Genomic DNA, 224026 nt, shown 5'->3' on the forward strand with positions numbered 1-224026 from the left:
TCAAAATGAACGCCTTTTGGGCGTCCGAAAAATTAGATGCTTTCATCACTTCCGCTCCTGTTCCCAGCCGGGAATCTAGCGCGGAAAACTCCAATCAAAAACGGTCCAGTTTTTGGGGATCAGAGCAGTGTCGAGTGGGCGGTGCCGGCACGAAACTGGTTTAGTCCTTGTTTTTGTTGTCGGACACGTTGATTTTACCAGCGGGCGCGTCATCTCGTCAGGCGAGGCAAATCAAGACGGAGATGAGGATGTCCAGGGCCACCATCGCGCTGGTGTGTCCGGTGCTGCTTTCGCTGACGGCCTGCGGGAACACGGTGCGCGGATTCCAGAAGGACGGCACCGAGACCGGCCTTGCTCTCGACAATGCGACGTATCGGGTGCTGAAGGCGAGCGCTCAGTAAAGAGCGCCCGGCCTTGCCACCGGGAGACGGCCGCGCGTCTTTGCGAGCCAGCGCGGTTCCGGTAAAGACGGAAACGCGCTAGCTCCTTGTTTTTTACGAAAACCGCTTCGCACTTTTCCTGGAAATGCGCTGGAGCGTTTCCCGTTTAGACTGAGCCGCAGAACGCTATGGCTCTTTGTTTTTACGCATTTCCTGACGGAAAACCGCTTCGCACTTTTCCTTGAAATGCTTTAGCGCGACGGCACCGCGGTCGGCCGCGTCACCGTCTCGCTGCTGCCAAAGATGATGGCCGCAAACAGGAGCACGCCGATGAAGGTGATGACCGACGCGATGGCGACCACCGGCTCCAGTTGCGGGCTGCCGGTCAGCATCAGGTACAGCGACGGCACCAGCAGCGCGACGCCGGCGGTGTAGACGCAGTACTGGATCATCGCCAGACGCTTCTGCGCCTTGGCCGGGTTCAGCGCGTGGTAACCACCGAAGATCGCCATCGTCACCCATCCCAAAAGGTTTGCATGGGCGTGGGCGCCGATCGCGCTGTGATCCTGGCCGATGGCCATGTGCAGGCCCATCGATATGCCGATGATCAGAAAGATGATCGCTGTCTTGAAATACAATTGTGCTAGGCGTGGCATAAAGTAATTCCCCTCTGTTCCTGCCCCACCTGATTATTAGCATTTTCGCAGATGATTGCTGCCTGCCTTTATTGGGTAGTTCTTTGGGCTGGGTGCGAGATCAGAAGCTGACGGCGATACCGCGATTGGCGAAGAAACGGTCGAAGGTGGAAAGCGGCACGACGACATCGGCTTGATTGGCCCGGTCATGGCCGGAAGGATTGTGAAACCGGACGCTCTCGCGCGAGGCGGCCGTTACCAGCACGAGGTGTCCGCCTTTTGAAGGCGGCTCGCGCTGCGGCCACCGTATGGCGCTGCTGACCGAAGCGATGAAGAAGCGGCCTTCGGAAAGCACCTCCGGAATGTCCGTCGTCGGGATGTTGGTCAGCGTTTCGGCGGCAAGCCCGAAGCGCTCGCCGACGAAAGACACGAAGGGAGCGTAGATCAGTCCCTTGATCGAGGCATCGGCCTCGTTGACGACATAGCCGCCATAGTCGGTGCAGCCGCGCGCAAGCGACAGGATCGGGTGCAACTCGCCGCGTGCGGCCAGGATCATCTTCAGGCAGGCCATGCCGCAGACATTCACCGCCCAGCGCGCATATTCCTCAATCGTCTCAGCGCCCGAGTTGCGCCAGAGCGGATCGCGGTGAAGGGCCGCCGCACCCTCCGACAGAACCGCCAATGTCATCTCCGGGCTTTCCCATTGGCTGAAATAGGGGACCTTGTGTTCTACTGTTTCCATACCGCTTACTCCGTCGGGCGCGACGCAACTTTTGTCATTGGCGCAAGCCCCTATCAAGCCGGTAGAGCAGCGCGTGGAACTGGCCCTTGCTTGGTGCGCGCGCCGGCATTCGCTGCACGATGTGCCGGACTTCGGGTGGTGCCTGCGCGATCGCCCAGCGGACTTCCGCTTCGATGATGCCGGCCGGATCGACGGCGGCGAGCGCTGCGGCTTGCGCGCCGTAGGCTGCCGGGCCAAGGATGTGGTTGACCTGGTGAGGGGTGGCGATCGGATGGGCGTAGGCGGATCCGGCGGCAGCCATTGCGGCGCGGGCGGCGGCGGAGGCTGCGGGATCGCCGGCCTCGCGTGCAGCGGAATTGGCCGCCCAGGCTAGCTTGCGCAGCGCTGCAGTCCGCGCACCGCCTTGCGCAAAGGCGCGGATGGCCGAGAGAGCTGCGCGCGGGCGGGTATCATCAGGGGCCTCCGTCTCGAAAATGGGGAGGGCGCGTTCGGCGCAAACGGCAGCCCAGAGCGCAATATTGCGCAGGTCTTCTTCGTTCAGCAGTGGCGGATTCGTTTCGATGGGCATCATCTGCGGTCCCGGCGCGATGGGCGTGTCGATGTCTGTTTCGATGAAGCGGGGGATTTCGGCAATATCAGGGCGTGGCGTGGAGCGTCCCCCAAAGGCTGTCACGTTCAACGCCTCTCTACGGCCGGCCAAGGGTGTTTCTAGTCTCAGAACCGCTGCAGCGCTTTGTTTTCACGCATTTCCTGACGGAAAACCGCTTCGCACATTTCCTGGAAATGCTCTATGCGGCGCGGAAACAGAACACGATTTCGGGGTCGTTTTCATCGAGGTTGTCGATGTACCCGCTTGTGTGAAAACCGGCGCCGCTCAGGAGCTGCTGCATTTGCCTGTTGGACTGGTTCGTCGATGTGAAGATCTTCGGCGTTGCGCATATGCTCTTGAAATGTTCGACGAGCGCCATTCCGAGGCCCTGGCGACGAAACTGCGCGCCGACCATGACCATTTCAATGAAGCCGTTGCCGAAGAAATGGTAGGCCAGGACACCATAGGCTCCGACGGATTTGTCCGTCTCGGCCACGTAGCAGCAGCCTGTCTCTATCCACGCCCTGATATGATCACGGCGCTCGGGGTCGCCAGCCGCAATCGTATCGAGGGCGACCAGGCTGTCGTAGTCGGCGATGGTGGCGCTTCTGATTTTCATCAACGAATCCGGATGTGGTCGAGTCAGGGCGTAAAGAATCCGCCGAGCGAGATGCGGGCACGACGCCTAGCTTTAGGCGGCCAGCGCATCTTTTTCCATGGCGGATTTTCAGAAGCGTACAGCGGGACGAATGTCTGAGACGGGAATGAAGAGCGATCGCACGGGCAGCCAAGATCGGTATTTGAGCTGGCATTTTGGGTGATGAGGGCGGGTCGTTGCTCGACCCTCAAGTGGTGGAACAGATGCGAACGAGTGATCAGCGCCGCGCCGCATCAGGCTGGCGAGCAGTGGCGGCGGCAAGGGTGGCGCGCTTGCGGGTGGCCATCTCGTTGAATGGGGCAAGGCCCATGCGCTCGATATAGGCTGTTACGGCTGCCTCGACGCCCTTGTCGTTGCCGTCTTCCGTTTGCCAGAAGGCTTCCATGGCGGCGAAGAGGGCCGATTTGTCGAGTGCGATATCCATCAGGGCTGGGGTCCGAACTGCTGGCGGTGATTGAGCGTGCCGTGGCCCGGCTGGCAGAAGGGAGCGGCCTGGCGGAGGCCACCACCCGGCGCCTCGAAATCCGCGCACCAGCGTTCCCACGCCTCAGACGTGCGCACGAAGGCGGGCAGGAGGTGTTCATCGTCAGGGGTGCGATCGAAATCGTCGAGCCAGGCGTCGGCGACGGTCTCGGAGATGTCTTCGCCGGAGAGCGCTTCGAGATCGAAGCGGATGAGCTTGGTGGCGTGCTCGCCGTCATGGGCCCTCAGCCAATCGGCGGCAGTCGCAAAGATGGTGCCGATGCAATCGCTTTCCTCGATGAAATGGCCGCGCCCGAGCATGGTGACCGCGAGGATGATCTCGCGGCTCTGGGTGAAGGGGCTGACAAGCTTACCTTCTCGTACTGATGTCACTGTCATGCCTTCTCCCTGGCGAAACAGCAGGAAGGGCCGGCACGAGCCTTGAGGCGCGCTGCCGGATCCGGCTTTCCTCGTTTTCAATTGATGGTCACATAATAGGGAAAATCCTATTTATCCATCAATAGGAAAAATATATTCGGCAGGATTTTTCTGACTGGCCTGTCGATATCCTTCTGTTTGTTCTTGTTTTGTTCGGAAGATTGAGTCAGCTTAGGGCTGCCATTGCAGGTGGCAGAGAGGAGCATGACATGGTCACAAACTTCGTCGTTCAGAGCTTTACGCGGGGAAATCGGGGTGCCTTGCTCGCCGACACTCCGGTGCAGGCGACAGGGGCCGATCACGCGCTCCGGCTGGCCGAAAGGCTGGCATCGACCAAGGTGGGCGTTGTCGCATTCAGCCGGGCAGGGGATCTGTCGACCGGCGAATTCGAAGACGCGACCATCCTTTTTATCGGCGGCGACCTGCCGTCCGAGATGCAGGAGATCATGGCCGCATAGACGGATCGGCAATTGCGTGAGACGGGCCTGTCCGTCGGTCTCGCGTTCTTTTCCGGTGTCCCAGGCGGCGGGGTGCGTTGTGTGGGCGGGCGCTTGGGCGCCGGTGGGCCGCTTAAGGCTTCCCAACTGTCATGCGAGCCGGCGCCGTGTCTGCCGGCGGCCACGTTGCACGCGCCGGTTCCCGGGATTTTTACTGCGTGCCGGCTTCCTCTCGGCGGCGTGCCATTTCGGCTGCGTGCTCCGCTGCTGACAGTGCACTCCAGCGCCGCGCGTCTTATTAGACGCGCAAAGGTCGCTGTAGCGCTTTGAATTGCTGCATGTTTTTATCCTTATCGCCGGCTGCTCTCGCGCATGACGTAGCGTCAAGCAGGCGCCATTTTCGAAAAGCTATTACTTTTGAAGCTGTTGCGGAGCGGTGTTCCGGGCGGCGGCTGGCGGGCGATGCCTGCGCAGCGTCAGCGGGCGCTGTATTTGCCCACGACCCGGTGGCAGAAGGACCATTCCACCCGGCTCTCGGTGAATTCCAGATAGGGATTGTACTGCTTCAGCGTCCATTCCCGGTCGTTGAACGACACCAGGCGCTTGATGATCGCCTCGGCGTCGTTGGCGGGTGGCACGTGGTAGAGCACGACATCCTTGTCGCGCGCCGGCGGCAGGTGCGGATGCACCAGCGCCATGTCGCCGGGCTCATAGGCCGGAATCATCGAGGTGCCGGTGAGGTAGATGCCATAGGCGCCCTTGACGCCTTCGAGCACCGAGGGGCGCTTGACGTATTCGACCGCATCGAAGGTGACGATCACATGGCCGTCGCCGCCCTGGGCGGCAACGAAAATCGGCAGGTCGCGATGGCCGACGAGCTGCTCGCCGGGCACGATCTGCGGATTGAAACCGGTGGCGTTGCGGGGTTGGCCGGTTTCGCCCGCGTCAGGCGTCGCGCTGATCAGGTCGGTGATGGTGCGCACGTCACGTTCGCGCAGTTCGCGCGGGCTCTCGCGCTCGACGAACTGCTGGATATAGGCGTGGTTCTTCCCGATCGCGATGGACAGATCCTTGTAGGTCGTCCTCTTCGCGTCGACTGCTTCCCGGATAAGGCGCCGCAATTGATCCATGGCAATGGCATCCCAGATTCCGCTTCCTACGTCCAATAGGATTTTTCCTCTTGATAAAACGATACGATCCTATTATTGATAGGATATGAACGGAAACGAACAGTCAATCGAACTTTACGAGGCCGACATTTTCGGTCGCGGCTCCAGCCTGGAGCGGGCCGGCTGGCACTTTGCCGGGCATGCCAGGCGCGACGCCTCGTGCTTCGCGGGCGGGTGTGACCGACGAGGTAACGCGGCGGGCCGCATCGACGATGACTGCCTGCTTGCTGGAGTGAGCCGATGACTGCCACCAGAATCGCATCAAGGACAACCAGGCGCGCCACGCGCCAGCCGCTCGGCCTGACGCTGCGGCAGAACGAGCTGCTCAGATTCATTCGCTGCTACAGCGCCGACAAGGGCGGGGTCTCGCCGACGTTCGACGAGATGAAGGACCATCTGGGTCTGTCATCGAAATCCGGCATCTCGCGGATGGTGGCGGCGATGGAGGAGCGCGGCGTTATCCGCCGGCTGAAAAACCGGGCAAGGGCAATCGTCGTGGTGGAGGTGGCACATGCTTGAGCACGTGACGGACACGCTTCTCGGCAATCCTGTTTTCGCCGGGCTTGCAGCCTTTTCCGCCACCTCGGTGACGCTCGCCGCCTTCAGCTGGGCTGCCAGCCCGGCGCTTGGCTGCGGCAGGCAGCGCACGGGCAGGAGGAGGGCGGTCGGTGAGGCCGGGCTGGCCGGCCGGCTTAGGCGGTGGGGCATGGCGCTTCTCGCGGGCCGGATGAAGCTGGCGCCGGGGCTCGAGCTGATCGGCAAGGGGGACGCACCGGGCAAGAGGGACCTGCCGGGCAAGGAGGACCTGCCGGGTCTCGACTTCGAGGCATTGCAACGCGAGCTCGACGAGGCGTTCGCGCCGGTCTGGCGAGACAGGAGGAAATCGTGATGTCCGGTCCGACAGTCGTCATCGCCTTTGTCGGTGGCTCTGTCGCCGGCTGAAGGCGAGGTGGGGAATGGCTCCCTCCCTCAGGTGAACGGGAAGAGGCCAGGGAATTGTAGGCCATTGGTTCGTCGGCAACGACGGGTGAGGCCCTACTGCATGTTCCTTAAATCGTATTCGATTAGGGACGAAAACATGCAGCAATTCAAAGGGATACAGCGACATTTGCGCGTCTAACAAGACGCGCGGCGCTGTGGAAGAGACTGATCGTCGTCCTGCTGCTGCCCCCGATCTTTTCGGTGCCATGCGGCGCGGCTGCAGCGTCCCTTGCGTGCCGATCCGGCGCGCGGGCGCAGCCGCAGCGGCGATCACAGCGAGGGGCTGCTGCCCACCTCCTCCCCGGTGGCCCCTCGCTTCCATTTCGGCGCCGGCAAACCGTTTCTGACGCATGCCCCCGACGATCGGATGCGATCTCGGTGCGTGATCATGCGCGGGTTCGAAAGGCTGGAGCGGTTTGTGCGTCATGGGGGGTGCCAGGGCATCGTGGATGCCGGGGCATACCGGACGCGCAGCGCTCCAGCGCCACGGTCACGTGGCCGAACCCAGTCCCGCCCAGCAGGCTGCAGGCGGGGTTTCAGACGGCTTGCCGGCGAGGGCGCGGAGGAAAGTCAGACCAGGTGCAGGGCACGAAGAGCGATCGTCGGTTTGGGCGACGCGAACCTGTGCCGACAATCATGAGGAGCGACGTGATGCGAGAAGTGAGTTTGCAGAGATTTCTTTGTGCGTCGGTCCTGTCGGCGGAGAAATGGCCGCGGAGATGGGTGGCGGGTGCGAGCGTTTGGTCGAGCCGGCGCGTGCACGACCGTAGCGCCATGGCGGACCGGTCGTTGCGGCGAGGCGGCGTGCCTGCCGTTGTCGTGCCGGTGGATGGTCGTGTCCTTTCGTCTGCGAGCGGGATCTTGGCGACGCTTGCCCAGCCTGTTCGACCGCGCGCCATCGCCGGCCGGATCAACAGGTTTGTGCAGCGGCCTTTGCCGCAGCGGCATCGCGGTGTTTTCGTCCGCGTGGCGCTAGAGCGTTTCCGATTTAAACGGAACCGAACAAACGCTCTATCTCTTTGTTTTTACGCATTTCCTGACGGAAAACCGCTTCGTACTTTTCCTGGAAATTCTCTAGCCCTTGCGAGCGAGGACTAGGCGATGCGCATCACATCGATCGTCGAGGCTCTGGTCCAGTGCGGCGCGACGCCGGAGATGATCCTGTGTGCGGTGCGTGCGGCGGAGGCCGGCCAGCAATCGGACATCGACAAACGCCGGGCCAGCGATCGCGAACGGCAACAGCGCCGCCGCGCTCACGTGACGTCACAGGTCGTCACGGCGACGGACGGCGTCCCCCTCTCTGATAAAGAAAGATCCCCCGCACCCCCTAAAGAAATTAACTCTCCCGACAACACCCAAACCCTTGCGCCGCGGCGTCCTGTGCCAGGTGGCAGGCGCGCCACGCGCCTTCCCGAGCAATTCGAGCCGGACCGGGATTTTGCCGCCCGGCTGGGCTTCGGCGCGGCCCAGGTGGAGCTGGAGCTTGAAAAATTCCGCGATTACTGGACGGCGAAATCCGGTCGGGACGCGGCCAAGCTCGACTGGCTCGCCACCTGGCGCAACCGGATGCGCAATGCCGCAAGGCCGCGCAAGGATCACAGGCCACAGGCGCCGCCGCGCGAAAGCGCCTTTGCCCGCCACCAGCGGGAATGCCGACAAGCGATAGAGCGAGAACTCAATGGAAACCTTGGAAATGACGACCTTATCAACAAACCGATATTCGACCTTGAGCCGGGAGATTACCGCGCTCACTGAACGGCTGGCGCCGGCAAGCGACGATGCGATCCTGCGCAGCCTCAACGTGATGCAGACGGCCGGCATGACCATGCCGCAGGGCATCGATCCCCGAAAACTTCTGCCTGTCTACCAATATGCGCTGGCGGGGGTGCCCGCTTGCGGGCTTTCGGTAGCGACGCAGAAGCTGATCCGCGGCGACTATGCCGCCAACGCCAACGTGCTTCTGGGCACGATTCCGAAGCCGCCAGTGCTGGCGGCGCTGGCCAAGAGCGAGGCAGCAGCGACGCGCGCCGAACTGGCGCGCAGACGCGACCTCGCCGTGGCGCTGAACCCGACAGGGCCAGTGCCTGAGCGCTCGCCCGAGATCCGCGAGCGGGTGAGGGTGCGGCTTCGCCAGTTTCGTGCCGAGCAGGCGGCGGTCAAGGCGGCCAAGGCCATGCCAAGCGAGGCGCCAGCGGTCTCGCGGGCCGGGGTGCTGGCTGAGATGATCGGGCTTCCCGATGCAGCCACCATTACGACCGAACAGCGCGCCTATCGAGTGAGGCTGGAACGCGAGATGGCCCATCCCGCAGGGCGTGGGGCGGCGATGGATTTGACCATGGAGGTGGCGAGCGATGCAGCCTGAAACGAGATATTCGACGATGCCGACGGGCGAGCAGCTCGCCCAGAAGGGGTCCGGCAGCGTCGGCACCGCGCGCGGCAGGAGGGGCGGGCCGGATGCCGAGCCGCATTCTTTGGAAACGCGGACGGCGGACTGCACGACCAGCGGAAATGCCGGCGAAAGCGAGCCGCCGCAGGCGCCAACGCCCGACGCGTTGCTCGGCGCGCTCAGCGCCCATGTGAAGGCGCAGCGGCTGCGGGTGCTGGAGCTGGAGCTTGCGCTTGCCGACGCTGAAGCGCGGATCCTGTCGCAAGCGCAGCTGCTCTGCGGCACGAATGCCGACGGCGAGGGCGGCCTCTTCAGCCGCCGACCGGTGCGCGAGATCGTCGAGGAGGTGCTCATTGCCTATCCCGGCATCGGCTGGGCCGATGTGATCGGGGTTCGCCGGGAGCGCCGGCTGGTGGAGCCGCGCCACCGCTGCATGGCGGCGGTTTATGACGAGCGGGAGGACCTTTCGCTTCCGGCGCTCGGCCGCATCTTCCGGCGCGACCACACCTCGGTGCTGCACGCGGTCAACAAGGGCAGGGCGAAGCGATGAGCCGCTCTCTGAGCGGTCGGCCTGACGGATCGTGGCCCGGTCCACGGGCGATCGCGATCGGCGGCGACGGGACGGGGTGGCTTGGGCGGCGGACTATCGCCAGCTTCGGCTGGTGGGTCGCCGGCTATCGCCGGTGGCGGGCTGCAGTCTCTGCTCGCCGTCGCCATCGGGCGGGTGTGGCGGTGCCAGGCCCGGTGCACGATGGACGCACTGACGAACACGTATTTTCGAGGCGAGCACCCGCATTGCCGCGGCCAAGCGGGCAGGTAAGGCGGGCCGGCCGCGCAAGGCCGATGTGGCGCGCTATCCCGGCGGGCAGATCAAGCATGGCGAAACCGAAAGAGAGGTGCGCTCGGTCGCCATCGCCGCACAGCAAAGTCACCACTTTTCAGGAGCGAAGGGCGTCGATGTCGGCAGTCCCTTTGCCGGCTACACACTCGGCCGGATGTTTCTCGACGGCAAGCTGACCGCACACGAACGCGCGGCTGGCGACGAGTATGCCCGGCAGATGGCGCGCTATTACAGCCTGACCGGCATTCCCTTCCCAAGCGTGCGGGCGCAGTCGCTGTTCAGCGTCAAGGGTTTCGAAGGCGAGACGACCGAGCGCACCCGGGCCGCAATGGCTGCGACCAACCGGATGATGGAGCTCGAGGGCGTGCTTCTGAAGCTGCCGGAAGGGCCGCGGGTGAAGACCACGGTCTTCAACGTCTGCGTCATGGACTACGAGGTGCTGCGCACCATGCCGGAACCGCAACTGGCCTGGCTGAAGCGCGGCCTGACCGAACTGCACTGGCATCTCGGGCTTTCCAGGGAGAGGGAGGCGGTTTGAGTGGCGCGCGCCTGTTGCCGAGGGAGCGGTCTCAGGCAGGCCCCCTAGGCTCCGGGCAATTGCTGATAATGCCTGGGAGTGACCCCGTTGACCTTATCCTCGTCCCTGTGGCCGGGATCCAGCGACCTTTGCGCGTCTGATAAGGCGCGCTGGGCTGTAGGGTGAGGCGGAATCGCGCCGCGATGGCCTTGGTGCAACCATGATCCATGGCGACGCTTCGGCTTGCGTCATCAACGTCTGCTTGTACCTAAAAGCAGACGTTGATATTGTTTGGTGCCGAATGGCGATCGGCCTGACTGCGAACATGGCCTTGCAAGTGCATGGACGAGCGGTGGCTCGCGCCTCGGCCCATCGCAATGGATGCTGCAACTTTCTCTCGTGTGCCACGACCCATCCCTTCCTCAAGGTTGGAGAATCGCCGTGTGTATCAATTCTTTCGAATCGCAGGAGTTGATGAAAGCCACGTTTGTGACGCGTGCCTTGTCCCACGCCGTAGCCGTGTACGCTTGTGTCCGCACAGCTTTCATGGTGCTGCTGTCCCGCAGGCGGTGGATTGCGGCAGTTCTCGTGCTCGGAGCCTGCCCGGCTGCGTGGGCGGATGATGTGCTTTTCGAGAACGTCCGCATTTTCGATGGAAAAGGAGCGACCTCGCTTTCGGCTCCGTCGAATGTACTGGTCAAAGGCAATGTGATCACTCGGATCTCGACAAGCCCTGTCGAAGCGGAGGGTGCCCAGCGCATTGCCGGGAACGGCCGAACGCTGATGCCGGGTCTTATCGATGCGCATTGGCACGCAATGCTGGCCCGGTCCACTCCTGCAGAATCGTTCGGCGACGTCGGCTTCAACAATCTTGTGGCCGGCGACGAGGCGACGGACACACTGATGCGTGGCTTCACCACCGTCCGCGATGTTGGAGGGCCGGTGTTCGGTCTGAAGCGCGCGATAGACGCCGGTATTGTCGAGGGCCCGCGCATCTACCCCTCCGGCGCCATGATCACCGTGACCAGCGGGCATGGAGACTTCCGCCAGATGACCGACCTGCCGCGGGTGATCGGCGGCCCGCTCACCCGCATGGAGCAGATCGGCGGGAGCATCGTCGTCGACAGCCCCGACGAGGTGCGCATGCGGGTCCGTGAGCAACTGATGCAGGGCGCGGCGCTGGTCAAGATGACGGCAGGTGGCGGCGTGTCGTCACCCCACAGCCCGCTGGATGTAACTACCTTTACCGAGGCTGAGCTGCGGGCCGCGGTCGAAATAGCCGACAATTGGGGCACCTACGTTGCGGCACACGCCTTCACGTCGCATGCGATCAAGACAGCGATTGCCGCCGGCGTGAAGTGCATCGAACACGGCTTCCTCATGGATGAGGAAACCGCCAAGCTGATTGCCGACAAGGGCATCTGGCTAAGCCTGCAACCGCTTCCCGAGTTGTTGCGGCAAGGCTTTCCTGAGGGATCGGTCGAGCGGGCCAAGGCAGATGAGGTGTGGCCCGGCATCGGCAGAACCTACGAGCTGGCGAAGAAGTACAAGATCAAGACGGCGTGGGGCACCGATGTCTTGTTCTCCCGCGCATTGGCGCAGCAGCAGGGGGCGATCCTCGCCTCCCTCGTTCGCTGGTACACGCCTGCCGAAGCGCTCTCCATGGCGACTGGGACTAATGCGGAGTTGCTGGCGCTATCCGGCCCGCGCAATCCCTATCCGGGAAAGCTCGGCGTGATCGAGGAGGGCGCGCGTGCCGATCTCCTGCTCGTCGACGGCGACCCGTTGGGCAACATCGACCTGGTGGCCGATCCCGCCAACAACTTCAAGATCATCATGAAGGACGGCATCATCTACAAGAACACGTTGGTGAAATAAGGAACAACTAAAACGGCTTGTTGCCTGGCACACGATTGTGAGAAACGGTACAGCAGGCTGACGGCGCAGGCCCGAGCGGCGGCGGATTTGCCGTCAGATGATAGCCAGGCACAGGCGGCAAAGACGTACCCGGGAAGATGGCGTGCTCAATGCTGGTGTCGACAGCCGGGATTCGTTAGAACCCCAGCTCTCCGCAATGCATTGCCGGTCTAAGACGCTCTCAATTGCCGCCGATGCGTTCGCGCAGGCGGTCGTCGCGCTCGGCGATCTCCGGGGTGATCAGGTCGCCGAAATCGGCGGCCTCGAAGACTGGGCGGATTTCGATTTCGCTCGGGCCCGGCATCGGGTTGGGGCAGCGCTTCACCCAGGCGATCGCCTCGTCCATGTCCTTGACCTGCCAGATCCAGAAGCCGGCGACCAGCTCCTTGGTCTCGGTGAAGGGGCCGTCGATGACGAGGCGGCTTGCGCCGTCGAAGGCGACGCGCTTGCCCCTGGACGAGGGATGCAGGCCTTCGCCCGCCTGCATGATGCCGGCGTTGACCAGTTCTTCGTTGAACTTGCCCATGGCATCGAGCAACTCGGTCGAAGGCATCTTGCCCGCTTCGCTATCCTCGGTCGCCTTCACCATAACTATCACGCGCATGGTCTTTTCTCCTTTGATCGACGAAGCCACAACGACCTCTCTGCCTGAATGACGATCGGCCGACGACGGGGCCGACATTTCGCCGAAACTTTTTTCCGCACACCGTCGCGGCACTGCGTGAACCCCACGCAGAGAGGGAGCGCAGCGTTTCCGCAACGCCTGGCCGAGTGCTCAGGTGGTGTCGTCGACCAGCGCAGGGAAGACATCTTCGTAAAGATATGGCGATTGCCGCGGATGGCGAGATGCGCTGGCGACGAGATCGGCTGCGCTGTCGCGCTGGTTTCCGAGTGTGATGACCTGTCGTTCATATCTCTATGTTTTTAAATGATAATATGACGAAGGACGCATTCACCATGGGTTCACGTCAGGGGGACATAGCTTGCGCCTGTTCGAAACGGATAGGTATCGAGATGAAGAAGATAGGCATTGTGATCCTTGCGGCGGTGACGGCTCTGACGAGCTACACGCCTGCGAATGCCATGCCGGTTGCAGCCGTTCAGCTGACGCAGCAGAGTGACATGGACAGGGTACAGAATCGCGAATGGGGCGGCGACAGACATCGTCCGCGGCCGGGTTGGAACCATGGCGGATATCGGCCGCGCCCAGGTTGGCACGGCGGCTACCGTCCGCGTCCGCACTGGGATGGCGGCTACCGCCCGCGGCCGGGCTGGCATGGCGGCGGATACCGCTATGGCTGGTACAATGGTCACCGCGGCTACCGCGGCTATCGCGACGGCTATCGTCGCCACAATGACGGCTGGTGGTATCCGCTGGCAGCCTTCGGCGCCGGCGCCATCATCGGCGGTGCGATCGCTGCTCCGCCACGCCGCGTCGAGTCCGGTGTGAACCAGCGTCATGCCAGCTGGTGCTATGACCGCTACCGCTCCTACCGCGCCTGGGACAACTCGTTCCAGCCCTATGGCGGACCGCGGCAGCAGTGCTACTCGCCGTATTATTGAGCTGAAAGAGAACCCGCCGATCGGCTGCGATCGGCGGGTTTCCTCGGGACCTGCCAGACGCTTCGTTCGGTCGCGGCGCGCGCTTTTACTTGAGCTGCCAGGCCGAACCGAGCCCCACAGACGATGGACGCGCCTCCTCGCTGGATTGCCGGTGACCTACTGCATGTTTCCTTAAATCCTATTCGATTTAAGGATAAAAACATGCAGTAACTCAAAGTGTTACAGCGACCTTTGCGCGTCTGATAATACGCGCGGCGCTGTAGAGTGCATGGTGTCCCCGATGACCCCTGATGGAAGCGCGTGAGACATGGCCGATTTTGCCGTTCATATTGACGAGATCCGGGCACTCGAGGAGGCGCTTCATCGTCCGGAGCTGCGTCGCTCAAGAGCGGCCGTCGAGGTGCTGCTGGCCGAGGGCTTTGTCGAGTTCGGAGCGTCCGGGACGAAATATCACCGCGCGGAAATGATCGACCTTCTCTCAGAGGAAGACGACGACCCAGCGGGTGATGAGCTTCGAGCGACGGACTTTTCGCTGACGCGCATTTCCGCCCGGGGCGACGACACGATGTCGACCGAAGCAGGTGCTGATGCTCGCGCACAATGCTGCCTGGTTGATGGCCGCGGCTAATTCATCCGGGCGGGCGCGGCTTTTGCGTCATGTGGACCGACGTTGCGGTCAACTCCGGTTTCAGCGTTGTTTTTGCGCATGTCGTTATCGCAAAACCGCTTCACACTTTTGCGCAAGCGCCTAGAATTTCAGCGTGGCGTCGTCGTGTTTGGGTGGCGGGTGGCTGTCTCTCTGGCGGCGCATCCCGTAGGCGAGGGCAAGCCCCAGCACGGCAGAACCGATGACGACGGCGAGTAGTGCGAAGAAATTCTCCATGACATTCTCCTCCCGGCAGCGATGATAACACAATCGGACGCGCACAACCAAATTCCTGCACATCCTCGAGAACCGGCATTGGCTGCAGGCAAAAGTCGAGCCCGAAGGGACAACGAGGGCGGGGCGTGGGTTGTTCCGAGCGGTTTGAAGATATCCGGTTTAATCGGCCGGACGCGGGCTTTGGTTGTCCGATCTGCGTTTGGAGCCGTCGGCGAAGTCGATGGGACTTTGTCAGTTTCGCGTTGAGACCGCCTGGCCGCACGTGATGGCATGGTCCGGAATGTGCGGCCTCAAAAAAAGAACGAAAATAGAACAAAGTTTGTCCGAGAGGGTTGCCATTCGCCTAGAACCGGGCTAAGGATATTACAGGATGGTCGTTTCGTAATCGAAGCGGCCTTTTTCATTTTAGCGGGGCAGGCGGCCCTTCCGGGCGACACCTCTCGTTGTACTCAACACCTCTCGTTGTACTCAACACCTCTCGTTGTACTCAACGGCGCCCAGTTTCTCTCTGTTCGTCTTCGACCCTCTCCAGCGCCTGATTTGACAGGCTTTCCGCAGGCTTTCTTTCGACGGGTCCTTCGCGCCTTTCGCGGGGATCGAGTGCTGCGCACAGGCTGGCCGATGCCGTGTTCTGTTCGGGGCCACCGTCGTCCTGATTGCGCCTGTCGATCACCTGGCGGGCGCCGTGATGACCCTTGCGCGCGGCGCTCCGCAACCAGCGAAGTGCCTCCTGCTGGTCGGGCTCGACACCGATGCCCTTGTGGTAGATCGCTGCCAGGCGGGCTTGCGATGCGGCGTCGCCCTGGCGGGCGGCTTGGCCGTTCCAGTGGTAGGACGCAGCGTAGTTTTCCTTGCGGCCATCGTTGAAATAGATTTCGCCGAGCGCCGCCTGGGCGTCGAGATTTCCTGACGTGGCGAGTTCGAGCAACCTTGGCGAGACATTTGCGGCGGAGAGCCGCGGCTTAAAAATGGTCTTCAACCTTCTGACTGCATTTTGGATCATCAGACACCCGTCTTATTCATCGCATAATTCCTCAAAGTCGGCATCGATCGAACGGATAAATTATGCTGCGATTTGAAAGTGTTATGTCTTCAACCTGCCTGTCATATCCGCTGCGAGGCGCCTTTGGCCGCCCAGCGTGCCGCGAATGCGCTGCGTGTAAATTAGTATTGGTGACAGAATACAACCTAAGGTCAAGTAGGTGAATGCAATTCCCCGTGGATATCGGGTGGCTGTTGCCTGATTGCCGATGGCCGGGCGCGTGGGTGCGTGGGCGACATTAGAGAGCTTTGCGGCGCTACTGCATGTTTCCTTAAATCGACGCGTGGCGCTGCATGGGAGCCATCATCATGAGCATCGGTAAGCCAGCCAAGGACCCGAAGACCGGGCGCTTCCTGCCGCGTGTGCCGGGGGCGGCGACACCAGTCCGGACACGCGCCCGCAAGGCGGTGCGCACCAAGCTCGGCGAGCTGTTTCTCGAAGACATGCTTGTTGCCTGGGAGAGCCGGGGGGCGGCCGCGATCCACGCGCTGATCGAAAAGAGTCCGCACGATTTTCTCAAGGCCGTGGCCTCGCTGATGCCGAAGGACGTGAATGTCAATGTCAACCAGATCGGCGAGATGACGGATGCGCATCTGCCCCCCCTTTTCCTCCGGCTGCCGATCGATGCGCTTTGGCGGTCGTACTATCGATCATATGAATATCCGCATCGCCACACTTGACCAAAGCCTCAACCAGCCGCCGCCATATTCCCCGTGCCGACCAGCGATGAAACCGGTTGTAGATGGTCCTCCTTTGGTTGAGTGATTGAATCATGGCAACGAAGAATGTTCAATGGCTTGATTGGGTTTTGACCCTAGAGCCACAAGAACAAACCACTCATCGGATCCTTCAGCGAAGAATCTAAATCAGATGTCAGCCAAAATTATTGGGTCCAGAGCCTAAACGGCGATTGAGGCCGCAAGCACTGCCAGAAGTGTCGCGAGTGCGAGAGCGGCTCCGTACTTGGCCACTGTGATGCGGCGGCGGCGTCCGCCGGTCCAATCGTAGCTCATGGTCTTGCTCCGACGACTTTCATGTCGCGACGCGGACGATCGGTGATTCTGCTTAACAAATAGGAAAGCATTGTCGACAAAACTGCGCTTGCGTTTTGGGGATGCTGTTAGTCTGGCGTCCAGAGGCCCCTATGAGGCGGAGGTAGCGTATGCCGGATGCTTCGATCGACTTGGCGCTCTATTCGGCAGCGCTGAACATCACTGCGCCACCGGCGCTTATCCGGCCCTTTCTCGACCAGTTGGCGGAGGGCCAATTCTCCGTTGATGAAATCAGGAGGCGTTGCGCGGAGAACGGCGTCCGCCTCAAGGCCCATCTGCGCAAGGGCGAACGCACCCGCAAGGACCTGCGTGCGGCCTTCGACCTGCAATCGGTGGAGCGGCGGCACTTGGATATTCTCGACATGCTGATTGCGAGCCTGGAGGCCAAGGCTGCGCGTGACGCCAGCGAGTTCGATGGGCTGCTGGATGATTTCAAGGCGAGGGTTTCAACCCTTTCCGGCTCTGTCGATGTGGGGGAAGCGGCAGAGCTCGAAGAGATCTACAGGACGATCGAGGCGCAGGTGCGGGTGGAGATCGGTGAACTCGTCGATGTCGCCCAGTTCTTGCGTGGCCTGCGCTCGAGATGCGGTGACGACCGAGGCGAGAAACGCCTACCCGACAGCGAAAGCCTCAAGACGTTGCTGGGTTCGTTGTCGCCGTCCAAGCCCCCCTCTGTCTCCTAGTGCGTTTCCGGTCTAAACGGAGTCGTAGAAACGCTCTATCTCTTTGTCTCGACGCATTTCCTGACGGAAAACCGCTTCGCACTTTTCCTGGGAAGGCTCCAAACCGGCGAGAGTCCGCATGTCCTATTCGGTCGGACGCGGCTGTTACCGGCGACCCTGCGATGCAGGCGCCGCGACAGATGTTGTCCGCGAATTGCCGCTTGTCAGTAGGGCTGCACCATGATGACACAGCTGACAAGCACGATGACCAAAGCGGTCATCTTCACGAATGCGGCATCCATCATGGCTAGATCTCCCCTTTGATCGTTTCCTTAAATCCCATTCGATTTAAGGAAACATGCAGCAATTCAAAGTGCTGCAGCAATCTTTGCGCCTCTAATAAGACGCGCGGCGCTGTAGCAACACATTACCGTTGCTTCTGGCTCCCAATCTAAACAGGACAAACGACATGAACATGAACCGACGCATCAACGCGGCGGGCCTTGCGCTCGTCAAGCAGTGGGAAGGTCTGAAGACGAAGGCCTATCGGGACGTCGCCGGTGTGTGGACCATCGGCTATGGCCATACCAGCGCCGCGGGCGCTCCGGCGGTGACGCCGGGAATGGTGATCTCCGAGGCGCAGGCAGACGATATCCTGAGGGCGGATTTGGCGACATTCGAGGAACGGGTCTTGCGTCTCGTTAAGGTGCCGCTTTCCGACAACCAGTTCGCCGTGCTTGTCTCGTTCGATTTCAACACCGGTCGCCTCGGCAAATCGACTTTGCTGAACAAACTGAATGGCGGCGACTATGACGCTGTGCCGGGCGAGCTTATGAAATGGGTCAATTGCCGGCGGCAAGCGCGTGAAGGGGTTGGTCAATCGCCGAGCTGCCGAAGCCGGGCTTTGGGCCAAGGGCGAGTTCGTGGCCTCCAACACCGTTATCGCCGCGCCGAAGCCGCCCGAAGCGGAACAAAGGAGAATATCTCCTGGCTCGCGGGCATTCTGTCCTCGCTCGGCTTTGCGTTGACCGGAAGTGGCCCGCTGCAATGGGTGTTTGCCGGCATCATTGTTGCTGCCTTCGCAATCGGCGCCTTCCTCTTCGTTCGCAAGCGGCTCGATCCGGCATGATCGCCCGGCCAAAGATCCTTTTCGGCGGGCTTGTGCTCGCTGCCGTCACCTGGGCCGTACTCGAGATCCGGGCGGACGGCGCCCGGTCCGTTCTTCATGCGATTGAAAGGCAGAATGATGACGCTGCGAACCGCGCTCGAAAGATGCGCCTTGATTACGATTCCTGTCTTCGCGCTGGCGGGCTATGGGATTTCGGCGCCGAAGACTGTGACCGGCCTTAAAAGCGTCGTCGGCGTCGACCTTGTCGGCGCGCGCGGCGCGACGCCGGCAGATCAGCGCAAGATCGACCGCACTGTCGTCGGTCTCTGCGCCGCGGCAGTCTGGTCAAAGGCGGACTGCGCAAGGCACGGAGGGCGTCAAGATGTCTCCAGCTGAAATCGATGTCAGCGTGCACCGCCAGCTCGGAGAGCTGGTCGCGGGCATGCGCGGTCTGCAGGAATCGATCCGGCGGATCGAGGAGGGCGCACAACGTGCCGAGGATAAGGCGACGAGCAGTCGGGCGGGCGTCCATCAGCGGATGGACCAGTTGGTCGATCGCGTCGGTGATCTCGAGGCTTCGGTCTCGACGCTTGGTGGTGACGTTGCAGAGATGAAGCCGGTGACCGACGACGTCAAACGCTGGAAGCTGATGGGCATCGGCGCCCTTGGTGTTACCGGCATAGCGGCGATGGCGCTTGGCGTCAGCTTTGCCGAGGCGATAAGGCGGATCATATTCGTCATTGTCGGAAAGGGGTGATGGTGTCGTTCGCAGCTGCTGCTCTGCCTTGGCCGAACAGGGGTGAGCCAAGCAACGTGACAGCGGCAAGCTGCCGCTGTCACTGATGTGCGCGTGAGAGCATGAGGCGTGAAGGGGGCCGCGGAAATGGTTCGATTGGCTCAGTCCAACCGGGCCAGCCTAATGAAGCGTCTGGACGGGATGTTCGGTGAACGTGTGGATGCCATCGCGTTCGATCGTGGCGAGGAATTCTTCGTAGGCGTCGCGGTCGGTGGGGAAGGAATCTTCCCAGACGGTGGAGTAGCCCTCCTCGTCGATCACCTCGAGCGTCCAGTCGAGATTGGAGCCCGTCGGGCGCGAGATGCGGATATGAACAACGACGTCGTCGTCGGCAAACTCGCCGGACAATTCCGAAAGCTCAAGGTCTTCTTCTGTTTGGGTCATGAGCGTTTATAACATGTCCTGAGTGAGCGAACCAATCTTGTGGCGGTTCCTGGCCTTTGCCTGCGTACGAAGGCTACGTTTGCGTAGCCGATTACTGCATGTTTCCTTAAATCCTATTCGATTTAAGGAAACATGCCGTAATTCAAAGTGCTACAGCAACCTTTGCGCGTCTGATGAGACGCGCGGCGCTGTAGGTGAGGGCGTTTGACGCCTTGATAGGCCGAAAGGCGATTGCCATACAATAGGATAGGTTTGGCCGGGGTTGCTTTGCAACCCCGGCGTCTTTTGCACGTCAAGATGGCGGCAATAGCGAAACGATCCCGGATCGCTACTGCATGTTTCCTTAAATCCTATTCGATTTAAGGAAACATGCAGTAATTCAAAGCGCGACAGCGATAGCAGGTCATGCCGGCGCCGGTCATCCTTGTTGCCTTGCAACGTCACTGCTCGGGAGCCAACGACCACGGCTCGCTTCTGCGCTCGAACCACAGAGCCCGCTCGCACAGGGCCGCCTCGTCGCGTGTGCCGGAGCGGAATTCGCCGATGATGAATTTCGCCAGGCGATTGGCACGGTAGTCACTGCGCGGCATCCTTGCTGCAAGGCAGGCCGTGTTGAGAACCCGCTGGAGCATGGCGATCTCAGCTGGATTGAATGCACAATCGAAGTGTTTGGAATGATGCTGCATTTTGACCTCCCTACTGCATATTTCCATAAATCGTTTTCGATTTAAGGATGAAAACATGCAGCAATTCAAAGTGCTACAGCGACCTTTTCCGCGTCTGATAAGACGCACGGCGCTGTAGGTGCGACTGCGGGAGCCTTCATTTCTCACTGTCGGCTTGTATCGTCGTGCACGCATGTATCAGGTGGTCAAGTTCCACCTTATAGGGGCCGTGCTTCGCGAAAATCTCGCGTGCCTCCAGCGGCGGCAGGCCGGAGGCGGCGATGAATTCCTCCAGGTCGTATCGTGTATTCCAGTTTTTGACGAACCGGCCGAACTGTCTTTTCGTATCTGACGCAAACATGATGAACCTCCCGTTCTGCAGGCTAAATTCGCGACGCGAACGGTGGTTCCACGGTGCTGAAAATTCCGTCTTCTGGGATGTGCCGGCCCTGTTTTCTCAGCTTGCATCGTTCGGGCGCCGCCGCGACGGCCTCGCGACCAGACAGTTATAGAGAAACGTCTGTGGCAGGTCAGAAATCGCCACACGCGACCCGTTGCAGTTGTGGTCCTGCGGGCAAGACAGGCGTAGAGTAAGCCATTGCACATCAATCTTGAATGCGGTCTCGGTTATCCACGGAGAGGCCGCATTTTTTTGTGGCGGCCTCAGCGCTGATGCGGACTGCGCCGGCCGGGTCTGGCAACCCAGATGTCGACGGTTTCGGTCTCTTCTGTCCTTGGCGGTACCCGGCGCCGTTCGCGCCACAGCGCGCATTCCAGCAGCGTGCGCTCGTCGCCATTGCCGATGCAAAATTCATCCATGATGAATTTGGCCAGCCGGTTGGCGCGTTCGCCGCGGCGTGGGACGCGGGCGGCAAAGCAGGTCGCGTCGAAGACCCGCTGCAGCATTTCGATGTCATCCGGACTTAATTGTCTGCCCGAGGTCTGCGGGAGATCATGCATTCGAACCTCCTTCATGGACGTCCATAGCCAGTGCCGAAGGGAGACAAGATACATCAGCCGTCTTATCGGGCAATACGGAAATATTCGCCTGCATCCCGGACGTGGTGTCGGCAGCAATTCCAAGTCCTACGGCGACCTTAGCGCGTCTAATAAGACGCGCGGCGCGGTAGACCGCGCCATCTGCGCACGATCGTTCAAGATCGATGCCCGCGCTCCATGCATGTTGGCACTTCATCGAAATGAGGAAAGACATGACGGAAAGCATCGAGACGTCCGACCGCAAGCCCATCAAATTCTCCGAGAAGCTGGAGATGATCGCGGAACTGTGGCAACCGCGCGTGATCGCCGAGATGAACGACTACCAGTTCAAACTCGTGCGCATCGAGGGCGATTTCATCTGGCACGACCACCCCGAGACGGATGAGACGTTCATCGTGCTCGATGGCATCCTGCGGATCGATTTCCGCGATGGATCTGTACAGATTGGCCCTGGCGAGATGTTCGTCGTGCCTCGAGGCGTCGAGCACAAGCCGTTTGCAGAGAGCGAGGTGCGGATGCTGCTGATAGAACCGCGTGGCGTTTTGAACACCGGTCATGCCGGCGGCGAGCGCACAGCGCAGAACGACCGCTGGATCTAGGGCAGGGCTGTCGCGCTGGCGTTTCCTTGATGCCCGCTCGCGTCGTATTCCTGTCAGGCGCCTACAGCGCCGCGCGTCTTATCAGACGCGCAAAGGTCGCTGTAGCACTTTGAATGGCTGCCTGTTTTTATCCTTAAATCAAATAGGATTTGAGGAAACATGCAGTAGTGATCACCCGCGCCTGATCGGCAATGCCGATGCTAGAAGGGGCAGGCCGGGCCGACGGCCAGGCAGGCACGGGCGAAATCGGCCCCCGGATCAGTGCAATGCTGGTGTAATGAAATCAGTAGAGTTTGCCGCCAATGCTCCAACGATGAGGATTGGCGTCATCCCATGTGTTTTCTCAGGATCGGTCTGCTGGCATGTCACCTGCTCGGGGCGTCATCCCAGATGGAACACAGCCGCCTCGAAGCGAGCGGCGACGATCGCTTTGCACTCGAGCGACAGTTCGTTCAGTATCGCCCGGATCCCTGCCGCGACGGGCGTTTCAGTGACGGCCGGCCGCGCAGCTGCGCGGAGCTTCGCCGCTGGCTTGACGACGGCGGCGACCCCGGCTGGCGAAAGCACCGGGAGGGATTGAGTTGGGCCGAGCGTCGCCGGCGGATCTGCACCGACGGACGTTTCAGCGATGGCCATGCGCATACCTGCGACGAGCTGATGGAGCGATACCATCCGCAGGACGAGGATTAGAACATTTCCTGAGATAACCCCCTGCCGTATTGCATCCCTCCGATTTTCTGAAAAGTGGTCGAAAAATAATGGTCTTTCATCAAGCTAGCTCTTCATCGCCGCTACGATACTTGGTCTCCATCCTGTTGTGGCCGGCGCTTTATTTCGGCGGACTGGCCGCAGCCGGATTGGCTTTTGCCACATCCTCGCCGGTGCCCTGGTTCAACGTCGTCTACCTCTCGGTGGTGGCGATCATCGCGCTGTTCGAGCGCATCATGCCCTATGAGCCGACCTGGCTTGCTCCGGATGGCGAGACGCTCAACAATCTCGGCCATACGATGTTGACGAAGGGGATCGTGCAGATCGCGGCGGCGTTCGGTGCATCCTTTCCATTACTGGTCGCCATTTTCGCGCAGCCGTTCTTCGGGTCGCAGCCGCATATCTGGCCGGCACATTGGTCGATGTTCGCCCAGGTCGTGCTCGGGCTGGTCGTTGCCGAGTTCGGGCTCTATGCCGCTCACCGCCTGGCGCATGAGCGGCTTGGGCTCTGGCGCTTCCACGCGCTGCATCACAGTGTCACGCGGCTTTGGGTGCTGAACACCGGCCGCTTTCACGTCGTCGATTCCCTGCTGAAGGTGGGCCTCAGCCAGCTGCCGCTCTATCTGCTCGGGGCGCCGCTGCAGGTCTTCCTCTGGATCGGTGCCGTCACCGCCTTTACCGGCCTTCTGACCCATTGCAATGTCCAGATGCGCACCGGCCCGCTTGACTGGGTCTTCTCGACGCCACGGCTTCACCGCTGGCACCATTCGAAGGACATGGCCGAGGGCAACAGCAACTACGGCGAAAACATCGTGCTTTGGGACCAGCTGTTCGGCACCTACTTCAATCCCGACCGGCCATCCTCCACCGACATCGGCATCACCGGCAAGGTGTCGCGCAGCTTTGTCGGCCAGCTGGTGCAGCCTTTTTCAAAGAGCGGCGCGCGCCAGATCTTGGGGCGAAAGCCGAGCGGCGATTAACGGCGCCCGGAAAACGTGTTGGCGAAACATGCCGGCGTCGACGCCGTGCAGATCAGGCGGGCGCGGCGGCTGCAAGTCCTGCCATGGCCGGCCGTCGCGTGCCGTCCGACACCGAGAAGCGCAACCGGTACTCCCGCGGCGACAGGCCGAGGATCTTGCGGAAGATCTTGCGGTAGGCGTTGGTGTCGTCGTAGCCGCTCTGCCAGGCAACCTGCTCGATCGACAGGTGCGAGCGCTCGAGCAGGTCGCGTGATTTGGCGATCCTCAACCGCTGGCAATATTCCGTCGGGTTGAAGCCGGTCGCCTTCTGGAAGCGCCGGAGAAAAGTGCGGTCGCCGAGCCCGGCGCGCTCAGCCATCATCTGCAGCGTCACGCCCTTGGTGTTGGCGCCGTGCAGCCAGTGCTGGATTTTCAGGATCGTGCTGTCGCCGTGGTCGAGCTTGGGCGCAAAGACGCTGTAGTAGCTCTGTTCGCGGGCACCGGGATCGATGATCATGAAGCGGGCGGTTGCCAGCATCACATTGGTTCCAAGGAACCGGTCGACGAGTTTCAGCCCCAGATCGATCCAGGCCATCATGCCACCGGCAGTGATGATATCGCCTTCGTCGATCAATAGCTTGTCGGTATCGACACGGACATCGCGGTAGCGATCGGCGATCAGGTCCTGGTGCGACCAATGGGTGGTGATCGTGCGACCTGCGGCGAGCCCGGATTCCGCCAGCAGATAGGCGCCGCCGCAGACCGAGCAGACAGTGGTGCCACCGGCATGCTGCTCGCGCACGAAGGCGGGCAGCTGGCCCATGCGCCCGCCTACGGGCAGCTCCGCCAGCGTCGGCGGCAGGATCAGCGCGACGAGACCCGAGGAGGGGCCGGGGTGGGTGTCGAGCGTCTTTTCGACCGAGCCATCCTCCTGAAGCTGCCAGTGGCTGACGCGGATGCGAGGTGCGCGTGCGCCGCCCTGTTCTGTCGCCTGCATGCCGGCCACCTGGAACATGTCGGTCAGCCCATGGACCGCCGACTTCAGCGCGCGCGGATAAACGACGATGCCGATCTCCGCCGGTTCGCTTTCGAGTGGTTTTGTCACTTCTGCCCCCATCGTTGTCAGCTTTGCCGGTCGAGAGGGTAGGCCGGTCATTCTATCAATTCAACCAGCGCTCCGGAACGGAGATCGCCGGTCAACCGAGATGGAAGAGGGCAGGACAATGATTGAAGCAGAAGCAGTTTCCACAGCAGTCTCCACTGGCCTTTCGCGCCGCACAGTTCTTTCGGCTGCCTTTGGCGCCGCGGCCACAGCCGCCGCCGTTCCAGCCGTCATTCGCCCGGCGAAAGCCGAAACCGCATCAAGCACCACATCCGACACATTGGGAGTAACGACCATGGGCAGCCGCATCATCACCCGCGATGGCGTCGAGATCTACTGCAAGGACTGGGGCTCAAAGGAGAGCCCGGTGGTCGTGCTCAGCCACGGCTGGCCATTGTCATCGGACAGCTGGGAGGCGCAGGCCTTCCACCTCGCCAGTAACGGCTTCCGCGTCATCACCCATGACCGGCGCGGCCATGGCCGCTCCTCTCAGCCCTGGGACGGCAACGACATGGATCACTATGCCGACGATCTTGCCGACCTGATCAATGCGCTTGATCTGAAGGACATATTCCTCGCCGGGTTCTCCACCGGCGGTGGCGAAATCACCCGCTATATCGGCCGTCACGGAACAAGCCGTATCGCCAAGGCCGGATTGATCTCGGCGGTGCCGCCGCTGATGGTCAAGACCGACAGCAATCCCGGAGGGCTGCCGAAGGAGGTGTTCGACGGGTTGCAGGCGGCAAGCCTGAAGGATCGCTCCAAGCTCTATCGCGATATCGCCTCGGGTCCGTTCTTCGGCTTCAACCGGCCGGGTGCCGTGGCTTCGCAGGGCATGATCGACAGCTTCTGGCTGCAGGGCATGATGGGCGGGCACAAGAACACCTATGACTCGATCGTCGCCTTCTCGCAGACCGACTTTACCGAGGACCTGAAGAAGTTCGACGTGCCGACGCTGATCATCCATGGCGACGACGACCAGATCGTGCCGATCGATGCGGCCGCCCGCGCTTCGAAGCAGCTGGTGCCGAGCGCCACCCTGAAGGTTTATCCCGGCGCGCCGCACGGCATCACCGACACCCACAAGGACCAGCTCAACGCTGACCTGCTCGAATTTGCACGGTCTTGACCCTCGGCCCCCGGCCGGTGCCGCGGAAACGCGCTGCCGGCCGGTTGCTCTCGCTCAAAACAGAAGGAACCGATCCATGACCTGCACAGACGACAAAACCTCCGGCCTCAACCGCCGTTCCTTTCTCGCCGGCTCCGTAGCGGGCGCTGTATTGCCGCTGCTGCCGAAGGGCGTTTACGCCGCAGACACCCACCGCTTCACCCATGGGGCTTTCGATATCGCCGTCGTCAGCGACGGCTTCCTGACGCTGCCGGTCAGCATCGTGCTACCGGATGCGGCGCCGGAGGAGCGCGACGGAATCATGCGCCGGCTCGGCGGCACGCCTGAGGGCGCACCCTTCCACACCAACATCCCGTTCATCCGCACCGGCAGGGACCTGATCGTCGTCGACAACGGATCGGGCGGCAATTTCCAGGCGAGTGCCGGCAAGCTTGCGGCCAATCTGGCGACTGCAGGTATTAATCCGGCGGATGTGACCAAGGTGGTCTTTACCCATGCCCACCCGGATCATGCCGGCGGCACGGTCGGGGCAGACGGCAAGCTCACCTTTCCGAATGCGCAATATTTCGTCTCGGAGCGCGAATGGGCATTCTGGACGAACCCCGACTACGAGAAGGTCATGCCGAAGGCGCTGCACGGCTTTGCCCGCGGTGCGCAGCGCGATCTTTTCGCGGTCAAGGAGCGCCTGACGCTGGTCAAGCCGGGCGACGAGATCGTGACCGGCATGCAGGTGCTCGACACGCGCGGCCACACGCCGGGCCATATCTCGCTGGAACTTGCCGGCGACAACGGGCTCGTCATCTCAGGCGATGCGGCAACCAGCAATATTGTCTTCTTCGAGCACCCGGACTGGCACTTCGGTTTAGATACCGATCCGGAGCAGGCGCTGAAAACCCGCAAGACGCTGATCGACCGGGCAGCAACGGAAAAGCTGACGCTGCTCGGCTACCACTGGGGCTATCCCGGCATCGGGCGGGCCGAACGGAACGGTGCCGCGTATCGCTTCGTCGCGGGCGCGTAGGGGGCGAGGCCGCTGTCGCCACCAGGCGCAATGGCCAACGTTGGATCAGGGGTTCTTGCCATGGCAATGCCTAAACCGTCCTCATCTCTGTGCTTGTCACAGAGATCTCGCGCAGTTCCGTAGGAACTGCGGGACCAGCCCAAGTCTTTGGGCTGAAGGGTCTTTTGACTCGACAGACGTCGGGTCGCTGGATTCCGGCACAAGGCCGGAATGAGGGACTGGGGATGTTCCTACGCTCAAAGCAGGCCTGTCAGCTGCCAGGCCAGGGCGGCGCCTTGTTGTGGCGCCGCCTCTCTTGGCTCAAAGCTGAAGCTCGCTGTCCTTGATGTCGCTGATCGGCGACAGCATTTCCAGCTTTAGCGGGCGGGCCTCGCGCTTCTCAGTGGCGATGCGCGGCCAATCGGGATTGGCGAGCGCGCCGCGACCGAGCGCGATCATATCGGCGCCGGCCTGCAGCACCTGCTCGGCGCGGGCGATATCGTGCAGACCGCCATTGGCAATGACGAACAGATCGGGCGCATGCTGGCGGGCAAGGGAGACCAGCGATCTGCCGCCGGAAGCAAAGGCCGGTTGCCAGGCTTCGAACTCAGTCACGTGTACGAAGTCGGCGGGACTGGTGGCCAGCGCCTTGAAAACGATGGCAGCACCTTCTTCGCCCTCCGCCCATTTATGTAAGGGGTCGTTGACCTTGCCCTGGGACAGGCGGATGCCGACGGGCACCTTATCGCCGACGGCGCTGCGAACCGCGTCCAGCACTGCGAGGCTCAGGCCCAACCGCTTGCCGATGTCGCCGCCCCAGCGATCCTGCCGCCGGTTGGTGTAATCGGTGAAGAACTGGTCGAGCAGATAGCCGTTGGCGCCATGGATCTCGATGCCGTCGAAACCGGCGACATCGATGGAAAGCCTGGCGGCTTGCGCAAAGCCTGATATCGCTTCGGCAATCTCCGTCCCATCCATCTCCCGCGGCTCGGCATAGAGACCCTCACCGTGGTAGGAGACCATCTGTTTGCCTCTCGGCTGCAGTGCCGAGGGTCCGACTGTGTCGCTGCGGAAGCGATTGCCCTGGGCGAGCGCACCGCCATGCATAAGCTGGGCAAAGATGCGGCCGCCCGCGGCGTGCACCGCATCGACGACCGCCTTCCAGCCTTCCGCCTGTTTCCGGTCGGCAAGTCCCGGTTGGTCCCTATAGGTTTGCGCATAGGCCTTGTCGGGATAGATGCCTTCAGTTGTCAGGAGGCTGAAGCCGCCCTTTGCGAAGCGCCGGTAGTAGTGCGCCATCCTTTCGGTCGGTACGCCCTCGGCAGTGGCGCTGATGCGGGTCATCGGCGCGACGGAAAGCCGGTTGCCGAAGGCCAGCCCTTTGAGCGTCGTTCCGGTCAGGATCGGCGAGGCGACCGTGCTGTGCGCGTTCATCTCAACGATCCTCGGTCAGCGCAATCGCCTCGATCTCGATCATCGCCTTCGGCGAATAGAGCGAGGAGACCTCGATGATGCTGTCGGCGGGATAGGGTGCCGAGAACCATTTGCGGCGCAGCTCGACGATCTTCCCGAAGTTTTCCATCGAGCGCAGGAAGATCGTTACCTTCACGACCTTGGAAAGGCTGGAGCCGGCAGCAGTCAGGACGCGGTCGAGATTGCGGAAGGCCTGCTCGGCCTGACGGTCGAAATCGTTCTCACCGACGATTTCGCCATCGTCGCCGATTGCGGCCTGGCCGGAGACGAAGACGAAACCGTTGGCCTTGATCGCCTGCGAAAGCAGGAATGGCGCGTAAGGATCGGGCTTGGTGATGACCTGTTCGAGAAACACGGGGAATCCCTCTATGCTTGAGTTCAACTCAGCTTGGCGGCGTTGCCTTGGCTGCTGAACTCAATATGATGAGGCTTCGCCCGGCTGACAAAAGACCATTTTTCAGCCGACAGATGAATTCAAGTCATTTGTTGCCGTCATGAGAAAATTGCCGCCGCTCGGCGCATTGCGGGTTTTCGAAGCGGCCGCCCGCCGCTTGAGCTTCAAGCAGGCGGCCGACGAGCTGAACGTGTCGGCGACGGCCGTCAGCCATCAGATCCGCCAGCTTGAAGATCTGCTGGAGCTGAAGCTGTTCGAGCGCGGCACGCGCCAGGTGCGGCTGACGCCGGCTGGGCAGACGCTGTTTCCGGTGCTACGCGATGGGCTCGACCGCTTCGAGCAGGCGATCGGCGAACTGCGCCGCAGCCGTGACACCAAGGTGGCGCGGCTCACCTCAACCGTCGCCTTCGTCGCCAAGCGGCTGGCACCGCTCGCCGGCAGCTTTCGCGACGCTCATCCGGACTGGAACCTGCGCCTCGACGCCTCGAACAGGACGGTGGATCTGGATGCCGATGCCGACGCGGCCATCCGCTATGGCGACGGGCAGTATCCCGGCCTGCTTTCCGAGCCGCTTTTCGCCGATCGTTTCGCGCCGGTCTGTGCGCCGCGGTTGGCGCCGATGTCCCTCGATGCGCTGCGAGAGGCGACACTCATTCACTTCGATTGGGGGCCGGCGCGGCGCGACGACGAGCGGGCGCCGGTCTGGCGGCAATGGCTGAGGCACGCAGGCGTCACCGATATCGACCCGGCTGGCGGCCTCTCCTTCACCGACGAGATCCATGCGGTGCAATCGGTCGTGGCCGGGCAGGGCATCGGTCTCTTGAGCCTGACCCTGGTTGCCGAGGAACTTGCCTCCGGCATACTCGTCCAGCCGTTTGCACTGTCGCTCGAAAGCTACCGCTACGATCTGGTCTATAGTCCGCGGGCTGCCGAGCGGCCGGCAACGCAGGTGCTGAGGGATTGGGTACTGCAGCAGTTCAACGGCGGAAGCCAGTAAGAGGCGAGGCAGCCGATCGCCTCGGCAAGCTCAATTGCCGCAAGGTAGGCCCCGCAATCAGTCGAAGTCACCGAAGACGTCGAGGCTCCTCCAGCGGCGGCTGACGAGGCGCAGCGAGCGATCCGGTTCGATCACGTAGGTCTCAAAGACCTGACGGCCGAATTGGTCGAAGAACTGGTGCGGCACGATACTGCCGACCGGCGCCTTCTTCAACTTGGTGCGAGGCTGGCCGCCATAGGTGATGCTGCCGGGGATCGGCTGAAGGTTCGGCGAGTAGCCGTAGGTCTGAACACCAGTGGTGCAACCACTGAGAAGGAGGACGACGGAAAGGGCGGCAAGAGCATGTTTCATATCGATGGTCCTCGACTATGCAGAAGGCGGATCGGAGTTCTGCCCGACGCCATGCGCAACTTCCAGGGCGTTACGACTTACTTTGGCGCCTGCGGGCGATAATCCAGCACCTTTCTCTAAAGTGTAGCGCTTCAACGGAAATTTCCAAGTTTCCGTGCGGCGATTGCCGATGGCGACAGGACCCTCGGTGGCCGCGTGTCTCATTAGACGCGCAAAGCTCGCTGTAGCACTTTGAATTGCTGCATGTTTCTACGCTTCTTCGCGGGTGAGGCCGTCGCGCAGCATCTGGACCTTTTCGTTGAGATCGATCATCTCGGGCACGGTAAATCCGGAACGACGCAGCAGCGTGTCGGTGAGGCATGCGGTCTTGGGGTGAAGCTCCTTGCCCTTCTCTGTCAGGAAAACCTCGACCAGCCGTTCGTCGACGGTGCTTCTGCGTCTTGAAAGGAAACCGGCCGCCTCGAGCCGCTTGACTGCCGGGGTGATGGTGCTCGGTTCCAGGCCGAGCCGATCGGCAATCGCCGATATGCTCAAGCCGTCCTGTTCCCACAGTGTACTGACGGCCAGATACTGCGTGTAGGTGACGCCGAGCGCGTCCAGCATCGGCTTGTAGGCGCGATTGATGGCGATCGCTGCCGAGTAGATCGAGAAGCAGAGCTGGCTGTCGAGCGGAAGCGGTGCGGGTTCGGTCATGGTCGTCTCCAATATTTAAGTCCGTGGCTTTTCATGAGCTTAGCACGAAAACCATTATTGCGATAATAAAATGCTGGACAGGTGATCGCGTAAGGCATATCTAATGATTACCGCGATAACAACTATCGCGCTAACAAATTAAGGAGTTGCGCAAATGTTGAAGACATCTCTGCTTGCCGCCGCCGCCTCGCTCACCCTGGCCGCCACCGGCACCACCGCGTTTGCCGCTGATGCAGGCGCAAAGAACGTCGTTCTCGTCCATGGCGGTTTCGTCGATGGCGCCGGCTGAAAGGGTGTCTACGACATCCTGAAGAAGGACGGCTACACCGTCAGCATCGTCCAGAACCCGACGACCTCGCTTGCCGCCGACGTCGCTGCCACAAGGCAGGCGATCGACAAGGCTGATGGATCGGTGGTGCTGGTCGGGCATTCCTATGGCGGCGTCGTCATCAGCGAAGCCGGCACCCATGAGAAGGTGCAGTCGGTCGTCTACATCGCCGCGTTCGCCCCGGATAAGGGCGAGTCGGTCTCGTCCTTGATTGCCAACCCGCCGGCCGGCGCGCCGGTGCCGCCAATCCTGCCGCCGGTCGATGGCTTCCTGTTCCTCGACAAGGCAAAGTTCGCCGCATCGTTTGCTGCTGACGTCGATGCCGAGACGGCCGCCTTCATGGCAGACTCCCAGGTTCCGTGGGGCGTCGAAGCGCTGGCCGGCGCCGTCACCGAGCCTGCTTGGAAGACCAAGCCGAGCTACTATCTGGTTGCGGGTGAAGATCGCATGATCCCGCCGGCTGCCCAGCAGATGATGGCCAAACGCGCCGGCTCAACCGTCGTCGAAGTGCCCGGCAGCCACGCCGTCTATGTCTCCAATCCGAAGGCGGTCGCCGATCTCATCGAGAAGGCGGCGGAAACCGCCAACTGATCGTCGGCGACGAACGACACAGCAACAATCGACCAACACAGGGCCGGGAGAGGGATCTCCCGGCTCTAAAGCGCGTCGCGATCTCCAGGATTCGCTTGCTGCCCTTTAAGCTCTTGTTTTTGCGCATGTCGTCATCACAAAGCCGCTGCGCACTTTTGCACGACATGCTCTAGATTGCCGACATACCCCAGAGAATCCTGTCTAACGGGAGGCTCACCCAGTTCTCCCTCATTCCGGCCCTGTGCCGGAATCCAGCGAGCTGACGTCTGTCAGGTCGAAAGACCTTTCAGCCCAAGGACTTGGGCTGACTGGATTCCTGTGACGGGCACAGGAATGAGGGTGCTTTGAGCGCCGTGAAGGCGCCCGAATGTCGAACAGGTCATATGGATGACTTTGTCATCAGTCTGAGGGGCGGGAGAGGGATCTCCCGGCCGTGTTTGCTGGGCAGGACCTTCCGTCTTCCGAACGGCCCGGCGGCAACATGCAGCTTGCCCACAGCTTCGCCGTTGATGGCCACGCTGGCCCATTGGTACAAGCCTTCCACCGTCAGCTGTGGGAAGAGGGCAGGTTGCGAGTTCGCCGCGCCAACCCGATGCGTTTCGCGCTCATACCCAGATTTGTCGCTGCGGCGAATTCCGATTTGGCGAAACATGCGGTAGTCCTTGGGTGAACTTCCCGTCGGATTGTGCGTCAGGCCCCAAGCGCCTGTCGCGCGCTCTGCTGTCGCCCAGTCCTTCTGCCGAACCCAGGTATTGCATGACCGCCGAACAGTCCCTCGCGTTTATAGTCATCGGCGCCATGATGGCATTCTTCATCTGGGGGCGGTTTCGATATGACGTGATTGCCTGTTCCGCCCTGATGCTTTCGGTCGCCGTTGGCATCGTGCCTTTCGATCACGCCTTTGATGGTTTCAGCGACGATATCGTCATCATCGTCGGTAGCGCCCTTATCGTCAGCGCCGGGGTGGCGCGCTCCGGTGTCGTGGATGCGGCGATCCAGCGGTTTCTGCCGAACATTTCCTCGGTCCGGGCGCAGCTTGCGCTGCTGGTCATCACGGTCACGGTGCTTTCCGCCTTCATCAAGAATATCGGCGCGCTGGCGATCATGATCCCGGTGGCGTTCCAGTTTGCCCGCCGTTCCGGCGTCCAGCCCTCGGTGTTCCTGATGCCGATGGCCTTCGGCTCGCTGATCGGCGGGCTGATGACCCAGGTCGGAACCTCGCCCAATATCGTCGTTTCGCGCGTGCGCCAGGAGTTGACGGGCGAGAGCTTCACCATGTTCGATTTCACCCCCGTCGGCGCCACGCTTGCTGCCGTCGGTGTCGTCTTCCTTTTGTTTGCCTACAAGCTGGTGCCGCAGCGCACGAGCCAGCATGTCTCGGTGCAGGCGGCGATCGAGATCACAGACTATACCTCGGAGGCGGTGGTTGCCGCCGGTACGCCCATGATCGGCAAGTCGCTGAGCCAACTCGTCAAGATTGCCGACGGCGGTGCCGTCGTCACCGCGATGTTCCGGCGCGGCCTGCATGTGGCGCCATTGCCTGACGTCAAGCTCGAGGCCGACGATATCCTGCTGCTCGAAGGCGGGCCGGATGCGCTCGATCGTATCGTCTCGCAGGCCAAGCTGAAGATCTCCGGCGACCGTTCGCCGTCATCCAGCGAAAAGACCGGCGCGGAGATCGAGGCGGTCGAGGCTGTGATCGGCGGCGGCTCGCCGCTCGAAGGCATGACCGCGCAGCGCCTGGCGCTGTTCAGCAACCACAACATCAACCTGCTTGCCGTCAGCCGGCAGGGCGAGCGGCTGAAGCAGCGGCTCGGCAACATTCGCTTAAGGGCCGGCGATATCGTCGTGCTGCAGGGCGCGCGCCGTGAACTGCCGTCGTTCCTGCAGGACTTCGGCTGCCTGCCGCTGGCGCAGCGCGAGATCCTGCTTGGCACCATCCGCAAGGCGACGCTGCCGCTCCTCGTTCTTGCCGCCGCCATGGGCTCGACGGCCGTCGGCCTCGTGCCGATCCCGATCGCCTTCTTCGCCGCGGCCCTTGCCATGGTGATCTTCCGCATCATTCCGCTGCGCGACGTCTACCGGTCGGTCGACGGGCCGATTTTGGTGATGCTGGCAGCGCTGATCCCGGTCAGCGATTCGCTGCGCACGACAGGGGGCACCGACGTGATCGCCAGCTGGCTCGGCACGATTGCCGCGGGCCTGCCGCCGGCCGGGGCGCTGACGCTGATCCTGCTCGCCGCCATGGCAGTGACGCCGTTCCTCAACAATGCCGCGACCGTCCTGGTCATGGCGCCGATCGCCGCCAGTTTCGCGACCACGCTTGGCTACCGCCCCGAAGCCTTCCTGATGGCGGTTGCCATTGGCGCAGGCTGCGATTTCCTGACCCCGATCGGCCACCAGTGCAACACGCTGGTCATGGGCCCGGGCGGCTACAAGTTCAGCGACTATCCGCGCCTCGGCCTGCCGCTTTCGGTGGTGATTGTCATCGTCAGTGTGCCGGCGCTGATCGCCGTCTGGCCGCTGCGCTAATCGCCTTCCTAAAGGTAGTTGCTTCCTCTAACGGCAATCGGACCGGACCCCAGACGTCACTTCACAGCGACGACGACTTTCCCCTTGGCACGCCCCGTTTCGACATAGTCCAGCGCCTCGTTGGTCCTCTCGAACGGGAAGACCCGATCCACTACCGGTCGTATGGCACCTGTGTCGATCAGGGAGGTGATCTGACCAAGCTGCCCACCGTTGGCCGTCATGAAGTGGAAGGAGTAGCTGATCCTTCGGCGCTTCGATTTTCTCCTGATGCCGAAACTCAGCAGGCGCATGACCTGTTGAAGCAGCCAGCCAGAACCGTTCTGCCGCGCGAAGTCCGGATCGGGCGGACCGGAAATCGAAATCAGCTTCCCGCCCGGCTTCAGAACAGCAAGGGATTTCTCCAGCGTTTCCCTCCCTAGGCTGTTCAGCACGACGTCATAGCCCTGCAGCACTTTCTCGAAGTCATCCTTCTTGTAGTCGACGACGACGTCTGCGCCGAGACTTTTCACAAGAGCGATATTTGGTGTGCTCGTGGTCGTCGCCACATATGCCCCAAGATGCTTGGCAAGCTGGATCGCGATCGCGCCCACACCACCGGAGCCGGCATGGATCAGGACCTTCTGTCCCTTTTGCAAGTTGGCCCGCTCGACAAGCACCTGCCATGCTGTCAGGGCAACAAGCGGAATGGATGCGGCCTCGTTCATACTCAGATTGTTCGGCTTCATCGCTACATCGGCCTCGTCCATGGCGATGTACTCTGCAAATGTCCCGATGCGATCCTGGGCCGGGCGTGCATAGACCTCGTCACCAGGCTTAAATCGCCGGACATTGGCCCCGACCCTGACCACCACGCCCGCTACATCGTTGCCCAGCACCAGTGGAAGGCGGTAGGGAAGGATGACCTTGAACTCTCCGTCCCTGATCTTATTGTCCAAGGGGTTCACGCCGGCGGCATGAATCTCAACCATGACATCGTTCTCACGCAACTCCGGCTGTGGGCCTTCGCCGAGCCGGAGAGCGCCGCCTTTCAGATAGCGATCGATCAGGAATGATTTCATCAGACTAACTTTCGTTTCTATGGTGAGCCGGCAGCGCCAGCAGTGCGGCGGCGACAGCTCAATCGGGAAGTCTGCTGAACTTCCGAAGGTTCTTGTCGACGATGGACTCGGGCAGGAAGCGACGCATGAAACGGACTTGTCCTGCAGCTTTTCCGGCGGTGTAGCGTCGTTTGGGCGATGCCGCATTGGCGGCCCTTACGACGGCTTCGGCGACCACCTCGGGTGCATCGCCCTTCGCGACGATGTCGCGCATCAGCCTCTCCGCGTCGGCGCGAACCGTGTCGTAAACGGCAAGCGGGCGGTCCGGTCGCGTGATGTTCTCTTCGAAGGATGTGCGGGTTACGCCGGGCTCGACAAGCACGATGCGGATGCCTTGCGTTCGCACTTCGTGGTCAAGAGACTCCGAATAGCCTTCGATGGCATGTTTGGTCGATGCGTAGAGCGCATTGTAGGGGGCGGGGATCAGCCCGAGTATGGAGCTGAGGTTGACGATCCGTCCTCGATGCTGCCGTCTCATCGTGGGCAGCACCGCATTTGTCATGCGTATGATGCCGAACACGTTTACGTCGAAGACGGCTTTCGCCTGTTTCGTCGTGGATTCCTCAGCGCCGCCGAGCAGTCCGATCCCGGCATTGTTGACAAGAAGATCAATCCGTCCTGCGCGACTTAGAACCTCGTCGACGGTTGTCTGCACCGATGCGTCATCGGTTACATCGCAGATCAGCATCGTGATCCCGTCCGGGGTATCGGGCATCGGCTTTCGGCTGGTACCGAAGACACGGTAGCCATCGTGCCGCAGCGCTCGTGCTGTCACCAACCCAATGCCTGAGGAAGCGCCCGTGACCAGGGCAATGCCGCGTTCTGTCTTGCTCATCGGCTTGTGCTTTCATTTTATCATGGAATATCGCTGAACATTCAGTTACTATTAAATTAGTAGTTAGTCACTATCAAAAAGATACTAACATGAAAAATCTGTCGAGCCAGCCATGCCTGATCGCCAGGAGCCTTGCGCTTGTGGGGGATGCCTGGAGCATGCTGATCATGCGAGATGCCCATGCGGGCCTGACCCGCTTCGATGATTTCCGCAAAAGTCTTGGTATCGCGCCGACGATGCTGACGGGGCGGCTTTCAGCGCTGACGGAGGAGGGGCTGCTGGAGAAACGCCGCTATTCCGATCGTCCGCCACGAGACGAATATGTCCTGACCGAAGCTGGCCAAGACTTCCTGCCGGTTCTGTTTGCCATCGGCGCGTGGGGACGCAAGCATCGCGGCGGGGGCGAGGTAACCCGGTTCTTCGACGCCGAGACCGGAACGGAGATCGATCCCGTCACCATCGACCGGGCGACCGGCGCTCCAGTCGGGACACGTCCCATTCGTATCGCCGCACCGGAATGAGGCACCCCAGGCAGATGAAGTATCGCCTGACAACGCCTCTTGAAATCGCTTCCAGCACAGAGTTGCCGGTCCGTTGGTCGAGCAATGTCTTATGACCGTCGCCGGCAAACGCTGATGCCAGATTAATAGGTCCGGTTGACAGTCGCGATCGATCGTCCTGATGGCGTGAGAAGTGCTCTGCCAATGTGCGTCGCAGGCATCATTCGTTAGCTTGTGTTGTATTATGATATTACATAACAGATGAATATGAAAATATGCCGCATGTTGATATGCCAATGCCGCACCTTTGCGGTAAACGTCGGAAGCTGCTGGAACAATGACGGCCCGACTGCTTAGGTGGCAACGCCTTCCAGCGTCATGATCCGCGTCTTGGCGCAGCGCTCTCGGATCGCCTTGAGGCGTTGATACGCCGGCGAGTTGTACCACTCGAGCAAGGAGTGCATGTCCGGGAACTCGACAATGACGAGCCGGTGCGGCTCCCAGTCTCCCTCGAGCACCCGGGTAGCGCCACCGCGCCCCAAATATCGGCCACCATAGCGCGCCTCCGTTGCCGGCACTTCCCGTATGTATTCTTCAAAGGCCGCGGCATCGGTGACCTCGACATCCGCAATCAGATAGGCGGCCATGGCAGATCTCCTTTTCCACACAGGCGCCATCGAAGGATACGCCCGTTGGTCGGTGCGGGCGAGTTGGTCAACATATTTTTGTGTTGAATAATGTTATGTTATCACATAACAAATGCGCATGAAAAAATGCGACATGTTGATAGGCCAAGGCCGTGCTGTCGCGGCGGTTGTCACCTCCGCCGAAGTGTGCGACGAAGGCTTTGATGGTGCTGCAACCGCGACAATGCGGAAGCGGCTGAAAAGGGAACACGGAGCGGACGACCCAAATGGGGCCGAAACCGTGGCTGCCCCCGCAACTGTGAGCGGAAAGCGCATTCACACCATGTCACTGGCGATCAGCCGGGAAGACGTGGATGCGCCGCGACCCGCGAGCCAGGAGACCTGCCATCGAACCGATCAACCACAACGGACGGGGTGTTCCGATGGAAAAGAACTGGTTTTTGCGCGACGGTCATCCGTCATCATGCCGCGTTGCCACATTCTCTCCGGACCAATCCGGAGGAGAAGAGACATGGCCAATCCGGTTTCCCGACAGCACACGATAACGGTCTGCACCGATTGCCGTTTCACCGGCGGCCCATGCCGTCCGGGAGCGGATCTGATCCAGCGGCTGAACCGCAGTATTGCCGCGCTCGGCGAGCCGCTCGACCGGGATTTCTCCATTACTGGGACGGTCTGCATGGCCGCGTGTACCAGGCCTTGCACCATCGCTTTCCAGGCAACCGGCAAGGCGACCTACCTCTTTGGCGATATCTCGCCCGAGGAGGATATCGATGATCTCGTCTCGTTCGCGACCACCTATGCCGGAAGGGGCGATGGCATGACGCGGGCGGCCGAGAGGCCGCGCGGGCTCAACGGCAAGACGCTGGCGCGCATCCCGGCAGCGATGCTGGTCTCCGAAGACATCGGCTGGCATTTCCAATGATGGCGCGGGGAGGGACGAGCCGATGAGCTGCACCGCGACAGGGGCCGGGCTTCGGGTCCACGCCCTGGATTGGGGACCGCGCCCGGACCTGCGGCTGGTCCGCGAGATCGACTTTGCCATTGCGCCCGGCAGCCGGCTTGCCATTCTCGGGCCGAACGGTGCCGGCAAGACCTCGCTGCTGCGCTGCCTCTATCGCTCGGCCCAGCCGATAGCGGGCGCAATCGAGGTCGATGGCGTCGACATCTGGGCGATGACGGCGCGCGAGGCGGCAAAGATCATTGCCGTCGTGCTGCAGGAAATGCCGAGCGACTTTCCCTTCAGCGTGCGCGACGTGGTGATGATGGGCCGCATCCCCCGGCGTGAGGGCATGAGCGGCTGGACCGCGAGGGACCGCGAGACGGTTGCGCACGCGCTCGAGCATCTCGATCTCACCCACCTTGCCGGGCGGCAATTCGCGACGCTTTCGGGCGGCGAGAAGCAGCGGGTGCTGATCGCCCGGGCGCTTGCCCAGCAGCCGCGCATCATCATTCTCGACGAGCCGACAAACCATCTCGATATCCGCCACCAGCTCGAAATTCTCGAGTTGTTGCAGACGCTGCAGCTGACGATCGTCACCACGCTGCACGACATCAACCTGGCAGCCGAGTTCGCGACCGATGTGGCGATCCTGACGGAGGGACGCATGACGGCCTTCGGCCCGCCCGAAGACGTGCTCAACCCACAAGCGCTTTCCGCCGCCTTCGGCGTCACCGCCACTGCCCACAACAATGCCGTTTCGAGCGGCGCACGCTTTTCCTTTTCACTTGCTCGACAGGAACTGATTTCATGAAGACCTTCATTGCCCATTCCGCCTTTGCCCTGCTGGTTCTGGCGGCAACGCCGGCGCTCGCCTATCCCGTGACCGTCAAGAGCTGCAACCGCGAGGTGACCTTCGATTCAGCACCGAAGCGCGCCGTTTCCAACGACGTCAACCTCACTGAAATGATGCTGGCTCTGAAATTGCAGGACCGCATGGTCGGCTATACCGGCGTATCCGGCTGGAAGACGCTGGACGAAAAGCTGCGCGAAGGCGTCAAGGCGCTGCCGGAGCTTTCGGAAAAATATCCGACCAAGGAAGTGCTGCTCAATGCCGACGCCGACTTCTACTTCGCCGGCTGGAACTACGGCATGAAGGTCGGGGGCGAGGTGACGCCGGAAACGCTCGAACCCTTCAAGATCAACGTCTATGAGCTGACCGAATCCTGCATTCACGTCATGGCCAAGGGCAAGCCTGTCATGGACGACATGTTCGTCGATATCCTCAATCTCGGCCGCATCTTCGGCGTCGAGGATCGGGCGCAGGCGCTGGTCGACGGTTATCGCCGCGATCTCGACAAGATCACTGCAGACACCGGCGGCATCGAACGCCCGACCCGCGTCTTCGTCTATGATTCCGGCGAGGAGAAGCCGTTCACGTCAGGCCGGTTCGGTATCCCGACGGCAATGATCGAGGCGGCGGGCGGCGTCAACGTCATGGACGACATCGAGAAGAGCTGGACCGAGATTTCCTGGGAGCCGGTGATCGACAAGAACCCTGAGGTGGTGGTGATCGTCAACTATGGCGAGGTCACCGCCGAGCAGAAGATCGCCTTCATGAAGAGCAACCCCGCCTTCAAGAACATCGATGCCGTCAGGAATGACCGCTTCGTCGTGCTCGATTATGTCGAGGCGACACCGGGTCCACGCAACATCGATGCCATTGCGCGCCTTGCCAGGGCCTTTCACGGGCAGGCGATGTAACCGAGGCGGCCTGCGGGAGCATGCCGTTTCGCATGCTCCCGCCTTTCCATTCCAATAATTGACCAGGGACGGACTGTGAAAACCACGACCGCCATTCTCGCGGCGCTGCTGTTGCTGTGCCTGACGATCACTGCCGCCGTCTCATGGGGTTCAGCGCCCATCCCGGTCTCGACCGTCTGGTCGATCATCGCCTCGAAGCTGTCGCCCGGCAGCGTCGACGTCGTCTGGTCGGCGGGGCGCGAAAGCATTGTCTGGGACGTGCGCCTGCCGCGTGTCGTGCTTGCCGGGCTGGTTGGAGCCGGGCTGGCCTTGACCGGCGCCGTGCTGCAGGCGGTTACCCGCAATCCGCTTGCCGATCCGCATCTGCTCGGTGTGTCCTCCGGCGGCGCGCTCGGCGCGATCATCGCGCTACTGCACACCGGACTCATTCTCGGCCTTGCCACGGTGCCGCTGTTTGCCTTTGCCGGCGCGCTGGCTGCGACCGCACTTGTTGCGCTCGTGACAAGGGTGCTCGGCACCAATGCCGACCGGCTGGTGCTATCAGGCGTGGCCGTTGCCTTCACCTTGACGTCTGTCGGCAACCTGATGATTTTCCTCGGGGATCCAAGGGCGGTGCATACGGTGATTTTCTGGATGCTCGGCGGTCTCGGGCTCGCGCAATGGCCGCATCTTGTCTATCCCGCGGTGGTGCTGACAGCCTGCCTCGGCTACCTCGTGCTGAGGGCGCGCGAGATCAATGCGCTTGCCATGGGCGACGAGACGGCAACGACGCTCGGCATTCCCGTTCGCCGGTTCCGCCTCGTCCTCTTCGTCGTCACCGCACTTCTGACCGGGGTCATGGTCGCTTTTTCCGGCGCGATCGGCTTTGTCGGCCTGATGGTGCCGCATTTCGTGCGGCTGTTTGCCGGCAGCGACAATGTCCGGGTCATCCCGCTTTCGGCCTTCGTCGGGGCGCTGGTGCTGATCTGGGCGGACCTCTTTTCCCGCGTCGTCATGGCGCCCGAGGATATGCCGATCGGCGTCATCACCGGGCTTGTCGGCGGCATGGCTTTTATTGCCATTTTGAAGCGTCGCGCGTAAGCCAGCGGCATGGACACGGTGCGATTGCCGCCTATCTGATAGGTCGACCGTCCCCACGGCATGACATGAGGAGCGAATGACCCATCAAGCTGAGGCCTGCACCCCGGATGAAGTGCTGAAATTCTGGTTCGAGGAACTGTCGCTCGACCACTGGTTCAAGCCGTCGCGCGAGCTGGACGAACATTGCTTCCTGCGCTTCCAGGCGTCGCACCTCGCCCTTGCCAGGGAGATCGGCGACATCTGGCGGGCGACGCCGGAAAACCGGCTGGCGGCAATCGTGCTTCTCGATCAGTTGCCGCGCAACATGTATCGGGGGACGCCGCTTGCCTTTGCGACCGACGGCCTGGCGCTCCGGGAAGCCAAGCTCGCCGTCGGCGCCGGCGCCGACATGGCGGTCCGGCCGGAGTGGCGGGCGTTCTTCTACATGCCGTTCGAGCACTCGGAGAACCTGACGGATCAGACGATGGCGGTGAAGCTTTTCACCGAGCTCGGCGATCCCATGTATATCGATTATGCAATCCGGCACCGGGAGGTGATCGAGACCTATGGTCGCTTCCCGCACCGCAACGCCTTCGTCGGTCGGACGTCGACGGCGGCGGAACTGACCTATCTGGCGCAGCCGGGCGCAGGATTCTGACAGTTTTACGGGCTGTGAAGGCATGTTTTACCGTGTCTTTGCATCTTTCCGCCGTCTTTCGTATTCAAACCGCATTGTGACGGCTGCCGGGGCGATTCCGCATCCGGGCGAGGTCTGGGCTTCCGAGGGTTTTGAAATTGCATTTCGTGGCAAAGTTGTTCGCTGTTTCTGTCTGCCTGCTGTCGCTGGCCGGTGCCGGCACTGTCGTGGCGCAAAACGCCCAACCGGTGCAGACGACGACGCAACCCGGCGAGAAGCCCGCTCAAGCTCCGGCAGTGCCTGCCGAGGGCGGCGCGCAGCCTGCCCAGAACACACAACCGGCCGCCGACGGCAAGGCGCAGCCGGCAGCGAACGTGCAGCAGCCTGCAGCGGGTGCTGCCCAACCGGCGCAAAACGCCGCGACGCCAGCGCAGCCGACCGACGCAGCCGTTGCTGCCGAAGCCGGCCAGAGCCAGACGGCGGAGCAACTGGCTCACGCCGGCAAGGAACTGGCGCGGCTGAGGGACCTCATTGCCAAGGCCAGTGACGACGACATTGCGCTTGCCGAGCTCAAGGTGCAGGTCGATGCCGTCGCCAAGCAGATCATCTCGACCTCGATCGCCACGCGTCCGCGGCTGGACGAGATCAAGGCGCGGCTGACCGAACTCGGCGATCCACCGGGCGCGGGGCAGCCACCGGAAGCCGATATCGTCACGGCCGAGCGCAAGCGGCTGCTTGCCGAACGCGGCGAGATCAATGCGCTGACGGGGGAGGCCGAGGGCCTTTCGGTCCAGGCGACGAAACTGTCGAACGGCATCACGGCGACGCGACGCGCGCTGTTTTCCAACACGCTGTTGAAGAACACCGACGTTTCGGTCGAAATGTTCGACGAGGCGCTGTCGGCAACGGCCAATGAAACCAAGGTGCTGTCGCGCAGCACGATGAGCTGGCTGACCTTCGTCTGGAAATACAAGCGGATTCCCTTGCTGACCGCGATCTTCCTGTCGATCTGTGCCGCACTCGTCTTCCTCGTCGGCAGTAACAAGCTGTTTTCACCCTATATCCACCACGACAAGTCGGACGAGGAGCCGAGCTATTTCCGGCGTCTGTCGGTTGCCTTCTGGTCGACATTCATTCCGACCATTTCGACAGGCGCCTTTGCGCTGTCGAGCTTCTTCTTCCTGCACAGTTTCAACGTGCTGCGTTCGGATATCACGCCGATCATCGCGATTGCGCTTGCGGTCACGGTGGTCGGGTTCTTCGTGACCACGCTCGCCAATGCGGTGCTGTCGCCGTCGGACTCGCGCTGGCGCCTCGTGCGCGTGTCGGATCGCGGCGCCAAGGTGCTTTTGGTCACCATCTTCGCCATGGCGCTGGTCAACGGCCTTGACTACATGTTCGGCGGCGTCAGCGAAGCGCTCGGCTCGCCGGTCGTGCTGACGGTGGTGAAGAGCTTCACCGCCTCTGTCATCATCGGTCTGATCATCATTGCTTCGGCCTGGATCAAGCCGACGCTCAAGCACGATGAGCCTTTCGATGCGCCGGGTCGCCCGTGGCCGCGCCTGGTCTCCATCGTTCTGATCCTGACTGGCGCGTCGCTCATCATCGCCGCCGCTACCGGCTATGTCGGCCTGTCCCGCTTCATCGCCACGCAGATCATCATTACAGGCGCGATCCTGGTGATGATGTATATCGGCTTCCTCACCGGCAAGGCGGTCTCGCGCCAGGGGGCGTTCGCCGAAACGGCAGCGGGGCGCTATCTCGAGCGCCGCTTCAAACTTGAACAGGTCGGGCTCGATCAGGTGGGCCTGGTGGCAGGCCTCAGCATTTACGCGCTGGTGACCCTGTTCTTCATTCCGCTGATCCTGCTGCAATGGGGCTTCCAGGTCGCCGACATCGAATCCTGGACCTATCGCGCCATCACCGAGATCAAGATCGGCACCATCACCATCTCGCTCATGGGCATCATGGCGGGCATCCTGTTCTTCATTCTTGGTTACATCGTCACCCGCTGGGTGCAGCGCTGGATCGACGGCAACATCATGGCGCGCAGCCGGGTGGATGCGGGCGTCAGAAACTCTATCCGCACCGGCATCGGCTATATCGGCGTTGGGCTCGCGTGCCTGATCGGCCTTTCGGCTGCCGGTATCGACCTTTCCAATCTCGCGCTCGTCGCCGGTGCCCTCTCGCTCGGCGTCGGTTTCGGTCTGCAGAACATCGTTTCGAACTTCGTCTCGGGCCTCATTCTCCTGGTCGAGCGTCCGTTCAAGGTCGGCGACTGGATCGTCAGCGGCACGACGGAAGGCTTCGTCAAGCGCATCTCGGTGCGCGCCACCGAGATCGAGACCTTCCAGCACCAGTCGATCATGATGCCGAACTCGCTGCTGATCAACGCGTCGGTCGGCAACTGGACGCACCGCAACAAGCTCGGCCGTTCGGAAATCGCCGTCACCGTCACCTATGCCAGCGAGCCCCGGCGGATCATGGATCTCTTGGCCGAGATTGCCGCCGCCCATCCGATGGTGCTGAAGAACCCGTCGCCAAGCGTCGGCTTCACCTCCTTTGGCGATGACCGCATGACCTTCGAACTCCGGATCTACGTGGCCGATGTGTTGACCGGCGGCGGCGTGCGCAACGATCTGCGTGTGGCCATCTACGAGCGCTTCCGCGACGAGGGCATCGGTGCACCGTTCCCCTTGAAGATCGAGGACGTGCCGATCGAAGATCAGACCGGCATCGAGAGCCACGAGCCGGAAACCGTCGGCGAGCCAAAGGGCGCAACGTCGGCCGAGGCGAGGGCCACAGCCTCGAAAAAGGAAACCGCTTCCGCGGCGCCGCTTGACGAGGAAAATGAAGAGGAAGGCGGCAAGCGCCGCGCTTCCAGCCGCCGCTCAAACCCCAACCGCTGATAAACGGAGCGTTCAGCCGCTATTCAGCCTGCCCGCGATAAAAAGCATGCAATTCTTCTTTTGACGGTCTAGGCTGTCATGGGCTGAAGAGGTGGCCGGAGCCACCGTCGCTTATCCGACGGGGCGGACGGCTGTGCAAAAGGGCGGCGCCGCGGGCGTCGATGGGCGATGAAGACATTTGTGATTGCTTTGCTTTCCGGCGTGCTGGCGGCAGGGGCGGTTTCGGCCGCGACTGTCACGAACAAGGATGGCGAGACTGCTGTTCTGGTTGTCGTCGAGGGCGAAAGCCGCATGGAAGTGGCGATCAGCGCCGGCGCCACCGAGATGATCTGCCCCAGCGGCTGCTTCGTCACCACGCCGAGCGGCGACCGTATCGGCCTGCAGGGCGACGAGAATGTCGAGATCGTCAACGGTTCGGCGATCGTCAAGTAAGCGCAGCTCTTCAAACGGAATTCGAAACGGCGTCGGGATCACCCGGCGCCGTTTTCCGTTTCACGACATCGCGCCAGATGCATCGGTGCGCGACCTCGCCGGCAAAAGCGGCCTGCGCGCAGCCCTAAACCGAAGGGGTGAGGACGCGCTAATCCCATTTGGCAATTGAATGAAATGCGGCGATCGCCCGTTATTCCAGAGACGAAGCGTCCACAAGGTTTCGCGCAGACCGGGTGACGCAAGGGCGGGTCGGCGGCATTGACAGGGCCGGCAATGGATCGCACCCTTGCGACAACAGGCGCTGTGCGGCGGCGGGGCAGGCGAGTTAAGACAGCGCCGCGCGTCTTATCAGACGCGCAAAGGTCGCTGTAGCGCTTTGAATTGCTGCAGGTTTTATCCCTAAATCGACAACGATTTAAGGACACGTGCAGCGGGGGGCATGCATGGGCATGCCCGGGGGGTATGGCATGCATTGGCTTCGCATCGTCATCGCGGTCTTCCTGGTGCTGATATGTTCGCAGGCGCTTGCCGAAAGGCGGGTGGCGCTGGTCATCGGTAACTCGGCCTACCAATATGTGCCAGAGCTTCCCAACCCCGACAACGACGCAGGCGACATGGCCGCCAAGCTTGAAGCGCTGGGATTCGAGGTCGTCGTCGGTCGCGATCTTGATCTTGCCGGCGTGCGCAACACGATCCGCGACTTCGTCGGCAAGCTCGACGGTGCGGACCTCGCGCTGTTCTACTATGCCGGCCACGGCCTGCAGGTGAACGGCGAGAACTATATCGCTCCCATCGACGCCAAGCTTCTCTCCTATATCGACCTTGAATTCGAGGCGGTACCGATGAACCTGATCCTTTCGGCGATGGAGCGCGAGACGCGGGTCAATCTGGTGTTCCTCGATGCCTGCCGCGACAATCCGCTGGCAGTCAATCTTGCCCGCTCGATGGGCACGCGCTCCAGCTCGATCGGCCGGGGGCTGGCGAAGGTCGGTACCGGCATCGGCTCGCTGATCGCCTTTGCCACCCAGCCCGGCAACGTTGCGCTCGACGGCGCCGGGCGCAACTCACCGTTCACGGCGGCGCTGCTGCGCCACCTCGGCAAGCCCGGACGCGACATCACCCGTGAGCTGATCGACGTGCGCCGTGACGTGCTGGAGGCGACCGATGGCAAGCAGGTGCCCTGGGACAATTCCTCGCTGACCGGCGAGGTGGTGCTGAAGCCATCGACATCGACGGAGCCTGCGGCGTCGGCCGGCGGCGACAAGGGCGACAACGCCGCCGAGCTTGCCTATTGGGACACGATCAAGGGATCGAGCGACCGAGACCTGTTCGACGCCTATCTGCAGCAATATCCTGGTGGTGCCTTCGTCTCGCTGGCGAAGGCGAAAATCAGGATCATCGAGCGTGCGGCGGCCGACGTTGCGGCTGCGCAGCTGGAAGCCGAGGGGGCGAAACAGCAAGCACCGCCTGTCGGGGGGCTGCCCACCGCAACGGAGCAGGTGGCTGCATTGACCCAGCCGCTGGCCAACCAAACCCCGACGCTTGAAACCGCCTCGCCCGACCGGGAGCTGGTGCGCTCGATCCAGAAGGAGTTGAACCGCGTCGGCTGCCGCGCCGGCAGCGAAGACGGGCTCTGGGGTCTCGGAAGCCGCAGGGCGCTGGAGCAGTTCGCCAAACTGATCAAGGTCGAGCTTGCGGCCCTTGAGCCGTCTGATGGCGTGCTGGAACGATTGCGGTCGCAGAAGGCGCGGATCTGCCCGCTCGTCTGCGCCCAGAACCAGCAGCTGAAGAGCGGCCGCTGCGTCGATATCAAGCGCGAGGCGAAGCTGCCGGAGCCGGCGAAGACGCGCAGCACCGACGAGACGCCGACCAGGAAAGCGCCATCGAACACCATTACGGCGCCTGACGACGCCAAGAAAAAGAGTTTTGCCAACTGCCCGGCCAGTGCCCAGCTCGCAGCCCGCCAGACCCTGGAGCGCGGCACGGGGCGCGGACGCACGATGAGATCCGCCATGCATTCCTGCGGCCGCACCTTCGTGTGCCACCGCGCCGCCCGCGGGCAGCCCTGGGACTGCAGCTGGCGGTGACAGGGCCGCGGCATGGCGACCGACCGGAACGGCGTCGCGGCCACACAACAGCGTGATCTTCGGACCCAGATGGAGGATAGTCAGCATGAGCCAAGCGATCCGCGCACTGCAACCGGGCGAGCCTGCTCCGGCCTTCTCGCTACCCGCCGCCAACGTCGGGGGCGTGGTTTCGCTCGCGGACCTGCGCGGACGCCCGTTTCTGATCGGGCTGTTTCGCGGCCTGCATTGCCCGTTCTGCCGGCGCCAGCTGCGGCAATTTTCCGCGCTCCAGCCCGCCTTGCGCGAGGCGGGCGTCGAGACACTGGCCGTGATCAACACGCCGCTCGAGCGGGCAAGGCTCTATCTCCAGTTTCAGCCGACGCCGGTGACGGTGTTGTGCGATCCGGAGTGCCGCACGCATCGTGACTTCGGCGTGCCGCGCGTGGTCTTCGCCCCGGCCGACGGTGAGGAAAAGAAGCAATGGCCCTTTCACGCCAGCTTCGAACAGTTTGCCGCAGCGCGCATCAATCCGAACGACGAGATGGCCGAGCCGGCACACCCGATGGAGGCCAATACCGTGCTCAACACCAAGGATGGCTTCGAGCTGAATGACGTCGACCGGTCCATCTTCGAGAACCATGGCACCCAGCTTGTCGGCCATTTCCTTGTCGATGGGTCAGGCCATATTGCCTGGGCCGAGGTCGAGGCACGCAACGGCCCCGAGGGCCTTGGAACCTTGCCGACCGCCGAGCAGATCATTGCCGCCGCAGGAGATGTGGCGGTTTCCTCCGCCAACCAGGGGCCGCGATGATGGATGCTGCCGTGGCGAAATCAACCGCGCTCCTGCATGCGTGATGTTTCAGTCGCGCCGAAGACCGAAGCTTGTTGTTGCGCCGCGCTGGGGCTGGCCTGTCTCGGCCGGTCCGCCCGTGTGTTTTCGGCTGGCGTAGATGAGATAGACCGAGGCAGCGATGAACAGCGACAGCGGCAGGCCGGGATAAAGGGTGAAACGGTGCAGGTAGACCTTGGCCCAGGTCAGCGCACCGTAGAGACCAAAGCCATGCAGGCCAAAGAAAAATGGCCACAGCATTATCGCAAGCCCGAGCAGGCCGTACGCCATCATGAGAACGAGCAGGGTGGACCAGACGCGATACGCGGCGGCGTGGCCCTCGTTCATCGGACCGCTTGGTGCGCGTGCAAGACTCAGCGTGATGATGGCAATGACCGCGCTCAGGAGCGAAGTGGGTAATTGCGGGCCGGCGAAGCCGAAAAAGAAAGCGACGCCCCAGTGCGCCCCGAAAATGAGCGCAAAGGGAAGATCGGACAGGGCAAGCAGGACGATGTAGATGCCGATCTTGCCCGGCATGCCGACTACCTTGCTCCGGGCGATCGAGATGCGTGCAAGCGACGCTGCGAAGGTCAGGTAGATGATCGGCTTCAAATAGACGCCAAGCACCACGGCGAAGGCGCCGGCAGCATCAGTTCTGGCGGCGCCGTTCATATGGACCAGGGCATACACGATAAACGGAAATGCCAGGGTGACGACGACGAAAAGGCCAAAACGCCATGCCCATGCCCGCGCGTAGGCTCCGCCGCTAATGACGTTTTCCACGATGTCTCTCCCGATTGCTCGTGCTTGTCGCCACGTTTGGCGATAGGTCGTTAAAGTTCTGCTCGGTAGAACAATGCAACTTTAGGGATTGTCTCCTTTGGCGGTGGTAATTGCGAACGCGGGCAGTTCCCGCGGTCGGCGCTCCCAGCCCCATCCGCGTCGTCGGGACCACGCCGCGTGTCCGGCTCGCCCGGCCGTGGTCGCATTTCGGGGCTTGATTTTGTCGCCGCAATCGTAACCATCCGGCGACCGTCAAACACCTGATGTCGCCAGAGGATGCGCCCCATGAAACTGCAGCTGATCCGCAACGCCACCTTGAAGCTCGACTATGCCGGCCGCACGGTGCTGATCGATCCCTATCTGGCGCCGAAACACAGCCTGCCGTCCTTTGCCAACCGGTCCGAGAACCCGATGGTCGAGCTGCCGGTGTCGATCGAGGCGATCCTTGATGGCGTGGAACTGGTCATCGTTTCGCACCTGCATTCCGACCATTTCGACGATGTGGCCAAGGAACGGCTGCCGAAGCATCTGCCGATCTTCTGTCAGCCTGGCGATGAAGGCGAGATCCGCGCCGCGGGCTTTACCGACGTGATCCCGCTTGTCGACCGCGCCAGCTGGCAGGGGCTGACGCTGACGCGGCGCGAAGGCAGCCACGGCCTTGGGGCCGTCGTCGAGCTGATGGGCTCGGTCATGGGCTTCACGCTTGAAGCTGCGGGCGAACCGTCGATCTACTGGGCCGGCGACACCGTGCTCTATCCGCCGGTGGCAAGCGTGATCGCCGAGACGAAGCCCGACATCATCGTCACCCATTCCTGCGGTGCCCGCTGGGACGGCGACCTCATCGTCATGGATGCGCAGGAAACCGTTGCCGTCTGCGAAACATCCGGCGATGCCGTGGTCGTCGCCACGCATATGGAGGCGCTCGACCACGCCACGATCACCCGGCATGACCTGCGCGAAGCTGCTGATAACAGCGGGATTTCGGCGATGAAGCTGCGAATCCCGGCCGATGGTGATGTCCTGGTTCTTGAAGGGGCTGCGACATAATTTCGAGCGCGGGCGCCATCGCGAGTCATGCTGGCCCTCAGCGGAAAGGCGGCTCTCGCATTCGCAGACGGCTGCCGCCGTCTAACTCCGCTCTCGCGTCTGCATTTACAGTAACGCACTTACGTCTGCGATCGATTCGGACAATGCTGTAGCTCCACGGCCAATTGGCAGGAGGGCAGCATGAGGCGGTTGTTTTTTGCGGCGATGGCTCTGGCGGCGATGTCGTCGGCCGCCGCAGCACTTTCACCCGATGAACTCGCACGGCGGACGATCGAGCGTCGTGCGGTGGAGGCAGTGATCTGGGGCATGCCAGCGGTCAATTATGATCTGATGCTCCAGGAAATGCTCACCAAGACCAAGGGCAAGGTCAACGAGATCGTCTACTGGTCCCGTCCGCTCGATTGGCAAAATCAGACGCTGACGCCCAACCCGGATGCGATCTATCTGATGACCTTCACCGATACCCGTGATGTCGGGCCGGTGGTCATCGAGGTGCCCCCTGCCGAGGGTGGATCGATCAACGGCAACATTGTCGATGTGTGGCAGATGCCCCTGGAGGATGCCGGTCCGTCCGGCGCCGACCAGGGCGAGGGCGGAAAGTACCTCGTTCTGCCGCCGGGCTATGTCGGGACGATCCCCGAAGGCTACATACCACTGAAGTCGAATACCTATGGCGGTTATGCGCTGTTGCGGTCCAACCTCGCCAGCCACGCCGACGCTGATATCGAAAAGTCCGTGGCCTACGCCAAGAGGCTGAAGGTCTATCCGCTGTCCCAGGCGGCATCTCCGCCGGAGACGGTGTTTACCGATGCCAGGGACGTGCTGTTCGACAGTACCATCCGCTACGATGTCAGCTTCTTCCAGTCGCTCGATCGCATTGTCCAGAGCGAACCATGGCTGGCGCGGGACCGGGCGATGATCGATCAGCTGCGGTCTCTCGGCATCGAGAAGGGAAAGCCGTTCAGGCCGGAAGCCACGACCACCGAGGCGCTCGCGGTAGGAATAGAGGAGGCCCGCGAATGGCTCGAGTTGAAATACGATGCCGGCTTGAAACCCTTCTATGACAAAGGACGCTGGAATTTCCCGGCCGACCCGGAGCTCGTCAAGGCGGCGCAGGCGTCGTACGATGAGCCGGATGCCTATCCCGTCGATATTCGCGGCGTCACCTACAGCTATGCCTATGTCGGCATCAAGCGCCTGGGGGCGGGGCAGTTCTACCTTATTGCCATCAAGGACAAGGACGGCCAGGCTTTCGAGGGGTCGAAGACCTACCGGCTGACGGTACCGGCCAATGTCCCGGTCGAGCAATACTGGTCGCTGACCGCCTACGATCGCCAGACCCACGCGCTGATCCGCAATATGCCGCACGCCAGCCGTTCCTCGCAGGTCGCCGAACTGCAGAAGAATGCCGACGGCTCGGTCGATATCTACCTTGGTCCGAAAGCTCCTGATGGAAAAGAGTCGAATTGGATCCCGACCGATTCGCAGCGCGACTTCGAACTTATGTTCCGCCTCTACGCGCCGACAAAGGCCTTGTTCGAAAAGACGTGGGTGCTGCCGGACGTCGAGCCGGTACGCGAATGATCCGGGATCGGTAACCGGGGCAGCCGTCATGTGGCTGCGCGTCGTGTGCCCCTTGCGGTGGAGAACTCGCGCGTCGCACCACACGCCGCGATAGGTGGCGACCGGCTGCACTGCGGCCGGTCACCTTGCCTCGGTATTGATCGTGGCCTCAGTACTGGTCGCAGCGGCGCACCCATTCCATCGGGTAATTCAAGCTGTCCTCGTCGCGGCCCTTGGGTACGAGGTCGAGGAAATGGTAGGCGCCGTTCAGCATCTCGACGCCGCGCGAGTAGCAGGAATAGGTGTGGAACAGCTCGTTCCTGTCGTCCCTGTAGAATACGCTGATGCCCACCTGTTCCGACACGGTGCTCGGCTGGATCTTGTAGTTGTAGTAGGCCTCGCCCTTGGCGAGCTGTTCGGGCGTCCGGGATGCCTGATAGTCGAAGTTGAAGTCGCTGCCGAAGGATGACACCCATGGGAAGCTCCAGCCCAGCCGCTTCCTGTAAGCCTCGATCTGGGTGAGCGGTGCGCGCGATACGGCGGTGAAGGTCACGTCGCGATGGTTGAGATGAACCGGGATGCCGTTGAAATTGTCGGCCCAGAACGAGCAGTGCTTGCAGCCTTCCTGCCAGTCGGGACCAAGCATGAAGTGGTAGACGATCAGCTGCGAGCGGCCGTCGAAGAGATCGGTGAGCGACAGGGCGCCGTTCGGCCCGTCGAACTGGTAGGATTTTTCCACGCGCTCCCAGGGCATTTCCATGCGGCGGCGCGTCAGCGCCTCCCGTTGACGGGAGAATTCCTTTTCGGCGGCAAGCAGGTCCAGGCGCGCCTTCAGCCACGCCTCGGGTGAAACGATTTCGTTCTGCATCGTGGTCTCCTTGGTGTTGAGATGTTTGTCTGGTGGCAACGATCGGGGCTCACGGCCGATGGGTAGAGTTTCGCCGTCCGGAGAGCAGCCGCAGCCACGGCCCGGAATGGAAGGCGCTCATCAGCCCGTACATCGCCACCATTCCCGTCAGCGGGGACGCGGCTGAGGTCGTGCAGAGCATGTCCGGCTCGCCGATGCTCAGAACGCCGGTCAAAAGCGCCATGAACGCAAAGGTCGGACTGGCGAGGAGAGGGAGCCGATCGGCCGCGCCACGAGCTATCGCCCTTCGCGACCCTTCAATCGTTCCGGTTCTGTGCGTCGACATTTTCGGCTATCCATTTGTTCGGCGGTTGCGCAGGTCGTTGCGGGTCTGCGAATACAGTTAGCGTCCGAAGCTGAGAGTGCGGGAGTTACAAGTTTGACGGGATTGCGATGGACTCGCTGATCACGGCTGCGGCGCGGGCGCTGGCGGCGGGCGATCCGCTCGGCGCGCTGAAACGCGTCGCACTGCGCGACGACGCGCCGGCGCTGGCGCTGCGCGGGATCGCGATGGCGCAGCTCGGCGACTTCCCACGCGCAAAAGCCCTGCTGAAAAGTGCCGCGCGTGCATTCGGCCCAAGGGAAGCGGTGGCACGGGCGCGATGTGTCGTGGCTGACGCCGAGATTGCGCTGGTTTCACGCGACCTTGGCTGGCCGGAGAAGGCGCTTGAGACGGCGCGGGCTGTGCTCGAGGCCCATGGCGACCGCGTCAACGCCGCCCATGCGCGCAATCTCCAGGTCCGACGTCTCGTCCTGATCGGCCGCCTCGATGAAGCCGAGCAGGCGCTTGACGGCTTCGACCCGATGCCGCTGCCGCCCGCATCACGCGCCGCCAACGCTCTCATTGTCGCCGGCATCGCCGTCAGGCGCCTGCAGACGAAGACGGCGCGCGCTCAGCTGGCGCTGGCGCGCGAGGCGGCGCGTGAAGCCGGTATCCCGGCATTGACCGCCGAAGTCGACGGCGCCTTTTTAGCGCTCTCCAAGCCGGCTGCGCGCCTGATCGCCCGTGGCGAGGAGAGGGCGTTGCTGCTCGAAGAGGTCGCGGCGCTGCTGGCATCCGGCGCGCTGGTCATCGATGCATGCCGGCATGTCGTGCGGGCAGGTGATAGGTTAGCATCACTCTCGACGCGCCCGGTTCTCTTTGCGCTTGCCAGGACGCTGGCTGAAGCCTGGCCGGGGGATGCTTCGAGGAGCGCGCTTCTCGCCCGCGCCTTCCGGGCGAGGCACGCAGACGAATCGCACCGGGCGCGACTGCGCGTCGAAATCGGACGGCTTCGCGCTGAGCTACGGGATGTGGCCGAGGTAAGCGCGACAGCGCGCGGCTTTGTGCTGGTGCCGCGGCACGCTCGCGAGGTCGCCGTGCTGGCGCCGCCCGTCGAGGGACAGCACGGCGCGGTGCTTGCCTTGCTCGCTGATGGCGAGGCGTGGGCGAGTTCGGCGCTGGCGATTGCGCTTGGGGCGAGCCCGCGCACGGTGCAGCGGGCGCTTGACGCGCTTTGCGCGGCTGGCAAGGTGCAGCCGATCGGGCGGGGACGTGCACGCCGATGGATGACGCCGCCGGTGCCGGGTTTCCCGACAGTGTTGTTACTCCCCGGGCCGCTGCCGAGCGATTAGGATGAAACCATGAAAAAAGCCTCAGCCGAAATTCTCCGCGAATATGGTCCCTTTCCCGGTGCCGAGCAGGTGCATGGCGTGACGTTCGACGGCCATCACGTCTGGTTTGCCACCGGCGACAAATTGAATGCGCTCGACCCCGAGAGCGGTGAGACGGTGCGTTCCATCGATGTCGCCGCCCATGCGGGCACGGCCTTCGACGGGGAGCACCTGTTCCAGATCGCCGAGGATTGCATCCAGAAGATCGATCCGAAGACCGGCCGCGTACTTTCGACGATCCCGGCGCCGGGCAACGGTGGCGACTCCGGCCTTGCATGGGCGGAAGGTACGCTGTGGGTGGGCCAGCATCGGGGGCGAAAAATCCATCAGATCGATCCCGAGACGGGGGCCATCCTGCGCACGATCGAGTCAAACCGTGTCGTTACCGGCGTCACCTGGGTCGATGGCGACCTGTGGCACGGCACCTGGGAAGGCGACGACAGCGATGTCAGGCGCATCGATCCGCAAACGGGCGAGGTGCTGGAGCGGCTCGACATGCCGGCCGGCATGGGCGTGTCGGGGCTTGAGGCCGATGGCGGCGACCGTTTCTTCTGCGGCGGAGGCGCAAGCGGCAAGGTCAGAGCCATCCGCCGGCCGAAGCGGGCGGAGGCCGCCGACCGCAGCGCCAGAAGCAAATAATCCACGCTCTCTCTATGTCCCGCGCATCGTGAGGAATAGCAGAGCGCCTTGTCGCCTCGTCGCGGCGTCGCGTGCCTACGCTGACGCGACAAGGACGCCGTAACGTCTTGCATCAGTTGCCGAAGTCTCTTTTCAAATCGGTGCCGGCTCAACGAATTGTCAGGCCGGCTTCAGCGATGCAACGCTCACGCGCCGAACCTCTGGTCAAAGCGTGCAGGCGTACCTACCTACAATGCAGAGACGAAAATCGGCGCCCGCAAATCCGTCTCGTGGCCGCGACGTTCGTTTGCGCCAAGTAATAGGCGGCGCTTTGGAAGAGGCAAGAATGGCTAGGACGTTCCAGTCCTTCATTCACGGTGTTTGGGTCCTTGCCATCATCAGCGCGGCGACATCTGTAGGTATTGTCTATGGGTGGCAAAGCCACGGCTGGGTCGGGGCGAGCCTGTACGGGCTGATCGGTTACGGCAGCGGCGTTTTGTTCGCCTACTCGCCCTCGATGTTTTTCGATTTCCTGGAGTTGTTGGGATCCTGAGCGCGCGCTGAACGCGCTTGCCGACATCACGATCAAGGTATGGCGAAGATGCTGATCTCGTTGGTGATGCCGCGCAGCGTGACGTTGTGTGTCATCGGGTTGAGGCCGCGCTCGCTGAGCAGGTCGGCGGCGGCCGGATTGCGCAGCACCGTGCTGGTGGCGAAGATCTCCTGGGCGGTGGCGAGGTGCTGCACGCGCGAGGCGATGTTGACCGTCTGGCCGAAATAGTCCTGCCTCTCGTTGAGGCTGACGGCGATGCAGGGGCCTTCATGGATGCCGATCTTCAACAGCAGGTCCTCGCTGCTGCGCTCGTGATTGAGCTCGCGCATGGCGTCGCGCATCCGCATGGCCGCGGCGATCGCCCGATCGGGCGTCGGGAAGGTTGCCATGACGGCGTCGCCGATCGTCTTGACCACGGCGCCGGCTTCGGCGGCAACGATCTCGTTGAGCACGGTGAAATGGGTCTTGACCAGATCGAAGGCGGCGAGATCACCGACACGCTCGTAAAGCTCGGTCGAGCCGCGAAGGTCCGTGAACAGGAATGTCATGCTGGTGATCTTCAGGCGCTGGTCTACGTCGATCGTATCGGTGCGGTAGATGTCGCGGAATGTCTGGTTGGACAGCAGCCGCTTGGCCGTCAGGAAAGGACGACGGCGCCCGAGCAGCGCATGCAGCGCTTCGCCGGCGACGCAGACCGTGGGCAGCGTGCGCACCTCCGCATGGTTCTCCACCTGGATCCGCAGCGGACCCGGCTGCATGCTGATGGTCTCGTTATGCCGATGGGTGCGATCGAACACCAGGGATAGGTTGCGCCTTTCCTTCGTCGGTTCTCCCGACACGTCGATGAACTGCGCTGCGTGTGTCACCGGCTCGAAGATGATGATGAACTCGGCCGGAAGCTGCAGCGCGATGACGGCCTTTTCGCCGGGCGGCAGTTCGAGAGTCTCGAGAATGAACTCCTCGGCCTTCGCCTCGTAATCGTCTTCAGGCAGGTCGACACCGGAGCCCCAGTAGACCTGGCGGAAATATTCGGCGGCTGGAAGCTCGTGCGGATTGTGGGCCTCGATATGGCGGACGCGCGGGCTGACGGTAAACGTCACCTCGATCATCTCGTCCAGCGTCGGCTCGTAGCCGGCTGCGCAAAGCGCGCAGGTATAGGCCTCGCTCTGCACGGTTTTCAGCGAGGTGTTGGCGTCGAGCACCCCGCCGCAGCCGGGGCAGAGCACATTCCAGGACAGTTCGAACAGACCAAGCCGCGAGGCGTGCAGGAAACCGGCGATCGTCTTTTCTTCGTCCAGCCCGTGCTCGGCGGCAAAGGCGAGCGCATTGATGCGGCCGAGCTTGCGGTCCGGCGCGTCGCGCACGTGCCGCTCGATGGCATCGGCGAAGGCGGGTGCCGCCGACTGGCGCAGGACGTCGAAGAGGGCCTGGGTTTCGCTCATGGTGGTATCTTATACTGAAATGGGCGCGCGGTCAGCGCCTTGTCTTGGCGGGCTGAGAAACTGAGCCGGCTCTTCGACCAGCCGATGGGAGCCGGCGCCGCGTCGACGCTTTTGCCAAGGTCAACTCTGCTCCAGGGTCGTCTCGTTGGCCCCATTGCGCTTGGCCTGAAGCATCTTATGCTAAGAGGGTGGTAGGCCGCGGGAGCGTTGAATGTCGGCACGGCCGTTCTCGAAGATTTCTGCGCCGCTCGGCGGGCTGCTCGCCGTGGTTGGGCTCGTGGCGGTCGCTGCACTCACGACGCCGGACATGACCGGACGAACCAGGCTCAATTTGGAGGTCCTGCTTGCTCTCATCTGGGCCATCTATGTCCTGCAACTGATCGTGACGCTGATCGCCGCGCGCGAGAGAGACTTTTGGGACAGGCTGCCGGCGATTGCTATCGATGTGCTTGCTGTCTTGGTTCCTTTCGCCGCGGTGCTGTTTGTCGGCACGCGCGATCAGACCCTCTACTGTGCCATCTGGCTGCTGAAGCCTCTGCGCGGATCGCCCTTCTTCCGGCTTATGGGCAGCGTCCTGACCAAACAGGCACGTAACCTGATCGGCATCACCTCGATCTTCGGCATCGTTCTTTTTGGTGCGGCGCTCACGGCCTATCTCATCGAGCGCGACGTCCAGCCTAACACGTTCGGCAGCATCCCCCAGGCGATGTGGTGGGCGGTGGTGACGCTGTCGACCACCGGCTATGGAGACGAGATTCCGCAAAGCTTCGCCGGCCGCGTCCTTGCCGGGCTGGTCATGATGTGCGGCATCGGCATCTTTGCGCTCTGGGCCGGCATCCTCGCCACCGGCTTCTACGAAGAGGTCCGTCGCCGGGACTTCGTGCGCAATTGGCAGTTGGTGGCGACCGTGCCACTGTTTCAGAGGCTTGGCTCGTCGGCGCTCGTCGAGATCGTGCGGGCGCTGAGGCCTCGCGTCGTGCCGGCGGGCGCTGTCATATGCCGCAAGGGCGAGGCCGGCGACCAGATGTTCTTCATCGTCGAGGGACGCGTCAGTATCGCGACACCGAACCCGGTGGAGCTAGACGCTGGCAGCTTCTTCGGCGAGATGGCGCTGATTACGGGCGAGCCCCGCTCGGCGACCGTCAGCGCGGCGACCGAGGTCTCGCTGTTGTCGCTGTATTCGGAGGATTTCCAGATGCTGTCCAGCAGCAACCCGGAGATCGCGGACATCATCCGCAAGACTGCGCTCGAGCGGCGCGGAGCGACGCCGAAGGCTTGACGGCCCCGCAGGGCTATTGGGTCGTATGCGCAGACCTGAATGCAAGCGCGCCAAGCAGCATTTCACGGCTACCTCATTAACAGCCGGGAAAGTCTTTCTCCTCTAGCATGGCTTCGGGGACACTCTTTCTTATAGGCGATCAATGTCATTTTTCGGCGTTTCCGGAATGTACTATTCCGGTGAATCTCTTGCTGAGCACCGCATCGTGCTTGCCGAGGACTCCAATCTGTTTTCGTCGATGGTCTCGAAGCGGCTGAAAGAGCTGTTCGACATCGACGTCATCGTCTGCCGCGATTATGACGATCTGCAGTTTGCCGTCGAAAATGCGACATTCCCGGCGTCGCTGGCCATTTCCAACATCAACCTGCCCGGTGCCGAGAATGGCGAGGCGCTGAATTATCTCATCGAGATGAGCGTGCCGACCGTGGTCTTCACCGGCTCCTTCCAGGAAAGTACGCGCGAGAAGATCCTGGCCAAGGAGATCGTCGACTATGTCATCAAGGACAGCGTCTTTGCCGTCGACATGCTGGCGGAATCGGTTTGCCGGTTTCTCACCAACCACAAGCACCATGTGCTCATCGTCGACGACAGCCCGACGGCGCGCGCGCTGCTGACGACGCAGCTGAAACGCTACAATTTCCGCACCAGCACGGCAGAAAACGGTGCGACGGCGCTCGAAATCCTCAAGAACCATCCGGATATCGGCCTCGTCATCACCGACTACAACATGCCCGACATCGACGGCTTCGAGCTGACGCGGCGCATTCGCGGCACCTATGGGCCGCACCAGTTGCGCATCATCGGCGTCTCGTCCTCGACCAACCGGCTCTTGTCGGCACGCTTCCTCAAGGCCGGCGGCAACGATTTCGTCGTGCGCCCCTTCGTCAACGAAGAGTTCTATTGCCGCGTCAACCAGAACCTCGACACGCTGATCAAGATCAAGACCTTGAGCGAAAAGGTGAAAGTTCCGGCCTAAAGCATGTCGCGCAAAAGTGTGCTGCGGTTTTGCGATAACGACATGCGTAAAAACAAGAACTTGAAGCGCGGCAAGCGAATCTGAAAGATCGCGACGCGCTTTAACGCGCCTGCGAACTCCGCGAACCTGGCTGCCGGATGCGCCGTTTGTCGGCGCCTTGATCCCGCCCGCCACCTCCGTTTCGAGGCGGTGGCGCTCATCCGTCGGCTACACACGCCGGCGCATCTGCCGCTTTCCTGCGCTTGCGACCCCTAAAATTGCCGGGGTCGCGAGAAAAGCCCTCTTACGGTTGCCGCATTAACGAAATTGCAATCCGGACCGTCTTCAATCGGCCGCAACAAAAGTGGGGAGCCCGGTAACGCCTGGTCATGCCAAGACAAAATGTCTGGCGCGATCCGTGCCGGGTATAATTGTATATTGGGAGCCAGCGTCGCCCTTTTTGGGACAGCACGCCTGCGGCTCGAAATCGGGATTTGCAGGGACGTGAGATTGCGCCGCACGCCAGGTCGGATCAATTCTGTGCAGAAGCACAGCGACAAGCGCATGTTGCTGATCGAAGATTCCCGCATGTTTGCCACCGCGCTGAAATACGGCCTGGAAACGGTGCATGGTATTCGTGTCACCCATTGCGCCTCGCTGGAGGCGCTGCGCCAGGAAATGACCGCAGCGCCGGATAGCTTCTCGCTCGCCGTGCTCGACCTCAATCTTCCCGACGCGCCCAATTGTGAGGCGCTCGACTTCATCCTCGCCAACAACGTTCCGGCCGTCGTCTTCACCGCGGCCTTCAACGACAACACGCGCGACCAGATCCTCGGTCGCGGCGCGCTCGATTGTGTCATCAAGAACCAGCCGGAATCGATCAATCTCCTGATCGGCGCCGTGGACCGGGCCTTGACCAATGGCAAGACGACGGTGCTGCTTGCCGATTCCGACACGCCGTCGCGGGTCGAGCTTGCGGGCATCCTGCGCCGGCAGCGGATTTCGGTGTGCGAGGTCGCTTGCGCCGCCGATGCGCTGCTGGTGCTCGATTCCGGCGAGGCGATCGATATCGTCGTCACCGATCTTGATTTGTCCGACATGACTGGGGCAGCGCTGCTTGCCGAGGTGCGCCGGCGCCAGGGCGATGAGGCGCTGCCGGTGATCGCGCTTTCCGACAGCGGCGACCGCCGGATCGGAGCGCGGTTCCTTGAGGCCGGCGGGACGGACTTCATCCAGAAGCCATTCCTTGAGGCAGAGTTCAACGGTCGCATCGCCTATGCCGCCGGCATCCAGAAACGGTTGCAGACGCTGCAGCGACAGGCAGCGAGCGACTATCTCACCGATATCTACAATCGCCGCCATTTCTTCCTGACCGGCCCGCGCCTCGTCGAGCAGTGCCTGCGCCGCGGCGAGACCACGGCCATCGCCATTCTCGACATCGACCACTTCAAACGCCTCAACGACACCTATGGCCACGAGATCGGCGACGTCGTGTTGAAGCATGTGGCCAAGCGGTTGACGACGCTGGTCGGCGACGAACACCTGCTTGCCCGCCTCGGCGGCGAGGAGTTCGGCATCCTGTTCAACGGCTTCGACGTCCAGCGCGCCTTCACGTTCTGCGAGAAGCTGCGCATCGAGCTTGCGAGATCGCGCATCGTTGCGGATGACGAGGAACTGTCGATTACAGTGTCGATCGGTCTTGCGACCATCGAGGCGCCGGAGTCCTTCGAGAACTACCTGCATGCGGCCGACCAGTTTCTCTACATGGCCAAGCACGCCGGGCGAAACCGGGTGATTTCGGAGCTCGCACTGCTCGACGCACTGGCGTCGTAGCGAGCCGCAATCCGCGACGCTGTCCGGCCAAGGACCTGTTCCTGCATGGTGGCGAGCTAGTGCCGCTAGCCGCGATGATTGCAATGAATCGCGAAGCATTGTCGGTTTCGGCATCGGCGAAACGTCTTCCAAGCAGCCGGACATGATCCGGGCCTGCGAAGAGGAGCCGCATATGACCAAAGTTGTCTCAAATCTCTGGTTCGAAAAGGACGCCCTCAGGGCCGTCGAACTCTACGTCTCGCTCGTGCCCAATTCGGCGATCGTCCGCACGACGGTGATGCCGGCGGATTCGCCGAGCGGGCCGGCGGGCAGCGTCAAGGTGATCGAGTTCACCCTGGGAAACCAGAACTTCACCGCGCTCGAAGCCGGACCGCTGGACCCGTTCAACCATTCCTTCTCGATCATGATCCAATGCGACAGTCAGGAGGAGATCGATCGCCTGTGGAATGCGCTGCTTGAAAACGGCGGGCAGGCCGAGCAATGCGGTTGGCTGCGGGACCGCTGGGGTCTTTGCTGGCAGATCGTGCCGAGAGCGCTCGGCGACATGGTTGCCCATACCGACCGCGAGCGCGCCCGGCGTGTGACCGAGGCCATGCTGGGCATGATCAAGCTCGATATCGCCGAACTGGAGCGCGCCTTCCACGCCCGGACCTGAGCCAGATCCGGCTGAACAGGTGCGCTCATGGACAAGGGTTGACGGTGTGGCCTGCGCTATTTCCGCGCCTGCGGGTAGATCGTCTCGCCGCGCTTCAGCATCTCGACGAAGGTCTCGATCTTTTTCCGGCGGCCGGCCTCGGTCTTCATATTGTGCGTGCGGAAGGCAAGCGCGAAGCGGTTCTGCGCGCTGAGTTTTGCCAGCATTTCTCGCGCCTGCGGCTCGGCGTCGATCGCTGCCTGCAGGTCGTCGGGGATCTTCATTTCCTTGCCGCTGCCATAGGCGCGATCCCAGCGGCCGTCGGCCTTGGCCTTGTCGACCTCTTTCAGCCCATACGGGGTCATCCGGCCTTCGGCGATCAGCCGGGCCACATTGTCGACGTTGATCTGGCTCCAGATGCTTTTCTTGCCGCGCGGGGTGTAGCGCTGCATGTAACTCTGGTCGTCGTGGCTCTTGCGCACGCCATCGATCCAGCCCCAGCACAGGATCACGTCGATCGCCTCCTTCGGCGTGATCGATTTGAGGCCGGAGCTTACCTTGTGGATCTTGATCCAGACCTCGGTTTCGCCGGCATGGTTGGCGCCGAGCCAGACATAGAAACGCTCTTTGTCTTCGAACTCGTGGACCTTGCTCGGATCGATGATCACGGGTGCCATGGGGTGAAATGCTCCTGATGTTCAAGCGGCGGAGGCGTGCCAGCACGTTCCGGCTGCGGCGCGGCCACGCGTTCTCCTTTTCCGTTCAAGCGAAAAATGCGGATCGACGCAAGCGCGAACGTGGGTGGAGCGGGTTCCAGAATGGCGGGAAATGAGGGGCGACAAAGCGGGCCAGGTGGTCTGTGGTATCGCTGCGGCGGCAAGCGCAACCGCAAATTGGGCGGACGGTTCCATCTGAAATTCGGACCGATACCGTCTTCAACGAGGTTTGCACCCCGTTCTCCTCATCCTCGCCCCTGTGGCAGGGATCCAGCGACCCGACGTCTGTCGGGTTAGGGGGCATTTCAGCCCAAGGACTTGGGCTGGCTGGATTCCTGTGACAGGCACAGGAATGAGGGAAGTTTTGGCGGCTGGCGGGCTCACATCGCCGGATAGGTTAAGAAGGGACGGCCTGTTGCCAACAAAAAGGGCGGATGACCCGCACTTTTTGTGTGTTCGCACCAGTTCCTATCGCGCCATCTGCAGCGTCAGCTTGCGGTCGGCGCGCTCCTGCTGCGGCGAGCGGTTGTAGAGTTCGCGATAACACTTGGAGAAGTGCGACGCCGAGACGAAGCCGCAGGCGACGGCGACTTCGACGACCGGCATCGACGACTGGATGAGGAGGTGTCGAGCGCGGTCGAGCCGGATCTCCAGATAGTAGCGGGCAGGGGACCGCCCCATCTCCTGGCGGAATAGTCGCTCGATCTGCCGGCGCGACAGGTCGGCGCCCTCGGCGATCTCCAGGAGCGACAGCGGTTCGGCAAGATTGCCTTCCATCAGCTCGATGATCGACAGCACCTTGGCGTTCTGGACGCCGAGACGGGCGCGCAGCGGCAGCCGCTGGCGGTCGTGAGGGCCGCGCACGCGGTCGGTCAGCGCCTGTTCGCAGACGCGGTTGACGAGGTTCTCGCCAAAATCCTGGTCGATCAGGTTCAGCATCATGTCGAGCGAGGCGGTGCCGCCGGCGCAGGTGTAGATGTTGCTGTCGATCTCATAGAGGTCGGCATAGACGTCGACCTGCGGGAAGTTCTCGGAGAAGCCGGGCAGGTTTTCCCAGTGGATGGCGCAGCGCTTGCCCGTCAACAGGCCGGCCGAGGCCAGCACATGGGCGCCCGTACAGAGGCTGCCGACGGCGACGCCGCGGTTGTAGACTTCGCGCAGCCAGGCATTGACCGACTTGTTGTTGAAATCCTCGACATAGATGCCGGAACAGACCAGCACCATCGACGGACGGTTTTCCCCGCCCAGGAACTTGCGTTCGTCGGCGAGAGACGAGTTGACCTCAAGCGCGATGCCGCTTGAGGAGAGAACCTTTTCGCCGTCGGTCGATGTGAGGCGCCATGTATAGGCCTCGTAGCCGAGCATGCGGTTGGCGATGCGGAGCGTTTCGATGGCGGCCGAAAACGGCAGCATGGAAAAGTTCGGTACCAGGAAGAAGACGAGAGAACGCTTTTTGGTCAAGGGCTTGTTCATGAGGCTTCCCGTGCTTGGCGATGCCGTATATTCGTCGCTTGGAAGATACCATCCGGCTTGTCTGTTTGCGACATTGACATGGAAAGCAGCGACCGCAAAGACATTTCGCATTGCGACATGGGGCGGGAAAGCCGCTGTCGAGCCGGCTTTGCGGCTTTTGTAAGGAATGCGACAGATTTACCGGCGTCGTTGACGTAATCTGACAAGAAACGCCAGAGATGCGCAATTTTCAGAAAGAACGCCTTTGGGTTGTGTTTGCCGATTGCGACGCGCCGGCGGTGAAAGGGCCAGGTGTCGGTATCGGACAAGTTCGCGCAAGGGCCGGTTTGGGGCGTTTCGACGCCCGACGGCATCTGGCGAAACCACAAAAGAAGAAGGGCATCGCCTTCTCGACGATGCCCTTCAGCGGTTCGCGCTCGGGGTCTTGGGTCCCCGAGAACAGGTCAGGCGGTCATTCATTGTTCGGTCTTGTGCACCGCGTCGTCGACGGATGGGAAGCCGATGTCCTTCATCGTGTCGTAGGACAGGTTTTCAAGTGCGCGCTCGTTGGCATAGCGCTTCCAGGCAGCCCAGGCGCGTGCACGCAGATTGAAGAGACCCGGGATGGACGAGAGGGAGGGTGCCCGCTCCGAGGTCTGTGATAGATGGATAGTAGACATTTCATGGCTCCTTCTGAGTGCCTCAGAGGTCGCGACCACGATCTATATATGTCGCAACCCTAATCATCATTCAAACGAATATGTTTGATGTTTTCCATCAAACATGGTGATCAATCAGCGTCTCGGCGAAGATGAGGTCGTTGCGGACCCGCTTGGGTAGTTTCGCCAATTCGCGGTGGGCTTCCACCCGATTCCGGGCGATGCGTTTTGCCTGTCGTTTTCGTGCAATGCCGTCGATCAGCGTTTGCACGCGGGAGAGGAACGACAGGACGAGATCGCCGTCGGCATTGACCTGTCTCACAGGCAGGGCCTTTGCCATTTGCACGGCATGATCCGGAGTGCGGTTCATCTTGGGCTTCACCTTGCTCACGTGCCGGATGTCCTGCGGGGCAGAGAAGGCCATTGTTGTCGCGGACATGACTGGTTTCCTTCCTTTGGCGTCCTTGCAACTTGACTATCGGTCTTTGCTGATGTTCAATCAAACGAAATGAAGTGAACCATTCTGTCAGTTTTATTGAACAAGGATGCCGCCATGAACATGATGCTGCGCCATGCGCTTCCGCTCCTGGAAATGGATGTGTTGAAAACCTTCGTCGCCATCGCCGAAACGGGCAACTTCACCACCGCGGCCGAAACGGTCTATCGCACGCCGTCGGCGGTCTCGATGCAGATCAAGAAGCTGGAAGAGCAGCTCGGCTGCACGCTGTTCCTGCGCGATGCGCGTTCGGTGTCGCTGACGCCCAAGGGCGAGATGCTCTTGGGCTTTGCCCGCCGCCTGCTGGCGCTCAACAACGAGACGGTGTCTCGCTTCCTGCTGCCCGACATGAACGGCGTCGTGCGTGTCGGCGCGCCCGAGGATGTCGGCGAGCGCATTCTGCCGGAAGTGTTGAAGCGCTTTGCCGAATCCTATCCGAACGTCACGGTCGACGTCTCGATCGGCATGAGCGGCGCCATGCGCAAGCGCGTCGACGAGCACCGTCTCGACATCGCGATCTTCAACAGCCTGACCGACGTCGCGCCGAAGAACGGCGAGATCCTGATGCAGGAGAAGCTGGTCTGGGCCGGCGTCAAATGCGGCAATGCGCATCTTAAGGATCCGCTGCCGGTGTCGATGTGGGAGGACGGTTGCGTCTGGCGGGCCGATGCGGTGGAAAAGCTGTCGCGCGCCGGCCGCCGGTTCCGCATTGCCTTTCTCAGCGCCTATACCACGGGCCAGCGTGCCGCCGTGCTCGCGGGCCTCGCGATTGCCCCGCTGCCGCGCTACCTCGTCCAGGGTGAGATGGTGCAGCTCGGCGAGCGTGACGGCCTACCGGATCTCGGCCATTACGACATCGGCTTGCAGGTGATCGACGATGCGCCGGCGCCGGTGCTGGCTGTCGCAGATCATGTTCGCGACGCATTCGCGGAACTGAGGATCCAGTCGGGAGAGGCGCGGCTTGCAACAGCGGTTGCCTGACAAACCGGCCGAAAGCGACCCGATCGTCATGCGTTGATCTCGGCGCAAGGGGAAGGCGTGCCATGGCGCGAGATGACCAGTCGCGACGCATTTTGGATCCGATCGATCGCCTCTCGGAGATCATTTTCGGGCTGCTGATGGCGCTGTCCTTCACCGGTACGATGAGTGCGGCCGTCGGTGGCGGCGAGAAAGTGAATGCGGTGCTTGTCGCCGCTTTCGGCTGCAATCTGGCCTGGGGCATCGTCGATGGCGTCATGCATGTGGTAACGACCGCGGTCGAGCGGGTGCGACGTCGCGGCCTGGTCGACGCTCTGCAGCGCGAACCTCTCGATCGCGCCCGCCAGATCTTTCTCGACAACCTCCCTGATGATATCAGGTTGGTGTCAGCGCAAAGCGAAATCGAGGCGCTGCTTCTGCGCGTACGGGCCTTGCCGTCCAACGGTCAGCATTCCGTGGTCACAGGCGGAGACCTCAAGGCCGCGCTTGCCATCTTCGCGCTCGTCGTCATCTCGACGCTGCCGCCGAGCATTCCCTTCCTGTTCATCGAGCAGATCGACGTCGCCATGCGCGTTTCGAACGCCATCGCGCTCATCATGCTTTTTATCGTCGGAGCACGGCTCGGCAGCTATATGGGGCGAAGCCCCTGGCCGATGGCCTTCGCCATGGCAGCGATCGGTGCCGTACTTGTCGCAGTGACGATCGCGCTTGGTGGGTAGAGGGCGCAGCACGTTCGGTCCGATGGTGAAGCGCGCCGACCCGCTGCTGATATTTTGAATCACGTTCGCAGCTTATCGCCATGAAACAGCATGACTTTGTGCCGTTCCATTGTGCCAATCCCGCTGTCTTGCCGCCGGGCTCAAGCGGTGCTTGCCCTTCCATAAGCGTAGGCTTATAATAAGTAATGACTTATGAAGGCAGAGTGCTTGCGGCGTTGGCAGACCCGACGCGGCGCCAGATTTTCGAGAGGCTGGGTACCGGTCGTTGCTCGGTTGCCGATCTCGCACGGTCGTTGCCGGTGTCGCAGCCGGCAATATCGCAGCACCTGAAAGTGTTGAAAGAGGCGGGCCTTGTTCACGACACGCCTTCAGGCACGCGCCGTATCTATTCGATCGACCCCGCTGGCCTTGGTCCGCTGCGGCAATGGCTCGATCGCTTCTGGGGTGATCAACTCGCCGCCCTCAAGGCAGTGGCGGACCGCGACGAAGCCATCTGACATCTCGGCATGGTTTGTGGTGCGGTCCATGAGGCAAACGGGAGTTTGTGAAATGCATCACATCGAGCCTGCCCCTGTGCGCAAAACCGTGACAGTCCGCGCGACGCCGGAGCGCGCCTTCGACATCTTCGTCGCCGGCATGGGCGAATGGTGGCTGAAGAGCCATAGCCTGACGGCAAGCGGACAGAGGACCGTCGTGGTCGAGCCGTTTGCGGGCGGCCGCTGGTACGAAATCGGCAATGGCGGCGAGGAGAAGGAATGGGGGCGGGTGCTTGCCTGCGAGCGGCCGAGGCGCATCCTCCTTGCCTGGCAACTGAATGCCGACTGGGTGTTCGATCCGGAGTTTGAGACCGCGGTGGAGGTCATCTTCGAGCCCGCAGTCGATGGCGGCACCACCGTACTGCTCGAACATCGCGATCTCGCCAATTATGGTGCGAAGGCGAATGAAGCCCGCGTGGCGCTTGATTCAGAAGATGGATGGACGGGACTGCTGGGGGCATTTGCGGCGAGGGCCGCGTGAGATTCTAAGCGTCACCGCCTTTCTCGAACGCGCTCCCTGGTGCGTTGTTGCAGCCCTCATCCGCTTGCCGGCACCTTCCCCCGCAGGCGGGGGGAGGGATGCTTGGCACTGTCACCGCCCTCACTTGCCGTTGGGCCAAAACATTTGACTATGCAGTGACTTGAACGCAAGCATGCCATGACGTTCAACCGAAGCAACGCGCGATCAATTATGCAGGTATCAACGCCATTGGAGGCTTTTCCCGAATTGGGATCAGTCGCAAACCCCGTAGTGTTCTATGACGGCATTGACGCCCTGGTTTGCTACGAGACCTCGCCCCCGGTTGGCGGTGGCAACGTGGTCCTGAGGTTCGGTGACGTTATCGATTTCCGAGTCACGCCGATGAATGTCGATGGCCTGCCAGGATGCAGATACCCGGTCCTTCCGTGGGCGTTCAATGAAGTCTCTGGTGGCGAGGAAACAGCCCGGTGGGAAGTCCTCAGTCCACGATTTTGGATCATATCCTTCCACGACGTCACGATCGACGTTCTGTTCGAGACGGTCTCCCTCGTGGTTCATGACGAACGCGGCGGGCCGCTGCGCAGGACGCTGATGGACGTCATACGTTGATGCGCTGAAGACCATTCTAAAGGGCGCAGTGTGTCCGCTTGCTTCTTTTCGGCCCTACTCCCGGCTACGCCTCCGCCGTCTGCCGCCGCCCTCGCCATCATCTGCCGCCACCTTGCGCTCCGGCAGGGTGACGACTGCAGACAGTTTCGGGAAGGCGTCGACCTTGTTCGGCATTGCCATCGCGTTGATGAAATGCTCCTGAAATTTTGATTCAAGAGCGGTCTCTATCTTCTCGATTTTGCTGACGGTTTGCTCGATCTCGCGACGGTGGCCGCGGTTCAGGAGCGCCATCAGCGCGCCGGTGCCGGCGGCGTTGCCGACGGCCTTCACCTCGTCGAGGTCGCAGTCCGGGATCAGGCCCAGCACCATGGCGTATTTCGGATCGATGAAGGAACCGAAGGCCCCGGCAAAGCGGATGGTGTCGACATGGTCGATATCCAGCTTTTCCATCAGCAGCTTGATGCCGGCATAGAGCGCCGCCTTGGCGAGCTGGATGGCGCGGATATCGTTCTGCGTCACGGTGATGCGCTGCTGGCCCTCGTGCAGCAGGTAGGAGAAGGTGCGGCCGTTCGGGATGATGCGCGGGCTTTTCGCCGCCATCGCGCCATCGACGACGCCATCCTGCGAGATGATGCCTGAGAGATACATCTCCGCGACGATTTCGATGATCGCCGAGCCGCAGATGCCGGTGACGCCAACGGCGGCGGCCGCCTCGGCAAAGCCGTCCTCATCAGACCATTTGTCGACGCCGATGACGCGGAACCGCGGCTCGAGCGTCTCGGGATCAATGCGCACGCGCTCGATCGCGCCCGGTGCGGCACGCTGGCCGGAGGAGATTTCAGCCCCTTCGAAGGCCGGGCCGGTGGGCGAGGAGGCGGCAACGACGCGATCCTTGTTGCCGAGCACGATCTCGGCATTGGTGCCGACATCGACGAGCAGCATCATCTTGTCCTGCCGGTAAGGGCCTTCCGACAGCGTGGCGCCGGCGGCATCGGCGCCGACATGGCCGGCGATGCAGGGCAGCATGTAGAGCCGGGCGCCGCGGTTGACGTCGATGTCGATCTCGTGCGCCCAATATTGCAGCGCGCCGGAGACAGCGAGCGCAAACGGCGCCTGGCCGAGCTCGGTCGGGTCGATGCCAAGGAACAGGTGGTGCATGATCGGGTTGCCGACGAAGACCATGTCGAGGATGTCGTGGCGGTCGACCTCACCTTCGGCGCAGACCTTGCCGATCAGGCCGTTGACCGCCTCGCGCACCGCCTTGGTCATCGCCTCGCGGCCATCGGGATTCATCATCACATAGGAGACGCGGCTCATCAGATCCTCGCCGAAGCGGATCTGCGGGTTCGAGGTGCCCGAGGAGCCGACGATACGGCCGGAGAGCAGCGAGACGAGATGCATGGCGATCGTCGTCGAGCCGATGTCGCAGGCAACGCCATAGGCCTCGTTCTTGAGGCCCGGCCACAGGCCGACGATGAAGGGGCGTGAACTGTCCATGTCGCGGTGGATGGCGGCGGTCACGGCCCAATTGCCCTTGCGCAGGATGCCCTGGACCTGCGGAATCAGGTGCGGCGCGATCAGCAGGTCCTTCCAGCCCCAGTCCTTCTCCAGCATCACCTTCAGCCGGTCGAGATCGCCGAGCGGCTTGTGCATGTCGGGCTCATCGACCTCGACATAGCAAAGCTGGATGGCGGCGTTGCGCTCGATCACCCGGTCGCTTGCGGCCTTGCGCACCACCTGGGCGTTGATGACGGTATCCTGCGGCACGTCGATGACGAGATCGCCGAGAATCTGGGCGGAACAGGAAAGCCGGCGACCGTCAGGCAGTTCGCGCACGGAGGCGTAGCGCTGTTCCTTCGGGCCAACAGGCGAAATATGGTCGTTGGAGGAGACGATCTTGTGCTTGGCGAAGTTGCCTTCCTGCACCTCGATCTGACAGCGCCCGCAGGTGGCGCGGCCGCCGCAAACACTTTCGACATAGACCCCGAGCGAGCGGGCGGCATCGAGAACCGGCGTGCCGACCGGGAAGCGGCCGCGCTTGCCCGATGGCATGAACAGAACGAGGGGATCCTTGTGCGCGGCTTCGGTCATGTTGGTCTCGATTTCGGAAGTGCCTTCGATGCGCATTCTGTTCTGTCTTTCCTAAAGCCTGCTTCTGCCCGATGGACCGAGGCATGGGTAAACGTCTTCAGACTGCACCGGAATGCTGCCTGATAGTTGTCAGATCCCGACATGGAAAGATCTGCGAGCATCATTTCGTCAGGGTTGCGCTCGCGGGGCGTATCCGTTCATGACGTCTTGCGCGACAGGCGCCGGGCATTGACGCGCACGCGCTTGCCGTAGGGTTTAAGGGCGGCGGCAGCGATCGCCGTTCCACCCAGGCCAAGCGATGCGCCGCCGCCGGTCATCAGCCGCACCGCATTATCGAAACCGGTGCGCCACAGCGCCATGTTCACGGCCATGGCACTTTCCGCGGTGGCCGCGATCTTCTCGGAGACCATGCGGCTAAGCTCGGTCGGATCCTGCGTTTTCCCGGTCAGTGCCGCCAGTTGCATTTCGTGCAGCCGCAGCGCCATGACGAAAGGGGCTTCGAACCAGAGCGTGAAAGTGTCGAGGTGAAGTCGGCGCGTTGTCATCGATGATCCCTACTCTTGTGCTGCGACAGCGACGGTCGGATGCTTGACTATGGAGCCGTGGTCAGTTTCGCAGCTGCTATTGCCCAGACAAACGCCGCCGCCAGTGTCGTCGAGCTACCCCAGAAACAGACGTTCATGACCCGTTCCTGGGAACCAAAGTTGATCCTCCTCGTGACAACCGCAACGAAAGTGACGGCAAGCACCGCGAGGTTTGCGAACAGGACCGGCAGGACTTAAAGCGCGTCGCGATCTCCAGGATTCGCTTGCTGCGCTTTAAGTTCTTGTTTTTGCCCATGTCGTTATCGCAAAACCGCTGCGCACTTTTGCGCGACATGCCTTAGGTCCTGAGCGCACCGTAGAGCCTTTTGAACTCGCCCGCATCCTCAAAGAGCGCATATCTGACAAGGAGAGCCAAAGGACAACCAGGGCAACTCATGACCTGGTTGTCCTTTCGATGTGCAGTACGGCGCCGAGCAAAAGCCTATTCGCTCGCCGCAGCTCCGCCGGTGCGCGCGGCGCGCCCGCCGCGACGACCGCCGGAGGCTGCCGGTGCTGCGGCCGCCGCCACGGCATGGCCGCCTTCTGCCGGCTTGTGGTCGCGGTAGGTCCTGATCCAGTTGGTGCAGTTGGCGTCGGTGCCGTTCAGAACGTTTGCAGCGCGAACGGCCTCCATCTCCTGCGGACGGCAGGGGTTCATGATCGCGGACGTCATACCGGCGCCGATGACCATGGGGATGAAGCCGGCATTGATGCCGTGGCGATGCGGCAGGCCGAAGGAGATGTTGGAGAGGCCGCAGGTGGTGTTGACCTTCAGCTCTTCGCGCAGACGGCGCAGAAGCGCAAACACCTGCCGGCCGGCGTCGCCCAGGGCGCCGATCGGCATGACCAGCGGATCGACGACGATGTCGTGTGGCTTGATGCCATGATCCATGGCGCGCTCGACGATCTTCTTGGCAACGGCGAAGCGCACGTCCGGATCCATCGAAATGCCGGTTTCGTCGTTGGAGATGGCGACAACCGGCACGTCGTATTTCTTGCAGAGCGGCAGGATCGCTTCCAGCTTTTCCTCTTCGCCGGTGACGGAATTGACGAGCGGCCGGCCCTTGGCGACCTTCAACGCCGCCTCGATTGCCGCCGACACGGAGCTGTCAATCGACAGCGGCACGTCGACAAGGCCCTGGACGATTTCCAGCGTCTTGACCAGCAACGGCGGTTCGGTCTCGTTCGGGTTGACGGCGGTGACGCCGGCGTTGACGTCGAGCATCGTCGCACCGGCGGCGACCTGCTCCAGCGCGTCCTTGATGACGGTGTCGAAATTGCCTTCGATCATTTCCGCGGCCAGCTTCTTGCGGCCGGTCGGATTGATGCGCTCGCCGATGACGCAGAAGGGCTGGTCGAAGCCGATGATGATTTCGCGGGTGGCGGAAGCGACGATGGTACGGGTCATGTAAGATCCTTTGATCCTGTGGCGTCGGGTTTCGTTATCTCACCCGTTAAGCGATGGAGGCGGCCGGACGGGCCGGCGCCGGTTTTGTCTGCGATTGCCTCAGTGGGGATGGTGGGCCGCGGCCTCGGCCATCTCCTGCTGGTTTTCTTCCTTGCCTTCGCGAATGTGCTCCATGCGGGAGGCGACAAGCGCATCGGTCGGCAGCGTTTCGTGTTTCCAGGGCTTGCGACCCTTCAACACGCCCGATTCATGCACGATCTCTGCGACATATTCTTCCTGGCGATAGGCCATGACGTGGACGCCGGAGACGCCTTCGATCTCCTTGACCTCGTTGATGATGTCGATGCAGAGCTGCTTACCTTCCTTTTTCTGATCCTGCGCACCTTCCAGCCGCGTGATGATGCTGTCGGGAATGTGGATGCCCGGCACGTTGGAGCGGATCCAGCGGGCGGTTTTCGCCGACGCCATCGGTCCGACGCCGACGAGGATGAAGCATTTTTCGTGCAGGCCGAGATCGCGCACCTTCTTCATGTATTCGCGGAACATCGGCACGTCGAAGCAGTACTGGCTCTGGACGAACTGCGCGCCGGCCTCGATCTTCTTGGCCAGCCGATAGGGGCGGAAGTCGTAGGGAGGCGCAAAGGGGTTGATGGCGGCGCCGAGAAACACCTGTGGCGGCGTCGTCAGCTTGCGGCCGGAGAGGAACTTGGAATTGTCGCGCATGATGCGCACGGTCTCGAGCAGCGACATGCAGTCGAGGTCGAACACCGGCTTGGCGCCCGGCTGGTCGCCGGCCTGCACGCCGTCGCCGGTCAGGCACATGACGTTCTGCACGCCCATGGCGGACGCGCCGAGCACGTCGCCCTGGATGGCGATGCGGTTCTTGTCGCGGCAGGCGATCTGCATGATCGGGGCATAGCCCATGCGCGTCAGCAGTGCGCAGATGCCGACAGATGACATGTGGCAGTTGGCGCCGGAGGCATCGACCGCATTGATGCCGTCGACCCAGCCATCGAAGATTGCGGCGCGCTCGTAGACGTCCTGCGGGTTGGCGCTGTCGGGCGGGTTGAGTTCGGCGGTGACGGCAAATTCGCCGCGACGCAAAACGCGCTCGAGCCGTCCGCGCGAGGAGTGGCCGGGAAGAGGATCGAGCGGCGCGCCGGGGTCGTATGGATTGTAATCGGGGCTCATGCCTGGTTCTCTTTTGCCTGGGCTTCGCGGCGGGCGGCGGCTTCCGCCGTCACCCGCAGCCACGACGAGGTCTCGCGCAGCGACTGGTTGACCGGCTTCTGCACGTTCATGATCGCATCGCCCTTCGTCATGTTCTGCGAACCTTTCCACGCCTGCACCCAGACGCAGGGCATATCCGGCTCGACCTCGCAATTGCCGTTGGCCCTGACGCCGCCGCAGGGGCCGTTGCGCAGCTGCTTCGGACAGTTCATCGGGCAGGACATGCCGGTCGACGACAGCGCGCACTGGCCGCACATGCGACAGTCGAAAAGAAAGCCTTTGACGTGGCGTTCGACGAAGGTCACCGGCCGCTCGACGCGGCCGTAGCCAATTGCGTTCCACAGCGGGTGCAACAGCAGGAAGAGATCGGCAAAGCGGTTGTAGAACCATTCGAGGAAGCGCGAATGGCGCACGGCCCAGAGGCGGACGGTATATTTGTGGCGCGAGCGGCGGCTCGGCGAAACGCCGGCGGGGGTATAGGCGCCGGTCGCGGCCTTGGCGGCAGGCGCGGCATTGCCCTTGACGATCTTCGCCTCCGCTGCACCTGCGAGCTTCGGCTCAGCCATTGTCGCGGCCTCCTGCTTTGACGAGGGCAACCAGGCGCTCGCGGTCATAGGCGGCTTCGAGCTCGGCGGCCGCACGGTCTGCTTCCGCTTCCAGTTCGTCGGAGACGGGTTCTGGCTCGGCCTTGCGCCATTCGGCGAGATAATCGTCGGTTTCGGCAGCGCCGGTGCGCATGGCGCACATGTCGATCGCCTCGGTGAAGCGCAGCGAAAGCTCGCGCTTGGCGGTCGTGCGGCCCTTCTTGATGATGACCTGGGCCGGGATGTCGCGCCAGTAGACGATTATGCGATCTGCCATCGGGTGTCGTTCTCCTCTTCCTGCGACAATGCTTATGTCCGGGCGCTGTGGCTCACCTCGCCACGACGTTGGATGTGTCCAAAAACGACGCCGGCGCAGAACGTCGAAGACCCCCGGCACTCTACGCGTTGCCGCAATGCGGGCAAGTCCACACTTCGGGATATCCATCGGTTGAGGAGTGTCAGAAATTTCAGGGCCTTAGGGCCTTCTGACGGCCACAGGCGGCGTGTCCTCATCGGCGAATCTGCGCCCGGTTTTCCTACCAGATGCCGCGCCGAATTCCATTCCAGAGCCATGTCCAGATCGGCGGGTGGTACCACTGTTGCGACGGGCCTGCGACATCGAGCGGTTGCAGCTTGCCCTTGAGGGCATCGTCGACGGCGGCAATGGCGATGCCGGTGGAGGCCGCCGTCTGCAGCAGCGGATAGGTATGCATCGTATCGCGGCGGTCGGGCGTCTGGCGCGACTGGTAGAGAATGCCGCCGGTATCGACGCCTTCGTCGACGAGATGCACGGTCGCGCCGAAATTGATGACATCGTCGTTGACCTGCGCCCAGTAGCCGCCCATCAGCCCGCGATAGCCCGGATTGATGCCGGCATGGAAGTTGACGACCGGGCAGGGGATCTGCGCCAGGGTATGGGCCTTCAACAGGCGGCAACTGATGAGAAAGACGACTTTTGGCGCGAGCTGCCGGATCTGCGACACAGCCTCAGCGTCGTTCACGGACGTGATCTGGCAAACCGGTACGCTCGGATCCGGCGCGCCCGATACACCGTAGTGCCTAAGGATGCCTTCCGCTCTCTTCCGGGTAAAGCGCTTGCCGAAGCGCGAGGCGATCATTGTCGCCAATTGCCCGATCGCTGTCGGCCACCCGAGCTTTCGCGCCCGCCGGCGCAGGAAGAGGCTCTTGGATTCCGGCTGCTCCTGGAGAACGACGATATCGTCAAAGCGTGCGGCGAGCGCATTGATCATGATCCAGGGATTTTCTCCGCCCGCCGTCACCACGACGACGCGGCTCGGCTGCCTGGCCGCGGTGTTGGTCTCATTGTCTGCGTCCGCCATGCCGGCCCCTGAAGCGTTGGTCGCAACAGATATGGCGGCTGGCGCGTTACCGGCGACTTAATGGCGGGTATTTGGGAAGCAGATGCCAGAAGTGGCATCGGGAGACGGTTTGGCCGAGGCTGGGGCATCGGACCCCGAGCGCGTCGCGACGAGCGTGTTCGTTCGATGGTGGCAGATAAGGCGCCGGCTTGTCCGGTCTAACGGAAGTCCGCGGCGGTCAGGACATAGATCGTCTTGCGACCGTGGGCATATGCTGCCTTTGCGACTTCGTAGATCTTGTTGCGTGCAGCGTCGAATGCCAGAAGGCAGGCCGCTTCTGTCGTCCGGGTCGGCGCGCCACGCGAGAGCGCCTCCGCCTCGACATAGAAGGGCACTTCGAACATGCCATCGTGGCCAAGGAAGCGAACAGCGTTCCTGGTATCGTCGAAGCTTCGGCTTTGGTTGGGGAAGCTTAGTGGCATCGTGTGATCCTTTTTAGCGATAAGCCAGCTCGGCCAGCGGTCGGCCGGGCGGACGAGTGAGGATGGGCGTTTGGCTCCGTGCCGCGCCATCACAAGATCCGGCCGAAGAGGATCGTGGTGATGACCACAAAGACCGCGACCGAAAGAGCAATCCAGGCAAACAGACCGCGATAGTCGAAGAGATAGATCTGAGCCGGTATGTGGTATTTCATGATCGCCTCCCGTGGCTGATCTGTTTGGCCGGTTTGGCATGGTCGTTATAGGATATGTGCCGTTCTGAAGGCTCGCTCGGCCAATGCCATCCCATCCTTGCCGGCACTGACAATCAATTCGAGATTGCCTTCATCCGTTACACGCTCATGGGTTTCGCGGCTGCTGCGGATGCGATACTGGAGCGCATTGTCGCGGATCGGCAGCGTCGCAACGATGCGATACGTTTCTCCAGATATTGACTCTCTCGTCAGCGCCCCCTTGGAGCGGACAAGTTGGCCAACATGGAAGCGGTGGATCGGTAACGTGTCGCGCGGGCCGCGGATGATGCGTTTCGTGAAAGATAGAGCGTTCATAGTGGTCTCAGTCCTCCTCAAGCGTTGGTAAGAGTAATTCGGCTGCAACAGCCGCTCCGCATTTCGCGCTGGCGTAGACGGATCAAATGCTCGTTGCGATGGGCCGGACAGACGGCTCGAGATCTGTTTCGAGACGCGTTGGCCGCAAGCACTGACGCCGAGCCTGCCTGTCTGTCGAGAATTTAGGGGATTGGGGCGGTTCGAAGTTCTGATACCGCGAAAGCCACATCGGCCAAATCAACTTGCCACAGCATAGCGCGTCGATTGAGTTTCAATTGAGGCGGGTTGTGTATGCTGCCAGATCCGAGCTCATCCTGTTGGCGGAGCTTTCCCTCGGTCTTTTCTACCTGAGCTGGGCGCCACATACCTTCTGCGGGATCAGGCGCTCAGCAGTGATTTCGTCAGGTCGCCATAGCCGGTGAAGCGGTATTCGTATTCGAGGCCGAGGTAATCGGCGGCTTCTTTGGCCTTTGCCTGCAGCGCTTCGTCTTCCTGCTGCGAGAGGTAGACGAGCTTGCGGTAATGGCCAAAATACATATCCCGGAGTTCCGGATGGCGCTTGAGGCCGAGCGGCTCGATGACGAAGGCCTCGAACTGGCGGGCGAGGAAGTCGGTGAGGAAAAAGGCGGTCAGATCGTCGTCCCAGCGGCTGGCAAAGGCATCGTTGCCGGCGAAGAAGGAATAGCAGTGCGGGCCGGGAATGCGCTCGACGCATTCTTCTTCGCAGAGCCGGTCGAGGTGGCCCCCGGTGCCGCAATCGGCATAGGCGACGAAGATGCGCTCGAAGCCGGCTGCACGTGCCTTGGCAATCGCCTCCTTGACCCCCGGCGTGATCTTTTCCGGCGTGTTGTGCCAGATGGCGGGCAGACAGGAGAGGTCGACATGGTCGAGCCTGTTGGCCTGGCAGATGGCCAGAATTTCGCGCGCGATTGCGCCGCAACCGATGACGTGAACTTTTTCCGGTTGTGCGCGTTCTATTGTGCGCGATACGTTTTCCATCTCGATTCCACCCAGTGATCAACGTGAAGGAAGCTGGCCATGAAAACACAAACTGTTGCGACCGTCGGAGCCGTGCTCATCGCGCTTATGACGTTGAGCGCCTGCGGCAACACAATCCGCGGCATCGGTCAGGATACCGCAAACACCGTCAACGCGACACAGTCGGCCGGCAAGAAGGTGGCCAACGCCGCCAACTGAGCCGTGACCTGAAGCGCCGCGCGTCGAATTCGGCTGTGCCAGAGACGCTTTGATCCCCTGGTGTCCAGCCTGGTGTTCCGCGGCGGTCGCGACGTGGAACATCAGCAGACGCCGCGGTTGCGCAGCCCTCCGTTTTCATGCCAGCAAATGAAAAGCCGGCCGCAAGCGTCATTGCTGCGGCCGGCTTTCGTGTTCGTGAAGCGGGCTCAGCCGGCAGCGAGCAGGTTGTGCTTGCGCTTCATGAAGTCCTTGGCGGTTTCGACCGCGACTGCCGCGTCGCGGCAATAGGCGTCGGCGCCGACGGCCTTGCCGAATTCCTCGTTGAGCGGCGCGCCGCCGACGAGCACGACATAGTCGTCACGCAGTCCCTTTTCCTTCAGCGTGTCGATGACGACCTTCATGTAGGGCATGGTGGTGGTCAAAAGCGCCGACATGCCGAGGATGTCGGGCTGCTCGCGCTCGATCGCTTCCAGGTAGTTTTCGACCGGGTTGTTGATGCCGAGGTCGACGACATCGAAGCCGGCGCCTTCCATCATCATGCCGACGAGGTTCTTGCCGATGTCGTGAATGTCGCCCTTGACGGTGCCGATCACCATCTTGCCGAGCTTCGGCGCGCCGGTTTCGACGAGCAGCGGCCGCAGGATGAACATGCCTGCCTTCATCGCATTGGCCGACAGCAGAACTTCCGGCACGAACAGGATGCCGTCGCGGAAATCGACGCCGACGATCCGCATGCCTTCGACCAGTGCCTGGGTCAGGACGTCGTAGGGCGTCCAGCCACGCTTGAGCAGGATGTTGGTTCCGTCCTCGATCTCCTCCTTGAGGCCGTCATAGAGGTCGTCATGCATCTGCTGCACAAGTTCCTCGTCGGAAAGGTCCTCGAGAATGATTTCATCGTCTGCCATAGTAGGGTTCCTCGGTTCCTGGCACGGCCGGGCTAAAATCCGGACACGTTCAACAATCAATAGCGGTCGACGCGTAAAAATCTGTTTTCGAAAGCGACGTCGCATATGACAAAAAGCGACGGCAGGGCACCTTCTTTCGAGGCCTGTATATTCTTAACAAAAACAATATATTCGCGCCATGCGGTTTTTGGCCGGCGATGACGCAGGTCGCAGTGTTCGAGTTGCGCCACTTGTTGGCGCATTGAGACCCGTACAGTCCCTGCGGCTTGGTAGCATTAGGGCCAAATGGTGCTTGAAGGCGCACGAAATGCGCGGGAGAGGAATGAGTAAATGAGCGACGTGACAGAACAGGACGCGGTTGAGGGTGGCGGTCGCCGCTCGCGTGGCGAGGGACGGGGAGCAGCGGCGCGGCGTGCCTCGCGCACCGGCGGCGGCCCGGGGCCGTCTCTGCCCTATATCCAGCGCAAGATTCGCGAATACGAGGTTCTCGACGAGGAGGGTCTTGAGCTCATCGAGCGCAATGCCGATACGATCCTCGAGGAAATCGGCATCGAATTCCGCGACGACGCCGAAGCACTCGAACTGTGGAAACAGGCTGGTGCCGACGTGCGCGGCCAGCGCGTTCACTTTCCCAAGGGTCTTTGCCGCGAGCTTCTGAAAACGGCGCCGTCCGAATTTACCTGGCACGCCCGCAATCCCGCGCGCAGCGCCCAGGTCGGCGGCAAGGCGACGATCTTCGCACCGGTCTATGGCCCGCCCTTCGTGCGCGATCTCGAGGGTAACCGCCGTTACGCGACCATCGAGGATTTCCGCAACTTCGTGAAGCTCGCCTATATGGCGCCGTCGATGCATTCGTCCGGCGGCACGGTCTGCGAGCCGGTGGACATTCCGGTGAACAAGCGTCACCTCGACATGGTCTACAGCCACATCAAATATTCCGACAAGCCGTTCATGGGCTCGGTCACGGCACCCGAGCGCGCCGAAGACACGATCGCCATGGCGAAACTCGTTTTCGGCGACGAGTTCGTCGAGAACAATTGCGTCACGCTCAACCTGATCAACGCCAACTCGCCGATGGTCTTCGACGAGACCATGGTGGGCGCACTCAAGGTTTATGCCCGCCACAACCAGGCCTGTGTGCTTTCGCCGTTCATCCTGTCGGGCGCCATGAGCCCGGTCACTGTTGCCGGCACGCTGACGCAGATTCTCGCCGAAGTGCTGGCCGGTGCCTCGTTCACCCAGCTGATCCGCAAGGGCGCGCCGGTGCTGTTCGGCACCTTTGCCGCCTCGATCTCGATGCAGTCGGGCGCGCCGACCTTCGGCACGCCGGAGCCGTCGCTGGTTTCCTATGGCGCGGCACAGCTTGCCCGCCGCTTGAAGCTGCCGTTCCGCACCGGCGGTTCACTCTGCGGCTCGAAGGTTCCGGACGCTCAAGCCGCGCATGAATCGGCCAATACGCTGAACATGACGCTGCTTGCCGGCACCAACTTCGTGCTGCATGCGGCCGGCTGGCTCGAGGGGGGTCTCGTCTCGTCCTACGAGAAGTTCATGATCGACCAGGACCAGCTCGGCATGATGCAGAAGATGGCCGAAGGCATCGACCTCTCGGAAGACGCGCAGGCGCTCGACGCCATCCGCGAAGTCGGTCCGGGCAGTCACTACCTCGGCTGCGCCCACACCCAGGCCAATTTCCAGACCGCCTTCTACCGTTCGCCGCTCGCCGACAACAACTCCTACGAACAGTGGGAAGTGGAAGGCGAAAAGCGCATCGAGCAGCGCGCCAATGCGCTGGCCCGCAGCTGGCTGGAGCACTACGAGGCGCCTTACCTCGATCCTGATATTGACGAGGCGCTCAAGGCCTTTATCGCCGAGCGCAAGGACTCGATGCCCGACGCTTTCACCTGAAAGGGTCCCGAGCGAGCCAGGGAGCAAGGCGGCGCGGCGCAGGTGGCTGACATGATCCAGAAGGAAGTCTGGCGCCCGCATTACGATCTACAGGGGCCGAAACCGAAATGACGGCGCCTTCCGCATCTGCGGAAACTCGACTTGAAACCGTCCGTGCGGCTCTTGAGCCGCACGGACTTTTTTTGCGCGGCACGCTGAACTTTGCTTCCGGCGATGCCGCGCCGTTGCTTTCGGATGGTCGGCCGGCTGCAAGCGTCGCGCTGATCGGCAATGTCGGCGGCTCGCTGTGGCAGCCCTTCGTGCGCTGGCGCGAAAGTGCGCCGGACCATGGCGGCAACGATCCGCTCGATACGTGGTCGAAGTCGGTGATTGGGGAAATCGCTCGAGGCAGTGGGGCGACGGCCTACTTCCCGTCGGATCCACCCTGGCAGCCATTCCAGCAATGGGCGATGCGGGCGGAGGGGCTGAAGACTTCGCCGCTCGGCATTCTCATTCATCCGCGCTACGGGCTCTGGCACGGCTATCGTGGCGCGCTCGCCTTCGACGAACCCTTGGCTGCCGATAGCGAGCGGTTGGCCAGCCATCCCTGCGACACTTGCGTGGATAAACCATGCATTTCCGCCTGTCCGGCCGGCGCGCTCGAGCGCCTGCAATTCGATGTCGGCCGTTGTCGCAGCTATCTGAGGACGGAGGCGGGCAGGAGTGGCTGTCTCGAGCACGGATGCCTGGCCCGCGACGCCTGTCCCGTCGGGCAGGACTATCGCTATCCGCCGGCGCAGCTTCGCTTCCACATGTCCGCACTGGACCTTTGATCTGTCGCCGCTGCCGAAACTATGGCCTGATGGGCGGAGCCAGGGCTCAGCCTGGACCACGCGGTTCAAAGACTGGAAGAAGCGCAGATCGTAGGGAATGGTCGAATCGTAGACAACGTCGATGGCATCGACAAAAGTCGTCGGCGGATTTACGGCCTGCGACAATGGATAGAGCCTGATCCGTTTGGCGTAATCGACGCCTTGGCAACGTCGGCTTCGCTGCCGCTGTTCAGAATGGAGCGCAGCAGGGCGTAACCCTGATAGGTCGATGACGGCAGCACGATGTATCCGTCCGGGATCGCGCCGGAGTGGTCAGGTGGCAGGATGAGGTATTTTCCGCCCTTGCCCTTGTCGACCCCGGCCGGGCCGACATCCTCCAGGGGGAACTGCCATGCATGACGTCCGGATTGGGGGTGAGTGTCTGGTTCTTTCAGTCCGGCAGGCGAGACCAGTAGACGATCTGATTGGGCTTGCCTTTGGCGCCCGTGATCATCGCCTGCAGCATCAGGTCGAAGTTGACGACAGGCATGCCCCAGTTGACGGCCTCGATCGCTCGGCTCTCGATTGTCCTTGCGTCAAGGTCTTTGACCAGCTTGTCGTCGGCGCTGGCCGGGGCCGCCGCGATCAACAGGCTCAGAATCGCCATGGCGAACCTGCGCATTTGAAGCCTCCGTCACATGCCGCCGTTGCGGGAAACATGCGGTTGAATTGCCCCGATTGTAACCTAGTGTGTGTAGGCTAATGCAGGGGGTCGCATGATTCGAAAGATGTGCGCCGGTTCGCTGGTGTTCGTGGTTGCGTTTGCCGCGTCACAGGCCAGCGCGGATGAATTTGGCGTCAGTTTCTGGCTGCCTGGCCTATACGGCAGTTTTGCTGCGGTGCCGGGTAAACCCGGCTGGTCCTTCGCTTCGATCTACTACCACTCCTCCATCAGCGCGGGTGCGAGCGAGGCTTTTCCACGCGGCGGGGCCGGGCAAGTCGATGTCGGCATGAGCGGGCGCGGCGACCTGGTTGCCTTCGGACCGACCTACACCTTCGATCAGCCCGTATGGGGTGGGCAGCTCGCCCTCAGCCTGTTGGGCGTTGCGGGACGAAGCCACGCCTGCGTAGACGCCACCTTGACTGGGCCGCTCGGCGGTTCGGTCTCCGGCGAAAGATGCGATTCTCTAACCGCGTTTGGCGATGTCCTTCCCCAGGCGGCACTTAAATGGAACGACGACGTCGACAACTATCTCGTCTATATGACCGGCGGCATTCCCGTTGGTTCCTACGATCCTGATCGCCTGGCGAACCTGGGGCTCGGCCACGGTGCCATGGATGGCGGGGTCGGATACACCTATCTCAATCCGGACACGGGTCGCGAGTTTTCGATTGTCGGCGGCCTGACCTACAACTTCAAAAACCCCGATACGGACTATCGGAACGGCATTGATGGGCACGTCGACTGGGCCGCATCGCAATTCCTGAACGAGCATGTCCATGTCGGCGTCGTTGGATACGCCTATCAGCAGCTTACGGGGGACAGCGGCGAAGGCGCGACCCTTGGTGATTTCAAGTCCCGCGTGTTCGGGGTCGGTCCCCAGCTCGGTTGCAAGTTCGACGCCGGCGATGAAACGGCGGGCTATGTGAACCTCAAGGGATACTACGAGTTCGGGGCCAAAAACCGCCCGGAAGGCTGGAATGTGTGGCTGACGCTGGCGTTTTCACCTGCGCCGAAGCCTCCAATGAAATAGAGGACGGTAAAGCGTCGGCCGGGGCCGTGAATGACACGGCAAGGTCCAGCCTGCCCATCCACCGATGGCCGCTCGGGCATACTTTCCACAGCCGCATACACAGCAGGAAGTGACGTGCGTAACGCACAATCCCAAGGCACCGCCGGCACAGGCATCCACACGACCTGCGCCGTCACCTTCCGGCGCTGATTGACTGGTGCTGTCCCCGCAGCTGGGTGCGCATGGAAAACCGAGCGCCTGTTTCGCTGTTCCGCTCCGGCACGCAAAGATGGTGTAAATCTCCAAAATGACTAAAATTGCAGGTGTTCTGGAAACGTAAAATTTCCGAATTTATACCGATTTGGACGGTGTGGCATTGGAGACCATCTCATGACGCGCAGCCCAGTGGTATCCGTGAGCAACTTTCCCCCGCGCTTGTCGCGGGAGGAAGTCGACGCGCAGGTATCGCGTCTGGACAGTATTCATGCCGCCAATTCGCAGCTTCTCGACGAGGCGTACAAGCGCCTGCTGGCGATTGCCGCCGCCCATGCCGCGGTGGTTGCGGCCTGCATCGCCGGCTTCGACGGTCTGTTCGACAGCTCCATATTGGGCGCGAGCTTGCTGCCGGAGGCGATCGATTTTCTACGCAAGGCCGCCCTGGTCGTCGGCTGCATTGGCCTGCTGCTCACTTTCTTTGCCATCGCCAACAATTACGGCGAGGTGCAGCGGGTGGCGCGCCAGCACGCCAGCAACCTGCGCTTCACGCTGCAGGAAAAGCGATTGCTGACCAGGCTGTCGAGCGAGATCCTCACCGGTAATCCCAACTCTTACCTGCGCAGCGGCGTTGCCGGCCTTGCCTGTCTGGCGGCGATCTTCGGCCTTGCGGCGGCGGCCGGCTGTTTTGTGCTGGCCGGCATTGCCGGGATTATGGCTGGCGGCTGAGCGGAACTGTCGCGGCCGTAAGGCCCTGTACTTTCCTTACCTCATCCCTGTGCGCACAGAATTGCGACGGCGACCTACCTACACCGCGACGATGCCATGTTTGGCTGCGGCTACGGATGCCGATTTCTCCTCTCCCTCATCTCTGTGCTTGTCACAGAGATCCAGCCGCCCGCGTCGGCGGCGCGCAAAGACCGCGTCATGCAGCAGACAGCGAGGTTTTGGTTCCTTCACGGCGCAGACGCGCTGTGGCTGGACCCCTGTGACGAGCACAGGGGTGAGGGGGAGAGCACGGTTGGCCTGTCCGTCTACGGCGAGGCCGGGCCTGCCATCAGCATTTTCCTCGCTCCTGCGCCAGAACCGCCGCAATCTCGATGATGCTGGGCGACTGATTCCATTGGATGTTTTTCATGCCGCTTTTTCCAAAACCATTTCTCGTCGGTGCCGTTCTCTCGGCCGGCCTTGCCGGCCCGGCGCTCGGCGCCTGCCGTGACGTCAGCCATCTCGGGCAGGACTATATCGCCTGCACCGTCGACCCCGCCGATAACGACATCCGTCTTTACAACAAAGATCAGGCCGGCGTTCCCTTCCGCTCGTTCCGGGCGCTGTCGCTGGAACTGCGCCATCGCGACGAATACATGCTCTTTGCCATGAACGGCGGCATGTATCACGACGACCTGTCGCCGGTCGGCCTGCATATCGAGGAGGGGCGCGAGCAGGCGCCGCTCAACACCAATACCGGCTGGGGCAATTTCCACCTTCTTCCTAACGGCGTCTTCTATGTCGATGGCGGCAAGGCGGGGGTGATGTCGGCGGACGCCTATCGCGCCGCCAATATCCGGCCCCGGTTTGCCACGCAGTCCGGCCCGATGCTGGTGATCGATGGCGAGCTGCATCCGCGCTTCCTGCCCGACAGCACCAGCCTCAAGACCCGCAACGGCGTCGGCGTGACGGCTGCGGGCGAGGTGGTGTTCGTCGTCTCGAAAAGGCCGGTGCGGTTTCACGACTTCGCGACGCTTTTCCGCGACGAGCTCGATTGCCCCAACGCGCTTTTCCTCGACGGCACGATCTCCAGCCTCTATGCGCCTGATATCAACCGGCACGACCGGCTGTTCCCGATGGGGCCGATGATCGCCGTCGTCGGAAAATTCCCGCGCTAGTTTTTTCTTTGGGGCCGATGCGATTTTTTTCGTCGCGGCCCCAAGGAATTGTCGTCGTGCAACGTCTAAGGTTCAAAACAGCTAGGAGCGGGCACGCCATTGGACGCTGAACTCGTCGAGAAAGCGGTGTCTGGAGACAGACGGGCGTTCGGCCAATTGGTCGAGCGGCACTATGATTTTGTCCATGCCGTCGCCTGGCGCTGGTCGGGCAATGCCGCGGATGCGGAAGACATCGCCCAGGACGTCTGCGTACGGCTGGGTACCGCCGTTCGCGGCTTTCGCGGCACCAGCCGGTTTCGCACCTGGCTCTACACCCTAACGCTCAACGCGGCGCGCGACCACAAGCGCCGACAGATGCGCGACACCAGCAGGATACAGGCCTATGCCAACGAGCAGGCCGTTCTTGGCGGCGGCGAGACGGCCGAAGACGATCGCCAGGAGGCGCTCTGGACGGCCGTCAGGGCGCTGCCGGAAAAACAATGCGACGCAGTGCTGCTCGTCTATGCCGAGGGGATGAGCCATGCCGCGGCCGCCGATGTGCTTGGATGTTCCGAGGCGACCGTGTCCTGGCACGTGCACGAGGCGCGCAAGCGGCTGAAGACATTGCTTGGCAAGGAGGCCGTGTGATCATGACCGACGATTTCGACAAGCTCTCCGGGCTGACCCCGCCAAAGGCTTCGAACGAGGCACGCGCGCGTGCGCTCGCGGCCGCCATGCAGGCTTTCGACATGGCAGAAGAAAATTCGACCATCACCCAAGGATCAATGCTGCCGGTTCGTCAAAGCTCCATCTTCAACCGGATATGGAGCCCCATCATGAACAGGAAACTGCTTGCCGGATCGGCACTCGCCACGCTGCTGGTCATCCCCGCCGCCACGTTCCTGACGCTGGAACTGACGCGCAACTCCGTGCTGCCCGGCGACACCGGGGCAGAGATCGCGGTGAAGGGAGAGCCGAAACAGAAGGCAGCGCCACGGCCGAAGTCAGCTCCGACTGCGTCGGCGGTGGACGAAAACCTAGCTGCTGCGAAGAGGCAGGAGACCTCCGGCTTTGCAGTCGGCGGGTCGGTTGCCGTTGATGCTGAGGGTCGGCCACCGGCCGATAAGCCAGCCGCCGAGGCGCTTGCCCGCGCCCGCGAACAGAAGACCGTCGAGGTTCAATCTGCGGCGCGAGCCGAGAACCCGGCGCCCACTGCCGAGGCCGAGGCGGATGCTTTGGGCAACCAGATGATGAGCGATAGCGCAGCACCGCTTTCTGCAGCTCCGGGCGCTGAGACACGGATGACCTTTATGCCGGCGCCCGTTGTTGCCGAGGAGATGGCTCCGGCTCCTCAGGAAAACCGCGAGCGCTTCAACAAGGCCGACAGCAATCCGGTCAAGAGCGTCGCCACCGACCCGGTCTCCACCTTCTCGGTCGATGTCGATACGGCTTCCTACGCCTTCGTGCGCCGCTCGCTAATGGAGGGTCAGATGCCGGAGCGCGATGCGGTGCGGGTCGAGGAGATGGTCAACTATTTTCCTTATGATTGGCCGCGCCCGGCGAGCGCCACTGAGCCGTTCAAGGCGACGGTGACGGTGACGCCGACGCCGTGGAATGGCGGCACACGGCTGATGCACGTGGCGATCAAGGGCTATGACGTCGTGCCGGCGCAGGCACCGAAGGCGAACCTGGTGTTCCTGATCGACGTTTCCGGCTCCATGGACGAGCCGGACAAGCTGCCGCTCTTGAAAGGCGCCTTCCGGCTGCTGGTCGAGAAACTGAAGCCCGAGGATACGGTTTCGATCGTCACCTATGCCGGCAATGCCGGCACGGTGCTGGAACCGACCGCGGTCAAGGACAAGGCGAAGATCCTGTCGGCGATCGACACGTTGCAGCCCGGCGGCTCGACCGCCGGTGCCGAGGGCATCGACGCTGCCTACCGGCTGGCGGAGAAGGCCTTCGTCAAGGGTGGCGTCAACCGCATCATGCTGGCGACCGACGGTGACTTCAATGTCGGTCCCGCCAGCGACGACGAGCTCAAGCAGATGATCGAGGCCAAGCGCAGGAGCGGCATCTTCCTGTCGGTGCTCGGCTTCGGCCGCGGCAACTACAACGATGCGCTGATGCAGACGATTGCCCAGAACGGCAACGGTACGGCCGCCTATATCGATACGCTGGCCGAGGCGCAGAAGACGCTGGTGGAAGAGGCGGGCTCATCGCTGTTCCCGATCGCCAAGGACGTCAAGCTGCAGGTGGAATTCAACCCGGATGCAATCGCCGAATACCGCCTGATCGGCTACGAGACCCGGGCCCTGAAGCGCGAGGACTTCAACAACGACAAGGTCGATGCCGGCGACATCGGCTCCGGCCACAGCGTCACGGCGATCTACGAGGTGACGCCGAAGGGCAGTCCGGCGGTGCTGAACGACGACCTGCGCTACGCGGCGGCGGAGAAGCCGGCAGCCGATGCGACGACGAAAACCGGCGAACTCGCTTTCCTCAAAATCCGCTACAAGAAACCGGATGGCGACCAAAGCGAACTGATCACAACGCCGGTTACCGAGGCGAACGCCGTGCCATCGCTCGCAGAGGCGCCCAATGACGTGCGCTTCTCGGTCGCCGTGGCCGCCTTCGGGCAGAAGCTTTCGGGTGTGACGGCGCTGTCGGACTATTCCTATGATGCCGTCGTCGATCTGGCGGCAGCGGCCAAGGGGGCGGACCCGTTCGGTTATCGCGGCGAATTCGTCAATCTGGTGCGGCTCGCCAAGGGGCTTTCGGGCGGCGGCTCGGCCAATTGAGGGTCGGGCGGGAGGATGAGGCTGCGCCGTTACCGCGGCGTGGCCCATCATCCGGCTGCCGCCACCTTCTCCCCGCTTGCGGGGAGAAGGGATATACGGCGCTGCCTTCGTCTGACGTAACCTGTTCTGCGCGTGGTCCGTTTGGTAGGCGTCGGGGAGTTCAAGGACCCCGTTGCCGAAAGGGATAGTCCGATGCCCGGCAACCATCGTCCTGACTAAAGGTGCCGTCTCCTTGTCCTCGGACGGTACCACTTCCCTCATTCCTGTGCTTGTCACAGGAATCCAGTAACGGCGCGTCTGCGCAGTTAAGGATCCTTCCAGTGGCCCTTCTTCCTCAAGCTCTTCCGCGCCGTAGACACGGCGCTGCTGGATTCCTGTGACAAGCACAGGAATGAGGGCGAGAAATCCCACTCGGGCAGCAAGGTGCAGCGGACCAACCAGCTAGGTCAAAGATTCATTGTGATCGCGCCGAGCCCCATGGCGCTCTTTAAACGCCTAACCTCAACCCTTCGGAAACGCGCGCTCCAGGCCGCCTGATTTCGTCAAACCCGTTCTGAACGCCTGGTAGGCCGGGTGCTGGCTGGAGCGGGCGGCTTCCATCAGGCGCATCTGCAGCCGCGCCGGGGCCTCGCTGCCGAGCCAATGGCCAAGCTTTTCGAGCTTCAACGTGTTGAGGAAGCGGGCTTCGGAGGCGATGTCGAGGCAGCGATGGAGGCCTTCCATCAGTTGCTCGTCCTGCTCGGGGTTTTCCGCCAGCAGGCGGATAAAGGCCTGATCCGCTTCGCCAAAAGCCGAAAGCTTGTCGGCAACGGTGTCCCTGTCGGGGAAGGAAGCGGGTCCGGCATTCATGTCAGTGTCTCCAGGCGAATCTCGTTTTCTTCGGGATAGGACAGGCCGGCAGGGCGCGCAAGCATCGGTGAATGATGCACTTAAACGAAACGTCTAGAATTGACAAAAAGTCCAGAATCGGTCATTCCAGTGACATGAACATAAAGCCCGCCATTGCCTTCGACATTGCCATGCACGCGCCAACGGCTGCGGCCATCAGCGCCTTGCTCTATCCGCATGCGGAGGTGGTGCTGCATGACCTTAAGCGCGGCACCGTCGTTGCCATCTGGAATGCCTCCTCCGGCCGGGCGGTCGGCGAGGATTCGCTGATCGAGGAAGAGTTCGGCGTGGTTTCGGGCGCGGAAAACGTGCTCGGGCCATACGAGAAGACTGGAGTCGACGGTCGGCGCATCAAGTCCATCTCGGCGGTGTTGCGCGACGCCAAGGGCGACGCGGCAGGCCTGCTCTGCATCAATCTCGATGTCTCGATGATCGACAATGCCGTGAAGCTGCTTTCCGCCTTTGCCGGTGCTGCGCAGCCGCGGCCGCAGGTGCTGTTTTCGCGTGACTGGCGCGAAGAGATCAACGCGTCGCTGCATGACTGGCTGAAGGAGCGGGGGCTCGCGCTTTCAGCGCTGAAACGGGCGGACCGGGTGGCGCTGGTGGCGGCGCTGGAGGAGCGCGGCCTGTTCAAGACCCGCAACGCCGTCGACCATCTTGCCAGCCTGATCGGCACCTCGCGCGCCTCGATCTACAACTATCTCACTGCCGCCCGCGGCGACGCTTCCTGATCACGACGAAGACAATGGTTTCGCCCGTCCGCCGGACGCAGCGATTGGAGGACCCGATATGACCACCTTGCCAGACTTCCGCCTCGAAACGCATTTCTCCCGCTGGGAGTTCAAGGCGCGCCACCACATGACCGCCAGCGACAGCGAAACCATCGGCATGGGCGAACTGCTGGCGCTGGCCGACGACGCGGACCGGGAAGCCTGGGACAAGCTGACGCTCGGCTACACCGAAACCTATGGCGCACCGGCCTTGCGCGCGGCCATTGCGTCGACCTATCAGGGGCTCTCGGCTGAAGACATTCTCTGCTTTGCCGGGGCGGAGGAGGGGCTTTACTGCGCCATGCTGGCGCTGCTCGGCCCTCAGGACCACGCCATCGTCACCGTGCCAAACTATCAGTCGATGGAAACGCTGCCGGTCACGATCGCCGCTTCGGTCACCGGCGTGCCGCTGCGCCCGGAAAACAACTGGCGCCTCGATATTGCCGACGTGCGTGCGGCGCTGAAGCCGAACACCAGGCTGATTGCAGTCAACTTCCCCAACAACCCTACCGGCTCGATCGCCGATCAGCAGACCTTTAAGGCGCTGGCCGAGCTCTGCGCCGAACGCGGCATCCATCTCTTCAGCGACGAGGTCTATCGTGGGCTCGAGCGCGACCCGGCGCTGAGGCTGTCGCAGGCGGCCGAGTTGTTCGAGCGCGGCATCTCGCTCAACGTCATGTCCAAGGCCTATGGCCTGCCGGGCTTGCGCATCGGCTGGATCGCCTGCCGCGATCATGCGCTGATCGAGCGCATGGAGAAGATGAAGCACTATCTGTCGATCTGCAATTCGCGTCCGTCCGAGGTTCTGGCAACGATCGCACTCAAGGCGCGCGAGCAACTGCTGACACGCAATCGGGCGCTTTGCGCCTCGAACCTCGAAAAGCTCGGAGCCTTCTTTGCCGAATTCCCCGCCCTCTATGAATGGCGGGAGCCGGATGGCGGCTGCGTCGGTTTTGCCCGCTATCTCGGAGCCGATGGGGTCGAGACCCATTGCCGCCGCCTGGTGGAAGAGGCGGGCGTGCTGCTGCTGCCATCCAGCCTGTTCGTGTCCGACCTGCTGCCGGTCGCTGAGGATCGCTTCCGTGTCGGCTTCGGTCGCAAGAACATCGAGATCGGGCTTGAGGCCTGGCGGCAGCATCTTCGGGCGGACAGTGCGATCAAGCGCAGCGCCTGATTTTCGGGGGCATTCCCGCTCGTTGCGAGAGCCATAGCGAACGCTACAAATGAAAACGCTCCGGGATCAGATGATGCCGGAGCGTTTCGTTATTTTGTCGATCTTGCGTGCTTTTCGCACTTCCCCTGGAAGTGCTTTTAGCCGCGGCGGCTGCGCCGTTCCCGGGCCGGGGCCGATGGAGCTTCATTGGCCGACTTGTTGCGCAGCGGGCCGATCCTTTCGATGATCACATCGAGCGTCGGGCGTTCGCGCGGCGAATGCTCGTCGAGGGCCACGCGCATGGCGGCGAGGTGCCCGCAGGTGGTGCCGCAGCAGCCGCCGATGATCTTGGCGCCGGCGTCGGCCGCGAGCCGAGCATATTCCGCCATCAGCGGCGGCGTGCCGGAGTAATGGATTTCCGAGCCGCGGAATTCCGGAATGCCGCAATTGCCCTTGACGATCACGGTCGCCTCGGGCTTTGCCGCGGTCATGTCGAGCAGCGAGGACAGGATGTCGGACGCGCCGACGCCGCAATTGGCCCCGACGGCGACCGGGCCATTGCCCAGATCCTTGGCGACATCGTGAATATCCTTGGGGTGCAGGCCCATCATGGTCTTGCCGGCGGTGTCGAAGGAGCCGGTATAGACATAGGGCATGCCGACCTTGGCGGCGGCCTCGGCGGCCGCGCGGATCTCGTCCGGCGACGACATGGTCTCGATCCAGGCGACTTCGGCGCCGCCGGCCTTCAGGCCTTCGATCTGTTCGACGAAGGCCGAGACCGCGTCCTCATAGGACAGCGCGCCAAGCGGGATCAGCAGTTCGCCGGTCGGGCCGACAGAACCGGCGGTGATGACCTTGCGCGGTGCCTGGTCGGCGACGGCGCGGGCGATTTCGGCCGCGCGCCTGTTGAGTTCGTGCACGCGATCCTGGGCGTGGTGCAGCTTCAGGCGGTGGCGGGTGCCGCCGAAGGAGTTGGTCAGGATGATGTCGGCGCCGGCGTCGACGAAGTCCTGGTGCAGCTTGGCGATGTTCTCGGGCCTGGTCTCGTTCCAGATTTCCGGCGCTTCGCCGGCTTCGAGGCCCATCGCGAACAGCGAGGTTCCGGTGGCGCCATCGGCAAGAAGAACGCCTTTTTCGGCGATAAGGTCGGAGAGAACGTTGGCTGCAGCGGTCATCGGCTTTTCCCGGCTAGAATGAATGCAATAAGATATAAAGATATCTTTATGTCTTTGCAAGCGTCGGCGTGGGTGGCCGGGACTATTGTTGGTGGCGCAGGCCCAAGCGCCCGGCAAGGCCGAGCCCGAAGATGGCCAGCGCCGTCAGCAGCCACATCGGGTCGGCGCGGTTGAGGAAGAAGCTTTCGAGCATGGCGTTGTAAGTCATGAAAATGACGACCATGACGCAGAAGTCGGCAAAGGCCCGACCCTCCGGCCGGCGCGAGGCGCGGATGTAGTCGAGGAGCGGTTTGACGAAGAGCAGCAGGCTTATGAGGATACCGCCGGGCAGGCCAAATGTCAGCGCCGCGTCGAGATAGCTGTTGTGGCCGGCAACGATGCCACGCACGTCCCAGTTCGCCTCGAAGTTGGCCTCAAGGCCCATGATGACGGGCGAGAGCCAGAAGCTGGAGTAACCCTGACCTAGCCATGGGTGCTCGGCGATGCTGGCGCTGGCGAACTTCCAGATGTCGTCGCGTCCGGTGAAGGTGGCATCGTCGATGATCGCCCTGGTGAACGAAAGCAGGGTGTCTGAATAGATCGTGCCGAGCGTCAGGCCGAAGACGACGACCGACATGACCAGATGCGCGACGATCATCAGGCCGGGGCTGCGAACGGCGCGACCGGCAAGCACCAGCGTTATGGCGATTGGCAGGAAGCCGATGGTGGTCTTCGAGCCGGTGTGCAGCACGAAGTTGACCGAGAGCAGGGTGATGGCCCAGCCGCGAAGCGTGGCGCCGGAGCGCAGGCAATAGATCCCGAACATGCACAGGATCGAAAACACCGGCGCCGAGACGTTCTTGTGTAGGAGATGGCCGCGCCAGAAGCCGGCATGCCAGGGCTCGCCGCCGGCGGCCGAGTGAATGGCCAGGTCCGGCGCCACGATGAGCGCGGCATAGTCGATCAGGATGAGGAGCAGTATGGCATTTGCCCCGGCATGAACGAAATCCTCCTCGCTGCGCGGCAGCACCAGCACGCCGGCCACCATGATCATCGCCACAAGGCTGAGCGTCAGACCACGGGCGGAGGCGGCCGGATCGTAGGACTGCAGGCAGGAGAAGTAGGCGATGGCGAAGATCGCCACCCAGGCCGGCGAGGCCAGCCGCGCCAGCACCCGCTTGTCGACCACGAGCAGCATCGCAAACAGATAGACCGCACCAAGCACGATGTAGCCGACCTGGTTGATGATGTTGCCATCGTTGGCGGCATTCGGGTCCGTCTCCATGGCGCCCTGAAAGGGCATCAGCGTGAAGACCATGAGGAAGAGCCCGAGGCCGGATAGCAGCGAAGCCAAATGGCGCGTCAGCTGTGCGAGCCCAACGTCGTAGCCTACCCGCGCCGGCACTGGATGCCGACGTGTGGGTAAGTCTGCCGTGGCGGGGGGTACTTGCATCAGGGCGCCGAGATTGCTGGGGCGTCGCCGACACGGCGCCACCTCCGGGTTTGCGGTTCCCGTCTGCAGTTGCCCCCAGAGGGCCGGGACCTGCCATCAAGCATGGCGCAATCGGGTTAAGGTCGAATGAAACGGCGGCTCGGTTCAATCGGGCATCTTTTGCCAAAGCGGGCAGTTTTGCCTTGCCCCGACAACAGAAGCCAAATGTCTTTGGCTCAACGCAGAATGCCCATTACCGGATTTTAAGGCTTCCCGGGCGAAGGTAGCTTCCAATCGTCCTTGCGGGACCTGTCTTCTCGAAGCAGACCGTCTAAACGACGGGCGCAACGTGACGAAATGGCGGCGCTTGCCGCCAGCGATGGAGCATTCTCCGCAATGGTGAAGAAACCCAAACTCCTGGCGCTCGAATCCTTGCGGGGTTTCGCGGCCCTTGCGGTTGTCCTGCACCATTTCCGTTACGGCAGCCTGCTGAGTGAGAATGCCTTCATCCGGCACGGCTACCTCATGGTCGACTTCTTCTTCGTGCTCAGCGGCTTCGTGATTGCTCTCAACTATGCCAACAGATTGTCGAGCCCCGCAGAGCTCGCAAGCTTCCAGCGCCGGCGGTTCTGGCGCCTCTATCCGCTTCATCTGTTCACGCTGCTGATCTTCCTCGGCATAGAGTGTCTCAAATACATCTTTGAACAGAAGACCGGCATCATCTCCAATAACCCCGCCTTTGTGGTGTCCGACGCAAAGGCGTTCCTTGCCAATCTTTTTCTGCTGCAGGGCGTGGTTCTGAGCGAACTCGGGTTCAATATTCCGAGCTGGTCCATTTCGGTCGAGTTCTGGACCTATCTGATCTTCGCTTTGACGGTGGGTCTCCTGCGGTTACCGGTGCGCTGGTGCCTTGTTCTGGCGGGTGGAGCGGCCATCATCCTGCTCGCTCTGGAGGGCGGACGGCTCGAAACCGATCCGATCTTTGCGATCATCCGCTGCGTATTCTCTTTTTTCCTGGGGGCGTGGGCCGCTTCGCTCCACGTCCGATTGCCCCGAAAGGCGGCGGCGCCGATGGCTGCAGCGGCGCTGACGCTCGTCGTTTTGGCAATCTGGGGCCTCGGCGGCGGCCGCGCGGAAATCCTTCTGCCGCCTCTTTTTGCGGTCACGGTTGTGGCCGTGGCGAACCTGCAGGAGGACACGAGTCTTCGCCGCTTTCTCGAGTGGCCGTCCTTCGTCTGGTTGGGCACCGTCAGCTACAGCGTCTACCTGACCCATTCCATTGTCGGCTGGGCGGTCACCCAGATTCTGCGCTTCGGCCTGAAGGTTCCGACCCACGTCGCTCCCGATGGGGACACGGTTCTGACGCTCGACCAGGGCTTCGCGACGCTGGTGACGCTCGCTGCGATAGGTGGGGTGCTGGTTGTCTCTACTCTGACCTTCCGTTTCATCGAAAAACCCTTTCTGTCAGGCTGGCCTTTTGGGGCGAGGGCTGTCGCGGCGCGTGAGGGTTAGGCAGGTTCGATCTGGCGCCGAAGCCAGGTTGTCCGTTGACGCCATTGTGGCGGAAGCGGGGCGATTGCTCACGACGAAAAGCCGCAGCCGATAGGCGATTGCGGCTCGCTTGTGATCGCTGTAAAAGGCGGCACTTATGTAGTCGCTAGCTTGCCCGCGGGTATCGCGCGCTGATCGATAGCCTCAAACGAGAAGAACATCATGCATTTCACTATCCGGACACTCGCGTCGGCGGCGGTTTCACTCGGTCTGTTGCTCGGCGGTGCGTCCTACGCGTTCGCCGGAAAAGCCCATCTGGTTCTGGACGCGCAGACCGGCACCGTTCTCGAAGCCGAGAATGCCGACGAGCTGAACTATCCCGCGTCCTTGACCAAGATGATGACGATCTATCTTGCGTTCGAAGCGCTTCGCGACGGCAAGCTGACGTGGGACCAGCGACTGACGATGTCGGAAAATGCCAATGGCAAGGAGCCCTTCAAGCTGGCCGTCGGCGTCGGGCGCACCGTCTCCGTCCGCGAAGCCGTGATGGGCATGATCGTGCTGTCGGCCAATGATGCTTCCGTTGCCATCGGCGAACAGCTGGCCGGCACTGAAACCGGGTTTGCCAAGGTGATGACCGAGAAGGCGCACCAGCTCGGCATGGCCAGCACCGTGTTCAAGAACGCCAACGGCCTGCCGGATCCGGAGCAGGTGACGACGGCGCGTGACATGGCGACGCTCGGCATTGCGCTGATGCGCGATTTCCCGGAAGAGTTTGCGCTGTTTTCGAACCGCAAGATCGAATTCAGGGGCATGAAGCTTCGCGGCCACAACGGCGTGATGAACCGCTATGCAGGCGCTGACGGCATCAAGACCGGCTACACCACGGCGTCTGGCTATAACGTGGTGACGTCGGCGACGCGCGACGGCAAGCGCCTCGTCGGCGTCGTCATGGGCGGCGAGACCGCCGAAAAGCGCGACACCCAGATGATGGGCCTGCTCGACAAGTATTTCCCGGCGACCAGCGATACGCTTTCGTCCGCAAGCACCGTCGAGCCGGCTGCAGCCGAAACGACGAAGACCAACTGAACAGCGCCGTAGAGCACTTGGTGCGAATGCGAGGCTGACATCGGCCTACAGCGCCGCGCGTCTTATTAGACGCGCAAAGGTCGCTGTAGCACTTTGAATTGCTGCATGAGCGCCGACAGCGTGCGTCTTCCGAGTTGCACCCCGCAGACGATACGACCCGCCTGACATGCGAAGGGCGCTGCGGCCTGTTCCCGCGATGGGAGGTGCCGAGCGCCCTTGCTGCCGATTGGCCTGTCTATGCGGCTCTCTTGTCCTCGTGACTGGTGGGCGTCACCATGGCCGAGATGATCGTCGGCAGATCGAGCGCGCCGATCGGGCGGCCGTTTTCGTCGACGACATGGGCCACGTTGAGATGAGCGCCGGTCATGGCGCGGGCCGCCGATTCCAGCACCGTGCCCATCGTCAGCGGCATGCCTTCCGGGTTGCCGGAAAGCGGCCGCATGATCGTCTCGACATTGATGACGCGTCCGCGGTTCACTTCCTTGACGAAGGCGCTGATGTAGTCGTCGGCGGGCGACAGCACGATTTCCTGGCCCGTTCCCTGCTGCACCACGCGGCCATCCCGCAGGATGGCGATCTTGTCGCCGAGCCTGAGCGCCTCGTCGAGATCGTGGGTGATGAAGACGACGGTCTTCTTCAGCTCTTTCTGTAGGTCGAGAAGCACGCTCTGCATATCGACGCGGATCAGCGGATCGAGTGCCGAATAGGCTTCGTCCATCAGCAGGATGTCGGCATCGTTGGTGAGCGCCCGGGCGAGGCCGACGCGTTGCTGCATGCCGCCGGAAAGCTGGTTGGGGTAGTGGTTCTCAAAGCCCTGGAGACCGACCCGGTCGATCCAGCCGCGCGCGCGCTTTTCGCTCTCGGCCTTGCCGACGCCCTGGATCTCCAGGCCGTAAACGGTGTTGTCGAGCACGGTCCGGTGCGGCAGCAGCGCGAATTTCTGGAACACCATCGCCGTCTTGTGGCGACGGAATTCGCGCAGGTCGTTGTCGTTCATCTTGCAGACGTCGACGCCGTCATAGAGCACTTCGCCTGCGGTCGGGTCGATCAGCCGGTTGATGTGGCGGATCAGCGTCGACTTGCCCGAGCCCGAAAGCCCCATGACCACCATGACGCCACCGGCCGGCATCGAGATGTTGATGTCCTGCAGACCGAGCACGTGGCCGTGCTTTTCGTTGAGTTCCGCCTTGCCCAGGCCCCGCTTGACGGCATCGACATAGTTGCCGCCATTGGGGCCGAAGATCTTGTAGAGGTTCTTCACCTCGATCGCGTGACTAGCCATGGATAACCTCCGAATGCTTCTGTAGCCGCCTGCCGAAGGCCTGGCTGGTACGGTCGAAAATGATGGCGATACCGACAAGGGCGAAGCCGTTGAGGAAACCGACGGTGAAGAACTGGTTGGCGATCGCCTGCAGCACGTTCTTGCCGAGGCCGCCCACGCCGATCATCGATGCGACGACGACCATCGCCAGCGACATCATGATGGTCTGGTTGATGCCGGCCATGATGGTGGGCAGCGCCAGCGGCATCTGCACGTTCTTGAGCTTCTGCCAGGCCGACGACCCGAAGGCGTCGGCGGCTTCGAGCACTTCCTTGTCGACGAGGCGGATGCCGAGATTGGTGAGCCGGATCATCGGCGGCACGGCATAGATGACGACGGCGATGAGGCCCGGAACCTTGCCGATGCCGAAGATCATCACGACCGGAATAAGATAGACGAAGCTCGGCATCGTCTGCATCACGTCGAGCGCCGGATTGACGACCGACTGCACCCGCTCGGAGCGCGCCATCAGAATGCCGATCGGAATGCCGATCAGGATCGAGATCAGCGTGCAGACGGTGACCATTGCGAGCGTGACCATCGTGTCGTTCCACAGGCCGACGAGGCCGATGGCGATCATCGACAGCGCCGTGCCGATGGTGATGTTGATGTTGCGGCTGCCGAAATAGACGATCGCCACCATGAGCGCGAGGATGACGATCCACGGCGAGCTGACGAACAGGCTTTCGAGATAGTTCAGAAACCATTGAAGCGGCTGGACGACCGTGTCGATGGCGTCGCCATAGGTGCGGACGAAACCCTTGAAACCATCGTCGATGGTCTTGCGAGCCAGGCGGATCGTTCCGTCGTCAATGGCAGGGAACTTGCAGAGCAACTCTGGCAAGACACTGCAGATGGATGCCATATTTTTCCCCTTCTTGGCCTGAAGTCTTATGACGCCGACTGGGTCTTCAGACCGGTCGTTGCCGATCCCTGCGCAGACTTTGCGGTGACCTCTTCGGGTCCCGGCGTGAGGAATGTGACAGCGGAACGTGACGCCCGCTTTACTGAATGCGACATGCGAAGCGAACTGAACCTGTTCGTCGTCGCCGGTATTGCTTGCCATGTCCGACAATTTTTTCCGGCTGGCGAAGACGCCGATGCAGGCGACCGCTTTTCACGCGGGCCGCCTGCATCGTCAGCGAAAATCAGAGTGCCGCCTTGACCTTCTCGGCCACATCAGGGCTTACCCATGTGGTCCACATGTCCGGGAACTCTTCGAGGAAGTGCTTTGCTGCATCCTCGTTGGTGCCCTGGTTCTCATCCATCCAGGCAAGGACCTTGTTGACGGTGCCATTGTCCCACTTGCGCGCCTTGACATAGTCCATGGCAACGCCGGCCTTGTCGGCAAACGACTTGGTCACGACAGTGAAGACGTCGGAGACCGGGTAGGAGTTGACCTTCGGGCTCGGGCAATCCGGAACGGCCGAGCAGGCGTCCCATTCCTTCTTGTCGTGATCAACGCCGAAGGAGAGGCGGGTCATTTCGTACTTGCCGAGGATGGCAGTCGGTGCCCAGTAGTAGCCGAGCCAGCCGGTCTTCTTGGCAAAGGCGTTGGCGATCGAGCCGTCGAGGCCGGCCGCAGAGCCGGTGTCGATCAGCTGGAAGCCGGCCTTCTCGGCATCGATCGCCTTGTAGAGATTGGCGGTCGAAACCTGGCAGTTCCAGCCAGACGGGCAATTGTGAATGGCGGCTTTGGACGGGTCTTCCGGTGCCGGGAAGAGATCGGGGTGTTTCAGCGCATCCTGCACCGTCTTGATATCGGGGTTGGCATCGGCGACGAATTTCGGGATCCACCAGCCTTCGACGCCGCCTTCGCTCAGGATCTTGGCGGCTTCGATCAGCCGGCCTTCCTTGATGGCCGCGTCGAGCGGCGTGCGAACGGCGTTGACCCAGAGTTCCGGCGCCATATCCGGCTGGGCCTTTTCGTTCATGGAGGCAAAGGTCGGCATGGTGTCGCCGGTGACCAGCGTCACGGTGCAACCGTAACCGTTTTCCAGAATGAACTTGTCCACGTGAGCGGCAACGCCCGCCGACGCCCAGTTCATCTCGGCAATGCTGACTTCACCGCATTCCGCGGCCTGCGCGGAACCCGCCAGCGCGTACAGACCCGCGGCGAGAATGGTGGAAGCGAGGAGTTTCTTCATGTTGCAAGACCTCCCAGTCTTTAACTGCAGCCTACGATCAAACGGGCGTCGTGGGGACGCCGTGCATCCCGGTCACCCGAGCCAAATGAGCAGCCTGGGGTTCGGCAAAAGACAAGCCAAGGGTAGCCCCTGCTGCGGCGGTGTGGGAGTTCGATCTGGTCCTGGCCGCGGAACCCTGTCGCCGGCCGGATCTCCTCTATACCGCTCCGCAAGCCTAAGTATTCTCGTTGGGAAATCAACCTCTTGAATCGGAAAACGGCCGCGCCGGGCTGCGGGCAGCGTCTGTCTGCGACATGATGGAAGGGGATTTTTTTGGCTTCCATCGGGCCAAATTTAAGCATTCGCGACAATTAGTGCCGTAAAATATAGCGGTCGCCGCAATGCTTGTTTTCGATCTGTTGCAATCAGGACCTTTCCTGTCGTGAATGCGCCACGCGCACATTTTGTAAATGTCGCGAAAAAAATTCAAAAAATGCCGCGATTCATCTTTCGTTAAATCCTCGATAACCATCCGGTAACGATGTCCGGCTAATTGTTGTTGCGCGGCGGGAAACGGCCGTCGACCCGGATCAAGGTATAGCGTCCCGGGTTTGAGCGAACCTCCGGTGTGTTTTTCCGGAGTGACCAGCGTTTTTTGGAAGCCGCATCCCTCGATAAGAGGTCGATGCGGTTTTCGCGTTTAAGGGCGTGTCGCACAAAAGTGCGTGGCGGTTCTGCGGCGACGACATGCGCAAACCCAGCGCCTCACATGCGCCGTATGGCCAAAAAAAACCGCCTCCACGAAGGGAGACGGCTGGAGGAGAAGGCGTCAGCTGCCGGAATGCGAAGCCGTGGCCGATAGGGGCCCGATCCTATGGGCCTGATGGGTCAGCCGACGTTGGACGTGCGGATGAAGCCGAGCGGGCCGAAGGGAGCGTCGAGAACGACGTTGCGAACGCGCGACTGGCTGACCGGTGCCTTGGAATTCCAGGCGATCTGAACGAAATTTGGTTTGCTGAATATGTACAGCATGGGCATGGACCTTGAGAGGCCGGACGTTTGTCGTCCGGTGTGTGTTTCGATGGCGCTGATATAGGCTCGCGCCTTATGGAATTGAATGCCAAACTCGTCACGGGATGTCGCATTTATGCTAGTTTCGGAGGGAAACTCGACAAGCTTGATGAGCGGCCGAAACAGTCCGTCATCGACGCGCCGCAAATGCGGCGAAAACGTGTCAATACAGCTCTTTGCGGCCGGTCAATTCGGTGTTACCGGTGGCCGCATGACACGCAAGATCATGCTTCAGGGAACCGGCTCGGATGTCGGAAAATCGGTATTGGTGGCAGGCCTCTGCCGGCTCGCCTCCAATCACGGGTTGAAGGTCAGGCCGTTCAAGCCGCAGAACATGTCGAACAACGCCGCCGTGTCGCATGACGGCGGCGAAATCGGCCGGGCGCAATGGCTGCAGGCGCTAGCCGCCCGCGTGCCGTCTTCGGTGCACATGAACCCGGTGCTCTTGAAGCCGCAGTCGGATGTCGGCAGCCAGATCGTCGTGCAGGGCAAGGTCGCAGGCCAGGCGAAGGGGCGGGAATATCAGGCACTGAAGCCGAAGCTGCTCGGGGCGGTGATGGAAAGCTTCGAGCAGATTTCGGCCGGTGCCGATCTCGTGGTCGTCGAGGGGGCGGGGTCACCTGCCGAAATCAACTTGAGAGCAGGCGACATCGCCAATATGGGTTTTGCGACCCGCGCCGATGTCCCCGTTGTGCTCGTTGGCGACATCGATCGCGGCGGCGTCATCGCCTCGTTGGTCGGCACCCATGCGATCCTGCCCGACGAGGACCGGCGCATGGTGACGGGCTATTTGATCAACAAGTTCCGTGGGGACGTCACGCTGTTCGACGACGGCATCGCCGCGGTCGGCCGCTACACCGGCTGGCCCTGTTTCGGCGTAGTGCCGTGGCTGAAGGCGGCCGGGCGGCTGCCGGCAGAGGATTCGGTCGTGCTCGAAAAGCTGGCCCGCGGCGAGGGGCGGGCGCTCAAGGTTGCCGTTCCGGTGTTGTCGAGAATTGCCAATTTCGACGACCTCGATCCGCTCGCCGCCGAGCCGGAGGTCGATCTCGTCTTCGTCAAACCGGGCAGCCCGATCCCCGCCGATGCCGCTCTCGTCGTCATCCCTGGGTCGAAATCGACCATCGGCGATCTCAAGGATTTCAGGGCGCAGGGTTGGGATGAGGACCTCAAGCGCCATGTGCGGCGCGGTGGCCGGGTGATCGGCATCTGCGGCGGCTACCAGATGCTGGGCGCGCGCGTCACCGACCCTCTCGGCATCGAGGGCAACGAGCGGGAAATCAAGGGACTTGGGCTGCTCGACGTCGAAACGGAAATGGCGCCGGAAAAGACCCTGCGCAACAGCCGTGCCTGGTCGCTGGAACACGACGTGCCGCTCGAAGGCTATGAAATCCATCTCGGCCGCACCACGGGTCCTGACTGCGACCGCCCTTCGATCCGCATCGACGATCGCGCCGATGGCGCCCTTTCGGCCGACGGACGGGTGATGGGAACCTACCTGCATGGGTTGTTTTCCAGCGATGCCTACCGTGCTGCCCTGCTCAAAAGCTTCGGCATCGAAGGCGGCATCGGCAACTACCGCCAGTCGGTCGATGCGGCGCTCGATGACGTCGCCGCGGAGCTCGAGGCGGTGCTTGACCCGACGTGGCTCCATCAACTGCTCGGCAATTGAGGCCCGCCCGCAGCATTTGCAGCACGCGCGCGGGGCGTTAAGATGCGTCGCGGACTGCGTGCCGCAGGCGCCGACACATGCAGACTTCTGACCACGGGATGACCGGCGCAACAGGCGGTTTGCAATGAGTGACGACGAGCGGCGTGCGCATTGGGATGCTGCCTATGCCTCCAAGGACGAGGCGGGCGTCAGCTGGTTCGAAGGCACGCCCGAGGTGTCGCTGCGGCTCATTCACGAGTACGGGCGGGGCTTGCCGGCATCGCTGATCGATATCGGCGGCGGTGCGTCTAGATTGGTCGATCGGCTGCTGGAGGAGGGCGGATGGTCGGTCGCGGTGCTTGACCTGTCTCCAACCGCGCTTGGCGCCGCACGAGCCCGGCTCGGCGCGCGCGGCGAAGCGGTAGAGTGGATCGCCGCCGACGTGACCGACTGGTCGCCTTCGCGGCAATACGATATCTGGCACGACCGCGCCGCGTTTCACTTCCTGACCGGTGCGGCAGAGCGCGCGGCCTATGTCGAACGTCTTTGTGCTGCCGTGAAGCCTTCCGGACACGCCATCATCGCCACCTTTGCGCCGGATGGGCCGAACCGCTGCAGCGGTTTGCCGGTGATGCGCTACGACCCGGCGGCGCTTGCCGAAGTAATCGGGCCGTCCTTCCGGCTGGTCGAAGCGATCAGGCACCAGCATAAGACGCCATGGAATTCAGTGCAGGCTTTTCAGTTCAGCGCGCTGCAGCGGGTACGGTAGCGGTAGCATGGGCGAGCGCAAGGGGCTAGCGGACCTGCGAGAACGTGAACGCCCTGTCGCCGTGGTACCATATGAATTCGTTTTCCTTGCCGCTAAGTCCTCCGGGATTTCGCAGCACCATTCCGCAGAGGTTCGTTGTCTTGAGCCACAGGAAGCAAACCTCGTCCCTGTCAAACTTGACCTCGACATCGGTCATGCGACCAGCGCCGATGGAAGCCCAGCCTCCTGTCAGAGTGGCCACGCCCCCGGTTGAAATGACAGCCTCATGTTCCTCGCCCGAGTCCAGCATGCGTCCATGCAGCCGATGCCCCAGGAATAGTGAGCGGGCTTCGTCGGCTTCCAGTCTGTTCCTGCCTACGAAGTCGGCGTTCATCAAGGTCTCAGGCACGCCGGCCAGGCGCAGTCCCCGGTAGAAGAGCTCGCTATCCGCCAGCTTTGCCAGATCCATGGGCGGGCTGGTCGAGATGGTGGCGGCAGTGCCACCGCGTGCGAGGCGAAGCGCGTTGAAACGAGTGATCGCTGCCTGCGCTTCCGTGTTCCGGCCGAGGTGCGCGTAAGCGGAGGCGAGAAGAAGGAAAGAACCGTCATCCTGAGGATTGAGTTCGATGCTGCGCTTCACCGCAGCCACCGACGCCTCGAAATCCTCCAGGCTGAACTGCGTCAGTCCAAGAACGTAAATGAAGAAGGACGGAGAGTGCGGATCGAGGCGCATGGCCGTACGGATATAGGGCAGGGCCTCCGCTGGGCGGCCGGCGGAGGTCAGCACGAAGGCCGTCAGCGCGTAGCTCCAGGAATCGCCGGGTTCGAGCGCGATCGCTTCCTTGAGTTCGGCGAGCGCATCGGCATGCTGCCAGGCCGCTTCGGACAGGAGAGCGGCCGCCTGATAGGCGAGCGCTGTTTTGTGTTTCTGCGCGGTCCTTAGAAATTGTAGCGCCTTGGCTCTAGCTTCGATCCGCGAGATATCAAGCCGATAATGCCAACGCCACAGGTAGACGCGCGCGTAGACCATGGCGGCGGCGGCATAGGCTCGTCCATAGGCAGGATCGAGCGCAATCGCCTGCTCGAAAAAAGGCACTGCCTTTGCAAAATCTTCGGGGGTCGTGCGCCGGTGATGCTCCCAGCCGCGCAGGAACGCATCGAAGGCCGCCGGGACCGTCGTTTCCTTGCGTCCGAAGGCCATCTGCTCGTCAGGATTCAACCGAAGCGCAAGCGCGTCGGCAATGCCGCGCATCACTTCGTCCTGCAGCGCAAAGACATCGGAAAGTGAACCGTCGAACTTGCCGGCCCAAACGTGGCCGCCGCTGAGAGAATCTATGAGCTGAGCATTGATCCGTAGCTGTTCTCCGGCACGCTGCACACTGCCTTCGAGGACGTATCGGACACCGAGTTCCTTGGACACCTGCCTGGGTGTCACCGCCCTGCCCTTGTAGGTGAAGGTCGAGTTACGCGCGATAACGAACAAGCCGGATACCTGAGCCAGCTCGGTGACAAGGCCATCGGTCATGCCATCGGCGAAATACTCCTGCCTGGGATCGTCGCTCACGTTGGCAAACGGAAGCACCGCGATCGACGGCTTGTCCGGCGCGGTCAGGTTCGGTGGTTGTATCTGGACCGTTTCCACAGGCGACTCCCAGGGCCGCCACCAGGCCACGCCGGCAGCAGCGCCGAGCACGACAGCAGACGTAACGAGTGCCGCCCAGCGCTTCGCGTGGCGCCCAGCGACCTTTACGCTGCCGGGGCGGGCTTCGTTCAGCCCCAGCCGGTAAGTCCGCACCGGCTTTTCGATATGCTTCAGGCGTTGTTCGCCGAGAAAGACGAAGCCGACATCGAGGTGCTTCTCGACCTGGTCGTAGGCGGTGCCGGAGATGATGATCCCACCCGGTTCGGCGAGGCTCTGCAGGCGCTCGGCAATGATCACTCCATCGCCGTGAATGTCGTCGCCTTCAACGATGACGTCGCCAAGATTGATGCCGATGCGGAATTCCAGTCGACCCTGATCGGAGCCGCGGCTTTCGGATTTCGCGCGCTGAACCTCCACCGCACAACGGACCGCCTCGACGACACTCTGGAACTCGACCAATAACCCGTCGCCCATGGTCTTGATCAACCGCCCGCGATGTGCGGCAATCCTTTGTTCGAACAGGCCGTGCAGATCGGCCTGAAAGCGGGCACACGTACCCTCTTCGTCGGCTTGGGTGAGCAGTCCATAGCCGGAAACGTCGGCAATCATCACGGCGGTGAGCCTGCGTTCCATCTGCCTTCCGGATAATCGAAACGACTTTCGGCTACTCTATCGCAATATCTGACGTTGCTAAAATAAAGTTCAGTTGCCGTGGAGCGTCCGCTCCGACGTCGACTACAGCGCCGCGCGTCTTACTGGACGCGCAAAGGTCGCTGTAACACTTTGAATTGCTGCATGTTTTTATCCTTAGGTCGAATACCATCTAAGGATAAAAACATGCAGGAGTGGCCTTTGCGGCCTGCTGCCGGCAAATTGTCGCGCGCCGCATCTCGACGGGTGGCGTGTCGCACGCGTCGATTGACTTTGCGGCGCCCGCTTCCTAATCATCTGACGTTGGATGGTTTCCCCGGATCGTGGCGATGCGGGGGAATAATTGGGAATGTGACGGATGGACCCAAATCGGGCATCCTTATCGCAGCCGACCCCGCGACTGTAGAACGGTCAGGGTTCGCCATCGGGCTGATAGCCGGCTTCCTTTCGATTGCATGGGGCAATCGAAGGCGGTTTGGAATTCAGCCGGAAAAGCCACTGGCGTGGCTTCGTGATCAGCCGGGTTGGACGCCTCTTCTTCTACGAATCGTCCGCCTTTCACGAAACCAGAAAACGCCGGGAAGGTGAGGCGGGCCGTTCGGGCCCAAGCATCGGTCTTCGCGTGATCACGCGGGGCGCGATGTGGTGGACTCGTGACGCCGTGAGCCAGGAGACCTGCCGTCCGACAGGGGCATTCCGCCCGAAGGGAAGCCCGCTTCCCACGCCATCACGGAGGTTGTCTTGGCTCATCGATCGTTTCCCGAACGCGCCGTCGGCGCGGTGAAATCCTGTTGCCGCTCGAATTCGCGACCAAGCGCGTGAGGCTGCAACGCACATGAGCATTTCCCATGCCGGGCCGGTTCTGGTCCTCGGCGGTGCCCGTTCCGGCAAATCCAGCTTTTCCGAAAGGCTCGTCGAAGCCTCCGGGCTCGGCATGCACTATGTCGCGACCGGCCGTGCCTGGGACGACGAGATGCGCGAGCGCATCGACCATCACCGGGCAAGGCGCGGCGAAGGCTGGACGACGCATGAAGAGCCGCTCGACCTCGTTTCGCTGCTGACGCGCATCGATGACGAGAACCGCGTGGTGCTCGTCGACTGCCTGACGCTGTGGGTCACCAACCTGATGATGGAAGGGCGCGACATGGCGGCAGAGTTCGCGGCCCTTGCCGCTTTCCTGCCGGAGGCGCGGGCGCGCCTCATCCTTGTTTCCAACGAAGTCGGCCTCGGCATCGTGCCCGAGAACCGCATGGTCCGCGATTTCCGCGACCATGCCGGCCGGCTTCACCAGATCGTTGCGGAGAAATCCGCGGAAGTTTACTTTGTCGCGGCCGGATTGCCGCTGAAAATGAAGGGTTGATCCATGACCACTGCCAGAGCCAACCAGGGCAAGATCCCGGCGACCGTCATCACCGGCTTCCTCGGTGCCGGCAAGACGACGATGATCCGCAATCTGCTGCAGAACGCCGATGGCAAGCGCATTGCGCTCATCATCAACGAGTTCGGCGATCTCGGCGTCGACGGCGACGTGCTGAAGGGCTGCGGCGCAGAAGCCTGCTCGGAAGACGATATCATTGAGCTTACCAATGGCTGCATCTGCTGCACGGTTGCCGATGATTTCATCCCGACCATGACCAAGCTGCTCGAGCGCGAAAATCGTCCTGACCATATCATCATTGAAACCTCGGGCCTCGCTTTGCCGCAGCCGCTGATCGCCGCCTTCAACTGGCCTGATATCCGCAGCGAAGTCACCGTCGATGGCGTCGTCACCGTGGTCGACAGTGCCGCCGTTGCCGCCGGCCGTTTTGCCGACGACCATGACAAGGTCGATGCGTTGCGTGTCGAGGACGACAATCTCGACCACGAAAGCCCGATCGAGGAACTGTTCGAGGACCAGTTGACCGCCGCCGACCTGATCGTGCTCAACAAGACCGATCTGATCGACGCCTCCGGCCTCAAGGCCGTGCGCGACGAGGTCGCTTCGCGCACTAACCGCAAGCCAACAATGATCGAGGCGAAGAACGGCGAAGTTGCCGCTGCCATCCTGCTCGGCCTCGGCGTCGGCACGGAAAGCGATATCGCCAACCGCAAGTCTCACCACGAGATGGAACATGAGGCCGGCGAGGAGCACTCTCATGACGAGTTCGACAGCTTCGTCGTCGAGCTCGGCGCGATTGCCGATCCGGCAGGTTTCATCGATCGCCTCAAGGGCGTGATATCAGAGCATGACGTGCTGCGCCTCAAGGGCTTTGCCGACGTGCCCGGCAAGCCGATGCGCCTGCTGATCCAGGCCGTTGGCGCCCGCATCGACCAGTATTACGACCGTGCCTGGGCGGCTGGCGAGAAGCGCGGTACGCGCCTCGTCGTCATCGGCCTGCACGACATGGACGAAGCTGCGGTGCGCGCCGCCATCACCGCACTCGCCTAACTCCTTGAAGCAACGCAATTCCAGGAAAGCCATTTCACGCTTTTCCTGGAATTGCTCGAACGGACAGAAACATGCATCTGCTTCTCGCCCAGAAAGGAACGATCGCCGACGGCAACGAGGCGATCGACCTGGGGCAAACGCCGGCCGACGTGCTTTTCCTGTCGGCCGCCGACACCGAGCTTTCGTCGATCGCGGCGGCCCATGGCCGGCGCGACGGGGAGCTGAGCCTGCGCATCGCCAGCCTGATGAACCTGATGCACCCGATGTCGGTCGACACCTATGTCGAGCGCACGGCAAGGCATGCAAAACTCATCGTGGTCAGGCCGCTCGGTGGCGCCAGCTATTTCCGTTATGTGCTGGAAGCATTGCATGCCGCCGCCGTCACCCACCGCTTCCAGATCGCGGTGCTGCCCGGCGACGACAAGCCCGATCCCGGCCTCGAGCCGTTTTCGACCGTTGAGGCCGACGACCGCCAGCGCCTCTGGGCCTATTTCACCGAGGGCGGCGCTGACAATGCCGGCCTGTTCCTCGACTACGCCGAGGCGTTGATCTCAGACGCGGAAAAGCCGCAGCCGGCAAAACCGCTGCTCAAGGCCGGCATCTGGTGGCCGGGCGCGGGCGTCATCGGCGTCAGCGAATGGAAGGCACGTGTCCAAGAGCGGATGGTCGCGGGGGAGGGATTCGAACCCCCGACAGTCGGGATCTGCTTTTATCGCGCCCTGGTCCAGAGCGGCGAGACCCGGCCGGTCGAAGCGCTGATCGAGGCGCTTGCCGCCGAAGGCATGCGCGTGTTGCCGCTGTTTGTCTCCAGCCTCAAGGATGCCGTTTCGGTCGGCACGCTGCAATCGATTTTTTCCGAGGCGGCACCCGACGTGGTGATGAACGCCACCGGCTTTGCCGTTTCCTCGCCCGGTGCCGACAGGCAGCCGACCGTGTTGGAATCAACCGGCGCGCCGGTGCTGCAGGTGATCTTCTCCGGATCGTCGCGCGCGCAATGGCAGGCCTCGCCGCAGGGGCTGATGGCGCGCGATCTCGCCATGAACGTTGCCTTGCCGGAGGTCGATGGCCGCATTCTGGCGCGCGCCGTCTCCTTCAAGGCGGCCTCGATCTACGATCCCAAGGTCGAAGCCAACATCGTCGGGCACGAACCGCTTTCCGACCGGGTCCGCTTTGCCGCCAGGCTTGCGGTCAATTGGGCAAAACTGCGCCGCGCCTGTCCGGCCGAACGGCGGATCGCCATCATCATGGCCAATTACCCCAATCGCGATGGCCGACTCGGCAATGGCGTCGGGCTCGATACGCCGGCGGGCACGGTTGAAGTGCTGCGCGCCATGGCGAGCGAAGGTTATCCCGTCGCCGGCGTGCCTGAGGATGGCGATGCACTGATCGGCTACCTGATGGCTGGGCCGACCAACGCGGCGAGCCGCGATCGCGAGATCCGCGAAGTTCTTTCGTTCAGCGATTACAATACGTTCTTCGATTCGCTTCCGAAACAGATTCAGGATGAGGTCAGCGACCGCTGGGGTGCGCCGGAAACCGACCCGTTCTTCCTCGATGGCGCCTTCGCGCTGCCGCTTGCCCGCTTCGGCGAGATTGTCGTCGGCATCCAGCCGGCGCGCGGCTACAACATCGATCCGAAGGAAAGCTACCATTCGCCGGATCTGGTGCCGCCGCACGGATATCTCGCCTTCTACGCTTTCCTGCGCAACCAGTTCGGCGCGCAGGCCATTGTGCATATGGGCAAGCACGGCAATCTGGAATGGCTGCCCGGCAAGGCCTTAGCGCTGTCGGAGACCTGTTATCCCGAGGCGATCTTTGGGCCGCTACCGCATGTCTACCCCTTCATCGTCAACGATCCCGGCGAGGGCACGCAAGCCAAGCGCCGCACCAGCGCCGTCATCATCGACCATTTGACGCCGCCGCTGACGAGGGCGGAATCCTATGGGCCGCTGAAGGATCTCGAAGCGCTGGTCGACGAATATTACGACGCGGCCGGCGGCGATCCGCGCCGGCTCAGGCTGCTCAGCCGGCAGATCCTCGACCTCGTGCGTGACATCGGCCTCGACCACGATGCCGGTATCGACAAGGGCGACAGCGACGACAAGGCGCTGGAGAAGCTCGACGCCTATCTCTGCGACCTCAAGGAAATGCAGATCCGCGATGGCCTGCACATTTTTGGCGTTGCACCGGAGGGGCGGTTGCTGACCGACCTGACCGTGGCGCTGGCGCGGGTGCCGCGCAGCCTTGGCGAAGGCGCCGACCAGAGCCTGCAGCGGGCGATGGCCGCGGATGCCGGGCTCGGCTTCGATCCGCTCGATTGCGTGATGTCCGATCCCTGGGAAGGCGCACGGCCGGACATGCTTTCCTCCATTTCCGATGCACCGTGGCGGACGGCCGGCGATACTGTCGAGCGCATCGAGCTGCTGGCGGCGGCGTTCGTTTCTGGCGAGACGCTCGCGCCCGAGGACTGGCCTGCCACCCGCACCGTGCTTGGCGAGATCGAGGCGCGACTGAAGCCATCGATCATCAACTCCGGCGCTGCCGAGATGGCCGGCTTTCTCACCGGCCTTGATGGCCGCTTCGTGGCGCCGGGGCCTTCCGGCGCGCCGACCCGCGGCCGTCCCGACGTGCTGCCGACCGGCCGCAATTTCTACTCCGTCGACAGCCGCTCGGTGCCGACGCCGGCGGCCTTTGAACTTGGCAAGAAATCCGCCGAACTGCTGATCCGCCGCTATCTGCAGGATCACGGCGAATGGCCGTCCTCATTCGGCCTGACGGCCTGGGGCACGGCGAACATGCGCACCGGCGGTGACGACATCGCCCAGGCCCTGGCGCTGATCGGCACCAAGCCCACCTGGGACATGGTCTCGCGCCGGGTGATGGGCTATGAAATCGTGCCTCTGGCGATGCTTGGCCGCCCGCGCGTCGACGTGACGCTGCGGATATCAGGCTTCTTCCGCGATGCCTTCCCGGACCAGATCGCGCTGTTCGACAAGGCGATCCGTGCCGTCGGGGCGCTTGAGGAAGACGATGCCGACAATATGATCGCCGCGCGCATGCGCGCCGAGACGCAGCGGCTGGAGGCGTCGGGCGTCGAGCCGGCGGAAGCCGCGCGCCGCGCCTCCTACCGCGTCTTCGGTGCCAAGCCCGGAGCCTACGGCGCCGGCCTGCAGGCGCTGATCGACGAGAAGGGCTGGGACAGCAAAGCCGATCTCGCCGATGCCTATCTCACCTGGGGCGCCTATGCCTATGGCGCCGGCGAGGAGGGCAAGGCGGGACGGGAGCTCTTCGAGGAGCGGCTGCGCACGATCGAAGCGGTGGTCCAGAACCAGGACAACCGCGAACACGACCTGCTCGACAGCGACGACTACTACCAGTTCGAAGGCGGCATGAGCCTTGCCGCCGAGCACCTGAGCGGCGCCCGGCCGGCGATTTACCACAATGACCACTCCCGGCCGGAAAAGCCGGTCATCCGCTCGCTGGAGGAAGAGATCGGCCGTGTGGTGCGCGCGCGCGTCGTCAACCCCAAGTGGATCGATGGCGTCATGCGCCACGGCTACAAGGGCGCCTTCGAGATCGCCGCGACGGTCGACTACATGTTTGCCTTTGCCGCAACCACGGGTGCCGTGCGCGACCATCATTTCGAGGCTGCCTACCAGGCTTTCATCGTCGACGAGCGGGTGTCAGGCTTCCTGCGCGACAAGAACCCGGCGGCACTCGCCGAGCTCTCGGAGCGGTTGCTGGAGGCGATCGACCGTAATCTCTGGATCCCGCGCTCCAACTCGGCACGCTTTGAACTGAGCGGCCGCACAACGGCTGCGGTGCGGCTTCGCGCCGGAAACGAATAGAGCAGCTCCGGGGAAAGCTTGAAACGGTTTTCCGTCCGGAGTTGCGCAATTGCAAAGAGTGAGATCGCGGGCGGTACTACGTCCGCATCCCACGATAGATTCATATGATTGAGGAGAACGTCATGAGCGAAGAAGTGGTGAGCACGGGTGAAGGTGTCGCCGAAAAGGATGATGCCCGCCATGCGATGAAGATGGCGAAGAAGAAGACCGCACGCGAAAAGATCATGGCGACGAAGACCGACGAGAAGGGTCTGATCATTGTCAACACCGGCAAGGGCAAGGGCAAGTCGACCGCCGGCTTCGGCATGATCTTCCGCCATATCGCCCATGGCATGCCCTGCGCCGTCGTGCAGTTCATCAAGGGCGCCTGGGAAACCGGAGAGCGCGACCTGATCGAGAAGCATTTCGGCGATGTCTGCCAGTTCTATACGCTCGGCGAGGGTTTTACCTGGGAAACGCAGGACCGCGCCCGCGACGTGGCGATGGCGGAAAAGGCCTGGGAGAAGGCCAAGGAACTGATCCGCGACGAGCGCAACTCGATGGTGCTGCTCGACGAAATCAACATCGCGCTGCGCTACGACTATATCGACGTGGCCGAAGTCGTGCGCTTCCTGAAGGAAGAAAAGCCGCACATGACCCATGTGGTCCTGACCGGCCGCAACGCCAAGGAAGACCTGATCGAAGCCGCCGATCTGGTGACCGAGATGGAATTGATCAAGCATCCGTTCCGCTCCGGCATCAAGGCGCAGAAGGGCGTCGAGTTCTGATGAGCCAGAGCTGGCAGTTCTGGGCTCTGCTTTCGGCTGCCTTTGCGGCGCTCACGGCAGTGTTTGCCAAGGTCGGGGTTGCCCAGATCAACTCCGACTTCGCCACGCTGATCCGCACCGTCGTCATCCTCCTCGTGTTGGCCGGCATCGTCGCGGCAACGGGGCAATGGCAGAAGCCTTCGGAAATCCCGGGGCGGACATGGCTGTTTCTGGCACTTTCCGGCCTTGCCACCGGCGCCTCCTGGCTTGCCTATTTCCGCGCCCTGAAGCTCGGCGATGCGGCGCGGGTGGCGCCGATCGACAAGCTGTCGATCGTCATGGTCGCCATCTTCGGCGTGCTGTTCCTCGGCGAAAAGCTCAACCTGATGAACTGGCTCGGTGTCGTTTTCATTGCCGCCGGCGCGCTGCTGCTGGCGGTGTTTTGAGGTCGGGTGCGGGTCCAGCCGCCGCAGGTTCCATTGGCGCGCAATCCGCGTGATTTCAGATCCACCGCCGGACGCGCTTGCAATAGGCGCCATACGCCTCGCCAAAAGCGCGGGAGAGGTACGTTTCCTCCATGCGGATCTGATAGGAGATCGATATCCAGGCTGAGAGAGTGAGCGCCACCGAGGCGACGTTCGGCACGGCCAGCACGGTGCCGGTCAGCGCCGTGACCATGCCGACATAAATCGGGTTGCGGGAAAACGCGTAGAGGCCGGAGGTGACCAGCGGCGCGTCCTGCTCCTCCGGTATGCCGATCTTCCACGAGTGGCGCATCGCCCATTGCGACAGCATCGTCAACCCGCCGCCGAGCGTCATGAGCACGAGGCCAACGGCGTGAAGGAGCGGCTTGTCGAGCATCGGGATCCGGCCGAGCGTGGCGCCGACCGCATCGGGAAAGGCGGCGATCGCCAGGAGATGAACCACCAGCGCCGCCACGATCATCCGAAAGAGCTTGCCGGCAAAACCTTCCGCGTCGTTGCCATAGGTCAGCACAACGGGCGAGCGGCCAGACTGCACGCGGCGCAGGATCGCCAGCGCCAGGGTGAACAGGCCGACGACAAGCATCAGGATGGCGGGCAGGGTGGTAAACATTGGAACCTCAAGGCGAGCGAAGGACAGCACGACGCTTCGCGGGCAGGCGGCCCCATGCGGCCCCTGACTGGCGAAGCATGAGTGGCACTCTGAAATCTCTAGCGACTAGAGGCTCAAGGTGCGGCCTTGCTCGACTTTCGTCTTGGTTACGGGAATTTCACCGGCGAGCCGACGGTGAGAGGTGACACCCGCGGGGGCCTTGGGGAGGACGTCACCGCTTCCCGCCATAGCCGCATATTGCCAAAATTCAGGGCGGCCGCAGCCGCCCTTTTTGCATTAGGCTGGATCAGCGAAAGGTCCTGCCGTTCGAGTACTTGTCGGACGATGTCGTGGTTTGGCCCGAGCGGTTTTTGCCCCATGCCAGTTCAACTTGGCCTGCAGTTTTGACAGTGGGCTTCTTCTCGGTTGGCGTCGACGGCACAGCAGCAATAGCGGAAGTCGCAAACGCGAGTGATGCCACTGCGGCGATAATAATTTTCATTGTAATCTCCTAAGTTCGAACCTCCCGCCAAGGAGTGCGGGAGACTTGGCCTTCTGTAACGGGCCTTGAGTCAATCCCTTGTGAGCTTAATCCCTCGCCGAGTGCTTGCTTCTGTTCGCAGTCGACGCTGGGCCGCTGCTCTATGGGGTCTGCTGAGGACCGGCTGGCCAATCTAGGGGCGCGCAGTCACCTGAGTGCTGCGCCCAAGTCTGCGGCCTAACCCATCCATCGTCCCGGCGAAGGGACCTCGCTCGGGGGGGCTGATGGCAGTGCCCACCCGAAACCTGTGTTGTTGTCTCCTTCCGGCTCAAGCGGCCATGGCTGGCGTCACCTTGTGGGGAATGAAGTTGGTTCTGTCCATGAGCATGTGGTGCAACACCACCGCCAGCTTGCGGGCCAGTGCGACACGCGCCTTTCTGGGACCCGCACGTCAGGCGACCGCCAACGCCCAGCTCTTCAGATCCGAGCCTTTGACCGGTCGCGTGAGGATGACGTTGGCCGCCTGCGCTCGGCAGCACAGGCAAACAGCGCGTAGGTGGGTCCCGCCTCAGAGCCCCAGCCAGATGCGCAGCGGATGTGTCGGGTCGGCCAGCAACCGGGCGGCCAGCGCGATCGAGACGACGACGAGCAGCGGCTTGATGATCTTGGCGCCTTTGGCCATGGCATAGCGCGAGCCGACCTGGGCGCCGAGGAACTGGGCGACGCCCATCATCAGGCCGATCTTCCACAGGATGGCGCCGAAGAACAGGAAGACGGCGAAGGCGCCGACATTCGAGCCGAAGTTCAGGAATTTCGTATGTGCCGTCGCCTTCAAGACGCCGAATCCGGCAAGCGTGACGAAGCCGAGCATGAAGAACGAGCCGGTGCCGGGACCGAAGACGCCGTCGTAGAAGCCGATCAGCGGCACGAGCGTCAGCGTGAACACGAACGGCGTGATGCGGCGGTGCTGGTCGACGTCGCCCATGTTCGGCTTGAGGCCGAAATAGAGCGCGATGGCAATCAGCAGGAAGGGTAGGATCGCCTTCAGAACGTCTCCGGGAACGACGGTCGCGAGCAGCGCGCCCAACACGGAGCCCGCCGCCGACATCAGCGCCATCGGCAATTGCTCTTTCAGGTTCACGTGACCGCGCCGGGCATAGGAAAGGGTTGCCGAGCCCGAGCCGAACAGCCCCTGCAGCTTGTTGGTGCCCAGCGTCTGGAGCGGCGGGATGCCGGCAATCAGCATGGCGGGAATGGTAATCATGCCGCCACCGCCGGCGATCGAATCGATGAAGCCGGCAATGAAGGCGGCAACGAACAGGAACACGAGCAGGTGGAAAGCGAGATCTTGCACGGGAGAGACTCGAGGAGGGAGGAGTATGCAGGCCTTTCTCGCCTTGTGTCAGAGGCCGCGGCGAAATGCAAAGCCTTCTGTCGTGGTGCATCTGCGATGCTCGTCGCAAGATGAGAATTCTCTCAAGAAATCAGTGCCTTATTCTGAGACTATGGGTACTCGGATGGGCGTTTGCTGTCTTCCGTCGATTGCCGGTTCTGGCGGTATGCGCGCGCCGAAGGCGAGTGGTGGGTTTCGTCAAACGCGACATGGCGATGGCGCAATCCGGTTTGACCCGTGCGGTTGCCTCCGGTAAAAATGACGGATGTGCGACGGCGTCCGCTTCTGGCGGACTGAAAGAGCGTCCGATGCGGCCGACCCAGGCAGGGGGCTGGAATCGGTGCTGTCCAGACCGACCCGGGATTTGAGCCGGGCGGCGCTTCGTGTGGATTGCCGCGAAGGGGGCCGAGGTCGACCATGAAATCATCCAGCATAGCGCGGCGACCGCCGGGACCACTCGTCCTCGGTCTTGGCTGCGAGCGCGGCACGCCGATTGATGAAGTGATTGCGCTTGCCGAAAAGGCGTTGGCGCAGGCCGGCGCTGACAAAGCCGATATCGGCTTCGTCGCCTCGCTCGACGCGAGGCGCGGCGAGCCGGCGATCCACGCTGCCGCCGAGCACTTTGCCGTGGCCGCACGCTTCTTCGATGCGGCGACGCTTGAAGCCGAAGCGCCCCGGCTGCAAAATCCCTCGGCGATTGTCTTTGCCCATACCGGCTGCCACGGTGTTGCCGAGGGCGCCGCTCTTGTCGGCGCCGGCTCGGCAAGCGTGTTGCTGGTTGCCAAGCTCACGTCTTCACATGCAACGGCAGCGATTGCCGGGCCTGCCGATCACCGTCTGGCAATCATGCCGGCAACCCTGGCGGCCGCATCATGAGCTATTTCTCGGATCGCGTTTTGGTAAAGATATGCAAGATATTTCAAATAACTATGCGGAATTCCTGTGAATCTGAATCCGCTCGGTGCCAAGGCAGTTCAGCGGTAGGCTTTAAGCGCGTGGCGGGAGAAACGGCATGAACGACACGATTTTTTCCGGCCTGCCTGCGCTTGAGCCCGGTACCGTCTGGCTCGTCGGCGCTGGCCCGGGCGACCCCGGCCTGCTGACGCTTCATGCCGCCAATGCGCTGCGGCAGGCGGATGTCATCGTTCACGACGCGCTGGTCAACGAGGACTGCCTGAAGCTCGCCCGGCCGGGCGCCGTGCTGGAGTTTGCCGGCAAGCGCGGTGGCAAGCCTTCGCCGAAACAGCGCGATATTTCTCTCCGGCTCGTCGAGCTGGCGCGCGCCGGCCAGCGCGTCCTGCGTCTCAAGGGCGGCGATCCCTTCGTCTTCGGGCGGGGTGGCGAGGAGGCGCTGACGCTGGTCGAAAACCGCATCCCGTTTCGCATCGTGCCGGGCATTACTGCCGGGATTGGTGGGCTTGCCTATGCCGGCATTCCCGTCACCCACCGCGAGGTCAACCACGCCGTCACGTTCCTGACCGGTCACGACTCCTCCGGCCTAGTGCCGGACCGCATCAATTGGCAAGGCATTGCCTCGGGCTCGCCCGTGATCGTGATGTACATGGCGATGAAACATATCGGCGCCATCGCCGCCAATCTCATTGGTGCCGGGCGCTCGCCGGAAGAGCCGGTGGCCTTCGTCTGCAATGCGGCAACGCCGGAGCAGACGGTGCTCGAAACGACGCTGGCGCGCGCCGAAGCCGATGTTATCGCTTCCGGTCTGGAGCCGCCGGCGATCGTCGTCGTCGGCGAGGTCGTGCGCCTGCGGGCGTCGCTCGACTGGATCGGGGCGCTTGATGGGCGGCAGCTTGTGGCCGATCCTCTTGCAAGCCGCGGGCTCAGGGATCCCGCATGAGCGGATTGCTGATCGCCGCGCCCTGTTCGGGCTCCGGCAAGACCACGGTGACACTCGGGCTGATGCGCGCCATGCGACGGCGCGGCATGGCGATCGCGCCGGGAAAGGCAGGTCCTGATTATATCGACCCGGCATTTCATACCGCGGCGAGCGGCGAGCCCTGCCTCAACTATGACCCTTGGGCCATGCGCCCCGCGCTTCTCGCGACAAATGCGGCCTACGCCGCCGATGGGCGCACGCTCGTCGTCGAGGCGATGATGGGCCTGCATGACGGTGCCGCCGACGGCAGCGGTGCGCCGGCCGATCTTGCCGCGGCACTCGATCTCGCCGTCATCCTGGTGGTCGATTGTGCCCGCATGTCGCATTCGGTGGCGGCACTGGTGCGCGGTTATGCCGATCACCGCAAAGATATCCGCGTTGCCGGCGTCATTCTCAACAAGGTCGGCAGCGATCGGCATGAGATGATGCTGCGCGATGCGCTGACGCGCGTGGCCATGCCTGTCTTCGGCGTGCTGCGGCAGGATGGTGCCCTGAAGCTGCCCGAGCGGCACCTCGGCCTGGTGCAGGCAGGAGAACACGGCACGCTTGAAACTTTCATCGACTATGCGGCGGACCGGGTCGAGGCGACCTGCGATCTCGACGCGATCCGCGCTGCGTCAGCACTTTCACCGGAAGAGCGGGTGATGGCCGAGGTCACCCGGTTCAAACCGCTCGGCCAGCATATCGCCGTGGCACGGGATGTGGCCTTCGCCTTCTGCTACGAACACCTGCTCTTCGGCTGGCGCCGCGCCGGGGCGGAAATCTCCTTCTTTTCGCCACTTGCCGACGAAGGCCCGGACGTGGCGGCCGATGCGGTCTATCTGCCGGGCGGCTATCCCGAGCTTCATGCTGGACGCCTGCAGGCGGCGGCAGCCTTCCGATCCGGTATCGGGACGGCGGCCAGGCGTGGCGCGCGGATCTTCGGCGAGTGCGGCGGCTACATGGTGCTGGGCGAGGGGCTTGTCGCGGCCGACGGTGCGCGCTACGAAATGCTCGGCCTGCTGCCGCTCACCACAAGTTTTGCCGAGCGCAGGCGGCACCTCGGCTACCGCCGCGTCGTGCCCCTCGACAACACATTCTTCGATGGACCCATGACGGCGCACGAATTCCACTATGCGACCATCGTCTCGGAAGGGGCAGCCGATCGGCTGTTTTCCGTCAGCGATGCCGCCAGCGTAGATCTGGGGCAGGCGGGTTTGAAGCGCGATAATGTCGCCGGCTCGTTCATGCATCTCATCGATATTGCGGGCAGGCCATGAGCGCGCCGATCGTGCATGGCGGCGGCGTCACCGAAGCCGCTGCCCGTTTCGGCGGCCGCTTCGAGGACTGGCTTGACCTGTCGACCGGCATCAATCCGCGCCCGGTCGAATTGCCGCCGGTGCCGCAGCAGGCCTGGCACCGGCTGCCCGACAAACTGACGATCGATGGCGCGCGCGCTGCCGCCGCCAGCTACTACCGAACCGATGGTATCCAGCCCTTGCCGGTTCCCGGCACCCAGTCGGTGATCCAGCTGTTGCCGCGGCTGGTTCCTACCGGTCGCCGCGTCGCGGTCTTCGGCCCGACCTATGGCGAATACGCACGCGTGCTGGCCGCGGCAGGCTTTGCCGTCGATCGGGTGGAGCGTGCCGAGGATCTTGGCGTCGACCACGGCCTTGCAGTTGTGGTCAACCCCAACAACCCGACCGGCCGCGCCTTCCAGCCGGCAGGAATCCTGGCGATGGCGGCGACGATGGCGGCGAATGGCGGCGTGCTGGTCGTCGACGAGGCCTTCGGCGATCTGGAGCCGGACTTCAGTGTCGCCGGCCAAGTCGGCGCCCACGACAATCTCATCGTCTTCCGCTCCTTCGGGAAATTTTTCGGTCTGGCTGGCCTGCGCCTGGGCTTCGTCGTGGCAGCCGATACCGTGCTCGATGCATTTCGTGAGTGGCTCGGCCCCTGGGCAGTGTCCGGGCCGGCGCTGGTTATCTCCAAGGCATTGATGTCCGGCGATACGCAAGCGATCGCCGCGGGCATTCTTGAGCGTCGCGCCGGGCTCGATGCGGTTCTTGATGAGGCCGGTCTCAAGCGCATCGGTGGAACCGGGCTGTTCGTGCTGGTGGAACATGCCGATGCCCATGCCTTGCACCGTCATCTCTGCGAGGCGCAGATCCTGACGCGCAAATTCGACTACGATTCTCGCTGGCTCAGGATCGGGCTTGCGCCCGATGCGGAAGGTGACCGGCGACTGGCGGACGCCCTGCGCCGTGGGGACGCGTTGCGCCCTGGGGACGCGTTGCGCCCAGGGGAGTGCTGAGTGTCGAGCGAGATTCTTCTCATCCTTGTGGCTGCCCTGCTGCTTGATCGTGTCGTCGGTGATCCGGACTGGCTCTGGTCACGCCTGCCGCATCCCGTGGTGTTTTTCGGCAAGGCGATCGCGGTTTTTGATGGGGCGCTGAACAGGCATGAGAGCCTCGGTGCCGGCGCCCTGAAAATACGCGGTATCCTGACGATCGGCGTGCTGCTGCTTGCCAGCGTGCTTGCCGGCAGCATCCTGCACCGCTTGTTCTCGGTGATGGCCCCCATCGGCTACCTGCTCGAGGCTGTCGTCGTTGCGGTGTTCCTGGCGCAGAAGAGCCTTGGCGATCATGTCCGGCGCGTTGCCGAAGGCTTGCGGTTGGGGGGGCTGGAAGGCGGCCGAAACGCCGTGTCGATGATCGTCGGGCGCGACCCGAAGACGCTCGATGCGCCCGCCGTCTGCCGCGCCGCGATCGAAAGCCTTGCCGAGAACTTTTCCGATGGGGTGGTGGCGCCTGCCTTCTGGTATGCGGTTGCCGGTCTTCCCGGGCTGCTCGCCTACAAGATGCTGAACACCGCCGATTCGATGATCGGCCACAAATCGCCGAAATACCTCAATTTCGGCTGGGCCTCCGCCCGGCTCGACGATGTCGCCAACCTGCCGGCAGCGAGACTATCCGTCCTGTTGATCGCTGCCGGCGCCTGGCTGCATCGTGGGCGCCCCGCGGCGGCCGATGCGATCGGAGTGGCGTTTCGCGATCACGGCCTGCACCGCTCCCCCAACTCAGGTTGGCCGGAAGCGGCGATGGCCGGCGCGCTGGACCTGCAGCTAGCGGGTCCGCGCGTCTATGGCGGGGTCATGGTCAGCGAACCGATGATCAATGGGCCTGGCCGCGCCGTTGCCGAAAGCGAAGACATCGACGCCGGTATCGCTGTATTCTATGGTGCTTGTTCGGCAATGACCTTGGCTGTTCTTCTGATCGCCATGATTTGATCGGTTTCTACCGCGTATCCACGGCAAGTTGATCTTGGCATTAAGACTTTTCTTTCCATATGTATTAAACTTGCAACATTACGGGCCGGTTATTCTCTGCGGACGTTTGGTTCCACTGATTGCGGCCTTGCGGGTCAAATATGACGCGCAAAGGATGCTGCAACGCGCCTGAAGCCTGCTGCGGGATTTTCTCCGCTGATCGGAGGCATGCAGTCGAGGTTTCACACGCGGGGAGTGAAGCATGCGACACACATCCCTGATTGTGGTGATTGCCGTTCTGATGCAGTTTTCCGTTCAGCCGCTGAACGCCGCCAATCTCGTTGCCAAGATCAGCCTCTCCTCCCAGACGATGGTGGTAAAGCAGAACGGCGTCGTGATGTATCGCTGGAAGGTTTCCACCGCGCGCAAGGGCTATGTCACGCCGAAGGGGAGCTGGAAGGCCAAGTGGCTTTCGCGCAATCATCGCTCGAAAAAATATGATGATGCGCCAATGCCTTACGCCGTGTTCTTCAACGGTGGCTATGCTGTTCACGCGACCTATGATGTCAAGCGCCTGGGCCGCCCTGCCTCACACGGATGCGTGCGGTTGCATCCCAACAATGCCGCGGAGTTCTTCGCGCTTGCCCGTGAACACGGGCTGAAAAACACGCGCATCGTCATCACGCGTTAAAAGCATTTCCAGGAAAAGTGCGGAGCGGTTTTCCGTCGGAGAATGCATAAAACAAAGAGATAGAGCATTTCCCGGAGAAGTGCGCAGCGGTTTTCCGCGACTTCTTTAAAGCGGAAACGCGCTGAACCTTGGACGGCGGACTCAGTCGATGCCGGCCACCTGCATCAACCGGTCCATGCTTGGCACGGTGACGTGACGGCTGTTTTCGATGTGGATGACATTGTCCTTGCGCAGCTTGGTCACCTGCCGGCTGACGGTCTCGATCGTCAGGCCGAGATAGTCGGCGATATCGGCGCGCGACAGTGGCAGATCGAATGCTGTTGCCGTGCCGTTTTCCGGATCGATGTGAGTGGCGATGATATAGAGAAAGCTCGCCACCTTTTCCTGCGCGGTCTTGCGGCCGAGCGTCAGCATCCAGTCGCGCGCTTCGTCCAGTTCCTTCAGCGCCTGTTCGTGCAGGCGGTGTTCAAGGCCCGGCGCATCGGCAACGAGCCGCTCGATGACATTGCGCGGGAACGAACAGATGTCGGTGTCGATCGCCGCTTCGGCGGTCAGCGCGCTTTCACGCGTGAACGGCCGGCCCATGAAATCGGGAGCGAACTGCAGGCCGACGATCTGCTGGCGTCCGTCGGAGAGAACCTTGCTCAGCTTGACGACGCCGCTGATGATGTTGGCGTAGCTGTCAGTCATTTCGCCCTGGCCGACGACCTCGCGACCGGGTTCGACACGCCTGCGGGTCGAATGCCGGCTGAGGTCGAGAAGCTGGTCAGCAGTCAGCGTGCCGCAGACGCCGCCGTGGCGCGCCTCGCAGGCAGCACAGACGGCTGGAATGTCCGAATTGTGGATATCCTTGCGGCGATGTTCGGTCACGATCTGCAAATCTTTCTTCCCTGCATCGGGTTTGTTCGAGGGACCAAAGAGGATGCGGGCGGTTAAATCAAGAGTTGACAGGTGCTAATTCCGGAAGCGCGAAACAATGTCTCATGTTGAATTGAGCATTGTCAATTTTAACGTGTTAATTCGACGGCTTGATCAAAATCAACGGCGTGCTTTCCCATCCGTCCTATGCGTTTGCCATCTTGACGGAGAGACCGATGGACGACGCTCTGATCCTGAAATATGCGAGCCCCGTGCCGCGCTATACCAGTTACCCCACCGCGCCGCATTTTTCGGAGGCGGTCGGTCAGGCTGAGTACCAGTCCTGGCTAGAGGCCATCGGGCCGGGTGAGGCGCTGTCGCTTTACGCCCATGTGCCCTATTGCGACCGGCTGTGCTGGTTCTGTGCCTGTCACACCAAGCAGACGTTACGCTACGAGCCGGTGGCGAGCTACCTGAACGGACTGCACCGCGAAATCGCCACGATCGGCGGGCGGGTGAACCGCCAAGCGAAGGTCACGGCGCTGCATCTGGGCGGCGGATCGCCGACACTGGTCAGGCCGGACGATCTGATCGCGCTCAAGCGCGCCTTCAGCAGTCACTTCGAATTTTCCAGCGATTGCGAAATCAGCATCGAGATGGACCCGAACGACCTCGACGCGGCGCGCCACGACGCGCTGGCAGCGATCGGCATGACGCGGGCGAGCTTCGGCGTCCAGGATTTCGACCCCGTGGTACAGAAGGCGATCAACCGCATCCAGACCTATGAGCAGACGCGTGATGCGATCGAGGCTTCGCGAGCCCGCGGCGTGGGTTCGGTCAATTGCGACGTGCTTTACGGCTTGCCCTACCAGAGCCTGTCGTCGCTGGAGGCAACGATCGACGCCGTCGTGTCGCTGGCGCCGGATCGCGTCGCGCTCTTCGGCTATGCCCATGTGCCGTGGATGAAGAAGCACCAGTCGATGATATCAGACGAGAGCCTGCCAGGTATCGTCGAACGTTTTGCCCAGATGAGCCGGGCGGCCGACATGCTTGTTGCCGCCGGCTACGAGGCGATCGGCATCGACCATTTCGCCAGGCCCGGCGACAGTCTGGCCGTTGCCAACCGGGAAGGGCGCCTGCGCCGGAATTTCCAGGGCTATACATGTGACAGCGCCGAAACCCTGATCGGTCTTGGCGCCTCGGCGATCGGCCAGTTCCGTCAAGGTTATGTGCAGAATATGCCGGCAACCGGCGAATATCTGCGCCAGGTGGAGAACGCAGGCCTGGCCGCGGTGCGCGGCTACATGCTGACGCCTGATGATCGCCTGCGGGCGCGGGTGATCGCATCCATCATGTGCGATTTCGCCTTCTCGTTCTCGCGAATCAAGGCGGAGTTTCCTGAACTCGCCGGAGCGGTCGTCGAGGAGGCAAAGCTCTGGCGCGCAAGGGATGTGGACGGGCTGACGACGATCGAGGACGGCGTCTTCAGCCTTACCGAACGCGGCCGGCCGTTTGCCCGGTCGGTGGCGGCCATTTTCGACACTCATCTTCAGTCAGGACGGGGGCGCCATTCGGTCGCCGTTTAGCAACACCGCATTTCAAATCGCAGAGGTTGCCATCAAGGCCATTGGCTTTTGCGGCGCATTTACCTATAGGATCGCCGAGACTCGGAATAAAATAATAAAGAGGTATGCGCGTGACTGCTACATTCGACAAGGTTGCCGACATCATCGCTGAAACGAGCGAGATCGATCGCGAGACGATTACGCCGGAAAGCCACACGATCGACGATCTCGGCATCGACAGCCTGGACTTCCTGGACATCGTCTTTGCGATCGACAAGGATTTCGGTATCAAGATTCCGCTGGAACAGTGGACGCAGGAAGTCAACGAAGGCAAGGTTTCGACCGAAGAATACTTCGTGCTCAAGAACCTCTGCGCCAAGATCGACGAGCTGCGGGCTGCCAAGGCCTGATCGGGCCAAGGTTCAAGCCTTTCCACTCGATTTCCAATGCCGCCGGTCGCGCCTCGCGCTTGACAGGCGGCATTGGCGTTTTTACTTGAGCCCGAAACCAAACGGGGTGAGCCTCCATGCTCCTTGAATACTTCCAGATGATCGATCGTGTCGAAACGGTCGATCTGTCGGCTGGCCGGCTGACGGCGCGATCCGTCGTTCCCGAAAAGAGCCCGGTATTCGAGGGCCACTTTCCAGGCTATCCGCTGGTGCCGGGTGTGCTTCTGATCGAGACGATGGCGCAGGCTTCGGGATTTCTGGTGCTGGCCGCGACCAATTTCGCGGCAATGCCGTTTCTGATGTCGGTCGATGGCGCCAAGATGCGGGCCTTCGTCGAGCCGTCGGCAGAACTCGATATCGAAGCCTTCCTCGAGCACGATGGCTCCGGTTTCGCCGTCACCAAGGCGAAGATCACGTCTGCGGGCAAGAAGGTCTGTGACGCACAATTGAAACTCAGAACGATGCCGTTCGATCAGGTGCCGCTCGGCGATATCGTGCGCAGGCGCGCCGGCGAGGTGGGCCTGATGACGGCACTTGCGGCGGATGCCGCTTCGGAGAAGTGAAGATGAGCAAATCCGCAAACGACGTGGTGATCACCGGCGTCGGTATCGTCACAAGCCAGGGTGTCGGCGTCGAGCCGCATGTGGCGTTTCTGAACGCGGCCGAGGCGCCGGAGCCACGCGTCGAGGCCGAAAAGTTCAAGCCCTATCCGGTGCATCCGCTGCCGCAGATCGACTGGTCGCAGCAGATCGCCAAGCGTGGCGACCAGCGCCAGATGGAAAACTGGCAGCGCCTCGGCGTGTTTGCAGCAGGCCTGGCGCTCGACGACGCCGGCCTCAAGGACAATCTCGACGCCTGCGGCAGCATGGACATGATCGTGGCCGCCGGCGGCGGCGAGCGCGACATCAATGTCGATTCGCTGATCGTCGACGAGGCGCTGAAGCGCAACGACCGCGAGCAGCTGCTGAACGAGAAGCTGACGACCGAACTGCGCCCGACGCTGTTCCTCGCCCAGCTCTCCAACCTTCTCGCCGGTAACATCTCGATCGTGCACAAGGTGACGGGATCGTCGCGCACCTTCATGGGCGAAGAGGCGGCCGGCATTTCGGCGATCGAAACGGCGTTCTTCCGCATCAAGGCGGGACAGTCGACACATACGCTGGCGGGCGGCGCATTTTCGGCCGAACGTCTCGACATCATGCTGATGACGGAGGCCATCCAGGCGCAGACGGTCGGCGACTGGCAGCCGATCTGGTCGCGCAAGCGCCAGGATGGCGGCGGAATGATCCTCGGTTCCGTCGGCGCCTTCCTGATGCTGGAATCGCGCGAATATGCCGAAGCCCGAGGCGCCCGCATCTATGCCACGATCGACGCGATCGGCAGCGACCGTGGCAGCCGCAGCGACGGCAAGCTGGAGGCGCGCCTTGCCGATCTGGCAAAACCGGCCGAAACGCTCGATCCGGCGCAGACAGTGGTCTTCTCCGGCACCTCGGGCCTGCATGATCTCGTTGCCCACGAAAAGACCTTTCTGGAAGCAAAGCTCGCCGGCGCGCCGGTGCGCGCCTATGGCGGGCTTGTCGGCCACAGCATCGAAGCGCAGTTTCCGGCGGGCCTCGCGCTTGCCGCACTGGCGCTCGGCCACGGCGCCAAGGTTCCGGCTTTCGACGCAAGCTTCGAAAAACCGATGACGGCGGGCGCCAGAACGGCGGTCGTGACGACCATTGGTCATTCACGCGGCGAAGGCGTCGCGGTCCTTTCGGCCGAATAAGAGGAACGATTGATGAGCAACGCTTACAAGGATCATCTCGGTCGTCCGATCGTCGCCGTCACCGGCATGGGCGTCATCACCTCGCTCGGCCAGGGTCTCGAAGACAACTGGGCGGCGCTGACCGGCGGCGTCTCCGGCATCCGCAAGATCACCCGTTTCCCGACGGAAGGCCTGAACACGCGCATTTCGGGCATGGTCGATTTCATCGAGGTCCCGGCGGCCAATTCGGTCGAGCGCTCCTACGCCATGGCGCGCGAAACGACGCTTGAGGCGTTGGCGCAGGCCGGTCTTTCCGGCGATTTCAACGGCCCGCTGTTTCTCGCCGCTCCGCCGATCGAGCCGGAATGGAGCGCGCGCTTTGAACTGGCCGACCGCTCGCCACCGTCGACCCAGCCGGGCGACGCCTACAATCGCTTCCTTGCCGCGATGCGCGAGAAGGCCGATCCGGTGTTTCACGAGGCCGTGCTTTTCGGCGCGATCTCCGAACGCCTTGCCGATCGCTTCGGCACCCGCGGCCTGCCGGTGACGCTGTCGACGGCCTGCGCCTCGGGCGCAACTGCAATCCAGCTCGGCGTCGAGGCCATTCGCCAGGGCCGCACCGATCGCGCGCTGACAGTCGCGACCGACGGTTCGGTCAGTGCCGAGGCGCTGATCCGCTTTGCGCTGCTCTCGGCGCTGTCGACCCAGAACGACCCGCCGGAAAAGGCCTCCAAGCCCTTCACCAAGGACCGTGACGGCTTCGTCATCGCCGAAGGCGCGGCAACCCTGGTGCTGGAATCGCTGGAAGCAGCGGTCGCTCGTGGCGCCCGTGTCTACGGCATCCTGAAGGGGTGCGGCGAGAAGGCCGATCTCTTCCACCGCACGCGCTCGTCGCCCGATGGCGGCCCGGCGATCGCGACGATCCGCGCGGCCCTTGCCGACGCCGGCATCGACGAAGGTGGCATCGGCTACATCAACGCCCATGGCACTTCGACGCCGGAAAACGACAAGATGGAATATCTGTCGATGTCGGCCGTCTTCGGCGAACATCTGCCGTCGATCCCGGTTTCGTCGAACAAGTCGATGATCGGCCACACGCTGACGGCTGCAGGCGCAGTCGAGGCAGTGTTCTCGATCCAGACGATGCTGACCGGCACCTTGCCGCCGACGATCAACTACCAGAATCCCGACCCGGCCATCGTGCTCGACGTCGTGCCGAACGTGAAGCGCAGCCAGCAGGTCTCTGCCGTGCTGTCGAACTCCTTCGGCTTCGGCGGACAGAACGCCAGCCTTGTCATGACCGCCGAGCCGGCCTAAGTCGGCGGTCACAGCGCCGCGCGTCGAACATGACGCGCAAGCGACGCTGAACGCTTTAAGCCTGCTGCACGCTTCCTTGAACCGGATCCGATCTAAGGAAGCACGCCGCAGAAACTTCAGACGAAATGATGCCGCTCAAGGCAGAGGAAAGATCATGCGCGCCCTGCAACTGCTCGATGACCGCAAGCTCGAAATCACCGACGTTCCCGAGCCGGAAGCGCCAGGCCCGGGCGAAGTGACGCTCCGGGTCAAGGCCGTCGCACTCAACCACATCGACGTGTGGGGCTGGCGCGGCATGGCCTTTGCCAAGCGCAAGATGCCGCTCGTCATCGGCGCCGAGGCGGCCGGTGTGGTCGAAAGCATCGGCCCGGGCGTTTCAAGCGTGCTTCCGGGGCAGCTCGTTTCGATCTATGGCGCGCGCACCTGCGGCCTCTGCCGCCCGTGCCGCGAAGGTCGCGACAATCTCTGCGAACATGTGGGCGGCGTGCATGGCTTCCACCTCGACGGCTTCGCGCAGGAGAAGATCAATCTTCCCGCACGCCTGCTGGTGCCGGCACCTCCGGGCATCGATGCCGTGGCCGCAGCGCTTGCACCGGTCACCTTCGGCACGGTCGAGCACATGCTGTTCGACAACGCCAAGCTTGAGCCAGGCGAAACCATTCTCGTCCATGCCGGCGGCTCCGGCATCGGCTCGGCGGCAATCCAGCTTGCCAAGAAGATCGGCTGCACGGTTATCACTACCGTCGGATCCGACGACAAGATCGAGAAGGCCAAGGCGCTCGGCGCCGATCACGTCATCAACTACCGCACCGACCGCTTCGAAGGTGTCGTGCGCAAGCTCACCAAGAAGAAGGGCGTCGACGTCGTGTTCGAACACGTCGGCAAGGACACCTGGGCCGGCTCAATGCTCTGCATGAAGCGGGGAGGCCGCCTGGTCACCTGCGGCTCGACCTCCGGTGTGTCGACCGACATGAACCTGATGATGCTGTTCCAGCAGCAGCTGAAGCTGCTCGGCTCCTTCGGCTGCCGCATGGAAAACATGGCCAACGCCATGCAGAAGATGGCGCGCGGCCTGGTGCATCCGGTCATCGATACGCAGGTCGGTTTCGACGAGATCGACCGGGCACTGGAGCGGATGGAATCGCGCCAGATCTTCGGCAAGATCATCCTGAAGATGGATTGATCCACGTGCGCATGCTGATCACACGGCTGGTTCTGACGGCGGATCATTTCCGGCAGTGGCTGATTGCGCAACTCGTCTTTCTGCTTCTGACGATCCTGAAGCTGTTTCCGGCTGACGGCGCGATCCGCTTCATGGATCGCGCCGCACGCTTCATCGGCCCGAAGACCAGCCGGCACAAGCTGACGCTGACCAATCTGCGCAACGCCTTTCCCGAGAAGCGGGAGGCCGAGATCGAAGCGATCGCCATGGAGAGCTGGGGCAATATGGGCCGCATGGCGGCGGAATATGTCTTCCTCGACCGGCTGTTCGATTTCGATCCCGAGGCGACCAAGCCCGGCCGCGTCGAAGTCTCCGGCGTTCCGCTCTTTCTCGAGCTGCGCGACAACCCGCGACCCTTTATCGTCTTTACCGCCCACAGCGGCAATTTCGAGATGCTGCCGGTCGCTGGCTCCGCCTTCGGGCTGGAGGTGACGGTGCTCTTCCGTCCGCCGAACAACCCTTACGTCGCCGAGAAGGTCTTCGAGTTCCGCAAGGAGCGCATGGGCAATCTCGTGCCGTCGCATGCGGGTTCGTCCTTCGCACTCGCCCGCCAGCTAGAGCGCGGCAACGGCGTCGGCGTTCTGGTCGACCAGAAATTCCGCAAGGGCCTGAAGACCAAATTCTTCGGCCAGGACGTGCAGACCAACCCGCTGCTCGCCAAGCTCGTGCGGCAGTTCAATTGCGAGGTCTATCCCGCCCGCTGCATCCGGCTGCCCGGCAACCGTTTTCGGCTGGAGCTGGAGCCGGCGATCGACATTCCGCGCAAGCCCGATGGCGCTGTCGACGTCAACGCCACGGCACAGGTTCTCAACGACAAGGTGGAGAGCTGGGTGAGGGAGTATCCCGGGCAATGGTTGTGGTACCACGACCGCTGGCACATCAAGCGCTACCTGTAAGACTGATTCTCTTCGAACCGCAAAAGGCGTTGCCGCCGCAGGCATTAACGCCCTTTTTGTCTATGCCTAAGGCATTTGCTGGAGAAAATCGCCGTCTTTGCGCCGTTGAAGTCGTTTCGAAACCGCAAGCTTCCCTTTCTGATGTTGAACGGGGCGGTAATGAGTGTAAACTCACCGTTGTATTGCGAGGGGCAGACTGCAAGCGCTTTGGGTGGCCAAGTCTTTGTGGTTTTCGCTGAGGATGTGGGGGAAACGTCAACGCCTGCATGTTTCCTTAAATCCTATTCGATTTAGGAATAAAAACATGCAGTAATTCGAAGTGCTACAGCGACCTTTGCGCGTCTAATAAGACGCGCGGCGCTGTAGATCAGCATCTACATCATCAAAGCCTGTCATATAAGTGCATCGGCGCGGCCTCGGCCGTGGGGGATTGGGGTTTCGAATTGAACGCACTGATTGAGCTGTTCTGGTTCAAGTATTCACAACTGCAGTATGCAGTACGTACAGCAGACGAACATCTGATCGGACTTCTGGATCGCGAGCTCGATCCCATCTTGAAGTCGGTCTATGATGAGAAGGCCGTGAGCGTCGAAGATGCCCGCCTTCAGTTCCAGTTTCTGATCGATATTCTGCGCGTCGAGGCCGACGATATTTCCTGCGTGCTGCGCCATTCGCAGCTTTTGCAGTCGCTGATCAATCGCTATTTCGCAGCCACGGGCGCGGTCAACGCTGCCGACTTGCGACTGGAGCGCACGCCGGCTGCACCACACAAGGGGCGGGCGGACGAGGGGCTTCTCAACGAGGCGATTCTCGACAGCTTCCCTGACCGCATCGCCGTGATCACGCCGGATTATCGGTATCTCTATACCAATCCGCTCAACGCCAACCATCTCGAAAGCCGCCCGATGGATCTCATCGGTCGGCATATCGTCGAATTCATTGGCATCCAGCGCTTCGAGCTGCGCGTGAAGAGCTATCTCGATCGCTGTTTTGCGGGCGAGGTGGTCGACTATACCTTCGCCAAGACCGTCGACGCGCGAACCGTCGTGGTGCGCTGCCGGCTGACGCCGTGCATGTCGAGCAACGGCAAGCTCATCGGTGCGATCCTGGTGATCCAGGAGCATGCGGACCGACGCCGCGCCATCGCCGCCTGATCCCTGTCGCCTAGAGCGCCGCGCGTCTTATTGGACGCACAAAGGTCGCTGTAGCACTTTGAATTGCTGCATGTTTCCTTAAATCGAATAGGATTTAAGAAAACATGCAGTTGAGCCGGATACAGAAACGGCGGCCCTTTCGAGCCGCCGTTCGTTCAATTGATGTCCGGGTCGACTGGAAGCAGCGTGCGAAGACATTCCTGCTCGAAGCCGATGTGCCTTCGCAGATTGGTGAAGAAGCCGCGCAGCATGTAGCCGGCTGTCTCCGCATTGACGCTCTCGTCGGCAGCGCCGAGCTTCACCAGCATCTCCGTGAGCTCTTCGGCAAAGCACTCATCTTCGCAATGTTCGTATTTGAGCCGCGCGAGCGTTGCCGCGATCGACGGGTCGTCGCCGAAATTCTGCTCGACCCAGCGAAACACCGCGCTCTCTTCGCCCGAATGCAGTTCGCGTATGAGCGGCTCCAGCATCTTGGCGGCATAGGCGCATTTCTGCCGGTCGATTTCAGCCGGCAGGCTGTCGGCGATTTCCTCCAGGCTGTTGCAGAGCGCAAGCTGTTCCTGATGCGCACGTGCCAGCCAGGCCCGCGGTTCGCCCATCGGGGCAGGGCGCGCTCGCAAACCCGTCCACACCCGGATCATTCCACTATCATTCGTTCTCTTCATGCTGTTCTGACGCCAGCTCCTATGGCGCTCCCTCATTGTTTCCTGAGGGTGAAGCAAGTGGAGGCCCCCGGCCTTGATCTGAATCAAGGTGAGGGTGCCCCGATTCTGACACTTTCCGGCAAGCTGCGCTGGGCATGCCGCCTTTAGGCGTGTGCACGCGTCTGCATCTGGATAAAGTTGGGGACCCAACCATGAAATACACTTTCGAGACGATCCTGCTCGGGGTCGGTGCTTTCCTGGCGCTTCTAGGCGCCGGATTCGCACAGGACCGGCAGTTCGAAGCCCATATGTGGGTGCTGTTCTTCGTGCTGCTCGGCGGCACGATCGTTATGATGCGGCGCCTCGACTTCAGCACGGCGTCAGCAGGCAAGGCGGCCGCACCGCAGTCGGAATATTTCGACGAAGTCGTGAAGTATGGCGTCATCGCCACCGTCTTCTGGGGTGTCGTCGGCTTCCTCGTGGGCGTCGTGGTTGCGCTCCAACTGGGCTTTCCGGATCTCAACATCGAGCCGTGGTTCAACTTCGGTCGCATGCGGCCGCTGCACACCTCGGCGGTGATCTTCGCCTTCGGCGGCAACGCGCTGATCGCGACCTCGTTCTACATCGTCCAGCGCACCAGCCGTGCGCGCCTGTTCGGCGGCAATCTCGCCTGGTTCGTGTTCTGGGGCTACCAGCTCTTCATCGTCCTGGCCGCCACCGGCTATCTGCTGGGGATCACCCAGTCGAAGGAATATGCGGAGCCGGAATGGTATGTCGACCTGTGGCTGACGATCGTCTGGGTCGCCTATCTCGCCGTGTTCCTCGGCACGCTGCTGGTGCGCAAGGAGCCGCATATCTATGTGGCGAACTGGTTCTATCTCGCCTTCATCGTCACCATCGCGATGCTGCACATCGTCAACAACCTGGCGGTTCCGGTGTCGTTCCTGGGCTCCAAGAGCTATTCGGCCTTTGCCGGCGTGCAGGACGCGCTGACGCAATGGTGGTACGGCCACAACGCCGTCGGCTTCTTCCTGACGGCCGGCTTCCTCGGCATGATGTATTACTTCATTCCGAAACAGGCCAACCGCCCCGTCTATTCCTACCGCCTGTCGATCATTCACTTCTGGTCGCTGATCTTCATGTACATCTGGGCCGGTCCGCACCACCTGCACTATACGGCTCTGCCGGACTGGGCGCAGACGCTCGGCATGGTCTTCTCCATCATGCTGTGGATGCCGTCCTGGGGCGGCATGATCAACGGCCTGATGACGCTCTCGGGCGCCTGGGACAAGATCCGCACCGACCCGATCATCCGCATGATGGTCATGGCCGTCGCCTTCTACGGCATGGCGACCTTCGAGGGTCCGATGATGTCGATCAAGACGGTCAACTCGCTCAGTCACTATACCGACTGGACGATCGGCCACGTGCATTCGGGTGCGCTCGGCTGGAACGGACTGATCACCTTCGGCGCCATCTACTACCTCACGCCGAAGCTGTGGAACCGCGAGCGGCTCTATAGCGTGCGCATGGTCAACTGGCACTTCTGGCTCGCCACGCTCGGCATCGTCGTCTACGCCGCTGTCATGTGGGTTGCCGGTATCCAGCAGGGCCTGATGTGGCGCGAATACGACGACCAGGGTTTCCTCGTCTATTCCTTCGCGGAATCGGTCGCGGCCATGCTGCCCTACTACGTGCTGCGTGCGCTGGGCGGTGCCCTGTTCCTCGCCGGCGCTCTGCTCATGGCCTTCAACGTAACAATGACCATCCTCGGCCGCGTGCGTGACGAAGCCCCGATCTTCGGTTCGACGCCCGTGCTCAAGGCTGCGGAATAGGAGGGCAGTACCCATGTCCATTCTCGACAAACACGCCACCCTGGAACGCAACGCAACGCTGCTGCTCGTCGGCTCGCTTCTCGTCGTCTCGATCGGCGGCATCGTTGAAATCGCGCCGCTGTTCTATCTCGAAAACACCATCGAGAAGGTCGAAGGCATGCGGCCCTATTCGCCGCTGGAACTCGCGGGCCGCGACATCTACGTTCGCGAAGGCTGCTACGTCTGTCACAGCCAGATGATCCGGCCGTTCCGCGACGAGGTGGAGCGCTACGGGCACTACTCGCTGGCGGCAGAATCCATGTACGACCATCCGTTCCAGTGGGGATCGAAGCGCACCGGGCCGGATCTCGCCCGCGTCGGCGACCGCTATTCGAACGAGTGGCACGTGCAGCATATGACCGAGCCGCGCTCGGTGGTGCCGGAATCGGTGATGCCGAGCTATGCGTTCCTGAAGTCGACGCCGCTCGACGTGAGGAACGTCGCCGGACAGCTGAAGGCCAACAGGGCCGTCGGCGTGCCCTATTCGGACGAGATGATCGAGAACGCCGCCGCCGACATCAAGGCGCAGGCCGACCCGAATGCGGACACGTCGGGTGTCGAGGCGCGCTATCCCAAGGCCAAGCTCGGCGATTTCGACGGCGATCCGCAGAAGCTGACGGAGATGGACGCGCTCGTCGCCTATCTCCAGATGCTCGGCACGCTGGTCGACTTCTCCACCTACGACGACACCACGGGCTATCGCTAAGGGAGGGCACGGACATGGAAACCTACACGGCCATGCGCCAGTTCGCCGACAGCTGGGCGCTGCTTGCCATGACGCTCTTCTTCCTCGGCGTCGTCGCCTTCATCTTTAGGCCCGGCGCCAAGAAGGCCGCCGATCGGGCCGCAGCCATCCCCTTCGATCACGATGTGATCGAGACTCAGAAATCAGAGCGGAATGCGGGCGGAAAACCGCAAAACACTTTTCCTCATTCCGCTCGTAAGGAGGATTGATCCATGTCGGACAAACATGTCGACGAGATCAGCGGCGTCGAGACAACCGGCCACGAATGGGACGGGATCCGCGAGCTCAACAACCCGATGCCGCGCTGGTGGGTCTATACCTTCTACGCCACCATCGTCTGGGCGATCGGTTACATGATCGTCTATCCGGCCGTGCCGCTGCTAACCGATGCGACCAAGGGCGTGCTCGGCTACTCCAGCCGTGCGGAACTCAGCGTCGAGCTTGCCGATGCCAAGGCGGCGCAGGCCGGCAATCTGGAAAAGATCGCCGCGAGCTCACTCGACCAGATCATCGCCGATCCGCAGCTTCACCAGTTCGCAGTTGCGGCCGGCGCCTCGGCCTTCAAGGTCAACTGCGCCCAGTGCCACGGTTCGGGTGCCGCCGGTTCGGCCGGCTTCCCCAACCTCAACGACGACGACTGGCTGTGGGGCGGCAAACCTGAGGAGATCTACCAGACGGTGGCGCACGGCATCCGCTATACCGGCGACGACGAGACGCGCGTCTCCGAAATGCCGTCCTTTGCCGAGATCCTCAAGCCGGAAGAGATCAAGCAGACCGCCGCCTATGTCGTCAGCCTCACCGGCACGCCTTCGGATGCGGCGCTGGTCGAACCGGGCAAGGCGCTGTTCGAGGCCAATTGCGCCTCGTGCCACGGCGCCGACGCCAAGGGCAATCGCGAGTTCGGCGCGCCGGATCTTGCCGATGCGCTCTGGCTCAATGGCTCAAGCGAGCAGGCAATCGTCGCGCAGATGAAGGCGCCCAAGCACGGCGTCATGCCGGCCTGGCTGCCACGCCTCGGCGACACCACAGTCAAGCAGCTTGCCGTGTTCGTGCATTCGCTCGGCGGCGGCGAGTAGGGGAACGCTCGCGCCCCGAGCTAAGGTTTGCCCCTCACTGTCCTGCCGGACATCTCTCCCCGCCAGCGGGGAGAGAGCCGTTGGGAGCGACGCTTTCGCCGAACATCGGCGTTGATGGGTGCGGTGCCGGCCCGGCTTGCTACCTTCGCCCCGCTGGCGGGGAGAAGGTGCTGGCAGGCGGATGAGGGGCGGTACCAATCGTCAAGTTAAGAAAATGGCCGCGTCGAAAGACGCGGCCTATCTTCATTCCAGCGCAGCGGCGATGGTGGCGCCGACCATGACGCTTGAAAGGGCGGCGCCCAAAAGCAGCGGCGCGTTGACCGGTCGGCGCACGACGGTGCCGAAATTGAACAGGTTCATCGGCAACAGGTGAAAGCCGCCGCCCTCGGGTTTGCTGCGTGGGGCTTCCATGAAACATTCGTCGTCGAACCAGATCCAGTCATTGCGCCAGGTCCAGCAGCCCTTGTCGCGATAGACGGCGGCAACCTCCTCGGCGAAGGCCTTATCGGCCGGCAGCCTGATGTAGTTGACCGGCTTGCGGCTAAAATACTGCATCGCCAGCGGCATCGAGCGTTCGGTGCAATAGTTCGACATCCAGAGCTTGAAGCCGATTTCGTCGCGAAGCCGGTCGAGCACGCGAAACACCTGCACATGATCCTCGTGACCGTACTCGCCCCAGGGATTGTGGGTGAAGACGTTCATGTCGGGCTTCAACCGCGGCTGCAGCGTGCGATAGAGCGTTTCGTAGTTTTCACGGTAGGCCTGGGCGATCGGCCGCGTCGAGTGGCGGAAGCTGCCGGGCATCAGTTGCGACAGCGATTTCTTCACCACGCGCTTGGCCTCGCGACGCGTGCCTTCGGTTCCGAACTCCATGCCGTAGGGGCCAGGCTTCGGGCTCGTCCAATCGGCGCAGTCGAAGGAGCCGGTCTCCTCCATCTCGAGGAACCGGACGTTGCCGCGGGGATAGGCCTTGATGGCGGCAACGCGGGCGTCGCCCATCTGCGGCTCCGACCAGATATCGCGATAAAGGATGATGACCTCGTCGACCTTTTTCAGGATCGAGGTGAACCACAGCAGTTCGTCGTCGGGGTGGGCGCCGATGATGACGGAATTCAGCAGAAACTCGTGATCGTCTGACATTGCCCAGCGCCCTTTGCCGCTTCTTGTTTTCGCGCGCAATCTTGGGATGCAAAGATTAAGTCTGGGTAAAATCTGCAGGCGCAGACGCCGGTTGTCCACAGGTGGCGGAAACCGGCGCGAGGGATGGTTATTGCGCCGACCAAACCGCCAGCTCGTAGCCGTCAGGATCGGCGAAGTGGAAGCGCCGGCCGCCGGGGAAGGGGAAGATCGGTTGCAGGATTTTTCCGCCGGCCGCCTCGACCTTCGTCAAGCTCTCTTCCAGATTGTCGGCATAGATGATGATCAGCGGCCCTCCGGCCCGGACTGGCCCTGTCGTGGTGAAGCCGCCGGTCAATCTTCCGTCCTGGAACTCGCAATATTCGGGGCCGTAATCCGTGAAGGTCCAGCCGAAGGCGCCGCCATAGAACGCCTTACTGGCGGCGATGTCGGAGACGTTGAACTCGACATAGTCGATGCGGCGATCGTTGCCCTTGTTACCCATGATGTGTCCTGTCGCTTTCTGATTCCAAGATTGACTTAAGGGCGGCGAGATCCTTCGCCACCCATTCGGCATCGCCGGCGAATTGCTCGTCGCTCATGTCGGCCTGCCGCAGCAGCGTGAACATCACCTCGGCGCCATCGTCGTTCGACACGACGCGCAGGGCGTTGTGCACCTTCACGCCGTTTTCCAGCGTCACCAGATGATCGACGACGCCGAAGGCATTGTCGGGGGCAAAACGCACGCGCGCGTTGCCGAGCGGTCCCGGAGCGACCCATTCTTCCCCGTCGCGCGTCAGGCCGGACGAAAGGCCCGATGCCCAGAGCGGCATGTTTTCAGGCTTGGCCATGAAAACATAGACCTCGTGCCAGTCGCGCTCGATCGAGATGTGGATGATTTTCGCTGCCAGTGTCGTCATGCGTTTCGTCGCCTTGCCATTGCCGTTGCAATCAAGGGGTAGCACCACAGGGCGTCGCCGTCTTGAATGAAACGGCCAGTCAGTTCGCGAGCTGGCGCCGGATTTCGCGCGGCGAGAGCGAGGTCAGCTCCCTGGTCTCGCGCGTCAGGTGGGCTTGGTCGGCGTAGCCGGTATCAAGCGCAAGCGCGCTCAGGCTCGCCTCAACGTCGCTTCGGCAGGTGGCGAGAAAACGCTGCAGGCGGAGGATGCGGTCGAGCGTCTTGGCGCCATAGCCGAAATGTTCGTGGCAGCGGCGGCGCAGCGTGCGCTCGCTGGTTCCTGTCGTCTGCGCCAGCAGCCGGATCGGGTTGTCAGACATCGGTTGCCTCTGGCGCAACTCAGCCAGGCAAGCGGCGATGTCGGCAGGCGGGGCTGCGACCGCCGCCAGCCTTTTCTCAACCGCGTGAGCAAGCATCGCGGCACGCGCTGCTGCGCTACCGGCCTCAGTCATCCGCGCATGGAGTTCATCGGCGGCGGCACCCCAGAAGGCATCGAGCGGCACGACCGTACCGGTCAGCTCGCAAAGCGGCGTGCGCAGCCAGGAGGCGGCAATACCGGCCCGAAAGCGCAGGCCGACCACGGTCTCGCCGGGGCCGATGACCGGAAAGGCTGCGACCCTGTCTGGGCCGGCAACAGCCAGACCCCGGCTCGACCAGATGATATCGACGCAGCCATCGGGAACGACAGCCATGGGCGAGGGCGGGCCCTCGGGCATGGTATGGCTCCAAAGGCACTCCACATGGCCCGCAAGCGAGGCAGGCGCCGAGCGCTCGCGGTAGATGCCGCAGCGCTTGGCAAGCGTCAGTGGCCGCAAGGTACCATGCATGCCTTGCCCTCCGAGGTCTCCCGCTTCCGGTTACCTGTCTCTTGCCGCCCTAATCGCGCGACCAGATCTTGCCGTCGATCTGCCCTTGCAGTTCCGGGTAGTCGGCGGCGTGGAAGACCGGCTCGACACCCTGCTTGCGCTGGGCGAAATAGTCCTTCGTCAGCTTGGCAATGGTACCCGACAGGAGCAGGATGGCAATCAGGTTGATCGTCGCCATCAGGCCCATCGAGGCGTCGGCGGCGTCGAACACGGTGGCGATGCTCTCATAGGCGCCCCAGACGACCATGGCGAGAACGGCGCATCGCATGAGGGTGATGCCGAGACGGTTGGCGCCGCCGAGATAGGTCAGCGCGTTCTCCGCGTAGGAATAGTTGCCGATGATCGAGGTGAAGGCGAAGAAGAAGATCGCAATGGCGATGAAATAGCTGCCCGCCCAGCCGATATGGACGTTCATGGCGGCCTGGGTCAGTTGCGTGCCGGTGATGCCGGAGCCGGGCTCCAGCGTGCCGGACAAGAGGATCATCACCGATGTCGCGGTGCAGATCAGGATCGTGTCGATGAAGACGCCGAGCGATTGTACGAACCCTTGCGAGGCCGGGTGATGCGGAACCGGGGTGGCGACGGCTGCGATATTCGGGGCGGAGCCCATGCCGGCTTCGTTGGAGAACAGGCCGCGCTTGACGCCGTTGAGCATGGCGGCAGCGACCCCGCCGGTGATGCCGCCTGCCGCTTCCTGCAGGCCGAAGGCGCTGGAAATGATGGTCCAGAGCACCGTTGGCACCAGCGAGGCGTTGGCGATCAGCACATAGATCGCCATCAGCAGATAGGCGACGGCCATGAACGGCACGACGATTTCGGCAACGCGCGCAATCTGGCGGATACCGCCGAAGATGACGATGCCCGAGAGCGCTGCAACGGCGATGCCGACCACGATCTTCGGAATGCCGAAGGCGCCCTGTACGGCATCGGCGATCGAATTGGCCTGAACCGCATTGAAGACGAGACCGAAGGAAAGGATGAGGCAGACGGAGAAGATCGTTGCCGCCCACGGCGCATTGAGGCCACGGGCGATGTAGAAGGCCGGACCGCCGCGATACTGGCCGTTTTCGTTCTTGACCTTGTAGATCTGGGCCAGCGCGCTTTCCGCATAGGCCGTCGCCATGCCGACGAGCGCGACCATCCACATCCAGAAGGTGGCGCCCGGTCCGCCGAGATAGAGCGCAACGGCAACGCCGGCGAGATTGCCGGTGCCGACGCGCGAGGCAAGGCTCACGGTCAGCGCCTGGAACGGACTGATGCCCGCCGCATCCTTCGACCCGCCGCTGCTCAACACACGAAACATCTCGCCGAAATGCACGATCTGAGGAAAGCCAAGCCGGATGGTGAAGAAGATGCCGACGGCGAGCAGGCCATAAATGAGCACATAGCCCCAGAAGATCGTGTTCAAAAAGCCGATGATCGTGTCCATGCGGTCCTCGTAGGTTTGGCGGGATGTCGTGGTGTGGCAATTGCCATCAAGTCGCGCGGCATGAAGCCCGGACGTTTCGACGCATGCGGCCGCTTTAGCCCGCAAACTTGACACAGATCAACGTTTCCGGCCGCCAGATCGGGCAAAACAGCGTTCAATACGCGATATATTCGGGGATATCCCACAGATGCAGCCTCAATCCGCCACAAACGCCCCCATCGTCGAACGCCACGAGGCCGAGGCGGTCAACGCGGCGCATGTGCGCAAGCCGCTTTACGAAAAGCGCAAGAAGATCTTCCCGAAGCGCGCCGAGGGACGATTCCGCCAGTTCAAGTGGCTGGTGATGCTGGTCACGCTCGGCATCTACTATCTGACGCCGTGGATCCGCTGGGACCGCGGCGAGCATGCGCCCGACCAGGCGGTGCTTGTCGATATCGCCGCCCGTCGCTTCTATTTCTTCTTCATCGAGATCTGGCCGCAGGAATTCTTCTTCGTGGCCGGGCTTCTCGTGATGGCGGGTTTCGGCCTCTTCCTGGTCACGTCAGCCGTCGGGCGCGCCTGGTGCGGCTACACCTGTCCTCAGACCGTCTGGGTCGACCTGTTCCTTGTCGTCGAGCGCTACATTGAAGGCGACCGCAACGCGCGCATGAAGCTCGATGCCGGACCATGGACAGCGGCCAAGATCGTCAAGCGGGTGACGAAACATTCGATCTGGATTCTGATCGGCATTGCCACCGGCGGCGCCTGGATCTTCTATTTTGCCGACGCGCCGGCCTTGCTGAAGAGCTTCGTCTCGCTCGAGGCGCCGACGATCGCCTATATGACCGTCGCGATTCTCACCGCCACGACCTATGTGTTCGGCGGGCTGATGCGGGAGCAGGTCTGCACCTATATGTGCCCGTGGCCGCGCATCCAGGCGGCGATGCTCGACGAAAACTCGCTGGTCGTCACCTATAACGACTGGCGTGGCGAACCGCGCTCGCGCCACCAGAAGAAGGCGGCAGCCGCGGGCGAGAGCGTCGGCGACTGCGTCGATTGCAATGCCTGCGTCGTCGTCTGTCCGATGGGCATCGACATCCGCGACGGCCAGCAGCTCGAATGCATCACCTGCGCGCTCTGCATCGACGCCTGCGATAACGTCATGGACAAGCTTGGGCGCGAGCGCGGGCTGATCGCCTATGCGACGCTGAGCGATTATGCCTCCAACATGGCGCTTGCCACCGACGGCGGCACGACGGCGATCGACCCGGGCCGGGTGCGTGACGCCGACGGCACCTTCGTCGACAAGGTCAGGCATTTCAACTGGAAGATCGTCTTCCGGCCGCGCGTGCTTGTGTATCTCGGCGTCTGGACGCTGGTTGGTATCGGCCTGCTCTATGCGCTCCTGGCGCGCGATCGGCTGGAGCTCAACGTGCTGCACGATCGCAACCCGCAATTCGTGCTCGAATCGGATGGATCGGTGCGCAACGGCTACATGGTCAAGCTCTTGAACATGATCCCCGAACAGCGCACGATCACACTCACCATCGACGGCATGCCGTCGGCGATGATGCGCATTGCCGGCCAGGCACCGGGCGACGGCCGCAGCTTTGCCGTCGGCGTCGATCCGGACAAGGTGACGGCGCTGAAAGTGTTCGTGACGCTGCCGAAGGATAAACTCGGCGAAGCGGAAGACGGCTTCAGCCTGATTGCAGAAGACCCGTCGAGCCATGAGCGCGACGAATACCAGGCCAACTTCAACCAACCGGGAGCCGCGAAATGACCGCTGACCAAGGCAGGCAACCCCGTGTCTTCACCGGATGGCACATGCTCGGCGTGATGGTGCTGTTCTTCGGCACCATCATCACCGTCAACCTGATCATGGCCTGGAACGCCAGCCACAGCTGGAGCGGGCTCGTCGTCCAGAACACCTATGTCGCCAGCCAGCAGTTCAACGGCAAGGTGAAGGAGGCGCGCGCCTTTGCAGCGAGCGGCCTCGACGGCAAGCTCAGCCTGGAGCCGGGCGCGGTGCGCTACACGCTGACGCGACAAGGCAAGGCTGAAACGTCGGCCGACAAGGTCGTTGCCGTGTTCAAGCGTCCGGTCGAGGAGCATGAGGACGTGCAGATCGAGATGGCGCATCAGGGCAACGGCGTCTTCGTTGCCGCAACCGACCTTAAGCGCGGACAATGGATTGCCGATATCACCGCGACGTCGGGCGACAAGGTCGTCTATCGCCAGGCCATTCGCTTCATCGCGCCGGGAGAGCGTCCATGAGTTGCTGCGCTGCCGGCGCCGAAACCGCGCTGGAGATCGACAGGAGTGCGCAAGGCCTGCCGAGTTCGGAAGAGCTGTGGCTGACCAGCCGCACGCTCGGCAGTGGCCTTCGCCAGACCGACCTCAGCGTGCCCGGCATCCACTGCGGCGCCTGCATCACGACGATCGAGGCTGCCCTGAAGAGCCGGCCGGAGGTGGAGCGCGCCCGCGTCAACCTGTCCTCGCGCCGGGTCTCAGTCGTCTGGAAGGAAGAGGTCGCGGGGCAGCGCAGCGATCCGCGCGAACTGGCGCGCGCGATCCGCGAGCGCGGCTACGAAACGCATCTGTTTGCACCCGGCGAGGAAGAGGGCGACACGCTGTTGAAGCAGCTGGTCCGCGCCGTTGCCGTCGCCGGCTTTGCCTCGACCAACATCATGCTGCTCTCGGTCTCGGTCTGGTCGGGCGCCGAGGCGGCAACGCGCGATCTCTTCCATTGGATTTCGGCGCTGATCGCCGCGCCGACGCTGATCTATGCCGGCCGGTTCTTCTATGCCTCCGCCTGGAATGCGCTGAAGCACGGCCGCACGAACATGGACGTGCCGATCGCCCTGGCGATCACGCTCTCCTACGGCATCTCGCTTTATGAGACGATCACTCACGGCACCCATGCCTGGTTCGACGGCACGGTGATGCTTCTGTTCTTCCTGCTTATCGGCCGCACGCTCGACCACATGATGCGCGGCCGCGCCCGCTCGGCGATCAGCAGCCTGGCGCGCCTGTCGCCGCGCGGGGCGATGGTCATCGATGCCGACGGCAGCCGCGAATACCGTCCGGTGGACGAGATCAAGCCGGGCGAACGGCTGGCGATTGCGGCCGGCGAGCGTATTCCTGTCGATGGCCGGATTCTCGTCGGCTCGAGCGACCTGGACCGCTCGATCGTCAACGGCGAAAGCGCACCCGCGCCGGTGCATATTGGCGACACGGTCGAGGCCGGCACGCTCAACCTGACGGGACCGCTGACGATCGAGGCGACGGCTGCTGCCCGCGACTCGCTGCTCGCGGAAATCATGGGCCTGATGGAGGCGGCCGAAGGGGGCAGGGCGCGTTATCGCCGCATCGCCGATCGGGCAGCGCAATATTATTCGCCAGCGGTTCACCTGTTGGCCTTCCTGAGCTTTATCGGCTGGATGTTCGTCGACGGCGATTTCCATCACGCCATGCTGGTGGCCGTTGCTGTGCTGATCATCACCTGCCCATGCGCCCTTGGCCTGGCGGTGCCGGTGGTGCAGGTCATTGCCGCAGGCCGGCTCTTCCAGAACGGCGTCATGGTAAAGGACGGATCGGCCATGGAGCGGCTGGCCGAGATCGACACGGTGCTGTTCGACAAGACCGGCACGCTGACCGCCGGGGAACCGCGCCTGACCAACGGGGCCGAGATCAAGCCGGCGGTGCTGGCGACCGCTGCCGGCCTTGCCGTGCATTCGCGCCACCCGCTGGCCATGGCCATCCACGATGCGGCTGCGATCGCGCCGGTTCTCTCCGGCGATATCCGTGAAATCCCGGGCGCGGGCATCGAGGCACAGACGACCGACGGCATCTATCGTCTCGGCAGCCGCGCCTTTGCCTGTGGCGACGCCGGTGAGGCGAGCGGCCAGTCGGAGGTCATCCTCTCGCTCGACGGACGCGAGCTTGCCTGCTTCCGCTTTGAAGACCGGCTGCGGCCACAGGCGCGCGAAAGCGTCGACAAGCTGACACGCATGGGCTTTGCAACCGGCATTCTCTCGGGCGACCGCGAGCCGGTCGTGGCAGCGCTTGCCCGCAGGCTCGGCATCATCCGCTGGCGTTCCGAACTGTCGCCGCGCGGCAAGGTCGACGAATGCGCGGCTGCGGCCGAAGGCGGTCATCGCGTGCTGATGGTCGGCGACGGTATCAATGATGCGCCGGCGCTGCGTGCAGCCCACGTCTCGATGGCGCCGGCAACGGCTGCCGACGTCGGCCGGCAGGCTGCCGATTTCGTCTTCCTGCACCAGGGCCTCGACGCCGTGCCGATGGCGATCGACACCTCGCGCCGGGCAGGCCGGCTGATCCGCCAGAACTTCGCGCTGGCGATCGGCTACAACGTCATCGCCGTCCCGATCGCCATCATGGGCTACGCGACGCCGTTGATTGCAGCCATCGCCATGTCGACATCGTCGATCATCGTCGTTGCCAACGCTTTGCGGCTGCGCGCGAAGGTGGCGAAGTCTGCCGCAGCGATCGAGCGACAGGCGCCGACGACGCTGGGCGCGATCGGAAGCGCCTCATGAACACGCTGATCTATCTCATTCCGATCGCATTGTTCTTAGGGGGACTCGGTCTCGTCGCCTTCCTCTGGGCGCTGAAGAGCGGCCAGTACGAAGACCTCGACGGCGCCTCCTGGCGCGTGCTCGACGATGGCGACGGCAAGCCCGAAAAGGAGTGATTTTCTCAAGAATCGCTTGTCGTTAATCGATTTGAATGCCAAAACAGCCTCCGCCGTCGCATCTCGCGTCCGCCCCTTTCCCGAGGGGCAATGCGAGCGCGCGAAGTTTAATTCGAGGGGCCGGCTCCCACGCGTTTATCCTGATCGCGTCCGGCTCTCCTGTCCAATGGAGGCAATCACGTGTCACAGGCGGAAATCGGCCTTATCGGTCTCGGCGTCATGGGCTCGAACCTGGCGCTCAACATCGCTGAAAAAGGCAACAAGATAGCGGTCTTCAACCGCACCGTCGAAGCGACGCACAAATTCTACGCGGAAGCCGGCGAACTCCAGGGCCAGATCGTGCCCTGCGACACCATCGAAGAGTTCGTCGCCGCCATCCGCCCGCCACGTCCGATCATCATCATGATCAAGGCCGGCGAGCCGGTCGATCAGCAGATGGAAATCCTCAAGCCGTACCTCGCCAAGGGCGACATCATGATCGATGCCGGCAACGCCAACTTCCGCGACACGATGCGCCGCTTCGATGCGCTGAAGGACTCAGGTCTGACCTTCATCGGCATGGGTGTTTCCGGCGGTGAAGAGGGCGCGCGCCATGGCCCGTCGATCATGGTCGGCGGCACGGAAGATTCCTACAAGCGCGTCGAGACGGTGCTGACCTCGATCGCCGCGAAATACGACAATGATCCGTGCGTTGCCTGGCTCGGCGAAAACGGCGCCGGCCACTTCGTCAAGACCATCCACAACGGCATCGAATATGCCGATATGCAGATGATCGCCGAAATCTACGGTATCCTGCGCGACGGCTTGAAGATGACGGCCGGCGAAATCGGCGAAGTCTTTGGCGCCTGGAACAAGGGTCGCCTGAATTCCTACCTGATCGAGATCACCGAAAAGGTCTTGAAGGCAGCGGATCCGCTGACCGGCAAGCCGATCGTCGACCTGATCCTCGACAAGGCCGGCCAGAAGGGCACCGGCAAGTGGTCGGTGATCGAAGCGCAGAACATGGGCGTTCCGGCAACCGCGATCGAAGCGGCCGTTGCCGCGCGCAGCATCTCGTCCGCCAAGGATGAGCGCGAAGCCGCCGAGAAGATCCTCGGCCTGCCTGATGTCGGCGAGTTAAAGGTCACTGATAAGGCTGCCTTCATCAAGGACCTGGAAAACGCGCTGCTGGCCGCCAAGATCGGCGCCTATGCTCAAGGCTTTGCCGTCATGTCCGCCGCCTCGAAGGAATTCAACTGGTCGCTGCCGATGCCAACGATTGCCAAGATCTGGCGCGCCGGCTGCATCATCCGCTCGCAGTTCCTGGATGAAATCACCACCGCCTTCACCAAGGCGCCCGATGCCGCCAACCTGATCGTCACCCCGGCCTTTGCCGCCATGGTCAAGGAAACCGACGGGGCACTGCGCCGTGTCGTTTCGGCGGCCATGCTCGGTGGCCTGCCGGCGCCGGCGCTGGCCTCGGCACTCGGCTACTTCGACAGCTACCGCCGCGGCCGCGGCACTGCCAACGTGATCCAGGCCCAGCGCGACTTCTTCGGCGCCCACGGCTTCGACCGCGTCGATGGCGCCGATGCCCACCACGGCCCGTGGGGCAGCGGCCTCAACGCCTGAGCGGGCAAAATCGGAATTTCGAACGGGGCGGCCTACAGCGCCGCGCGTCTTATTAGACGCGCGGCGCTGTAGCACTTTGAATTGCTGCATGTTTTTATCCTTAAATCGAATGCGATTTAAGGCAACATGCGGTAGGTCGCCCCGTTTCGTTTGGTCATCGATCCCCATCTATTCACACGGTTGTATCGAGCAGGAAGACCAGTATGCAGTAGACGGCCGTCCTTGGTGCGACCGGTGATTGAATCGCCGATGAAACCGAAGAGAGCGCCCATGATCAGACTGTCATGAGAGCTGCGGATAACGGCGGCGGCAGCGCGCCCGGTGCGCCGTTGCTGATAAGACGGCCAATTGCAGTAAGGGATTTATTCGTTCCAAGCGCGAAACAGAGTCGTTTCAAAAACGGAGACTGAGTTCCATGAAGGCTTCATTGTTGACTGCCGCCCTGGTCTTGGCAACGTCCACGTCGGCATATGCGGAGCAAAGCTGCGGCGACCTGACGAACCAAGCGGACATGAACATATGCGCCGGGAAGGCCTATGACAAATCCGACACCGAACTGAACACTCTCTACAAGCAGATCGAGGCACGACTAAAGAACGACGCAGACACCACAAGGCTGCTGCTAACAGCGCAGAGGGCGTGGGTGGCGTTCCGCGATGCCGATGCAACTTTTCGAGTTCCGTGGTCACGGGCAGCTTGTATTCGTTCATTTTCAACTCGTGCCGTGATGGCATGACCAAAGTCCGTATCGAAAACCTCAAGGTTTACCTGAAATGCACCGACGGTGACCTGGACTGCCCTGTTCCTACCGTTTGATCGATACCGGCACGGCGGACTGAAGCTCCGGCTGACTGAGGCTCTGCAGCGTTTCGGACGGCTGGCCGTCGATATGGCCGATCACCGCCTTGGCGAGTTCGCGCCCGGCAACCCGGATGTCCTCGTACATGGTCACCACTTCGGGGCGAAGCCAGCGCAGGAAATCGCTCGGCACCTTGGACACCATGTCGGCATCCTTGCCGAGTGTCCTGTTGGCGGCCTCAAGGCCGGCGATCAGTGCGATCGCGCCGGAGCCGCTGCCCGACACGATGCCGTCAGGCGGATTGTCCGAGCGCATCAGCGTCTCGAAGGCGTCGCGGATCTCGACCAGCGTGTGATCGATATTGATGTGGTGGAAGCTGACCGCATCCGCCTGGAAATCGCGAAGGCCGCGCTCGAAGCCGGCGCGCATGTGCGAATAGAAGGTCAGGTGCGGCGGCGGCTCCAGCAGCACCAGGCGCTTGCGGCCGCGCTCCACCAGCTCGCGCACGGCCTCATAGGCAAAACGCTCGTTGTCGAAGTCGTGATAGGGGTGGACGACGCCCATCTCGGTGCGGCCGTGGGTGACGAAGGGCAGGCCGCGCTCCGTCAGAAGCGCCACGCGCGGGTCGTGCGGCTCGGTGCGCGAAATGATCACGCCGTCGGCCGCGCCGGTGTCGAGGATATAGCGGATCGGCGCCAGCGCATCCTTGGTAGCGCTATAGGGCGTGACCACCAGATGATAGGGGGTGCCGGCGAGAACCTCGGTGATGCCGACGACCATGGGGCTGGTGATGCCCATGATTTCTTCTTCCAATGTCAGTACCAGGCTGATGACATTGGTCTTGCCGGTTCTCAGGCGCACCCCGGCGCGGTTCGGCTGGTAGCCGATCTGCTTGGCGACGAGGCGCACGCGCTCCTTGGTTTCGGCGCCGATATCGGGCGCATCCTTCAAGGCGCGCGAGACGGTGGTGATGCCGAGCCCGGTCATGAAGGCGATCGTCTTCAGCGTGGGCCTGCCGCCATCCGGCGGCGGCGTCAGCGGTCTGTTTTTCGTCTTGCTGTCCATCGCTGTCACCCGCTCGCCCTTGCCGTTGCCGCCCGCCGCCCCATTTAGCGTCACTTCCCGCCTTATATACGAAATGTGACGGGGAGCTATCCTGCTATGGGCGTACGGCACCGAGGCAAATCTGTAACGATACAGTAGCGCTGTCGAGCATTTTCGTTGCTGCGCTGCGGTGAATGAAACACTCTGGTTGAGTGTGCTGTGTTGCAGCGGGCTTTTTGCGTCTGCGAGAGAGCATATGCAGCAAAATACCAGCATTTCTGCACAAAAAATATCAAAATCAGCGCGTTATCAACCCGCTATGCCGGATCTTCATGGTCTTGCCCGTGATCAGTTCACGTCTCTTTGATGTCCGAAAGTACGCCTGTAGATTGCAGAAAATGTTTCTGTTTAAATTCATTGGGGTGGGAGTTGCGGACCGGGATCGTTTCCTCTAAGTTTTTTACGGTAACGTTACAGTGAGGGAGGAGACTCATGAATTTACGTTCTTTCGCGGCCGCTTTGGCGGTGACGGTGGCGCTGCCATTTGGTGCAGCAAACGCAACCGATCTCGAGGTGACGCATTGGTGGACGTCGGGCGGGGAGGCTGCTGCGGTCGCCGAGCTTGCAAAAGCGTTCGATGCCACCGGAAATCACTGGGTTGACGGTGCCATTGCCGGCGCCGGCAGCACGGCGCGGCCGATCATGGTCAGCCGCCTGACCGGTGGCGATCCGATGGGTGCCACGCAATTCAACCATGGACGCCAGGCAGAGGAACTGGTCGAGGCTGGGCTGATGCGCGACCTGACCGATGTCGCCTCCAAGGAGAACTGGAAAGAGATCATCAGGCCGGCGAGCCTGCTCGATTCCTGCACCATCGACGGCAAGGTCTATTGCGCGCCGGTCAACATTCATTCCTGGCAGTGGCTCTGGCTGTCGAACGCTGCCTTCAAGAAGGCCGGCGTCGATGTGCCGAAGAACTGGGACGAGTTTGTCGCAGCGGCACCGGCACTTGAAAAAGCCGGCATCGTGCCGCTCGCCGTCGGCGGACAGCCGTGGCAGTCGGCCGGTGCCTTCGACGTTCTCATCGTCGCTCTTGCCGGCAAGGACACGTTCCTCAAGGTCTTTGGCGACAAGGACGAGGAAGTGGCCGCCGGTCCTGAAATTGCCAAGGTGTTCAAGGCTGCGGATGACGCGCGTCGCATGTCCAAGGGCACCAATGTCCAGGACTGGAACCAGGCGACCAACATGGTCATCACCGGCAAGGCCGGCGGCCAGATCATGGGCGACTGGGCGCAAGGCGAATTCCAGCTCGCCGGCCAGAAGGCCGGAACCGATTACACCTGCCTGCCGGGCCTCGGCGTCAACGAAGTCATCGCGACGGGCGGCGACGCTTTCTATTTCCCGGTGCTGAAGGATGAGGAGAAATCCAAGGCCCAGGAAGTGCTGGCATCGACGCTCCTGAACCCGGCGACGCAGGTGGCGTTCAACCTGAAGAAGGGTTCGCTGCCGGTGCGCGGCGATGTCGATCTGGCTGCCGCCAACGACTGCATGAAGAAGGGCCTGGACATCCTCGCCAAGGGCAACGTCATCCAGTGGACCGACCAGCTTCTGTCGGCTGACAGCCAGAAACAGAAGGAAGATCTCTTCTCCGAGTTCTTCGCCAACCCCTCCATGACGCCGGAGGAAGCGCAGAAGCGCTTTGCCGACATCATCGCTTCGGCGGACTGATGGAGCTTCCTTGATCCGTCGGCCCCGCCCTCGGCGGGGTCGGCCAAGGCTCCCATTCGGCACGACACGTTCAGGCGGACCAGCGTGCCTTTGCCTGGCAGGCGTATTGGGAGAACGGCTTCAACGTGGCGAGGCGGTTTTCGAGCGACGGCACATCCGTTCGTCATCGACGCCGCCTGCCATCGGCAATCCAATGCAGTTCCGGAGGAACGAAACATGGGTCACACACGCGGTTCGGGTCGGCCGAACCAGTGGCTGCGGAATCTGAATGCGAAGCTGGCCTCGATCCCGATGATCCTGACGGCCGTGGTCATTTTCCTCGGCGGCACGGTCTGGACCGTGGTCTATTCCTTCACCAATTCCAAGCTCTTGCCGCGGCTTTCCTTCGTTGGCCTCGACCAGTATGAGCGGCTGTGGGCCGCGCCGCGCTGGCTGATGTCGGTGCAGAACCTGGCGATCTACGGCTTGTTTTCGCTGATTTTCAGCCTGGTCATCGGCTTCCTGCTGGCGGCGCTGATGGACCAAAAGATCCGCTTCGAGAACACGTTCCGCACGATCATGCTCTATCCCTTCGCCCTGTCCTTCATCGTGACGGGCCTCGTGTGGCAATGGCTGCTCAACCCGGAATACGGCATCCAGTCGGTGGTGCGCTCTCTCGGCTGGACGAGTTTTGCCTTCGACCCGCTCTACAATTCCAATATCGTCATTTACGGCATCCTGATCGCGGCGCTGTGGCAAGGGACCGGGCTCGTCATGTGCCTGATGCTCGCCGGCTTGCGTGGGATCGACGAGGATATCTGGAAGGCGTCGCGCGTTGACGGCATTCCGATGTGGAAGACCTATGTCTTCGTCATCATCCCGATGATGCGCGGCGTCTTCATCACCACGCTGGTGATCATCGCAAGCGGCATCGTCAAGGTTTACGATCTCGTGGTGGCGCAGACGAGCGGCGGCCCGGGCATCGCCTCGGAAGTGCCGGCCAAATACGTCTACGACTACATGTTCCAGGCGCAGAATCTCGGCCAGGGATTTGCCGCCTCGACCATGATGCTCATCACCGTCGCCATCATCATCGTGCCCTGGGCCTATCTCGAATTTGGGGGAGGGCGCAAGCGTGCCTGAGATCGTCGCTTTCAACGCCATCGCCGCCGGTATCGACCCCGAGGCGGAAAAGACCTCCGTTGCCCTTTCAGGCCCGCGGGGCCGCAAGCCGCGCCGGGCGCTTTCGGGCCGCAACATCATGGTCTACGGCACCCTGATTGTCGTGGCACTCTACTACCTGCTGCCACTCTACGTCATGGTCATGACCTCGCTGAAGGGCATGCCGGAAATCCGACTCGGCAACATCTTCGCGCCGCCGCTCGAAATCACCTTCGAGCCCTGGGTGAAGGCCTGGTCGAGCGCCTGCACCGGCCTCAACTGCGATGGCCTTTCGCGCGGCTTCTGGAACTCGGTGCGCATCACCGTTCCCTCGACCATCGTCTCGATCGCGATTGCCTCGATCAACGGCTATGCGCTGGCCAACTGGCGCTTCAAGGGCGCCGACCTGTTCTTCACTATCCTGATCGTCGGCGCCTTCATCCCCTATCAGGTGATGATCTATCCGATCGTCATCGTGCTGCGCGAGCTCGGCGTCTATGGCTCGCTGACCGGCCTGATCATCGTTCACACCATCTTCGGCATGCCGATCCTGACGCTTCTGTTCCGCAACTATTTCGCCGGGCTGCCGGAAGAATTGTTCAAGGCGGCGCGCGTCGACGGCGCTGGGTTCTGGACCATCTATTTCCGCATCATGCTGCCGATGTCGATGCCGATCTTCGTGGTGGCGATGATCCTGCAGGTGACCGGCATCTGGAACGACTTCCTGTTCGGCGTGGTGTTCACCCGGCCGGAATATTACCCGATGACCGTCCAGCTCAACAACATCGTCAATTCGGTACAGGGCGTGAAGGAATACAACGTCAACATGGCGGCAACCATCCTCACCGGTGCCGTGCCGCTTTTCGTCTACTTCGTCTCCGGGCGGCTTTTTGTCCGCGGCATCGCCGCCGGCGCAGTGAAAGGGTAAGGGCATGGAAAACGTCAGCGTATCGGTCAAGGATCTGTCGTTGAGCTTCGGTGCCGTCACTGTGCTCGACACGCTCAACCTCGACATCAAGGATGGCGAATTCCTGGTGCTGCTCGGCTCATCCGGCTGCGGCAAGTCGACCTTGCTCAACTGCATCGCCGGGCTCCTGGACGTCAGCGACGGCCAGATCTTCATCAAGAACAAGAACGTCACCTGGGAGGAGCCGAAGGACCGTGGTATCGGCATGGTGTTCCAGTCCTACGCGCTCTATCCGCAGATGTCGGTGGAGAAGAACCTCTCCTTCGGGCTCAAGGTGGCCAAGGTCGAAAAGGCCGAGATCGACAAGCGCGTCAGCCGCGCCGCCGAGATCCTGCAGATCCAGCCGCTGTTGAAGCGCAAGCCCGCCGAGCTTTCCGGCGGCCAGCGCCAGCGCGTGGCGATCGGCCGGGCACTGGTGCGCGATGTCGACGTGTTCCTGTTCGACGAGCCACTGTCGAACCTCGACGCCAAGCTGCGTTCGGAACTGCGCGTCGAGATCAAGCGGCTGCATCAGTCCCTGAAGAACACGATGATCTACGTCACCCACGACCAGATCGAGGCGCTGACGCTAGCCGACCGCATCGCGGTGATGAAGAGCGGTGTCATCCAGCAGCTTGCCGATCCGATGACGATCTACAACGCGCCGGAAAACCTGTTCGTCGCCGGCTTCATCGGCTCGCCGTCGATGAACTTCTTCCGCGGCGAGCTGCAATTGAAGGATGGGCGGGCCTTCGTGCGCGCCAATGGCGTCGATTTCGACGTGTCGGCCTATCCGTCGCGCGGGCCGTTCAAATCTGGCCAAAAGGTCGTCCTTGGCCTGAGGCCGGAGCATGTGCGTGTCGACGAGGCACCGAACGGCCAGCCGTCGCACCAGGCGGTCGTCGATATCGAGGAGCCGATGGGCGCCGACAACCTGCTCTGGCTGAAACTTGCCGGCCAGTCGATGTCGGTGCGCATCGGCGGCCAGCGCCGCTACAAGCCGGGAACGGCGGTGACGCTTTCCTTCGACATGGCGGTCGCCTCGATCTTCGACGCGGTCAGCGAAAATCGTCTCTGAACAACGGGGAAACGCGCCGGCTTTCATCATCCGGCGCGTTTCGACACACTGGCATGCCGGCAGTTTCGCCGGCAATCAACGGAATATGGAAATGCTCTCCCAGGACCCGAATCGAACCGCTTGCTATCTCGACCTCGCGGGAGAATGGCAGCTCGCTTCCAGCGATAAAAGCCACGCGACGACCATGGCGCTGCCGGGCGACGTGCACACGGCTTTGCAAAGGGCCGGCATCATCGACGACCCTTATGTGGGTCGCAACGAGGATGACGTGCAATGGGTGGCGCACGAGGATTGGGTGATCGAGCGCACAGTGTCGATCGATGCGGATGATCTCGGCGGCTACTGGTATCTCGACCTCGAATGCATCGACACGGTCGCCTCGGTCTTCGTCAACGACCGGCTCGTGCTCGAGGCCGACAATTGCTTCCGCCGTCATCGGCCCGATGTCTCCCGTACGCTGGTCGCCGGTGAAAACCGTATCCGCATCGTGCTGCCGTCCTCGATATCAGAGGGTGCACGCCGGCAGAGGGCGCAGCCCTTCTACGTGCCCTACCACCCCGGAAATTCGCCGATCGCCAACGGCAACATGCTGAGGAAGCCCCAGTGCCATTTCGGCTGGGACTGGAACATCGCGATTGCGCCGCTCGGTGTCTACGGTACGCTGGCGCTGCGCCGGCTGGAGATCGCCCGCATCGAGCATGTGACGACAAAGCAGATCTGGCTCGGCGACGGCTCGGTCGATCTGCAGGTAACGGTCACGCTCTTTGCCGATGGTCCGGGCATCGTCCCGGTTCATTTCTCTCTCGACGGCCAAAGGGAGCGGCTCGATTGCGCCGTCGGCACCGGCGAGACCCGCATCACCCACGTCTTTACCGTCAGTGAGCCGAAACGCTGGTGGCCGGCCGGCAGCGGCGAGCAGAACCTTTCGATGCTGACCGTGGAAGTGCCACAGGAGCAGGTGACGCGTCAGATCGGCTTTCGCACGATCGAGCTTCTGACCGACAAGGACGAGGCGGGAAGCCGCTTTGCCTTTCGCGTCAATGGCCGCGAGATCTTCTGTCGGGGCGCCAACTGGATCCCGGCCGACGCGCTGATGTCACGGGTGACGCCTGATGGTGTCGAGGACCTGCTGCGCTCAGCGTTTGACGCCAACATGAACATGATCCGCGTCTGGGGCGGCGGCTTCTACGAGCCGGACTGGTTCTACGATCTCTGCGACCGGCTGGGCCTGATGGTCTGGCAGGACTTCATGTTCGCCTGCAACCTCTATCCCTCGACGCCCGATTTCCTCGACAACGTCGCGGCCGAGGTCGACTACCAGGTCAAGCGCCTGTCGTCCCATCCGTCGATCGCGCTCTGGTGCGGCGACAACGAGCTGGTGGGCGCGCTCACCTGGTTCGACGAGCCGCGCAAGGATCGCGACCGTTATCTCGTCTCCTATGACCGCCTGAACCGTACGGTCGAAGTTGCGCTGAAGGCGGCGCTGCCGGACGCACTGTGGTGGCCCTCAAGCCCGGCCTCCGGCTATCTCGATTTCGGCGACGCCTGGCATTCCGACGGTTCCGGCGACATGCACTATTGGTCGGTCTGGCACGAGAACAAATCCTTCGACAATTACCGGTCCGTGCGCCCGCGCTTCTGCTCGGAGTTCGGTTTCCAGTCCTATACCTCCATGCCCGTCATCCGGCAGTTTGCTGCCGAGAAGGACCTCAACATCGCGTCGCCGGTGATCGAGAGCCACCAGAAGAACGTCGGCGGCAACGAGCGCATTGCCGGCACGATGTTCCGCTATTTCCGCTTCCCCAAGGACTTCCCAAGCTTCGTCTATCTCAGCCAGATCCAGCAGGGCCTGGCGATCCGCACGGCCGTCGATTACTGGCGCTCGCTCAAGCCCCATTGCATGGGCACGCTCTACTGGCAGCTCAACGACACCTGGCCGGTCGCTTCCTGGTCGAGCCTCGACTACGGCGGCAGCTGGAAGGCCATGCATTACATGGTGCGCCGCTTCTTCCAGCCGGTGGCCGTTGCCGCCATTCCGTCCGCCGACGGCAAGGAAATCACCTTTTCGATGGTCAACGACACCGCCGCGCCGGTGACTGTGGAACTGCAGGCCTTCGTCGTTACGCTTGACGGTGCGCGCACGCCGCTGATGGCGGCAGCAGGCACCTGCTCGCCGGACCGCGCGGCGACCTTGGTGAGCATCGCGGCGCGCGACATTCCCGAAAACGCACTGTTGTTCTGGTCGTTCGAGGCGTCGAACGGCATGCGTGGCGAAGGCCATCACGTGCCGGGCACCTATAAGGCTCTCGATCTTCAGCCCTCCAAGCTGTCGCTTGAGGTCTTGCCAATCGGCGACGGCGCCTACGACGTCTCGATCAAGGCGAGTGGCCTGGCGCTGCATGTGATGATCGAGGCCGACGTCGCCGGGCGCTACGCCGACAATGCCTTCGATCTCACATCAGGTGAAACGAAGGTCATCCGCTTCACGCCGAAGACATCACTTGCCGAAGGCACGGTGCCGCGCTTTGCCGCCTTCGATCTTGAATCCTGCCAGGGAAAGGGGTGACCCACCGTGAAACGCAGCCACGTCAATGACATCATCGCCAGCAGCGATGCCTTCATGCGCAGCTTCGGCTTCGTGCTTCCGCCCTTTGCCTATTGGTCGCCGGAAGAAATGAAGTCGCGCGTCGCTTCGGATTGCCCGACGATCTTCGATGCCCGGCTCGGATGGGACATCACCGATTACGGCAAGGGCCGCTTCGATGAGGTCGGTCTCGTGCTCTTCACGCTGCGCAATGGCGATGCCTCGAACCTGACGACGGGGCAGGGCATGGTCTATGCCGAGAAACTGATGATCACCCGCAACGGTCAGGTCAACCCGCTGCATCGCCACGCCGCCAAGACCGAGGACATCATCAACCGTGGCGGTGGCACGCTGGTGCTGCAGATGTACAATTCGCACTCCGACGGCTCTGTCGACGACGAAAGCGACGTCGAGGTAGCGACCGATGCGCGCCTGCGTCGGCTGAAGGCCGGCGACCTCCTGAAACTCATGCCCGGCGAAAGCGTGACGCTTTTGCCCGGCAACTGGCACGCCTTCTGGGCGGAAGACGGAGACGTGTTGATGGGCGAGGTTTCGACCGTCAACGACGACCTTACCGACAATTACTTCCGCGAACCCGTTGGTCGCTTCTCGGCGATCGAGGAGGACACAGCCCCCGTCCATCTGCTGGTGTCGGATTACGACGCCTGGCTCAGGGCCGGATGACGAAAAACCCGGCCGGGTCTCGTCCCGCCCCTGGCCGATCAGACCGATCACGATGATTTCCCGAGGAGGATTTTCGATGAAAGACGTCAGTTTTCAGCTCTATAGCGCCCGCAACTTCCCGCCCTTCGCCGATGTGCTGAAGGCGATCGGCGAGGCAGGATATAGCCAGGTCGAAGGTTACGGCGCGCTCTATGCGGCGCTCAGCGATGCGGAGATCGCAAGCTTCAAGCACGGTCTCGACGAGAACGGCCTCGCCATGCCGACGGCGCATTTCGGCCTGGATATGCTCGAAAGCGATCCGGCACGGGTGCTTGAAATCGCCAAGGCGCTCGGCATCCGGGCGATCTATTGCCCTTATCTCCTGCCCGAGCATCGCCCGACGAACGCGGCCGGCTGGCGCGCCTTCGGCGAGCGCCTGCAGGCGGCGGGCAAGCCCTACCGCGATGCCGGCCTCATCTTCGGCTGGCACAACCACGACTTCGAATTCTTCGCCCTGCCGGATGGCAGCATTCCGCAGGACCTGATCTTCGAGGGTGGGCCGGATCTTTCCTGGGAGGCCGACATCGCCTGGATCATCCGCGGCGGCGCCGACCCGATCGCCTGGATCAAGAAATATGCCAACCGGATCACTGCCGTGCATGTGAAGGACATCGCGCCGACGGGCGAGAAAAAGGACGAAGACGGCTGGGCCGATGTCGGCGAGGGTACGGTCGACTGGAAGGGCCTGTTCCAGGCGCTCTCCGGCACCAAGGCGCGCTATTTCATTGCCGAGCACGACAATCCGAGTGACTTCCAGCGCTTCGCCAAGCGCTCGCTCGCCTCCATCCAATCCTACTGAAAAACAGGTAGATCCATGACCAAGGAACTTGGCGTCGGCATCATCGGATGCGGCAACATCTCCACCACCTATTTCAAGCTTGCCCCGCTTTTCAGGGGCATCAAAGTCGTCGCCTGCGCGGATATCAATCCGGCGGCAGCCGAAGCACGGGCGACTGAGTATGGCGTCAAAGCGCAGAGCATCGAAGCGCTTCTCGCCAACCCGGATGTCGATATCGTCGTCAACCTGACGATCCCTGATGCGCATTTCCCGGTATCCAAGAGTATTCTCGAAGCGGGAAAACACGTCTACTCGGAAAAGCCGCTGGTGCTCTCGCTGGAGCAGGGTGAGGAACTCCGCGCCCTTGCCAAGGCCAAGGGCCTGACGGTCGGTTGCGCCCCCGACACCTTCCTCGGTGGCGCCCACCAGCTTGCCCGCAGCTATATCGACGCCGGCAAGATCGGCCGCGTGACGTCGGGCACCTGCCACGTGCTCAGCCCCGGCATGGAGATGTGGCATCCGAACCCGGACTTCTTCTTTCTTCCCGGCGGCGGTCCGATCCTCGATCTCGGGCCCTACTACATCGCCAACCTGATCAACCTCATCGGTCCGGTGAAGCGCGTGGCAGCGCTGTCTTCGATGGCCAATCCGACACGCACCATTACCAGCGAGCCGCGCAACGGCGAGGTCATCCCGGTGAAGACGCCGACCAACATCCATGCGCTGCTGGAGTTCGCAAACGGCGCAACGATCACCCTGTCGGCGAGCTGGGATGTCTGGTCGCATCGCCACGCCAATATGGAGCTCTACGGCACGGAGGGCTCGATTTTCGTCCCTGATCCCAACTTCTTCGGCGGCAAGGTCGAAGCGAGCGGCCGGGACAAGAACATCCAGCCGCTGGAAATGTGGGATCATCCCTTTGCCGTCGAAAACCAGGAGCACCCGCAGGGCCCGATGGCGAACTACCGCACGGCTGGCCTTGCCGACATGGCGATCGCCATTCTCGAGGGTCGCGATGCCCGCTGCTCGCTTGACCGCGCGCTGCACGGCGTCGACGTGATGGTATCGATCCTGAAGTCGGGCGAGGAAGGGCGGTTCATCGAACTCAGTACCACCTGCACCCAGCCGGCAGCCCTCGGGATCGAGGAGGCGCGGGCGCTGCTCATCGAACCTCAAGAAGAAATATCGGGAAATCGTGCCGCTGCCGCTTCATAGCTGCATCGGACCAGTTTAGACGTTTCTGAACAGAGGTTTCCGCAGCCGCGGAAACCTTTCTCATTTGCAGGATGGCGGTCTCTTATTCGCCATCAAAACCCGATCGCGGAGGAATTGCGATGACCTGGCTACCGGCGGAAAACCGCTACGACACCATGAAGTACAACCGCGTCGGACGGTCCGGCCTGAAGCTGCCGGCGATCTCGCTGGGGCTTTGGCACAATTTCGGCGGCGACACCCCGCACGACCGCAAGGTCGACATGTGCCGTACTGCCTTCGATCTGGGCATCACCCATTTCGATCTCGCCAACAATTACGGTCCGCCTCCGGGATCGGCCGAAACCGCTTTTGGCGAGATCATGCGCACGGACTTCGCGCATCTGCGCGACGAGTTGATCATCTCATCCAAGGCCGGCTACGACATGTGGCCGGGTCCCTATGGCGAGTGGGGCAGCCGCAAGTATCTGATCGCGTCCTGCGACCAGAGCCTGAAGCGCATGGGGCTCGACTATGTCGATATCTTCTATTCGCACCGCTTCGATCCGGACACGCCGCTGGAAGAGACCTGCGGCGCCCTCGACCATATCGTGCGGTCGGGCCGGGCGCTTTATGTCGGGATTTCCTCCTACAACTCGCAGCGCACCCGCGAGGCGGCCGCGATCCTGAAGGAACTCGGCACACCCTGCGTGATCCATCAGCCGAGCTATTCCATGCTCAACCGCTGGATCGAGGACGACGGCCTCGTGCACACGCTCGAAGATCTCGGCATCGGCTCGATCGTCTTCTCGCCGCTCGCCCAGGGCATGCTGACGACGAAGTATCTCGGCGGCATTCCGCAGGACAGCCGCGCCGCACAGAACCACTTCCTCAAGAAGGACTTCATCCGTCCGGCGATCATCGACAACATCCGCAAGCTCAACGGCATTGCCGAAAAGCGCGGCCAGACGTTGGCGCAGATGGCGCTCGCCTGGGTGCTGCGCGGCGGGCGCATCACCTCGGCGCTGATCGGTGCCAGCCGTTCCGAGCAGATCGTCGATTGCGTCAAGGCGCTTGAAAACGACACGTTCACGGCGGAAGAGCTGGCCGAGATCGACCTTTACGCGCGCGAAGCCGACGTCAATCTCTGGGCCTCTTCGGCCGAGCTCTGATCCTGCGAATACATTGATTTGCCTCGATTTTGAGCAATTCCGATTACTTTCCGGCGCATTAGACAAAAGTCGAATATGCGCCGGAAAGCGTCCGCTGGACATGCATAAGTGAGCGTGTAAGGTGCGTCGATGCCACCGGTTCGCGCTGCGACACGGATGGCTCCAAAGCATGCCGTGCGCAGCGGCTTTGCAGAAACTACAGCGCCGCGCGTCTTATGAGACACGCAAAGGTCGCTGTAGCACTTTGAATTGCTGCATGTTTTTATTCTTAAATCGAATAGGATTTAAGGAAACTGCAGTAGAGCTTAAAGCGCAGCGAGCGAATCCTGGAGATCGCGACGCTTTGGGAGGAGGAGCGGGGCCTCGCACGTGCCGCAAAGGCGGTGAGGTTCCATTGGGCGGAGGCGCGACCACGGTTGCGCCGGATTCTGCCTCGGCGGAAATAGGGAGGAACCATGGATCGCCGTTCATTCATTAAAAACGCAAGCCTCGGTGGCCTGGCTGCGGCTGGCGCATCGGCGCTCGCATCGCCTGCGATCGCGCAGGCAAATCCCAAGATCAACTGGCGCCTTGCCTCGTCGTTCCCCAAGTCGCTGGACACGATCTATGGCGGCGGCGAAGTCCTTTCGAAATATGTCTCTGAAGCAACCGACGGCAATTTCCAGATCCAGGTCTTTGCAGCCGGTGAAATCGTGCCCGGCCTGCAGGCTGCGGATGCTGCCGCTGCCGGTACGGTCGAGGCCTGCCACACGGTCGCCTACTATTACTGGGGCAAGGACCCGACCTGGGCGCTTGGCGCTGCCGTTCCTTTCGCGCTCAACGCGCGCGGCATGAACGCCTGGCACTACCATGGCGGCGGCATCGAACTATTCAACGAGTTCCTGGCGACCCAGGGTCTCGTCGGCTACCCCGGCGGCAACACCGGCGTGCAGATGGGCGGCTGGTTCCGCAAGGAAATCAAGACCGTTGCCGACATGCAGGGCCTGAAGATGCGCATCGGCGGCTTCGCCGGCAAGGTGGTCGAAAAGCTCGGCGTCGTGCCGCAGCAGATCGCCGGCGGCGACATCTACCCGGCGCTCGAAAAGGGCACCATCGACGCTGCCGAATGGGTCGGCCCCTATGACGACGAGAAACTCGGCTTCTACAAGGTCGCGCCCTACTACTACTATCCCGGCTGGTGGGAAGGTGGCCCGACGGTCCACGCCATGTTCAACAAAGCGGCGTTCGACGGCCTGCCGAAGAACTACCAGTCGCTGCTGCGCACCGCCTGCCACGCAACCGACGCAAACATGCTGCAGAAGTACGACTACCTGAACCCGTCGGCGATCAAGCGCCTGGTGGCTTCGGGCGCCAAGCTCAGCCCGTTCAGCCCGGAAATCCTGTCGGCGTGCTTCGAAAAGGCGAACGAAGTCTATGCCGAAATGGAAGCTTCGAACCCGACCTTCAAGAAGATCTGGGACTCGATCAAGGCATTCCGCGGCGAGTACTACCTCAACGCCCAGATCGCCGAATACAACTACGACACCTTCATGATGATCCTGCAGCGGGGCGGCAAGCTCTAAGCCTGCGACTGGCTACAGCGCTTTCCATCGCTGATGGGAAGCGGCATCGAACCGGAATGAAAGCCGCTTGCAACTTCGGTTGCGGGCGGCTTTTTCGTTCCGGCTTGCGGGTGGACGCGGTCTCCAGATTTCGTGGTAAGGTTGCTGTCTTAACGCTCGATGAGGAGGATGCCATGCCGAGCGAAAGCCAATCGATCGTGCACGGGCCGGACGGCGGCCGGCGCTACGACATGGGCGCGATACAGGCCGTGTTCAAAGCCGACGGCCCGGAGACCCAAGGTCGGTTCTCGATTTCCGAATGGTGGGTGGAGGCGCGGCGCGAAGGGCCGGGGGCGCATAAGCACGACGACAATGACGAAATCTTCTACGTGATCGAGGGGACCGCCAGCATCCTGGTCGGCGACACCTGGCACCAAATGGAGAAGGGATCGATCTGTGTCATCCCGCGCGGAACGATGCACGACTTCCGCAACGAGAGCACGTCGCGCATGGGCCTGCTCAATGTTTTCGTCGGCGGCCCGTTCGAGGAGATGATGCCGATGATCGTCGACTGGTATCGCGACAATCCGGCCAAGCGGCTGGATTGAGCGGACATCGGTGGCTGGAGCAGGCTTGTTGCCACATGAAGAGGGCGGCCCTTGTGGGGCCAGCCCTGACTGCCGACAAGGGCATGTTCGATCATCGCAAGTTTGCGGGGGAAAGCCCGAACGCCATCCAAAACCTCCATCATTCCTGTGCTTGTCACAGGAATCCAGTCAGCCCACGTCCTTGGGCTGAAAAGAGTCTTTTGGCCCGACGGACGTCAGGTCGCTGGATCCCCGCCACAACGGCGAGGATGAGGGAAAATGGGATGCCCGTTTGCCAGAAAGCGATCTTCGGGGGGCAGCAAGCTGAGAGGGCGGCCCTTTACGGGGCCGCCCTCTGTCTGCATAAGCCGAACGTTACTTGAACGAAGGCGGCTGGCTCAGGTCGTTTGACGGCGCCGTCTGCGGTTGTGCGCCAGCCCCGCCGTTCTGGTCCGCCGGCTTCTGGTCGAGCGGGCTGCCGCCCGGAAGCTGGAGACCGCCGGGAAGGCCGAGGCCGCCGCCGTTGTCGGGGAGCGTAAGCCCGCCGCCACCGGTCCCGAATCCGGGCACCTCGATCTTGATGGTGTTCGGATCGATGACTTCGCCGCTTCCCTTGTAGTGCATGACCATCTGCGGGAACATGATCGTCAGCGCCACCATGATGATCTGGATGCCGACGAAGGGCACAGCCCCCCAGTAAATCTGCCCTGTCGTCACCGGTTGTGTCATCTTTCCGGTGACCCTGTCGAGATAGGGCACCTTGGCCGCGACCGAGCGCAGATAGAAGAGCGCGAAGCCGAACGGCGGATGCATGAAGCTGGTCTGCATGTTGATGCCGAGCAGCACGCCGAACCAGATCAGGTCGATGCCGAGCTTGTCGGCGGCCGGAGCCAAGAGCGGCACGATGATGAAGGCAAGCTCGAAGAAGTCGAGGAAGAACGCCAGGAAGAAGACGAGCAGGTTGACCGTGATCAGGAAGCCGGTCTCGCCGCCCGGCATCGCCGTCAGCAGGTGTTCGACCCAGATGTGGCCGTTGACGCCGTAGAAGGTCAGCGAAAACACGCGGGCGCCGATGAGGATGAACAGCACGAAAGCGGAAAGCCGGGTGGTTGCCGCCAGGGCCGAGCGAACGACGTCCATGCTCAGGCGGCCCTTGGCCGCCGCCATGATCAGTGCACCGACCGCACCCATGGCGCCGCCTTCTGTCGGCGTGGCGATACCGAGGAAGATGGTGCCGAGCACGAGGAAGATCAGCGCCAGCGGTGGGATCAGCACGATGATGACCTGCTGGGCAAGCCGCGACATCGCATTGATCTTCAAGCCGCGATCCAGAAGAGCGACGACGTAGATGAAGCCGACGCCAACGGTGGCGCCGAGGATGTCGGCGTTCTCGCCATGGGTCGGATAGAGATAGATATGCGCCGCGTAGGCAAAGGCGCCGGCGACGATGAGCGCGACGATCAGTGAGGTGACGCCGGAGCCGAGTGTGCGGGCGGCCAGCGGCAGGGCCGGCATCGAGTCACGCCGGACGAAGGTCATGATCAGGATATAGATCATGTAGAGGCCGGTCAGGACCAGGCCCGGGATAAGCGCGCCGGCATACATGTCGCCGACTGAGCGGCCGAGCTGGTCGGCGAGAACGATCAGAACGAGCGATGGCGGGATGATCTGGGCGAGCGTGCCGGAGGCAGCGATGACGCCCGATGCGACCCTGCGGTCGTAGCCGTAGCGCAGCATGATCGGCAGCGAGATCAGGCCCATGGCGATGACCGAGGCTGCAACCACGCCGGTGGTGGCTGCAAGCAGCGCGCCGACGAAGATGACCGCATAGGCGAGACCACCGCGGATCGGGCCGAAGAGCTGGCCGATTGTGTCGAGCAGGTCTTCCGCCATGCCCGATTTCTCGAGCACGATCCCCATGAAGGTGAAGAAGGGGATGGCAAGCAATGTGTCGTTCGACATCACCCCCCAGAACCGGTCGGGAAGCGCGTTGAGCAATGGCCAGGACAGGTTGATCGAATCCGACAGCGGAGCGAGCTCCACGCCGATGATGAAGAACAGGAGGCCGTTGGCGGCGAGCGAGAAGGCGACGGGATAGCCCAGCAGCAGGAACACGATCAGCGAGACGAACATGATCGGTGCCAGGTTTTCAGCAATGAATTCGATCATGGACGGGCCTCCGGAGCGACGACGTCGTCAAGCGGTGCATGGGTCGGCACATAGGGTGTCGGGTCGTCCATGTTGCCGGTCATGATCGCGACCTTCTTGATGATTTCGGATACGCCCTGGAAGGCGAGCAGCAGGAAGCCGAAGAGCAGGATGGCCTTGGCCGGCCAGATGATCAGGCCACCGGCGCTGGAGGAGCCCTCGCCCGAGATGTAGGACATCTTCACGTAGGGCACGAAGTAATAGAGCATCAGCAGCACGAACGGCATCAGGAAGAAGACGTGACCGAACAGGTCGATCCAGTGCTGCACGCGGCGCGAGAACTGGCCGTAGACGACGTCGATGCGGATGTGTTCGTTCTGGCTCAGTGTATAGGCGGCGGCGAACATGAAGGCCGCCCCGAAGAGATACCACTGCGCCTCGAGCCAGGCGTTCGACGACATGTTGAACATTTTCCGGATGATGGCATTGCCGGCGCTGACGAGCACAGCGACCAGAATGAGCCAGGACACCGATTTGCCGATGAACTCGGTCGTCGTGTCTATGAGTCGGCTGAAGCCGAGTAACGCTTTCATCGATTTCCTCCCCGCAGTGGCTGTTTTGGTTTTTGTGCCAAGCACAACCAGAGTGCCGATTTCAAGCCAGCGTTCAAGTCCGAGGCTCGATTTTCCCGGTTAGTTCCGCCACCCCAGACTAAAGTCGAATGGAGCTGTCAGGCGATTGCCCAATCATTGTGCACAACAGGGTGCCAACCAGTATCGCCAGTGGGTTTCACTGCAGATGTGAAGGGCGCAAATGGCAATACTGCGTGAACCACTCGTGCCGCGTCGTGGGCTACGTCACCAACTGTAACGTTGCAGTCTTGAAAATCACGGCGGTTTGGGGCTGGATGCGGCCGACAATTGGAGGATGCCCGAGGAATGACTGCCCTGATTCGCAATCCGATCCTGCCCGGCTTCAACCCGGACCCGTCCATCTGCCGGGTGGGCGATGACTATTACATCGCCACGTCCACCTTCGAGTGGTATCCGGGCGTGCAGATCCACCATTCGCGCGATCTGGTGAACTGGCGTCTGGTGCGCCGGCCGCTGGAGCGGGCAAGCCAGCTGGACATGCGTGGCAACCCGGATAGCTGCGGCGTCTGGGCGCCGTGCCTTTCCTATAACGACGGCCTGTTCTTCCTTGTTTATACCGACGTCAAGCGCTTCGACGGCAACTTCAAGGACGCACACAACTACATCGTCACGGCAGAGGCGATCGAAGCCGTCTGGTCCGATCCTGTCTACGTCAATTCCTCCGGCTTCGACCCGTCGCTGTTCCATGACGACGATGGGCGAAAATGGTTCCTCAACATGCAGTGGAACCATCGCAGAGGCGGCTCGCCGAAACATCCGGCCTTCGACGGTATCCTCTTGCAGGAATGGGACGAGCGCGCGCGCAGGCTGGCCGGGCCGGTGAAGAACATCTTTGCCGGCTCGCCGCTCGGTCTGGTCGAAGGGCCGCATCTCTTCAAGCGCAATGGCTGGTACTATCTGACGACGGCGGAAGGCGGCACGGGATACGACCATGCCGTGACCATGGCGCGGTCGCGCACGATCGACGGTCCCTACGAAATCCATCCCGATACCTACCTAATCACGTCAAAGGATCACCCTGATGCGCCGCTGCAGCGCGCAGGGCACGGGCAATATGTCGAGACGCCGGACGGGCAAGCCTATCACACCCATCTCTGCGGCCGGCCGCTGCCGCCGGAGCGTCGCTGCACGCTTGGCCGCGAGACGGCACTGCAGAAATGCGTCTGGCGCGATGACGGCTGGCTCTATCTCGAAAACGGCGGGCCGGTTCCCGAAGTCCTGGTCGCAGCTCCAGGCCCGGTCGGGGCCTTGGTGGAGCCGCGCGTGGTCGAAACCGATTTCGATGGGGCCGCGCTTCCGGCCGAGTTCCAGTGGCTGCGCACGCCGCTGCCGGAGCGGATCTTTTCGCTGGAAAGGCGGGCAGGGCACTTGAGGCTCTTTGCCCGCGAAAGCATCGGCAGCTGGTTCGAGCAGGCTTTGGTCGCCCGCCGGCAGGAGCATCATTCTTTCCGCGCTGAAACCTTGGTCGACTTCGCGCCGGAGACCTATCAGCAGGTCGCCGGGCTGACGCACTACTACAACCGCCACAAGTTTCATGCGCTCGGCCTCACCTGGCACGAGACTCTTGGGCGGACGCTGACGATCCTGTCCTGCCCGGGCGACTTCCCGCTTGGCCGGCTGCAGTTTCCTGTCGGAAGCGGCATCGCCGTGCCCGGAGGGCCGATCGGGCTTGCCATGGAGATCCGCGACAATGACCTGCAGTTCTTCTGGCGCGCAGACGGGGCGGTCGATTGGCAGGCCCTCGGCCCGGTGCTCGACGCTGGCGTGGTGTCGGACGAGGGCGGCCGCGGCGAACATGGATCGTTTACCGGCGCTTTCGCCGGCATGTTCGCCTTCGACACGTCGGGTGCGGGACTGGCGGCGGATTTCGATCTGTTCCGTTACGTCAGCCTCTCAGAGTGAGAATATCAGTCTGTAAGGTAACGCTTATAAGTACTCGATATCATTACGTATTTGTAATGTAGCGTTTCATATTCGGTTCAGGAAGCCGGACCTATTTTCGGGGTGCAAATAACGAAAGGATACCCCGATGAAACGTCTCCTGACCGCTCTGGTCGCCAGCTCCTTCCTGATCACACCGGTAGCAGCCTTTGCCCAGCCGGCAGGTTCCTTCGAGGTCGCACAGAACTACGACCGCTATCAGCGTCGACCTGTCGACCGCCACGTGGACCGGCATGTCGACAAGCACGTGACAATCGAAAAGCGTGTCATCGTCAAGAAGAAGGAACGCTGGTCGCGCGGCCATCGGTTGAGCCCCGCCGAGCGCCGCCACATGGCGCAGGTGCGCGATTATCGCCGCTACAAGCTGCGCCAGCCGCCGCGCGGCCAGCAGTGGGTGCGTGTCGACAACGACTTCCTGCTGATCAGCCTTGCGACCGGCGTCATCGTCGGCCTGACGTCTGCGCGTTGAACGATTTGATCGAGGGCAGCCTTTCGGGCTGCCCCTTCAAACTTATTACAGCCTCTGAAAGAATCTATTGACGAAGGGCGAAACCCGCTCTCCTCATCCTCGCCCTTGTGGCGGGGATCCAGTGGCCCGACGTCTGTCGGGCCAAAAGACCCTTTAGCCCAAGGACTTGGGCTGACTGGATTCCTGTGACAGGCACAGGAATGAAGGAAGTTTCCGATCGCCTTGAGCTTGCCAATGGTCGGCAGATAACCAGCGGCAACTTTGTCAGCAGTCCGGGGGCGCTTTATGGCTACCCCTTCGATTTTCCCTACACCGTCGTTCGACGCAGCGACGGAATGTCCGCGGCTTCAGTCCGACCCCGCTCTCCGAAAAGCAGTCGCTCCAGCGGGCCGGGCGGGGCGAGTGCCTCCTCCCCATTATCCTGTCCATCAAAGAACGGATCGAACATCGGCACGGGCCTGCCGGCGGCATTGAGGCCCATGCAGGTGAAGCGCGGTCGACGTGGTCTTGGACCGGCCGCCTGCATCAGGCCGCCCGCTGCGACCAGTTCGCGAAGGGATCGGGCAGATCCCGCCAACGGTCCGGCTGGAAGCTGGTGTCATTGACCAGGCAGGCGTCGAGTTCGGCCGTCAGCATCGCCTGATCCATGGGGTCGGCGCCGATGAAGACGATCTCCTGGCGGCGATCGCCCCAGACGGGATCGATGTAGGGACCGACAGCCTTCAGGAAGCCCGGGTCGCGCGGCCATTGCTCCCTAGGCACTGCCGCCCACCACAGGCCCATCTTTGATGTTCTGACCAGCGGCCCGGCCTGGCTCAGTTCGCCGACATGATAGGGTCGCGTCGCCAGCCAGAAGAAACCCTTGGCCCGCACCACGCCCTGCCAGGAGCGATTGAGAAACGCCTGGAACCGGGTGGGATCGAACGGGCGGCGGGCCTTGTAGACGAAGGAGCGGATGCCGTATTCCTCGGTTTCCGGAATATGATCCTTGAAACCATGCAGCTCCTTGTACCAGAGCGGGTGCTGTTCGGCCTTGGCAAGGTCGAAGCGGCCGGTGCCGAGCACGTCGCGCAGTTCCACCTGGCCGAAATCCACTTCCACCAGCTGCGCATCCGGGTTCAGCCCGACGATGATCTTGCGTGCGGCATCGCGCTGCTCTGATGTAGCCGTGCCGATCTTGTTGAGCACGACGACATCGGCGAACTCGATCTGCTCGACAAGCAAGTCGACCAATGTGCGGGTATCGCCTTCGCCTGCCGTCTCGCCGCGATCGGCAAGGAAATCGAGCGAGGAGTAGTCAGCAAGCAGATTGGCGGCATCGACCACGGTGACCATGGTGTCGAGGCGGGCGACGTCGGTAAGGCTTTCGCCATCCTCGTCGCGAAAATCGAAGGTGGTTGCGACGGGCAGGGGTTCGGAAATGCCGCTCGATTCGATCAGCAGGTAGTCGAAGCGGTTCTGTTCGGCGAGATCGCGGACTTCGCGCAGCAGATCGTCGCGCAGCGTGCAACAGATGCAGCCATTGGTCATTTCAACGAGCTGCTCTTCGGTGCGCGACAGGTTGGCGCCGCCGTCGCGGATCAACGCGGCGTCGATATTGATCTCGCTCATATCGTTGACGATGACGGCTACACGCAAGCCGTCGCGGTTGGACAGCACATGGTTGAGCAGCGTCGTCTTGCCGGCGCCAAGGAAGCCGGACAGCACGGTTACGGGAAGTCTTTCCATCGTTGTTTCCTGTATGTTATACCATTACGCTTGACGCGCCTATAAAAGGCGGACGCTTACGCCCGCCTGAACAATCCGGTCGCTCGTGGACTGGCTTTGCCATCGGCCGCGAGGCTTCGGCCTTGTGCGCCGGTCCTGCCTCGACCGGTCTCAGTCATCGGTTAGACCTGTCCGCCGGTCACTTCCGGGGCTTGATCTGTCCTTTCGTCATCCTCGGGCTTGACCCGAGGATCCAGCGGCTGAAAGCCCCACAGGGAGGCACGCTGGATGCTCGGGTCAAGCCCGAGCATGACGGAGAGGGGCGGCGCGTGGCGCGCCTTTGCCGCCTTGGGAGGACGGCTATGCCGCCTTGGGAGCACGGATCAGCTTGCCGAGGCGAGGCAGGTCTTGAGCGACGTGCCGATACCTTCCATCAGCTGGAAGTAGAGGTCCGGCCCGGCATCGAGCGTGGCCGCCTCTGGATCGAGCGTCCCGGATTTCGCCGGCGTGCCTTCGATCACCACATTGATCAGTTTCGGTTCGAACTGCGGTTCGGCAAAGACGCAGGTCGCACCCAGTTCCTTGATCTTGGCGTGGATCTGCGACAGCCGATCGGCGCCGGGCAGAACCTCCGGGCTGACCGTGATCGAGCCCGCCACCCGCACCTGGTAGCGATGCTCGAAATACTGATAGGCATCGTGGAAGACGACGAAGGGCTTGTCCTTCACCGGCGCGACGGTTGCGACCAGGCTCTTGTCCAGCGCGTCGAGGCGCTGGTTGAGTTTCTCGAGATTGGCCTTGTAGGCGCCGGCATTGTCCGGGTCGGCCTCTGTGAGCGTCTTTTCGATCTCGGCTGCCATCGCCCTAGCATTTTGCGGGTCGAGCCACAGGTGCATGTCGAAGCCTTCGTGATCATGGCCCTCATGCGCATGATCGTGGTCATCTGCGGCAGCAGCCTCGGGAGCTGCGGCATCGTCGTGTTCCGCTTCGCCCTCGGCGTGCTTGTGGCCCTCCTCACCATGGCCCTCGTCGTCGTGATCATGCGCCTCGAAGGCGCCGCCTTCGCGGAACTTCAGCTTCTCAAGACCCGGCGCTTCGCTGAGCTCCACCACCTTGGCGCCGCCGCTCAGCGCATCGAGCGGCTTGTCGAGGAAGGCTTCGAGCCCCGGGCCGACCCAGAAGACCACCTTGGCCGCCTGCAGCGCCGCGGCGTTCGACGGTTTCATGTTGTAGGTATGGGGCGAAGCAGCACCCTCGACGATCAGCGACGGTTCGCCGACGCCCTGCATGATCGAAGCGACGAGCGAGTGGACAGGCTTGATCGAAGCCACCACATTGGGGCCGGCCGCTGCAACGGGCGAAGACAGCAGGATTGTGGAGGCAAAGAGCAGGGCGGAAGACGATTTCATCGGTTTCTCCGGGCTTGAATGTCACGCAAGGCCCTGAACCGACTATCGTTTTCGGCCAGGGACAGGCGCAGTTCGGACACTTGAAACACCGAGCATACGTCCGGTTGAACGTGTCGATGTTTCAATGTAATGTTATTACATCAATTGCGTTATGCTATAACGTGTGCGATAGCCAGTGGCAACCGCCAATCCGGAATTTTTTGATGCTGAATTTCCGATCCCCAGAAACGACACCGCTGGTGCGGTTGAACAATGCCGGCGTCAGCCGCAACGGCCGCTGGCTGGTGCGTGGCGTGGAGTTTTCCATCAGCCCGGGCGAGATCGTCACGCTGATCGGCCCCAATGGCTCTGGCAAGTCAACGACCGCGAAGACGGCGATCGGCGTGCTGAAGGCCGACGAAGGTTTTGTCGAGCGCAAGCCGGGCCTGAAGGTCGGCTATGTCCCGCAGAAGCTTGCAGTCGACTGGACGCTGCCCTTGACAGTCGAACGGCTGATGACGCTGACCGGCCCGCTGAAGGGCAGGGAGATCGAGGAGGCGCTGTCGGCGACCGGCGTTCTGCATCTGGCGAAAGCCGAGGTGCAGCATCTGTCGGGCGGTGAATTCCAGCGGGCGTTGCTCGCGCGGGCGATCGCCCGCAAGCCGGACCTGCTGGTGCTCGACGAACCGGTGCAGGGCGTCGACTTCAGCGGTGAGATCGCGCTCTACGAACTGATCAAGCAGATCCGCAACCGCACCGGCTGCGGCATCCTGCTGATCTCGCACGATCTGCATATCGTCATGGCCGAAACCGACACGGTCGTCTGCCTCAATGGCCATGTCTGCTGCCGCGGCACGCCGCAGGCCGTCAGCCAGAGCCCGGAGTACCAGAAGCTGTTCGGCAGGCGCGCTGCCAGCACGCTTGCGGTCTACAGCCACAATCACGACCACACGCATCTGCCTGACGGGCGCGTGCTGCATGCTGATGGTTCGATCACCGAGCACTGTTACCCGGGCGACGGCCATCACCACGACGAGGACGACAACGTGCATGACCATGGCGAGGATTGCGGCTGCGGCCACCACACCCGCCTGCATGGCTTCGAGGTGAAGGAGAAGCGCGATGCTTGACGATTTCTTCGTCCGGGCGCTGATCGCCGGCATCGGTATCGCCGTGATGGCGGGGCCGCTCGGCTGCTTCGTCATCTGGCGGCGCATGGCCTATTTCGGCGATACCATGGCGCATTCGGCGCTGCTGGGTGTGGCGCTGTCGCTGCTTCTCGATCTCAACCTGATGGTGGCGGTGTTCATCGTTGCGGCTGCCGTGTCGATATTACTGCTGTTCCTGCAGCGGCGCGGGGCGCTGTCGACCGATGCGCTGCTCGGCATCCTGTCGCATTCGGCGCTGTCGATCGGCCTCGTCATCGTCGCCTTCATGACCTGGGTGCGCATCGATCTCGTCGGCTTTCTCTTCGGCGACATTCTCGCTGTGTCGGAATCCGACATCGACATCATCTGGGGCGGCGGCATCCTGGTGATCTTCGCGATCGTCTATCTCTGGCGGCCGCTGCTGGCCTCCACGGTCAATCCTGAACTCGCCGAGGCCGAGGGCATGAAGCCGGAGCGGGCGCGGTTGTTCTTCATGCTGTTGATGGCGCTGGTGATCGCCATCGCCATGAAGATCGTCGGCATCCTCTTGATCACCTCGCTGCTGATCATCCCGGCGGCCACAGCCCGCCGCTTTGCGACGTCGCCGGAAATAATGGCGGTTCTTGCCTCGGTGATCGGTGCGCTTGCCGTTACCGGTGGGCTTTTCGGTTCGCTGCACTGGGACACGCCGTCGGGACCGTCTATCGTCGTTGCTGCACTTGCGCTTTTCGTACTGAGTCTGCTGCCGATCGGGCGGCGTCGGTTGGAGACAGCGTCTCATTCCACGCCTGGAGGGCATCATTGATGACGACCCCGCAACTGACCAAGAACCAGACGATGGTGATGAATGCGCTCAGCCATTCCGAAGGCCCCTTGAGCGCCTACACAATCCTCGACAAGCTGCGCGACCAGGGGTTTCGCGCGCCACTGCAGGTCTATCGCGCGCTCGACAAGCTGCTCGAGTATGGCCTCGTGCACCGGCTCGAAAGCCTCAACGCCTTCGTTGCCTGCACATGCCCGCACGAGCACGAGCATGATCACGGGGTCACGGCGTTTACGATCTGCGAGGGGTGTGGGCAGGTAACCGAGTTCCACGACACCGCGATCGAGCAGCGGTTGTCGGCGCTGACGCGTGCACAGAACTTCAAGACGGAAAAGACCACCATCGAGATCCGTGGTCACTGCCAGAGCTGCGCCTGACTGAGCGCGGCGGGCTCGTCGCGCTTAGAGCAATTCCAGGAAAAGTGCGAAGCGGTTTTCCGTCAGCGTTTTGTGACTCCGTTTAAACCGGAAACGCTCTAGTCGAGCTTCGTCAGCTGCATCGCATAGCGCTGCCAGTTCTTGACGTAGTGGCTGGCCGAGCGCTTCAGCCCTTCGACGGCGGCATCGTCAAGCGTGCGGATGGCCTTGGCGGGCGCGCCGACGATCAGCGAATTGTCGGGGAACTCCTTGCCCTCGGTCACCAGCGCATTTGCGCCGACCAGGCAGTTGCGGCCGATCTTCGCACCGTTCAGCACCGTTGCGCCCATGCCGATCAGCGAGTTGTCGCCGATGGTGCAGCCGTGGATGATGGCGCCATGACCGATGGTGCAGCCTTCGCCGATGGTCACGGGAAAGCCGGGGTCGACGTGAATGACGGTGTTTTCCTGGATATTGGTGCGGGCGCCGAGCCGGATCAGCTCGTTGTCGCCGCGCAGCGTGGCGCCGAACCAGATGCCGACATCCTCGCCGATTTCCACCTGGCCGATGATGTTGGCATCAGGCGCCACCCAGTAGCTGCCCTCAGTAGGCGTTTGCGGACGCAGCGGTCCAAGGGCATAGAGCGGCATCGGGCAATCCTTGTTGTTGGAGCATTCCCTGAAACCGCGTGCAGCGCTTCCTTTATCGGGAGATGCGTCAAGACAATGCGATGGGGCGCTTCCGCGATGCGTTCCGAAACGAAAGCGGAAGCGCTCCGATCTTAGAGAACGGTAACGGCAAGCGCCGCGACGCCATCGACGCCGCAGGTCACCGCGTCGCCGCGCACCACCGGACCGACACCCGAAGGGGTCCCGGTCATGATGATGTCGCCGGGGGCGAGCGTGAACAGCCGTGAAAGCTCCGAGATGACTTCGGGTATCTTCCAGATCATCTGCTCGAGATCGCCCTGCTGGCGTAGCTCGCCATTGACCTTCAGCCAGATATTGCCGTTGACGGGATGACCGATCGCCTCGACCGGCACGATCTCGGAAACAGGCGCCGAATGTTCGAAGGCCTTGGCCGCTGCCCAGGGCTTGCCCGCCTTCTTGGCCTCGGCCTGCAGGTCGCGGCGGGTGAAGTCGATGCCAACAGCATAGCCGTAGACGCAGTCGAGCGCCTGTTCGACAGGGATGTCGGCGCCGCCGCTTTTCAAGGCGACAACCAGCTCGACCTCATGGTGCACATCGGCCGTGCGCGGCGGATAGGGGAAGGTCTTATCGGCCACCAGCAGGTTGTCCGGGTTCTTCTGGAAGAAGAACGGCGGTTCGCGATCCGGGTCGTGACCCATCTCGATGGCGTGGGCCGCATAGTTGCGGCCCACGCAATAGACCCGGCGCACCGGAAAACCCACGAGGCTACCGGCGATCGGCAACAGGACGGGTGGTGAAGGTGGAATGACTGTTTGCATGATTGTCCGGCTGTTTCGAATCCCAGCCGGACGTTAACACCCTGTTCGGGTGCTGCAAGGGTTTATCTCAGGCGCAGCAGGCGTAGGCTTGCAACTGGGCGCGCGTGAGAAACCGTCCATCCGACCGAGAGTTCAGTTCCGGATGGCTGTATTCGAGGCTCGGTACTTGAAGTTCCAGGGCTTGGCGCACGGTCATGATGCCGACATCGCGACGATCGCCGTCGCGCTTCACACTGACTTCAACGATGCGATAGAGATTCTGCTCGCTCATGATATCTCTCCCGTTTTCGTTGTCCCTTTTTTCTGGGACATTATGCTTTTTCCCTTGATGGGACTCAGACGCTTCGAAATTGGTTTTTGTGAGGCACCTCATGATATAGCGCAGAGAAATGAAGGCTTCACGACAGAAATCGGGCCATTTCCGGGAAATTTGCGTGCTATTTGAAGATGCTGCGCCGAATCGGCACGGTAACTCCACCACCGGATGCCATGCTCAGGCACTGTCTGGGGCGCGATCGCGCCGCCGCAAGTCATTTCTTCCAAGAGGGCGCAGATGCCAATCAACAGGCCCTCCGGCGTGCTCTTCGCATGCCAACGGCAAGGGGCGAGTGCAGGGCACTCAATGCGGGTGGCAAATGCCTCTTAATGCGCTTTCAATTCGGCTTCATTTGCAGCCGAGATGAACAGCGATCGCGCTTCTTCCACCGTGCGACGGCCGTCGATGGCGGCGCGGCAGGCGCTGCGGGCGGCGACGTAACTCGGTCCGCGCCGCGGCCAATGGTCGGCAAGGCAGGCAAGCGCGTCTGACGGGCCCTTGACGGTGCGGACATCGCCCGTCACGAAGTCGAGTTCGATCGGCTGGTTCCAGATGATTTGATGCATGCGTCTCCTCCTCGAGATCATCTCAATGAATGTCGGCATCGCGACTGCTTGCGACAGGGCTCCTCCCACGCGGCAAGGGTCAACTGTGCTAATGTAGCGCAGGATAACGCTTTTGTAAGCAGCTTTTCCGGGTGCGTCTTGCCGAAGCACAACCGCTGGACTTCGCCCCTAGGCCGAGGTCGATGTCTCCGCCAAGCGTGAGGCGAACAAGCGGCCGACGACAAGCAGCAATTGCTCATTGGTCGTGCCGGCCAGATATTCGTCGATCAGCATGCGTGCATGGCGGCGGGCACGGGCGCTGTCGCGCGGCCAGTGTTGCTCGGCGCAGATGTTGTCGAAGACGCGCTGCAGCGTGTCGATATCAGGCTGCGACAGCGCGATACATTGTGTCGAGCGCAAAGGGTTCACGTCTTTCTCCCCCGGCACCCAAGCCCCGGTGCCCGGCGAACTATGCCATAACCCCCCATAATAGAACCCCTTGGGAATAAGGGGTTCGCGAAGCGGATTGGAGAGAAAGCTCGATCAGCGCCAGGCGCTCGTCTGGACGGGCAGGGCGAATTTCGAGCGCGGGCATCTCCGCCTTTCTGAAGCATTGCCGCGACGCTGGTGCCCGCAGCGCTGTCGCCGGTTCAGGCCGGTCCGACGCCTGCCACCTTGGTCTGGCGGCCGCCTTCCTCGATCCTGACATAGTCGGGTCCGATCCGGGCGAATTGGTCGCAGCGCCTGCCACCATCCTCGAAGGTGATGCAGACTTCGTCGCCCGCAATCGTGTAGGTTCCGCCGTCGCGCACTTCGTAATCGCGGTAGCCATATCGGCCGTCGGCAAAATAGGAGGAGACGACGCCGTTAATGGTGTAGCGCAGCGACTTGCCGACGATAAGGGCCCGAAGATCGGTGCCGGAGAGCGTCGGCACGGAAGGCGGTTTCGGCTTCGCGATCTCCTGATCCTCGAGCGCCACTGACTGGCAACCCGCGAGCTGGAGGGTGAGGAGTGCCACGATCGCACGTTTCATGCCGTCTTCCCTTGTTCCTGCCTTCTGTATCGATACAGGGACGCTGCCCTAATCGCCTGTGATACCGCCTGTCAAGCCGAAGATGCTTGCGTCTGGTTGTTTGCGCGGCCCGGCCACCTGCGAATTCGTTTCCGTGCTGCGGTTCGAGCCATATCTACCGCTTCAATATTGCGCGTTGGCGAAGATCTCGCTCAACGTCCACCGGGTATCGCCCTCGGTGCTTTCGATGTCGTCGACCTGCCAGTTTCCGGCTTCGTTCATCAGACTGTAGCGCAGGGTGACGGGCGCCGAAAAATTCTCGAAGCGCACGGTGACGACAGCGGATGGGCCGGTGATTTCGGCCTTGCCGATGCGCAGGTTGGCGATGTCCCAATCCTGCCCGTTGATGACGGGGTCGAAGCCGATGGCGCCGACCTCACCCTGGCTCTTCTCCGCGTCGGTCTCGTAAAGCTTGGTGAGATCGTTGGAGAAAAACGCGTCGCGCTCCGAGGTGTCGCCGTCGCCAAGATATGGCGCATAGAGCGCCTCGATGAGCGCGGTCGGGGACCTGAATGGCTGAGCCCAGGCGCCTGTTGCAACCGCCGTCGCAAGCCCCAGCACAAAAGCAAATATGACATTTTGCATGAATGGTCCCCGATCGAGTCGCCTGTGATTTTTTATCAAGGATGACGGCTCGAGCGTGAGCCATTTTTGGTGCGTTTTTGCGCCCGGCTTTCCGGCCCCGCCGAACTGCCTCCGCCCGACGAAGGCTTCGGATGTCGCGACGCAAGTCTTGCAGGCGGCAGGGCGCAAGCCATCAAAGTCTGCCAGAAACTCTGGCGCGAAATGAAGCGTCTGTCGCAACAGCCCGTGGCGTTGCCGGCATTTCTGATCCGAAGCGTCCCGCCGTGCCGTTCGCGTGAGCAGCCACGCCCGATGACGGCGATCCGCAGCCAGGAGCCTTGCTGCCCGTCAAAGGCTCGCTTTCTTGCCTGCGCCATTATATAAGCCGGCAACGGTACAAGACGCTGGCCGTCGGCGGGCGCGTGGCCATCGCGCTGCCCTTTGCCGCCGCGAGCGAACAAGAGACAGAAGAAATGACTGAGAACGCAGCAAAATCTGCGGCCGGAAGAGCGTATTTCAAGGCTCCGATCTTCGCCGTGGCGCCGATGATCGACTGGACCGATCGGCACTACCGGTTTTTTGCGCGCCGGCTTTCGCGGCATGCGCTGCTCTATACCGAGATGATCGTCGCCGACGCGATCCTCAGGGGCGATCGGGTGAAGCTGCTCGGTTTTGATGCGTCGGAGCATCCGGTGGCGCTGCAGCTGGGCGGCAGCGATCCGCGCAAGATGGCGGAGGCGGCCCGCATTGCCGAAGCGTTCGGCTATGACGAAATCAACATGAATGTCGGCTGCCCGTCCGACCGGGTGCAATCCGGCACTTTTGGCGCCTGCCTGATGCAGGAGCCTGGCGTGGTGGCGGAATGCGTGGCGGCGATGAAGGCCACGGTCACGATCCCGGTGACGGTGAAATGCCGCATCGGCGTCGACGAGCAGGATCCGGAAGTGGCGTTGCGCGATCTGGTGTCGCGCGTCGTCGACGCCGGTACGGACGCGGTCTGGGTCCATGCCCGCAAAGCCTGGCTGCAGGGGCTCTCGCCCAAGGAAAACCGCGACATCCCGCCGCTCGACTACGCTCTCGTGCACCGGCTGAAGGCTGAAAACCCTAATCTTTTCATCGGCCTCAACGGCGGACTTCAGACTTTGAATCAGTCGCTTGACGAGCTCAAGCATCTCGATGGCGTGATGCTCGGTCGGGCCGCCTATCACGACAGCGCCATGCTTTCGTCGGTCGATGGCTTTTTCCCGCATCCGCTGACCGGCGCGCCGACGCTGATTCACGACGCTGCCGACTTCTCAGAGCGCGGCCACCGGCTGGACCTGTCCTTCTGGGCGGAATTGCGCGAAGCGATGGCCGATTATGCGGCCGGCCACATCGCCAATGGCGGCCGGCTCGCCCATGTCACGCGGCATATGGTCGGGCTGTTCCAGGGCTGGCCGGGTGCACGGCGCTACCGCCAGATCCTGTCGTCTGACGCCACCCGCCAAGGGGCTGGGCCGGAGGTCATCCACGCCGCCTTCGATGCCGTGTTCGAGGCGGCAGCCGCAAAGCAGGCGGCCGAGTAGGTCCGGAGACGTCGCGGAACGTCATCCTCTGCATGTCGCAGAGGGCCAGCGTCGGCACGGCCGGAATGTCTCACATGGCGACTAGGGACTGCGCCTACAGCTGCAACCTTGCGCCGCGGACGCGGCGCTGCTGGATTTCTGTGACGAGCACAGAAATGAGGGGCGACTTGTTCGAGGCAGAGCGGTGGCCCCGCTTGCTGGCCACATGGTGTGTTGTCGATCCTCACGGTGATCGAGAACGCCTGAGGCCAAATGAAAAGAGCTGGCGGACCCGCCAACATCGGCCGTCGTCCTCACACCGACGCGAGTCTCTCATTTGAGCCGGCGCCATACTCAGCCTTGAACCGCTGTCATCCTCGGCCTTGAGCCGATGATCCCCCTGGCCGCCCCGCGAATACTTGCGGATGCGGATGCCGAGGTCTCCTCGGTCGAAGCGAAGGCGGCTTCCGGCCAATGCGTCGGCACCCGCCCCGACACAAACCAACAGCCCAAACGAAAACGGCGCCCCCTGGGGAGCGCCGCTTCCAAAAAGTCCAGTCGGACGATCCGGCTTACGAAGCCTGGATGTTGACGGCCTTCGGGCCCTTGCCCATGCGGTCAGCTTCGGTGTCGAACGTGACAACCTGGCCGTCCTTCAGCGTAGCAAGGCCAGCGGCCTGTACAGCGGAGATGTGGACGAATACGTCCTTAGCGCCGCCGTCCGGCGTGATGAAACCAAAACCCTTGTCCTGGTTGAAGAATTTTACGGTGCCCTTAGTGGCCATGGAAGAAGTCCTTTTCCTTCAGTCTTAAAGCTATACCCGCGCCCCCGTGAGGATGTGGGTGTGTCGTCTTCCGCATACAAGCGGATAGGCGTCGAGTAGTCACGATAACGGGGAAAGAACGTCCATTTGCCGCTTCCGGCCGGCCCGGCAAGCCGGGCACAAAAGAGAAAGTCCAGTCTCCGGGATTGAAAACGCCCGAACGGTAGCAGCAGTGACAGTATTTGCAAAAAAACGCAAGAGCCATTCGCGCGGCTTATTTCGGGAAAATGTGCCGCCAACCACAGCATTCTCAGGGGTTTTGGGCTTCTGCAATTCAAAGCGCCACAGCGACCTTGGCGCGTCTGATTAGACGCGCGGCGCTGTAGCGGCTGCCGCTTGGTGCAGACGAACGGCGAGGGGACGCAGAGCCGGGCGGGCTATCGGCGAGCATGTTGCAGACTGCCGCGTTCCGGCCGCTGGATGATCGCGATCTTGGTGTCATTCCTCAGCGGGCAACCATCGCCGCTATCGGCAAAAGTGGAAGAGGCGACCAAGGTTTTGGGGCAGGCGCGTGCCGCAGAAAAGAGCGAAGGTCACCCGCGGCGGGCGGAGTGCGTGTGAGGGCCGTTGATGGCGACGTCCGTTGATTGTCGCGGCCACGCGCGGGCCGATAAGCAGCCGAACAAGCGGGCCGAACGCGCATCGGTTTCCGCGTGCGCCAAGGTGCGTCGCCCTTCGATGGGCCGCCTTCCGGCCATCGCTCCTGTTGCGGGCGACGCAGGTCACGTGGTCGGTTTGCGCCGTAACCATTGGTCCTGCATGGAAAAATCGGGGACGGCCCGTTTCCGACCACAATTTCGTCCCGACCACGGACGAACGTGCGCGCCGCCGCGTCGGAAGGGCGAGTGCTTCGGCGCGCCTCGACTTGATGAACGCGGCGCCCGGATGCGGTGATGATCCCATCACGCCGCATCAGCACTTGAACAAGTTTGGGATAACGCGCAGGCTTTACCGGTGATTGGTTCCGGTCTTCGGTTGCGTGCGTTAGGTCAGGCGGAGAAATCGGAATGCGAGACGAACAGGGGGCAGCGTGATCGATCCCTACGAGATGCTTGGCGTGGACCGCGACGCGAACGACCAGGCCATCCGCACGGCCTATCGCAAGGCGGCCAAGGCGGCCCATCCCGACTCGGGCGGCGATGCCGAGCAATTCGCCCGGCTGCAGGCGGTCTATGATCTCCTGAAGGATCCGGTGCGCCGCAAGGTCTTTGACGACACCGGCTACGACCCGCAGCTCGCCGAGCCGCGCGACCTCAAGGGCCTGATGATGCTGGAGACCCTGGTCAACGACTTCATTCTCGACGAGCGCGAGCCCGGCAGCTTCGACCCCGTCGCCGCCATGCGCCGCAAGCTTTCCGACGATATCGTCAAGAGCCGCTTCCACATCCTCGAGCTGGAGCGCCACCGCGCCCGCGTGCGAAAACACCTCGACCGCCTCGGCCGCCGGCCGGAAACCGACGTCCTCGGCTCGATGCTGCGCGCCCGCTCACGCTCGATCGCCGAGGCGATCAAGACCACCGAAGAGCAGATCAAGACGATCGAGCAGGCCTATGAAATGCTGGAAGGCTATTCCTACGAGCTGGAGGCGCTGGAGGTAAAGGCGCACGCCGCGGAGTAGCGCTGCTCGCATCTTGCCGCAGAAGGCAAGGGAGCCGTGCCGCTCGCCACTCGCGGCCCGACGCCGGCAGCCTGCGGACGTTCTGCCTCCAACTGGCCGTCACTGCGCTTGAAAACGCGGCGATCCGGTTCGCGTACAGCGCCGCGCGTCTTAATCAGACGCGCAAAGTCGCTGCAGCACTTTGAATGGCCGCCTGTTTTGCTATGGGCTTTGCGAGATGCAGGAATACTCGTCAACGGCGTGCAGCTGCAGCCGTCTGCACCATACTCGACGGTCGTTTTTGGGACACGCAAGGCGGTCGCGTCGGTTCAGAGCGCAGGGAATGAGTTTGCGGCGGTGGTGGCGGAACGGAGACGGGCTGGTGCAGGATCGGCATGACCATAACCACACGTTGCTTTCCTGGCTGTTTCAGGTTTAGCTGATATCGCCTTTAGCTGATATCACCGCACCGGGACTAGGGTGAACGCAGATGACCCGTCGCAGGAAACTTCATGCATCTCTGAGCGTCCTGGCGGTTGTGCTGGTCGCCTATCTGCTGGTCAGCTATTTCCTGCTGCCGGAGCTCTGGATCTTTCACGACAGGAGCCGGGTTGACGATTTTAGCGCCATGGTCACCACCACCGAGCAGGATATTCCCGGCGACCCTATCAACGTCGGCCTCGTTGGCTCCAAGGAACAGGTGATCCGCGCCTTCGCCGCGGCCGGCTGGGATCCGGCCGACAAGATAACCCTGCGATCCTCCGTCGACATCGGATTGAGCGTGGTGCTCGATCGGCCGGACCTCGATGCACCGGTCAGCCCTTTGTTCTTCGAGGGCCGGAAACAGGATCTGGCGTTTGAAAAGCCCGTCGGTAACAGCGCCGACGAGCGAAACCACGTGCGCTTCTGGCAGACCAAACATACCGGCTCGGATGGCAAGCCGCTTTGGCTCGGCTCGGCCAGCTTCGACCGCGGTGTCGGCTTCAGCCACGACACCGGCCAGATCACCCACCATATCGGCCCGAACCTGGACGCAGAGCGAGACTTGGTCATCGGCGATTTGCAAAAGGCCGGACAGGTTTCCTCGACCTACGACATCCCCGGCATAGGCGCCACCACGACCGGCCGCAACGGCGGTGGCGATCCCTATTTTACCGATGGCAAGGCGCTGGTTGGAGTGCTGGGGCAGGTGACGGCTGGCACTGGCGGCTAAAGCGTGGCCCGCAAGACGATGGCTCAAGCTCGGCGATGTCGTGAACTGACCACCGGGCTGCCGCGGATTCGAGACCGTCGGCCAACACCTCAGCCGTTGCGGACTTTGATAAAGTTCCTATCCTACAGCGCCGCGCATCTGACTAGATGGGCAAAGGTCGCTGTAGCACTTTGAACTGCTGCATGTTTCTTTAAAGCGAATAGGATTTAAGGAAACATGCAGTAGCCGCCCATGGGACGCGCCAGACGGACAGAGGGCAGTGGAATAACGGGAACGGGGCCGGAATGAGTGCGATCTTGATTGCCGTTGCCGCGTTCCTTTGCCTGAGTGTGGCGGCGCTTGGCATGATGCACCTCTATCCGAAGCTGCCGGCGCGTCATCGCGATGATGACACCAATACCGTCGTGCGGCTCGTTGCCAATATCTTCGTGGTCATGGCGTCGTTGGTCTTCGGCCTGATGATCAATTCGGCCAAGAATACGTTCGAGGGGATCGACGACAATGTGCATTCCTTCGCCATCAATCTGATCCTTCTCGACCGGACGCTCAGGACCTATGGCCTCGCCGGCAACGATGCGCGGCAATATCTGATCGCCTATGTAGAGGGGGTGATTGCCGATCCCGAAAGGGTCGACAATGTGCAGCACCAGGGACCCAATTCCACGCAACAGCGGCTGGATACGGTCGGTAGCAGCCTCGCGGCCATTCAGCCCGCCGACAGCCTGCATGAATCCATGCTGGTGAGTGCCCGCCAGCAATATAACCGCATCGTCGAACAGCGCTGGACGATCGTCGAGCAATCGGAAGGCGCAATACCGATGCCCGTCATCGGCATGCTGATGGCGTGGATGACGCTGATCTTCGCCAGCTTCGGCTATCGCGCGCCGCAAAACGTCGTGGTCGTCGCCATGTTCGTGGTTTCGGCGATGTTCATCGCCGCCTCTGTCTATGTCGTGCTCGACATGGACATTCCGTTCACCGGCGCGATCCTGATTTCAGATGCGCCCCTGCATAGGGCGCTGGCGGAGATGAAGCTGTAGCGCGGAGCGGTGATGCATGCTGGGCTAGCCGCTGCCGTCCGCAAAGCTTTGCGCGATTCCGGGCAATTTGCCCGGCTGCAGGCGGCCTGCGTTCTCCTGAAGGATCTGGTGCGCCGGAAGATCCATGCCGACACCGGCTACGATCCGCAACTCGCCGAGCCGCGCGACCTCAAGGGCCTGATGATGCAGGAGCTTGATAGGCACAGGGGGGGTGGAGTTGAATTAGCCAGCCCATCATTCGATTAAGACGTGCGGGGGTACTCAAGCCATCGGGCCGGAGCGCGGTCTTATGGAAAGCTAAAGCAGAGGAAGCCCACGTGGCCGCATAAGGCAGTCCTGTTTGGCCAGGCCGCCTGAGGCGACGGAACTGGATGAGTTCAGTTCTGCCGAATGATTGACGACTCTGCGGCTGCTCTCCCAAAAAGAACTATGCTTTGATGTAGCGGAAGTTAAACGCAGATGCGTTCTCATTTACGGGTTTGATTCGACCGGAACCTCTCAGTTTCTGGAGTGCCAATTTAACTTTCTGCATATCATCCTCGCCGCGCGGTCATCTCGTCTGGTCAGGTCACGTCGACAAGATACTCATAGAAGTGGATCCCAAGCTTGACGCCAGCGATAGGCTTTGCAACCCGCGCCGCCCTCACATTGAATGGCGCTGCGCCTTGAGAAAGGTCCTATCCTTGGCGCGTCTGGTTCGCGCATACTGGGCGTGGTGTGATGAGAGCTGCGCCGGGATAACGCAAACTTGTTCGCCGTTGCCGACGCTACTTCCCCGGCCGCCCCGTCTTGCCCTTCGTCCGCCCCTTCTGACGCTTTTCGTCGACGGGGTCTTCATAGGAACCGACGCCCGGTTTGGCGCGGATGAGCGGCTTGTCCGGCACCTTGCCGATGACGGGTTTTTCGGTGCGGCCGACAGTCATTTCGTCGAGGCTGTTCTTGCGGAAGAGCGATTGGCTCTCGGCATCCTTGCGGCCGGCCGGCGTTGCCACGTCGCGGCCCATTTCGTCGAGTTCGGGCTTGCGAAACAGCGGGCGTTCGGTGTCGGTGCCCGGACCCATGTCGTCGAGCGACGGTTTCTGGAACAGGGAATTGTCGTCCGCGATGGTGGTGGGTCCTCGGCTCAAGGCTGAGGATGACGGCGAGGGGGAGGCCTTACCGCTATTTGGTGCCGTTGCCTTTTTCCGCCCCGTTCCACCTTCGATCGCCTTGGCTTCTTCCCGTGCCATCGGGTCGTCCATGGCGGCGAGTTCGGCGGCTTTGAGGCGCTTGATCTCGTCGCGCAGGCGGGCGGCCTTTTCGAAGTCGAGGTCGGCGGCGGCGTCGCGCATCTGCTTTTCCAGCGCGTTGAGGTGCGCCTGGAGGTTGTTGCCGACGAGGTGGCCGCCATCGGCAAAGCCCTTGCCGGCGACGCCGGAGATGTCGGCGCGCACGTGGTCCTTCTCGTAGACCGAGTCGAGGATGTCGGAGATCTTTGCCTTTACTGATTCCGGCGTGATGCCGTTGGCCTCGTTAAAGGCCATCTGCTTTTCGCGGCGGCGGCTGGTTTCGTCCATGGCGCGCTGCATCGACCCGGTGATCTGGTCGGCATAGAGGATGACCTTGCCGTCGACGTTACGCGCGGCACGGCCGATGGTCTGCACCAGCGACGTCTCCGAGCGCAAAAAGCCTTCCTTGTCGGCGTCGAGGATGGCGACGAAGCCGCATTCGGGAATGTCGAGGCCTTCGCGCAGGAGGTTGATGCCGACGAGCACGTCGAAAGCACCCAAACGAAGATCGCGGATGATCTCGATGCGCTCCAGCGTGTCGATGTCGGAGTGCATGTAGCGGACGCGAATGCCCTGTTCGTGCAGGTATTCGGTCAGGTCCTCGGCCATGCGCTTGGTCAGCACCGTCACCAGCGTGCGGTAGCCGGCAGCGGCCGTCTCGCGGATTTCGCCCAGCACGTCGTCGACCTGGGTTTTCGCCGAGCGCACTTCCACCGGCGGATCGATCAGGCCGGTCGGGCGGATGACCTGTTCGGCAAAGACACCGCCGGACTGCTCCATTTCCCAGCTGCCGGGCGTGGCCGAAACCGCGACGGTGTCGGGGCGCATGGCGTCCCATTCCTCGAAGCGCAGCGGACGGTTGTCCATGCACGAGGGCAGGCGGAAGCCGTATTCGGCCAGCGTCGCCTTTCGGCGGAAGTCGCCGCGATACATGCCACCGATCTGGCTGACGGAGACGTGGCTCTCGTCGATGAACAGCAGCGCGTTGTCGGGGATGTATTCGAACAGCGTCGGCGGCGGCTCGCCGGGATTGCGGCCGGTGAGGTATCGCGAATAGTTCTCGATGCCGGCGCAGGAGCCGGTGGCCTCCAGCATTTCGATGTCGTAGCGGGTGCGCTGCTCCAGCCGCTGGGCTTCGAGGAGGCGGCCGCCCTTTTCCAACTCGGCCAGCCGGTGCTTCAGCTCTTCCTTGATCGCCTTGATGGCGCCGTTCAGCGTCGGGCGCGGGGTGACGTAGTGCGAGTTGGCGTAGATTTTTACCGATTTCAGGTCGCCGGTCTTCTGGCCGGTCAGCGGATCGAACTCGGTGATGGCGTCGATCTCGTCGCCGAACATGGAGATGCGCCAGGCGGCATCTTCCAAGTGGGCCGGAAAGATTTCGATGGTATCACCGCGCACGCGAAACGAGCCGCGCTGGAAATCCATGTCGCGGCGCTTGTATTGCTGCGCCACCAGGTCGGCCAGCAGCTGCCGCTGGTCGAGCGTGTCACCGACGCTCATCTGGAAGGTCATGGCGGTATAGGTCTCGACCGAGCCGATACCGTAGATGCACGAGACCGAGGCGACGATGATGCAGTCGTCGCGCTCCAGCAGCGAGCGGGTGGCCGAGTGGCGCATGCGGTCGATCTGCTCGTTGATCGAGGATTCCTTCTCGATGAAGGTGTCCGAGCGCGGCACGTAGGCTTCCGGCTGGTAGTAGTCGTAATAGGAGACGAAGTACTCGACCGCGTTGTCGGGGAAGAAGTTCTTGAACTCGGAATAGAGCTGGGCGGCCAAGGTCTTGTTGGGCGCGAGGATGACGGCGGGGCGCTGGGTCGCCTCGATCACCTTGGCCATGGTGAAGGTCTTGCCCGAGCCGGTGACGCCGAGCAGCACCTGGCTGCGCTCGCCGGAGGCAAGGCCCTCGACGAGATCGGCGATCGCCGTCGGCTGATCGCCGGCGGGCTCGTAGTCGGAGACCATGCGGATCTCGATGCCGCCTTCGGATTTCGGCGGCCGGGCAGGGCGGTGCGGCGTCCAGAGCTTGCCGTCCTTGAACAGCGGATTGCCGCTCTCGATCAGCGCCGACAGCGCCTCCACGGTGGCGGTGACGCCGGAAGTGGACAGCTTGTCGGCATCCTCAAGCGACACGTCGAGGCCGGCGACCGGATTGAGGCCCGCCGCGGCGCGCGTCTTCGGGTCGGTCGTGCCGCCCATGGACGTCCCGCGGGACGTCCTTCCGCTCACGCTGTCGGCGCCTTGCGCCTTCGCTCCGCGTGGGCCTCGCATTGGCTCGGACGCCCCTTCGGGCTTGCGGCCTGCGGCCGATTTCGCGGCGATCTCCACCTTCTTGCGGTGCTTGCCGGCCTTGGAGGCGACCTCGCGCTGGCTCTCGAAGGCGGAAGCCTCGGCATCGGCCTCGAGCTGTTTCACCCAATCGGAGACGTTGCCGGATAGCGGCGTTCCCGACAGCGGCGCCTGCGGGGCTTCCTCGAAGCGGCCGGGCACTGTGGTTTTCCTGGGGGGATTTTTTGCAGACTTCTTCGGATCCTGGGCCATGGCGGGAATATGGACAGAGTCATAACGAAAATAAAGGGGGAATGAGTACAAAAGGGAAACGAAATGCATGGATTCTTCCGGGTGTTTACCGGTCCTGGGGCGACGGTTTGCCCATGTCGGTGGCCGAGCTTGCCCGCCAACGGGGAGAGGTAGTCTGCGGGCGCATGTGCGACCCCCGATCTAGCAAGATCAACTGGAGCTTGCAGTCGTTCCAACTGCTGCATCTTGCCGTCATCGGTTCCGGCTCAAGAAAACAGCCGGCAATGACGCCAGTCGCAGCTGAAAGCGCGACGCTTGCATCGTGTGCATCTTGGCTTCCCTATGGCCCGGCGGAAGCAGACTACCAGCCCGTTCGCCTTGGCCAGGCAATGCCCACCGTTTCCTCGTCTTCCTGTCGGCTCACGGCAGCTTTCGACGGGTGACTTCCGGTGTGTCGGTGCATTGAGTTGTCTATCTGGCGTTGTATTTGCGCCTGCCGTTCGTGAGGCAACATGCACGGCGCATCTGGCGTTTTGGACGTATTGTTTTCGCGCCGGCAACGGGGAGGGGTTAGCTTTTGCTAGTTCTGGTTGCCGCCGGTTACCTCGAATGGGCGAGCAGACATCCGGCCATGCCGCGTGGTAAAAAGAGTGGTTTGGAGGGGCTCATGTCGCGTTTGCGCAGTGCCGCACTCATCGCTGTTAGTGCCACGCTTTTTTGTCCAGTGCCGAGCTTTACTGCCGAGCCCATTGGCCAGGCAGTCTCGATCAGGACGGAAGTCTCCGGCAAGAGTGGTCCGTTGGCGGTCAGGGACCCGGTCTACCGGGATGAACGGATCCGGACGTCAAAGTCCGGCCTTGGACAATTCGTCTTTCAGGACGGGACCAAGCTGGCTGTCGGCTGGGGATCATCCGTGGTCATCGATCAGTTCGTCTATGACGGCAGCAAGTCGGTGAAGAAACTGACGATCATGGCCGCCAAGGGAACCTTTCGCTGGGTCAGCGGCAAATCCAAACATTCGGCTTACGAAATCGTCACGCCGGCCGGCACCATCGGCGTGCGCGGCACGGCGTTCGATTTTTATGTCGGCAGCGATGGAACGACCGCGATGGTGCTGCTCAGCGGCGCGGCGAGCTTCTGCGGCGCCGGCGGATGTCGCCAGCTGACGCAGCGCTGCGACTGTGTGGTGGCAAAGCCCGGCGGCGCCGTCAGCCAGGCCAGCCGTGTCAACCGCCGTACGCTGCAAGCACTCGGCAACGCCCAGGCCTTGCCGTTCTTGTCTGGCGGCCAGCGGCTTTCCGGCGCCATGGGTTGGGCCGGAGGCGGCTGCGGGCTACGGGCTGCAATCCAGCGCGAGAGTTCTCCGGCGCAGCAACCGGATCCGGTCGTCCGCGAAGAGCCTAAGCCGGAAACGCCGCGACCACAAAAGCAGCTTCGCGAACAGGGCCATGACAAGCATGATCGAGGTGTGAAGCACGATCGAGGTGAGAAGCATGATCGCGGTGGCGAGAAGCACGACCAGGGCCGCGACAAGCAGGATCAAGGCGGCGACAATCAGGATCAGGGCGGCGACAACAACGACACCGGACCTGGCAGCACGGAACAGAGCAGCGGCAATCAGACCAACGGCACTCAGAGCAGCGCCGGCCAGAACGTCGGCGCCCAGAGTGGCGGCAACAGCCAGGATGGCGGCAAACGCGGCGGTGGCGACCGTGGTCGCAACACCGGTGAGTAGCAGGAGACCGCGCAATAGGTGCCCCACCGGGCTGCCAAACGCGTCCTTGATGGTGACAATGACGATTGATCGCTACTCGGCGATTCGGCTTTCCTGCTCGGCGGGAACATCGATGAAATGCTCCGCCCGGCGAGTGATCCTGCCGTAGAAGGTCACCAGACCCGGCGTGATCGCCGCCGCCTTGAGCTTGGCGGCATTGGCCAGGCTGCGGCTGGTCGAGGCGCGTGCACGCAGGTTTTCGATCAGCCTCGAATGTAGTCTGTGCAACTCACCGAAGTCGAGCGAAGAGGCGACGCCTTCGTCGCCGGCGACGGCAAAGAGCCGGGTTCGCGTCGTCTTTCCCTTCAGCCCCAGGGCGCCTGCTTCCAGCAGCGCGCAACCGGGCAGCGCCTGCGCCGTCGCTTCCGATACGAGAATGTCGAAGCTCACCTCCTTGCACGCCGCCTCGATGCGGGCGGCGATGTTGACCGTGTCGCCAACAGCCGAATAGTTGAAGCGCGTCTCGGCGCCCATGTTGCCGACACAGGCGATCCCCGTATGGATACCGATGCCGATACCGACCGCCTGCGTCGCGCCGAAACCGAAGGCGTCGTCGGCATTGAGCCGCGCCAAGGTCTCACGCATGCCGAGCGCTGCCCGCAGCGCCTTTCGCGGATGGTTGGCGACATCGACCGGTGCGTTCCAGAAGGCCATGATCGAATCGCCGATGAACTTGTCGAGCGTGCCCTCATTGGCAATGACGTGCCGGCTCAGCGCATCGAGCAGGGTGTTGAGAAAGGTAACGACATCGGTCGGCGCCATGCGCTCGCTGATCTCGGTGAAGCTGCGCACGTCGACGAACATGACCGTCAGTTCTCGATCGTCGCCGCCGAGCCGAAGGGCGTTGCGATTGTGTTCGATCCGATAGAGCAACGACGGTGAGAGATAGCGGCCGAAGGCCTGGCGAACCTCGCGGCGCTCGCGGTCGGTGACGAGGAAGCGGAACGCCGTGGCCGAAAAATGGGTGATGGACGCCGCAAGGATCGGCGCCAGCGGATCGAAGAGCAGGCCGGCATAGGCGAACGCGACCCATGAGGCGACGAGCGCCAGCGCCGTGATCGCCATGCCGCAGGCAAGCGCCATGACGGGACTGACGAAAGTCGTCAACAGCACGAGCAGGCAGCCGGCAATCGCAATCGCCAGGATTTCCAGGCCATTGGCCCAGTCCGGGCGAGAGAGATAGTGGCCGGAGAGGATCTGCTCGACGATCTGGGCATGCAGCGAGACGCCGGGAACGTTCTGGCCGAGCGCCGTCGTGCGAACGTCCTGCAGGCCGGCGGCGGAGGTGCCGATGAACACGATGCTGCCTTCGATTGCCGCGCTGACGTCGGGAGACATGTCTCCATCCTCGAGAATGCGCCGTGCGGAGACATAGCGCTCGGTTGTATCGGGACTGACGTAGAGCCAGAGTTCGCCGGCGGCGGTCAAGGGCACGACGAAATCGCCGATCTTGGCAGCCGTCATCGTATCGGGCAGGTCGGGCGCGCCGGCGATGACATAGGTCGATGCGCCTTGCGCCACACGCAGCGCCTCCATTGCGAGACTAGGGTAGAGTTGCTGGCCGTCGCTCAGGAACAGGGGCACCGCTCGCACGACGGCCGAGGAGTCGCTGGGGTTGAGGCTGATATGGCCAAGACCGGCGGCATTGCTCTCCAGTTGCGGTCGCAGCGGCGTGGCCGACAGAATGCGCGGCGGTGCGCCGATCGGACTTTCGCCGGTGAAGGCGAAGCCCGCCTTGACCGGCGGCAGGTAGCTTCCTTCGTTGGTCAACCCGAAGCCGAGGACGACGGGCTTTTCCGCGATCGACTGTGCAAAGACCTCGTCATTGTCGGGCAGGCGCTCAAGCAGCGTGGGATCGATCTCCGGCACGTCGCGCAATACGTTGCGTGGCGACAGCCGATCCGGCTCGGCAAACAGGATGTCGAAGGCGATCGCCGACGCCCCCATCTCCGCCAGCCTGTCCGTCAGCTTCGCCAGCCGGTCTCGCGGCCAGGGCCATTGCCCGAAGGCGCGCAGCGAGGCTTCGTCGATATCGACGACCTTGACCGGCATCGGCTCGTAGGCGCGCGGGGACAGCCGCTGATATTCGTCGAAGGTGACGTCGCGCGCCTGTTTCAGAAGCTGCGGATCGCTGGCGCGCAGCAATGTCAGGACTACCACGACGGCCAGACCGATCACGACGCCGAGCTGTTGCGCACGTGTCATGGCGCCTCACGGTATAGCGGGCAGGCCCGCCTTGCGCAGCCCGTCGGTGAAATGCGCGTAGTCGGCGGGATCGACATAGGCGGTGAGGATCTGCCAGTAGCGCTTGAGATCAGAGGGGGCGTTGGCGATCGCCTCGTCGATAAGCTTGCAGGTATCCTCCGTGCGCCCGAGCTGGCCGAGGCAGGCGAGCACAACGACCAGATTGAAATAGGTGCGCCGCAACAGCAGTCCGCGCTCGGCATGGTGCTGCGCCTCCTCGTAATTGCCGAGATGATAGTGGGCAAGCGCGAGCCGGTTAAGGAAGAGATAGGTCAGCGGATCGTGCGGGCTCAGACGCAAGGCCTTGTGCAGTGGATCGAGCGCTTCGGCGAAGCGGCCGATGAAAATGCGGGCCCAGCCGAGTGCCATATAGGCCAATGCGAGATTGGGGTTGAGATCGATCGCCTGCTGCGCTTCGGCAACGGCCGCATGCGGACGATGGGCTGCGAAATTGGCAAGGCACATGACGTAGTGCGAATAGGGATCCCGATCTTCGAGCGCGATGGCGCGCTCGGCTGCGGCGAGCAGTTCAGTCCTGTCGCGGTCGATATCGTCGCTGAAGCCGAAGAAACATCGGGCGTAGAGCGAACGCGCCAGCATCATATGGGCGCGGCCGAAATCCGGATCGAGCGCGATGGCACGACGATGCCAGTCGATCGCCTCGGAGAAATGCGCGGCCGTGTCCTGGGCGTTGTGCAGCAGCGTGCCGCGCATATGGCATTCGTAGGCGTCGAGGTTCTCGGTGCCGCGCAACAGCGCTCGCCGATTTTCGCCGATCAGAATTTCCGGCTCGATGGCGGCGACGACGTGCTGGGTGAGTTCGTCCTGGATGGCGAAGATGTCCGCCACTTCGCGATCGAAGCGCTGCGCCCAGAGATGCACGCCGGTCTCGGCCTCGATCAATTGCCCGGTGACACGCACGCGGCTTCCTGATCGGCGCACGCTGCCCTCGACGATGTAGCGCACGCCGAGATCGCGGCCGATCTGCTTCGCGTCCGCTGCGTGCCCCTTGTAGGCGAAGGAGGAGTTCCGCGCGATGACGAAGAACCAGCGACAGAGCGAGAGCCCGGTGATGATGTCCTCGGTCAACCCGTCGGCGAAGTAGTCCTGGCCGGGATCGTCCGACATGTTGAGGAAGGGGAGCACGGCGATCGACGGCTTGTTCGGCAGGCGGAGCGGCATGCCGGGCAGGTCGGGCACCGTCGGGTCTTCGCGCCAGTCGACGCTGTGCACCAGCACCGGCCGCGGCATGTTCTTGAGCGTCTGCTCGCCGAGCTTGACCATGGGGAAGTCGAGCTTGCCCTCGATCTGGTCGTGCAGCGTTCCCGAGATGCAGACGCCGGCCGGTCGCGCCACCTGCTGCAGCCGCGCTGCGACGTTGACGCCGTCGCCCAACAGGTTTGTGCCTTCGACCACGACGTCGCCGAGATTGATGCCGATGCGGAACTCCATGCGTTTCTCCGGCGCCAGATCGGCATTGCGGCGTTGCAGGGCGCGCTGGATAGCAACGGCGGCGCGGACCCCCTGGACGGCGCTGTGGAACTCGGCGACGACGCTGTCACCGGCAGTGCTGAAAATGCGACCGCCATGCTCGGCGACGAGGTCGCCGATCGTGGCGCAATAGGTGCCCAGCGTCGCAAGCGTACCTTCCTCGTCGGTCGCGACGAGGCGACTATAGCCAGCGACATCGGCAGCGAGGATGACTGCGAGCTTCCGTTCCAAAGGGGCAAGCCCCTCCCGCGGCGTACAGCTAGAGGAAATTAAGGGTAACGTAATTTAGCAATATCTAGAAGCGCGAAAAGCGCGGCGATCGTGTGTCGGCATCGATTGCTGCGCCGATTTTGGGGCCATTTGCGGGCCGAAGGCGCTTTCGCCCGTGGATTGCACGTTTGAAGCGATGGAAGGACCTGCGTTGTGTTGGGGGCCTCAATCCCTGTTTCCAGCCGGCGACGTAACGTGCGAAGTTTACCGGCAGCGAGTGGCCGACGGCGACCGCAAAGCGCGAATCCAGCGTGAGGGAAAGCATCTTGATCATCGCGTGCCTGCATACCGCCGACAGCAACGTCGCCGTCTTCGAAGCCGCCGCGCGCGAACTCGGCCTTGCCGCGGGCGTGCTTCGCCATGCGGTGCGGCCGGACCTGCTCGAGGCTGCGGAACGGGCAGGCGGGCTCACCGACGATATAGCCGAGGAGACGGCTGCAGCGCTGACGGCGCTTGCAGGCGGCGCCGACGCCGTGCTCCTCACCTGTTCGACGCTCGGGCCGAGTACCGCGATCGTGCGTGAAGCGCCGGTGCCGGTGTTGCGGACTGATGCCGCGCTTGCCGAAAAGGCAGCGGCGATCGGAGAAAAGGTGGTGGCGCTCTGCGCCGTCGAAACGACCGTGGCGCCGACCACTGCGCTTTTTGCCGAGGCCACGAAGCGAAAGGGTGTGGCGCTCGAGGTGCGTCTCGTCGCAGGCGCATGGGGTCTGTTCAAGGCCGGTGACCGCGATGGCTATCTCGCCGCAATCGCCGATGCAGCCGACGCCGCCTATAACGATGGCGCGGCGATTGTCGCTCTCGCTCAAGCCTCCATGGCCGGGGCCGCCGAGCTTGTGCGTCGAGGAACGCGCCCCTTGACGAGCCCGTCTGCGGGGCTGAGCGCCGCGTTGGAACAGATCGCGCAGATGGCCTCGCGGGTTGCGCGATGAGTAGAGTGTTTGATTGTTGATTCAGGTGTTTAGGGCGAAGATTTAAAATTCGGAATCCGGTTGCCGGCGTCACGGATTGCCGGGACGCGGCGGGTCTATGCGGAGAGGATCTTTCGCCCAGCAGCCAATTTTGGAACCGTGCTGTCTTCCTTTCAACCCCGCCGGCTTGATTGCCCCAGACGTCGACCTCCATCGGGCGCTATGCCTCGATGGTCATTCGCGCCATCCAGAGGCGCTCGGCGCCGCCTTTGAAGATGAGGCGAAGCAGCCGCTCGACTGGTTCGTCAACCGGCTGACCATCGCCACGGTCATTGGCGGTTTCGATGCTGCCGGCGGGCTTGTGCGTTATGCGCCTGACGGTTCCGCCGGGGGCGGATCGCGTGTGGTTGGCGAAGATATGGGGATAAGCGTTTGTCTTCATGGAGAAAACTCTAGAAACGTATCGTCGTTATCGCTTACTTGGGCGTTCTATCGAAAGACTGTTTCGACGGACCAAATTCCGTCGATAGGATGCCGCCATGAACGCCCTGATACGACTGACCCGTGAAGACGATGCGCCAGCGCTGCCCGATATCGAGAGATCGTCGGGTGAGGCATTTCGCACCGTGCCCGAGCTTGCCTGGATTGCTGACGACGACGTCCAGTCGGTCGCATCGCATCTGGAATTCGTTCGCTCCGGTCTTTCCTGGGTTGCGGTCGACGATCGCGACCGCCCGCTTGGATTTCTTTGCGCCGAGATCAGCGATGGTGCTCTGCACATCTGGCAGCTCGCGGTGCTGCACGAGCGGCAAGGCCTTGGACTTGGGCGCGCCTTGTTCGCAGCCGCTATCGCGCATGCGCGCGACCGCTCGCTTGGCGAGGTGACGCTGACCACGTTCCGCGAACTCGTCTGGAACGAGCGCTTCTATCGCAAGCTCGGCTTCCTGACGCTCGGCGAAGAAGAGCTCGGCTCGCGGCTGGCCCAGATCCTGGCGAAGGAGGCGACAAACGGCCTACCGGCCGAGCGGCGCTGCGCGATGCGCCTGTCGCTCGACGGTGCGCAGCCGGACATGCGCGACGATAGCCTCGTTCGTTGACCGCAGATCTTTCCGTCGTCGGCTAACGTCTAACTGCGACCACCTGACCGCGGGTGAACTGCGAAACCGTGACGCGACCCGATTGGTTGCCGCCAATCACCTTCGCCGTCGATTTGGACAGGGCGGAGATGATGCCGACGTGATAGCTGCGGCCGGTGCGCACAACGATGATGTCGCCGGGACGGGCATAGGACAGCTTGACCGGCGCGCCGAAACGCAGCCAGGAGCGGGCGATGCCGAAGCTTTGTGGCGGTGTTCGGCCAGCCTTACGGGCTATCAAGCCCATGAAGTGGCCGCACCAGGGGGTGCGGGCCGGATTGATGCCGAGCGCGGTCCGGAGCCGCTTGTTGTTCTTGACCTCGTGCAGGCCGTTATATTGCTGGGCCTGGGCCAACATGCCCGCCGTGGCCACATCCGGTGTCAAAAGCGCGACATAGGCAGCCGCGAGAAACGCCAGGACCTTCATGGTCAGGTCTCCTTGCCAAGTTGTTTGGTGCGTGCATCCCGGATGTGCCTGGCGATCGCCGAACACTGCCCCCGGTTTTCATCTGCATCGATCACTGTTTTCGGGGATATCGGCGGTTCGCGCCTCGTGCGTTGCACCTTGAACGCAGCATCAGCGCGTCGGCGAACCGCGATGAAACGCGGTGCCAACTTCACGGCGATTGCCGTCGGAGTGTGGTATTCCCCTGCCTGTCCCGTCGGACGGTGCGCGGACTTTGCTCACCGTCTGGTGCAAAATTGTGGCAAAGGGCAAAAAATACGAATATTCGTGCGCAATCTAATCCATTTGGGTTAGATATCGCCGTGTTTTCTGGGTTTGGTGCGTTATTTTTGTGTTCTGCCTGGCCCCTGGCGCAGGCACCGCGATCCATTGATCGCATCTTCGGGCCCTAATTAAGGCAGCAATGTCAATTGTAGCCGAATGCGGCAGAACGGGCAAAGCCATGGAAAGGAACAGGAATCGACGCGGGCGGCCGCAAAGGTCGGGCGACCGCGCACCAAGGCGCCGGAGGTCGGGCGGCAGAAGTTGATGGATGCCGGCGCGTCGCTGTTCCTCGAACGCATAACTCCATGCGACGACGATCAGCGGCATAGCTGCGCCGACCGGCGCAAATTAACGTCTTTACAGCAGTTTACCGGGATTTTTTCAACGACAAATTCAGGTCTCGTGCGCTGCCGATCGCGCGTCTCAGATGATGTTTGCGCTTGTCATAGCGCGAGCGGCAAGATCATCCTGCCGGAACGATTCGCGCCTTCGAGGATCCTCATGTCGTTCTCCATCAATCCGGCCTATCTCTGGCCGATCCTGCTGCTCCTGATCTCCAACGTCTTCATGACATTCGCCTGGTATGGGCACCTGAAATACACGTCGTCGCCGCTGTACATGGCGATCGTCGCCAGTTGGGGCATTGCCTTCTTCGAATATTGTCTGGCCGTGCCGGCAAATCGTATCGGCCACGAGGTCTACTCCGCGGCACAGTTGAAGACGATGCAGGAGGTAATCACGCTCTTGGTGTTCGCGGCGTTCTCGGTCTTCTGGCTGAAGGAATCGATCGGCTGGAACCATCTCGTCGGCTTCTCCCTGATCGCCATCGGTGCCTCGTTCATCTTCAAGGGGTGAGCGGGTCAGCCTACTGCATAATTCCTTAAATCGAATCTGCTTTAGCGGTAAAATTATGCAGCTAGTTCAAAGCGTTACAGCGTTCTTGGCGCGTCCTGTTTGACGCGCGGCGCTGTAATGGCGTCATCTGTCCGTCAGGACGCTGTCGCTGCAGGTGAACCCGCCGTTCGCTGAACGGTTCGCCTGACGCGACATGGGAGCCAGTCAGACGATCGTAGATTGTCTGGCCGCGCCAGCGCATGAAGGGAAAAACCCACCAGATCAGAGCGAAAAGCGTGAAGACCAGAAAGCTGGCCAACAGGATGACCTGGGCGGGAGCGCCGAAAACAGTCATGGTTTCGACTGCATCCATCAGAATGTCGCCGGTGCCAAAGATCGCTAACGCCGACAGGAGCATCATCGGCGCACCGAATACAGTGAGCAGTATTGACGGCAGCATCCGTAACGTCTCTCGCTTGGCGGCCGAGGCAAACGGCAGCGGTTCGCCGTTGCCCTGAACCACGCGCAAGGCGAGCAGCCGTTTGCCGGGCGTGGTGCCGAAGCGTGCTATGAAGCCGGCACTGCACAAGCAGAAGAAAACCAGCGGCGCGAGTTGGTCCAGAACGCCGCGTCCGACCTGCATGGATTCAAATTCAATCGGCTTGCCGGTCTCGTCGATCGCAAGACTGATCGAGCGTTGTGCCGGTTTGTCATCAACATCGATCAATGTTGAAACGAACGCCCTGCCTTCGGGCACTCCCCATATGGACGTCATGCAGATCTGGTTCTCACGCGTCTGTCCTGTGGCGAGCGGCCATTCGCGGTCGATTCTATCTGCAAGCGCGCTCTGCCCGGCAGGTTCGCATTGGGTTGTCGCGGAAACGAAGAAGCGTGGCGCTCAGGGAAGAACGAACGCAAGGGTGACCGCAATAACGATTGCGACGACGTAAAAGAGCAGAGTGTCAATCACAAAGGCTGCGAAGCGGCGCCAGAAGAAACGCGGAGGAACGGTATCGGCGGTCGCTGAGTTCATGTTCCAACCTACTATGCGGGCAATGATTGCATTGCTTCCACGGAGGGTTGTGTTCGTCAATGGGCATCGTCCCAAACAGCGATCGAAAGCGGCACCTTATCCCCGGCCGAACAATCGATCCAGGATTTGCCCTTCGAGCCGGGCGGTTTCGGGGCTGCCATGTCGGCGCGGGCGGGCGAGCGGGATCGACAGGTCGAGCGCAATGCGGCCTTCATCGATGACGACGACGCGGTCGGCAAGCGCCACGGCCTCGGCCACATCGTGGGTGACAAGTACGGCGGTAAAGTTCTGTTGTTGCCAGATGCGCTCCAGGAGCTGCTGCATCTCGATGCGCGTCAGGGCGTCGAGTGCGCCAAGCGGCTCGTCAAGCGCCAGGATGAAGGGGTGAGCGACCAGCGCCCGGGCCAGCGCCACGCGCTGCTTCTGCCCACCCGACAGCACCGACGGCCATTCCTCAGCGCGGTCGACAAGACCGACGTCTTTAAGGATCTGGAGCGAGAGGTCGCGGGCGACTTCGCCCTTGGCGATGCCGGTGAGGCCGATTTCGACATTGCGGCCGATCCTCGCCCAGGGCAAAAGCCGCGGCTCCTGAAACATGATGCGGCTGCGCCGCTCCGACGCCCTGCCGCCGGCAACGGTCAGGGTGCCACTCGTTGGGCTATCCAGCCCGGCGAGGATGCGCAGCAAGGTGCTCTTGCCGCAGCCGCTCTTGCCGATAACGGCGACGAACTGCCCCTGCGGTACATCGAGATCGATGCCGTCGAGAACGGTCTTGTCACCGAAGCGTTTGGTGATGCCGCGGAGCGAGAAGGCGAGCGGAGCGTTTGTCGAAACTGGTGACGGCGAGGTGGGAGCCAGGCTGGTCGCGGGGGTGTCGCTCGCTTCCTGTTTCTGTTTTGGATGTAGGGCGATGACGGACATCGGGATTGCTCCATTTTTCCTCGGGATCGGGCTCGTCCAGTTCAACGGCAATCAGGCCGGCTGGAAGGCCGGGTGCCATTGCAGCGTCAGTCGCTCGAGCAACCGTGCGAAGCTATCTGCGAGTTTGCCGAGCAGCGCGTAGATCAGGATCGACAGGATGACGACATCGATCAGCAGGAACTCCCGTGCCTGCATCGCCATGTAGCCGAGGCCTGAGGAGGCCGCGATCGTCTCGGCCACAATCAGCGTCAGCCACATGATGCCGAGCGCATAGCGCAGGCCGACGAAGATTGCCGGCAGGGCGCCTGGCAGGATGACGCGGAAGAAGAGTTCGCGCCTCGACATGCCGTAGATCCGGCCCATCTCCACGAGCTGCGGGTCGACTCCCTGGATGCCGAGCAGCGTGTTGACGTAGATCGGGAAGAAGACGCCGAGCGCGACGAGGAACAGCTTGGCCTCTTCGTCGATGCCGAACCACAGGATGACCAGCGGGATCAGTGCCAGATGCGGAATGTTGCGCACCATCTGCAGCGTCGTGTCGGTCAGATCCCGGCTCAAGCGTGACAGGCCGTTGGCAAGTCCGAACGCAAAACCGATCGAACCGCCGATGACAAAACCCGAAAGTGCCCGCAGCGTGCTGATGCCGATGTTTTCGACAAGCTCTCCCGAGGCGAGGAGACGGACGAAGGCGGCAAGCACGGCCGAGGGCGGCGCCATCACGCTCTCGGAAATCAGGCCCGCGCGGGAAGCCGCTTCCCAGGCAAGGATCAGGGCGGCGGGCAGCAGCCAGCCCGCAAGGTTGCGCGCGACGGTGTTCGGTGCGGTTCTCACCATGGCTTAGGTCCTCGTCTGTTCGGGGCCTTCTGTCTTCGCGGCGCCGGCGCCGAAACTTCCGTCTCGACGCCGGCCGGTTCTCGCCTTGGGAGGGAGAGGGATCAGTTGCCCGGCGCCGTCCAGACAGCATCGGAAATGGTGATCTGCTTGGGGATGAGCCCGAGCTTGAAGAAGCGATCGGCGGTCTGCTGCTGGCCGGCGACGATATCGTCGGTGATCGGCCCGATCGAAAAGACGCTGCGGTTCGCCGCGATCGTCTGTGCCTCAAGCGGCACGCCGGTCACCTCATGCAAGGCGGCCGCCACCTTGTCGCGGTTGGCGTCGGCCCAGACGGAGGCCTCCTTCAGCGCTGCAATCGTGGTGGTGACGGCGTCTGCATGGTTGGCAGCGAAGTCGCGGTTGGCGAGGAAATAGGTGTTGACCTTCAAGGTCTCGGCCGACGTCGTCAGAATGCGTGGCTTGTAGCGCGTTTCGGCGATGGCGAAGAATGGATCCCAGACAGCCCAGGCATCGATCTTATCGCTGGCGAAGGCGGCCGCCGCATCGGCGGGGCTCAGATAAACAGGGGTAACGTCGCCGAAGCCGATGCCTGCCTTCTCCAGAGCAGCGACCACCAGATTGTGGGCGCTGGTGCCCTTGCCAACACCGATCTTCTTGCCCTTGAGATCCGCGAGCGTCTGGATCGGCGAGCCCGGCTTGACGAAGATCGCTTCGCCCTTGCCGTTCGACGGAAGTGCAGCGGCATAGACGATCGCCGAGCCGGCGGCCTGGCCGAAGATCGGCGGTGCGTCGCCGGTCCAGCCGACATCGATGGAACCGACGTTCAACGCTTCGACCAGCGGTGGCCCGGCGGTGAACTCCACCCAGGAAACGGCGATGCCTTTCGGCTCCAGCGCTTTCTCGATAACCTTCTGCTGCTGGGCGACAACAGGCAGGCCGGTCTTTTGGAAGCCGATGCGGAATTCCTTCAGCTCTTCGGCCATGACGCCGAAGGAGGCCAGTACTGCGGCGGTGAAGAGGCCGGTGCCGAAAAGCCGTCTGGTCAGTTTGAACATCTGTCCCGCTCCTGTTTGCTGGCGGGCCTAGGGCGCCGTCCGGTGAACTGGGATCAGTGTAAGAGAAGAATATAAAATTTATGGAGTTTGTTTGTTTTGTTGTCGGCGCATTTTGCGGAACGCTTTTGCGGCAGGAGAGGCAGCTCGGGAATAACGTCATTGTGGTGGTCAAGAACAGCCTTGGCGGTGTTCAATCCAAGAGGTCGAAGGCGCGGTACATCCAGACAAGCTGATAGGTGACGGCGCCGATGAGGAACGCGGCATGGAAACGCCGGTTCGGCGTCCAGGCGGCGATCAGGCAGAGCACAATGTAGGTCACGTTGCGGATCGGGTATTCCAGTCCGTAGGACGTGAAATAGGCCTTGCCCTTGAGTGCGGTGTCGACGAGGTCGACGGCAAAGGCGAGTGCCAGAAACGCAAAGAACCAGCTTCGCCGCGACATGAAGTAATGCTCGTAGTCGCTGTAATCCTCCAGTGTCGTCGGAAACAAGAGCACGCAAAGAAAGAAGAAGACGCAGCAATAGAGGATGAGAAAGAGATAGACGGTGACGTCAAGCACAGGCAGGGCATGGAGGTGGAATTCCCACCACCAGAAGTGCACGAGAAAGACGAACATGAACAGGACCCAGCCGAGGTGGATCCAGTAGACCCCGGTCTTTCCCGGATGCTGCACGAAGAGGGCAAGCCCGCTCAGCAGTCTCGCAAGGCTGAGACTGACGACCATGCCCATGACGACGCGGATATGCGAGAAAATCGCCGGATCAGGTAGGGTCGGATCCATGAACGCTCCTCCTATTCCTCCGGTACCGCCTTCGGCTTGCCATTTTCGTCGAGCGCGACCATGACGAAGATCGCGTCGGTCACCTTTTCCATCAGATGCGAGAGATAGCGCTGCGCCCAGGCCTCGACCTTGAGCGTCATCGATGTGCGTCCGACCTTGACGACATCGGTGTAGATGCAGAGCGTATCGCCGATCTTGATCGGTAGCGCGAAGGCCATTTCCTTCACCGCTGCCGTCACCACGCGGCCACGGGCCCGCTCGGCGGCGCGAATGCCGCAGGAAAGGTCCATCTGCGCCATGACCCAGCCGCCGAAAATATCGCCGGCGGCATTGGCGTCGGCAGGCATTGCGAGCGTGCGCAAGGTCAGTTCGCCGGTCGGTTTGTTGTCTGCGGTCATGCGGCCTGTCTCCCTGTGTCGGGAAAGATGTAGCGCATGGTTGCTTCGTCAGGGAAGAGCGGCGGGCGACAAATCGCGTTAGTCCATGATGGCGAACGCCATTCCTTTCGAAGGTGATAATTCAGAATTGTAAAAATTAGGGATCGTTTGTTAGGGGCTTTGCAAAGCGCGGTCCCTATCCTGCACGCTTCTACTGGAGGCAGGGGACTGGGGATGAAACGATTCAGGATTTCGTGCGGCTCTACGCGCTCGTCGCGTTCGCACTTTTGACCATGGCGGCGGCGCTGACCTTCGGTCTGCTTCAGGCGCAGGACAAGCTCGTGGGCGAACGCAAGGCGATGCTGTCGGCAATGAACGAGAACGCCATTGCGGTGTTCGACGCCTACCACAAACAGGAAGTGGCCGGCACGCTGTCGCGCGAAGACGCGCAGAAGCGCGCCCTCGAAGCGATCAAGGCGATGCGCTACCAGGGCAGCGGTTACTTCTGGATCAACGACATGCATCCGACGATGATCATGCATCCGATCAAGCCGGAACTGGATGGCAGGGATCTTTCCGCCAACAAGGATCCCAATGGCAAGCACCTCTTTGTCGAATTTGTGAAGACGGTGGAAAAGAGCGGGCAGGGCTTCGTCGACTACTACTGGCCGAAGCCGGGCGCCGACGAGCCTGTGCTGAAGTATTCGCACCTCGCCGGCTTCAGGCCCTGGGGCTGGGTGGTCGGCACCGGCGTCTATTCCGACGACCTCACCGCCATGTTCCGTGAACGCGCGTGGCAGGTGGCCGGCATTCTTCTCGCCGCGGCGCTGGCGATCGTGATGGCGGCGCTGGCGATCGTGCGCAGCGTCGTCAAGCCGGTCGAAAAGCTGAAGGCCTCGATGCGGTCGATTGCCGATGAGGACCTGTCATCCGAAGTGCCGGAAACCGACCGCGGAGACGAGATCGGCCAGATGGCCAAGGTTCTCGTCGTGCTGCGCGACTCGGTGCGCGAGCGACTGGAGCTGCGCTTCCGCGAGGCCGAGCAACAGGACAGGCTGGCGTCCGAGCGGCGCGGCAATGAGCAGCGCCAGCGGGCAACGGCCGACGCACAGGCCGATGCGATGGAGACAGTCGGTGCCGCCCTCGAACTGCTGGCAAGCGGTGACCTGACGGCTGAAATTGGCGATATCGCCCCTGAGTACGGCAAGCTGAGGCAGGACTTCAACACGGCCGTTGCTGCTCTGCGCGATGTCATCGGTTCAATCTCGCATTCGACCGAGATCGTCACCGCCAGCGCTGGAGACATTTCGGAGGCGGCCAACAACCTGTCGCGCCGTACCGAACAGCAGGCGGCGGCACTGGAAGAGACGGCAGCTGCCCTCGACGAGATTACGTCGACGGTGCGTCATTCCTCCGACCGGGCCAACGAAGCGCGCAACATGGTCGATGAGACCAGGGCGAGTGCTGCGAAATCCGGCGGCATCGTGCGCAATGCCATCGACGCCATGGGGCGGATCGAGACCTCATCGAGCCGGATCAGCCAGATCATCGGCGTGATCGACGAGATCGCCTTCCAGACCAACCTTCTGGCGCTGAACGCCGGCGTCGAAGCGGCGCGGGCAGGCGAAGCCGGCCGTGGCTTTGCCGTGGTTGCGCAGGAAGTGCGCGAACTGGCGCAACGTTCTGCCGGTGCCGCCAAGGAGATCAAGGCACTGATCGGAACATCGGTGCGCGAAGTTGGCGCCGGCGTCGAGCTCGTGCGCTCGACCGGCGATGCGCTGACGGAGATCGAAGCGCTGGTCAACCGCGTCAACGAACAGGTCGCCTTGATTGCAACGGCAGCCCGCGAACAGGCGACCGGCCTGGCGGAGGTCAATACCGCCGTCAACAGCATGGACCAGATGACCCAGCAGAACGCCGCCATGGTGGAGGAGACGACGGCAGCAAGCCAGACGCTCGCAGCCGAGAGCCGCGAACTGAAGATGCTGCTGACCAAGTTCCGGTTGCGGGAAACAGCAAGGCAGACCGCTTACGGTCGCGCTGCCTGAGCACGACGCCAGCGTGATCAATGAAGGGCCTGTGTGCGGCAGCACGCGGGCCTTTCTGCATTTCGGACTGTATGCGGCACGCGCCGATCAAGCTGAAATTTGAGTGCGGTGTGAGGCGGGTTCGGCTTGCTCCCGTTCGTTGACGACCGAGCAGTTCAACCATTGGTTTGTCGAAGCGGGAGCGGGCTTGACCAATCCGTGTGCGGAGATAGATACGGCTGAACGGGAGGTGGAATGACGCGGCATGGCGCCGGGTCGCCTGTCTGCCGGTGTTAGAGGGATATTGATGGCGCTTCTCAGACTTCTTTTTACGCGGCCGGGGGCGGCAATTCTGTTGGCATTCGGATTTCTGTCCGCGTGTACCGTCGTGGTTGACGAGCCGAGGCCCGGTCCGGGGCCGATCCGTCCGCCGATGTGCACGATGGAATATGCGCCGGTCTGCGGGGCGCGGGGCAACCGCACGCGTACCTTCTCGAATTCGTGCCAGGCGCGGGCCGACGGCTTCAACGTAATCCACCGCGGCGAGTGCCGCCCGGATTACCGTCCGCCGGAGCCGCAGCCGCAGGCCTGCACGCGTGAATATGCTCCGGTGTGCGGCCAGCGCGGTCGCCAGCAGCAGACGTTCTCGAATGCCTGCATGGCGCGGGCCGATGGCTTCCGGGTGGTTTCGCCAGGCGAATGCCGCCGCGACGACGACCGTCCGCCGCAGGGCCAGTTCTGCACCCGCGAATACGCACCGGTCTGCGGTCAACGCGGCAGCAGAGTTCAGACCTTCCCGAATTCCTGCGAAGCGGGCGGCGCCGGCTTCCGGGTCGTACACCCCGGTGAGTGCCGCTAAGCACGCCTACTGCATGTTTCCTCAAATCGTATTCGATTTAAGGATAAAAACATGCAGCAATTCAAAGTGCTACAGCGACCTTTGCGCGTCTAATAAGACGCGCGGCGCTGTAAGCTGTAAGAACAAAGGCCCGCGTCGAGCAATCTGCGCGGGCCTTTTTGCGTCGGCATGCCATCGGTATCGCTGATGCCGGCGTCGCCGCGGAGAAAATCATGCCGCAGGTTTCATGCGTTACAGCGTCCTTTGCGCGTCAGCGCGGCGCTGTAAGCCCGACACGATTTCGACTGCCGACCTGCTTGATGTTGGGTGTGCCTCGCAAGGCTTCATTTACCGTGTTTGCATAAAATAGGTTCCAAATCGGGCTTTTTCGGCGGCGTGCCCGGTTTGCGACACAGGCGGCCTGCACCGTTTTGATTTCGGGTGGGTGCGCACGTATGGGCTTCTTCGAAAATCGATGCCGATTTTCGGGCGCATACGCTGGATGAAGGCGGCAAATCGGTATGGCGTATGTTTCCTCACTCCATCGTCCGTTGGCGGCGCTCGCGCTGTCGCTCTCTCTTGTCGCCTGCACGACCGATGTATTGACGCCCTCGGCCCGTATCGACGGCGGCGAACGCGTCGGTGCGATCAGGCCCGTTCCTGTCGATGCCGTGCCCGAGCAGGAGGTAGCCGCCTATCCTTCCGGAGAGCCGGTTTCGACTTTCAGCAACAGCGGCGGCACAACAATGCCTGCCTCGACGCATCAGCAGAAACGCCGCGCCTTGCCGATGATCGACAGCGAGGAGGCGGCGCGTTCGGGCGCCCAGCAGGTCAACACTGGTTCGACCGCCATTCCGTCCGAAGGCGTCAACATGGATCAGATGCTTGGCGTGGAGCCGGTGGTCGGGCTGGCGGAGGAGCAGAGCAACGAGATCGCCGAGGGCAATGCCAGCCAGCCTGTCGTCGGTGGTATCGGCGAGGACAATGTCCGCCAACTTGGCAGTCCGCCGCAGACCTTGAACGAGGCGCAGGCGAGCCTTGGCGGCGACCCGGATCTGCCACCGCTGACGGAAGAACAGATTGCAGCCGAAGAGGCTGAGCGTATCCGTGCCTTCGAGCGGCAAAAGGCGATGCAGCGCGCTCAGGAGCCGCAGCAGGTGGCGATGCTGCCGCGCACCCGCAATCCGATGGCGGAGCCGGAATCACAATATACCGGCCAGATGCCTCGCTCTGAAGTCGCCTGCCGCCAGCGGCTGCGCAAGCTCGGCGTCGAGTTCCGCGATATCCCGCGCATCAGCAACGGCCCTTCCTGCGGCATCGACTATCCGATCGAACTCGGCGGTCTGTCGGGCGGCATCGACGTCAAGCCCGCCGTCAAGCTCAACTGCGAAGTGACCGAAGCCTTCGCGAAGTGGGTGAAATACGAGCTGGCGCCATCGTCGCGCTATCGCTACTGGTCCGGCGTCAAGACGATCAAGCCGCTCGGCGGCTACTCCTGCCGCACCATGAACTCGCGCCGGGGCAACCCGATGTCCGAGCATGCGCATGGCAACGCCATCGATGTCGGCAAGTTCGTGCTGAAGAACGGCAAGGAAATCGACGTGCGCAAGAAGGGCTTCTTCGCCTTTCGCGAGAAGGGGCTTTTGAAGGCCGTTCGCACCGACAGCTGCAAATACTTCAATACGGTTCTCGGCCCCGGCAGCGATCCCTTTCACAAGGATCATTTCCACTTCGACCTGCGGACGCGCAAGACCGGTTATCGTCACTGTGATTGAGCATCCGTCAGCATCGCGCCTATCGTGAGCCGGCAAAAAAAGAGGCCGGCGGAGGTGGTGCCGGCCTGTATCCGGAGAAAGGGGGAGGCTCCGGAGATCAAGTGATGCGTGCAAATCACGTGGCGGGCGTGCCGCGTGCCACGCCAAACTGATTGAAAAGCATCACCGTTTTGTGACAGAACTGCCGCGTCGGCGGCAATGTTGCGTTCGTTCGCCGGATTCCCACTATTACGATGGAGCACGCCGTGCCGCCGGTTTCGGAACTGATGATGTTTGCCCTGGCGCTGGCCGCCGCCGGCGTGGTCGCAGGGCTGCTTGCCGGTCTCTTTGGCATTGGCGGCGGAGCGATCCTCGTTCCCGTCTTTTACCAGGTCTTTGGGCTGCTCGGCATCGACGATGCGGTTCGCATGCATCTTTCGGTCGGGACGTCGCTTGCCATCATCGTGCCGACCTCGGTGCGGTCCTTCCTGTCGCACTACAAACGCGGCGTCGTCGACATGGCGCTGTTGCGAAACTGGACCATTGCCGTGCCGCTTGGCGCGATCCTTGCGTCGGTCATCGCGGCTTCTATCAGCAGCGGAACGCTTCGGCTGATCTTTGCGGTGATCGCGCTTGCCGTCGCCTTTCGCATGCTGCTCAACCGCGCGAGCTGGCGGCTTGGATCCGACCTGCCGGCCAATCCGGTGAAATGGCTGGTCGGCGTGGCGATCGGCATCCTCTCGGGGCTGATGGGCATCGGTGGCGGCGTTCTCAACAACACCTTCATGACGCTCTATAACCGCCCGATTCACCAGGCGGTCGCGACGTCTGCGGGCGTCGGTGTGTTGATCTCTATCCCTGGTCTGTTCGGCTACGTCTGGGCCGGGTGGGGCATGCCGGGCCTGCCGCCGTTTTCGACCGGCTTCATCAACTGGATCGCCGTTGGCCTGATCATACCGATCACCCTGCTGGTTGCGCCACTCGGCGTGCGCGCCGCTCACGCCATGAACCGCCGGCAGCTCGAGGTCGGATTCGGCATTTTCATGATTCTGATTGCAGCCCGTTTTTTCTACAGCCTGTACGGTTAAGCCGTTTTTATACCGTAGGTTTTAGCGCTTCCTCATGGTTGATTTCAGGAATCGACCCAACTTTGGCGCGTCGTTCTCCCGTGGTGCGCAATTGTAACAAGCTGAATTTGCGGTATTATTTTCTCTGTGAGGATCGGTGCGGGCCGAAGTGGGTCGGTAACGCGTTTGTGTGTCGTCTGGCTTGCGTATAAGTAATATGATATTATATTACTTCATATAACAATCATGGATAGAATCCGGGCTTGTCCCGGACGCATTGTTTTAGGGTTCTACTCACTCCTTGATACGACGGGAGGACGGCATGGGAACTGTGATGCGATTTCCCGGCGTGCGCGCCGACATGACCGCGCATGCCACAGAAGTTTCGAAGATCCTGCGCACGCTTGCCAATCGCAACAGACTGCTGATCGTGACGACGCTTCTCGAAGGGGAGCATTCGGTGGCGGCACTTGAGGAATTGCTCGGAATCCGACAGCCGACGCTCTCACAGCAACTGACTGTGCTGCGGGAAGCCGGCGTCGTTTCGACGCGGCGGCAGGCCAAGCAGGTTTTCTATCGCCTGAGCCATGATAAGGTCGCCCGGCTCGTGGGCACGCTTTGTCAAATCTTCTGTCGCGAAGGCGCGAAAAAATGAATGAGTACTGGAATGCGCTTGCCGGAGGCCTGCTGATCGGGCTTTCGGCGGCAATACTGATGGTGGCAAACGGACGTGTGGCCGGTGTCAGCGGAATTGCCGGCAGGCTGCTGCAGGGTGTGCAGGCCTCGACCGGCATCGTCTTCGTTCTTGGCCTGCTGGCTGGCCCGGTGATCTACCGTCTTTTCTCCGGCATCTGGCCAACCGTCACCGTCACCTCCTCCTGGCCGTTGCTGGTGGTCGGCGGGTTGCTTGTCGGCTTTGGCTCGCGCATGGGTTCAGGCTGCACCAGCGGACATGGTGTCGTCGGTCTCGCCCGGCTTTCCCGCCGGTCGATTGCAGCGGTTGCGACCTTCATGATCGCTGCCGTCGTCACCGTCTATCTCCAAGGTTTCGTCCAATGAACGGCAGCGCCTTCCCGCGCCTGTTGGCAACGCTTGCCTCCGGCGTGATCTTCGGTATCGGCCTGTCGCTCTCCGGCATGTTGGATCCGGCCCGCGTTCGCGGCTTTCTCGACGTCACGCGCGACTGGAACCCGAGCCTTGCCTTCGTGCTCGGAGGCGCTGTCGCCGTCTCGGCGCTTGGCGTTCTCTTGACCCGGCGCATGCGGCGCCCGCTGCTCGACGATGCCTTTCATCTGCCTTCGAACCGCGTGATCGACCGTCGCTTGATCATAGGCTCGGCGATCTTCGGTGTCGGCTGGGGCCTTGTCGGCCTATGTCCTGGCCCCGCGCTGGCATCGCTGTCGCTCGGGTTGCCGGCGACGGCACTCTTCGTGGTCGCCATGCTTGCCGGCATGGTGCTGCACGACCGGTTGCCGCGGGTGGGATCGCGTCAGCAAGGTGAGGGCCGAGGTCCGATCGGAATGGAAAGCGGCCGATTGTCCTGATGTTGACGCTCTGTCACCTTGTTTTTTGCGGGGCGCGGGCTGCAAATCGTGATGAAACGGCCCATATAGGCGTGACCTGCCGACTTCGCCCCCCGCATTCCGGATCAGCTTCATGGCACCAATCGTTTCCGTTTCCAATCTTTCGAAGACCTATGCCTCGGGCTTCAAGGCGCTGAAAGGCGTTAGCCTCGATATCGAGCAGGGCGAGATCCTGGCCCTGCTTGGTCCGAACGGGGCGGGCAAGACCACGCTGATCTCGATCATCTGCGGCATCGTCAACCCGAGTGGTGGTACCGTGACGGTCAACGGCCATGACGTCGTGCGCGATTTTCGCGAGACGCGGTCGATGATCGGTCTGGTGCCGCAGGAACTGACGACGGACGCCTTCGAGACCGTCTGGAACACCGTCACCTTTTCGCGCGGCCTGCACGGCAAGAAGCCGAACCCGGCCCATATCGAAAAGGTGCTGAAGGATCTGTCGCTGTGGGACAAGAAGGACAACATGCTGCGCGAGCTTTCCGGCGGCATGAAGCGTCGTGTGCTGATCGCCAAGGCGCTGTCGCATGAACCGCGCGTGCTCTTCCTCGACGAGCCGACGGCCGGCGTCGACGTCAGCCTGCGCAAGAGCATGTGGGAAGTCGTCGAGCGGCTGCGCGCCTCGGGCGTGACGATCATCCTGACGACGCACTACATCGAAGAGGCAGAAGAGATCGCCGACCGCATCGGGGTGATCAACGGCGGCGAGATTCTGCTGGTCGAGGACAAGACGGCGCTGATGTCGAAGCTTGGGCGCAAGCAGTTGCGGGTCGACCTGTCGCATCCGCTGGAAGCCGTGCCCGAAACGCTCTCGGGCTACAACCTGATGCTTGAGGGTGATGGTCATTGTCTGATCTACGATTATGACACCAGCGCCGACCGCACCGGCATAACCTCGCTGCTGGCGGCTCTTGCCGAGGCCGGCGTGCGCCTCAAGGATATTTCCACGCGGCAGAGCTCGCTGGAGGATATTTTCGTCGAGATCGTGGGAGCAGGACGATGAACATCGAAGCGATCAAGTCGATCTATTTCTTCGAGATGGCGCGCACGCGGCGCACCCTGTTGCAGAGCGTGGTGTCGCCGGTCATTTCCACCTCGCTCTACTTCATCGTCTTCGGCGCGGCGATCGGCGCGCGCATCCAGGAGATCAACGGCGTCTCCTATGGCGCCTTCATCACGCCGGGCCTGATCATGCTGACGCTTCTGACGCAGTGCATCGGCAACGGCTCGTTCGGCATCTATTTTCCGAAGTTCACCGGCACGATCTACGAGGTGCTGTCCTCGCCGGTCTCGATGATCGAGATCGTGCTCGGCTATGTCGGCGCGGCGGCGACCAAGGGGTTGATGATCGGCACGATCATCCTGTTGACGGCTTCGCTGTTCGTCGATCTTTCGATCGCCCATCCCATCGCGATGGTGTTCTTCTTCGTGCTGACAGCCGTGTCGTTCAGCCTGTTCGGCTTCATCATCGGTATCTGGGCCAAGGACTTCGAGCAGTTGAACCTGATCCCGATGCTGGTCATTCCGCCGCTGGTGTTCCTGGGCGGCAGCTTCTACTCGATCGACATGCTGCCGCCGTTCTGGCAGGCGGTCAGCCACTTCAACCCGGTGCTCTATCTCATCAGCGGTTTCCGTTGGAGCTTCTTTGAAGTGTCCGACGTCAACCCAGTCTTCAGCGCCGCGATCATCCTGGTGTTCCTGACGATCTGCCTGTCGGTTCTCGCTTGGATCTTCCGCACCGGCTACCGGCTGCGGAACTGACGGCGGAGAGCCAAAACCTGCGGGCGCCAGCCGATATCAGGCGGGCGTTGCGCCTGTGCCGAAGACGATAGCGGCGCCAACCAGGAAAATAGCGATCAGCGCTTGAAACAAAGTCCACACGACGCGCAGGGCCGCCTGTGATGTCGACAGACCGAGGTCGGACTTGAACCAGCGCGTTTCGACGATCACGTACCAGACGAACGCGACAAGGATGAAGGCGAGGCCTGCGGCAAGCGCCTTCTGGTTTTCCGCTCGGGAGAGCAGCGTACCGATGCTGAGTGCAAGCGCGAACGGCGCCGTGATGTAACATTGGCTGTAGAAGGGCGCCCTCAGCGTGTGTCTGGTCAGCCGCACGCCCTTGCGGTGCAGCAACTTGACTGCCATCAGCAGCGGCAGAATGCTGAAGGCGACGGCGCGAAACATCAACAGATTGGAATGGCTTGCAAGCAGCGGCGGCGGTGCCCAAGGCGTCGTCTGGTTGACAAGCCCGAGTTCGACGCCGTGGGCGAGCAGCAGCGTGATCAGCAGAAAGAGTGGCGGGCTCAGCGTCTCGGTATATTGCTCGGACACATCGTCCGTCAGCTCCACATCAGCATAGCGCATCATCGCCTGCGGTTGCCGCAGTGTGCGCCACATCGTCAGCGGATAGAACAGCAGCCATGACACGAGTTCATAGAGAAGCTCTTCGATCGACTTCAGCAATCGCATGAAATCCATGAGGCGCTTCTCCTTGACGTCTGTCGTGCAAAAATAATCGGCGGTTTTGCGATGGCGATAGGCGCAGGCCGGATCTCGCCAACATGCACGAAGACGCGTTCGCCGCAAATGCCCGATCAATCGCGCAGTCGAAGCTCGTCGGTGCGCATCTGCAGGAAGTCGAGCGTCGAGAGGAAGGTCATGCCGAGCAGGCTCTGGTCGAGCTTGCCTTCAGCGGCGACCGTCGCACGGATGTCGTTGCGCACGATCGGGCCGATCGCGACCTCGGAAAGCAATACGGGTGCGGCCATCGCCTGCCCATTGGCGGTCATGACCGTCATCGTGTAGCTCAGATTCGCCGGATCGAGACCGATACGCTCAGCATCTTCATAGGTCAGCGCAATGCTGCTGGCGCCGGTATCGACCAGCATGTTGATTTCCTTGCCGTTGACCGCGGCATTGGTCTCGAAATGACCGTTGATCATCTTCTGCAGCACCACTTCCTGACGACCCTCGCTGTCGGTGATCACAGTCGCGCGGCCCGGCATCAGACCGGAGAGCACCCGGTTGCCGAAGCCCTGAAACTCGAAGCGGTAGACATAGGCCGAGACGAGCGCCAGCACGATGAGCAGCCAGATCGCAGCCTGTCGGGCGCCTTCGCCAAAGCGGCGGCGGCTTTGCCAGATGCCGGCACTCAAGAGCGTGGCAATTGCGCCGAGTGAAACGAGCTGGCCGAAATCGTCATTTGCCAGTCCGAAGGTGCGGCCGACGTCGTGATTGACGATCAGCAGCAGGAGGCCGATCGCAAGGATCGAGAGCAGGATCAAAAGACGTGTCATGCGTCGCCGCGTTCCCTGGCCATGCGCGCGCGGCGCGTTTCGCGCCGGGGCTTTCGCACCATTGTTTCAAGCCTTGCCGGGAGCGCCAGCATGATCGCGTGTCTGTCGGCATCGGTGTAGAGCGTCCAGGCGCCGATCTCGTTTCGTGTGCGACCGCAGCCGAAACAGTAGCCGGTCTTTTCATCGATAGAACAGACGAGAATGCAGGGAGATTCCATGGTCCTGAACTGACGGTCCCGGGTTGCGGCGAATGGGACTGCATGTTCCTCAAATCCCATCCGGTTTGGGGAAACATGCAGCATTTCAAAGTGCTACAGCGACCTTTGCACGTCTGACAAGACGTGCGGCACTGTAGCGTTGTTTCGAATGATTATATCGGCGTTTCAAACTGTCAGCGCAAGGGCGCTGAGAACAGCGATCTCCGTCAGTTGCTGGGTAGCGCCGATGGTGTCGCCGGTGTGGCCGCCGATCTTGCGGGTGGCCAGACGGCCGAAGGCGGCAACGGTTGCGATGAAAGCGACGAGCGAGAGGATGAGGGCAAGGGCCGGGGCCTTGGCGAAATAGAAGAGCAGCATGGCGGCGAGCACGCCCGAGGTAAGCGCGAAGGATGTCGCTGCCGGGTCCGGTTCGCCGGCCGAGGCGGCAACCCCGTCGCGGCGTGCCGGCGGCAGCCGTGACCAGTGCCAGACCATGGCCGCACGGCTGAGGGCGGCGGCACCGAGGATCATGAGGCCTGCGCCAGTCGGCGTGAACAGCGGCAGGAAGGATGCAAGCGCCGACACGCGAAGGCCGAAGGAAAGGATCAGCGCCACGGCGCCATAGGAGCCGATGCGGCTGTCCTTCATGATCACCAGCGCCGCCTCCCGGTCTCGCCCGCCGCCGAAACCATCGGCGGTGTCGCCGAGCCCGTCCTCGTGCAGGCAGCCGGTGATGAGCGCCTGCACCGCGACGACCACGAAAGCGGTGAAGAGGGAGCTGACCTGAAGCGCAATCAGCAAGGAGGCGACCGCGGCTGCGGGCAGGGCGATCAGCATGCCCGCCAGCGGAAAGGCGCGAACGGCGCGATTGAGCCGGCCGTCATAGTCAACGAAATGGCGTTGCGGCATGTGGATGCGGCTGAGGAAGGCGACCGAGCGCGCCACATCGTCACAAAAGTCGCGAAGATAGGTCATGGCCCCTCCAAATTCCGGTGCGCCGAATCGCCGCGCGTTCGGCGGATCATGCTCCGGCGACGCGGATTGGCGCAAATGTCGTTGCCCGAAATTTCCTCGCCCTCTATGAGGAGCGTGGATTGAACTTCACGAAATGCAAGGATTCTTCTCCATGAGCGCCAGCGGCCTGCCGTTTGATGATTTCCGCGAATTGTTGCGCAACCTGCCAGGCCCGAATTCGGCCGCGCTGGTTGCCGCGCGCGATCGCGATGCGCAACTGACGAAGCCGCCGGGCGCGCTCGGGCGGCTCGAGGAGATCGCCTTCTGGCTCGCCGCCTGGACGGGCAAGCCGCCGGCGGTCAACCGGCCGCTCGTCGCGATCTTCGCCGGCAACCACGGCGTCACCCGCCAGGGCGTGACGCCATTTCCCTCGTCGGTGACGGCACAGATGGTCGAGAACTTTGCCGCAGGCGGTGCCGCGATCAATCAGATCTGCGTCAGCCACGATCTCGGCCTGAAGGTCTTCGATCTGGCGCTCGACTATCCGACCGGTGATATCACCGAGGAGGCAGCACTTTCCGAGCGCGACTGCGCGGCAACGATGGCCTTCGGCATGGAGGCTGTCGCCGGCGGTACCGACCTCTTGTGCATCGGCGAGATGGGCATCGGCAACACGACCATCGCCGCGGCGATCAATCTCGGCCTTTACGGCGGTTCTGCCGAAGACTGGGTCGGTCCGGGCACCGGTTCGGAAGGAGAGGTGCTGAAGCGCAAGATCGCCGCCGTCGAAAAGGCAGTCGCGCTGCACCGCAACCATCTGTCCGACCCGCTCGAGTTGATGCGCCGCCTCGGCGGCCGTGAGATCGCGGCCATGGCCGGCGCCATCCTGGCAGCCCGCATGCAGCAGGTGCCTGTCATCATCGACGGTTACGTCGCGACGGCCGCTGGCGCCATCCTCAAGGCTGCCAATCCTTCGGCGCTCGACCATTGCCTGATCGGCCACGTCTCCGGCGAGCCCGGGCATATGCGGGCGATCGAGAAGCTCGGCAAGACGCCGCTGCTGGCGCTCGGCATGCGGCTTGGCGAGGGCACGGGTGCAGCCCTTGCCGCCGGCATCGTCAAGGCGGCTGCCGCCTGCCACGGCGGCATGGCGACGTTTGCGCAGGCCGGCGTCAGCAACAAGAACTGACGAAGAAACGGCGGGCCTTTGAGCAAAGGCCCGCCGTTTGCTGTCGATTGGCTGTCGTCGCTGCTTCGCTACGCGTGTCGGGCCTTGCTGGCCGCATTCTTCTCGCCTATCCAGAGGCGCAGATACACGCCGCAGCCACCTGCCGGCGTCTCTGCAACCGAGACCGCCTTGCATTCGCCTCAATGACGATGTCGAAGCAGCGCAGTTTATAGCCAGTCGAGATGAAATGGACGCCAACAACACCACGCCCCGCCGCGGCCAGACCGGCCCCGTCGAAAAGCAGACCGGGATCCGCCATCTGTTCGCTGCCGCCAGCTATTCGCTGGGCGGCGCCAAACGGCTGATCGGCGAGGCGGCGTTCCGGCACGAGCTGATCGCCTTCGCGGTGGCGATGGTCGCGTTCGCCATCGCCGGCGCCACCTTCTTCCAGTATGTCGCCATGGCGATCCTGTTCCTGCTGATGATGGCGTTCGAGGCGATCAACACGGCGATCGAAGAGATCGTCGATCGCGTCTCGCCGGAAATCTCGGAGATGGGCAAGAATGCCAAGGACCTCGGCTCCTTCGCCTGCCTCTGCCTCATCGTCGCCAACGCCGTCTATGCCGGCTACGTGGTGATCTTCGTCGGCTTCATGAGCTGAGCACGAGAGCGTTTCCGGTTTCCACGGACTCGTAGAAACGCTCGATCTCCTTTTTCAACATTTCATTGCGGAAAACGCGTCGCATTTTTCCAAGGAATGCTCATCGGTCAGCCGGACTGATCCGATAAAGCACGTGCGGCCGCAGCGGATTGCCTTCGGGCACCGTGACGTCGTCGAAATCCTCAGCCGGATCGGTCCGCATTCCCAGCTTTTCCATCAATGCCCGTGAGGGATGGTTGATCTGCGAGGTGTAGCCGATGACTTCGGCAAGTCCGAGCGTCGTCCAGGCATATTGCATGCAAGCGCAGGCCGCCTCCAGCGCATAGCCGTTGCCCCAGTAGGGCCTTCCGAGGATCCAGCCGATCTCGACATGCGGACCATCAGGAATTTCGTTACCGGCAATGGAAAGGCCGAGCCCGCCGATGAGGGCCGCATCCGTGTTGCGCTCCAGTGCGATGAAGGCAAAGCCGTGTTGGCGCAAGTGGGCATCACACTCTGCGATGACGCCCGCGGTTTCTTCAGGTGTCAGGATGGCGGGATAGTAGTAGCGCCGGACTTCAGGATCGGCATTGATGACCGCAAAAGGCGAGACGTCGCGCTCCTGCCAGGGCCGGAGCCGCAGGCGTTGTGTCTCAATCTGCATGGATCAAGCGAAGCTTTTGCGGCGGCGGGCAGGGGCGGGCACATCCTCGACCGCGGGCAGGCTTTCGAGCACGCGGCGGGCCGGCAGGATGGCGATGGCTTCGGTGCCTTCGCGCAGCTTGGAGCGCAGGATGAACTCGCCATTGTGCTTGGCTAGGATCGCCTGCACGATCGGCAGGCCGAGGCCAGTGCCCTGTTCGGCGCTCTTGATGGCGATGGAACCCTGACCGAAGGCCGAAAGCACGATCGGGATCTCCTCATCGGGAATGCCCGGGCCATTGTCCTTGATCGAGAGATATTGACCGCCGCCGGCCGTCCAGCCGACCTTGACGGTGACTTCCCCGCCGGAACTGGTGAACTTCACCGCATTCGACAGCAGGTTGAGGATCACCTGGCGCATGGCCTTTTCGTCGACCCAGACGGCAGGCATGCCCTGCTCGAACTGCGCGTGGATGGCAATCGTCTTGGCGCGGGCGCGAAGCTGGACCATGCCGATGCAATCGTCGGCGATATCGACCAGGCTGACGGCCTCTTCGTTGAGGTCGTAGCGGCCGGCCTCGATACGCGACAGATCGAGGATCTCGTTGATCAGGTTCAGGAGATGTTCGCCCGAGCGGTGGATGTCGCTGGTATATTCCTTGTAGGTCGGGTTGTTGAGCGGCCCGAGAACTTCGGTCGACATGACCTCGGAGAAGCCGAGAATGGCGTTGAGCGGCGTGCGCAGCTCGTGCGACATCGAGGCGAGGAACCGCGACTTGGCAAGGTTCGCTTCCTCGGCGCGCCGACGGGCTTCGTCCGACATCGATTTTGCCACTTCGAGCTCGGCAATCAGGTCGTCCTTCTCCGATTGCATCGACAGAATGTGCACATTGGCGCGGTTCATGCGGTCGGTCATGAAGACGAGGAACAGCAGAGACAGCGAGATCACGCCGGTGAGACCGACGTGAACCGGATCGGCCGTGGTCAGCGAGGAAAAGGCGAGAGCGGCGACGACAGGTACGAACGTGTAGAGCAGGGCATTGCGCAGCAGGAAGGTGCCCATCGCGGTGGCAGCAAGCGCGATCAACAGGCCGGCGCCTTCGAACAGGCCATAGCGGATATCGCCGCAGGTTGCGCAGTCCTGCGTGACGAACGTCGCCCAGCAAAGGCCCATCAGCAGCTGGCCGATCAGGAAGCGGCGGCGCCACACCGGCACCTTATCGGCGGCGATGTCCTCCTTGCGCGCCTTTCGCGCCAGGAAGACGGTGACGGCGTGAGTCGAAAGCGTCATCACGGCCCAGACGACGATGCTCAGATTGCCAGAAAGGTAGATGCCGACCGCAGTGATGAGCGCAACCAGCAACGGCACGGCAATGGCGCCATGCAAGGCGGACCCGATATAGAGATTGAGCATTTCGCGTTCAAAGCCGGAAGGGGCGGACGAACCGGTTTGCAGCCGTTCGCGCGTCGCGCGTACCGTCTTCGAAACAGCCTTGTTTCGATGGCTTCGCGACTTGTCGACGATGATCTTATCTGTCGAGGTGCTGACGGCGATACTCATGCTCATATATGCAAAGGTTACAGCTGGTTGCAGTCTAGACAGCAATCCTTAAGAAGTTGCTGCCTCAGGTGAAGGATTCGACAACCATTGTGGCGCGATCGTGTTTGGCGATCGCCTTGAGACACCGAAAAACAAGGGGATGCGGACAAGTTGAGATCGGGCAGATCGAGATATCGGTTCACGGGCGGAGGCGGAAAGGGCGCGCCTGCCGGGCACATCGGGACCATCGGCGGTTGGGTCATTTTCCTGCTGCTCTGCGCCGGCGCCTATGTCGCCTCGCAACTGCCGCCGCCAGAGCGGACCGTGACAGGAGAACTCTCGGGGTTTGCGACCGCGAGCGATGGCGACAGCCTGCGCCTTGACGGCCGGCGCATACGCCTAGAAGGCATCGATGCGCCCGAGATCGGCCAGACCTGCAGACGCGATGGAGCGGAGTGGGACTGTGGGGCGGATGCCCGCAAGCGGTTGAAGGCAATGGTCTCGGGCGGCACGACGCTGTGTCGCCTGCATGGACGCGACAAATATGGCCGCGATCTCGGCACCTGCGAGACCAATGGGCGAGACGTCGGGCGCCAGATGGTGGCGACCGGCTATGCCGTGAGCTACGGCCGCTATCAGAAGGAGGAGGCAACGGCCGAAAGGCAGAGGGTCGGGCTTTGGGCCGGCGAGTTCACCCGGCCGCAGGCCTGGCGCCGCAGCAACCGCCATGCGGAAGAGGCGCCGCATGTGGTTGACGGTTGGCTTGAGGCGATCCGGCTTTGGCTGTTCGACCACCTATCGGCGCTGTTTGCGAGGATCGGCGATGGGTGAGGAACGGGATGATCTCGCAGCACTTCGCGCCGCTATCGCCGCCTGCCGTATCTGTCGCGACCAGCCGGCGCGCGGGGCGGAAGACCGGCTGCCGCACGAGCCGCGACCGGTTGCGGTCATTTCCAGCTCCGCGCGGGTGCTGATCGCGGGTCAAGCACCGGGCCTGCGGGTGCATGAAAGCGGATTGCCCTTCAACGACGCCTCCGGCGACCGGCTGCGGCAATGGCTCGCTGTCGATCGCGAGACGTTTTACGACAGGGACAAGCTGGCGATCGTGCCTATGGGGTTCTGTTTCCCCGGCTACGATGCCCATGGCAGCGATCTGCCGCCGCGGCGGGAATGCGCGCCTTATTGGCGCACGAGCGTGATGGCGGCGATGCCGCAGGTGGAGCTGGTGCTGGCCATCGGTCACTATGCGCAGCGCTGGCATATCGGGCCGGACTGTCCGAAATCAATGACCGCGACCGTCGTCGGCTGGCGTCGTTACGCCATGCGCAACGCCATGCCTGCGATCCTGCCATTGCCGCATCCGAGCTGGCGCAATACCGGCTGGCTGAAGCGCAATCCGTGGTTCGAAGCGGAGGTTTTGCCGTTCCTGCGCGAGCGCGTCGGTCTGTTGATTGTCTGAAAAAATATTCTTTATCTTTGTCGATTTCACGCTATAGAAAGAAAAATAATTCGAGAGGGACATCATGGATCGTCTAGACCGCAAAATCCTGCGCCTGTTGCAGGAGGATTCCACGCTGGCTGTTGCTGACCTCGCCAAGAAGGTGGGCCTGTCGACCACACCTTGCTGGCGGCGCATCCAGAAGATGGAAGAGGACGGCGTCATCCGCCGCCGTGTGGCGCTGCTCGATCCGGTGAAGATCAACACCAAGGTTACGGTGTTCGTGTCGATCCGCACCAACACGCATTCGATCGAATGGCTCCGGCGCTTCTCGGAAGTGGTCGGCGAATTCCCCGAAGTCGTCGAGTTCTACCGCATGAGCGGCGACGTCGACTACCTGCTGCGGGTTGTCGTTCCCGATATCGCCGCCTATGACGCCTTCTACAAGCGGCTGATCGCCAAGATCGAGATCCGTGACGTCTCCTCAGCTTTCGCGATGGAGCAGATCAAGTACACGACCGAGCTTCCGCTCGACTACATGATGATCGATCAGGCGAAATCCAGCGAGGATTGAGGCTTGGTAAACGGGCGGCGGAGAACGCCGCTTAGAATGTGTTGCGGCCGTCGCTCCTTGGATCACTGTGGATCTGATGCGGCATGTAAAGATCGGCCCGGCCGTTCGTCTCCATAGCCGTGCAGGATGCTCCGGATTGGGATTGATATCCGCGATAGCGATTGCGGGGGTGCCGTCTGACGAAGATTGCGCGGCCCATTGAGCGTCGGGCGCGGCTATTCCCGAGGGAACGACTACACTTTGGCGCGCATGGGCGGAATAGCTGACCCAAAATGCGTTGCTCGCGGCATGGCCCAGCACCTCAGCCGCGAAAGCCGGCGCAGCGGAAGGGACTTCGCCTGTCGTTGAGAAGAGGACGCAATCGACGTCCAGCCCTTCATATTCTCGGAAGATTTCGGGATAATGCGTTTCCATACCCAGTGCGCATCCGAAGCGGACGCCATCAACCTCAAATGTCACCGGGATTTTCCCTGGCGCGTACATGAACGAGATCTTCGTGTTCGACAGCATGCGCTCGTCGTAGCGCGTCACCAGTTCTCCGTGATCGGAAACGACATAAAGGCTGTTATGCGGGCAATGTGGTGGCGTGAGTTGATGGACCGAGCCAAATACCGTCCACAGCTTGAGTTCTCTCGCTAGCTGGCTGGTTACGCTTAGCTCCTCACGCAAAACCGTCCATTCGAACCTGCTCCAATCGGATGGGCCGATCTCTCTGGGACCGGTTTCAGACATGATGCGCTTGTTGGGCGCGCACGTTGCTCCCTCGGGGAAATGTATTAGGCGCGCGCCGGTCTCGCGTGCTTCCCGCATGAGGCGTCGCATTTCCATTCCGCTGGCACGAAGGCCTGGAATGTCGTGGGGGTCGTCGAAGAGCGACGTTTGCGCGACAGCCAAACGCACCGATTTGGCGCCGGGATGATCAGGGGATGTTTGCCGAACGTGTCTGAGAGCTGATGTATAGGACTCGCCCGTTTTGGCTGCGCGAGCACGGACGCGGCGCTTGAGATTTCCATTTTTTGTCATTGTCGGGCCTTTCACGTCGCGGACGTCAGTTCCCCAGCAACCACGTCCGAAACGATCGGACCAAGACAATAGCCCGAGACAGAAGTCCCTTTGCCTCCGTTTAAGACCATGCTGAGGAAGGCCTTGGGAGGTTAGGCGAAGGTCACGCCAAGGGAAGGATGGCGTTGCCGTTTTGATTCGTCAAGCTCTTGAGAAGACCCGGATCGTTCGGTTTGCGCCCGACAAAGCAGCCGTCTTGTGTTGGGCGATCCGATCTAGGATTGAGCGCGATCCGTGCTGGCGCCGACGACACCGAGCCTCGCCAATACCTTGTCGCTGCTCAGTTCACGCAGGGCGTCCTTGCCGATCCACCTTGCTGTGCGATCGGTGCTGCCTGCGAGTTTTTGGGCAAGTGCCAGTGCAGGACCATGACAGGCGGCGTTGCGCTTGCCGATCTGGCGCAGCGCCCAGTTGACCGCCTTCTTGACGAAGTTGCGTTCATCTTTGGCGTGGCGCTCGATCAGCGGCAGCCAGGCAAGAAGGCTTGCATCCGGCTCCTTCTTCAGATGCACCGCGGCGGTCGCGATCATCGCGAATGCGATGCGGCGAACGAATTCTCGGGTGTCCGCCGCGAACTCCGGGATCAGGACCTGTTCGAAGCGCGCAGCCACGAAGACGTCGGCGATGGTGTCGACGACCTCCCAGGAATTGCAATCATCGGCCCAGAGCCTTGCATCATCGAGCGTCAACGTCTTCGGGTCGGCGGTGAAGGCGGCGAGAATACGTGCCTCGCGGATGCCGGACTGCCATAGTTCGAGCGCGCGGGCATGGTTGACCTTCACCAGCCGCGTGATCCGGTGGAGCTCGACATTCGAGAGCCCAAGCGCCGTCTCGGTGACGATGCCGAACCGTGCCATGCCGGCGAGGTTCTCCTGCGAACGCAGCGTCCGCAAGTGCTCGATGATGTCGCCGGCGCCCGAGGTCGGCGAAAGGCTCATTTTTCCAGCCGAGCGAGCAGCGAAGACGTATCCCAGCGGTTTCCGCCCATGGCCTGCACGTCGCCATAAAACTGGTCGACGAGGGCGGTCACCGGCAGCTTGGCGCCGTTGCGGCGCGCTTCCGTCAGCACGATGTCGAGATCCTTGCGCATCCAGTCGACGGCAAAGCCGAAATCATATTTGCCGGCATTCATCGTCTTGTGGCGGTTTTCCATCTGCCAGGAGCCTGCAGCGCCCTTGGAGATGACGTCGATGACTTTCTCGATGTCGAGACCGGCCTTCTTGCCGAAGTGAATGCCTTCGGCGAGGCCCTGGACGAGACCGGCAATGCAGATCTGGTTGATCATCTTGGTGATCTGGCCGGCGCCGGCCGGTCCCATCAAGCCGACCATGCGGGCAAAGGCGTCGATCACCGGCTTGGCGCGCTCGAAGGCAGGCTCGTCACCGCCGCACATCACCGTCAGCGCGCCGTTCTCGGCGCCGGCCTGACCGCCGGACACGGGCGCATCGACGAAATGGGCGCCACGGGCCTGGGCCGCCTCGTAAAGTTCACGGGCGACTTCGGCCGAGGCCGTGGTGTTATCAATGAAGATGGCGTCAGCCGCCAGCGTTTCGAAGGCGCCGTCCTTGCCTGTGGTGACCGAGCGCAGGTCGTCGTCGTTGCCGACGCAGGCGAAGACGAAATCGGCGCCATCGGCCGCTTCCGCCGGCGTCTTGACTGCACGTCCGCCGAACTCGGCGGCCCACTTCTCGGCCTTGGCGAAGGTGCGGTTATAGACCGTCAGTTCGTGTCCGCCACGTACCCTAAGGTGGCCGGCCATGGGGTAACCCATCACGCCGAGACCGATGAATGCGACCTTTGCCATTTCCAAAACACTCCCGATTGCTCTGGGTGAGGTTTAGCCGATGGCGCGGGTGCGCGAAAGGGGCGAGGGAACAGGCGGACGCCTGTTCCCTCGCAAGCTTTTGTTTTCTGCTTAAGGTTTGAAGCGGGCGATCACGAGGTGGCCGGCGATCGGCTCGCCTTCTTCCATGCGTACGGTGATGTCGCCGACTTCGATCACTTCGAAACCGGTCGCCGTCAGGCGTTCGCGCAGATAGGTCTCGGCATGGGCAAAGCGCTGGTGCGCGCCGACCATGAAGGGGCGACCGGCGAAGATCTCGGCCGGCAACGTTTCGCTCGAAAAGATGAACAGGCCGCCGGGTACGAGATTGTCGACGGCGCCGAAGAACAATGCCTCGAGCGCGCCCATATAGGGCAGAACGTCGGTTGCGACGATCAGGTCGAAGGGTTCGTCGTCGTTGTCGTCGAGAAAGTCCACCGCTTCGGCGACGTAGAGGGTGTCGTAGAGCTCCTTCTCGTGGGCGATCTCAACCATGTTTTCGGAGAGGTCGATGCCGGTGATGTCTTCGGCCATGTCGCGCAGGGCGCCGCCGGTCAGGCCCGTGCCACAGCCAAGGTCGAGCACGCGGTTGAAAGGACCGAGTTCGAGCGCCTGCAGGCGCTGGCGCACGAGCAGCGGCACCCAGTAGCCAAGCTGCTCGACAAGCACGTTGTCGAACACGTCGGCATGCTGATCGAAGAGCGTCGCGACATAGGCGTCCGGCGCCTTCACCGGTGTTTCGCCGCGCCCCATCGAGGCGAGCCGCACGGATGCGCCGCCGTGATCCTCGGGATCGAGCGCCAGCACTTCGGCATAGGCATCGGCGGCGGCATCGAAGTTGCCGGATTTTTCCAGGGTGAGGGCGCGGTTGTAGGCTTCCGCCAGCGCTTCCTCGTCGATTTTCGTGGTGTTCTGGGTCATGCGCGCTTCTTACGTCCGAAGGCCGCTTTTGGCAATGCGCCGCAAGATGCAGCCCGCCGAGATCCTTGGGTCTCCGGGGCGCCGAAAATGCAAAAAACGACGGCCGGCGGCGAGCACGGGATTTATCCGGAGGGGGAAAGGGTTCATGATCGCAACAACAAGAAAAGACGGAGGAAATGCCGATGGCTGCCGAACTCAGTCCGCTGCTTGTGGGCACGGAAATCAAGGAGCCGAAGGGCCCGCCACTGCCCCAGACCTCGCAGGAGCAGATCAATGCCGTCGTGCATTATTATCGCGGCGAATTGGGGCGGATGGCCGGCTGGCGGGATCGCATCGACCGCACGTCCAACTGGGCGATTACCGTGGTCGCCGCCCTGCTGTCGGTATCGTTGTCGACGCCCAACTCCCATCACGGCGTGCTGCTGTTCGCGATGCTGCTGATCACGTTACTGCTTCTGATCGAGGCTCGCCGCTATCGCTTCTTCGACGTCTACCGCGCCCGCGTGCGCCAGCTCGAGCGCGGGTATTTCGCGCAGATCCTGGCGCCGGACGGCACTGCCAACCTTAACTGGGCCGCGTCGATTGCCAAGAGCCTGCGCAAACCGGCGTTCCTGATGAGCTACCGCGAGGCGCTGTGCCGCCGGCTGCAGCGCAACTACTGCTGGATGTACCTGATCCTGCTGCTCGCCTGGGCCCTCAAGATCTCGTCGCCGAAACTGTCGACCAATGGCGAGCCCTTCGGGCACGTGCGCTCCTGGATCGATGTCACGGAGAATGCAGCGCTAGGCCCTTTGCCCGGCTGGCCCGTCATCATGGTGGTGGTGCTGTTCTACGCAGTGGTGCTTTACGGCTCGCTGCACAAGGAACCGGGCGAGGGCGAGCTTGCCCATGGCGAGGTCCATGTCTGACGCGGCATAGGCGCCAAGGATTGTTGCATTTGTGGCCGACGGCGGTGCGTCGTTCTCTACAGCACCGCGCGTCAAGTGTGACGGGCCGGGCGCGCAGCAACCTGGCTGCATGATTTTGCGCTCAATAGAAACCTGATGCAGCGGAGGGCGGGTTCAGTGCAGGATGAACTCGCCGTTGAGTGCCCGCCATTCGGTGGCCGAGATCAGCTTGCGGTGGACGTAGCGTACCGAATGCAACGGGCCATCCAGCTTTTCCTGCCAGAACTTCAGGAAGCTGCGCATCTCCGGGAAATCCGGGGCGATGTCGTAGTGCTGCCAGATGTAGGTCTGCAGGAATGTCGGATGATCCGGCATGCGGTAGAGGATCTGGGCCGTGGTCACGCCGTAGCCCTTCAGCTGCAGTTCCATTTCGTTCGTCATATGAACCTCACTTCTCGCAAAGGTTGGTCTTTATGATGAAACGCTTGATTTATTAATCAAGTTCTAATATTTGCTTCAATATGAAATTTTAGGCGTAATAACAATAGCTTGGCAGCACTCCATGCAGAGTGCTGCCACGCTATTTCATTTCAACTCGGTCTTGGCGAGATAACGCTTTAGCGCTTCAGATGCCGGGTCAGGCGGTTTTCGAGCCAGGCCCAGATATTGCGCAGCACTTCCACCATCAGGAGATAGAGGATCGCCGCCCAGACATACATCTGGTAGTCGAAGGTGCGCGAAAAGGCGCGGCGCGTTTCACCCATCAGGTCGAACACGGTGACGATCGCGACGATGGCCGAACCCTTGATCATCAGGATGATCTCGTTGCCGTAGGGGCGCAGCGCCACGATCATCGCCTGCGGCAGGATGATCTTGTAGAAAGCGATGCGCTCCGGCAGCCCGAGGGCGGCTGCACCTTCGCGCTGACCGCGCGGCACGCTCTCGATCGAGCCGCGCAGGATTTCCGCCTGGTAGGCGGCGGTGTTCAGCGTGAAGGTAAAGAGGGCGCAGTTCCAGGCCTCGCGGAAGAACCACCAGAGGCCGACGGATTCGAGCTGCGGGCGGAAACTGCCGAGGCCGTAGTAGATCAGGAAGAGCTGGGCGATCAGCGGCGTGCCGCGGAAGAAGTAGACGTAGCCATAGGCAAGCCAAGACCAGATCTTGTTCTTCGACATGCGGCCGAGCGCGACCGGCAGCGACAGGAGGGCGCCGAGCACCACCGAGCAGGCGACCAGCATCAAGGTGACGCCAAGACCCGACAGGAAGCTCGGACCGTATTTGGCGAATTTCGCCGGATCCCAGCCGTTGACGACAGTCAGGAAGACGCCGACGCCGAGGGCGAGCCAGATGCCGAGCGTTACGCTGCCGACGAAGCGCGCCAGGGTGTAAGGCTTGGGCGGCGCCGGTGGCGGCGCTTGCGGCGGGATCATCGTTTCGACGAAGCTCATCGACCCATCTCCGCGCGTTTGGTCCAGCGTTCAAGGTTCGAGAATATGATCGACGAAACCATGGCCAGCACCAAGAAGAGAATGCAGGCCATGCCGAAGAACTCGAAGGCCTGCTTGGTGACGCGGGCGGCAATGCCGGTCTGGCGCAGGATGTCGGGCAGACCGACGACCGAGACCAGAGCCGTATCCTTGAGCAGCGCCATCCAGAGATTGCCGAGGCCCGGCAAGGCGATGCGCACGAGCTGCGGCAGGATGATCAGCCGCATGGTGCGGCCGCGATGGAGCCCGAGTGCCGCACCCGCCTCGTACTGGCCATGCGGGATCGCCTTGAAGGCCGACAGCAGAACCTCGGAGCAATAGGCCGAGAAGACCACGCCAAGCGCGATCATGCCGGCAAAGAAGGCGTTGATCTCGACCGGCCCTTCGTAGCCGAACGATGCCAGAAGCTGCTGCACCAGAATCTGCAGGCCGTAGTAGACGATGAACAGCGTCAACAGTTCCGGCAGACCGCGGAAGATGGTGGTGTAGATGTTCGATGCCAGGCGGACCGTGCGCTCTTCTGACTGTTTGCCGAGTGCAACGAAGAAGCCGATCAGAAGGCCGACCGGCAAGGTCGCGATGGCAAGGCTTGCGGTGACAACGAAGCCGTAGGCGATCTCGTCGCCCCAGCCGGCGTCGCCGCAGGCAAGGAGCGTACCGGGTGCCAGCCAGCGAAAGACGCCGACAGGGCCGCACAATGGATCCACGATGGAGCCGATCCAGGCTAGGATCGAGTAGAAGCCGGTAAACAACCCGCTCATGTCAGAGAATTCCCCTTTGCGCTGTTCTTATGGATATGGATCGCGCTTATGTTTTAGTTTCTTGTCAAACAAAAACGGCGGAAGGGCAAGCCATCCGCCGTTGCATTTTTTTCATCAACCAACGTTTTTCCGGCATGATTCACTAGGAAAACAGGCCGGAAGCCGTCGATCAGCTGCCATAAACGTCGAACGGGAAGTACTTTTCGTTGATTTCCTTGTACTTGCCGTTGGCGCGGATGGCTTCGATCGCCTTGTTGAACTTCTCGCGCAGCGCGTCATCGCCCTTGCGCACCGCGATGCCGGCGCCTTCGCCGTTGATGACAGGATCAACCGGCAGCGTGCCGAGCAGCTTGCAGCATGCGCCGTCAGCCGACTTCAGCCACTCGGAAAGAACGACGAC

Annotated in this window: 224 protein-coding genes, 8 pseudogenes and 2 riboswitches (1 of these 234 cut by a window edge); of the genes and pseudogenes, 130 read left to right on the forward strand and 102 right to left on the reverse strand. The window is 62.3% G+C overall.

Annotated elements, in window-relative coordinates:
* Nucleotides 1–248 precede the first annotated feature (248 nt).
* Nucleotides 249–401, forward strand: coding sequence for a hypothetical protein (locus IB264_RS09205; RefSeq protein WP_025427493.1), 153 nt, complete (start codon nt 249–251; stop codon nt 399–401).
* A gap of 230 nt (nt 402–631) precedes the next feature.
* On the opposite strand, the gene IB264_RS09210 is transcribed toward IB264_RS09205, so the two are convergent.
* The 6 genes from IB264_RS09210 to IB264_RS09235 form a co-directional block, all read right to left on the reverse strand.
* Nucleotides 632–1036 carry a hypothetical protein gene (locus tag IB264_RS09210; RefSeq protein WP_025427492.1) on the reverse strand — a complete coding sequence of 135 codons (405 nt, stop codon included), beginning with the start codon at nt 1034–1036 and terminating at the stop codon, nt 632–634.
* A gap of 100 nt (nt 1037–1136) precedes the next feature.
* Nucleotides 1137–1757: a C39 family peptidase gene (locus tag IB264_RS09215; protein WP_025427491.1), complete on the reverse strand. Its 621-nt coding sequence runs from the start codon at nt 1755–1757 to the stop codon at nt 1137–1139.
* A gap of 34 nt (nt 1758–1791) precedes the next feature.
* Entirely contained in the window at nt 1792–2430 is a 639-nt protein-coding gene (locus IB264_RS09220) for a putative immunity protein (protein WP_200951447.1), read from the reverse strand.
* 115 nt (nt 2431–2545) lie between these two features.
* Nucleotides 2546–2965: a GNAT family N-acetyltransferase gene (locus IB264_RS09225; RefSeq protein WP_025427489.1), complete on the reverse strand. Its 420-nt coding sequence runs from the start codon at nt 2963–2965 to the stop codon at nt 2546–2548.
* 256 nt (nt 2966–3221) lie between these two features.
* Nucleotides 3222–3428, reverse strand: a complete 207-nt coding sequence (locus tag IB264_RS09230; RefSeq protein ID WP_025427488.1) for a hypothetical protein — start codon at nt 3426–3428, stop codon at nt 3222–3224.
* The gene (locus IB264_RS09235; protein ID WP_025427487.1) at nt 3428–3865 is read right to left on the reverse strand and encodes a hypothetical protein; all 438 of its coding nucleotides are present in this window, start codon (nt 3863–3865) and stop codon (nt 3428–3430) included. The genes IB264_RS09230 and IB264_RS09235 overlap by 1 nt, the downstream gene beginning before the upstream one ends.
* 248 nt (nt 3866–4113) lie before the next feature.
* Here IB264_RS09235 and IB264_RS09240 point away from each other — a divergent pair, with 248 nt between their 5' ends.
* Entirely contained in the window at nt 4114–4362 is a 249-nt protein-coding gene (locus tag IB264_RS09240) for a hypothetical protein (protein WP_025427486.1), read from the forward strand.
* Between the two features lie 455 nt (nt 4363–4817).
* Here the strand turns inward: IB264_RS09240 and IB264_RS09245 are convergent, their stop codons facing one another.
* Nucleotides 4818–5471: a S24 family peptidase gene (locus tag IB264_RS09245; RefSeq protein ID WP_081788905.1), complete on the reverse strand. Its 654-nt coding sequence runs from the start codon at nt 5469–5471 to the stop codon at nt 4818–4820.
* Between the two features lie 279 nt (nt 5472–5750).
* Between IB264_RS09245 and IB264_RS09250 the strand changes: the two are divergent.
* The 7 genes and pseudogenes from IB264_RS09250 to IB264_RS09280 form a co-directional block, all read left to right on the forward strand.
* Nucleotides 5751–6017, forward strand: a pseudogene (locus tag IB264_RS09250) (LexA family protein); the annotation flags it as partial.
* A gap of 4 nt (nt 6018–6021) precedes the next feature.
* On the forward strand, nt 6022–6399 hold the full coding sequence (locus tag IB264_RS09255) for a hypothetical protein (protein WP_025427482.1): 378 nt from the start codon (nt 6022–6024) through the stop codon (nt 6397–6399).
* Nucleotides 6400–7592: 1193 nt separating this feature from the next.
* Nucleotides 7593–8246 carry a hypothetical protein gene (locus tag IB264_RS09260; protein WP_025427481.1) on the forward strand — a complete coding sequence of 218 codons (654 nt, stop codon included), beginning with the start codon at nt 7593–7595 and terminating at the stop codon, nt 8244–8246.
* Nucleotides 8185–8853: a hypothetical protein gene (locus IB264_RS09265; RefSeq protein WP_225906313.1), complete on the forward strand. Its 669-nt coding sequence runs from the start codon at nt 8185–8187 to the stop codon at nt 8851–8853. Before IB264_RS09260 ends, IB264_RS09265 begins: the two co-directional genes overlap by 62 nt.
* Nucleotides 8843–9427: a helix-turn-helix domain-containing protein gene (locus IB264_RS09270; protein ID WP_025427479.1), complete on the forward strand. Its 585-nt coding sequence runs from the start codon at nt 8843–8845 to the stop codon at nt 9425–9427. The genes IB264_RS09265 and IB264_RS09270 overlap by 11 nt, the downstream gene beginning before the upstream one ends.
* A gap of 295 nt (nt 9428–9722) precedes the next feature.
* Nucleotides 9723–10256, forward strand: a complete 534-nt coding sequence (locus IB264_RS09275) for a hypothetical protein (protein WP_025427478.1) — start codon at nt 9723–9725, stop codon at nt 10254–10256.
* Between the two features lie 525 nt (nt 10257–10781).
* On the forward strand, nt 10782–12113 hold the full coding sequence (locus IB264_RS09280) for an amidohydrolase family protein (RefSeq protein WP_246811732.1): 1332 nt from the start codon (nt 10782–10784) through the stop codon (nt 12111–12113).
* A 220-nt stretch (nt 12114–12333) separates the two neighbouring features.
* Here IB264_RS09280 and IB264_RS09285 read toward each other — a convergent pair whose 3' ends face one another.
* Nucleotides 12334–12756, reverse strand: coding sequence for a YciI family protein (locus IB264_RS09285; RefSeq protein ID WP_025427476.1), 423 nt, complete (start codon nt 12754–12756; stop codon nt 12334–12336).
* 410 nt (nt 12757–13166) lie between these two features.
* Between IB264_RS09285 and IB264_RS09290 the strand changes: the two genes are divergently transcribed.
* Both IB264_RS09290 and IB264_RS09295 read left to right on the forward strand, forming a co-directional pair.
* Entirely contained in the window at nt 13167–13715 is a 549-nt protein-coding gene (locus tag IB264_RS09290) for a BA14K family protein (RefSeq protein WP_025427475.1), read from the forward strand.
* 307 nt (nt 13716–14022) lie between these two features.
* The gene (locus tag IB264_RS09295) at nt 14023–14343 is read left to right on the forward strand and encodes a DUF4440 domain-containing protein (RefSeq protein ID WP_025427474.1); all 321 of its coding nucleotides are present in this window, start codon (nt 14023–14025) and stop codon (nt 14341–14343) included.
* Between the two features lie 120 nt (nt 14344–14463).
* Here the strand turns inward: IB264_RS09295 and IB264_RS35115 are convergent, their stop codons facing one another.
* The 3 genes and pseudogenes from IB264_RS35115 to IB264_RS34585 form a co-directional block, all read right to left on the reverse strand.
* Nucleotides 14464–14598 (reverse strand): hypothetical protein, encoded by a 135-nt coding sequence (locus IB264_RS35115; RefSeq protein ID WP_255569852.1) that lies wholly within the window; start codon nt 14596–14598, stop codon nt 14464–14466.
* Between the two features lie 487 nt (nt 14599–15085).
* The gene (locus IB264_RS09300) at nt 15086–15601 is read right to left on the reverse strand and encodes a tetratricopeptide repeat protein (RefSeq protein WP_025427473.1); all 516 of its coding nucleotides are present in this window, start codon (nt 15599–15601) and stop codon (nt 15086–15088) included.
* Between the two features lie 633 nt (nt 15602–16234).
* A pseudogene (locus IB264_RS34585) lies at nt 16235–16387 on the reverse strand (IS5/IS1182 family transposase); the annotation flags it as partial.
* Between the two features lie 415 nt (nt 16388–16802).
* Between IB264_RS34585 and IB264_RS09310 the strand changes: the two are divergent.
* The 4 genes from IB264_RS09310 (at nt 16803) to IB264_RS09325 (ending at nt 19219) form a co-directional block, all read left to right on the forward strand.
* A complete protein-coding gene (locus IB264_RS09310; protein WP_025427471.1) occupies nt 16803–17375 on the forward strand; it encodes a hypothetical protein in 573 nt (190 codons plus the stop codon).
* Nucleotides 17376–17823: 448 nt separating this feature from the next.
* Nucleotides 17824–18483: a lysozyme gene (locus IB264_RS09315; protein WP_375154960.1), complete on the forward strand. Its 660-nt coding sequence runs from the start codon at nt 17824–17826 to the stop codon at nt 18481–18483.
* Nucleotides 18484–18600: 117 nt separating this feature from the next.
* Nucleotides 18601–18858: a hypothetical protein gene (locus IB264_RS09320; protein WP_025427469.1), complete on the forward strand. Its 258-nt coding sequence runs from the start codon at nt 18601–18603 to the stop codon at nt 18856–18858.
* A complete protein-coding gene (locus tag IB264_RS09325) occupies nt 18845–19219 on the forward strand; it encodes a DUF1515 family protein (RefSeq protein WP_038576200.1) in 375 nt (124 codons plus the stop codon). The genes IB264_RS09320 and IB264_RS09325 overlap by 14 nt, the downstream gene beginning before the upstream one ends.
* 159 nt (nt 19220–19378) lie before the next feature.
* Here IB264_RS09325 and IB264_RS09330 read toward each other — a convergent pair whose 3' ends face one another.
* The 4 genes from IB264_RS09330 to IB264_RS09345 all read right to left on the reverse strand — a co-directional run bounded on the left by IB264_RS09330 (nt 19379) and on the right by IB264_RS09345 (nt 21267).
* Complete coding sequence (locus IB264_RS09330; protein WP_025427467.1) at nt 19379–19642, reverse strand: hypothetical protein; 264 nt, start codon at nt 19640–19642, stop codon at nt 19379–19381.
* A gap of 440 nt (nt 19643–20082) precedes the next feature.
* On the reverse strand, nt 20083–20328 hold the full coding sequence (locus tag IB264_RS09335) for a hypothetical protein (RefSeq protein ID WP_025427466.1): 246 nt from the start codon (nt 20326–20328) through the stop codon (nt 20083–20085).
* Between the two features lie 136 nt (nt 20329–20464).
* On the reverse strand, nt 20465–20668 hold the full coding sequence (locus tag IB264_RS09340) for a hypothetical protein (RefSeq protein ID WP_025427465.1): 204 nt from the start codon (nt 20666–20668) through the stop codon (nt 20465–20467).
* A gap of 302 nt (nt 20669–20970) precedes the next feature.
* Nucleotides 20971–21267: a hypothetical protein gene (locus IB264_RS09345; protein WP_025427464.1), complete on the reverse strand. Its 297-nt coding sequence runs from the start codon at nt 21265–21267 to the stop codon at nt 20971–20973.
* A 251-nt stretch (nt 21268–21518) separates the two neighbouring features.
* Here IB264_RS09345 and IB264_RS09350 point away from each other — a divergent pair, with 251 nt between their 5' ends.
* The 3 genes from IB264_RS09350 (at nt 21519) to IB264_RS09360 (ending at nt 23593) form a co-directional block, all read left to right on the forward strand.
* Nucleotides 21519–21905, forward strand: a complete 387-nt coding sequence (locus IB264_RS09350; RefSeq protein ID WP_038576197.1) for a cupin domain-containing protein — start codon at nt 21519–21521, stop codon at nt 21903–21905.
* A 390-nt stretch (nt 21906–22295) separates the two neighbouring features.
* Nucleotides 22296–22595 carry a hypothetical protein gene (locus IB264_RS09355; protein ID WP_156407972.1) on the forward strand — a complete coding sequence of 100 codons (300 nt, stop codon included), beginning with the start codon at nt 22296–22298 and terminating at the stop codon, nt 22593–22595.
* 68 nt (nt 22596–22663) lie between these two features.
* Nucleotides 22664–23593, forward strand: coding sequence for a sterol desaturase family protein (locus IB264_RS09360; protein ID WP_038576195.1), 930 nt, complete (start codon nt 22664–22666; stop codon nt 23591–23593).
* A gap of 52 nt (nt 23594–23645) precedes the next feature.
* Here the strand turns inward: IB264_RS09360 and IB264_RS09365 are convergent, their stop codons facing one another.
* A complete protein-coding gene (locus IB264_RS09365; protein ID WP_239637573.1) occupies nt 23646–24677 on the reverse strand; it encodes a GlxA family transcriptional regulator in 1032 nt (343 codons plus the stop codon).
* Between the two features lie 118 nt (nt 24678–24795).
* Between IB264_RS09365 and IB264_RS09370 the strand changes: the two genes are divergently transcribed.
* Together IB264_RS09370 and IB264_RS09375 are read left to right on the forward strand one after the other, a co-directional pair.
* Complete coding sequence (locus IB264_RS09370; RefSeq protein WP_025427459.1) at nt 24796–25803, forward strand: alpha/beta fold hydrolase; 1008 nt, start codon at nt 24796–24798, stop codon at nt 25801–25803.
* Nucleotides 25804–25879: 76 nt separating this feature from the next.
* Nucleotides 25880–26824 carry an MBL fold metallo-hydrolase gene (locus tag IB264_RS09375; RefSeq protein WP_192433321.1) on the forward strand — a complete coding sequence of 315 codons (945 nt, stop codon included), beginning with the start codon at nt 25880–25882 and terminating at the stop codon, nt 26822–26824.
* Between the two features lie 300 nt (nt 26825–27124).
* Here IB264_RS09375 and IB264_RS09380 read toward each other — a convergent pair whose 3' ends face one another.
* Nucleotides 27125–28237 (reverse strand): NADH:flavin oxidoreductase, encoded by a 1113-nt coding sequence (locus tag IB264_RS09380; protein ID WP_025427457.1) that lies wholly within the window; start codon nt 28235–28237, stop codon nt 27125–27127.
* 1 nt (nt 28238) lies between these two features.
* Nucleotides 28239–28631, reverse strand: a complete 393-nt coding sequence (locus IB264_RS09385; protein ID WP_025427456.1) for a RidA family protein — start codon at nt 28629–28631, stop codon at nt 28239–28241.
* A gap of 139 nt (nt 28632–28770) precedes the next feature.
* On the opposite strand from IB264_RS09385, the gene IB264_RS09390 reads away from it, so the two are divergent.
* Nucleotides 28771–29667 (forward strand): LysR substrate-binding domain-containing protein, encoded by an 897-nt coding sequence (locus tag IB264_RS09390; RefSeq protein ID WP_025427455.1) that lies wholly within the window; start codon nt 28771–28773, stop codon nt 29665–29667.
* Between the two features lie 57 nt (nt 29668–29724).
* On the opposite strand, the gene IB264_RS09395 is transcribed toward IB264_RS09390, so the two are convergent.
* Nucleotides 29725–30018, reverse strand: coding sequence for a hypothetical protein (locus IB264_RS09395; RefSeq protein ID WP_025427454.1), 294 nt, complete (start codon nt 30016–30018; stop codon nt 29725–29727).
* Between the two features lie 249 nt (nt 30019–30267).
* Nucleotides 30268–30711 (reverse strand): MarR family winged helix-turn-helix transcriptional regulator, encoded by a 444-nt coding sequence (locus IB264_RS09400; RefSeq protein WP_025427453.1) that lies wholly within the window; start codon nt 30709–30711, stop codon nt 30268–30270.
* A 154-nt stretch (nt 30712–30865) separates the two neighbouring features.
* Between IB264_RS09400 and IB264_RS09405 the strand changes: the two are divergent.
* Nucleotides 30866–31630, forward strand: a pseudogene (locus tag IB264_RS09405) (alpha/beta hydrolase).
* Nucleotides 31631–32009: 379 nt separating this feature from the next.
* On the opposite strand, the gene IB264_RS09410 reads toward IB264_RS09405, so the two are convergent.
* A complete protein-coding gene (locus IB264_RS09410) occupies nt 32010–32282 on the reverse strand; it encodes a hypothetical protein (protein WP_025427451.1) in 273 nt (90 codons plus the stop codon).
* Between the two features lie 104 nt (nt 32283–32386).
* Between IB264_RS09410 and IB264_RS09415 the strand changes: the two genes are divergently transcribed.
* Nucleotides 32387–34162: an SLC13 family permease gene (locus IB264_RS09415; RefSeq protein ID WP_025427450.1), complete on the forward strand. Its 1776-nt coding sequence runs from the start codon at nt 32387–32389 to the stop codon at nt 34160–34162.
* Nucleotides 34163–34218: 56 nt separating this feature from the next.
* Here the strand turns inward: IB264_RS09415 and IB264_RS09420 are convergent, their stop codons facing one another.
* Together IB264_RS09420 and IB264_RS09425 are read right to left on the reverse strand one after the other, a co-directional pair.
* Nucleotides 34219–35220, reverse strand: coding sequence for an NADP-dependent oxidoreductase (locus IB264_RS09420; RefSeq protein ID WP_025427449.1), 1002 nt, complete (start codon nt 35218–35220; stop codon nt 34219–34221).
* Nucleotides 35221–35278: 58 nt separating this feature from the next.
* Complete coding sequence (locus IB264_RS09425; protein ID WP_025427448.1) at nt 35279–36094, reverse strand: oxidoreductase; 816 nt, start codon at nt 36092–36094, stop codon at nt 35279–35281.
* 89 nt (nt 36095–36183) lie between these two features.
* On the opposite strand from IB264_RS09425, the pseudogene IB264_RS09430 reads away from it, so the two are divergent.
* Nucleotides 36184–36658, forward strand: a pseudogene (locus IB264_RS09430) (winged helix-turn-helix transcriptional regulator).
* A 289-nt stretch (nt 36659–36947) separates the two neighbouring features.
* Here IB264_RS09430 and IB264_RS09435 read toward each other — a convergent pair.
* Entirely contained in the window at nt 36948–37241 is a 294-nt protein-coding gene (locus tag IB264_RS09435; RefSeq protein WP_025427446.1) for a DUF1330 domain-containing protein, read from the reverse strand.
* Between the two features lie 187 nt (nt 37242–37428).
* Nucleotides 37429–37645: riboswitch (cobalamin riboswitch) on the forward strand.
* A gap of 107 nt (nt 37646–37752) precedes the next feature.
* Here IB264_RS09435 and IB264_RS09440 point away from each other — a divergent pair.
* The 9 genes from IB264_RS09440 (at nt 37753) to IB264_RS09480 (ending at nt 47859) form a co-directional block, all read left to right on the forward strand.
* Nucleotides 37753–38166 carry a DUF1636 domain-containing protein gene (locus IB264_RS09440; RefSeq protein ID WP_025427445.1) on the forward strand — a complete coding sequence of 138 codons (414 nt, stop codon included), beginning with the start codon at nt 37753–37755 and terminating at the stop codon, nt 38164–38166.
* 22 nt (nt 38167–38188) lie between these two features.
* Nucleotides 38189–38995, forward strand: a complete 807-nt coding sequence (locus tag IB264_RS09445; protein ID WP_025427444.1) for an ABC transporter ATP-binding protein — start codon at nt 38189–38191, stop codon at nt 38993–38995.
* Nucleotides 38992–39945, forward strand: coding sequence for an ABC transporter substrate-binding protein (locus IB264_RS09450; RefSeq protein ID WP_025427443.1), 954 nt, complete (start codon nt 38992–38994; stop codon nt 39943–39945). The genes IB264_RS09445 and IB264_RS09450 overlap by 4 nt, the downstream gene beginning before the upstream one ends.
* Before the next feature lie 75 nt (nt 39946–40020).
* Nucleotides 40021–41025 carry an iron ABC transporter permease gene (locus IB264_RS09455; RefSeq protein ID WP_239637572.1) on the forward strand — a complete coding sequence of 335 codons (1005 nt, stop codon included), beginning with the start codon at nt 40021–40023 and terminating at the stop codon, nt 41023–41025.
* Nucleotides 41026–41101: 76 nt separating this feature from the next.
* Nucleotides 41102–41662 (forward strand): DUF924 family protein, encoded by a 561-nt coding sequence (locus IB264_RS09460; RefSeq protein ID WP_025427441.1) that lies wholly within the window; start codon nt 41102–41104, stop codon nt 41660–41662.
* Nucleotides 41663–41799: 137 nt separating this feature from the next.
* Nucleotides 41800–44550: a mechanosensitive ion channel domain-containing protein gene (locus tag IB264_RS09465; protein WP_025427440.1), complete on the forward strand. Its 2751-nt coding sequence runs from the start codon at nt 41800–41802 to the stop codon at nt 44548–44550.
* A 168-nt stretch (nt 44551–44718) separates the two neighbouring features.
* On the forward strand, nt 44719–44982 hold the full coding sequence (locus tag IB264_RS09470; protein WP_025427439.1) for a hypothetical protein: 264 nt from the start codon (nt 44719–44721) through the stop codon (nt 44980–44982).
* A 467-nt stretch (nt 44983–45449) separates the two neighbouring features.
* A complete protein-coding gene (locus IB264_RS09475) occupies nt 45450–47069 on the forward strand; it encodes a caspase domain-containing protein (RefSeq protein ID WP_025427438.1) in 1620 nt (539 codons plus the stop codon).
* An 85-nt stretch (nt 47070–47154) separates the two neighbouring features.
* Nucleotides 47155–47859, forward strand: coding sequence for a peroxiredoxin-like family protein (locus tag IB264_RS09480; RefSeq protein WP_025427437.1), 705 nt, complete (start codon nt 47155–47157; stop codon nt 47857–47859).
* Between the two features lie 48 nt (nt 47860–47907).
* Here the strand turns inward: IB264_RS09480 and IB264_RS09485 are convergent, their stop codons facing one another.
* Nucleotides 47908–48660, reverse strand: a complete 753-nt coding sequence (locus IB264_RS09485) for a hypothetical protein (RefSeq protein ID WP_025427436.1) — start codon at nt 48658–48660, stop codon at nt 47908–47910.
* 285 nt (nt 48661–48945) lie between these two features.
* Here IB264_RS09485 and IB264_RS09490 point away from each other — a divergent pair, with 285 nt between their 5' ends.
* The gene (locus IB264_RS09490; RefSeq protein WP_025427435.1) at nt 48946–49707 is read left to right on the forward strand and encodes an MBL fold metallo-hydrolase; all 762 of its coding nucleotides are present in this window, start codon (nt 48946–48948) and stop codon (nt 49705–49707) included.
* A gap of 180 nt (nt 49708–49887) precedes the next feature.
* Nucleotides 49888–51291, forward strand: a complete 1404-nt coding sequence (locus IB264_RS09495; protein ID WP_025427434.1) for a DUF1254 domain-containing protein — start codon at nt 49888–49890, stop codon at nt 51289–51291.
* Nucleotides 51292–51439: 148 nt separating this feature from the next.
* Here IB264_RS09495 and IB264_RS09500 read toward each other — a convergent pair whose 3' ends face one another.
* Both IB264_RS09500 and IB264_RS09505 read right to left on the reverse strand, forming a co-directional pair.
* Nucleotides 51440–52138: a thioredoxin family protein gene (locus tag IB264_RS09500; RefSeq protein ID WP_025427433.1), complete on the reverse strand. Its 699-nt coding sequence runs from the start codon at nt 52136–52138 to the stop codon at nt 51440–51442.
* Nucleotides 52139–52187: 49 nt separating this feature from the next.
* A complete protein-coding gene (locus IB264_RS09505) occupies nt 52188–52463 on the reverse strand; it encodes a hypothetical protein (protein WP_025427432.1) in 276 nt (91 codons plus the stop codon).
* A gap of 107 nt (nt 52464–52570) precedes the next feature.
* On the opposite strand from IB264_RS09505, the gene IB264_RS09510 reads away from it, so the two are divergent.
* The 3 genes from IB264_RS09510 (at nt 52571) to IB264_RS09520 (ending at nt 55001) form a co-directional block, all read left to right on the forward strand.
* A complete protein-coding gene (locus IB264_RS09510; RefSeq protein ID WP_025427431.1) occupies nt 52571–53791 on the forward strand; it encodes a hypothetical protein in 1221 nt (406 codons plus the stop codon).
* Between the two features lie 9 nt (nt 53792–53800).
* The gene (locus IB264_RS09515) at nt 53801–54469 is read left to right on the forward strand and encodes a DUF5074 domain-containing protein (protein WP_025427430.1); all 669 of its coding nucleotides are present in this window, start codon (nt 53801–53803) and stop codon (nt 54467–54469) included.
* 325 nt (nt 54470–54794) lie between these two features.
* A complete protein-coding gene (locus IB264_RS09520; RefSeq protein WP_025427429.1) occupies nt 54795–55001 on the forward strand; it encodes a hypothetical protein in 207 nt (68 codons plus the stop codon).
* A gap of 32 nt (nt 55002–55033) precedes the next feature.
* On the opposite strand, the gene IB264_RS09525 is transcribed toward IB264_RS09520, so the two are convergent.
* On the reverse strand, nt 55034–56443 hold the full coding sequence (locus IB264_RS09525) for an adenylate/guanylate cyclase domain-containing protein (RefSeq protein WP_025427428.1): 1410 nt from the start codon (nt 56441–56443) through the stop codon (nt 55034–55036).
* 211 nt (nt 56444–56654) lie between these two features.
* Between IB264_RS09525 and IB264_RS09530 the strand changes: the two genes are divergently transcribed.
* The 4 genes from IB264_RS09530 (at nt 56655) to IB264_RS09545 (ending at nt 61165) form a co-directional block, all read left to right on the forward strand.
* Entirely contained in the window at nt 56655–57722 is a 1068-nt protein-coding gene (locus IB264_RS09530; RefSeq protein WP_025427427.1) for a cyclic nucleotide-gated ion channel, read from the forward strand.
* 142 nt (nt 57723–57864) lie between these two features.
* The gene (locus IB264_RS09535) at nt 57865–58698 is read left to right on the forward strand and encodes a response regulator (protein ID WP_025427426.1); all 834 of its coding nucleotides are present in this window, start codon (nt 57865–57867) and stop codon (nt 58696–58698) included.
* 519 nt (nt 58699–59217) lie between these two features.
* Nucleotides 59218–60510, forward strand: coding sequence for a diguanylate cyclase (locus tag IB264_RS09540; protein ID WP_244445410.1), 1293 nt, complete (start codon nt 59218–59220; stop codon nt 60508–60510).
* 172 nt (nt 60511–60682) lie between these two features.
* Complete coding sequence (locus tag IB264_RS09545) at nt 60683–61165, forward strand: VOC family protein (protein ID WP_025427423.1); 483 nt, start codon at nt 60683–60685, stop codon at nt 61163–61165.
* Nucleotides 61166–61221: 56 nt separating this feature from the next.
* Here IB264_RS09545 and IB264_RS09550 read toward each other — a convergent pair whose 3' ends face one another.
* The 4 genes from IB264_RS09550 to IB264_RS09565 form a co-directional block, all read right to left on the reverse strand.
* Complete coding sequence (locus IB264_RS09550; protein ID WP_025427422.1) at nt 61222–61821, reverse strand: YdeI family protein; 600 nt, start codon at nt 61819–61821, stop codon at nt 61222–61224.
* A 507-nt stretch (nt 61822–62328) separates the two neighbouring features.
* Nucleotides 62329–63333, reverse strand: a complete 1005-nt coding sequence (locus tag IB264_RS09555; protein WP_057210910.1) for a GlxA family transcriptional regulator — start codon at nt 63331–63333, stop codon at nt 62329–62331.
* Between the two features lie 455 nt (nt 63334–63788).
* Nucleotides 63789–63992, reverse strand: coding sequence for a hypothetical protein (locus IB264_RS09560; RefSeq protein ID WP_025427418.1), 204 nt, complete (start codon nt 63990–63992; stop codon nt 63789–63791).
* 97 nt (nt 63993–64089) lie between these two features.
* The gene (locus IB264_RS09565) at nt 64090–64362 is read right to left on the reverse strand and encodes a hypothetical protein (protein ID WP_244445409.1); all 273 of its coding nucleotides are present in this window, start codon (nt 64360–64362) and stop codon (nt 64090–64092) included.
* Nucleotides 64363–64524: 162 nt separating this feature from the next.
* Between IB264_RS09565 and IB264_RS09570 the strand changes: the two genes are divergently transcribed.
* The 5 genes from IB264_RS09570 to IB264_RS09590 all read left to right on the forward strand — a co-directional run bounded on the left by IB264_RS09570 (nt 64525) and on the right by IB264_RS09590 (nt 67790).
* Complete coding sequence (locus IB264_RS09570) at nt 64525–65448, forward strand: LysR family transcriptional regulator (RefSeq protein WP_025427416.1); 924 nt, start codon at nt 64525–64527, stop codon at nt 65446–65448.
* Between the two features lie 62 nt (nt 65449–65510).
* A complete protein-coding gene (locus tag IB264_RS09575) occupies nt 65511–66164 on the forward strand; it encodes a VIT1/CCC1 transporter family protein (protein WP_025427415.1) in 654 nt (217 codons plus the stop codon).
* Nucleotides 66165–66349: 185 nt separating this feature from the next.
* Nucleotides 66350–66661, forward strand: a complete 312-nt coding sequence (locus IB264_RS09580; RefSeq protein ID WP_025427414.1) for a helix-turn-helix transcriptional regulator — start codon at nt 66350–66352, stop codon at nt 66659–66661.
* Nucleotides 66662–66713: 52 nt separating this feature from the next.
* On the forward strand, nt 66714–67181 hold the full coding sequence (locus IB264_RS09585; protein ID WP_025427413.1) for an SRPBCC family protein: 468 nt from the start codon (nt 66714–66716) through the stop codon (nt 67179–67181).
* A 177-nt stretch (nt 67182–67358) separates the two neighbouring features.
* Nucleotides 67359–67790, forward strand: coding sequence for a hypothetical protein (locus IB264_RS09590; protein ID WP_225906564.1), 432 nt, complete (start codon nt 67359–67361; stop codon nt 67788–67790).
* 54 nt (nt 67791–67844) lie between these two features.
* Here the strand turns inward: IB264_RS09590 and IB264_RS09595 are convergent, their stop codons facing one another.
* The 11 genes from IB264_RS09595 to IB264_RS09640 form a co-directional block, all read right to left on the reverse strand.
* The gene (locus IB264_RS09595; RefSeq protein WP_025427411.1) at nt 67845–69917 is read right to left on the reverse strand and encodes an ASKHA domain-containing protein; all 2073 of its coding nucleotides are present in this window, start codon (nt 69915–69917) and stop codon (nt 67845–67847) included.
* A 161-nt stretch (nt 69918–70078) separates the two neighbouring features.
* Entirely contained in the window at nt 70079–70426 is a 348-nt protein-coding gene (locus IB264_RS09600; protein ID WP_025427410.1) for a hypothetical protein, read from the reverse strand.
* Between the two features lie 481 nt (nt 70427–70907).
* On the reverse strand, nt 70908–71873 hold the full coding sequence (locus tag IB264_RS09605) for a methyltetrahydrofolate cobalamin methyltransferase (protein WP_025427408.1): 966 nt from the start codon (nt 71871–71873) through the stop codon (nt 70908–70910).
* Nucleotides 71874–71972: 99 nt separating this feature from the next.
* Nucleotides 71973–73064 (reverse strand): methylenetetrahydrofolate reductase, encoded by a 1092-nt coding sequence (locus IB264_RS09610; RefSeq protein ID WP_025427407.1) that lies wholly within the window; start codon nt 73062–73064, stop codon nt 71973–71975.
* Complete coding sequence (locus IB264_RS09615; RefSeq protein WP_057210906.1) at nt 73061–73669, reverse strand: methylenetetrahydrofolate reductase C-terminal domain-containing protein; 609 nt, start codon at nt 73667–73669, stop codon at nt 73061–73063. Before IB264_RS09615 ends, IB264_RS09610 begins: the two co-directional genes overlap by 4 nt.
* Nucleotides 73662–73964, reverse strand: a complete 303-nt coding sequence (locus IB264_RS09620) for a virulence factor (RefSeq protein WP_025427405.1) — start codon at nt 73962–73964, stop codon at nt 73662–73664. Before IB264_RS09620 ends, IB264_RS09615 begins: the two co-directional genes overlap by 8 nt.
* A 259-nt stretch (nt 73965–74223) precedes the next feature.
* Complete coding sequence (locus IB264_RS09625) at nt 74224–75027, reverse strand: formyl transferase (RefSeq protein ID WP_025427404.1); 804 nt, start codon at nt 75025–75027, stop codon at nt 74224–74226.
* Between the two features lie 197 nt (nt 75028–75224).
* Nucleotides 75225–75488: a DUF1488 domain-containing protein gene (locus IB264_RS09630; RefSeq protein ID WP_025427403.1), complete on the reverse strand. Its 264-nt coding sequence runs from the start codon at nt 75486–75488 to the stop codon at nt 75225–75227.
* An 89-nt stretch (nt 75489–75577) separates the two neighbouring features.
* On the reverse strand, nt 75578–75700 hold the full coding sequence (locus IB264_RS35120; protein WP_255753466.1) for a hypothetical protein: 123 nt from the start codon (nt 75698–75700) through the stop codon (nt 75578–75580).
* 45 nt (nt 75701–75745) lie between these two features.
* Nucleotides 75746–76054 (reverse strand): hypothetical protein, encoded by a 309-nt coding sequence (locus IB264_RS09635; protein ID WP_025427402.1) that lies wholly within the window; start codon nt 76052–76054, stop codon nt 75746–75748.
* 378 nt (nt 76055–76432) lie between these two features.
* Complete coding sequence (locus IB264_RS09640) at nt 76433–77053, reverse strand: DUF1638 domain-containing protein (protein WP_025427401.1); 621 nt, start codon at nt 77051–77053, stop codon at nt 76433–76435.
* 39 nt (nt 77054–77092) lie between these two features.
* Between IB264_RS09640 and IB264_RS09645 the strand changes: the two genes are divergently transcribed.
* Complete coding sequence (locus IB264_RS09645) at nt 77093–77251, forward strand: hypothetical protein (protein ID WP_025427400.1); 159 nt, start codon at nt 77093–77095, stop codon at nt 77249–77251.
* Nucleotides 77252–77457: 206 nt separating this feature from the next.
* Here IB264_RS09645 and IB264_RS09650 read toward each other — a convergent pair whose 3' ends face one another.
* Complete coding sequence (locus tag IB264_RS09650; RefSeq protein ID WP_025427399.1) at nt 77458–78156, reverse strand: B12-binding domain-containing protein; 699 nt, start codon at nt 78154–78156, stop codon at nt 77458–77460.
* A gap of 330 nt (nt 78157–78486) precedes the next feature.
* Here IB264_RS09650 and IB264_RS09655 point away from each other — a divergent pair, with 330 nt between their 5' ends.
* Nucleotides 78487–80061: a trimethylamine methyltransferase family protein gene (locus IB264_RS09655; protein ID WP_025427398.1), complete on the forward strand. Its 1575-nt coding sequence runs from the start codon at nt 78487–78489 to the stop codon at nt 80059–80061.
* A gap of 107 nt (nt 80062–80168) precedes the next feature.
* Nucleotides 80169–80873, forward strand: coding sequence for a 4Fe-4S dicluster domain-containing protein (locus IB264_RS09660; protein WP_025427397.1), 705 nt, complete (start codon nt 80169–80171; stop codon nt 80871–80873).
* Nucleotides 80874–81022: 149 nt separating this feature from the next.
* Here the strand turns inward: IB264_RS09660 and IB264_RS35370 are convergent, their stop codons facing one another.
* Both IB264_RS35370 and IB264_RS35375 read right to left on the reverse strand, forming a co-directional pair.
* Complete coding sequence (locus IB264_RS35370; protein ID WP_309141644.1) at nt 81023–81409, reverse strand: DUF1254 domain-containing protein; 387 nt, start codon at nt 81407–81409, stop codon at nt 81023–81025.
* Nucleotides 81304–81534, reverse strand: coding sequence for a hypothetical protein (locus IB264_RS35375; RefSeq protein WP_025427396.1), 231 nt, complete (start codon nt 81532–81534; stop codon nt 81304–81306). Before IB264_RS35375 ends, IB264_RS35370 begins: the two co-directional genes overlap by 106 nt.
* 106 nt (nt 81535–81640) lie before the next feature.
* Between IB264_RS35375 and IB264_RS09670 the strand changes: the two genes are divergently transcribed.
* The 5 genes from IB264_RS09670 to IB264_RS09690 all read left to right on the forward strand — a co-directional run bounded on the left by IB264_RS09670 (nt 81641) and on the right by IB264_RS09690 (nt 87461).
* A complete protein-coding gene (locus IB264_RS09670; protein WP_167578360.1) occupies nt 81641–82606 on the forward strand; it encodes a transporter in 966 nt (321 codons plus the stop codon).
* Nucleotides 82607–82975: 369 nt separating this feature from the next.
* Nucleotides 82976–83527, forward strand: coding sequence for a hypothetical protein (locus tag IB264_RS09675; protein WP_025427394.1), 552 nt, complete (start codon nt 82976–82978; stop codon nt 83525–83527).
* A 407-nt stretch (nt 83528–83934) separates the two neighbouring features.
* Nucleotides 83935–84684, forward strand: a complete 750-nt coding sequence (locus IB264_RS09680) for a phosphodiester glycosidase family protein (RefSeq protein WP_025427392.1) — start codon at nt 83935–83937, stop codon at nt 84682–84684.
* Between the two features lie 99 nt (nt 84685–84783).
* Complete coding sequence (locus IB264_RS09685) at nt 84784–85311, forward strand: RNA polymerase sigma factor (protein WP_025427391.1); 528 nt, start codon at nt 84784–84786, stop codon at nt 85309–85311.
* Nucleotides 85312–85313: 2 nt separating this feature from the next.
* Entirely contained in the window at nt 85314–87461 is a 2148-nt protein-coding gene (locus IB264_RS09690; RefSeq protein WP_113567277.1) for a VWA domain-containing protein, read from the forward strand.
* A gap of 501 nt (nt 87462–87962) precedes the next feature.
* Here the strand turns inward: IB264_RS09690 and IB264_RS09695 are convergent.
* Nucleotides 87963–88310: a hypothetical protein gene (locus IB264_RS09695; RefSeq protein ID WP_025427389.1), complete on the reverse strand. Its 348-nt coding sequence runs from the start codon at nt 88308–88310 to the stop codon at nt 87963–87965.
* A gap of 134 nt (nt 88311–88444) precedes the next feature.
* On the opposite strand from IB264_RS09695, the gene IB264_RS09700 reads away from it, so the two are divergent.
* Together IB264_RS09700 and IB264_RS09705 are read left to right on the forward strand one after the other, a co-directional pair.
* On the forward strand, nt 88445–89080 hold the full coding sequence (locus tag IB264_RS09700) for a transcriptional regulator (protein ID WP_025427388.1): 636 nt from the start codon (nt 88445–88447) through the stop codon (nt 89078–89080).
* A 58-nt stretch (nt 89081–89138) separates the two neighbouring features.
* Nucleotides 89139–90293, forward strand: a complete 1155-nt coding sequence (locus tag IB264_RS09705; RefSeq protein WP_025427387.1) for an aminotransferase class I/II-fold pyridoxal phosphate-dependent enzyme — start codon at nt 89139–89141, stop codon at nt 90291–90293.
* A 137-nt stretch (nt 90294–90430) separates the two neighbouring features.
* Here the strand turns inward: IB264_RS09705 and bmt are convergent, their stop codons facing one another.
* Nucleotides 90431–91447, reverse strand: coding sequence for a betaine--homocysteine S-methyltransferase (gene bmt, locus IB264_RS09710; RefSeq protein WP_025427386.1), 1017 nt, complete (start codon nt 91445–91447; stop codon nt 90431–90433).
* A gap of 82 nt (nt 91448–91529) precedes the next feature.
* Nucleotides 91530–92780 carry an O-antigen ligase gene (locus tag IB264_RS09715; RefSeq protein ID WP_192433324.1) on the reverse strand — a complete coding sequence of 417 codons (1251 nt, stop codon included), beginning with the start codon at nt 92778–92780 and terminating at the stop codon, nt 91530–91532.
* 474 nt (nt 92781–93254) lie between these two features.
* On the opposite strand from IB264_RS09715, the gene IB264_RS09720 reads away from it, so the two are divergent.
* Complete coding sequence (locus IB264_RS09720; RefSeq protein ID WP_158071734.1) at nt 93255–94370, forward strand: acyltransferase; 1116 nt, start codon at nt 93255–93257, stop codon at nt 94368–94370.
* A gap of 201 nt (nt 94371–94571) precedes the next feature.
* Nucleotides 94572–95438: a D-alanyl-D-alanine carboxypeptidase family protein gene (locus tag IB264_RS09725; RefSeq protein WP_025427383.1), complete on the forward strand. Its 867-nt coding sequence runs from the start codon at nt 94572–94574 to the stop codon at nt 95436–95438.
* 235 nt (nt 95439–95673) lie between these two features.
* On the opposite strand, the gene IB264_RS09730 is transcribed toward IB264_RS09725, so the two are convergent.
* The 4 genes from IB264_RS09730 to IB264_RS09745 all read right to left on the reverse strand — a co-directional run bounded on the left by IB264_RS09730 (nt 95674) and on the right by IB264_RS09745 (nt 99917).
* Nucleotides 95674–96720 (reverse strand): glycine betaine/L-proline ABC transporter ATP-binding protein, encoded by a 1047-nt coding sequence (locus IB264_RS09730; RefSeq protein WP_025427382.1) that lies wholly within the window; start codon nt 96718–96720, stop codon nt 95674–95676.
* Nucleotides 96713–97624 carry a proline/glycine betaine ABC transporter permease gene (locus IB264_RS09735; protein WP_025427381.1) on the reverse strand — a complete coding sequence of 304 codons (912 nt, stop codon included), beginning with the start codon at nt 97622–97624 and terminating at the stop codon, nt 96713–96715. Before IB264_RS09735 ends, IB264_RS09730 begins: the two co-directional genes overlap by 8 nt.
* A 283-nt stretch (nt 97625–97907) precedes the next feature.
* On the reverse strand, nt 97908–98906 hold the full coding sequence (locus IB264_RS09740) for an ABC transporter substrate-binding protein (RefSeq protein WP_025427380.1): 999 nt from the start codon (nt 98904–98906) through the stop codon (nt 97908–97910).
* An 867-nt stretch (nt 98907–99773) separates the two neighbouring features.
* A complete protein-coding gene (locus IB264_RS09745) occupies nt 99774–99917 on the reverse strand; it encodes a hypothetical protein (RefSeq protein WP_107027614.1) in 144 nt (47 codons plus the stop codon).
* Nucleotides 99918–100167: 250 nt separating this feature from the next.
* Between IB264_RS09745 and IB264_RS09750 the strand changes: the two genes are divergently transcribed.
* A complete protein-coding gene (locus tag IB264_RS09750; protein ID WP_025427379.1) occupies nt 100168–101625 on the forward strand; it encodes a cobyric acid synthase in 1458 nt (485 codons plus the stop codon).
* A gap of 124 nt (nt 101626–101749) precedes the next feature.
* Nucleotides 101750–102373 (forward strand): trans-aconitate 2-methyltransferase, encoded by a 624-nt coding sequence (locus IB264_RS09755; RefSeq protein WP_025427378.1) that lies wholly within the window; start codon nt 101750–101752, stop codon nt 102371–102373.
* 25 nt (nt 102374–102398) lie between these two features.
* Here IB264_RS09755 and IB264_RS09760 read toward each other — a convergent pair whose 3' ends face one another.
* A complete protein-coding gene (locus IB264_RS09760) occupies nt 102399–104627 on the reverse strand; it encodes an adenylate/guanylate cyclase domain-containing protein (RefSeq protein ID WP_025427377.1) in 2229 nt (742 codons plus the stop codon).
* 309 nt (nt 104628–104936) lie between these two features.
* Nucleotides 104937–105343, forward strand: a riboswitch (cobalamin riboswitch).
* Nucleotides 105344–105480: 137 nt separating this feature from the next.
* Between IB264_RS09760 and cobU the strand changes: the two genes are divergently transcribed.
* The 5 genes from cobU to IB264_RS09785 all read left to right on the forward strand — a co-directional run bounded on the left by cobU (nt 105481) and on the right by IB264_RS09785 (nt 112113).
* Nucleotides 105481–106005 carry a bifunctional adenosylcobinamide kinase/adenosylcobinamide-phosphate guanylyltransferase gene (cobU, locus tag IB264_RS09765; RefSeq protein ID WP_025427376.1) on the forward strand — a complete coding sequence of 175 codons (525 nt, stop codon included), beginning with the start codon at nt 105481–105483 and terminating at the stop codon, nt 106003–106005.
* A 3-nt stretch (nt 106006–106008) separates the two neighbouring features.
* Nucleotides 106009–107073, forward strand: a complete 1065-nt coding sequence (cobW, locus tag IB264_RS09770) for a cobalamin biosynthesis protein CobW (protein WP_025427375.1) — start codon at nt 106009–106011, stop codon at nt 107071–107073.
* 71 nt (nt 107074–107144) lie between these two features.
* A complete protein-coding gene (gene cobN / locus IB264_RS09775; RefSeq protein ID WP_025427374.1) occupies nt 107145–110921 on the forward strand; it encodes a cobaltochelatase subunit CobN in 3777 nt (1258 codons plus the stop codon).
* Between the two features lie 122 nt (nt 110922–111043).
* Nucleotides 111044–111688: a cob(I)yrinic acid a,c-diamide adenosyltransferase gene (gene cobO / locus IB264_RS09780; RefSeq protein WP_025427373.1), complete on the forward strand. Its 645-nt coding sequence runs from the start codon at nt 111044–111046 to the stop codon at nt 111686–111688.
* Nucleotides 111688–112113, forward strand: a complete 426-nt coding sequence (locus IB264_RS09785; protein WP_025427372.1) for an EamA family transporter — start codon at nt 111688–111690, stop codon at nt 112111–112113. Before cobO ends, IB264_RS09785 begins: the two co-directional genes overlap by 1 nt.
* 55 nt (nt 112114–112168) lie before the next feature.
* On the opposite strand, the gene IB264_RS09790 is transcribed toward IB264_RS09785, so the two are convergent.
* From IB264_RS09790 to IB264_RS09800, 3 genes are all read right to left on the reverse strand, one after another.
* The gene (locus IB264_RS09790; protein WP_025427371.1) at nt 112169–112762 is read right to left on the reverse strand and encodes an isoprenylcysteine carboxylmethyltransferase family protein; all 594 of its coding nucleotides are present in this window, start codon (nt 112760–112762) and stop codon (nt 112169–112171) included.
* A gap of 286 nt (nt 112763–113048) precedes the next feature.
* The gene (locus tag IB264_RS09795; RefSeq protein WP_025427370.1) at nt 113049–113243 is read right to left on the reverse strand and encodes a hypothetical protein; all 195 of its coding nucleotides are present in this window, start codon (nt 113241–113243) and stop codon (nt 113049–113051) included.
* A gap of 547 nt (nt 113244–113790) precedes the next feature.
* Nucleotides 113791–114576 carry a TSUP family transporter gene (locus tag IB264_RS09800; protein ID WP_025427369.1) on the reverse strand — a complete coding sequence of 262 codons (786 nt, stop codon included), beginning with the start codon at nt 114574–114576 and terminating at the stop codon, nt 113791–113793.
* 456 nt (nt 114577–115032) lie between these two features.
* On the opposite strand from IB264_RS09800, the gene IB264_RS09805 reads away from it, so the two are divergent.
* From IB264_RS09805 to IB264_RS09830, 6 genes are all read left to right on the forward strand, one after another.
* The gene (locus IB264_RS09805) at nt 115033–115491 is read left to right on the forward strand and encodes a cobalamin biosynthesis protein (protein ID WP_025427368.1); all 459 of its coding nucleotides are present in this window, start codon (nt 115033–115035) and stop codon (nt 115489–115491) included.
* A gap of 136 nt (nt 115492–115627) precedes the next feature.
* The gene (gene cobA, locus IB264_RS09810; RefSeq protein WP_025427367.1) at nt 115628–116470 is read left to right on the forward strand and encodes a uroporphyrinogen-III C-methyltransferase; all 843 of its coding nucleotides are present in this window, start codon (nt 115628–115630) and stop codon (nt 116468–116470) included.
* Complete coding sequence (locus IB264_RS09815) at nt 116467–117768, forward strand: cobyrinate a,c-diamide synthase (protein ID WP_025427366.1); 1302 nt, start codon at nt 116467–116469, stop codon at nt 117766–117768. The genes cobA and IB264_RS09815 overlap by 4 nt, the downstream gene beginning before the upstream one ends.
* Nucleotides 117765–118802: a threonine-phosphate decarboxylase CobD gene (gene cobD / locus IB264_RS09820; RefSeq protein WP_025427365.1), complete on the forward strand. Its 1038-nt coding sequence runs from the start codon at nt 117765–117767 to the stop codon at nt 118800–118802. Before IB264_RS09815 ends, cobD begins: the two co-directional genes overlap by 4 nt.
* A complete protein-coding gene (cbiB, locus tag IB264_RS09825; RefSeq protein WP_025427364.1) occupies nt 118803–119777 on the forward strand; it encodes an adenosylcobinamide-phosphate synthase CbiB in 975 nt (324 codons plus the stop codon).
* Between the two features lie 241 nt (nt 119778–120018).
* Nucleotides 120019–120447, forward strand: a complete 429-nt coding sequence (locus IB264_RS09830) for a L,D-transpeptidase (RefSeq protein WP_025427363.1) — start codon at nt 120019–120021, stop codon at nt 120445–120447.
* A gap of 141 nt (nt 120448–120588) precedes the next feature.
* On the opposite strand, the gene IB264_RS09835 is transcribed toward IB264_RS09830, so the two are convergent.
* Nucleotides 120589–121326, reverse strand: a complete 738-nt coding sequence (locus tag IB264_RS09835; RefSeq protein ID WP_051509171.1) for a Crp/Fnr family transcriptional regulator — start codon at nt 121324–121326, stop codon at nt 120589–120591.
* A gap of 215 nt (nt 121327–121541) precedes the next feature.
* Here IB264_RS09835 and hemN point away from each other — a divergent pair, with 215 nt between their 5' ends.
* The 8 genes from hemN to IB264_RS09875 all read left to right on the forward strand — a co-directional run bounded on the left by hemN (nt 121542) and on the right by IB264_RS09875 (nt 129655).
* On the forward strand, nt 121542–122891 hold the full coding sequence (hemN, locus tag IB264_RS09840) for an oxygen-independent coproporphyrinogen III oxidase (RefSeq protein ID WP_025427361.1): 1350 nt from the start codon (nt 121542–121544) through the stop codon (nt 122889–122891).
* A 104-nt stretch (nt 122892–122995) separates the two neighbouring features.
* Nucleotides 122996–123280, forward strand: coding sequence for an acyl carrier protein (locus IB264_RS09845; protein ID WP_107027602.1), 285 nt, complete (start codon nt 122996–122998; stop codon nt 123278–123280).
* A 116-nt stretch (nt 123281–123396) separates the two neighbouring features.
* A complete protein-coding gene (locus IB264_RS09850) occupies nt 123397–123882 on the forward strand; it encodes a 3-hydroxyacyl-ACP dehydratase FabZ family protein (protein ID WP_025427359.1) in 486 nt (161 codons plus the stop codon).
* Between the two features lie 2 nt (nt 123883–123884).
* The gene (locus IB264_RS09855) at nt 123885–125087 is read left to right on the forward strand and encodes a beta-ketoacyl-ACP synthase (protein WP_025427358.1); all 1203 of its coding nucleotides are present in this window, start codon (nt 123885–123887) and stop codon (nt 125085–125087) included.
* Nucleotides 125088–125099: 12 nt separating this feature from the next.
* Nucleotides 125100–126383, forward strand: coding sequence for a beta-ketoacyl-ACP synthase (locus IB264_RS09860; RefSeq protein WP_025427357.1), 1284 nt, complete (start codon nt 125100–125102; stop codon nt 126381–126383).
* Nucleotides 126384–126537: 154 nt separating this feature from the next.
* Entirely contained in the window at nt 126538–127566 is a 1029-nt protein-coding gene (locus IB264_RS09865) for a zinc-binding dehydrogenase (protein ID WP_025427356.1), read from the forward strand.
* Nucleotides 127567–127577: 11 nt separating this feature from the next.
* Nucleotides 127578–128501: a lipid A biosynthesis lauroyl acyltransferase gene (locus tag IB264_RS09870; protein WP_038577074.1), complete on the forward strand. Its 924-nt coding sequence runs from the start codon at nt 127578–127580 to the stop codon at nt 128499–128501.
* A gap of 443 nt (nt 128502–128944) precedes the next feature.
* The gene (locus tag IB264_RS09875) at nt 128945–129655 is read left to right on the forward strand and encodes a PAS domain-containing protein (protein ID WP_025427354.1); all 711 of its coding nucleotides are present in this window, start codon (nt 128945–128947) and stop codon (nt 129653–129655) included.
* Between the two features lie 155 nt (nt 129656–129810).
* Here the strand turns inward: IB264_RS09875 and IB264_RS09880 are convergent, their stop codons facing one another.
* The gene (locus IB264_RS09880) at nt 129811–130296 is read right to left on the reverse strand and encodes a hemerythrin domain-containing protein (RefSeq protein WP_025427353.1); all 486 of its coding nucleotides are present in this window, start codon (nt 130294–130296) and stop codon (nt 129811–129813) included.
* A gap of 215 nt (nt 130297–130511) precedes the next feature.
* Here IB264_RS09880 and ccoN point away from each other — a divergent pair, with 215 nt between their 5' ends.
* The 4 genes and pseudogenes from ccoN to ccoP all read left to right on the forward strand — a co-directional run bounded on the left by ccoN (nt 130512) and on the right by ccoP (nt 133994).
* Entirely contained in the window at nt 130512–132134 is a 1623-nt protein-coding gene (gene ccoN, locus IB264_RS09885) for a cytochrome-c oxidase, cbb3-type subunit I (protein ID WP_025427352.1), read from the forward strand.
* 13 nt (nt 132135–132147) lie between these two features.
* Entirely contained in the window at nt 132148–132879 is a 732-nt protein-coding gene (gene ccoO / locus IB264_RS09890) for a cytochrome-c oxidase, cbb3-type subunit II (RefSeq protein WP_025427351.1), read from the forward strand.
* 14 nt (nt 132880–132893) lie between these two features.
* Nucleotides 132894–133043, forward strand: a pseudogene (locus tag IB264_RS34590) (cbb3-type cytochrome c oxidase subunit 3); the annotation flags it as partial.
* Between the two features lie 87 nt (nt 133044–133130).
* On the forward strand, nt 133131–133994 hold the full coding sequence (gene ccoP, locus IB264_RS09900; protein ID WP_025427349.1) for a cytochrome-c oxidase, cbb3-type subunit III: 864 nt from the start codon (nt 133131–133133) through the stop codon (nt 133992–133994).
* Between the two features lie 243 nt (nt 133995–134237).
* On the opposite strand, the gene IB264_RS09905 is transcribed toward ccoP, so the two are convergent.
* The 5 genes from IB264_RS09905 to IB264_RS09925 form a co-directional block, all read right to left on the reverse strand.
* The gene (locus IB264_RS09905; RefSeq protein ID WP_192433326.1) at nt 134238–135134 is read right to left on the reverse strand and encodes a hypothetical protein; all 897 of its coding nucleotides are present in this window, start codon (nt 135132–135134) and stop codon (nt 134238–134240) included.
* A 127-nt stretch (nt 135135–135261) separates the two neighbouring features.
* Nucleotides 135262–135615: a VOC family protein gene (locus tag IB264_RS09910; RefSeq protein ID WP_025427347.1), complete on the reverse strand. Its 354-nt coding sequence runs from the start codon at nt 135613–135615 to the stop codon at nt 135262–135264.
* The gene (locus tag IB264_RS09915) at nt 135608–136030 is read right to left on the reverse strand and encodes a polyketide cyclase (protein WP_025427346.1); all 423 of its coding nucleotides are present in this window, start codon (nt 136028–136030) and stop codon (nt 135608–135610) included. The genes IB264_RS09910 and IB264_RS09915 overlap by 8 nt, the downstream gene beginning before the upstream one ends.
* Nucleotides 136031–136109: 79 nt before the next feature.
* Nucleotides 136110–136895: a helix-turn-helix domain-containing protein gene (locus tag IB264_RS09920; protein ID WP_025427345.1), complete on the reverse strand. Its 786-nt coding sequence runs from the start codon at nt 136893–136895 to the stop codon at nt 136110–136112.
* 49 nt (nt 136896–136944) lie between these two features.
* Entirely contained in the window at nt 136945–138363 is a 1419-nt protein-coding gene (locus IB264_RS09925) for a sodium:alanine symporter family protein (RefSeq protein WP_025427344.1), read from the reverse strand.
* Between the two features lie 187 nt (nt 138364–138550).
* Between IB264_RS09925 and ccoG the strand changes: the two genes are divergently transcribed.
* The 6 genes from ccoG (at nt 138551) to IB264_RS09955 (ending at nt 145406) form a co-directional block, all read left to right on the forward strand.
* A complete protein-coding gene (gene ccoG / locus IB264_RS09930) occupies nt 138551–140125 on the forward strand; it encodes a cytochrome c oxidase accessory protein CcoG (RefSeq protein WP_025427343.1) in 1575 nt (524 codons plus the stop codon).
* Complete coding sequence (locus IB264_RS09935; RefSeq protein ID WP_025427342.1) at nt 140122–140619, forward strand: FixH family protein; 498 nt, start codon at nt 140122–140124, stop codon at nt 140617–140619. The genes ccoG and IB264_RS09935 overlap by 4 nt, the downstream gene beginning before the upstream one ends.
* Nucleotides 140616–142904, forward strand: coding sequence for a cation-translocating P-type ATPase (locus IB264_RS09940; protein WP_025427341.1), 2289 nt, complete (start codon nt 140616–140618; stop codon nt 142902–142904). The genes IB264_RS09935 and IB264_RS09940 overlap by 4 nt, the downstream gene beginning before the upstream one ends.
* Entirely contained in the window at nt 142901–143059 is a 159-nt protein-coding gene (ccoS, locus tag IB264_RS09945) for a cbb3-type cytochrome oxidase assembly protein CcoS (RefSeq protein WP_025427340.1), read from the forward strand. The genes IB264_RS09940 and ccoS overlap by 4 nt, the downstream gene beginning before the upstream one ends.
* 180 nt (nt 143060–143239) lie before the next feature.
* The gene (gene gndA / locus IB264_RS09950; RefSeq protein ID WP_025427339.1) at nt 143240–144670 is read left to right on the forward strand and encodes an NADP-dependent phosphogluconate dehydrogenase; all 1431 of its coding nucleotides are present in this window, start codon (nt 143240–143242) and stop codon (nt 144668–144670) included.
* Between the two features lie 415 nt (nt 144671–145085).
* Complete coding sequence (locus IB264_RS09955; RefSeq protein WP_225906376.1) at nt 145086–145406, forward strand: lysozyme inhibitor LprI family protein; 321 nt, start codon at nt 145086–145088, stop codon at nt 145404–145406.
* Nucleotides 145407–145475: 69 nt separating this feature from the next.
* On the opposite strand, the gene IB264_RS09960 is transcribed toward IB264_RS09955, so the two are convergent.
* Complete coding sequence (locus tag IB264_RS09960) at nt 145476–146534, reverse strand: LacI family transcriptional regulator (RefSeq protein WP_025427338.1); 1059 nt, start codon at nt 146532–146534, stop codon at nt 145476–145478.
* 471 nt (nt 146535–147005) lie between these two features.
* On the opposite strand from IB264_RS09960, the gene IB264_RS09965 reads away from it, so the two are divergent.
* The 11 genes from IB264_RS09965 (at nt 147006) to IB264_RS10015 (ending at nt 160002) form a co-directional block, all read left to right on the forward strand.
* The gene (locus IB264_RS09965; protein WP_025427337.1) at nt 147006–148241 is read left to right on the forward strand and encodes an ABC transporter substrate-binding protein; all 1236 of its coding nucleotides are present in this window, start codon (nt 147006–147008) and stop codon (nt 148239–148241) included.
* 216 nt (nt 148242–148457) lie between these two features.
* On the forward strand, nt 148458–149363 hold the full coding sequence (locus IB264_RS09970) for a carbohydrate ABC transporter permease (protein WP_025427336.1): 906 nt from the start codon (nt 148458–148460) through the stop codon (nt 149361–149363).
* Nucleotides 149364–149481: 118 nt separating this feature from the next.
* Nucleotides 149482–150309: a carbohydrate ABC transporter permease gene (locus IB264_RS09975; RefSeq protein ID WP_225906378.1), complete on the forward strand. Its 828-nt coding sequence runs from the start codon at nt 149482–149484 to the stop codon at nt 150307–150309.
* 4 nt (nt 150310–150313) lie between these two features.
* A complete protein-coding gene (locus tag IB264_RS09980; protein WP_057208724.1) occupies nt 150314–151405 on the forward strand; it encodes an ABC transporter ATP-binding protein in 1092 nt (363 codons plus the stop codon).
* 91 nt (nt 151406–151496) lie between these two features.
* Nucleotides 151497–153971: a glycoside hydrolase family 2 protein gene (locus IB264_RS09985; RefSeq protein ID WP_025427333.1), complete on the forward strand. Its 2475-nt coding sequence runs from the start codon at nt 151497–151499 to the stop codon at nt 153969–153971.
* Between the two features lie 6 nt (nt 153972–153977).
* Nucleotides 153978–154673 carry a D-lyxose/D-mannose family sugar isomerase gene (locus IB264_RS09990; RefSeq protein ID WP_025427332.1) on the forward strand — a complete coding sequence of 232 codons (696 nt, stop codon included), beginning with the start codon at nt 153978–153980 and terminating at the stop codon, nt 154671–154673.
* A gap of 76 nt (nt 154674–154749) precedes the next feature.
* Complete coding sequence (locus IB264_RS09995) at nt 154750–155511, forward strand: sugar phosphate isomerase/epimerase (protein WP_025427331.1); 762 nt, start codon at nt 154750–154752, stop codon at nt 155509–155511.
* Between the two features lie 15 nt (nt 155512–155526).
* Entirely contained in the window at nt 155527–156705 is a 1179-nt protein-coding gene (locus IB264_RS10000) for a Gfo/Idh/MocA family protein (RefSeq protein WP_025427330.1), read from the forward strand.
* A gap of 119 nt (nt 156706–156824) precedes the next feature.
* The gene (gene mgrA, locus IB264_RS10005) at nt 156825–157853 is read left to right on the forward strand and encodes an L-glyceraldehyde 3-phosphate reductase (RefSeq protein ID WP_025427329.1); all 1029 of its coding nucleotides are present in this window, start codon (nt 156825–156827) and stop codon (nt 157851–157853) included.
* 455 nt (nt 157854–158308) lie between these two features.
* Complete coding sequence (locus IB264_RS10010; RefSeq protein ID WP_025427328.1) at nt 158309–159415, forward strand: TRAP transporter substrate-binding protein; 1107 nt, start codon at nt 158309–158311, stop codon at nt 159413–159415.
* Between the two features lie 173 nt (nt 159416–159588).
* Nucleotides 159589–160002, forward strand: a complete 414-nt coding sequence (locus IB264_RS10015) for a cupin domain-containing protein (RefSeq protein WP_025427327.1) — start codon at nt 159589–159591, stop codon at nt 160000–160002.
* Between the two features lie 354 nt (nt 160003–160356).
* Here the strand turns inward: IB264_RS10015 and IB264_RS10020 are convergent, their stop codons facing one another.
* Nucleotides 160357–162150 carry a TRAP transporter large permease subunit gene (locus tag IB264_RS10020; RefSeq protein WP_025427326.1) on the reverse strand — a complete coding sequence of 598 codons (1794 nt, stop codon included), beginning with the start codon at nt 162148–162150 and terminating at the stop codon, nt 160357–160359.
* Nucleotides 162147–162722, reverse strand: a complete 576-nt coding sequence (locus tag IB264_RS10025) for a TRAP transporter small permease subunit (RefSeq protein WP_025427325.1) — start codon at nt 162720–162722, stop codon at nt 162147–162149. The genes IB264_RS10020 and IB264_RS10025 overlap by 4 nt, the downstream gene beginning before the upstream one ends.
* Nucleotides 162723–163067: 345 nt before the next feature.
* On the opposite strand from IB264_RS10025, the gene IB264_RS10030 reads away from it, so the two are divergent.
* Nucleotides 163068–164684, forward strand: a complete 1617-nt coding sequence (locus tag IB264_RS10030) for a glycoside hydrolase family 43 protein (protein ID WP_025427324.1) — start codon at nt 163068–163070, stop codon at nt 164682–164684.
* Between the two features lie 127 nt (nt 164685–164811).
* Nucleotides 164812–165192: an RcnB family protein gene (locus tag IB264_RS10035; RefSeq protein WP_025427323.1), complete on the forward strand. Its 381-nt coding sequence runs from the start codon at nt 164812–164814 to the stop codon at nt 165190–165192.
* Between the two features lie 525 nt (nt 165193–165717).
* On the opposite strand, the gene zigA is transcribed toward IB264_RS10035, so the two are convergent.
* Nucleotides 165718–166920 carry a zinc metallochaperone GTPase ZigA gene (gene zigA, locus IB264_RS10040; RefSeq protein ID WP_025427322.1) on the reverse strand — a complete coding sequence of 401 codons (1203 nt, stop codon included), beginning with the start codon at nt 166918–166920 and terminating at the stop codon, nt 165718–165720.
* Nucleotides 166921–167282: 362 nt separating this feature from the next.
* Nucleotides 167283–168308, reverse strand: coding sequence for a zinc ABC transporter substrate-binding protein ZnuA (znuA, locus tag IB264_RS10045; protein WP_025427321.1), 1026 nt, complete (start codon nt 168306–168308; stop codon nt 167283–167285).
* 203 nt (nt 168309–168511) lie between these two features.
* Between znuA and IB264_RS10050 the strand changes: the two genes are divergently transcribed.
* Genes IB264_RS10050 through IB264_RS10060 form a run of 3 tightly spaced genes read left to right on the forward strand, consistent with a single transcriptional unit; the run spans nt 168512 to nt 170635 of the window.
* Nucleotides 168512–169417: an ATP-binding cassette domain-containing protein gene (locus IB264_RS10050; protein ID WP_025427320.1), complete on the forward strand. Its 906-nt coding sequence runs from the start codon at nt 168512–168514 to the stop codon at nt 169415–169417.
* The gene (gene znuB / locus IB264_RS10055) at nt 169410–170240 is read left to right on the forward strand and encodes a zinc ABC transporter permease subunit ZnuB (RefSeq protein ID WP_025427319.1); all 831 of its coding nucleotides are present in this window, start codon (nt 169410–169412) and stop codon (nt 170238–170240) included. The genes IB264_RS10050 and znuB overlap by 8 nt, the downstream gene beginning before the upstream one ends.
* Entirely contained in the window at nt 170240–170635 is a 396-nt protein-coding gene (locus tag IB264_RS10060) for a Fur family transcriptional regulator (RefSeq protein ID WP_025427318.1), read from the forward strand. The genes znuB and IB264_RS10060 overlap by 1 nt, the downstream gene beginning before the upstream one ends.
* 98 nt (nt 170636–170733) lie before the next feature.
* On the opposite strand, the gene IB264_RS10065 is transcribed toward IB264_RS10060, so the two are convergent.
* The 7 genes from IB264_RS10065 to IB264_RS10095 all read right to left on the reverse strand — a co-directional run bounded on the left by IB264_RS10065 (nt 170734) and on the right by IB264_RS10095 (nt 174601).
* A complete protein-coding gene (locus IB264_RS10065) occupies nt 170734–171264 on the reverse strand; it encodes a gamma carbonic anhydrase family protein (protein ID WP_025427317.1) in 531 nt (176 codons plus the stop codon).
* A gap of 131 nt (nt 171265–171395) precedes the next feature.
* Entirely contained in the window at nt 171396–172082 is a 687-nt protein-coding gene (locus IB264_RS10070; RefSeq protein WP_025427316.1) for a fumarylacetoacetate hydrolase family protein, read from the reverse strand.
* Between the two features lie 67 nt (nt 172083–172149).
* Nucleotides 172150–172353 (reverse strand): hypothetical protein, encoded by a 204-nt coding sequence (locus IB264_RS10075; RefSeq protein WP_025427315.1) that lies wholly within the window; start codon nt 172351–172353, stop codon nt 172150–172152.
* Nucleotides 172354–172724: 371 nt separating this feature from the next.
* On the reverse strand, nt 172725–172964 hold the full coding sequence (locus IB264_RS10080) for a DUF982 domain-containing protein (RefSeq protein WP_025427314.1): 240 nt from the start codon (nt 172962–172964) through the stop codon (nt 172725–172727).
* 168 nt (nt 172965–173132) lie between these two features.
* Nucleotides 173133–173372: a hypothetical protein gene (locus IB264_RS10085; RefSeq protein ID WP_171519872.1), complete on the reverse strand. Its 240-nt coding sequence runs from the start codon at nt 173370–173372 to the stop codon at nt 173133–173135.
* Between the two features lie 221 nt (nt 173373–173593).
* The gene (locus IB264_RS10090) at nt 173594–173977 is read right to left on the reverse strand and encodes a hypothetical protein (RefSeq protein ID WP_025427312.1); all 384 of its coding nucleotides are present in this window, start codon (nt 173975–173977) and stop codon (nt 173594–173596) included.
* Between the two features lie 162 nt (nt 173978–174139).
* The gene (locus tag IB264_RS10095; RefSeq protein WP_063963317.1) at nt 174140–174601 is read right to left on the reverse strand and encodes a DUF3828 domain-containing protein; all 462 of its coding nucleotides are present in this window, start codon (nt 174599–174601) and stop codon (nt 174140–174142) included.
* Nucleotides 174602–175053: 452 nt separating this feature from the next.
* On the opposite strand from IB264_RS10095, the gene dusA reads away from it, so the two are divergent.
* Nucleotides 175054–176145: a tRNA dihydrouridine(20/20a) synthase DusA gene (dusA, locus tag IB264_RS10100; RefSeq protein ID WP_025427310.1), complete on the forward strand. Its 1092-nt coding sequence runs from the start codon at nt 175054–175056 to the stop codon at nt 176143–176145.
* A gap of 551 nt (nt 176146–176696) precedes the next feature.
* Here dusA and IB264_RS10105 read toward each other — a convergent pair.
* Nucleotides 176697–176909 (reverse strand): cold-shock protein, encoded by a 213-nt coding sequence (locus IB264_RS10105; protein WP_025427309.1) that lies wholly within the window; start codon nt 176907–176909, stop codon nt 176697–176699.
* Nucleotides 176910–177996: 1087 nt separating this feature from the next.
* Between IB264_RS10105 and IB264_RS10110 the strand changes: the two genes are divergently transcribed.
* The 4 genes and pseudogenes from IB264_RS10110 to IB264_RS10125 all read left to right on the forward strand — a co-directional run.
* Nucleotides 177997–178566, forward strand: coding sequence for a J domain-containing protein (locus IB264_RS10110; protein ID WP_107027611.1), 570 nt, complete (start codon nt 177997–177999; stop codon nt 178564–178566).
* Nucleotides 178567–179035: 469 nt separating this feature from the next.
* Nucleotides 179036–179758 carry an LssY C-terminal domain-containing protein gene (locus IB264_RS10115; RefSeq protein ID WP_025427307.1) on the forward strand — a complete coding sequence of 241 codons (723 nt, stop codon included), beginning with the start codon at nt 179036–179038 and terminating at the stop codon, nt 179756–179758.
* 284 nt (nt 179759–180042) lie between these two features.
* Nucleotides 180043–180798 (forward strand): DUF4239 domain-containing protein, encoded by a 756-nt coding sequence (locus tag IB264_RS10120; protein ID WP_025427306.1) that lies wholly within the window; start codon nt 180043–180045, stop codon nt 180796–180798.
* Between the two features lie 12 nt (nt 180799–180810).
* Nucleotides 180811–180990, forward strand: a pseudogene (locus tag IB264_RS10125) (molecular chaperone DnaJ); the annotation flags it as partial.
* Between the two features lie 575 nt (nt 180991–181565).
* Here IB264_RS10125 and uvrB read toward each other — a convergent pair.
* Nucleotides 181566–184604: an excinuclease ABC subunit UvrB gene (uvrB, locus tag IB264_RS10130; RefSeq protein ID WP_025427304.1), complete on the reverse strand. Its 3039-nt coding sequence runs from the start codon at nt 184602–184604 to the stop codon at nt 181566–181568.
* A 646-nt stretch (nt 184605–185250) separates the two neighbouring features.
* Here uvrB and IB264_RS10135 point away from each other — a divergent pair.
* Nucleotides 185251–186318 (forward strand): FecR domain-containing protein, encoded by a 1068-nt coding sequence (locus tag IB264_RS10135; RefSeq protein ID WP_025427303.1) that lies wholly within the window; start codon nt 185251–185253, stop codon nt 186316–186318.
* A gap of 72 nt (nt 186319–186390) precedes the next feature.
* Here the strand turns inward: IB264_RS10135 and IB264_RS10140 are convergent, their stop codons facing one another.
* Together IB264_RS10140 and IB264_RS10145 are read right to left on the reverse strand one after the other, a co-directional pair.
* Entirely contained in the window at nt 186391–188562 is a 2172-nt protein-coding gene (locus tag IB264_RS10140) for a CHASE2 domain-containing protein (protein WP_025427302.1), read from the reverse strand.
* A 6-nt stretch (nt 188563–188568) separates the two neighbouring features.
* Entirely contained in the window at nt 188569–190323 is a 1755-nt protein-coding gene (locus IB264_RS10145) for an adenylate/guanylate cyclase domain-containing protein (protein WP_025427301.1), read from the reverse strand.
* 305 nt (nt 190324–190628) lie between these two features.
* On the opposite strand from IB264_RS10145, the gene IB264_RS10150 reads away from it, so the two are divergent.
* Nucleotides 190629–191291: an aspartate/glutamate racemase family protein gene (locus tag IB264_RS10150; RefSeq protein WP_025427299.1), complete on the forward strand. Its 663-nt coding sequence runs from the start codon at nt 190629–190631 to the stop codon at nt 191289–191291.
* 199 nt (nt 191292–191490) lie between these two features.
* Here IB264_RS10150 and IB264_RS10155 read toward each other — a convergent pair whose 3' ends face one another.
* A complete protein-coding gene (locus tag IB264_RS10155) occupies nt 191491–191712 on the reverse strand; it encodes a hypothetical protein (protein ID WP_025427298.1) in 222 nt (73 codons plus the stop codon).
* A 97-nt stretch (nt 191713–191809) separates the two neighbouring features.
* Here IB264_RS10155 and IB264_RS10160 point away from each other — a divergent pair, with 97 nt between their 5' ends.
* Nucleotides 191810–192367 (forward strand): GNAT family N-acetyltransferase, encoded by a 558-nt coding sequence (locus IB264_RS10160; protein WP_025427297.1) that lies wholly within the window; start codon nt 191810–191812, stop codon nt 192365–192367.
* Between the two features lie 22 nt (nt 192368–192389).
* Here IB264_RS10160 and IB264_RS10165 read toward each other — a convergent pair whose 3' ends face one another.
* Nucleotides 192390–192833 (reverse strand): TIGR02594 family protein, encoded by a 444-nt coding sequence (locus IB264_RS10165; protein ID WP_025427296.1) that lies wholly within the window; start codon nt 192831–192833, stop codon nt 192390–192392.
* Nucleotides 192834–193637: 804 nt separating this feature from the next.
* Between IB264_RS10165 and IB264_RS10170 the strand changes: the two genes are divergently transcribed.
* Nucleotides 193638–193991: a DMT family protein gene (locus tag IB264_RS10170; protein ID WP_025427294.1), complete on the forward strand. Its 354-nt coding sequence runs from the start codon at nt 193638–193640 to the stop codon at nt 193989–193991.
* Nucleotides 193992–194052: 61 nt separating this feature from the next.
* Here IB264_RS10170 and IB264_RS10175 read toward each other — a convergent pair whose 3' ends face one another.
* The 6 genes from IB264_RS10175 to IB264_RS10200 form a co-directional block, all read right to left on the reverse strand.
* The gene (locus IB264_RS10175) at nt 194053–194745 is read right to left on the reverse strand and encodes an RDD family protein (protein ID WP_081788860.1); all 693 of its coding nucleotides are present in this window, start codon (nt 194743–194745) and stop codon (nt 194053–194055) included.
* 354 nt (nt 194746–195099) lie between these two features.
* Nucleotides 195100–195924, reverse strand: a complete 825-nt coding sequence (locus IB264_RS10180; protein WP_025427292.1) for an ATP-binding cassette domain-containing protein — start codon at nt 195922–195924, stop codon at nt 195100–195102.
* A 51-nt stretch (nt 195925–195975) separates the two neighbouring features.
* Nucleotides 195976–196758 carry an ABC transporter permease subunit gene (locus IB264_RS10185; protein ID WP_051509170.1) on the reverse strand — a complete coding sequence of 261 codons (783 nt, stop codon included), beginning with the start codon at nt 196756–196758 and terminating at the stop codon, nt 195976–195978.
* Between the two features lie 101 nt (nt 196759–196859).
* Nucleotides 196860–197813, reverse strand: coding sequence for an aliphatic sulfonate ABC transporter substrate-binding protein (locus tag IB264_RS10190; protein WP_025427290.1), 954 nt, complete (start codon nt 197811–197813; stop codon nt 196860–196862).
* A 190-nt stretch (nt 197814–198003) separates the two neighbouring features.
* A complete protein-coding gene (locus tag IB264_RS10195) occupies nt 198004–198594 on the reverse strand; it encodes a hypothetical protein (RefSeq protein WP_025427289.1) in 591 nt (196 codons plus the stop codon).
* An 11-nt stretch (nt 198595–198605) separates the two neighbouring features.
* On the reverse strand, nt 198606–198992 hold the full coding sequence (locus IB264_RS10200) for an acyl-CoA thioesterase (protein ID WP_025427288.1): 387 nt from the start codon (nt 198990–198992) through the stop codon (nt 198606–198608).
* Nucleotides 198993–199205: 213 nt separating this feature from the next.
* Here IB264_RS10200 and IB264_RS10205 point away from each other — a divergent pair.
* The 9 genes and pseudogenes from IB264_RS10205 to IB264_RS10245 all read left to right on the forward strand — a co-directional run bounded on the left by IB264_RS10205 (nt 199206) and on the right by IB264_RS10245 (nt 207998).
* Nucleotides 199206–201019 (forward strand): annotated as a pseudogene (locus IB264_RS10205) (methyl-accepting chemotaxis protein).
* A gap of 286 nt (nt 201020–201305) precedes the next feature.
* Nucleotides 201306–201857: a Kazal-type serine protease inhibitor domain-containing protein gene (locus IB264_RS10210; protein WP_025427286.1), complete on the forward strand. Its 552-nt coding sequence runs from the start codon at nt 201306–201308 to the stop codon at nt 201855–201857.
* Nucleotides 201858–202357: 500 nt separating this feature from the next.
* Complete coding sequence (locus tag IB264_RS10215) at nt 202358–203611, forward strand: extensin family protein (protein ID WP_025427285.1); 1254 nt, start codon at nt 202358–202360, stop codon at nt 203609–203611.
* 245 nt (nt 203612–203856) lie between these two features.
* Nucleotides 203857–204678 carry a sulfite exporter TauE/SafE family protein gene (locus IB264_RS10220; protein ID WP_025427284.1) on the forward strand — a complete coding sequence of 274 codons (822 nt, stop codon included), beginning with the start codon at nt 203857–203859 and terminating at the stop codon, nt 204676–204678.
* 301 nt (nt 204679–204979) lie between these two features.
* Entirely contained in the window at nt 204980–205312 is a 333-nt protein-coding gene (locus IB264_RS10225) for a metalloregulator ArsR/SmtB family transcription factor (RefSeq protein WP_025427283.1), read from the forward strand.
* Nucleotides 205309–205716: a YeeE/YedE family protein gene (locus tag IB264_RS10230; protein ID WP_025427282.1), complete on the forward strand. Its 408-nt coding sequence runs from the start codon at nt 205309–205311 to the stop codon at nt 205714–205716. Before IB264_RS10225 ends, IB264_RS10230 begins: the two co-directional genes overlap by 4 nt.
* Nucleotides 205713–206201, forward strand: a complete 489-nt coding sequence (locus tag IB264_RS10235) for a YeeE/YedE family protein (protein ID WP_025427281.1) — start codon at nt 205713–205715, stop codon at nt 206199–206201. Before IB264_RS10230 ends, IB264_RS10235 begins: the two co-directional genes overlap by 4 nt.
* 112 nt (nt 206202–206313) lie before the next feature.
* Nucleotides 206314–207240: an ABC transporter ATP-binding protein gene (locus IB264_RS10240; RefSeq protein WP_025427280.1), complete on the forward strand. Its 927-nt coding sequence runs from the start codon at nt 206314–206316 to the stop codon at nt 207238–207240.
* Entirely contained in the window at nt 207237–207998 is a 762-nt protein-coding gene (locus tag IB264_RS10245; protein WP_025427279.1) for an ABC transporter permease, read from the forward strand. Before IB264_RS10240 ends, IB264_RS10245 begins: the two co-directional genes overlap by 4 nt.
* A gap of 36 nt (nt 207999–208034) precedes the next feature.
* On the opposite strand, the gene IB264_RS10250 is transcribed toward IB264_RS10245, so the two are convergent.
* From IB264_RS10250 to IB264_RS10265, 4 genes are all read right to left on the reverse strand, one after another.
* Entirely contained in the window at nt 208035–208715 is a 681-nt protein-coding gene (locus tag IB264_RS10250; RefSeq protein ID WP_025427278.1) for a hypothetical protein, read from the reverse strand.
* A gap of 116 nt (nt 208716–208831) precedes the next feature.
* Nucleotides 208832–209533, reverse strand: coding sequence for a TIGR02281 family clan AA aspartic protease (locus IB264_RS10255; RefSeq protein ID WP_025427277.1), 702 nt, complete (start codon nt 209531–209533; stop codon nt 208832–208834).
* The gene (locus IB264_RS10260) at nt 209530–209751 is read right to left on the reverse strand and encodes a DUF1289 domain-containing protein (protein ID WP_025427276.1); all 222 of its coding nucleotides are present in this window, start codon (nt 209749–209751) and stop codon (nt 209530–209532) included. The genes IB264_RS10255 and IB264_RS10260 overlap by 4 nt, the downstream gene beginning before the upstream one ends.
* A gap of 165 nt (nt 209752–209916) precedes the next feature.
* Complete coding sequence (locus IB264_RS10265) at nt 209917–210705, reverse strand: adenosylcobinamide-GDP ribazoletransferase (protein ID WP_025427275.1); 789 nt, start codon at nt 210703–210705, stop codon at nt 209917–209919.
* Between the two features lie 151 nt (nt 210706–210856).
* Here IB264_RS10265 and cobT point away from each other — a divergent pair, with 151 nt between their 5' ends.
* Nucleotides 210857–211873 carry a nicotinate-nucleotide--dimethylbenzimidazole phosphoribosyltransferase gene (cobT, locus tag IB264_RS10270; protein WP_025427274.1) on the forward strand — a complete coding sequence of 339 codons (1017 nt, stop codon included), beginning with the start codon at nt 210857–210859 and terminating at the stop codon, nt 211871–211873.
* A gap of 226 nt (nt 211874–212099) precedes the next feature.
* Nucleotides 212100–212513, forward strand: coding sequence for a diacylglycerol kinase (locus tag IB264_RS10275; RefSeq protein ID WP_025427273.1), 414 nt, complete (start codon nt 212100–212102; stop codon nt 212511–212513).
* Nucleotides 212514–212613: 100 nt separating this feature from the next.
* Here the strand turns inward: IB264_RS10275 and IB264_RS10280 are convergent, their stop codons facing one another.
* Both IB264_RS10280 and IB264_RS10285 read right to left on the reverse strand, forming a co-directional pair.
* Nucleotides 212614–213156 (reverse strand): GNAT family N-acetyltransferase, encoded by a 543-nt coding sequence (locus tag IB264_RS10280; protein WP_025427272.1) that lies wholly within the window; start codon nt 213154–213156, stop codon nt 212614–212616.
* A 3-nt stretch (nt 213157–213159) separates the two neighbouring features.
* Nucleotides 213160–214695 carry a HAMP domain-containing sensor histidine kinase gene (locus tag IB264_RS10285; protein ID WP_025427271.1) on the reverse strand — a complete coding sequence of 512 codons (1536 nt, stop codon included), beginning with the start codon at nt 214693–214695 and terminating at the stop codon, nt 213160–213162.
* A 150-nt stretch (nt 214696–214845) separates the two neighbouring features.
* Between IB264_RS10285 and IB264_RS10290 the strand changes: the two genes are divergently transcribed.
* The 3 genes from IB264_RS10290 to IB264_RS10300 all read left to right on the forward strand — a co-directional run bounded on the left by IB264_RS10290 (nt 214846) and on the right by IB264_RS10300 (nt 216686).
* Entirely contained in the window at nt 214846–215505 is a 660-nt protein-coding gene (locus IB264_RS10290; protein WP_081788859.1) for a thermonuclease family protein, read from the forward strand.
* The gene (locus IB264_RS10295) at nt 215498–216133 is read left to right on the forward strand and encodes a uracil-DNA glycosylase family protein (protein WP_057208708.1); all 636 of its coding nucleotides are present in this window, start codon (nt 215498–215500) and stop codon (nt 216131–216133) included. The genes IB264_RS10290 and IB264_RS10295 overlap by 8 nt, the downstream gene beginning before the upstream one ends.
* A 64-nt stretch (nt 216134–216197) precedes the next feature.
* Nucleotides 216198–216686, forward strand: coding sequence for an Lrp/AsnC family transcriptional regulator (locus IB264_RS10300; RefSeq protein WP_025427268.1), 489 nt, complete (start codon nt 216198–216200; stop codon nt 216684–216686).
* A 31-nt stretch (nt 216687–216717) separates the two neighbouring features.
* On the opposite strand, the pseudogene IB264_RS10305 reads toward IB264_RS10300, so the two are convergent.
* The 4 genes and pseudogenes from IB264_RS10305 to IB264_RS10320 form a co-directional block, all read right to left on the reverse strand.
* Nucleotides 216718–217709, reverse strand: a pseudogene (locus IB264_RS10305) (carbon-nitrogen hydrolase family protein).
* 254 nt (nt 217710–217963) lie between these two features.
* On the reverse strand, nt 217964–218686 hold the full coding sequence (locus IB264_RS10310; RefSeq protein ID WP_025427266.1) for a DNA alkylation repair protein: 723 nt from the start codon (nt 218684–218686) through the stop codon (nt 217964–217966).
* The gene (locus IB264_RS10315; RefSeq protein WP_025427265.1) at nt 218683–219552 is read right to left on the reverse strand and encodes an NAD(P)-dependent oxidoreductase; all 870 of its coding nucleotides are present in this window, start codon (nt 219550–219552) and stop codon (nt 218683–218685) included. The genes IB264_RS10310 and IB264_RS10315 overlap by 4 nt, the downstream gene beginning before the upstream one ends.
* A 111-nt stretch (nt 219553–219663) precedes the next feature.
* A complete protein-coding gene (locus tag IB264_RS10320) occupies nt 219664–220491 on the reverse strand; it encodes a methyltransferase (protein WP_025427264.1) in 828 nt (275 codons plus the stop codon).
* A 182-nt stretch (nt 220492–220673) separates the two neighbouring features.
* Between IB264_RS10320 and IB264_RS10325 the strand changes: the two genes are divergently transcribed.
* A complete protein-coding gene (locus tag IB264_RS10325; protein ID WP_025427263.1) occupies nt 220674–221399 on the forward strand; it encodes a DUF2270 domain-containing protein in 726 nt (241 codons plus the stop codon).
* Between the two features lie 153 nt (nt 221400–221552).
* Here IB264_RS10325 and IB264_RS10330 read toward each other — a convergent pair whose 3' ends face one another.
* From IB264_RS10330 to IB264_RS10345, 4 genes are all read right to left on the reverse strand, one after another.
* Entirely contained in the window at nt 221553–221819 is a 267-nt protein-coding gene (locus IB264_RS10330) for an usg protein (protein ID WP_025427262.1), read from the reverse strand.
* Nucleotides 221820–221995: 176 nt separating this feature from the next.
* Nucleotides 221996–222826: an ABC transporter permease gene (locus tag IB264_RS10335; protein ID WP_025427261.1), complete on the reverse strand. Its 831-nt coding sequence runs from the start codon at nt 222824–222826 to the stop codon at nt 221996–221998.
* The gene (locus IB264_RS10340) at nt 222823–223626 is read right to left on the reverse strand and encodes an ABC transporter permease (RefSeq protein ID WP_025427260.1); all 804 of its coding nucleotides are present in this window, start codon (nt 223624–223626) and stop codon (nt 222823–222825) included. The genes IB264_RS10335 and IB264_RS10340 overlap by 4 nt, the downstream gene beginning before the upstream one ends.
* Before the next feature lie 169 nt (nt 223627–223795).
* On the reverse strand, nt 223796–224026 hold the 3' end of the coding sequence (locus IB264_RS10345) for an ABC transporter substrate-binding protein (protein ID WP_057208703.1). 552 nt of this gene lie beyond the right edge of the window; only the last 231 of its 783 coding nucleotides appear in the window; the start codon falls outside the window, past its right edge; its stop codon occupies nt 223796–223798.

Source organism: Ensifer sp. ENS11 (genome assembly GCF_014851895.1).
Taxonomy (GTDB): domain Bacteria; phylum Pseudomonadota; class Alphaproteobacteria; order Rhizobiales; family Rhizobiaceae; genus Ensifer; species Ensifer canadensis.

Excerpts from the sequence above, each read along its gene's own strand:
- IB264_RS09205 (WP_025427493.1), top strand. The coding sequence starts at position 249 with ATGTCCAGGGCCACCATCGCGCTGGTGTGTCCGGTGCTGCTTTCGCTG.
- IB264_RS09210 (WP_025427492.1), bottom strand. The coding sequence starts at position 1,036 with ATGCCACGCCTAGCACAATTGTATTTCAAGACAGCGATCATCTTTCTG.
- IB264_RS09215 (WP_025427491.1), bottom strand. The coding sequence starts at position 1,757 with ATGGAAACAGTAGAACACAAGGTCCCCTATTTCAGCCAATGGGAAAGC.
- IB264_RS09225 (WP_025427489.1), bottom strand. The coding sequence starts at position 2,965 with ATGAAAATCAGAAGCGCCACCATCGCCGACTACGACAGCCTGGTCGCC.
- IB264_RS09230 (WP_025427488.1), bottom strand. The coding sequence starts at position 3,428 with ATGGATATCGCACTCGACAAATCGGCCCTCTTCGCCGCCATGGAAGCC.
- IB264_RS09235 (WP_025427487.1), bottom strand. The coding sequence starts at position 3,865 with ATGACAGTGACATCAGTACGAGAAGGTAAGCTTGTCAGCCCCTTCACC.
- IB264_RS09240 (WP_025427486.1), top strand. The coding sequence starts at position 4,114 with ATGGTCACAAACTTCGTCGTTCAGAGCTTTACGCGGGGAAATCGGGGT.
- IB264_RS09245 (WP_081788905.1), bottom strand. The coding sequence starts at position 5,471 with ATGGATCAATTGCGGCGCCTTATCCGGGAAGCAGTCGACGCGAAGAGG.
- IB264_RS09255 (WP_025427482.1), top strand. The coding sequence starts at position 6,022 with ATGCTTGAGCACGTGACGGACACGCTTCTCGGCAATCCTGTTTTCGCC.
- IB264_RS09260 (WP_025427481.1), top strand. The coding sequence starts at position 7,593 with ATGCGCATCACATCGATCGTCGAGGCTCTGGTCCAGTGCGGCGCGACG.
- IB264_RS09265 (WP_225906313.1), top strand. The coding sequence starts at position 8,185 with ATGACGACCTTATCAACAAACCGATATTCGACCTTGAGCCGGGAGATT.
- IB264_RS09270 (WP_025427479.1), top strand. The coding sequence starts at position 8,843 with ATGCAGCCTGAAACGAGATATTCGACGATGCCGACGGGCGAGCAGCTC.
- IB264_RS09280 (WP_246811732.1), top strand. The coding sequence starts at position 10,782 with ATGGTGCTGCTGTCCCGCAGGCGGTGGATTGCGGCAGTTCTCGTGCTC.
- IB264_RS09285 (WP_025427476.1), bottom strand. The coding sequence starts at position 12,756 with ATGCGCGTGATAGTTATGGTGAAGGCGACCGAGGATAGCGAAGCGGGC.
- IB264_RS09290 (WP_025427475.1), top strand. The coding sequence starts at position 13,167 with ATGAAGAAGATAGGCATTGTGATCCTTGCGGCGGTGACGGCTCTGACG.
- IB264_RS09295 (WP_025427474.1), top strand. The coding sequence starts at position 14,023 with ATGGCCGATTTTGCCGTTCATATTGACGAGATCCGGGCACTCGAGGAG.
- IB264_RS35115 (WP_255569852.1), bottom strand. The coding sequence starts at position 14,598 with ATGGAGAATTTCTTCGCACTACTCGCCGTCGTCATCGGTTCTGCCGTG.
- IB264_RS09300 (WP_025427473.1), bottom strand. The coding sequence starts at position 15,601 with ATGATCCAAAATGCAGTCAGAAGGTTGAAGACCATTTTTAAGCCGCGG.
- IB264_RS09310 (WP_025427471.1), top strand. The coding sequence starts at position 16,803 with ATGCCGGATGCTTCGATCGACTTGGCGCTCTATTCGGCAGCGCTGAAC.
- IB264_RS09315 (WP_375154960.1), top strand. The coding sequence starts at position 17,824 with ATGAACATGAACCGACGCATCAACGCGGCGGGCCTTGCGCTCGTCAAG.
- IB264_RS09320 (WP_025427469.1), top strand. The coding sequence starts at position 18,601 with ATGACGCTGCGAACCGCGCTCGAAAGATGCGCCTTGATTACGATTCCT.
- IB264_RS09325 (WP_038576200.1), top strand. The coding sequence starts at position 18,845 with ATGTCTCCAGCTGAAATCGATGTCAGCGTGCACCGCCAGCTCGGAGAG.
- IB264_RS09330 (WP_025427467.1), bottom strand. The coding sequence starts at position 19,642 with ATGACCCAAACAGAAGAAGACCTTGAGCTTTCGGAATTGTCCGGCGAG.
- IB264_RS09335 (WP_025427466.1), bottom strand. The coding sequence starts at position 20,328 with ATGCAGCATCATTCCAAACACTTCGATTGTGCATTCAATCCAGCTGAG.
- IB264_RS09340 (WP_025427465.1), bottom strand. The coding sequence starts at position 20,668 with ATGTTTGCGTCAGATACGAAAAGACAGTTCGGCCGGTTCGTCAAAAAC.
- IB264_RS09345 (WP_025427464.1), bottom strand. The coding sequence starts at position 21,267 with ATGCATGATCTCCCGCAGACCTCGGGCAGACAATTAAGTCCGGATGAC.
- IB264_RS09350 (WP_038576197.1), top strand. The coding sequence starts at position 21,519 with ATGACGGAAAGCATCGAGACGTCCGACCGCAAGCCCATCAAATTCTCC.
- IB264_RS09355 (WP_156407972.1), top strand. The coding sequence starts at position 22,296 with ATGGAACACAGCCGCCTCGAAGCGAGCGGCGACGATCGCTTTGCACTC.
- IB264_RS09360 (WP_038576195.1), top strand. The coding sequence starts at position 22,664 with ATGGTCTTTCATCAAGCTAGCTCTTCATCGCCGCTACGATACTTGGTC.
- IB264_RS09370 (WP_025427459.1), top strand. The coding sequence starts at position 24,796 with ATGATTGAAGCAGAAGCAGTTTCCACAGCAGTCTCCACTGGCCTTTCG.
- IB264_RS09375 (WP_192433321.1), top strand. The coding sequence starts at position 25,880 with ATGACCTGCACAGACGACAAAACCTCCGGCCTCAACCGCCGTTCCTTT.
- IB264_RS09380 (WP_025427457.1), bottom strand. The coding sequence starts at position 28,237 with ATGAACGCGCACAGCACGGTCGCCTCGCCGATCCTGACCGGAACGACG.
- IB264_RS09390 (WP_025427455.1), top strand. The coding sequence starts at position 28,771 with ATGAGAAAATTGCCGCCGCTCGGCGCATTGCGGGTTTTCGAAGCGGCC.
- IB264_RS09395 (WP_025427454.1), bottom strand. The coding sequence starts at position 30,018 with ATGAAACATGCTCTTGCCGCCCTTTCCGTCGTCCTCCTTCTCAGTGGT.
- IB264_RS09400 (WP_025427453.1), bottom strand. The coding sequence starts at position 30,711 with ATGACCGAACCCGCACCGCTTCCGCTCGACAGCCAGCTCTGCTTCTCG.
- IB264_RS09410 (WP_025427451.1), bottom strand. The coding sequence starts at position 32,282 with ATGTTTCGCCAAATCGGAATTCGCCGCAGCGACAAATCTGGGTATGAG.
- IB264_RS09415 (WP_025427450.1), top strand. The coding sequence starts at position 32,387 with ATGACCGCCGAACAGTCCCTCGCGTTTATAGTCATCGGCGCCATGATG.
- IB264_RS09420 (WP_025427449.1), bottom strand. The coding sequence starts at position 35,220 with ATGAAATCATTCCTGATCGATCGCTATCTGAAAGGCGGCGCTCTCCGG.
- IB264_RS09425 (WP_025427448.1), bottom strand. The coding sequence starts at position 36,094 with ATGAGCAAGACAGAACGCGGCATTGCCCTGGTCACGGGCGCTTCCTCA.
- IB264_RS09435 (WP_025427446.1), bottom strand. The coding sequence starts at position 37,241 with ATGGCCGCCTATCTGATTGCGGATGTCGAGGTCACCGATGCCGCGGCC.
- IB264_RS09440 (WP_025427445.1), top strand. The coding sequence starts at position 37,753 with ATGGCCAATCCGGTTTCCCGACAGCACACGATAACGGTCTGCACCGAT.
- IB264_RS09445 (WP_025427444.1), top strand. The coding sequence starts at position 38,189 with ATGAGCTGCACCGCGACAGGGGCCGGGCTTCGGGTCCACGCCCTGGAT.
- IB264_RS09450 (WP_025427443.1), top strand. The coding sequence starts at position 38,992 with ATGAAGACCTTCATTGCCCATTCCGCCTTTGCCCTGCTGGTTCTGGCG.
- IB264_RS09460 (WP_025427441.1), top strand. The coding sequence starts at position 41,102 with ATGACCCATCAAGCTGAGGCCTGCACCCCGGATGAAGTGCTGAAATTC.
- IB264_RS09470 (WP_025427439.1), top strand. The coding sequence starts at position 44,719 with ATGAAGACATTTGTGATTGCTTTGCTTTCCGGCGTGCTGGCGGCAGGG.
- IB264_RS09475 (WP_025427438.1), top strand. The coding sequence starts at position 45,450 with ATGCATTGGCTTCGCATCGTCATCGCGGTCTTCCTGGTGCTGATATGT.
- IB264_RS09480 (WP_025427437.1), top strand. The coding sequence starts at position 47,155 with ATGAGCCAAGCGATCCGCGCACTGCAACCGGGCGAGCCTGCTCCGGCC.
- IB264_RS09490 (WP_025427435.1), top strand. The coding sequence starts at position 48,946 with ATGAAACTGCAGCTGATCCGCAACGCCACCTTGAAGCTCGACTATGCC.
- IB264_RS09495 (WP_025427434.1), top strand. The coding sequence starts at position 49,888 with ATGAGGCGGTTGTTTTTTGCGGCGATGGCTCTGGCGGCGATGTCGTCG.
- IB264_RS09500 (WP_025427433.1), bottom strand. The coding sequence starts at position 52,138 with ATGCAGAACGAAATCGTTTCACCCGAGGCGTGGCTGAAGGCGCGCCTG.
- IB264_RS09505 (WP_025427432.1), bottom strand. The coding sequence starts at position 52,463 with ATGTCGACGCACAGAACCGGAACGATTGAAGGGTCGCGAAGGGCGATA.
- IB264_RS09510 (WP_025427431.1), top strand. The coding sequence starts at position 52,571 with ATGGACTCGCTGATCACGGCTGCGGCGCGGGCGCTGGCGGCGGGCGAT.
- IB264_RS09515 (WP_025427430.1), top strand. The coding sequence starts at position 53,801 with ATGAAAAAAGCCTCAGCCGAAATTCTCCGCGAATATGGTCCCTTTCCC.
- IB264_RS09520 (WP_025427429.1), top strand. The coding sequence starts at position 54,795 with ATGGCTAGGACGTTCCAGTCCTTCATTCACGGTGTTTGGGTCCTTGCC.
- IB264_RS09525 (WP_025427428.1), bottom strand. The coding sequence starts at position 56,443 with ATGAGCGAAACCCAGGCCCTCTTCGACGTCCTGCGCCAGTCGGCGGCA.
- IB264_RS09530 (WP_025427427.1), top strand. The coding sequence starts at position 56,655 with ATGTCGGCACGGCCGTTCTCGAAGATTTCTGCGCCGCTCGGCGGGCTG.
- IB264_RS09535 (WP_025427426.1), top strand. The coding sequence starts at position 57,865 with ATGTCATTTTTCGGCGTTTCCGGAATGTACTATTCCGGTGAATCTCTT.
- IB264_RS09545 (WP_025427423.1), top strand. The coding sequence starts at position 60,683 with ATGACCAAAGTTGTCTCAAATCTCTGGTTCGAAAAGGACGCCCTCAGG.
- IB264_RS09550 (WP_025427422.1), bottom strand. The coding sequence starts at position 61,821 with ATGGCACCCGTGATCATCGATCCGAGCAAGGTCCACGAGTTCGAAGAC.
- IB264_RS09555 (WP_057210910.1), bottom strand. The coding sequence starts at position 63,333 with ATGAACAAGCCCTTGACCAAAAAGCGTTCTCTCGTCTTCTTCCTGGTA.
- IB264_RS09560 (WP_025427418.1), bottom strand. The coding sequence starts at position 63,992 with ATGTCTACTATCCATCTATCACAGACCTCGGAGCGGGCACCCTCCCTC.
- IB264_RS09570 (WP_025427416.1), top strand. The coding sequence starts at position 64,525 with ATGAACATGATGCTGCGCCATGCGCTTCCGCTCCTGGAAATGGATGTG.
- IB264_RS09575 (WP_025427415.1), top strand. The coding sequence starts at position 65,511 with ATGGCGCGAGATGACCAGTCGCGACGCATTTTGGATCCGATCGATCGC.
- IB264_RS09580 (WP_025427414.1), top strand. The coding sequence starts at position 66,350 with ATGACTTATGAAGGCAGAGTGCTTGCGGCGTTGGCAGACCCGACGCGG.
- IB264_RS09585 (WP_025427413.1), top strand. The coding sequence starts at position 66,714 with ATGCATCACATCGAGCCTGCCCCTGTGCGCAAAACCGTGACAGTCCGC.
- IB264_RS09590 (WP_225906564.1), top strand. The coding sequence starts at position 67,359 with ATGACGTTCAACCGAAGCAACGCGCGATCAATTATGCAGGTATCAACG.
- IB264_RS09595 (WP_025427411.1), bottom strand. The coding sequence starts at position 69,917 with ATGCGCATCGAAGGCACTTCCGAAATCGAGACCAACATGACCGAAGCC.
- IB264_RS09600 (WP_025427410.1), bottom strand. The coding sequence starts at position 70,426 with ATGACAACGCGCCGACTTCACCTCGACACTTTCACGCTCTGGTTCGAA.
- IB264_RS09605 (WP_025427408.1), bottom strand. The coding sequence starts at position 71,873 with ATGACCCGTACCATCGTCGCTTCCGCCACCCGCGAAATCATCATCGGC.
- IB264_RS09610 (WP_025427407.1), bottom strand. The coding sequence starts at position 73,064 with ATGAGCCCCGATTACAATCCATACGACCCCGGCGCGCCGCTCGATCCT.
- IB264_RS09615 (WP_057210906.1), bottom strand. The coding sequence starts at position 73,669 with ATGGCTGAGCCGAAGCTCGCAGGTGCAGCGGAGGCGAAGATCGTCAAG.
- IB264_RS09620 (WP_025427405.1), bottom strand. The coding sequence starts at position 73,964 with ATGGCAGATCGCATAATCGTCTACTGGCGCGACATCCCGGCCCAGGTC.
- IB264_RS09625 (WP_025427404.1), bottom strand. The coding sequence starts at position 75,027 with ATGGCGGACGCAGACAATGAGACCAACACCGCGGCCAGGCAGCCGAGC.
- IB264_RS09630 (WP_025427403.1), bottom strand. The coding sequence starts at position 75,488 with ATGCCACTAAGCTTCCCCAACCAAAGCCGAAGCTTCGACGATACCAGG.
- IB264_RS35120 (WP_255753466.1), bottom strand. The coding sequence starts at position 75,700 with ATGAAATACCACATACCGGCTCAGATCTATCTCTTCGACTATCGCGGT.
- IB264_RS09635 (WP_025427402.1), bottom strand. The coding sequence starts at position 76,054 with ATGAACGCTCTATCTTTCACGAAACGCATCATCCGCGGCCCGCGCGAC.
- IB264_RS09640 (WP_025427401.1), bottom strand. The coding sequence starts at position 77,053 with ATGGAAAACGTATCGCGCACAATAGAACGCGCACAACCGGAAAAAGTT.
- IB264_RS09645 (WP_025427400.1), top strand. The coding sequence starts at position 77,093 with ATGAAAACACAAACTGTTGCGACCGTCGGAGCCGTGCTCATCGCGCTT.
- IB264_RS09650 (WP_025427399.1), bottom strand. The coding sequence starts at position 78,156 with ATGGCAGACGATGAAATCATTCTCGAGGACCTTTCCGACGAGGAACTT.
- IB264_RS09655 (WP_025427398.1), top strand. The coding sequence starts at position 78,487 with ATGAGCGACGTGACAGAACAGGACGCGGTTGAGGGTGGCGGTCGCCGC.
- IB264_RS09660 (WP_025427397.1), top strand. The coding sequence starts at position 80,169 with ATGACGGCGCCTTCCGCATCTGCGGAAACTCGACTTGAAACCGTCCGT.
- IB264_RS35375 (WP_025427396.1), bottom strand. The coding sequence starts at position 81,534 with ATGCGCAGGTTCGCCATGGCGATTCTGAGCCTGTTGATCGCGGCGGCC.
- IB264_RS09670 (WP_167578360.1), top strand. The coding sequence starts at position 81,641 with ATGTGCGCCGGTTCGCTGGTGTTCGTGGTTGCGTTTGCCGCGTCACAG.
- IB264_RS09675 (WP_025427394.1), top strand. The coding sequence starts at position 82,976 with ATGACGCGCAGCCCAGTGGTATCCGTGAGCAACTTTCCCCCGCGCTTG.
- IB264_RS09680 (WP_025427392.1), top strand. The coding sequence starts at position 83,935 with ATGCCGCTTTTTCCAAAACCATTTCTCGTCGGTGCCGTTCTCTCGGCC.
- IB264_RS09690 (WP_113567277.1), top strand. The coding sequence starts at position 85,314 with ATGACCGACGATTTCGACAAGCTCTCCGGGCTGACCCCGCCAAAGGCT.
- IB264_RS09695 (WP_025427389.1), bottom strand. The coding sequence starts at position 88,310 with ATGAATGCCGGACCCGCTTCCTTCCCCGACAGGGACACCGTTGCCGAC.
- IB264_RS09700 (WP_025427388.1), top strand. The coding sequence starts at position 88,445 with ATGAACATAAAGCCCGCCATTGCCTTCGACATTGCCATGCACGCGCCA.
- IB264_RS09705 (WP_025427387.1), top strand. The coding sequence starts at position 89,139 with ATGACCACCTTGCCAGACTTCCGCCTCGAAACGCATTTCTCCCGCTGG.
- bmt (WP_025427386.1), bottom strand. The coding sequence starts at position 91,447 with ATGACCGCTGCAGCCAACGTTCTCTCCGACCTTATCGCCGAAAAAGGC.
- IB264_RS09720 (WP_158071734.1), top strand. The coding sequence starts at position 93,255 with ATGGTGAAGAAACCCAAACTCCTGGCGCTCGAATCCTTGCGGGGTTTC.
- IB264_RS09725 (WP_025427383.1), top strand. The coding sequence starts at position 94,572 with ATGCATTTCACTATCCGGACACTCGCGTCGGCGGCGGTTTCACTCGGT.
- IB264_RS09730 (WP_025427382.1), bottom strand. The coding sequence starts at position 96,720 with ATGGCTAGTCACGCGATCGAGGTGAAGAACCTCTACAAGATCTTCGGC.
- IB264_RS09735 (WP_025427381.1), bottom strand. The coding sequence starts at position 97,624 with ATGGCATCCATCTGCAGTGTCTTGCCAGAGTTGCTCTGCAAGTTCCCT.
- IB264_RS09740 (WP_025427380.1), bottom strand. The coding sequence starts at position 98,906 with ATGAAGAAACTCCTCGCTTCCACCATTCTCGCCGCGGGTCTGTACGCG.
- IB264_RS09745 (WP_107027614.1), bottom strand. The coding sequence starts at position 99,917 with ATGCTGTACATATTCAGCAAACCAAATTTCGTTCAGATCGCCTGGAAT.
- IB264_RS09750 (WP_025427379.1), top strand. The coding sequence starts at position 100,168 with ATGACACGCAAGATCATGCTTCAGGGAACCGGCTCGGATGTCGGAAAA.
- IB264_RS09755 (WP_025427378.1), top strand. The coding sequence starts at position 101,750 with ATGAGTGACGACGAGCGGCGTGCGCATTGGGATGCTGCCTATGCCTCC.
- IB264_RS09760 (WP_025427377.1), bottom strand. The coding sequence starts at position 104,627 with ATGGAACGCAGGCTCACCGCCGTGATGATTGCCGACGTTTCCGGCTAT.
- cobU (WP_025427376.1), top strand. The coding sequence starts at position 105,481 with ATGAGCATTTCCCATGCCGGGCCGGTTCTGGTCCTCGGCGGTGCCCGT.
- cobW (WP_025427375.1), top strand. The coding sequence starts at position 106,009 with ATGACCACTGCCAGAGCCAACCAGGGCAAGATCCCGGCGACCGTCATC.
- cobN (WP_025427374.1), top strand. The coding sequence starts at position 107,145 with ATGCATCTGCTTCTCGCCCAGAAAGGAACGATCGCCGACGGCAACGAG.
- cobO (WP_025427373.1), top strand. The coding sequence starts at position 111,044 with ATGAGCGAAGAAGTGGTGAGCACGGGTGAAGGTGTCGCCGAAAAGGAT.
- IB264_RS09785 (WP_025427372.1), top strand. The coding sequence starts at position 111,688 with ATGAGCCAGAGCTGGCAGTTCTGGGCTCTGCTTTCGGCTGCCTTTGCG.
- IB264_RS09790 (WP_025427371.1), bottom strand. The coding sequence starts at position 112,762 with ATGTTTACCACCCTGCCCGCCATCCTGATGCTTGTCGTCGGCCTGTTC.
- IB264_RS09795 (WP_025427370.1), bottom strand. The coding sequence starts at position 113,243 with ATGAAAATTATTATCGCCGCAGTGGCATCACTCGCGTTTGCGACTTCC.
- IB264_RS09805 (WP_025427368.1), top strand. The coding sequence starts at position 115,033 with ATGAAATCATCCAGCATAGCGCGGCGACCGCCGGGACCACTCGTCCTC.
- cobA (WP_025427367.1), top strand. The coding sequence starts at position 115,628 with ATGAACGACACGATTTTTTCCGGCCTGCCTGCGCTTGAGCCCGGTACC.
- IB264_RS09815 (WP_025427366.1), top strand. The coding sequence starts at position 116,467 with ATGAGCGGATTGCTGATCGCCGCGCCCTGTTCGGGCTCCGGCAAGACC.
- cobD (WP_025427365.1), top strand. The coding sequence starts at position 117,765 with ATGAGCGCGCCGATCGTGCATGGCGGCGGCGTCACCGAAGCCGCTGCC.
- IB264_RS09830 (WP_025427363.1), top strand. The coding sequence starts at position 120,019 with ATGCGACACACATCCCTGATTGTGGTGATTGCCGTTCTGATGCAGTTT.
- hemN (WP_025427361.1), top strand. The coding sequence starts at position 121,542 with ATGGACGACGCTCTGATCCTGAAATATGCGAGCCCCGTGCCGCGCTAT.
- IB264_RS09845 (WP_107027602.1), top strand. The coding sequence starts at position 122,996 with ATGCGCGTGACTGCTACATTCGACAAGGTTGCCGACATCATCGCTGAA.
- IB264_RS09850 (WP_025427359.1), top strand. The coding sequence starts at position 123,397 with ATGCTCCTTGAATACTTCCAGATGATCGATCGTGTCGAAACGGTCGAT.
- IB264_RS09855 (WP_025427358.1), top strand. The coding sequence starts at position 123,885 with ATGAGCAAATCCGCAAACGACGTGGTGATCACCGGCGTCGGTATCGTC.
- IB264_RS09860 (WP_025427357.1), top strand. The coding sequence starts at position 125,100 with ATGAGCAACGCTTACAAGGATCATCTCGGTCGTCCGATCGTCGCCGTC.
- IB264_RS09865 (WP_025427356.1), top strand. The coding sequence starts at position 126,538 with ATGCGCGCCCTGCAACTGCTCGATGACCGCAAGCTCGAAATCACCGAC.
- IB264_RS09870 (WP_038577074.1), top strand. The coding sequence starts at position 127,578 with ATGCTGATCACACGGCTGGTTCTGACGGCGGATCATTTCCGGCAGTGG.
- IB264_RS09880 (WP_025427353.1), bottom strand. The coding sequence starts at position 130,296 with ATGATCCGGGTGTGGACGGGTTTGCGAGCGCGCCCTGCCCCGATGGGC.
- ccoN (WP_025427352.1), top strand. The coding sequence starts at position 130,512 with ATGAAATACACTTTCGAGACGATCCTGCTCGGGGTCGGTGCTTTCCTG.
- ccoO (WP_025427351.1), top strand. The coding sequence starts at position 132,148 with ATGTCCATTCTCGACAAACACGCCACCCTGGAACGCAACGCAACGCTG.
- ccoP (WP_025427349.1), top strand. The coding sequence starts at position 133,131 with ATGTCGGACAAACATGTCGACGAGATCAGCGGCGTCGAGACAACCGGC.
- IB264_RS09905 (WP_192433326.1), bottom strand. The coding sequence starts at position 135,134 with ATGTCAGACGATCACGAGTTTCTGCTGAATTCCGTCATCATCGGCGCC.
- IB264_RS09910 (WP_025427347.1), bottom strand. The coding sequence starts at position 135,615 with ATGGGTAACAAGGGCAACGATCGCCGCATCGACTATGTCGAGTTCAAC.
- IB264_RS09915 (WP_025427346.1), bottom strand. The coding sequence starts at position 136,030 with ATGACGACACTGGCAGCGAAAATCATCCACATCTCGATCGAGCGCGAC.
- IB264_RS09920 (WP_025427345.1), bottom strand. The coding sequence starts at position 136,895 with ATGCATGGTACCTTGCGGCCACTGACGCTTGCCAAGCGCTGCGGCATC.
- IB264_RS09925 (WP_025427344.1), bottom strand. The coding sequence starts at position 138,363 with ATGGACACGATCATCGGCTTTTTGAACACGATCTTCTGGGGCTATGTG.
- ccoG (WP_025427343.1), top strand. The coding sequence starts at position 138,551 with ATGCAGCCTCAATCCGCCACAAACGCCCCCATCGTCGAACGCCACGAG.
- IB264_RS09935 (WP_025427342.1), top strand. The coding sequence starts at position 140,122 with ATGACCGCTGACCAAGGCAGGCAACCCCGTGTCTTCACCGGATGGCAC.
- IB264_RS09940 (WP_025427341.1), top strand. The coding sequence starts at position 140,616 with ATGAGTTGCTGCGCTGCCGGCGCCGAAACCGCGCTGGAGATCGACAGG.
- ccoS (WP_025427340.1), top strand. The coding sequence starts at position 142,901 with ATGAACACGCTGATCTATCTCATTCCGATCGCATTGTTCTTAGGGGGA.
- IB264_RS09955 (WP_225906376.1), top strand. The coding sequence starts at position 145,086 with ATGAAGGCTTCATTGTTGACTGCCGCCCTGGTCTTGGCAACGTCCACG.
- IB264_RS09960 (WP_025427338.1), bottom strand. The coding sequence starts at position 146,534 with ATGGACAGCAAGACGAAAAACAGACCGCTGACGCCGCCGCCGGATGGC.
- IB264_RS09965 (WP_025427337.1), top strand. The coding sequence starts at position 147,006 with ATGAATTTACGTTCTTTCGCGGCCGCTTTGGCGGTGACGGTGGCGCTG.
- IB264_RS09970 (WP_025427336.1), top strand. The coding sequence starts at position 148,458 with ATGGGTCACACACGCGGTTCGGGTCGGCCGAACCAGTGGCTGCGGAAT.
- IB264_RS09975 (WP_225906378.1), top strand. The coding sequence starts at position 149,482 with ATGGTCTACGGCACCCTGATTGTCGTGGCACTCTACTACCTGCTGCCA.
- IB264_RS09980 (WP_057208724.1), top strand. The coding sequence starts at position 150,314 with ATGGAAAACGTCAGCGTATCGGTCAAGGATCTGTCGTTGAGCTTCGGT.
- IB264_RS09985 (WP_025427333.1), top strand. The coding sequence starts at position 151,497 with ATGCTCTCCCAGGACCCGAATCGAACCGCTTGCTATCTCGACCTCGCG.
- IB264_RS09995 (WP_025427331.1), top strand. The coding sequence starts at position 154,750 with ATGAAAGACGTCAGTTTTCAGCTCTATAGCGCCCGCAACTTCCCGCCC.
- IB264_RS10000 (WP_025427330.1), top strand. The coding sequence starts at position 155,527 with ATGACCAAGGAACTTGGCGTCGGCATCATCGGATGCGGCAACATCTCC.
- mgrA (WP_025427329.1), top strand. The coding sequence starts at position 156,825 with ATGACCTGGCTACCGGCGGAAAACCGCTACGACACCATGAAGTACAAC.
- IB264_RS10010 (WP_025427328.1), top strand. The coding sequence starts at position 158,309 with ATGGATCGCCGTTCATTCATTAAAAACGCAAGCCTCGGTGGCCTGGCT.
- IB264_RS10015 (WP_025427327.1), top strand. The coding sequence starts at position 159,589 with ATGCCGAGCGAAAGCCAATCGATCGTGCACGGGCCGGACGGCGGCCGG.
- IB264_RS10020 (WP_025427326.1), bottom strand. The coding sequence starts at position 162,150 with ATGATCGAATTCATTGCTGAAAACCTGGCACCGATCATGTTCGTCTCG.
- IB264_RS10025 (WP_025427325.1), bottom strand. The coding sequence starts at position 162,722 with ATGAAAGCGTTACTCGGCTTCAGCCGACTCATAGACACGACGACCGAG.
- IB264_RS10030 (WP_025427324.1), top strand. The coding sequence starts at position 163,068 with ATGACTGCCCTGATTCGCAATCCGATCCTGCCCGGCTTCAACCCGGAC.
- IB264_RS10035 (WP_025427323.1), top strand. The coding sequence starts at position 164,812 with ATGAAACGTCTCCTGACCGCTCTGGTCGCCAGCTCCTTCCTGATCACA.
- zigA (WP_025427322.1), bottom strand. The coding sequence starts at position 166,920 with ATGGAAAGACTTCCCGTAACCGTGCTGTCCGGCTTCCTTGGCGCCGGC.
- znuA (WP_025427321.1), bottom strand. The coding sequence starts at position 168,308 with ATGAAATCGTCTTCCGCCCTGCTCTTTGCCTCCACAATCCTGCTGTCT.
- IB264_RS10050 (WP_025427320.1), top strand. The coding sequence starts at position 168,512 with ATGCTGAATTTCCGATCCCCAGAAACGACACCGCTGGTGCGGTTGAAC.
- znuB (WP_025427319.1), top strand. The coding sequence starts at position 169,410 with ATGCTTGACGATTTCTTCGTCCGGGCGCTGATCGCCGGCATCGGTATC.
- IB264_RS10060 (WP_025427318.1), top strand. The coding sequence starts at position 170,240 with ATGACGACCCCGCAACTGACCAAGAACCAGACGATGGTGATGAATGCG.
- IB264_RS10065 (WP_025427317.1), bottom strand. The coding sequence starts at position 171,264 with ATGCCGCTCTATGCCCTTGGACCGCTGCGTCCGCAAACGCCTACTGAG.
- IB264_RS10070 (WP_025427316.1), bottom strand. The coding sequence starts at position 172,082 with ATGCAAACAGTCATTCCACCTTCACCACCCGTCCTGTTGCCGATCGCC.
- IB264_RS10075 (WP_025427315.1), bottom strand. The coding sequence starts at position 172,353 with ATGAGCGAGCAGAATCTCTATCGCATCGTTGAAGTCAGTGTGAAGCGC.
- IB264_RS10080 (WP_025427314.1), bottom strand. The coding sequence starts at position 172,964 with ATGCATCAAATCATCTGGAACCAGCCGATCGAACTCGACTTCGTGACG.
- IB264_RS10090 (WP_025427312.1), bottom strand. The coding sequence starts at position 173,977 with ATGAAACGTGCGATCGTGGCACTCCTCACCCTCCAGCTCGCGGGTTGC.
- IB264_RS10095 (WP_063963317.1), bottom strand. The coding sequence starts at position 174,601 with ATGCAAAATGTCATATTTGCTTTTGTGCTGGGGCTTGCGACGGCGGTT.
- dusA (WP_025427310.1), top strand. The coding sequence starts at position 175,054 with ATGACTGAGAACGCAGCAAAATCTGCGGCCGGAAGAGCGTATTTCAAG.
- IB264_RS10105 (WP_025427309.1), bottom strand. The coding sequence starts at position 176,909 with ATGGCCACTAAGGGCACCGTAAAATTCTTCAACCAGGACAAGGGTTTT.
- IB264_RS10110 (WP_107027611.1), top strand. The coding sequence starts at position 177,997 with ATGCTTGGCGTGGACCGCGACGCGAACGACCAGGCCATCCGCACGGCC.
- IB264_RS10115 (WP_025427307.1), top strand. The coding sequence starts at position 179,036 with ATGACCCGTCGCAGGAAACTTCATGCATCTCTGAGCGTCCTGGCGGTT.
- IB264_RS10120 (WP_025427306.1), top strand. The coding sequence starts at position 180,043 with ATGAGTGCGATCTTGATTGCCGTTGCCGCGTTCCTTTGCCTGAGTGTG.
- uvrB (WP_025427304.1), bottom strand. The coding sequence starts at position 184,604 with ATGGCCCAGGATCCGAAGAAGTCTGCAAAAAATCCCCCCAGGAAAACC.
- IB264_RS10135 (WP_025427303.1), top strand. The coding sequence starts at position 185,251 with ATGTCGCGTTTGCGCAGTGCCGCACTCATCGCTGTTAGTGCCACGCTT.
- IB264_RS10140 (WP_025427302.1), bottom strand. The coding sequence starts at position 188,562 with ATGACACGTGCGCAACAGCTCGGCGTCGTGATCGGTCTGGCCGTCGTG.
- IB264_RS10155 (WP_025427298.1), bottom strand. The coding sequence starts at position 191,712 with ATGAAGACAAACGCTTATCCCCATATCTTCGCCAACCACACGCGATCC.
- IB264_RS10160 (WP_025427297.1), top strand. The coding sequence starts at position 191,810 with ATGAACGCCCTGATACGACTGACCCGTGAAGACGATGCGCCAGCGCTG.
- IB264_RS10165 (WP_025427296.1), bottom strand. The coding sequence starts at position 192,833 with ATGAAGGTCCTGGCGTTTCTCGCGGCTGCCTATGTCGCGCTTTTGACA.
- IB264_RS10170 (WP_025427294.1), top strand. The coding sequence starts at position 193,638 with ATGTCGTTCTCCATCAATCCGGCCTATCTCTGGCCGATCCTGCTGCTC.
- IB264_RS10175 (WP_081788860.1), bottom strand. The coding sequence starts at position 194,745 with ATGACGTCCATATGGGGAGTGCCCGAAGGCAGGGCGTTCGTTTCAACA.
- IB264_RS10180 (WP_025427292.1), bottom strand. The coding sequence starts at position 195,924 with ATGTCCGTCATCGCCCTACATCCAAAACAGAAACAGGAAGCGAGCGAC.
- IB264_RS10185 (WP_051509170.1), bottom strand. The coding sequence starts at position 196,758 with ATGGTGAGAACCGCACCGAACACCGTCGCGCGCAACCTTGCGGGCTGG.
- IB264_RS10190 (WP_025427290.1), bottom strand. The coding sequence starts at position 197,813 with ATGTTCAAACTGACCAGACGGCTTTTCGGCACCGGCCTCTTCACCGCC.
- IB264_RS10195 (WP_025427289.1), bottom strand. The coding sequence starts at position 198,594 with ATGGATCCGACCCTACCTGATCCGGCGATTTTCTCGCATATCCGCGTC.
- IB264_RS10200 (WP_025427288.1), bottom strand. The coding sequence starts at position 198,992 with ATGACCGCAGACAACAAACCGACCGGCGAACTGACCTTGCGCACGCTC.
- IB264_RS10210 (WP_025427286.1), top strand. The coding sequence starts at position 201,306 with ATGGCGCTTCTCAGACTTCTTTTTACGCGGCCGGGGGCGGCAATTCTG.
- IB264_RS10215 (WP_025427285.1), top strand. The coding sequence starts at position 202,358 with ATGGCGTATGTTTCCTCACTCCATCGTCCGTTGGCGGCGCTCGCGCTG.
- IB264_RS10225 (WP_025427283.1), top strand. The coding sequence starts at position 204,980 with ATGGGAACTGTGATGCGATTTCCCGGCGTGCGCGCCGACATGACCGCG.
- IB264_RS10230 (WP_025427282.1), top strand. The coding sequence starts at position 205,309 with ATGAATGAGTACTGGAATGCGCTTGCCGGAGGCCTGCTGATCGGGCTT.
- IB264_RS10235 (WP_025427281.1), top strand. The coding sequence starts at position 205,713 with ATGAACGGCAGCGCCTTCCCGCGCCTGTTGGCAACGCTTGCCTCCGGC.
- IB264_RS10240 (WP_025427280.1), top strand. The coding sequence starts at position 206,314 with ATGGCACCAATCGTTTCCGTTTCCAATCTTTCGAAGACCTATGCCTCG.
- IB264_RS10245 (WP_025427279.1), top strand. The coding sequence starts at position 207,237 with ATGAACATCGAAGCGATCAAGTCGATCTATTTCTTCGAGATGGCGCGC.
- IB264_RS10250 (WP_025427278.1), bottom strand. The coding sequence starts at position 208,715 with ATGGATTTCATGCGATTGCTGAAGTCGATCGAAGAGCTTCTCTATGAA.
- IB264_RS10255 (WP_025427277.1), bottom strand. The coding sequence starts at position 209,533 with ATGACACGTCTTTTGATCCTGCTCTCGATCCTTGCGATCGGCCTCCTG.
- IB264_RS10260 (WP_025427276.1), bottom strand. The coding sequence starts at position 209,751 with ATGGAATCTCCCTGCATTCTCGTCTGTTCTATCGATGAAAAGACCGGC.
- IB264_RS10265 (WP_025427275.1), bottom strand. The coding sequence starts at position 210,705 with ATGACCTATCTTCGCGACTTTTGTGACGATGTGGCGCGCTCGGTCGCC.
- cobT (WP_025427274.1), top strand. The coding sequence starts at position 210,857 with ATGAGCGCCAGCGGCCTGCCGTTTGATGATTTCCGCGAATTGTTGCGC.
- IB264_RS10275 (WP_025427273.1), top strand. The coding sequence starts at position 212,100 with ATGGACGCCAACAACACCACGCCCCGCCGCGGCCAGACCGGCCCCGTC.
- IB264_RS10280 (WP_025427272.1), bottom strand. The coding sequence starts at position 213,156 with ATGCAGATTGAGACACAACGCCTGCGGCTCCGGCCCTGGCAGGAGCGC.
- IB264_RS10285 (WP_025427271.1), bottom strand. The coding sequence starts at position 214,695 with ATGAGTATCGCCGTCAGCACCTCGACAGATAAGATCATCGTCGACAAG.
- IB264_RS10295 (WP_057208708.1), top strand. The coding sequence starts at position 215,498 with ATGGGTGAGGAACGGGATGATCTCGCAGCACTTCGCGCCGCTATCGCC.
- IB264_RS10300 (WP_025427268.1), top strand. The coding sequence starts at position 216,198 with ATGGATCGTCTAGACCGCAAAATCCTGCGCCTGTTGCAGGAGGATTCC.
- IB264_RS10310 (WP_025427266.1), bottom strand. The coding sequence starts at position 218,686 with ATGAGCCTTTCGCCGACCTCGGGCGCCGGCGACATCATCGAGCACTTG.
- IB264_RS10315 (WP_025427265.1), bottom strand. The coding sequence starts at position 219,552 with ATGGCAAAGGTCGCATTCATCGGTCTCGGCGTGATGGGTTACCCCATG.
- IB264_RS10320 (WP_025427264.1), bottom strand. The coding sequence starts at position 220,491 with ATGACCCAGAACACCACGAAAATCGACGAGGAAGCGCTGGCGGAAGCC.
- IB264_RS10325 (WP_025427263.1), top strand. The coding sequence starts at position 220,674 with ATGGCTGCCGAACTCAGTCCGCTGCTTGTGGGCACGGAAATCAAGGAG.
- IB264_RS10330 (WP_025427262.1), bottom strand. The coding sequence starts at position 221,819 with ATGACGAACGAAATGGAACTGCAGCTGAAGGGCTACGGCGTGACCACG.
- IB264_RS10335 (WP_025427261.1), bottom strand. The coding sequence starts at position 222,826 with ATGAGCTTCGTCGAAACGATGATCCCGCCGCAAGCGCCGCCACCGGCG.
- IB264_RS10340 (WP_025427260.1), bottom strand. The coding sequence starts at position 223,626 with ATGAGCGGGTTGTTTACCGGCTTCTACTCGATCCTAGCCTGGATCGGC.